Consider the following 225,904-nt stretch of genomic DNA (forward strand, 5'->3'; position numbering starts at 1 on the left):
TACCGTCAGGAATGATCGGCTCTCCAGCCGGATGCGTTACTGCGTCGTATCCCTGGGTAAAACAGTGATTGGAGAAGGTTACATGCACGCGCAAATCACGTTTGGCCAACTGGCTTGAAATCGTGAAGGTGAATGGCTCAAGGTGAGTAAAATCGTACGTCTGACCGCCAATGGCCAGCGCTGGAAAATAGGCGGTCACTTCGGCCTCCATTCCGGTCAAACTGCCAGCTTACCCTGCCACGCTGCCTTTCGACTCCCTGGCAATTGATACCGTTGATGAGAGGGCATCAGGCTGGCTGGGTAGGCTGCTCACGATTTGCAGGCTAAGCTTCGGGTTCTTATTTGCCCGGCGGACTCCAGCATGTCTGAGTTGATTCTTCATCACTACCCGACCTCTCCCTTTGCCGAAAAGGCCCGCTTGCTGCTGGGCTTCAAGGGCCTGTCCTGGCGCTCGGTACATATCTCGCCGGTCATGCCAAAACCCGACCTGACCGCGCTGACCGGTGGCTACCGGAAAACCCCGGTGTTGCAGATCGGTGCCGATATCTACTGTGACACTGCCTTGATCGCTCGCCGCCTGGAGCAGGAAAAGGCCACCCCGCGACTGTTCCCCGAGGGCCGGGAACTGGTCGCGGCGACCTTTGCCGCCTGGGCCGACTCAGTGGTGTTCAGTCATGCGGTCAGTCTGGTATTCCAGCCCGAGTCGGTGGCGGTGCGCTTTGCCCGCTTGTCCCCGGAGCAGATCAAGGGCTTCATGATCGACCGCGCCGGCCTGTTCAGCGGCGGCTCGGCCTCGAAGGTTCCGTTGGAAATCGCCAAGCACCAGTGGCCGGTATTCATGGCGCGGCTGGAGCAGCAACTGCAGCACGAGGAGGGCGACTTCCTGTTCGGTGAGCCATCGATTGCCGATATCGCCATGGCCCATCCGCTGTGGTTCCTCAAGGCGACGCCGGTGACCGCGCCGCTGGTGGATGCCTATCCGGCGGTGGCCGTCTGGTTCGCCCGGGTCATGGCGTTCGGGCATGGTGCTCCGAGTGAGATGACGGCGGAGGAGGCCTTGCAGGTGGCACGCGAGTCGACGCCGGCCGCGCTGCCAGATGAGGCGTTCACTGACCCGAACGGTTTTGTCTCCGGTCAGTCGGTAATCGTCGCGGCGACCGACTATGGCGTTGATCCGGTAGCGGGCGAGTTGGTGTTTGCCGGTCGCGAAGAGTTGATCGTGAGCCGTGAAGATGAGCGCGGTGGGCGGGTGCATGTGCACTTCCCACGGCTCGGCTTCAGGATCGAAGCGCGGCCAGAATAGCCTCTGGCTCATACCCACGGATCAAGGTGCCATTTACGTCCAGCATTGGAATCCCGCCGCCGCCCAGGGCCTGGTAGGCCTTGCGGGCCTCGGCGTTTTTCTCGATATCGAATTCCTGGTAGGGAATGCCTTTCTGGTCGAGGAAACGCCGGGTCTGCTTGCAGTAGCCGCACCAGTCGGTGGCGTAGAGCACCACCCGGGCCTTGGCCCGGGTCTGTTCCGAGACCATCTGCCCCGGGTTGAACACCCGCTCGATCTTGCCCCAGTTCTGATAGACCACCACCACCAGCAGGATCAGCAGGACCTTCTTCAGCATGCCTGTGAGCACGGCTCAGTCCTTGCGTCGCTTGAGCTGGTCGGTCAGTTGAGTCGGCAGCCCCTTGATGATCAGGGTCCCGGCCTCTTCGTCATACTCGATCTTCGAGCCCAGCAAGTGCGCCTCGAAGCTGATGGACAGGCCTTCGGCGCGACCGGTGAAGCGGCGGAACTGGTTCAGGGTGCGTTTGTCGGCCGGGATCTCCGGCGACAGGCCGTAGTCCTTGTTGCGGATATGTTCGTAGAACGCCCGTGGACGGTCCTCGTCAATCAGCCCGGAAAGCTCTTCCAGGCCCATCGGCTCGCCCATTTTGGCCTGGCTGCTGGCGTAATCCACCAGGGTCTTGGTTTTTTCCCGAGCGTCCTCCTCGGGCAGGTCTTCGCTTTCGACGAAGTCGCTGAAGGCCTTGAGCAGGGTGCGGGTCTCGCCCGGGCCGTCGACGCCTTCCTGGCAGCCGATAAAGTCGCGGAAATACTCCGAAACCTTTTTCCCGTTCTTGCCTTTGATAAAGGATATGTACTGTTTGGACTGCTTGTTGTTCTGCCACTCGGAGACGTTGATCCGCGCCGCCAGATGCAACTGGCCCAGGTCCAGGTGGCGCGACGGGGTCACGTCCAGCTCGGCGTTCACCGCCACGCCTTCACTGTGGTGCAGCAGGGCGATCGCCAGGTAGTCGGTCATGCCTTGCTGGTAGTGCGCGAACAGCACATGGCCGCCCACCGAGAGGTTGGACTCCTCCATCAGCTTTTGCAGATGTTCGACGGCAATCCGGCTGAAGGCGGTGAAGTCCTTGCCGCCGTCCAGGTACTCCTTCAGCCAGCCGCTGAACGGATGCGCGCCGGACTCGGCATGGAAAAACCCCCAGGCTTTGCCCTGCTTGGCGTTGTAGCTTTCGTTGAGGTCGGCAAGCATGTGCTCGATGGCCTGGGATTCGGCCAGTTCGGAGTCACGGGCATGCAGGACCGCAGGGCTGCCGTCGGGTTTTTTGTCGATCAGGTGGACGATGCAATGACGGATCGGCATAGGTATCTCGGCTGATTTGTCAGGGGGAAGACGGGTTCCCCGGAAAAGCGCCCAGTGTACCGCACCCACGGGTTGAATCCGCCTTTGCACGGTCGTTCGGGCGGTTTGAGCGGTTTCAGACAGCTTTTTTTTCGAAAACGAGCGCAAAAGCTGACCAAATGGCTAGGTAGAGGCGGATATTTCCCCGTCTCTGTGCTAGTTTTGCCCGGTCTTGCGCTCGGTAACGGCGCAAAGCGTGCATTCAGCAGGTGTCACGTCGAACCAAACCCCAATTCTGCTATCTACATCTGCGATCCGTCGTGGTTACTAGCGGGGGGGCACAAGGCTGGCTCGATGGCTGACACTGCACTCTGCAATCCAAATGAATTTGATAGGGAAGGAACATCTCAATGGCTATTACCAAAGACCAACTGATCGCCGATATCGCCGAAGCTATCGACGCGCCGAAAACCACCGCGCGTGCCGCTCTGGACCAACTGGCCCAGATCGTTGCTGATCAATTGGAAAACGGCGGCGAAATCACTCTGCCAGGCGTTGGCAAACTGAAAGTGACCGAGCGTCCTGCCCGTACCGGCCGTAACCCGTCGACTGGCGCTGCCATCGAAATCCCTGCCAAGAAAGTGATCAAACTGGTTGTGGCCAAGGTTCTGACCGACGCTGTAAACAAGTAAGATGCATTGAAACCGTGCCTCGGAGCGATCCGGGCACGGTTTTTTTTCGCCTGTAGGTTATGCCGCCCGGCTACTCCGGTCCGGGTGTGAGGCCGACCTGGCCGATCAGTGCCACGGGTAATTCGTCCAGTGTGCTGAATGAACGGCCTGTCATCCCTGGGCTATCTGCGCCGCGCTCCAATGCTGTTGCGCCCAGGCCTGTTGCTGGGCCTTGTCGTGGAACGTCCAGGCGACAAAACGACTCTGCTTCTGGCCCTGGGACATCTCCACGACCTTGCTCTCCAGGGCGCCGGCCTTCTTCAGGGCCGCTTCGATGGCCGGCAGGTTCGAGGCTTTCGAGACCAGTGTGCTGAACCACAGCACTTGCTTCGACAACGACGGGCTTTCGCTGATCAGTTGGCTCACGAAGCGTGCTTCGCCCCCTTCACACCACAATTCCGACGCCTGGCCGCCGAAGTTCAGCACGGGCAGTTTGCGCTTGGGATCGGCCTTGCCCAGGGCGCGCCATTTGCGCCGGCTGCCGTTTTGGGCTTCGTCCAGGGAGGCGTGAAACGGCGGGTTGCACATGGTCAGGTCAAAATGTTCGGTGCTTTCCAGCAGACCGCTGAGGATGTGCTTCGGATTGGCTTGCAGGCGCAGGCTGATGGCCTTGTTCAGGCCGTTGGACTGGACGATGGCCTTGGCCGCGGCCAGCGCGGTCTTGTCGATGTCTGAACCGAGAAACCGCCAGCGGTAGTCGCTGTGGCCGATCAGTGGGTAGATGCAGTTGGCGCCGACGCCGATATCCAGCACGCGTATGGCCGCTCCACGAGGGATATTGCCCTCGTTGTTTTCGCCCAACAGGTCGGCGAGGAAGTGCACATAGTCGGCACGACCCGGTACCGGCGGGCAGAGGAAGTCCGCCGGGATGTCCCAGTGGGCGATGCCGTAGAAGGACTTGAGCAGGGCACGGTTGAACACGCGCACGGCGGCAGGGTCGGCGAAGTCGATGCTTTCCTTGCCATAAGGGTTGAGGACCACGAACTGGCCCAGTTCGGGGCTGCTCTTGATCAGCTGCGGGAAGTCGTAGCGGCCCTGATGGCGGTTACGCGGGTGCAGGCTGGCTTTTTCCCGTGGCTCGACGGCCTTGGCCGGGGTGGCGGGCTTGGGCTTCTTGCGTGGGGCTTTGGGTTTGCTCGGGGCGGTCATGGGCTGGGTCGATTCGGGCAGGGCTTGGAATGGCGGACATTGTCCCATATTCATCGGGGCTGACGCGCAGGGCATTGAGGTGAACGCAGTCCTTGTAGGAGCATGGCTTGCCAGCGAAGAGGCCCGTGAGACCGCTAAAAGCTTCGCGGGCAAGCCCTGCTCCTACAGGTTTGTGGTGTTTGGAAGTATGCGGCGGGTATGAAAAAGGGAGGCCCGAGGGCCTCCCTTTTTCAGTCAATCGTCACGCTTACAGGCTGGCGATCCGCGCATGTTGCTCGGCCAGCTTGCCCAGGGCCTGTTCGGCCTCGGCCAGCTTGGCGCGTTCTTTCTCGATGACTTCGGCCGGAGCCTTGTCGACGAACGCGGCATTCGACAGCTTGCCGCCGACCCGCTGCACTTCACCTTGCAGACGCTGGATTTCCTTGTCCAGGCGCGCCAGTTCGGCGCCCTTGTCGATCAGCCCGGCCATCGGCACCAGCACTTCCATCTCGCCCACCAGAGCAGTAGCGGACAGCGGTGCTTCGGCGCCTGCGGCCAATACAGTGATCGACTCCAGCTTCGCCAGCTTCTTGAGCAGTGCGTCGTTCTCGGTGAGGCGACGCTGGTCCTCGCTACTGGCGTTCTTCACGAACACGGCCAGCGGCTTGCCCGGACCGATGTTCATCTCGGCGCGGATGTTGCGCGTGCCGAGCATGAGGGTCTTGAGCCATTCGATATCGCTTTCGGCCGCCTCGTCGATGCGTGCTTCGTTGGCCACCGGCCACGGTTGCAGCATGATGGTCTTGCCTTCAGCCCCGACCAGCGGCGCCAGGCGCTGCCAGATTTCCTCGGTGATGAACGGCATGAACGGATGCGCCAGGCGCAGCGCCACTTCCAGCACGCGCACCAGGGTGCGACGGGTGCCGCGCTGGCGTTCGACCGGCGCGTTCTCGTCCCACAGCACCGGCTTGGACAGTTCCAGGTACCAGTCGCAATACTGGTTCCAGATGAACTCGTACAAGGCCTGGGCGGCCAGGTCGAAACGGAACTGGTCGAGCTGGCGGGTCACTTCGGCTTCGGTGCGCTGCAACTGCGAGATGATCCAGCGATCGGCCAGGGACAGCTCGAAGGCTTCGCCGTTCTGGCCGCAGTCTTCGCCCTTGTCGAGCACGTAGCGCGCGGCGTTCCAGATCTTGTTGCAGAAGTTGCGATAGCCTTCGACGCGGCCCATGTCGAACTTGATGTCACGACCGGTGGAGGCCAGCGAGCAGAAGGTGAAGCGCAGGGCGTCGGTGCCGTAGCTGGCGATGCCTTCGGCGAATTCGGCGCGGGTCTGCTTCTCGATGGCTTTCTGCAGCTTGGGCTGCATCAGGCCGGTGGTGCGTTTCTGCACCAGGTCTTCGAGTTCGATGCCGTCGATGATATCCAGCGGGTCGAGGACGTTGCCCTTGGACTTGGACATCTTCTGGCCCTGGCCATCACGCACCAGGCCATGGACGTAGACGGTCTTGAACGGTACCTGCGGGGTACCGTCCTCGTTCTTCACCAGGTGCATGGTCAGCATGATCATCCGGGCGACCCAGAAGAAAATGATGTCGAAACCGGTCACCAGCACGTCGGTGGGGTGGAAGGTCTTGAGGAAGTCGGTCTGCTCCGGCCAGCCGAGGGTGGAGAAGGTCCACAGGCCCGAACTGAACCAGGTGTCGAGAACGTCGTTGTCCTGTTGCAGCGCAACGTCCGGGCCGAGGTTGTGCTTGGCCCGTACTTCGGCTTCGTCGCGACCGACATAGACCTTGCCCGACTCGTCGTACCAGGCCGGAATCCGGTGGCCCCACCACAGCTGGCGGCTGATGCACCAGTCCTGGATATCGCGCATCCAGGAGAAGTACATGTTTTCGTATTGCTTGGGCACGAAGGCGATGCGGCCGTCTTCCACGGCGGCAATGGCCGGCTCGGCCAGGGGCTTGGTCGACACGTACCACTGGTCGGTCAGCCACGGCTCGATGATGGTCCCGGAGCGGTCGCCCTTCGGCACTTTCAGGCCGTGGTCGTCAACGCTGACCAGCAGGCCGGCGGCGTCGAAGGCGGCAACGATCTGCTTGCGCGCTTCGAAACGGTCGAGGCCGGCGTATTCGGCCGGGATCTTGCCGTCGATGCTGTCGTTCAGCGTGCCGTCGAGGTTGAACACCTGGCAGGCTGGCAGGACGGCGGCGTTCTTGTCGAAGATATTCAGCAGTGGCAGGTTGTGGCGCTTGCCGACTTCATAGTCGTTGAAATCGTGGGCCGGGGTGATTTTCACGCAGCCGGTGCCGAATTCAGGGTCGCAATAATCGTCGGCGATGATCGGGATACGGCGGCCGACCAGGGGCAGCTCGATAAATTTGCCGATCAGGGCCTTGTAGCGCTCGTCTTCCGGGTTGACCGCCACGGCCGAGTCGCCGAGCATGGTTTCCGGGCGGGTGGTGGCGACGATCAGGTAATCCAGGCCGTCGGTAGTCTTGGCGCCGTCAGCCAGTGGATAACGCAGGTTCCAGAGGGAGCCTTTCTCGTCGTGGTTTTCCACTTCGAGGTCGGAGATCGCCGTGTGCAGCTTGGTGTCCCAGTTGACCAGGCGCTTGCCGCGATAGATCAGGCCATCTTCGTGCAGGCGCACAAAAGCTTCCTTCACCGCTTCCGAGAGGCCGTCGTCCATGGTGAAGCGCTCGCGGCTCCAGTCCACGGACGAGCCCAGGCGCCGGATCTGCCGGCTGATATTGCCGCCGGACTGATCCTTCCATTCCCAGACCTTTTCCAGGAATTTCTCGCGGCCCAGGTCGTGACGATTCTGCCCTTGGGCTTCGAGCTGACGCTCCACCAGCATTTGCGTGGCGATCCCGGCGTGGTCGGTGCCCGGCTGCCACAGCGTGTTGCGACCCTGCATGCGACGGAAACGGATCAGGGCGTCCATGATCGCGTTATTGAAACCGTGGCCCATGTGCAGGCTGCCGGTGACGTTCGGCGGCGGGATCATGATGGTGTAGGCGTCGCCGGTGCCTTGCGGGGCGAAGTAATTCTCGGACTCCCAAGTCTGGTACCAGGAAGTTTCAATGGCGTGCGGCTGGTAGGTCTTATCCATGCGCGGCGGGACCCTTAGGCATTAATTCAGGAAAGCCGGCAAGTATAACGGGGATATGGCGCGGGGCGTAGAGCGAGGTGAGCGCTGATGGCACAAAAATGCCCGCTGGCGCCAGCGGGCAGGCCCTGCTTCTACACGGAGTGCGTGCAGGTCAGGAAGGATACTGGCTGAGCAGGCGTTCCATACGGGCGTCCAGGCGGCGCTTGATCTCGGTTTCGATATGTGGGGCGAAGTCGTCGATCACGTCCTGCATGATCAATTGCGCGGCGGCGCGCAGTTCGCTGTCCAGGTGCAGCAAGGCGTCCTGGTTCTTCTGTTTGGCGGGGTCCGCTGCGACGACTACCGGTGCCGGTTTCGGCTCGGCCACAGGCGCGGCGACAACCTCGGGCTGAACCTCGACCTTGGTTTTATTACCCACCATGTCGAACAGCAGGGGGATCTGCCCTTCGCTGGCGACTGTTTCGGTCAGCAGCGGCGGTTGCAGGGTGTCATCGCCCAACAGCTTGCGGATCGATTCAAGCTCGTCCAGCAGGGGCGCGGCTTTTTGCGTTTGTTTTGGAGTGTCCATCGGGGTGCTCAAAGTCGCTGTAGACGGTGATCTTGCAGAGGATAGCCCTGTTCGCGGTAGAAGCGGAAACTCTCCCGCGCCGCTTGACGGATTGCCGGGTCTTCCACCACCACTTCCGCCACGCGGGCAAAGCGCGAAGCAAAGGGCGGCACCTTCATATCAAGGTTCACCAGCAGGTCCTGATGGGGGCCGGGGTCTTCGCCCAGCCCCAGCACCACGGTGCCTTCCGGCTCGCTTTCCGCTGGGCCATGGGGCACGAAACTCTCGCCCTTGAACTGCCACAGGCGGGCATCCAGGTCATCGCGCTGGGCGCTGTCGCTGCAATGCAGGTAGACCTTGTGTCCCAGGCGCCAGGCCTTTTCGGTCAGCTTGCAGGCAAAGTCCAGGCGTGCCGAAGGATCCGCGCTGGGAAGGATATAGAAGTCGACTTGGGTCATAGGGGGTTCCGGATTCCGGGCGACGTCATTGACCGACGCCGCCCGGCAGGCTCAGGTTCAGGCCTTGGCGCGGTCCAGCAGGTACTGGGTCAGCAGGGGCACCGGACGGCCGGTGGCGCCCTTGTCCTTGCCGCCGCTGGTCCAGGCGGTGCCGGCGATGTCCAGGTGGGCCCAGTTGAACTGTTTGGCGAAGCGCGACAGGAAGCACGCCGCGGTGATGGTCCCGGCTTTCGGCCCGCCGATGTTGGCGATGTCGGCGAACGGGCTGTCCAGCTGTTCCTGGTACTCATCGAACAGCGGCAATTGCCAGGCGCGGTCATCGGCTTGACGGCCGGCGCTGAGCAGTTGCTCGATCAGTTCGTCGTTGTTGCCCAGCAGGCCAGAGGTGTGGGCGCCGAGGGCGACCACGCAGGCGCCGGTCAGGGTGGCGATATCGATCACCGCCTGGGGCTTGAAGCGTTCGGCGTAGGTCAGGGCATCGCACAGCACCAGGCGGCCTTCGGCGTCGGTGTTGAGGATTTCCACGGTCTGGCCGCTGAGGGTGGTGACAATGTCGCCCGGACGGGTCGCACCGCCGCTCGGCATGTTCTCGGCACAGGCCAGGATGCACACCAGGTTGATCGGCAGTTGCAGGGCAAGCACGGCGTGCAGGGTGCCGAACACGCTGGCGGCACCGCCCATGTCGTACTTCATTTCATCCATGCCCAGGCCCGGCTTGAGGCTGATGCCGCCGGTGTCGAAGGTGATGCCCTTGCCGACCAGGGCAAATGGCTTCTCGGATTTCTTGCCGCCGTTGTATTGCATGACGATCAGGCGTGGTGGCTGGTCGCTGCCCTGGCCCACGGCGTAGAACGAGCCCATGCCCAGTTCCTTGATCTTTTTCTCGTCAAGGATCTCGACCTTCAGGCCTTTGTTGGCCTTGCCAAGGTTCTTTGCCTGCTCGGCGAGGTAGCTCGGGTGGCAGATGTTCGGTGGCAGGTTGCCCAGGTCGCGGGTGAAGGCCATGCCGCCGGCGATGGCGCGGGCGTGGCTGACGGCACGTTCGACTTCGGCTTGCGCGGCCTTGATGGTCACCAGGGTGATTTTCTTCAGGGCGCGGGGTTCGGCTTTCTGGCTCTTGAACTGGTCGAAGCTGTATTCACCGTCCAGCAGGCTTTCGGCCAGCAGGCGGGTCTTGCCGTAGCTGTCGCGGCCCTTGACCACGACTTCGTCGAGGGCGAGCACGGCGTCGCTGCCGCCCAGGCCCTTGAGGGTGGCGAGGATCGAGGCCACGGCTTTGCGGAACGGACGGTCGCCGAGTTCGGCGTCCTTGCCCACGCCCACCAGCAGCACGCGTTCGGCCTTGAGGTTGGGCAGGCTTTGCAGCAGCAGGGTCTGGCCGACCTTGCCGGCCAGGTCGCCGCGCTTGAGGATGGCGCTGAGGGCGCCGCCGCTGAGTTCATCGACTTTGCTGGCGACCGCGCCGAGTGTGCGGCCTTCGCCGACGGCGAGTACCAGGGTGGCGGTTTTCAACGTTTCTGGGCTGACGCTTTTTACAACCAGTTCCATGTCCGGGTCCCTGAATATTAAGGTCAAAGGGCGCAGAGACAGCTCTGCACCGGGGCGAAGCGACGCAATGGCGTGGCTTTCGGCAAAGGCCGCAGTTTGAACCCCGGCGCTGGCCGGGGGCAAGTCCCAATACCGATCCGTTACGGCTCTGTCGGCACTGCGGACAAGTGCGCAGTGACAGCCGGGAGCAATCACAGGATAATGCGCCTCTTTTTAGGCGGCCCGCCGCGGCGAGCCCTCTGTCGGTGCCTATGTTTGCTTGTTCGGCCACCTTAGCCTGACAACCCTGGAGTGTCTGGTTTGATTGTTTTTCGTTATCTGTCCCGCGAAGTCTTGATCACCTTGAGTGCGGTCAGCGCCGTATTGCTGGTCATCACCATGAGCGGACGCTTCGTCAAGTTCCTCGCCCAGGCCGCCTCGGGTCAACTGGACCCGGGCTCGCTGTTCCTGATCATGGGCTTTCGCCTGCCCGGTTTCCTCCAGCTGATCCTGCCCCTGGGCTTGTTCCTCGGCATTCTGCTGGCCTACGGACGGCTCTATCTCGAAAGCGAAATGACCGTGCTGTCCGCCACCGGCATGAGCCAGCAGCGCCTGCTCGGCATGACCATGGCGCCGGCGTTGCTGGTGGCCCTGCTGGTTGCCTGGATCAGCCTGAGCCTGGCGCCCAAGGGGGCCCTGCAATTTCAGCTGCTGCTCAACCAGCAGGACGCCATGACCGAGTTCGACACCCTGGTGCCCGGCCGTTTCCAGGAGCTCAACGATGGCTCGCGGGTGACCTATACCGAGCAACTCTCCGATGACCGGGCGAACCTGGGCGGTGTGTTCATTTCGGAAAAACGCTTCGGCGTGAACAAGAAGGACCGCGGCATTTCCGTGCTGGTGGCCGAAAAAGGCCGCCAGGAAGTGCGCAAGGACGGCAATCGCTACCTGATCCTGGAAAACGGCTATCGCTATGACGGCAGTCCAGGCATGGCCGATTACCGGGCGATCAAGTACGAGACCTACGGCGTCATGCTGCCCAAACCCGAGATCAGCGAAGAAGTCACCGACCGCGATGCGATGATGACCTCGACCCTGCTCGGCAACCCGGATCTGAAGGCGGTCGCCGAATTGCAATGGCGGCTTTCGCTGCCTCTGCTGGTGTTTATCGTGACGTTGATGGCCGTGCCGCTGTCGCGGGTCAATCCGCGCCAGGGCCGTTTCCTCAAGCTGCTGCCGGCGATCCTCCTTTATATGGCCTACCTGACCATGCTGATTTCCGCCCGTGGCGCGCTGGAGAAAGGCAACTTGTCCCCGCTGCTGGGCATGTGGTGGGTGCATGGCCTGTTCCTGGCCATCGGCCTGGCGCTGCTGTATTGGGAACCCCTGCGTTTGAAACTGGCGAGTCGTCGCACTGTGAAGGAGATGGCTCGTGGTTAAGCTCGATCGCTACATTGGCAGCAGTGTGTTCATGGCGATCCTTGCCGTACTGGGGATCATCCTCGGGCTGGCCTCGCTGTTTGCCTTTATCGACGAGATGGGCAGCATCTCCGATACCTACACCCTGGGCGATGTGCTGAGCTTCGTGGTGCTCACGGCGCCGCGCCGGGTCTATGACATGTTGCCGATGGCCGGCCTGATCGGTTGCCTGATCGGCCTCGGCAGCCTGGCCAGCAACAGCGAATTGACCATCATGCGCGCGGCGGGCGTCTCGGTCGGGCGTATCGTCTGGGCGGTGATGAAGCCGATGCTGTTATTGATGCTGATCGGCGTACTGGTCGGCGAGTATGTCGCCCCGGCCACCGAGAGCAAGGCCCAGGCGGCCAAGGCCCTGGCCCAGGGTTCGGGCGACGCGCAGAGCTCGCGCAACGGCCTCTGGCATCGCCAGGGTGACGAGTTCATCCATATCAACGCCGTGCAGCCCAATGGCCTGCTTTACGGTGTGACCCGCTATCACTTCGACAGTGAGCGCCACATGCTCTCATCGAGTTTTGCCAAGAAGGCTCACTTCGACAAGGACCTCTGGACGCTGACGGACGTGACCACCACCTATTTCCGTGACGGTCGCACCGAAGTGATCAATGTGCCGGAAGAGGGCTGGGACGTGGCCTTGAGCCCGAACCTGCTGAGTACCGTGGTGATGGTGCCCGAGGCCCTGTCGATCAGCGGCCTGTGGAGCTATATCCACTACCTGGCGGACCAGGGCCTGGCGAACGGTCGTTACTGGCTGGCGTTCTGGGTCAAGGTCCTGCAACCGCTGGTGACCGCGGCGCTGGTATTGATGGCGATTTCCTTCATCTTCGGCCCGCTGCGTTCGGTTACCCTGGGGCAACGGGTGTTCACCGGCGTGCTGGTGGGCTTCACCTTCCGCATCGCTCAGGACCTGCTCGGGCCTTCGAGCCTGGTCTTCGGTTTCCCGCCGCTGCTGGCGGTGGTGGTGCCGGCGGCGATCTGCGCGGTGGCCGGTGTCTGGCTGTTGCGTCGGGCCGGATGATGAAGCGATTGAGCGGTAAATGATCCTGGAAAAAGCCCCTGTCCCGTGACCGGGGCTTTTTTGTCCGTGCCGCCCGGCCTGTTCACGTGACGCCTTGGTCGCGCATCAGGTACAATTCCCGGCTATTTTTCGGCGGGCAGTCTGCCTGCAACCTTTTTGAGTGTTGATCCGTGAGTGATTTGAGTCATATCCGCAATTTCTCCATCATCGCCCACATTGACCATGGCAAGTCGACTCTGGCCGATCGCTTCATCCAGATGTGCGGCGGCCTTGCCGAGCGCGAGATGGAAGCGCAGGTGCTGGATTCCATGGACCTCGAGCGCGAGCGCGGGATCACCATCAAGGCCCATAGCGTTACCCTGTACTACAAGGCTCGCGACGGCATCACCTATCAGTTGAACTTCATCGACACCCCCGGCCACGTCGACTTCACCTATGAAGTCAGCCGTTCCCTGGCGGCCTGTGAAGGTGCGTTGCTGGTGGTGGATGCCGGCCAGGGCGTCGAAGCCCAGTCCGTTGCCAACTGCTACACCGCCATCGAGCAGGGCCTGGAAGTCATGCCGGTGCTGAACAAGATCGACCTGCCCCAGGCCGATCCGGACCGGGTGAAGGAAGAAATCGAGAAAATCATCGGTATCGACGCCACCGACGCCGTCACCTGCAGCGCCAAGACCGGCCTGGGTGTCGACGAAGTGCTCGAGCGCCTGGTGACCACCATCCCCGCGCCGACCGGCAATATCGAAGATCCGCTGCAAGCGTTGATCATCGACTCCTGGTTCGACAACTACCTGGGCGTCGTGTCCCTGGTGCGCGTGCGCCACGGCCGTGTGCGCAAGGGCGACAAGATCCTGGTCAAGTCCACCGGCAAGATGCACCTGGTGGACAGCGTCGGTGTGTTCAACCCGAAACACACCGCCACCGTCGACCTGAAGGCCGGTGAAGTGGGCTTTATCATCGCCGGTATCAAGGACATCCACGGTGCGCCGGTGGGTGACACCCTGACCCTGAGCACCACCCCTGACGTCGACGTGCTGCCGGGCTTCAAACGCATCCAGCCGCAGGTCTACGCCGGTCTGTTCCCGGTCAGCTCCGACGATTTCGAAGACTTCCGCGAAGCCCTGCAAAAGCTCACGCTGAACGACTCCTCGCTGCAGTACACCCCGGAAAGCTCCGACGCCCTGGGCTTCGGCTTCCGTTGCGGGTTCCTCGGCATGCTGCACATGGAGATCATCCAGGAGCGCCTTGAGCGCGAGTACGACCTGGACCTGATCACCACCGCGCCGACGGTAATCTTCGAGCTGCTGCTCAAGAACGGCGAAACCATCTACGTCGACAACCCGTCCAAGCTGCCGGACCTGTCGGCCATCGAGGATATGCGCGAACCGATCGTGCGGGCCAATATCCTTGTACCGCAGGAGCACCTGGGCAACGTCATTACCCTGTGTATCGAGAAGCGTGGCATCCAGCACGACATGCTGTTCCTCGGTTCCCAGGTGCAAGTGACCTACGATTTGCCGATGAACGAAGTGGTCCTGGACTTCTTTGACCGTCTCAAATCCACCAGTCGCGGCTATGCTTCGCTGGACTACCATTTTGATCGTTACCAGTCGGCCAACCTGGTCAAGCTGGATGTACTGATCAACGGTGAAAAGGTCGACGCCCTGGCGCTGATCGTGCATCGTGATAACGCGCATTACAAAGGTCGTGCGTTGACCGAGAAGATGAAAGAACTGATTCCTCGTCAGATGTTCGACGTTGCCATCCAGGCCGCCATTGGCGGGCAGATCGTGGCGCGGACAACCGTCAAGGCCCTCAGAAAGAACGTACTGGCCAAGTGCTATGGCGGCGACGTCAGCCGTAAGCGCAAGCTGTTGGAAAAGCAAAAGGCCGGTAAGAAACGCATGAAGCAAGTGGGTAACGTGGAAATTCCACAGGAAGCCTTCCTTGCAGTGCTCAGGTTGGATAGTTAGGTCCTATGTCACTAAATTTCCCGCTGTTGCTGGTCATCGCCGTCGCCGTCTGTGGTGTGTTGGCGTTGTTCGATCTGATCTTTCTGGCGCCTCGTCGGCGTTCCGCCATCGCTGCCTATCAGGGCAGCGTGGCGCAGCCCGATGGCGACGTGGTCGAAAAGCTGAACAAGGAGCCTTTGCTGGTTGAATACGGCAAGTCCTTCTTCCCGGTGTTGTTCATCGTGCTGGTGCTGCGTTCGTTCCTGGTGGAACCGTTCCAGATTCCATCCGGCTCGATGAAGCCGACCCTGGATGTCGGCGACTTCATCCTGGTGAACAAGTTTTCCTACGGGATTCGCTTGCCGGTGATCGACCAGAAGGTCATCCAGGTCGGTGATCCGCAGCGCGGCGATGTGATGGTGTTCCGCTACCCGAGCGACCCCAACGTCAACTACATCAAGCGTGTAGTCGGCCTGCCGGGCGACGTGGTGCGTTACACCAGTGACAAGAAGCTGTTCGTCAACGGCCAGCCGGTGGCTGAACAGCTGGTCGGCGCCGAGCCGGGCATGTTGGGCAGTGCCGAGCTCTACAAGGAGCAACTGGGCGCTGCCGAGCACCTGATCCGCAAGGAGATGGGGCGCTACCGCGCGCCGCCTGATCACGAGTGGACGGTCCCCGCGGGCCACTACTTCATGATGGGCGACAACCGCGACAACTCCAACGACAGCCGCTACTGGGATGATCCGAATATTCCCAAGGAGCTGCTGGGCATGGTTCCCGACGAGAACATCGTCGGCAAGGCCTTCGCGGTCTGGATGAGCTGGCCCGAACCGAAACTCAGCCACTTCCCGAATTTTTCCCGGGTCGGTCTGATCAAGTAACCAAACCCGGCGCTGTGAACACAGCGCCGAGTGCTTTTTCAGGTGCCGCAGTACCATGAAGATGACTTCTGCTCGCTCGCAAAAAGGCCTGTCGTTTTTTGGCTGGTTGCTGACCCTGGCGTTGGTGGCCTTTGCCGCCAGTGTGGCGCTGAAGGTGGTCCCGCATTACCTCGACTATATGTCGATGAAGAGAATCATCATGTCGGTGGAAACCGACAAAGCGGCGGATATCACCACCGTCAACGACTTCTATACCCACGTTACCCGCGGCATGCAGGTCAACAGTATTCAGGATTTGGATTTGAACAAGGTGTTAAGCGTGACGTTGGAGAACAACAAGTTCCTCGCGCACTTGAAATATGAGCAGCGCGATCCGCTGATTCAGAACATCGATCTGGTGGTCAAGTTCGACCACGAATTCAGCGTGGCCAAACCGTGAGCGTGTCTTTAAGTCGTCTCGAGCGCCAGCTCGGCTATACCTTCAAGGATCAGGAGCTGATGCTCCTGGCCCTGACTCACCGCAGTTTTGCCGGGCGCAACAACGAGCGCCTGGAATTCCTCGGTGATGCCATTCTCAATTTCGTGGCCGGCGAGGCGTTGTTCGAGCGTTTCCCCCAGGCTCGCGAAGGCCAGTTGTCGCGTTTGCGCGCGCGCCTGGTGAAAGGTGAAACACTGGCGGTACTGGCTCGTGGTTTCGAGTTGGGCGAGTACCTGCGCCTGGGTTCCGGCGAATTGAAAAGCGGTGGTTTCCGCCGTGAGTCGATTCTCGCCGACGCCCTGGAGGCCCTGATCGGCGCCATTTACCTGGATGCCGGCATGGAAGCGGCACGGGACCGGGTGTTGGCCTGGCTGACCTCGGAGTTCGACAGCCTGACGCTGGTGGACACCAACAAGGACCCCAAGACCCGGCTGCAGGAGTTTCTCCAGTCCCGGGCCTGCGACCTGCCGCGTTACGAAGTGGTGGATATCCAGGGTGAACCGCATTGCCGGACGTTCTTCGTCGAGTGCGAGATCACCCTATTGAATGAAAAAAGCCGAGGACAGGGCGTGAGCCGTCGTATTGCCGAACAGGTAGCGGCGGCATCGGCACTGATTGCCCTGGGCGTGGAGAATGGTAATGACTGATTCAACGGCAACACGCTGCGGCTACGTCGCCATCGTCGGCCGGCCGAACGTGGGCAAGTCCACGCTGCTGAACCATATCCTCGGGCAGAAACTGGCGATCACCTCGCGCAAGCCCCAGACCACTCGTCACAACATGCTCGGGATCAAGACCGAAGGCACCGTGCAGGCGGTCTACGTGGATACCCCCGGTATGCACAAGGGCGGCGAAAAGGCCCTGAACCGCTACATGAACAAGACCGCTTCGGCGGCGTTGAAAGACGTCGACGTGGTGATCTTCGTGGTTGACCGGACCCGCTGGACCGACGAGGACCAGATGGTCCTGGAACGCATCCAGTACGTCGAAGGCCCGGTGATCGTGGCCTTGAACAAGACCGACCGGATCGAAGACAAGGCCGAGCTGATGCCGCACCTGACCTGGTTGCAGGAACAGTTGCCCAAGGCGCAGATCGTGCCGATCTCGGCGCAGCACGGACACAACCTCGAGCACCTGGAAAGCCTGATCGCTACGCACCTGCCGGAAAACGAGCACTTTTTCCCGGAAGACCAGATCACCGACCGCAGCAGCCGATTCCTGGCGGCGGAGCTGGTGCGTGAGAAAATCATGCGGCAGATGGGCGCCGAGCTGCCTTACCAGATCACCGTGGAAATCGAAGAATTCAAGCAGCAGGGCAAGACCCTGCATATCCATGCGCTGATCCTCGTCGAACGTGACGGCCAGAAGAAGATCATCATTGGCGACAAGGGCGAGCGCATCAAGCGCATCGGCACCGAGGCGCGCAAGGATATGGAGCTGCTGTTCGATTCGAAGATCATGCTCAACCTGTGGGTCAAGGTGAAGGGCGGTTGGTCCGATGACGAGCGTGCACTGCGTTCGTTGGGTTACGGCGACCTGTAACCGGGCTGTTCGAGCGCTCCCTGGCGGAACGCGATCCCTGCTCCTACAGGGTTTCGGTAAATTCCTCTTTTGAGTCTCGGCTTCATGTCCGCTAACCCGCCTCCCGGCCAACCGGCCTACGTCCTGCACTCCCGTGCCTATCGCGAAAACAGCGCGTTGGTGGACTTCATCACCCCGCAAGGTCGGCTGCGTGCCGTGCTGCGCAGTGCGCGGGGCAAGGCCGGGACCCTGGCGCGGCCCTTCGTGCCCCTCGAAGTGGAATTTCGCGGTCGCGGCGAACTGAAGAACGTCGGCCGGATGGAAAGCGCCGGTGTCGCCACCTGGCTGGTTGGCGAGGCGCTGTTCAGCGGTCTCTACCTCAACGAGCTGTTGATCCGCCTGCTTCCCGCCGAAGACCCGCACCCCGCGGTCTTCGATCACTACGCCGCGACCTTGCTCGCCCTGGCCGAAGGCCGACCCCTCGAACCGCTGTTGCGCTCCTTTGAATGGCGGCTGCTGGACGACCTCGGCTATGGTTTTTCCCTGGACCAGGATATTCACGGCGAACCGCTGGCCGCGGACGGCTTGTACCGCCTGCAGGTCGATGCCGGCCTGGAGCGGGTCTACCTGTTGCAACCGGGCCTGTTCCAGGGCACCGAATTGCTGGCCATGGCCGAGGCCGATTGGACGGCGGTGGGCGCCTTGTCGGCGGCCAAGCGCCTGATGCGCCAGGCTCTGGCAGTGCACCTGGGCGGCAAGCCGCTGGTCAGTCGCGAGTTGTTTCGCAAGCCCTGAGCGCCTTGGCCATAAACCTGCGGCTGACGTGTATGCTGTGCACCGAATCTTCCACTCTTCAGGAGTCTTTCCGTGAGCACCAGCACTCGTATCCTTCTCGGCGTGAACATCGACCACGTCGCCACCCTGCGCCAGGCCCGGGGCACGCGTTATCCCGATCCGGTCAAGGCTGCGCTGGATGCCGAAGAGGCGGGCGCCGACGGCATCACCGTGCACCTGCGTGAAGACCGCCGGCATATCCAGGAGCGCGATGTGCTGCTGCTCAAGGATGTGTTGCAGACGCGGATGAACTTCGAGATGGGCGTGACCGAAGAGATGATTGCGTTTGCCGAGCGCATTCGGCCGGCACATATTTGCCTCGTGCCGGAAACCCGTCAGGAGCTGACCACCGAAGGTGGCCTGGACGTGGCGGGGCAGGAGGAGCGGATCAGGGCGGCGGTGGAGCGCCTGGGCAAGATCGGCAGCGAAGTATCGCTGTTCATCGATGCCGACGAGCTTCAGATTGCCGCGGCCAAGCGTGTCGGGGCACCGGCCATCGAGTTGCACACAGGACGTTATGCCGATGCCCATACGCCGGCCGAAGTTGCCGAAGAGCTGAAGCGGATTGCCGACGGCGTGGCGTTTGGCGTGGCCCAGGGCCTGATCGTCAATGCCGGGCATGGCCTGCATTACCACAACGTCGAGGCGGTGGCGGCGATTCCGGGGATCAATGAGCTGAACATCGGCCATGCGCTGGTGGCGCACGCGCTGTTCGTCGGATTCAAGGCCGCGGTGGTGGAGATGAAAGAGCTGATTCTGGCGGCTGCGCCCAAGGCTTGAGGGCTGGGCACTTCATATCGCGGCGCAACCTGGAGTTTTGTTGCGCCTGTTCCGGCCTCTTCGCGGGCAAGCTCCGCTCCCACAGGGGGGACGCGGTCAAACTGTGGGAGCGGAGCTTGCCCGCGAAGAGGCCCGTGAGCGCGCTACAAATAGCACAGGCTGGCAGCTGGCTAGAGCTGTGACGGCTGCTCGGTCGGCTTGGTCTTGTCCACGCCCGGCACATGCAGGTTGCTGTCCACCACCTGGCTGCCTTCCAGCTGCGGCTGGGTTACCCAGGTCAGGATGTCGTAGTAACGGCGGATGTTGGCGACGAAATGCACCGGCTCGCCGCCCCGCGCATAACCGTAGCGGGTCTTGCTGTACCACTGCTTCTGCGCCAGGCGCGGCAGCATCTTCTTCACGTCCAGCCACTTGTTCGGGTTCAGGCCTTCCTTCTCGGCGAGCTTGCGCGCATCGTCCAGATGACCGCTGCCGACGTTATACGCCGCCAGGGCAAACCAGGTGCGGTCCGGCTCTTCGATCTGCTCGTCCAACTGATCCTTCATATACACCAGGTACTTGGCCCCGCCGCTGATGCTCTGTCGCGCATCCAGACGATTGGACACGCCCATGGCCTGGGCCGTGCTCTGGGTCAGCATCATCAGGCCGCGCACGCCGGTCTTGGAGGTGACACCCGGCTGCCACAGCGATTCCTGATAACCGATGGCCGCCAACAACCGCCAGTCGACTTTTTCTTCCTTGGCCGACGCGCGGAAATGTTTCTCGTACTTGGGCAGCCGCTGCTGCAGGTGCTGGGCAAAGGTATAGGCGCCGACGTAACCCAGTACATCGACATGCCCGTAATAGCGATCTTTCAGGTGTTGCAGGGTGCCGTTCTGCTGCACTTTGTCGAGGTAGGCGTTGATCTCGTTGAGCAGGCTGTTGTCTTCGCCAGGGGCCACCGCCCAGCGCTGGCTGCGGGCATCGCCGAGGTCAAACGCGACCCGCACGTTGGGGAAGTAAACCTGGTTCATCGCCACTTCGTTGGAATCCACCAGGGTCAGGTCGATCTGACCTTCGTCGACCATGCGCAGCAGGTCGACCACTTCAACCGCGTCGGACTCTTCGTATTCAATCGCAGGATTCTGCTTTTTCAGCTCGGCGAGTTGTTCGGCATGGCTGCTGCCCTTGAGCACCGTGATGCGTTTGCCCACCAGGTCGGCCGGTGTGGTGGGGCGGGACTGGCCATTGCGATAGACGATCTGCGGGGTGACTTCCAGGTACGGGTGGGAAAAGCGCGCCTGCAGCTTGCGCTGGTCGCTGCTCACCAGGCCGGCGGCCGCCAGCACCGGACCGTTGGGTTTGCCCAGCTGATTGAACAGATCGTCGAGGTTGTCCGCGGTTTCGATCTCGAGCTTGACCCCCAGGTCATCGGCAAAGCGCTTGACCAGCTCGTACTCGAAGCCGGTTTCGCCGTTGCGATCCTGGAAATAGGTGGCCGGACTGTTGCGGGTAATCACCCGCAGTACGCCGTCCTCCTTTACGCGCTCGAGTGTGCTGGGTTTATCAACACAGGCGCCGAGCATCAGGAAGAGTCCGGTTGCGATGAGCCACCTGGCACAGCGCGGGCGGAAAGCAGTTGGGGAGAACATCTGCGCAGTATACGCAAAGGACCCCGGCCGCCATATCTCGACAGAATCGCGCCGGTCTGCTAGCGATCCCCGGGAATGGCTGGAGGCTGTAGGAATGGGCTTTTGAGAGCGTATGAACTTTATAAAATAGTGGCGATGAATAATGCTAATGATCTGTAGGAATGGGTTATTAGACCTCGAGGGGCATGTGCTGTGAGGCAAGCGTGCCGTTTCGGGTGCCGTCGCGGGCGGTTTAGGCTAGAATGCACGGCCTCAAAGCACACCCCTTCCCGAGGCTGTCCCGAAGATGTTGATCCTGCGCGGCGCTCCTGCCCTTTCCGCCTTTCGCCACAGCAAACTGCTTGAACAACTGAGCCAAAAAGTTCCAGCTGTCAGTGGTTTGTATGCCGAGTTCGCCCATTTCGCCGAAGTGACTGGCGTGCTGACTGGCGACGAACAGCAAGTGCTGGCCCGCCTGCTGAAATACGGCCCGAGCGTGCCGGTCCAGGAGCCGACCGGTCGTCTGTTTCTGGTGTTGCCGCGTTTCGGCACCATTTCGCCCTGGTCGAGCAAGGCCAGCGACATTGCCCGCAACTGCGGCCTGGGGAACGTCCAGCGCCTGGAGCGCGGTATTGCCTTCTACGTGGCCGGCCAGTTCAGCGAAGCCGAAGCCGAGCTGATCGCCGCGGTCCTGCATGACCGCATGACCCAGATCGTGCTGGGCAAGCTGGAAGAGGCCGCCGGTCTGTTCAGCCATGCCGCGCCCAAGCCGCTGACGGCCATCGATCTGCTGGGCGGCGGTCGCGCCGCGCTGGAAAAAGCCAACGTCGAGCTGGGCCTGGCCCTGGCGGAAGACGAGATCGACTACCTGGTCGATGCGTTCAACGGCCTCAAGCGCAACCCCCACGACATCGAACTGATGATGTTCGCCCAGGCCAACTCCGAGCATTGCCGGCACAAGATCTTCAACGCCAGTTGGGATATCGACGGCCAGAGCCAGGAAAAAAGCCTGTTCGGCATGATCAAGAACACCTACCAGATGCACAGCGAAGGCGTTCTGTCGGCTTACAAGGACAACGCCTCGGTGATCGTCGGTAACGTGGCCGGCCGTTTCTTCCCGGACCCTGAAACCCGCCAGTACGGCGCGGTGCAGGAGCCGGTGCACATCCTGATGAAGGTCGAGACCCACAACCACCCGACCGCGATTGCCCCTTTCCCGGGCGCAGCCACCGGTTCCGGCGGCGAGATCCGCGACGAGGGTGCTACCGGTCGTGGCGCCAAGCCGAAAGCCGGCCTCACCGGTTTCACCGTGTCCAACCTGCAGATCCCGGGCTTCGAACAGCCGTGGGAAGTACCGTACGGCAAGCCTGAGCGCATCGTCACCGCGCTGGACATCATGATCGAAGGTCCACTGGGTGGCGCCGCGTTCAACAACGAATTCGGTCGTCCGGCCCTGACCGGCTACTTCCGTACCTTCGAGCAATCCATCACCACCCCGCGTGGCGACGAAGTGCGCGGTTACCACAAGCCGATCATGCTGGCCGGCGGTATGGGCAACATCCGCGCCGAGCACGTACAGAAAGGCGAAATCGTCGTCGGCTCCAAGCTGATCGTCCTCGGCGGCCCGGCGATGCTGATCGGCCTGGGGGGCGGCGCGGCTTCTTCCATGGCCACCGGCACCAGCTCGGCGGACCTGGATTTCGCTTCGGTACAGCGCGAAAACCCGGAAATGGAGCGCCGTTGCCAGGAGGTCATCGACCGTTGCTGGCAACTGGGCGACAAGAACCCCATCAGCTTTATCCACGACGTGGGTGCCGGCGGTCTGTCCAACGCCTTCCCGGAACTGGTCAACGACGGCGACCGCGGCGGTCGTTTCGAACTGCGCAATATCCCCAATGACGAGCCGGGAATGGCCCCGCACGAAATCTGGTCGAACGAATCCCAGGAACGTTATGTCCTGGCGGTCGGCGCTGCGGATTTCGAACGCTTCAAGGCCATCTGCGAGCGTGAGCGTTGCCCGTTCGCCGTGGTCGGCGAGGCCACTGCCGAGCCGCAACTGACCGTCACCGACAGCCACTTCGGCAACAGCCCGGTGGACATGCCCCTGGAAGTGCTGCTGGGCAAGGCCCCGCGCATGCACCGTTCGGCGGTTCGCGAAACCGAACTGGGCGACGATTTCGATCCGAGCACCCTGGCCCTGGCCGAGTGCGTCGAGCGTGTTATGCATCATCCGGCCGTGGCGAGCAAGAGCTTCCTGATCACCATCGGCGACCGCACCATTACCGGCCTGGTCTCCCGCGACCAGATGGTCGGCCCGTGGCAGGTCCCGGTGGCAGACGTCGCCGTGACCGCCACCAGCTTCGACGTCTACACCGGTGAAGCCATGGCCATGGGCGAGCGTACGCCGCTGGCCCTGCTGAACGCCCCGGCTTCCGGGCGCATGGCGATCGGCGAAACCCTGACCAACATCGCCGCTTCGCGGATCGGCAAGCTGTCCGATATCAAGCTGTCGGCCAACTGGATGTCGGCTGCCGGTCATCCGGGTGAAGACGCCCGTCTGTACGACACCGTCAAGGCGGTCGGCATGGAACTCTGCCCTGAACTGGGCCTGACCATTCCGGTGGGCAAGGACTCCATGTCCATGGCCACCCGCTGGAACGACGAAGGCACCGACAAGAGCGTGACCTCGCCGCTGTCGCTGATCGTGACCGGTTTCGCCCCGGTCACCGATATCCGCCAGACCCTGACCCCGCAACTGCGCATGGACAAGGGCACCACCGACCTGATCCTGGTCGACCTCGGCCGTGGCCAGAACCGCATGGGGGCCTCGATCCTCGCCCAGGTCTACGGCAAGCTCGGCAAGCAGGCTCCAGACGTCGACGACGCCGAAGACCTGAAGGCCTTCTTCGCGGTGATCCAGGGCCTCAACGCCGACGGTCATCTGCTGGCTTACCACGACCGTTCCGACGGCGGCCTGCTGACCTCCGTGCTGGAAATGGCCTTTGCCGGTCACTGCGGCCTGCACCTGAACCTCGACGGCCTGGCGGAAACCTCCGCCGACCTCGCGGCCATCCTGTTCAACGAAGAACTCGGTGCGGTGATCCAGGTTCGCCAGGACTCCACCCCGGACGTGCTGGCGCAGTTCAGCGCCGCCGGCCTGGGCGACTGCGTGTCGGTGATCGGCCAGCCGTTGAACAACGGCGAAGTCAGCATCACCTTCGACGGCGAGACGGTCTTCACCGGCGAGCGTCGCCTGTTGCAGCGCCAGTGGGCGGAAACCAGCTATCGCATCCAGCGCCTGCGGGACAACGCCGAATGCGCCGACCAGGAGTTCGATGTCCTGCTCGACGAGGGCAATCCGGGCCTGAGCTACAAGACCAGCTTCGATGTGAACCAGGACATCGCCGCGCCGTACATCAAGAAGGGCATTCGCCCACAGGTCGCCGTGCTGCGTGAGCAGGGCGTCAACGGCCAGGTGGAAATGGCCGCGGCGTTCGACCGTGCCGGTTTCAACGCCATCGACGTGCACATGAGCGATATCCTCGCCGGCCGCGTTGACCTGAACGAGTTCAAGGGCCTGGTTGCCTGCGGCGGCTTCTCCTACGGTGACGTACTCGGCGCCGGTGAAGGCTGGGCCAAGTCGGCACTGTTCAACGCCCGTGCCCGCGATGCCTTCCAGGGCTTCTTCGAGCGCACCGACAGTTTCACCCTGGGCGTGTGCAACGGTTGCCAGATGATGTCCAACCTGCACGAGCTGATTCCGGGCAGCGAATTCTGGCCGCACTTCGTCCGTAACCGCTCCGAGCAGTTCGAAGCGCGGGTGGCGATGGTCCAGGTCCAGGAGTCGAACTCGATCTTCCTGCAGGGCATGGCCGGTTCGCGTATGCCGATTGCTATCGCCCACGGCGAAGGCCATGCCGAGTTCGAAAGCGAGGAAGCCTTGCTGCAAGCCGACCTGTCGGGTTGCGTGGCTATGCGTTTCGTCGACAACAACGGCAAGGTCACCCAGACCTACCCGGCCAACCCGAACGGCTCGCCGCGCGGGATCACCGGGCTGACCAGCCGCGACGGTCGCGTCACCATCATGATGCCGCACCCTGAGCGGGTATTCCGTGCCGTGCAGAACTCCTGGCGCTCGGAAGACTGGAACGAAGACGCGCCGTGGATGCGTATGTTCCGCAACGCCCGCGTCTGGGTTAACTAAGCCACGATGTACAAGCTCAGCTTTTTCGTGCCGCCGAGCCATGTGGAACAGGTCAAGAGTGCCGTATTCGCCGCCGGAGGCGGGCGGATCGGTGCTTACGACCAGTGTGCATGGCAGGTGCTGGGCCAGGGCCAGTTTCGCCCGTTGGACGGCAGCCAGCCGTTTCTCGGGCAGACTGGTGTGGTCGAGCAGGTGGAGGAGTGGAAGGTTGAGCTGGTGGTGGCGGACGCCCTGATCGAGGCGGTGGTGCTGGCTCTGAAGCAGAGCCATCCCTACGAAACGCCGGCTTATGAAGTCTGGCGATTAGCGGATTTCTGACCGTTTCACCGCTTTCACAAAACCCGCCACCTCGGCGGGTTTTGCTTGTCTGGGCATTGGCCGTTTCCAGCGGATTGCCGCAGCTTCCATGAGTTGGAAAACCCTTCTAGTTTTGCACTGGAGGCATCTTTCTCTCGCCGACGCACTCGGCCGGCAGACTCGCACCTTTCTCGAATCGGCACGCGCCTAGCAGTAACTCACTCTTGATACCGCCGATGAACGCGACGGCGCCTTCACGCCCTCCAGTACTAGGCCCTGAAAGGTCCACCGCCACGCTGTTGGGCTTGACTTCATAGACCCAGCCGCCGTTCTGCGCATCCGCGACCGCCCAGTTCCTGGCCGCGGTATAGTCGCGAAACGCCACAACGATCGAGTTGGTGAAGACCGGCGACTCCGGGTTGCTGCCCAATCGCAAATTCGGTGCCTGCGAGTTCCAGGCCCGCAACCCATGGGCAAGCGCCTCAGCCCCTTGTACGGGGTTGATGACCGAGGAGCCGACCGCCCAGAGGGTTTGATTGCTCGTTACCCAGGCCAGACCTTCTGGAGGTGTCAGCTGGCTCCAGTCGATGGACGTCGCCGCGACCTCCAATCGGCTTTCCTGGCCGGTGGGTTCGCGGTAGGCCTGGTTCGGGACGCAATCAGCCGCGTCGTTCTTCTTGCACGCCTGCTTGATAAAGCGCCCCTTGACCCCGCCCGGGAAGCTGATCTCTTCCTCGCTGACAATAGCTCCCCCGGATTTCTCCTGGTCGATGCCATGGGGGGCCTTGAACTCGAACACCCATTCCTTGGCGAAGCTCTGGGCGATCCGCTGACTGCGTGTGGTACTGCTATAGACCGACTTTCCCGCCCCCGCCCCGTGGCGGAACCAGTCGTACATCCACTCGTTCTCGGGGAAGTTCACGGCTTTGGGCAAGAGCCCGACCTGGAAGGCCTCAAGCCCCTGATCCGTGGTGTCGCCCCGATAGAGCGTGTCCATGTCGGTCCGCCAGTGCAAGGAGGGCAGGGTGTCGCGGATCGGTACGCTGGTATCCGCCGCGACCTGAAGCCAGGCTTGATACCAGGGCTCCTCGTCGCCCTGGGGTGTTCCTGCCGCCCATGCGCCATTGCCCGGCAGCCACGCGCCTGCCAACACTACCGCCGCGACCGCAGTCGTCCGAAGAAAACCGCCATCTTTTTTCATGATTTTGTGCCTCATCCAGAACGGTCAAGCCATGCCGAATCACATACGTCATGACTACACATTCTTCGACGTGACACCTTTCATCACTTTCGCGGGAGAAAGCTGCGCTGAGCGGAGCCTCGATCCGCAGAGTGAATGTTGAGTGTAGATTGTCACGGGTGCGATAGCTGCCTTCGGGCTCCCAGACTTGTAACGCTTCTTGTCCCGGTGCTGGGTAGTCGCTATTCATGGGGAGCCAGGCAGTTTGAGGTAACGCAGCGGTGCCGCTACCTCAAGCGGCGGAGCTAGAGTGGCGCTGCACAGGTTTCCCGGCGGTTCAATAGCGCCCCCAGTGCTTCACTGATTCCGCTGGCCGGATTCCCCACCAGCACATGCCAGGTCCCACCTTCCACCTGACTGACGCCTTGGCAGCCCAGGGTTTTCAGATCCGCCTCCGATAACCGTCGACCATCCTCAAGTTGCACCCGCAGCCGAGTCTGGGCCACGCATTCCAATGCCAGCACATTGTCTTTTCCGCCTAGCGCGTCCAGCCATTGTTGGAGCTGTTCCGTACTGATCGCTGTCGACTCGGCCCGCACCGGCTTACTCACCGCGATATCGATCGAACCGGTTACGGGCAAGGCCAAACGAATCTCATCGGCAATGCTGTCCGCCAACGGCCCGACCACCACTTGCAGGCTGCCGCCATGGCCCGGCCGGACCACCGCCATCGCCCCGAGGCTTTTCAGTTCGGCGTCCAGGGCTTTGTCACGGTCCAGCAACTCCACCCGCAGGCGCGTGGTGCAGGCACCGACCGTCAGCAGGTTGGCCGCCCCGCCCAGGGCCTGGATATAAGCGGCGGCCCGCTGGTTTTCGCTGAGTATCCGGGTGGCGGTCGCAGTGGCGATGTTCTCGCGCCCGGGCGTCTTCAAATCGAAACGACGGATGCAGAAATCGAAGACGAAGTAGTACAGCAGGGCATAGGCCAACCCCACCGGGAACACCAGCCAGCCGTTGGTCGACTTGCCCCAGCCCAGGGCCATGTCGATAGCGCCGCCGGAGAAGGTAAAGCCCAGGTGGATGTTCAGCGCGTTGGTCACCGCCATCGACAGACCCGTCAACAAGGCGTGCAACACATAGAGCATCGGCGCAAGGAACATGAAGGCGAATTCGATCGGCTCGGTCACCCCGGTCAGGAACGAGGTCAGGGCCATCGACAGCAGCAGCCCGCCCATCAGCTTGCGCCGTTCCGGCAGGGCATTGCGGTACATCGCCAGGCAGGCGGCCGGCAGGCCGAAGACCATCACCGGAAACATCCCGGTCATGAACTGTCCGGCCTTCGGGTCGCCGGCGAAGTAACGCGCCAGGTCGCCGGTCACCGCCAGCCCGGTCTCGGGCGAGGTGTAGCTGCCGAACACGAACCACATCATATTGTTGAGGATGTGGTGCAGGCCGGTGACGATCAGCAGCCGGTTGAAGACGCCGAAGACAAAGGCGCCGAGGCTGCCGCTCTCGACCATCAGCAGGCCGAGGCTGTTGATGGCGCTCTGGATCGGCGGCCAGATAAAGCCGAACACCACCCCCAGGCCCACCGCCGAGAACCCGGTGACAATCGGCACGAAGCGTCGCCCGCCGAAGAACGCCAGGTACTCCGGCAGCTTGATGTCCTTGAAGCGGTTGTACAGCGCACCGCCCAGCAGGCCGCTGATGATCCCGGCGAGCATGCCCATGTTGATGCTTGCATCGAGCACCTTGAGGGTGGCGATCAGCACCAGGTAACCGATGGCCCCGGCCAGCCCGGCGGTGCCGTTGTTGTCGCGGGCGAAACCCACGGCGATGCCGATGGCGAAGATCAGCGCCAGGTTGGCGAAGATGGTGTTGCCGGCATCGTGGACGATCGCGATGTTCAGCAGGTCGGTATCACCCAGGCGCAACAGCAGGCCGGCTATCGGCAGGATGGCGATGGGGAGCATCAACGCCCGTCCCAGGCGTTGCAGACCTTCGATGAAGAACTGGTACATGACGTGTCTCCTTCTTGTTGTTGTATGCAGGCGCTGGATCAATCAGCCCAGGGGCCAGTGTTGGCGACAGGCTTCACGGACTTTCGCGGCGCTGCCCAGTTGCAGCAGCGACGGCACGATCCGCCGACATTCGGCGGCATCCAGGTCGCGGACCCGCGCCTTGATTTCGCCAATTTGCGGGGTACTCACGGACAGCTCGGTGACCCCCAGGCCGATCAGCACCGGGGTTGCCAGCGGATCGGAGGCCAGCGCGCCGCAGACCCCGACCCAGCGCTGATGCAGGGCGGCCCCGGCGCAGGTCTGGGCCATCAGCCGCAGCAGGGCCGGGTGCAGGGCATCGACCCGGGCGGCGAGGCCGGCGTGGTCGCGGTCCATGGCCAGGGTGTATTGCGACAGGTCGTTGGTGCCGATGGACAGGAAGTCCGCATGCTCGGCCAGTTGTTCGGCCAGCAGGGCGGCGGAAGGCACTTCGATCATCACCCCCAGTTCCGGGCGCAGGTTGAGTCCCATCTCAGTGGCCAGCTCATCCAGGCGCTGGCGCACCTGCAGCAGTTCGTCGACTTCGCTGATCATCGGCAACAGGATCCGGCAGCGTTGCAGCGGGTTGACCTGCAGCAGGGCGCGCAGTTGCTGGTCGAGCAGTTCCGGCTGGGCCTGGCCCAGCCGGATGCCCCGCAGGCCCAGCACCGGATTGGTTTCCATCGGCAGCGGCAGGTAGTCGAGCTGCTTGTCGCCACCGACATCGATGGTGCGGATGATCACCGGTCGGTAGCCCATGGCATCGAGGACGCCCTGGTAGGCACTGCGTTGTTCCTCCTGATCCGGCGCGCTGCGGCGGTCGACGAAGAGGAACTCGGTGCGCAACAGACCGACGCCATCGGCACCGTGTGAATGGGCCTCGCCGGCTTCGACGGCCGAGGCGACATTGGCCGCGACCTCGATGCGCAGGCCATCGCGGGTGTCGGCCGGTAACTGGGCCTGGGAGTGTTGTTGCTGGCGTCGTAGTTGCTGCTGCCCCTGGGCCAGGGCAACGCCTTCGCGGCGGGCGGCATCGGGGGTCAGTTCGAGGCGGCCGTGATCGGCGTCTAGGACCACCCCCTGGCCGGGCGCGATGTCCAGCAGCCCGCTCCCTAGCGCGACCAGGCAAGGCAGGCCCTTGCTGCGGGCGAGGATCGCCACATGGGAAGTCGCACCGCCGGTAGCCATGCACAGCCCGGCGACCTGTTGCTGGCTGAGCAGCAGCAGGTCCGAGGGGGTCAGTTCCTGCGCGGCGACGATGGCGCCGGGCGGCAGGTCGTAGTGCGCGTCTTCACCCAGCAGGGCCCGCAACACCTGTTGCCGGAGGTCGCGCAGGTCGTTGGTGCGCTCGGCCAGCAGTGGATTGCCGAGATTGAGCAGGACCTGGCATTGCGCTTCGATCGACTGGTCCCAGGCGTGGCTGGCCGCCTGGCCGGCTTCGATGGCATGGCTGGCGGCATCCAGTAGCGCGGGGTCTTCGAGCAGGGCGAGATGGGCGTTGAAGATCGCTTCTTCTTCGACGGCCTTGCGCTGGCGGGCCTGTAACAGCGTGCCGTGGATATCCGAGCGGACCTTTTCCAGGGCGGCGTCCAGCGCTTGCAGTTGTTCATCGGCGTTGTGCTGGCCGGCGTCCGGCGCCAGGCTGATGGCGGCCAGGCGTACCAGCGGACCGCTGACCAGGCCGGGCGAGGCGCACACGCCCTGGAGAACGCCGTCTTCGTTCGGTTGCGGCGCCGCCGTCTGCAGCGGTGGTGGTGCCGAATGGTGTGCATCGTTCAAAGGCGTGCGCAGCACCTTCAGCAGGGCCAGCAGTGCCGCTTCGCGGTCCGGGCCCTGGCAACTGATCTGCACTTCCTGCTGTTCGCCGACGCTGAGGCCCATGATGCCGATCAGGCTGTCGAGGGCGGCGGATTTATCGCCCAGATGCAGGCGCGCGCTGCAATTGAAGCCCTGCGCGGTCTGGCGCAGCAAGGCCGCCGGGCGTGCATGCAGGCCGCCGTGATGGGCGACCCGGGCGCTGCCGCGGACTTCGTCGGTGTCCGTCATCGGGGTAGGGGCCTGCTGTTCGGCGTTCTGGCGCGGGACGATCCGCAGCAGGGGCTCACCGACCTTGACCTGGCCCTGGGCCACGGGCTGCAGGTCGTAATGCTCGGCGTTGGTCAGGACCACCAGGCTCACCAGGCTTTTGCACTGGCGCGCCACCCGATCCAGGTCGATCCGCAGCAAGGCCTGGCCGTCCTGCACCCGGGCGCCGGTCTCGACCAGCAGGGCAAAACCTTCGCCTTGCAGTTCGACCGTGTCCAGGCCCAGGTGCAGCAGCAGTTCGGCGCCGTTGTCGGCGCGCAAGGTCAGGGCGTGCCGCGTTCGGGCGATATGAATGATCTCGCCGGCACAAGGCGCATGCAGGCAATCGTTGAGCGGGTCGATGGCCAGTCCCGGACCCATGGTGCCGCTGGCGAATACCGCATCGTCGACCTCGGCAAGCGGGAACACGGGCCCGCTCAGCGGGGCGCTGAGGGTGATGTTGTTCTTGTTATGCATGGCGCTGTACTCGTCAGTGGGTACGGGTGACTTTGCTCAGGTGGCGCGGTTGGTCGGGGTCCATGCCACGGGCCACGGCCAGGTGGGCGGCCATCACGTAGAAGCTCTGGATCGCGAGGATCGGATCGAGGGCCGGGTGTTCGGCGCAACACAGGTCCAGGTCGCGTTCGGCCACGTCCGGCGGCGCGGCCAGCAGCACCCGGGCCCCGCGCTGGCGCATCTCGGCGGCGAGCTTGAGCAGCCCGGCCTGTTCCGCACCGCGTGGGGCGAAGACCAGCAACGGGTAGCCGGCGTCGATCAGGGCCATGGGGCCGTGGCGGACTTCCGCGCTGCTGAAGGCTTCGGCCTGGATCGCCGAGGTTTCCTTGAATTTCAGCGCCGCTTCCTGGGCGATGGCGAAACCGGCGCCACGGCCGATCACCATCAGCCGTTCGCAATCGCGCAGGGTCTCGATGGCCTTGCTCCAGTCGCGGGTTGCTGCCTGGCGCAGGCCTTCCGGCAGGGCCTCCGTGGCGGCGAGCAATTCCGGGTCCTGGTGCCAATGGCCGAGCAGCCGTGCGCTGGCGCTGAGGGTGGCGATAAAACTCTTGGTCGCGGCCACGCTTTGTTCCGGTCCGGCCAGCAGCGGGATCGTATATTCGCAGGCGGCTTCCAGCGGCGAGTCCGCTGCGTTGACCAGGGCCACCGTCAAGGCACCGCGTTCGCGCAGCAGGCACAGGCTGTCCACCAGATCAGGGCTCTGGCCGGACTGGGAAAAGGCCAGTACCGCCTGGCCGCTGACCTGCAACGGCGAGTGTTGCAGGGTCACCACCGACATTGGCAGGGAGGCCACCGGGACCCCGGTCTGCTGCATGGCGATATAGGCAAAGTAGCTGGCGGCGTGGTCGGAACTGCCACGGGCGACGGTCATCACCACCTGTGGCGGTTGCTCGCGCAGCCGGGTGCCGAGGGCCATCAGCCGGGTATCGAGCTGCTGCAACTGGCGGCTGACCGCCTCGTGGGCCGACAGTGCCTCTTCAAGCATTCTGGAAGTCATGGACTTCTCCTTCGACCATGATCGAGGTCAGTGTCAGTGAACGGTCCAGGCGCACGCAGTCGGCCCAGCTGCCGGTTTGCAGGCGTCCGCGCTCGGGCAGGCCAAGGTAGTCGGCGGGGAATTGCGACAGGCGTTGCGAGGCTTCGGCCAGGGGCAGGCCGATCTTCACCAGGTTGCGCAGGGCCTGGTCCATGGTCAGGGTGCTGCCGGCCAGGGTGCCATCGGCCAGGCGTACGCCGCCCAGGCATTTGGTCACGGTGTGGCTGCCCAGCTTGTACTCGCCGTCCGGCATGCCGGCCGCCGCCGTGGAGTCGGTGACGCAATACAGGCAGGGAATCGAGCGCAGGGCCACGCGCATGGCCCCGGGGTGCACATGCAGCAGGTCCGGGATCAGTTCGGCGTAGCGGGCGTGGGCCAGGGCGGCGCCGACGATGCCGGGCTCGCGGTGATGCAGCGGGCTCATGGCGTTATACAGGTGGGTGAAGCTGGTGGCCCCGGCCTCGAGGGCGGCGACACCTTCTTCGTAGCTGCCCAGGGTATGGCCGATCTGCATGCGGATGCCCCGTGAGCTGAGGTCGCGGATCAACGGTGCGTGGCCGGCGATTTCCGGGGCGATGGTTATCACCCGGATCGGTGCCAGGCGCAGGTAGTCCTCGATTTCGGCGCTGACCGCCGTATGGGCGAAGTTCGGCTGCGCCCCCAGCTTGCCGGGGTTGATGAACGGACCTTCCAGATGCACACCGAGGACCCGGGCGGTACCGGGCTGGCGCTGTTCGCAATAGACCCCGAGTTGGCCGAGGATCGCGCTGATTTCCTCGGGCGGCGCGGTCATGGTGGTGGCCAGCAGCGAGGTGGTGCCGAAGCGCAGGTGGGTGCGGGCGATGGTCTCGAAGGCGTCGCCACCCTGCATGATGTCCTTGCCGCCGCCGCCGTGGACGTGCAGGTCGATAAAACCGGGCAGCAGGTACGGCAGGTCGTTTTCACTCGGATCGCAGGGCGTGCCCTCGATCTGCGTGACCTTGCCGTGCTGGTGCAGCAGGCGGCCGCGAATCCAGCCTTGCGGGGTGAGAATGTTGTCTTCGGACATGGCAGGCTCTCTGAACAGGCTAACGCCGCAGTTCGGCGACGAAGTCGTAGTAATCGTTACGGCAGTAGGTGTCGGTCAGCTCGATGGGGGTGTTGTCCTCGAGGTAGCCGACCCGGGTCATCAGCAGCATCGCGGTACCGGGCTCGATGCCCACCAGCGCGGCGAATTCGGTCGAGGCGTTGATCGCGCGAATATGTTGCAGGGCCCGCACCACCGGACGGCCGATGCTGTCGAGGAAGGCGTAGAGCGAATCGCCGACGGCCTCGGGGTCGGGCAGCAGGGCGGCGGGCAGGGTGCTCATCTCGATGGCCATGACGGTATCGTCGGCGGTGCGCAGGCGCTTGAGCCGGGTGACCTGGTCCCGTGGCGACAGGGCCAGGCGGATCAGTTCCTCATGGCTCGGCAGGGCGATCTCGCGTTCCAGCCAGCGCGAGCCGGGGACAAAACCCTTGGCCCGCAGCCGTTCGCTGAAACTCGACAGGCGGGAAAGGGGTTGTTCCAGGCGTGGTGTGATAAAGGTCCCGGAGCCCTGGCTGCGGCGGATCAGCCCTTGTTCCAGGAGGACCTCCAGGGCCTTGCGCGCGGTGCCCCGGGAAATGCTCAACAGCTCGCTCAGGTTGCGCTCCGAGGGCAATGCCTGTTCGGCTTTCCACTGGCCGGCATGGATCGCCGCTTCCAGGTTGCGCGCCAGTTGCAGGTAAAGCGGTGTCGGCTGGGACTCGTCGGGTCGCAGGGCGAGGATGTCGTTCATGTAAGATTTTTCCTGTGCGTTTGTTGGAAATTTTGCACTCGGACAGTGGTGATGAAAGTAATACCACTTGAATACCATGTCAATGCCAGTGGTTTCGTGCGAGTGCAATAAAAACGCCCATCATGGGAGGCATGACGGGCGTCGGATAAATCAGTGGTATCAGGGTGGTTCGGCTCAGGGACGGATTTCCACCAGGGTGCCGTCCTTGACCAGGTTCCAGACCTCGCGCATGTCGACGTTACGCATGGCTACGCAGCCGTCGGTCCAGTCCAGGGTGTGGAACAGCTGTTCCGGGTAGTCCTCGGAATCCGGGGTGCCGTGGATCATGATCATATCGCCGGGGTCCACGCCTTCGCGGCGGGCGCGGGCCGAGTCGCTGATATTGGGGTAGGACAGGTGCATCGACAGGTTGTATTTGTCGCTGGTCTTGCGCCAGTCCACCCAATAGAAGCCCTCGGGCGTGCGCCGGTCGCCGGCGATGAGTTTCTGGCCCTTGGGATTTCGACCCAGGGAAATACGGTAGGTCTTCAGGGGTTTGCCATCACTGATCAGTTGCAACTGATGGGCGGACTTGAGGATCAGGACTTTCTCGATGATTTTGCCGGCCAGCGGGTCGGCGGCGGAGGCCTGGGACAGAGCGGCGAACGACAGGCAGAAGACTACTAACAACCAGCGCATTAAAACGGTATCCCTGAAGGTGAAGCGTTTCTGATTATCGGGTTATTGGTCGTTGCCGCGTGGCACCATGGGCGGCACGGCTTCGCTGCGAACCGGGTATTGCTGGTTCGGGCGGTCGGCGAAGAAGCATTCCAGGGTCCGTCCGACGGTCCTGAACGCCAGTTCGGACCAGGGGATCTCGTGTTCTTCGAACAGCCGTACTTCCAGGCTTTCTTCGCCGGCGGCAAATTCCAGGTCCACCAGTTCGGCACGGTAGAACACATGTACCTGGTTGATATGCGGCACGTCGATCAACGTATAGATGCTCAGGTTGCGCACCTGCGCGCAAGCCTCTTCCAGGGTTTCCCGGCGAGCGGCCTGTTCCACGGTCTCGCCGTTTTCCATAAAACCGGCGGGCAGGGTCCAGTAACCCCGGCGCGGCTCGATGGCACGGCGGCAGAGCAGGACCTGGGTGCCCCAGACCGGCAGGCAGCCGGCGACGATATTGGGGTTCTGGTAATGAATGGTGTCGCAGTGGTCGCAGACGAAGCGCAGGCGCGTGTCGCCCTCGGGTATGCGTTGACTCACCGGTTTGCCGCACTGGCTACAGAACTTCATGCTGGATTCTCTTGGCAATGCGCCTATCTTCGCGTGGGTGGCGGTCTGTCGGCAAGTTGTGCTTTCGCGACATGGCAACGTCCGGGACTTGGGCCAGTCACTTCTTTTGGTGCATGATGCCGGGTAAGTCGCAAATCGAGATCAGCCATGCTGGATGAGTTACTTCGACGGATAAGCAGCCATACGCCCCGCCCCCTGGAAACGGACCGTCGTTTTCCCGAGGCGGCGGTACTGGTGCCTATTACCCGCAGTGACGAGCCGGAGTTGGTGCTGACCCTGCGCGCCAGCGGTCTGTCGACCCACGGCGGCGAAGTGGCCTTTCCCGGCGGGCGCCGTGATCCGGAGGATCCGGACCTGATTTTCACCGCCCTGCGCGAAGCCGAAGAAGAAATCGGCCTGCCGCCGGGGCTGGTGGAGATCATCGGGCCCCTCAGCCCGTTGATCTCCCTGCACGGGATCAAGGTCACGCCTTACGTCGGGGTGGTGCCGGATTTTGTCGACTATCGGGCCAATGACGCCGAGATCGCCGCGGTGTTCAATGTACCGCTGGAGTTTTTCCGCCAGGACCCGCGTGAGCATACCCATCGTATCGACTACCAGGGCCGCAGCTGGTACGTGCCCAGCTATCGTTTTGGCGAGTACAAGATCTGGGGGCTGACGGCGATCATGATCGTCGAACTGGTCAACCTGTTGTATGACGCCCGGATCAGCCTGCACAATCCCCCGGAACGTTTTATCAACATCTAGAGCCGCCGTTCAGGTGGTCGTGAGCCTTGAGGACAACCCTATGAAATACCGTCTGGGCGATGCCCGGGTCGAGACGCATCCGCAGAGCTGGGTAGCGCCCAATGCGACCCTGGTCGGCAAGGTCCGGCTGGAGGAGGGCGCCAGTGTCTGGTTCAACGCGGTGTTGCGCGGCGACAACGAACTGATCCTGATCGGCCGCAACAGCAATGTCCAGGATGGCACGGTGATGCATACCGACATGGGCTATCCGCTGACCATCGGCACCGGGGTGACCATCGGTCATAACGCCATGCTCCATGGCTGCACGGTGGACGACTACAGCCTGATCGGTATCAACGCGGTGATCCTCAACGGCGCGAAGATCGGCAAGCACTGCATCATCGGCGCCAATGCGTTGATCGGTGAGAACAAGGAAATCCCCGACGGTTCGCTGGTGATGGGCTCGCCGGGCAAGGTGGTCCGCGAGTTGACCGAGGCGCAGAAGAAAATGCTCGAAGCCAGCGCCGCCCACTATGTGCACAACGCCCAGCGTTATGCCCGCGACCTGGCGGTTGACGAAGCATGAGCACGCCGGAACGTCCGGTGGCCTCGCCTTGTGTGAGTGTCTGTGCGCTGGATGAGCAGGACATCTGCATTGGTTGCCAGCGTACGGTCGAGGAGATCACCCGCTGGAGCCGCATGGACAACAACGAGCGCCGCGAGGTGCTGGCGCGTTGTCATGGGCGGGCCAAGGCCAGCGGCTTGCTGTGGATCCCGACAAAGTCTTGAGCTTGGCCCCGTGCGGTGGCTGAAGTACCCTGTAGGGCTCATAGACAAGGTCGTCTGCACTCCATGCTCTTTCTTCTCGCCTACATCGCCAGCGTCGTACTGATCAATTTCGCCTTCTCCGCGGCGCCGCACCTGGACATTATCTGGTCCGCTTGGGGCGGACTGGTATTTATCTTGCGGGACATGGTCCAGACCCGCTTCGGTCACGGCGCGATTGTCGCGATGATCGCGGCGCTGCTGCTGTCCTACTTCACCTCCGAGCCGGCCATCGCCCTGGCGAGCGCCACCGCCTTCGCCATCTCCGAATGCATCGACTGGCTGGTCTTCAGCATCACCAAGCGCCCGCTGCACGATCGCCTGTGGATAAGTTCGGCCCTCAGCATCCCGCTGGACACCTTTATCTTCTTCGGCCTGATCGGCGCGCTGACCCCGGGGGTGATCCTCACCGCCCTGGGCTCGAAATTCGCCGGGGTGACCTGCGTCTGGCTGGCCATGGCCTGGCGGATGCGCAAGGCGGCGCTTTCCAGCTGAAGTCAGGCCCGTTCGGTTCATGTCCCGCTCAGTTCATGTAAAATGCCGGCCTTTCTTCCCGACAGGTGCCTGATTGTCCAGGCGCCGTCGTTGATTCCGCTTCCTTGAGGACCTGAAATGACCCGTATCGGAACTCCACTGTCGTCGACCGCGACCCGCGTATTGCTCTGTGGCTGTGGTGAGCTGGGCAAGGAAGTGGTGATCGAGTTGCAGCGCCTGGGCGTCGAAGTGATCGCCGTTGACCGTTACGCCGATGCGCCGGCCATGCAGGTGGCCCATCGCAGCCACGTGATCAATATGCTCGACGGCGCGGCCCTGCGGGCGGTGATCGAGGCCGAGAAGCCGCATTTCATCGTTCCGGAAATCGAAGCCATCGCCACCGCCACCCTGGTGGAACTGGAAGCCGAAGGCTTCACCGTGGTTCCGACCGCCCGTGCCGCGCAACTGACCATGAACCGTGAAGGCATCCGTCGCCTGGCCGCCGAAGAGTTGCAACTGCCGACCTCGCCGTACCACTTCGCCGACACCTTCGAGGCCTACAGCCAGGCCGTTACGGACCTGGGCTTCCCTTGCGTGGTCAAGCCGGTGATGAGTTCTTCGGGCAAGGGCCAGAGCCTGCTGCGCAGTGTCGACGACGTGCAGAAGGCCTGGGACTACGCCCAGGAAGGCGGGCGTGCCGGTAAAGGCCGGGTGATCGTCGAGGGCTTTATCGACTTCGACTACGAAATCACCCTGCTGACCGTTCGTCATGTGGGTGGCACTACCTTCTGCGCGCCGGTCGGCCACCGTCAGGAGAAGGGTGACTATCAGGAGTCCTGGCAGCCGCAGGTCATGAGCCCGCTGGCCCTGGCCGAGTCGGAGCGGGTCGCCAAGGCGGTGACCGAGGCCCTCGGTGGGCGCGGTATGTTTGGCGTCGAGTTGTTTATCAAGGGCGACCAGGTGTGGTTCAGCGAAGTCTCGCCGCGTCCTCATGACACCGGCATGGTGACCATGATTTCCCAGGACCTGTCGCAGTTTGCGCTGCATGCCCGGGCGATTCTCGGCTTGCCGATTCCGTTGATCCGTCAGTTCGGCCCGTCGGCGTCGGCGGTGATCCTGGTGGAGGGGCAGTCGACCCAGACCGCGTTCGCCAACCTCGGTGTGGCGTTGAGCGAGCCGGATACCGCCTTGCGCCTGTTCGGCAAGCCGGAAGTCAACGGCCAGCGCCGCATGGGCGTGGCGTTGGCGCGGGACGAGTCGATCGAAGCGGCGCGGGCCAAGGCGACCCGTGCTGCTCAGGCGGTTGTGGTAGAGCTGTAAGCACGCTGACGAGCGCGGATTTGTGCCCTGCGCACAATCCGCGTTCACCACTGAACTGTAGGAGCTTGACCGTCCCTTGAAATGATTTTCAAAAAAACGGTCAAGACAGTTGCTCCTACAATAATCGTGCTTGGCGCAGAAGTGGCGCCGATCTTCAGGCCACCTTGTTCAAATCGTTGTAGCGCGTTTCCTTCAAGCAGAAAATCGCAATCAGGCTCAACGCCGCCGCCCCTGATACATACCCGCCGACCCAACTCAAACCGCCCATCGCCACCAGCTTCTGGGCAAAGAACGGTGCGGCCGAGGCCCCGACGATGCCGCCCAGGTTATACGCCGCCGATGCGCCAGTATAACGCACGTGGGTCGGAAACAGCTCCGGCAGCAATGCCCCCATCGGCGCGAAAGTAATCCCCATCAGAAACAGCTCAAGGCACAGGAACAGGGCGACGCCCGCAGTCGAGCCATGGCCCAGCAGCGGCTCCATGGTGAAACCGGACAACAGCGCCAGCACCCCGCCCAGGATCAGCACCGGCTTGCGCCCGAAACGATCGCTGGCCCAGGCCGCCAGTGGCGTGGCCGCGGCCATGAACAGCACGGCAAAACACAGCAGTCCCAGGAAAGTCTCGCGACTGTAGCCAAGGTTGGCCACGCCATAACTCAGGGAAAACACCGCCGAGATATAGAACAGTGCGTAACACACCACCATCGCCAGCGAACCGAGCAGCACCGGCGCCCAATAGCGGCTGAACAGCTCGACCAGGGGCATTTTCACCCGTTCCTGGCGGGCCATGGCATTGGCGAAGATCGGCGTCTCCTCAAGCTTGAGGCGCACATACAGGCCGACCATCACCAGCGCGGCGCTGAGCAGGAACGGAATGCGCCAGCCCCAGGAGCGGAACTGCTCGTCGCTCAAGGTCATGGCCAGGATCAGGAACAAGCCGTTGGCGGCGAGAAAACCGATCGAAGGGCCCAGTTGCGGAAACATGCCGAACCAGGCGCGCTTGCCTGCGGGGGCGTTTTCGGTTGCCAGCAACGCGGCCCCGCCCCATTCGCCGCCAAGCCCCAGGCCCTGGCCGAAGCGCAGCAGGCACAAGAGGATCGGCGCCCAGGCGCCAATGGTCGCATAGCCGGGCAGCACGCCGATCAGCGTGGTGCAGACACCCATCAGCAGCAGCGAAGCGACCAGCGTCGATTTACGCCCGATGCGATCACCGAAGTGGCCGAACAGGATCGAGCCCAGCGGGCGGGCGAGGAAGGCGATGCCGAAGGTCAGGAAGGCCGAGAGCATCTGCGCGGTGCCGTCGGTCTGCGGGAAAAACACCGGCCCGATCACCAGGGCGGCGGCGGTGGCATAGACGTAGAAGTCGTAGAACTCGATGGCCGTGCCAATAAAGCTGGCGGTCGCCACTCTCGAGGTCGAATTCAGCGGTTTGCTCGGCGTGGCAGTGTCAAAGGTGCTGCTGGAGGTCATTGCGGGCGTCCCTGAAAGTCTTGCGCGTGCGAATTATTAGTATTGAACGCCCAGGGATAAGGGCTGGTTCCGGCGCGACAGGCTGTGAGTGTCGGCGGCGGATTCATGACAAGGCATTGCTGGCCGGAGGAGGCCAGGTGCGGGTAAGCGGGCGTTCCGGCGGGGCTGGATAAGCCCGCCCGATTATAGGAATGCGTCTATCGATCAAACAAGGGGGCAGGCTGTATCAAGGCGCAACCGGGACCGAACTGGTGTGCCAGACCAGCACCCGGCTGACCCGATTGTCCTCGGTCTCGAGGATTTCCAGGCGGTAGCGGCCGATCTTCAGGCACACGGCGCTCTCCGGGATGGTTTCCAGGGCTTCGGTCACCAGACCGTTGAGGGTTTTCGGGCCGTCGCTGGGCAGGTGCCAGCCCAGGCTCTTGTTCAGTTCGCGAATCGACGCGGCCCCTTCGATCACCAGCCGGCCATCGGGCTGGGGATGGATGTGCGGGTTGTCGAGGCTGTGCTCGCTTTCGAACTCGCCAACGATTTCTTCCAGGATATCTTCCAGGGTGACGATGCCCAGCACCTCGCCGTATTCGTCCACCACCATGCCCAGGCGCCGTTGCTGCTTGTGAAAATTCAGCAGTTGCAGTTGCAGCGGCGTGCTTTCCGGGACGAAGTACGGTTCGTGGCAGGCGGCGAGCAGGGCGGCTTTGGTGAGGTTGGCATCGAACAGCAGATTGAGGATCTGGCGGGTATTGATCACCGCCTCGACCTGGTTGATATCGTTGTGGAACACCGGCAGGCGGGTACGGCGGTTCTTCAGCAACTGTGCGGTGATTTCCTCGATGGAGTCGTCGAGGTTGATCCCGTCCACTTCGCTGCGCGGTACCAGGATGTCGTTGACCGTGATGTTGTCCAGCGCCTTGATACTCGACAGCGACGGGCTGCGTGGCGGGTGCTCCGGTTCATCTTCCGGATCGAGGGGCGGCTGGTCTTCATCGCTCTGCTTGACCGTGCCGGCCTTGCTGATAAAGGGCCGCAGCAGCAACTGGGCGATGCCGTTGAGCAGCCAGGCCACGGGGTAGAGGATCTTCAGCGGAATGCCCAGCAGGGCATTGCCGGTGGCCAGGATCGGTTCGGGATAACGGACGGCGAGCAGGCGCGGCAGGTAGTCGGCGAAGACCAGCAGCAACACCGTGGCGCCGAGGCAGGCCAGCCAGGGCCCATGCTGGCCCCACTCCAGGATTGACAGCAGGGTGCCGATGATCACGACCACGACCCGGCACAGGGTATTGCACAGGATCAGGCTGTCGCGGGGGAACTTCATCCTGGCGGTGGGTTTTTCACCCGTGCGTGAAGCCGGGCGCAGGGCGGCGATTTGTTGCTGTGCGACTTCGATGGCGGTAAACAGCGCCGACCAGAGAATCAGCAGGGCCAATACGGCGAGCATTGGCCCGGCGGGCAAGTTGTCCATGGTCTTGTGTGCCCGTCAGATATGCAGGATGTATTCGCGGACCAGCTTGCTGCCGAAATAGGCCAGCATCAGCAGGCAGAAACCGGCCAGGGTCCAGCGGATCGCCTTGTGCCCGCGCCAGCCGAGACGATTGCGCCCCCACAGCAGCACGCTGAACACCACCCAGGCCAGACAGGCCAGCAGGGTCTTGTGCACCAGGTGCTGGGCGAACAGGTTCTCGACGAACAGCCAGCCGGAGATCAGCGACAGCGACAACAGGCTCCAGCCGGCCCAGAGGAAACCGAACAGCAGGCTTTCCATGGTTTGCAGCGGCGGGAAGTTGCGGATCAGCCCGGAAGGGTGCTTGTTTTTCAGCTGACGGTCCTGCAGCAGCAGGAGCAGGGCCTGGAACACCGCGATGGTGAACATGCCGTAGGCCAGGATCGACAGCAGGATATGGGCGAGGATCCCCGGTTCCTCGTCGATGATCTGCACCGTGCCCGAGGGCGCGAACTGCGCTAGCAGCACCGTCAGCAGGCCCAGCGGAAACAGCAGGAGCAGCAGGTTTTCCACCGGAATGCGCGAGCAGGCCACCAGGGTCAGGGCGATCACGGCGACGGCGATCAGGCTGGCGGCGTTGAAAAAGTCCAGGCCCAGGCCGATCGGGGTCATCAGGTGGGTGAGCAGGCTCACCGCGTGGGCGATCACGGCGACTACGCCGAGTCCGACCAGCAGGCGTTTGTTCGCCTTGGCGCCCTGGCGCAGGCGGGTGCCCTGATAGAGGGTCGCAGCGGCGTAGACGAAGGCGGCGGCGAGGCTGGTCAGCAAACTGGGTGACAAAGGGAGCATAAGTCCTGTTAGGCAAGCCCGAAAGACGCTGAGTTTGGCATAGAACCCCCGGTCCACGAAAGACCGTGGCGCTAGTGGCGGCATGCAGTCTCCGCTATAATCCGCGACCTGCCCACGCCGCAGGCTCGCCAGGCGCTGTTTTTCCTTGTTCCGGCAGCCATCACTTCGGTCTCCATAAGGGCCTCAAAGGATCGCGCATGTTTGAAAACCTGACCGACCGTCTCTCGCAGACGCTGCGCCATGTCACCGGCAAGGCCAAGCTGACCGAGGACAACATCAAAGACACCCTGCGTGAAGTGCGCATGGCGTTGCTCGAAGCCGACGTCGCCCTGCCGGTGGTGAAGGACTTCGTCAATTCGGTCAAGGACCGCGCGGTCGGCACCGAGGTGTCGCGCAGCCTGACCCCGGGCCAGGCGTTCGTGAAGATCGTCCAGGCCGAACTCGAAAGCCTGATGGGCGCCGCCAACGAAGACCTCAACCTCAGCGCCGTGCCGCCTGCGGTGGTGTTGATGGCCGGTCTGCAGGGCGCGGGTAAAACCACCACCGTCGGCAAGCTGGCGCGCTTCCTTAAAGAGCGCAAGAAAAAAACCGTGATGGTGGTCTCGGCCGACGTTTACCGTCCGGCGGCCATCAAACAGCTGGAAACCCTGGCTGGCGACATCGGGGTGACCTTCTTCCCGTCCGATCTGAGCCAGAAGCCGGTGGACATCGCCGAAGCGGCGATCAAGGAAGCCCGCCTCAAGTTCATCGACGTGGTCATCGTCGACACCGCCGGTCGTCTGCACATCGATGACGAGATGATGGCCGAGATCAAGCAGCTGCACGCGGCGATCAAGCCCGTGGAGACGCTGTTCGTGGTCGACGCCATGACCGGCCAGGACGCCGCCAACACGGCCAAGGCGTTTGGCGATGCGCTGCCGCTGACCGGGGTGATCCTGACCAAGGTCGACGGCGACGCCCGTGGCGGTGCCGCGCTGTCGGTACGGGCCATCACCGGCAAACCGATCAAATTTATCGGTATGGGCGAGAAGAGCGAAGCGCTCGAGCCCTTCCACCCGGAGCGGATTGCCTCGCGCATCCTCGGCATGGGCGACGTGCTCAGCCTGATCGAGAAGGCCGAGCAGACCCTCGACAAGGACAAAGCCGACAAACTGGCTAAAAAGCTGAAGAAAGGCAAAGGCTTCGACCTCGAAGACTTCCGCGACCAGCTGCAACAGATGAAGAACATGGGCGGCCTCGGTGGCCTGATGGACAAGCTGCCGAATATCGGCGGGGTCAATCTGGCGCAGATGGGCAATGCCCAGGGCGCGGCCGAGAAGCAGTTCAAGCAGATGGAAGCCATCATCAACTCCATGACCCCGGCCGAGCGCCGCGACCCTGAGCTGATCAGCGGTTCGCGCAAGCGTCGGATCGCCATGGGCTCCGGCACCCAGGTGCAGGACATCGGACGCTTGATCAAGCAGCACAAGCAGATGCAGAAGATGATGAAGAAATTCTCCGCCAAAGGCGGTATGGCCAAGATGATGCGCGGCATGGGCGGTATGTTGCCCGGCGGCGGCATGCCGAAAATGTAAAAGATTCGCGTCGACCTGACGGTCGGCGCTACCCCCGCAGGGATGCGGGGGATCGCCAGTAAACCCGCGTTCAGCGGGAGCTGACCTGCCGTTTTAACGACGGCTCTATGGCAAATCCAGATTGCACGGCGCCGGGCGCCGGAAAAAGTCATTTGCAAAAGTCCGTATATTCCTTAGAATATGCGGCCTTTCGGGCACCCATGCCCGCTGTGCATTTAGATTTGCAGCACCGACTACAGGAACGATGTTCACATGCTAACAATCCGTCTTGCCCTTGGCGGCTCCAAAAAGCGCCCGTTTTACCACCTGACCGTAACCGACAGCCGCAACGCTCGTGACGGTTCGCACAAAGAACAAGTGGGTTTCTTCAACCCGGTTGCTCGTGGTCAGGAAGTTCGTCTGTCCGTGAACCAAGAGCGCGTAGCCTACTGGCTGAGCGTTGGTGCACAACCTTCTGAGCGTGTTGCTCAGTTGCTGAAGGAAAACGCTAAGGTTGCGGCCTGAGCAATATGAACGCGACGCCGGCCTCTACCGATGATTTGATCGTTATCGGCAAGATCTATTCCGTTCATGGCGTTCGCGGCGAAGTGAAGGTTTATTCCTTTACTGATCCAATTAAAAACCTGTTGGACTACAAAACCTGGACGCTCCGGCGCGAAGGCAGCGTGAAACAGGTGGAGCTGGTCAGCGGACGCGGGAACGACAAGTTCCTGGTCGCAAAGCTCAAGGATCTCGATGATCGTGAAGAAGCGCGTCTTCTGGCCGGTTATGAGATCTGCGTGCCGCGCAACCTGTTCCCAGACCTGACCGACGGCGAGTACTACTGGTACCAGCTGGAAGGTCTCAAGGTCATCGACACCCTCGGACAACTGTTCGGGAAAATCGATCACCTGCTGGAGACTGGCTCGAATGATGTCATGGTGGTCAAGCCTTGCCCGGGCAGCCTGGATGATCGCGAACGCCTGTTGCCCTATACCGAGCAATGCGTGTTGGCTGTCGACCTGGTCGCTGGCGAGATGAAGGTGGATTGGGACGCGGACTTCTAAGCGATGGCTAGCCTACGCGTAGAAGTGATCAGTTTGTTTCCCGAAATGTTTTCCGCCATCAGCGACTACGGCATCACCAGTCGTGCGGTGAAACAGGGGCTCTTGCAGCTGACCTGTTGGAATCCGCGGGACTACACGACGGATCGACATCACACTGTGGATGATCGCCCATTTGGCGGTGGTCCGGGCATGGTGATGAAGATCAAGCCCCTTGAGGACGCCCTGGTTCAGGCCAAGGCAGCGGCAGGGGAGGCGGCGAAGGTGATTTACCTGTCGCCCCAAGGCCGGCAACTGAATCAGTTGGCGGTACGCGACCTGGCGAAAGAGGAAGCCTTGATCCTCATTGCAGGTCGTTATGAAGGCATTGACGAGCGCTTTATAGATGCTCATGTCGATGAAGAGTGGTCGATTGGGGACTATGTTCTTTCCGGTGGCGAGCTGCCGGCGATGGTCCTGATAGATGCGGTTACACGGCTGCTGCCCGGAGCTTTAGGGCATGCGGACTCCGCGGAGGAAGATTCCTTCACGGATGGTTTGCTGGATTGCCCGCACTACACCCGTCCGGAGGTGTATGCGGATCAGCGTGTTCCCGACGTGTTGCTCAGTGGCAACCACGCACATATCCGGCGTTGGCGTCTGAAGCAGTCCCTTGGCAGGACCTCGGAACGACGCGCCGATCTTCTGGAAAGCCGCTCGCTTTCTGGAGAAGAGAAGAAGCTGCTCGAGGAATACATCCGCGAGCGGGACGATAGTTAACAACGTATCGATGGTAGATCGAACGATTTACCTTAGGAGCACAGCATGACTAACAAAATCATTCTGCAACTCGAAGCCGAGCAGATGACCAAAGAGATCCCTACCTTTGCCCCGGGCGACACCATTGTCGTTCAGGTGAAAGTGAAGGAAGGCGACCGTTCGCGTCTGCAAGCGTTCGAAGGCGTGGTAATTGCCAAGCGTAACCGCGGTGTGAACAGCGCGTTCACCGTACGTAAAATCTCCAACGGTGTTGGCGTAGAGCGTACTTTCCAGACCTACAGCCCGCAAATCGACAGCATGGCTGTCAAGCGTCGCGGTGATGTACGTAAGGCCAAGCTGTACTACCTGCGTGACCTGTCGGGTAAAGCAGCTCGCATCAAGGAAAAACTGGCTTAAGTCCAGCTTCCGATGCAGAAAAAAGCAGCCTACGGGCTGCTTTTTTGCATTTCGGGTTTTGAAAAAGCCGTTTGCCGCTGTCACAGTTGGGTTGCAGTGAACACCTTGTAGGAGCTGGCTTGCCGGCGAGAGGCCCTTGAGACGTGCAGCGCCTATCCGGACGCCATCGCCGGCAAGCCAGCTCCCACAATGCTCACCTGCTTATCGCCTTTTGCTTTTCGAGCCCTTATGCCCGCCATCGATCACCCGCTTATCGACCAGTTTCTCGACGCCCTGTGGCTGGAAAAAGGTCTGTCCGACAATACCCGTGACGCTTATCGCAGCGATCTGGCGCTGTTCAACGGCTGGTTGCAGAAAAAAGGCCTGGAGCTGGACAAGGCCGGCCGTGAGCTGATCCTCGATCACCTGGCCTGGCGCCTGGAGCAGGCCTATAAACCGCGCTCCACCGCGCGCTTTCTCTCCGGTGTGCGCGGCTTCTATCGTTACCTGTTACGTGAAAAGCTGATTGCCGTCGACCCGACCTTGCAGGTCGAGATGCCGCAATTGGGGCGGCCATTGCCCAAATCCCTGTCGGAAGCGGATGTGGAGGCGCTGCTGGCCGCCCCGGATCTGGGCGAGGCCATCGGCCAGCGCGACCGGGCCATGCTCGAAGTGCTCTACGCCTGTGGGCTGCGGGTCACCGAACTGATCAGCCTGACCCTGGAACAGGTCAACTTGCGCCAGGGCGTGTTGCGGGTCATGGGCAAGGGCAGCAAGGAGCGGCTGGTACCCATGGGCGAAGAGGCGATTGTCTGGGTTGAACGCTATATGCGCGATGCTCGCATCGAACTGCTCGGTGGACGCCCCAGCGATGTACTGTTCCCCAGCCAGCGCGGCGAGCAGATGACCCGCCAGACCTTCTGGCACCGGATCAAGCACCAGGCCAAGGTCGCCGGGATCGGTAAATCGTTGTCGCCGCACACCTTGCGTCATGCCTTCGCCACGCACCTGCTCAACCACGGCGCCGACCTGCGGGTGGTGCAGATGTTGCTCGGCCACAGCGACCTGTCGACCACGCAGATCTACACCCATGTGGCCCGTGCGCGGTTGCAGGATATGCATGCCAAACATCACCCGCGCGGCTAAGCTACACAGGGGTTCGGCCCCGCCGGGCTTATGTGATAGGCTCTATCGGTTTGCAAAGCGGGCGCTTGAAACCGATCAGTTTCCCCGCGGTCGTATCAGCCTCGGCCCCTTTGCCCGCCTTCAGGAGTTCCCATGCGTTTGACCCAGATTTTCGCCGCTGCTGCCCTCGCCCTGGTCAGCTCCCTGGCCTTGGCCGACGACACCGCCGAGCAGGCGATTCGCAAGAGCCTCGAAAGCCTTCAACTGGAAACCCCGGTGGAGAGCATCAGCGCCAGCCCCCTGGCCGGTCTCTATGAGGTCCGGCTCAAGGGCAGCCGCGTGCTCTACGCCAGCGCCGACGGCCAGTTCGTCATGCAGGGCTACCTGTTCCAGCTCAAGGACGGCAAGCCGGTCAACCTCACCGAGAAAACCGAACGCCTGGGCGTGTCCAAGCTGATCAACGGTATTCCGGTGGCCGAAACCGTGGTCTACCCGGCCATCGGCGAAACCAAGTCGCATATCACCGTGTTCACCGACACCACCTGCCCGTACTGCCACAAGCTGCATGCCGAAGTGCCGGCGCTGAACAAGATGGGCATTGAAGTGCGCTACGTCGCGTTCCCGCGCCAGGGTCTCGGCTCGCCGGGCGACGAGCAGTTGCAGGCGGTCTGGTGCTCGGCCGACAAGAAAGCGGCGATGGACAAGATGGTCGAAGGCGATGACATCAAGGCCGCCAAGTGCGCCAACCCGGTTTCCAAGCAATTCGCCCTCGGTCAATCCATTGGTGTCAATGGCACGCCGGCAATTGTTTTGGCCGATGGTCAGGTAATTCCGGGCTACCAGCCGGCGGCACAAGTTGCCAAACTGGCACTGTCCGCCAAGTAATTCAGCCTCGTCACGTTCAACCTGTGACGAGCATGGCCCGCGGGACAGGGTTCCCGGGTCATCAATAGCGAGCCGCTGGCAGTCCAGCGGCTGTTTTCCACGGCCGACCTCGTGTCGGCCGTTTCATGGGGAGTTCAGAGTGAAACCGGTCAAAGTAGGCATCTGTGGGTTAGGTACCGTCGGTGGCGGCACCTTCAACGTACTTCAGCGTAACGCCGAGGAGATTGCCCGCCGTGCCGGGCGTGGAATCGAAGTGGCTCAGATTGCCATGCGTACGCCAAAGCCTCAGTTCCAGACCACCGGTATTGCGATTACCCACGATGTCTTCGAAGTGGCGAGCAACCCAGAAATCGATATCGTCGTCGAACTGGTGGGCGGCTACACCGTTGCCCGCGAGCTGGTGCTCCGCGCCATCGAGAACGGCAAGCATGTGGTCACCGCGAACAAGGCGCTGATCGCCGTGCACGGCAATGAAATCTTCGCCAAGGCCCGCGAGAAGGGCGTGATCGTTGCGTTCGAAGCTGCCGTGGCCGGTGGTATCCCGGTGATCAAGGCGATTCGCGAAGGCCTCTCGGCCAACCGTATCAACTGGGTCGCCGGTATCATCAACGGCACCGGTAACTTCATCCTCACCGAAATGCGCGAGAAGGGCCGTACCTTTGAAGACGTGCTGGCCGAAGCCCAGGCCCTGGGTTACGCCGAAGCCGATCCGACCTTCGACGTCGAAGGCATCGATGCCGCGCACAAGCTGACGATCCTGGCGTCCATTGCTTTCGGTATCCCGCTGCAATTCGACAAGGCCTACACCGAAGGCATCACCAAGCTCACCACCGCCGACGTCAACTACGCCGAGGCCCTGGGCTACCGCATCAAGCACCTGGGCGTGGCCCGCAGCACCGCCGCCGGTATCGAGCTGCGCGTGCACCCGACGCTGATCCCGGCCGACCGCCTGCTGGCCAACGTCAATGGCGTGATGAACGCGGTGATGGTCAATGGCGACGCTTCCGGTTCGACCCTGTTCTACGGGGCCGGTGCCGGCATGGAACCGACCGCCTCGTCGGTCATCGCCGACCTGGTGGACGTGGTTCGCGCCATGACCAGCGACCCGGAAAACCGTGTACCGCACCTGGCCTTCCAGCCGGACTCGCTGTCGGCCCACCCGATCCTGCCGATCGAAGAGTGCGAAAGCGCCTACTACCTGCGCATCCAGGCCAAGGACCACCCGGGCGTGCTGGCCCAGGTCGCGAGCATCCTGTCGGAGCGCGGCATCAATATCGAATCGATCATGCAGAAGGAAGTCGAAGAACACGACGGCCTGGTGCCGATGATCCTGCTGACCCACCGCGTGCGCGAACAGCATATCAACGACGCCATCGCAGCGCTGGAGGCCCTGCAAGGCGTGGTCGGCCCTGTCGTGCGGATCCGTGTCGAGCACTTGAACTAAGCCGGCGCTGCCGATCAAGAGGAATTTTTCATGCGTTACATCAGTACCCGTGGCCAGGCACCGGCCCTGAACTTCGAAGACGTGCTGCTGGCGGGGCTAGCCAGCGACGGCGGCCTCTATGTGCCGGAAAACCTGCCGCGCTTCACCCAGGAGGAAATCGCTTCCTGGGCCGGCCTGCCGTATCACGAACTGGCGTTCCGTGTCATGCGCCCGTTCGTCACCGGCAGCATTCCGGATGCGGACTTCAAGAAGATCCTTGAGGAAACCTACGGCGCCTTCTCCCATGGCGCCGTGGCACCGCTGCGCCAACTGAACGGCAACGAATGGGTGCTGGAGCTGTTCCACGGCCCGACCCTGGCGTTCAAGGACTTCGCCCTGCAACTGCTCGGTCGCCTGCTCGACTACGTGCTGGCCAAACGCGGCGAGCGCGTGGTGATCGTCGGCGCGACTTCCGGTGATACCGGCTCGGCCGCCATCGAAGGCTGCAAGCACTGCGAGAACGTCGACATCTTCATCCTCCACCCGCACAACCGGGTGTCCGAGGTGCAGCGTCGGCAGATGACCACCCTGTTCGGCGACAACATCCACAACATCGCCATCGAAGGCAACTTCGACGACTGCCAGGAAATGGTCAAGAACAGCTTCGCCGACCAGAGCTTCCTCAAGGGCACACGCCTGGTCGCGGTGAACTCGATCAACTGGGCGCGGATCATGGCCCAGATCGTCTACTACTTCCACGCCGCCCTGCAACTGGGCGGCCCGGCCCGTTCGGTGGCGTTCTCGGTGCCGACCGGCAACTTCGGCGATATCTTCGCCGGCTACCTGGCACGCAACATGGGCCTGCCGATCAGCCAACTGATCGTCGCGACCAACCGCAACGACATCCTGCACCGCTTCATGAGCGGCAACCAGTACGTCAAGGACACCCTGCACGCGACCCTGTCGCCGTCCATGGACATCATGGTCTCGTCGAACTTCGAACGCCTGCTGTTCGATCTGCATGGGCGCAACGGCGCGGCCATCGCCGGGCTGATGGACACCTTCAAGCAGGGTGGCGGTTTCAGTGTCGACCAGGACCGCTGGAGTGAAGCACGCAAGCTGTTCGACTCCCTGGCCGTGGATGATGCCCAGACCTGCGAGACCATCGCCGAGGTTTTCGCCCAGAGCGGTGAGGTCCTCGATCCGCACACCGCCATCGGCGTGCGCGCGGCCCGTGAGTGCCGGCGCAGCCTGGACATCCCGATGGTGATCCTGGGGACCGCGCATCCGGTCAAATTCCCTGAGGCTGTGGAGAAGGCTGGCGTAGGAAAAGCACTCGAACTACCTGCGCACCTTTCCGATTTGTTTGAGCGAGATGAGCGTTGCACCGTCTTGGCCAATGACTTGAAAGTCGTCCAGGCCTTTGTCAGCCAGCATGGTAACCGTGGTAAGCCGCTCTGACAGACTAGAACGGTCACACATTAAAGCCCGCCCCTTGGCGGGCTTTATCGTTTTCGCATGTCAAACTTGCCTTGTTTTTTTGCCATTTCCTGAAATGGACCGAAGGGGGCAGGTAGTTCGTCATGGTGTTTTTGGGTCGATCCATACAATCCGTTCTGGCCAGTCTGTGCGGGTGGCTGTTGCTCTGCGTGCCCGTCAGTGCGATGGCGGCCCAGGGCCTGCCGTTCAGCCTGCCGCCGTCGTTCGTCGAGGTCGACCGGCTGTCCCTGAGCCCGGAGGAGGAGCAATGGCTGGGGCCCGAACGGATCTTGCGGGTGGGGATTTCGGTTGCCGACTATGAACCCGTCGACATCACCAACGATCGCAACCGCTACCAGGGCATCAGTGCCGATTACGTCGGGCTGATCCGCGATCGCCTGGGGGTTGAAGTCCAGGTCCTCGGCTTCGGCGAGCGCGACCAGGCGGTCGAGGCCCTGCGCAGCGGGCAGATCGATATCCTCACCAGTGCCAACGGTTACGAGCGAGGCGTGCCCGGGTTGACGTTCTCCAGCGACTATATGCCGGACCGTTCGGTGATCGTCGGCCGCGTCGGCGGTCATGGCTTTCACGATCTGAACGGCAAGAAGGTGGTGCTGCTCGACGGTTACGCCGACGCCCAGGTGGTACACGCCACCTACCCGCAGAGCGAAATCATCCTCGCCCCGACCCTCTACAGTGCCCTGGAGGCGTTGTCCCAGGGCGAGGTCGAGGCGTTTATCGGTAACGAGGTGATTGTCCGCGCCTACAAGAGCCTGCGGCCCTACATGGGCGTGCACATCAAGGACAAGAGCGACTTGCCGCCGATTGGCTTCGCCTTTGCCACGCGTGAGTCCGATCATGTGCTCAGCGCTCTGGTGGAGCGGGTCCTGGACAATACCGACAACGCCACGCGGCGGGAGATCCTCGCCCGCTGGACCACCGGCTTCGGCTCGGACATCACCCAGCAGCGCATCAGTCTCACCGCCGCGGAGCGGGCCTGGATCGACCGTCACCCCAAGGTCACGGTGGTGGCCCAGCCGTATCCGCCGCATATCTACAAGGATGGTCACAACCGTTGGGTCGGCCTCAATCCGGACCTGTTGTCGCGCATTTCGCGCATGACCGGCCTGCAGTTCGAGTTCCGCGAAACCGGCTCCACGGCTGAAAGCGTCGATCTGCTTCACGATGGCAAGGCGTTGATGAGCACCACGCTGGCCGAAAGTGTCGAGCGCAAGACCTTCCTGAACTTCACCTATGCCTTTGGCGGCAGCGCCTGGGTGTTCGTGGTGCGCGTGCACGACTCGCCCCTCGGCTCGCTCTCGCAGTTGTCCGGGCGGGTGCTGGTGATGCCGGAGAAACATGCGCTGGAGCCGATGATCCGCAAGAACTACCCGGATATCCAACTGATCACGGTGAAGACGCCGGAGGAGGCCAGGGCGATGGTCGAGCGCGGCGAGGCGACCGCGACGATCCAGAGCGATACGCGGGCCTACCTGTATCCACCCGGACGGCTGAAGGTCGGGCGCAGTGTCGAGGGACTCTGGTCGGCGGACAGTTTCTCGGTGGTCAAGACCGAGCCGGAACTGCTCAGTATCCTGAACAAGGCCCTGGAGGCGTTTCCCGTGGCCGAGCTGCGCGCGTTGCGGATCAAATGGCATGGCGCGATCGGCGTGGCGCCGATGCGTCCGGTCTGGGAGCGGGTGCCGCGCTGGGTCTATGGCCTGACGGCGGTGATGATCCTGCTGGGGGGCGTGTCCCTGGCCTGGAACCGCCGACTGAACGTCCAGATTCGCCAGCGCCGCCGGGCCGAACAGGAGCTCAGCGATCAGCTGGCCTTCCAGCGCGCCTTGCTGGACGGTATCCCCAATCCCATCTTCGTGCGCGACCTGGACGGTCGCCTGATAACCTGCAACCGCAGTTACGAGGAACGTTTTGCCACCACCCTGGAGCAGGTACAGGGCCGACGGATCACCGAAGTGGATATTTTGCCCCAGGCCACCGCGGAGCAACTGCATGCCGAGTTTATCCAGTTGTTCGAGACCCAGCAGCCGCTGTTCCAGGACCGCCAGCTCGACTTCGCCAGCGGCCGGATCGATATCTATCAGTGGATGGTGCCGTTCTACTCGGCGGAGGCGCAGTTGCAGGGACTGCTCGGTGGTTGGATCGACATCACCGAACGCAAGCAGCTCGAGGCCCAGCTGATGGAAGCGCGCCAGCAGGCGGAGCAGGCCAACCAGGCCAAGAGCGCGTTCCTGGCCACCATGAGTCATGAGATCCGCACCCCCATGGTGGCCATCATCGGCCTGCTCGAACTCGAGCGCGAGCAGGCTCGGGCCAATGGACAGGAACTCTCCCAGGCGCTGCAGGTGGCGTATCAATCGGCGCAGGAACTGACGGCCTTGATCGGCGACAGCCTCGATCTGGCGAAGATCGAGGCCGGCGGCATGCACCTGGCGTTGCGTGCCGGTTCCCTGGTCGGGTTTCTGGAAAGCGTGCTGCAACTGTTCGAGGCCGCGGCGCGGGGCAAGGGCATTGAGCTGAGCCTGGAGGTAGAGCCAGGGCTGGAGGGGGATTACTGGTTCGATCCGCTGCGTTTGCGCCAGGTGTTGAACAACCTGATCGGCAATGCGCTGAAATTCACCGCCGAGGGCTTCGTGCACATTCACGTGCGCAGTGTGTCGTGCACCGCGGACCTGGAAACCCTGCGCATCAGCATCGAAGACAGCGGCAAGGGGATCGGCCTCGAACAGCAGAAGACGCTCTTCGCGCCCTTTGTCCAGATCCGTGGTCAGGCCGATGAAGAATATGGCGGCACGGGCCTGGGCTTGAGTATCTGCAAGCAACTGGTGGAGTTGATGGGCGGCAGTATCCTCTTGTTGAGCCGGCCGGGAGATGGCACGCGGGTGCGTATCGAGCTGGCGCTCAAGCCCGTGGAGCAGGCCCCGGCCGCGCCTGCCGCAGTGGAGGAGTCCAGGCCTCGGCTGCCGTCGCTCAAGCTGTTGATTGTCGACGACCTGTCCGCCAACTGCCTGGTGCTCAAGCAGCAGTTGAGCTTTCTCGGCCAGCAGGTCGTTGCCTGCCAGAGTGGCGAGGCGGCGTTACAGGCCTTGCAGCAGGAACCGTTCGATCTGGTGATCACCGATTGCAATATGCCGGACATGAGCGGCTATGCGCTGGCCGAGGCGATACGCCGGATCGAGTCCGAGGAGCGGCGTCCGCCGTGCCCGGTGGTCGGTTGCACGGCCAATGCCATGAGCGACGAACGCCAACGCTGCCTGCAGGCGGGCATGACCGAACTGCTGGTCAAGCCGGTTTCCCTGGACGAGCTGGCGCAACTGCTGGCGAGCATCGTGCCCGGGCGTTCCTTTGATATTCAGGCCCTGAGCGCCATGACCTGTGCCAATGCCGAGGTCATGCGCCGCATGTTGCTGGAGCTGCGCAAGAATCTCGAACAGGAGCGCGGGGCCCTGGAGGTCGCGGCCGAGTTGCACAACTGGGAAGGCCTGGCGGTGGCGGTCCATCGGCTCAAGGGCATCGCCTGTCTCATCGATGCCATCGCCCTGGCCCATGCCTGCGCCGACCTCGACAGCTGCGTGCGGCTCAAGTCCAACGAACGGGTGGCGGCGGACTGGCAGGCACTCAAGCAGGCCATCGAACGGGTGCTGGAGGATATCGAGCCGCATCTGCAGGCGGATATCCCGGCATTTTAGGACTTGTCCTATGGGGCGCGGGTGGGCGGTTGATTAAAGTCGAGGGTCATTGCGGACCACGACCGCCTCATTTTGTGGAGACCCTCGATGCGCGCACTCAAAGTCCTGATTCTTGAAGACAACTCTTTTCAACTGATGGCCCTGCACCAGATGCTCAATGCCACCGGCGTATTTGATGTGCTGACGGCGGAAAATGTCGAGAGTGCACGCCAGTCGTTGGCCAATCGCGGCCCTATCGATGTGGCCATCTGCGACCTGCAACTGGAGGCGGGTGACGGCCTGGAGTTGATTCGTTCCCTGGCCGAGGGGCGGGAAGCGCAGGCACTGATCATTCTCAGCAGTGCCGAGCAGGAGGTGCTCGAGGGGGCTGCGCATATGGCACGCCAGCAGGGGCTGCATGTCCTCGGCTGCCTGCGCAAACCGGCGTCGGCCCCGGCCCTGGCGGACTTGCTGGCGAGCTACCAGCAACGTTTCGCCCGGCAGCGCCCTGGCCTGCCGCTGGCCCAGGTCTGCGAGTTGCTGTCGCTGCACGAACTCCAGGCCTGCGCCGGGGCTTCGGCTATCGAAAAATACGCGACCGCGCACTTTCAGCCCAAGCTGACCCATGACGGTCGAGTCGCCGGGGTCGAGGTGTTGCCGCGCTGGCAGCATCCGGAGCAAGGCCTGTTGCTGCCTGGCAGTTTCATGCCGGTACTGGAGTACGCGGGGCTGGCGCAGCCGCTGGTCTGGCAGGTGCTGGAGTTGGCGGTGAGTCTGTCGGCCGAGGTGCGTTTCGCCACGGATGAGGCCTTGCCGGTGGCGGTGAGTATTCCGGGGAGTCTGCTGGAGCAACTGGACTTCGCCGAGCGGCTGAAGGCCTTGCTGGAGCGCTTCGAGTTACCCGCCGAGCGCTTGACCCTTGAGGTCCTGGAAACCACCGAGTCCGGCAGCAGCGTTGCGCTGACTGAAGGCTTGCTGAGGTTGCGCATGCTGGGCTGCCAGCTGTCCGTCGGCGATTTCGGCATGGGCGGCGGCAGCCTGCAGCGCCTGCTCGAACTGCCTTTCACCGAACTGAAGATCACCGCGCCCTTCGTGGTCGGGATGGCCGCGGATTCACGCAAGTCGGCGATTGTCGCCGGAGCCTTGCGCATGGCGCGGGGCATGAACTTGCAGGTGGTGCTCAGCGGGATCGAGAGCGAAAGCGACTACCAGGCCGTCATGGCCCTGGGCGACTCGCTGGTTCAGGGGGACTTCGTCGCCGTGTCCATGAGCCGCGCCGAACTCTTGTCCTGGCTTGAAGTGGCGGGGTTCGGCCCGGTTTACCCCTTGGCCGGGCCTTTGAAACACGCCGCCCTGCACAGCGTCAATCTGTAGCGTCCGACCCACTCAGGCCAGGCCATGTTCCTGCAGGTAGAGAAACAACGCCGCATCGTTGGACAGGCCGAGCTTGCGCATGGCGCTGACCTTCTGCGCACTCACCGTCTGCTTGCTGCGACATAACTGCGTGGCGATTTCACCGACGGTGCGCCCGGCCGCCAGCAGGCGTGTCACCTCCAGCTCCCGGGGTGAAAGTTGCTCCTGGTCGCCCAGGCGGTGTTCGCCGACCTCGCCGGCCAGCGCCAGGGTCTGGCGAATCGAGTTGGCCACATAGGGCCGTCGGCGGTGGACCTGGGCGATGGCCTCCGGCAGCTCGGCGGCCAGGCTGGCCTTGCTCAGCAGTCCCATGACCCCGAGATCGAGAATGGAGCGGAACAGCCCGGCGTTGTTGAGCATGGTCACCACCACGACCGGCAGTTGCGGGTGTTGCCGAGTCACGCTTTCAAGCATGCGCAGGCCGTCGCTCTGCTGTTCGACCGGCATCATGAAGTCGGTGACCAGTACCTCGCAGGTACAACCTTGCAGAAGCTCCAGAAGATCCTCTGGCGAGCTGGCCTCGCCGACCACACTCAGTCCGGGATCGCGTTCGAGGACGGCGCGCAGGCCGATCAGGAAAATCGGATGATCGTCTGCCAGGATGATGCGCAAAGGCGGCGGGGACGCTGAATTTCGTTGTTTTCTCTCTGTCATCTTTCTCGTTCATGCTCGCAATGGAACGGTAGACGCAGCGTCTTGAGGCGCGGCTTCTACCGATATCAGGTTAGCTGGCTTGACGAACTTTCTTCTCTGACTGGCGGTCTTTGACTCCAGCCCCCTTGTTTTTGACCTGTCGGGTTTTGACTATTGAGTGGTGATCGAGATGGAAAGTATCAGTCTGTTGCTGAATGAAGCATTGAGTCCTTATCCCGTCACCCTGACGCCCTCGGGAAGTCACGGTGAGTGTCTGCTGACCGTGAACAGTCGCGCCGGCCTGATCCTGGTGACCCGTGAAATCAGCCAGGCGCAACTCAACGACAAGCGCTTGTTGACCGATGTGGTCGATGGGCTGCATCGCGACCTGCGCATTGCCGAAGGACGCCTGGAACCCTGCGTCATCGCGGCCTTGCGTCATGCGGCTGAGGACAAGATGTTCCGCTCGGCTCGAGTGTAGAATTTTTTGGGGAACCTTTTTTCCGAAAGGGGTGTCAGATTTATAACGGCAGGATCAGGCATTGTGCTCCGGTGCTTGTAGCTTGTCGTACTGGTCTTTGTAGGCCACGTTTAACCCCGAGTCGTTTCCCCACTTCTCGGGGTTTCTTTTGTCTGGCGTTTGTCACTGGTCCTCAGGCGCCAGGAAAAACTGCCTGGCGTCTTCCCGATAGCTGTCCCGTTGTTGCGGGTCGAGCCATTGCACATAGAAATCGAGCAACTGATGCTGGCGCACTTCACGCAGGATCTGGTTGATGTGCGCGACAGCCGTGCGCCCCTGCTCCGTGTCCGAGCAACCGACGCGAATAAACTGGTACTTGGCGGTGCCCTTGAGCCGATAGAACGCCAGGCTCTCGGTGGCGATACCTTGTTGCTGGGCCAGGTAGCGGACTTCCGGCCAGTAGCCGAGTAGCGCGGTCAAGCGTCCGAGACGCTGCATTTGCAACAGGTTGCCGAGGGCATCGTTGCCGAAATGCGGCGTCAGGTGGGTCGCGGCTGTCCGTTGCAACAGATCGTCGATCGACTGGCCGTAGCTGCGTCCAGCGACAATCCCCAGTTTGAGCTGGTCGCTGGCCAGCAGGGCGGCGAGGTCGACCTCACCGTCCTGGACAAACGGCTCGATCAGCCGACGGTCCTCCTGGCGTACCACCAGCCCGTTGCTGGCCAGGCCGAGGCTGGGAATCGAGAAGACAATTTTCTTGGTTCGCTCCGCGGTCCAGAGCAGGACCGGGTCGCAGGTGAACGAAGGCTCGGCGAGCATCTGCATGGCCCGCGCGCGGTTGACCCGGAAGGATGTGTACTCGTACTCGGGCATGGCGGCGGTCAACAGCTGGCGCAGCTGATCGATGGCGCCCAGGCCTTTTTGCGGGCCGTCGAAAATGGTCAGTGGCGGCAGGTCCCGCAGCAGCCAGATCAGCGTGTCCTTGGCCTCGGCAACGCTCGGCAGGGCGCAGGCGAGCGCCGCCAGCAGGGCGAGGGCTGGTCGTCGACAGAGCACGTGTTGCCAGAGAAATCGAGGACTCATGAGGTCCATACCTTCTGCGCAGTCAGGTCAAAGTCTTGCCACCACGGCATCCTAGATAGCGCCGCTATCGCGCAAGCGGGCAATCTGCGCGGCGTCATAACCGAGGCTAGCCAATATCGGGGTGTTGTGCTCGCCCAGTTCCGGTCCTACCCATTCGCTGGAGCCCGGGGTCTCCGACAGTTTCGGCACAATCCCCGGCATCTTGAAAGCCTTGCCGTCGGGCAGCTTGGCCTGGATAAACATTTCCCGGGCGAGAAACTGCGGGTCGCTGAACATGTCTTCGGCGCTGTAGATCCGGCTGGCCGGCACCTCGGCCTGGTTCAAGGTGGTGAGCACCGCGTCCAGCGATTGGCTGTTCACCCAGCGATCGATCACGCCATAGAGTTCGTCACGCCGGCTGTCGCGGCCATCATTGCTGGTCAGTACCGGGTCGTCCGCCAGGTCGTTGCGGTCGATGGCTTGCATGAAGCGCTTGAAGATCGCATCGCCATTGGCGCCGATCTGCACATGCTTGCCATCGGCCGTGGTGTGGATCGAAGAGGGCGTGATCCCCGGCATGATGTTGCCGGTGCGCTCGCGGATAAAGCCGAACACATCGAACTCCGGGACCATGCTTTCCATCATGGCGAAGATCGCTTCGTACAAGGCTACGTCCACCACCTGGCCATTGCCGCCGTTGACTTCGCGATGACGCAGGGCCATGAGCGCGCCGATCACGCCCCAGAGCGCGGCAATCGAGTCACCGATGGAAATCCCGGTGCGCACCGGTGGGCGGTCCTCGAAGCCGGTGATATAGCGCAAGCCGCCCATGGACTCACCGACCGCGCCGAAGCCTGGTTGATCCTTCATCGGTCCGGTCTGGCCGAAGCCCGACAGGCGCACCATCACCAGTTTCGGGTTCAGCGCATGCAAGGTTTCCCAGCCGAGACCGAGCTTTTCCAGCACGCCGGGGCGGAAGTTCTCGATCAGGATGTCCGCGTCGCTCAGCAACTGCTTGAGGATGGCCAGGCCGTCCGGGTGTTTCAGGTTCAGGGTCAGGGATTGTTTGTTGCGCGCCTGGACAAACCACCACAGCGAGGTGCCCTCGTAGAGCTTGCGCCATTTGCGCAGCGGGTCGCCGCCGTCCGGCGATTCGACCTTGATCACCTGGGCGCCGAATTCGGCGCAGATGCGGGAGGCGAAAGGGCCGGCGATCAGGGTACCGAGCTCAATGACCTTCAGGCCGGAAAGGGGTTTGGCGGTGAGCGGCATGGTAGATCCTGTAGGACAACACGGGGCAATAGAGCCTTTTATCATGGCTGGCGCCATCCGCATAACTGCGAGCAGTCGTTGCTTGCCCCGCGTATCGGTTAGACTGGCCGCCTTTCCTCGTCCTTAGAAGCCCTGTTCATGGCCCAGCCGTCCACGACCTACAAATTCAACCTGAACCTCACCGACCTGGATCGCGGGGTCTATGAGAGCGTCAACCAGACCATCGCCCGCCACCCGTCGGAAACCGAGGAACGCATGACCGTGCGTCTGCTGGCCTACGCCTTCTGGTACAACGAGCAGCTGTCCTTTGGTCGGGGTCTGTCGGAAGTGGATGAGCCGGCACTGTGGGAAAAGAGCCTGGATGATCGTGTACTGCATTGGATCGAAGTCGGCCAGCCGGACGCCGATCGCCTGACCTGGTGCTCCCGTCGTACCGAGCGTACCAGCCTGTTGGCCTACGGCAGCCTGCGGGTCTGGCAGACCAAGGTGGTCGACGCGGTGAAGAACCTGAAGAACGTGAATATCGCCGCCGTGCCCCAGGAAATCCTCGAGACCCTGGCCAAGGACATGCCGCGGGTGATCAAGTGGGACGTGATGATCAGCGAAGGCACGATCTTCGTCACCGACGATCGTGGCCAGCATGAAGTCCAGCTGGAATGGCTGATGGGCGAGCGCGGTTAATTATTCCCATGCGTATTGAACCCCGCCCGCTGCCCGCCACACTGCCGTTTCTTGGTGATCTGCCGCCGTTGTTGACCCGCCTGTACGCCGCGCGCGGCGTGGTGTCCGAGGACGAGTTGGACAAGAGCCTGGCGCGGCTGATTCCCTTCCAGCAACTCAAGGGCATCGACGCGGCGGTGGACCTGCTGGTGACTGCACTGGAGCAGCGTCAGCGGATCCTTATCGTCGGCGACTTCGATGCCGACGGCGCCACCGCCAGCACGGTCGGGGTTCTGGGGCTGCGCCTGCTGGGGGCGGCCCATGTCGATTACCTGGTGCCGAACCGCTTTGAATACGGCTATGGCCTGACTCCGGAAATTGTCGCCGTGGCCTTGCAGCGCGAGCCGCAATTGCTGATCACCGTGGACAACGGCATTTCCAGCATCGAGGGCGTACAGGCGGCGAAGGCGGCGGGGCTTCAGGTGCTGGTCACCGACCACCACTTGCCCGGCAGCGAATTGCCGGCGGCCGATGCCATCGTCAACCCCAACCAGCCGGGCTGCGAGTTTCCGAGCAAGGCCCTGGCCGGCGTCGGGGTGATTTTCTACGTGCTGATGGCCTTGCGTGCGCGTTTGCGCAGCCTGGGTTGGTACGCCAGCGCGCCGCAGCCAAATATCGGCGAACTGCTCGACCTGGTGGCGCTGGGCAGCGTCGCCGACGTGGTACCGTTGGATGCCAACAACCGCATCCTGGTGCACCAGGGCCTCGAGCGGATTCGCGCCGGGCGTGCGCGGCCGGGGCTCAAGGCGATCCTGGAGGTGGCCAAGCGCGACCATTCTCGTCTGACCTCCACCGACCTGGGGTTTATCCTCGGCCCGCGTCTGAATGCGGCGGGGCGCCTGGACGACATGAGCCTGGGCATCGAATGCCTGCTCTGCGAGGACCCGGCCCTGGCCCTGGAAATGGCCAGCCAGCTCGATGAGATGAACAAGGACCGCAAGTCCATCGAACAGGGCATGCAGCGCGAAGCGCTGGCCCAGCTCAAGGACCTGCCGCTGGAGTCGATGCCGTTCGGCCTGTGCCTGTTCGAGCCGGACTGGCACCAGGGGGTGATCGGTATCCTCGCCTCGCGAATGAAAGAGCGTTATCACCGTCCGACCATCGCCTTTGCCGATGCGGGCGATGGCATGCTCAAGGGCTCCGGCCGTTCGGTGCCGGGATTCCATATTCGCGATGCCTTGAGCGTGGTGGCGGCGCAATACCCGGAGCTGATGGGCAAGTACGGCGGTCACGCCATGGCGGCGGGTCTGAGCCTGCCCCAGGAAAATTTCCCGTTGTTTGCCGAAGCCTTCGACGCCGAAGTGCGCCGTCAGCTGTCGGAAGACGACCTGACCGGACGCCTGCAGACCGATGGTTCGCTGGCCATCGAGGAGTTCAACCTGGAACTGGCCCGGGCGCTGCGCAATGCCGGTCCCTGGGGCCAGCATTTCCCCGAGCCGCTGTTCCATGGTGTGTTCCAACTGGTGGAAAAACGCATCGTCGGCGAGCGGCATCTGAAGGTGGTGCTGAAAAGCGAATGCGGTTCGCTGAAGCTTGATGGTATTGCCTTCGGTATCGATCCGGAGCTGTGGACCAACGCGCGGGTCGACTGGGTGGAGCTGGCCTACAAGCTCGACCTCAACGAGTTCCGTGGCAAGGAAAGCGTGCAGTTGATGATTGCCCATATCGAGCCGCGCTGAGACCTGTTGAGGGGATGCGGTCCGTCTTCCGTGGGAGCCGGCTTGCCGGCGATGAGGCCTTTGGGTCTTGCATCGCCTGCCCGGACGCCATCGCTGGCAAGCCGGCTCCTGCAGGGACCGTGTTGATTGATGTTATGAGGGCAGGTTACAGGCGATTCAGCCGGTTTAAATCCGCTGAACCCTCCCGCCTGTGCCGTTGTCGACTAGTCTGTAAGCACTGTCTGAATGGTCTTGTGACGTCGTCCTGTTTTTTACCCGCTGGGGGGCGGTTCTCCACCACTCTTGTCACTTGCCGACGTTCTAACAGAACCCTGGAGCCAGCCCACTTGATTTGAGAGGTGCCCCATGAGTCTGCTGCTCGAACCCTATACCCTTCGCCAATTGACCCTGCTCAACCGCATCGCGGTCTCGCCTATGTGCCAGTACTCCAGTGTCGACGGCCTCGCCAACGATTGGCATCTCGTCCACCTGGGCAGTCGGGCGGTGGGCGGGGCCGGGCTGATTTTCACCGAAGCCACCGCGGTCACCGCCGATGGCCGGATCACCGCCCAGGACCTGGGCCTGTGGAACGACGAACAGATCGAACCGCTGCAACGCATCACCCGGTTTATCACCGCCCAGGGCGCGGTGGCGGGCATCCAGCTGGCCCATGCCGGGCGCAAGGCCAGCACCCATCGACCCTGGCTGGGCAAGCATGGCAGCGTCAAGCCCGAGGACGGTGGCTGGACCCCGGTCGGCCCTTCGTCGATTGCCTTCGATCCGCAGCACACATCGCCCACCTCCCTGGACGAGAGCCAGATCGCCGAGGTGATCCAGGCGTTTGTCGCGGCGGCCAAGCGGGCACTGATTGCTGGTTTCAAAGTGGTCGAAGTGCATGCGGCCCATGGTTATCTGCTGCACCAGTTTCTATCACCCTTGAGCAATCAGCGCCGTGACCAATACGGTGGCTCCTTCGAAAACCGGATTCGTCTGGTGTTGCAGGTAACCGAAGCGGTGCGGGCGGTCTGGCCTGACGAGTTGCCGCTGTTTGTGCGGGTGTCGGCGACCGATTGGGTGGAAGACGGCTGGAATCCGGACGAAACGGTGGAGTTGGCGCGGCGTCTGAAAGCCTTGGGTGTCGACCTGATCGACGTGTCTTCGGGCGGCACCGCTGCCAATGCGGAAATCCCCACGGGCCCCGGTTATCAGACCCGTTTTGCCGAGCGCGTACGCAAGGAGTCCGATATCGCCACCGGTACCGTCGGATTGATTACCGAACCGGCCCAGGCCGAGCATATCCTGCGCACCGGCCAGGCGGATATGATCCTGTTGGCCCGTGAGTTGTTGCGCGACCCTTACTGGCCGCTGCATGCCGATGATGACCTGGGAGGGCGCAAGGCGATCTGGCCGGCGCAGTATCAGCGTGCGACCCATCGCGATCAGCCGATTCATGAGTCGGATTTGCGTGATTGAGGGTTGGAAGCTTGCCGTAAGGCGTTTGAGCGAATAAGGTCGGTTTCATGAACTCACATCTGAACATCTCGATTATTCCCACCCTCGATCCGAGGGTGGGCTGACGCGTGTTCTGAAAACACCCGAAACCCGCCCACCGAGGCGGGTTTTTTCTGGCCGCTTCTCTGGGTTACTGGACGTCAAAAGGAGATTGAAATGTCGCAACCTGAAACCCCTGGCCCTGGCGATACTGTTCCGACCCTGCACCTGGTCTGTGGAAAGATCGGTTCAGGCAAATCGACGCTGGCGCAACATCTGGCAGCGGCACCCTCGACGGTGTTGATCAGCGAGGACGTCTGGCTCGCGCGGCTGTATCCGGGAGAAATCAGCGAGATCACCGATTATGTGCGCTGCGCCACCCGCTTGCGCGGGGCCTTGGCCGAGCATCTCGTTGCACTATTGAAAGCGGGGATCTCGGTGGTGCTCGATTTTCCGTCCAATACCGTGGCCAGCCGGCTTTGGGCCCGGTCGGTCTTTGAGCGCGCTGGCGTTGCCCATCGGCTGCATTTTCTCGATGTGGGCGATGACGTGTGCAAGGCGCGCCTGAAGGTCCGCAATGAAACGGGCGATCACCCGTTCAAGACCACCGAGGCCGAGTTCGAGGTGATTTCCCGCTATTTCGAAGCGCCGGCAGTGGAGGAAGCATTTGAGGTGGTGCGGTATGAATGAGCCCGCTCGGAGGATATTCACCTGTCATCATCGGGATACCAGTGGGGCTGCCCTGCACAGTTAAGGAGATTTTCCTTCTGGAAATTTCGAAATGATCTTAGGTGAATTCGGATTGTTCCTACCCTTAGGCTAAGTCTGAGGCGGTTTTTCCAGGCGATTCCGGTCCTGTCACAGAGGGAAGGCGTCCATGTCAAAGCAGCGAAGTATCTTCGGTTTCATGCTGTTTCTCTGGACCTTCAGGGCCGCGCCCAGACCCAGGGTGCGCAAGCTCAGCGATGAGGAACTGCAACTGGTGGCGCGTTATCGCGCGTTGTCGGAAGAGGACCGCAATGCGCTGGGCTGCCTGTTGAATGTGATGGAGGGCGTTTCGCGGTTTTGAGCTGAGCGTGCCGTCATTACTCTGAATCGATTTGTTCTAAGTGCGATTTATTTTTCATAAATGATCTATATAGCGATCATAAAGTGATTTTATGATCGTTATATGGGGCATTTTGGCGAGGTGTTGGATCAGCGCTAGAGCGAGCGGCGAATACGTTCTGCTTGATTGGCCACGCGTTCGGCATTCCCGGACAGCCCTTCAAAAGCATAAGGATTCAGCATCTGTCGGCTTTTCAGGACTTGAAGGTCGATCTCACTGATACCCGATTCGGCGCAGACACTCGACCAATAGATGGCTATCGCCTCCAGCTGCTGTTCGATGATCTCCAGTGCCTGGGCTTCTTCGAGTAGAAACTTTTCCCGTGCGGCAAGGCAAACAGAGAGTCGACTCTGGTTATTGTTGCCCAGTATCAGCATGGCCTGTGTGGCCTCGGTTCCCGAACGCATCTGTGGGCAGATATCGTAGGCCGGCGTCAGTTGATAAGCTTTCCCATCAAAAAATGCAGCATGATTACGCCCATGATCGTCGGTATTGCTGCACAGAATGTTGAAGACCAGTCGTGAGAACAGTTCCTTGAGATCGGCTTTCGGATCGGTAAAGTCGGCACGGATGATGTCTGTTAATTGCTCATAGCTACAGTAGCGTGCCAGCATTTCATCCAGCCCGAACAGCGTCAGTGCCGACGCCATTATTTTTCTCGTCCAGCCTTTTTCCGTAGCCGTTCGGTCAAAGCGCTCGATGAGTAACACATCCTTGCCCAGAGCCCGCTCTATCCGCACGGGTGCGACATTCATACCGGTCAGGGACGCCAACTTCATGGCGATAAATTCTGATTTCACGACGTTGATCTGATCGTTTGACGCTGAGAATTTTGCGACGTACTTGTGCCCGTTGCTCTCGATCAGTGCCTTGGGGCGTGCACCTCCGATGGAGGTCCCGTGGTTGAGCGCCTGGTCGAGATCGATGGGTAAAGGCACTCCCTTGTCCACCAGGTCCGCTGCCTGCATCAGCTCATCCAGGGTCGCCGATCTGGAGTTTCTGGGGACGAATTCGGTGGCGGATGTCTGGAAATCCAGAGCTCCAATACGATCCGAGCCTGACTCCATCAGGTAGGTAAGCTCATCCAGGTCCTGGTTATAAGCGGCTGCGCCTTGCTTGCCGTACAGCCGGTTGATGATGACTCGCCGCCCCCATGCGTCTGGTGAACCATCACGGATGCTACTGGGCATGGTCATGGAGTCGATGGGCTCAATGACCTCGGTGCCCAGCGGCAGTTCGCGCAGGTTCAGCGCGATGGCGTTTTTTCGTGCCAGATAGCTTTTGCCGTACACGAACACGAAACGACTTTTATCACGAACCAGGTTTCCCGCGACCACGGGTTCTGTTTCATCGGGCAGCCACAGCCAGACAAAGCATTGATCGGCGTTAGAAGTCATTGCTTACCTTTTTTGTCGGTGTGCGAATCCTTTTCGGTAGCACGGCGATTTTGGCATCCAGGTAGGTGTTCAGATGGGGCAAGGGGGTCGTATCGGAAAACAGTGTGATGCCCAGGAGGGTCGCCAGCTCGAAGACCACACCGATTTCGCATCGTGGATCACCGTGTTCGATACGCTGAACCGTTCCGCGCGACACGCCTGCCTTGTCTGCGAGCGCCTGCACCGTCAGTCCCCGCTCCTTGCGCTTGAGGCGGATGACGTGGCCCATGACCTGCAGGGCATCAAGGCTGGCGGGGGAGTAACTGCGAACGGTCATCGGGGGTGTAAAGCCTGGAGTGAATGGATAGCGTTAACCCTAGAACATGTACTCGGATTTAACAATAAATGATCTTTATATGGATCTTAAGGTGGCTTTAAGATCTATATAAAGATCATTTATTGATTTTTTCTTTACCGGTCCTGGATGGTCGGAGGACCGATCACCCAAGGGGTTTTTGGCTACTTATCAACGCTTGCCGTTACCGACCGATTTTCCAGGCATCGCCCGCCGGCGCAGTGCCACGGTCATAGGGCTTGCCCAGCCACATGTAGAGCAGGCCGAGACCGATGACGATGGCGGTGCTCAGGACCATGGCGTAGTTGATGTACCACGCCGCATCCGGGGTGCGCGGCCAGGCCATGTTGACGATGGCGCCGACGCCGTAGACCAGCGCACCGATATTCACCGGCAGGCCCCAGGCGCCCAGGGTGAACTTGCCGCTGGGTTTCCAGCCGCGCGCCCGGGCGAACAGGGCGGCCAGCACGATCATCTGGAAGGCCAGGTAGATGCCGATGGCGGCGAAGCTGACGATGGTCGCCACCGCGTCCTGCAGGAAGAAACCGAGAGCGATGATCAGCGCCGGCAGGACGCCGGAGACGAACAGTGCCGCCACCGGCACCTGGGTGGTCGGCGAAAGCCGCTTGAGCAGGCTGCTGCCGATGACCATTTCATCCCGGGCGTAGGAGTACAGCAGACGGCTGGCGGCTGCTTGCAGGCTGATGACGCAGGAGATGAAGGAAATCATCACCACGCCCATCACCACTTTCGAACCGACGCTGCCGAAGGCATTGTTGAGGATGGTGGTCACCGGGTCCTTGTCGGTGCCATTGATCACCGCCTGCATGTCCGGTACGGCGAGGATCAGCGCCAGGCAGGCGAACATCGCCGCGATACCGCCGATATAGATGGTCATGCGCATGGCCACCGGGATCTGCTTGCTCGGATTCGGGGTTTCCTCGGCCACATCGCCGCAGGCTTCGAAACCGTAGTAGAGGAACATGCCCGCCAGGGACGCGGTGAGGAACGCCGGCAGGTAGGAGCCGTCGACACGGATATCGAAGGTGTTGAACAGCACGCTGATCGGCTGGTGACGCTCGAACACCAGCAGGTAGACGCCGACGATCACCGCACCGACGAGCTCGCAGAGAAAGCCGAACATGGCGATGCGCGCCAGGACCTTGGTACCGCTGAGGTTGACCAGGGTGGCGAACAGTGTCAGCACCAGGGCGATGACGATATTGGTATTGTTGCTCGGTTCGAAACCGAGCATCGCCGCCAGGTAAGGGCCGGCACCCACGGCTACGGCGGCAATGGTCACACAGAGGGCGATGGAGTAGATCCAGCCGACCATCCACGCCCAGCGTTTACCCACCAGGCGCCGGGCCCACGGGTAGACGCCACCGGAAATCGGGAATTGCGAGACCACTTCACCGAAGATCAGGCACACCAGCAGTTGTCCACAGCCCACCAGTAGATAGGCCCAGAACATCGGCGGGCCGCCGGCGGCCAGGCACAGGCCGAACAGGGTGTAGACGCCGACCACCGGCGAGAGGTAGGTAAAGCCCAGGGCGAAGTTTTCCCACAGGCTCATGCTGCGATTGAAGTTCGAGGTGTAGCCCAGTTTGCGCAGCTGTTCGGCATCGCTGTCGGCGGCTGCGCCGAGATGGGGTTGTGCAGTCATGACGGTATTGCTCCGGAAAATCGGCAGATTTCAGGTGTCCGAAACCGTGGCCGGGCCATGACGGTCCGTCCCGGTTCGGTATTGTTTTGGTGGGTTGGTACTTAGTGCTTGAACATCACATGGCGCACGGTGGTGTAGTCTTCCAGCCCGTACATGGACATGTCCTTGCCATAACCGGACAGTTTCTGCCCGCCATGGGGCATTTCGCTGACCAGCATGAAGTGGGTATTGACCCAGGTGCAGCCGTACTGCAAACGGGCCGCCAGACGGTGGGCGCGACCGACGTCGGCGGTCCATACCGACGATGCCAGGCCGTAATCCGAATCGTTGGCCCAACCCAGTACCTGGGCTTCATCGGAAAACTTCGTCACCGACACCACCGGCCCGAATACCTCTCGGCGGACGATTTCGTCATCCTGCTGGGCATCGGCCAGGACCGTTGGTTCGAAGAAGAAGCCATTGCCGGGCACCGTCTTGCCACCGGTGACCAAGCGGATATGCGACTGGGCCAGTGCGCGCTCGACGAAACCGGCCACGCGGTCACGGTGCTGCGCGGTGATCAGCGGGCCCAGCTCGGTTTCCGGATCGTCCTGCAAGCCGTACTTGATGGTGCTGACCGCCGCGCCGAGTTTCTCGACAAACTTCTCGTAGATCCCCGCCTGGGCGTAGACCCGGCAGGCGGCGGTGCAGTCCTGGCCGGCATTGTAGAAACCGAAGGTGCGGATGCCCTCCACGGCGGCGTCGATATCGGCGTCGTCGAAGATGATCACCGGGGCCTTGCCACCCAGCTCCATATGCATGCGCTTCACGCTGTCGGCGGTGCTGGAAATGATGTGCGAGCCGGTGGCAATGGAACCGGTCAGCGAGACCATGCGCACCTGCGGGTGGGTCACCAGCGGATTGCCCACGGTCGGGCCACGGCCGAAGACCAGGTTGAGCACGCCGGCGGGGAAGATCTGCGCCGCCAGTTCGGCCAGGCGCAGGGCGGTCAACGGGGTCTGTTCCGAGGGTTTGAGCACCACGGTATTGCCGGCGGCCAGGGCCGGGGCGATTTTCCAGGCGACCATCATCAGCGGGTAGTTCCACGGCGCGATGGAGGCGATCACGCCCACCGGGTCGCGGCGGATCATCGAGGTGTGGCCGGGCAGGTATTCGCCCCCCGCCGAGCCGCTCATGCAGCGGCTGGCGCCGGCGAAGAAACGGAACACGTCGGCGATGGCCGGGATCTCGTCGTTAAGGGCGGCGCTCAAGGGTTTGCCGCAGTTGTCCGATTCCAGTTTCGCCAGCTCCGGACCATGGGCCTCGATGGCGTCGGCCAGTTTCAGCAGCAGCAGGGCGCGGTCTTTCGGCGCGGTCTGCGACCAGCTTTCGAAAGCGTCGGCGGCGGCGCGCACGGCGGCGTCGACCTGGGCTTCGCTGGCTTCGTGGATATCCACCAGCACCCGGCCCAGGGACGGGTTGAATACGGATTGGGCCGGCCCTTCACCGTTGACGAGTTGGCCGTTGATCAGCAGTTTGGTTTGCATATGGGTGTCCTCATGACGCAATCAGATATTTCGATAAACACCGAACCTTTGTAGGAGCAGGGCTTGCCCGCGAAGGGGCCCGTAAGATCGCTAAAAGCTTCGCGGGCAAGCCCTGCTCCTACAAGGTTCGGCGTTCACCTTTGGAACTGGGTTATTTGCCGCCACTGCCCGCCACGCTTTCGCCACCGCGGGTCAGGTAGTAGGCGCCGAGAATCGGCAGCATCGTGACCATCATCACCAGCATGGCGACCACGTTGGTCACGGGCACATCCCGTGGCCGGCTGAGCTGGTTGAGCAGCCAGATCGGCAAGGTGCGTTCATGGCCGGCGGTAAAGGTGGTGACGATGATCTCGTCGAATGACAGGGCAAACGCCAGCATGCCGCCGGCCAGCAACGCCGAGCCGAGGTTCGGCAGGACGATGTAGCGGAAGGTCTGCCAACCGTCGGCGCCCAGGTCCATCGAGGCTTCGATCAGGCTGTGGGAGGTACGCCGCAAGCGGGCGATGACGTTGTTGTAGACGATCACCACGCAGAAGGTCGCGTGGCCGACAATGATGGTGAACATCCCCGGCTCGATCCCCAGGGTCTTGAAGGTTGCCAGCAAGGCGATCCCGGTGATGATCCCCGGCAGGGCGATGGGCAGGATCAGCATCAGCGAGATGCCCTGCTTGCCGAAGAAGTCCCGGCGATACAGGGCGGCCGAGGCCAGGGTGCCGAGCAGCATGGCGATCAGCGTGGCAATCGCGGCGATCTGCAACGACAGCTTGATGGCTTCCAGTACATCGGGCCGGGCGAAGGCCACGCTGAACCACTTCAGGGTGAAGCCCTGGGGCGGGAAGCTGAAGGCCGCGTCCTCGGTGTTGAAGGCGTAGAGGAAGATGATCAGGATCGGGAAGTGCAGGAACACCAGTCCACCCCAGGCGGCCAGGCGCAGACCCAGGGAGGCCTTGTCCCCATGTTGTGAATTAGAGCGCATCGAAGGCCCCCAGGCGTTTGACGATGGACAGGTACACGGCGATCAGCACGATCGGCACCAGGGTGAAGGCCGCGGCCATGGGCATATTGCCGATGGCACCCTGCTGGGCGTAGACCATGCTGCCGACGAAGTAGCCGGGCGGGCCGATAAGCTGCGGCACGATAAAGTCGCCCAGGGTCAGGGAGAAGGTGAAGATCGACCCCGCCGCGATGCCCGGAATCGACAGCGGCAGGACCACCTGCATAAAGGTCTGGCGCGGCTTGGCGCCGAGGTCCGCGGACGCTTGCAACAGCGACGGCGGCAGGCGCTCCAGGGAGGCCTGGATCGGCAGGATCATGAACGGCAGCCAGATATAGACGAACACCAGGCAGCGTCCCAGGTGCGAGGTCGACAAGGTGCTACCGCCAATCCCGGGAATCCCCAGGATGAACTGCAACAGCGGCTCCAGCCCGAGGTGCTGGACGAACCACTGGGCGACGCCGCCCTTGGCCAGCAGCAGGGTCCAGGCGTAGGCCTTGACGATATAGCTGGCCCACATCGGCATCATCACCGCGATGTAGAAGAACGCCTTGGTCTTGCCGGTGGTGTAGCGCGCCATGTAGTAGGCGATGGGGAAAGCGATAAGGCCGGCGACGATGGACACCACCACCGCCATGCCCAGGGTGCGCAGGATGATGTCGAAGTTCGACGGCGCGAACAGCGCGGCGAAGTTGGCCAGGGTCAGGTCCGGGGTGACCGCCATGGTGAAGTCGTCGAAGGTGTAGAACCCCTGCCAGAGCAGGGTCAGCAGCGAGCCGAGGTAGATCGCGCCGAACCAGATCAGTGGCGGCACCAGCAGCAGCGCCAGGTAGACGTTGGGGCGGCGGTACAACAGGTTGGCGAAGCGCCGCATCGGTGAGCCGGCCGCGGTCGCTTGGGGGAGGGCGAGGGTGTTCATCTCAGGCCTCGCTCGCCAGCACGGTCATGGCTTCCCGCGCCCAGCGCGCGGTGATGCGCTGGCCGGCCTGGTGCCCGGTATGGATGGCCTGCCATTGGCTGTTGGGCTGGCTGATGTTCAGGGTCTGGCCGTTGTCCAGTTTCAGTTCGTAGCGGGTGGCGCTGCCCTGGTACTGGATATCGTGGAGCAGGCCGCTGATCTCGACCTCATGACCTTGCACCGGACCGTCGGCGAAGCGCACGTGTTCCGGACGGATCGACAGCGGCAGGTCGCTGCCGCAGAGCTGTTTCGCCAGCTCGCCGCGAATCACGTTGGAAGTGCCGACGAACTCGGCGACAAACACCGTGGCCGGTTTCATATAGAGGTTGCGCGGGCTGTCGACCTGTTCGATGCGGCCCTTGTTGAACACGGCGACACGGTCGGACATGGACAGGGCTTCGGTCTGGTCGTGGGTGACGAAGATGAAGGTGATGCCCAGTTGGCGCTGGAGCTTTTTCAGCTCGCCTTGCATCTGTTCGCGCAGCTTGAGGTCGAGGGCGCCGAGGGGCTCGTCGAGTAGCAGCACGCGGGGGCGATTGACCAGGGCGCGGGCCAGGGCCACCCGCTGGCGCTGGCCGCCGGAGAGCTGCACCGGCTTGCGCTCGCCGTAGCCGGCCAGGGCGACCATGCCCAGGGCTTCTTCGGCACGGTTCAGGCGTTCGGTCTTGCCGACGCCTTTGACTTTCAAACCGTAGGCGACGTTGTCGCGCACGTTCATATGGGGGAACAGCGCGTAATCCTGGAACACCGTGTTCACATCGCGCTGATAGGGCGGCAGGCCGGCGGCTTCTTCGCCATGGATGCGGATCGAACCGGCGCTGGGTTGTTCGAAACCGGCGATCAGGCGCAGGCAGGTGGTCTTGCCCGAGCCGGAAGGGCCGAGCATGGAAAAGAACTCGCCGTCCTTGATATCGATGGAAACCCGGTCAACGGCTTTCACTTCGCCGAACTGACGGGAAACGTGGGTGAACTGGACTGCAAGCGTCATGATGCGGTGCTCCGAGAAGGCGTGGGTCGCCGCAGCGGCCCGGCCTGGACTTCTGAAAAAGCTGAAACGGTGGAGAGCGGTCTGACTCACAGCGCGCCGCCTGTTCGGACGCCATCGCCGGCAAGCCGGCTCCTACAGGATTTGTGTCGTACGCAACCTCGGTGTTCGACACCGATCCCTTGTAGGAGCTGGCTTGCCAGCGATGAGGCCCTTGAGCCTTGCATCGCCTATCTGGACGCCATCGCCGGCAAGCCAGCTCCTACAGGTTCTGCGGGTGCTCAAGATCGCTCGGGGATCAACGGCCACCCATGATCGCGATGTAATCCTGGGTCCAGCGGCTGTACGGCACGAACTTGCCGCCCGCTGCCTGCGGAGTGGTCCAGAAGGCGATCTTGTCGAAGTGGTCGAAGCCGTTGGTCTTGCAACCTTCAGCCCCCAGCAACTCGCTTTCCTTGCACGCCGCCGGGACCGCCGGCAACGAGCCGAACCAGGCCGCGACATCACCCTGGACCTTGGGCTGCAACGACCAGTCCATCCACTTGTAGGCGCAGTTCGGGTGCTTGGCATCGGCGTGCAGCATGGTGGTGTCGGCCCAGCCGGTGACGCCTTCCTTCGGAATGGTCGACGCCACCGGCTGCTTGTCCGCCTGCAAGCCGTTGACCATATAACCCCAGGAACTGGAGGCGGCGACGCCCTCGTTCTTGAAGTCGCTCATCTGCACGGTCGCATCATGCCAGTAGCGATGGATCAACGGCTGTTGCGCGCGCAGCAGGTCGAGCACGGCCTTGTACTGGGTTTCGGTCAGTTCATAGGGGTTCTGGATGCCCAGTTCCGGCTTGGCCGATTTCAGGTACAGCGCCGCGTCGGCGATATAGATCGGGCCGTCATAGGCCTGCACGCGGCCCTTGTTCGGCTTGCCGTCCGGCAGGCTCTGCGGATCGAAGATCACGCCCCAACTGGTCGGTGCCTGCTTGAACACGTTGGTGTTGTACATCAGCACGTTCGGGCCCCACTGATAAGGCGTGCCGTAGGTCTGCTTGTTGACCACATACCACGGCGCATCCTTGAGACGCGGGTCGAGGTTCTTCCAGTTCGGGATCAACGCGGTGTTGATCGGTTGCACACGCTTGCCGACGATCAGCCGCAGGGAGGCGTCTCCGGAGGCGGTGACCAGGTCATAACCGCCCTTGGCCATCAGACTGACCATTTCATCGGAGGTGGCCGCGGTTTTCACGCTGACCTTGCAACCGGTTTCCTTCTCGAAGCCCGTCACCCAGTCGTAGGCCTTGTCGCTTTCGCCGCGCTCGATGTAGCCGGGCCAGGCGACGATATCCAGTTGGCCTTCGCCCGCCCCGACGGCTTTCAGCGGCTCGGCGGCCTGGATCGAGACGCTGGCCAGCAGCGCGGTGGTCATTGCACTGAGCAGTGCGGTCTTGTGCACGAACATGGGGATTCCCTCTTCTTTAATTATGGTCGGGGCAGTTGAACGTGATGCAGCGTGCCGTTTGCGGGCTGGTTATTAGAGTAGAGCGTCTTACAAATGCTGGCCGTGGCGCGCCATGATGTGCCGCACCACGCTGTAGTCCTGAAGCGAATCGCTGGACAGATCCTTGCCGTAACCGGAGCGCTTCAGGCCGCCGTGGGGCATTTCGCTGACCAGCATGAAATGGCTGTTGATCCAGGTGCAGCCGTATTGCAGGCGCGAAGCCACCTGCATTGCCTTGTCCAGGTTCTGGGTCCAGACCGACGACGCCAGGCCGTATTCCGAGTCGTTGGCCCAGTCCACCGCCTGGCTCAGTTCGTCGAAGCGGGTCACGGTGACCACCGGGCCGAACACTTCGCGCTGGACGATCTCGTCGCTCTGCTTGCAACCGGCGAGCAGGGTCGGCTGGTAATAGAAGCCGGCCCCGGAATGCACGGCGGCGCCGGTGACCCGTTCGATATGCGGTTGCCCGAGGGCGCGTTCGACGAAGCTGGCGACGCGGTCGCGCTGGCGGGTGCTGATCAGAGGACCGATTTCGTTGTCGGCGTCGCGCTTGCCGGCAAACCGCAGGCTGCTGACCGCCGCGCCGAGTTCGGCGACCAATTTGTCGTGAATCCCGGCCTGGGCGTAGATCCGGCAGGCGGCGGTGCAATCCTGCCCGGCGTTGTAGTAGCCGTAGCTGCGCACGCCCTCGACCACGGCCTGCAGGTCGGCGTCGTTGCAGACGATCACCGGCGCCTTGCCGCCCAGTTCCAGATGGGTGCGCTTCACGCTTTTGGCGGCGGCCTGGAGGATTTTCTGGCCGGTGACGATATCGCCGGTCAGCGACACCATGCGCACTTTCGGGTGGCTGACCAGATGGCTGCCGACCCCTTCGCCACCGCCGCAAACGATATTGATCACCCCCGGCGGCAGCAGCTCGGCGAGGAACGGCGCCAGGGCCAGGATCGACAGCGGCGTGTGTTCGGACGGCTTGAACACCAGGGTGTTGCCGGCGGCCAGGGCCGGGGCGATTTTCCACGCGGCCATCATGATCGGGTAGTTCCACGGCGCGATGGAGGCCACCACGCCAATCGGGTCGCGGCGGACCATGCTGGTGTAGCCCGGCAGGTATTCGCCGGACAACTGGCCGGTCTGGCAACGCACGGCGCCGGCGAAGAAACGGAATACGTCGACGGTGGCGCTCAGGTCGTCCTGGCGGGCCAGGTGCAGGGGCTTGCCGCAGTTCAGCGATTCCAGGCGGGCGAGCAGGTCGGCGTTTTTTTCCACCGCATCGGCGATGGCCAGGAGGATATTGGCCCGTTGCTGCGGAGTGGTCCGCGACCAGCCGGCAAAGGCCCGGTGGGCGGCGAGGATAGCGCTTTCGACCTGTTCGCTGCTGGCTTCGGCGATATGGGTGAGTACCTCGCCCGTGGCCGGGTTGAGGATCGGCTCGACAAAACCCTGGCCGGCAACGAGTTCACCGTCGATCAGCAAAGCGGTGAACAGTGGGGTCGGGTGTGCGCCAGCCATTTTGCGAGTTCTCTTTTCTTGTGTGGCCATGGAGCTTCCCCTATCGCTGGAGTCCGGCCTTTCTCTAGATGGATGGCAAGAGACTAGTGGGCGGACGGGAGGTCGACAAATACTAAATACTGAATGCGGCGTTCGATTAAATAGATGGCTTGCGGCCGCCGTGGGGTTGTTCGCGGGCCACGGTCAGGAACGGGTCCACCAGCGGCGGTCGGGCGGTGCCCCGGCGCCAGGCCAGGCCGACGTCGAGGGTCTGGCTCAGGTCGGCCAGCGGCCGGGCTTCGATGATGTCGCCTTCCAGCGACCAGGGCCGGTAGGTCATGTCCGGTTGGATCGACACTCCCAGCCCGGCTGCTACCAGGCTCCGCACTGCTTCGGTGGACGCGGTACGCAAGGTGATCCGCGGTTGCAGGCCGGCGCCGCGCCACATGCGCTGGGCATTGCGGTCCATTTCATCGACATTGAGCTGGATCAGTGGCTCGCGGGCGACGTCGGCCAGGTTGATGCTGTCGTGTTCCAGCAGCGGATGCTGGGCCGGCAGCCACAGGCGATGGGGAGAGTGGGTCAGGACCTCGGTCTGCAGGGCGTGGCGGTCTTCGAGGTTGGAGAGGATCAGCACCCCGACATCGATCTCGCCGCTGACCAGCAAGTGCTCGATATAGGGCCGCTCGTCTTCCATCACGCGGATTTCCACATTGGGGTAGGCGCGCTGGAAACGGGTCAGCAGGTCGGCGAGGTAGTAGCCGGCCACCAGGCTGGTCACGCCGATGGTCAGTTGCCCGGCCACCTGGTCGGTGCTCTGTTGCAGGCTGCGCTTGGCGTTGTCGACGGTGGCCAGGATCAGGTGCGCCTGGCGCAGGAACTGGTGGCCCTGGTGGGTCAGGGTCATGCCCTTGGCATGGCGGTTGAACAGGCTGACGCCGATCTCCTGTTCCAGTTGCTGGATCGCCAGGGTCAGGGTCGACTGGGAAATGAACACCGCCTGGGCGGCGGCCGAGATCGAGCCGGTCTCGGCCACGGCGATAAAGTGACGGATCTGACGCAGGGTCATCATGGGGTGCGCACCGATGCCGGTTAGCCGGCGGGTTGTTTTTATGGATGCGACCCAGTGTATATCTTTTTAATCGATGGCCTTGCAGGTGGTGGGCGCCTCAGTGCGACCCGCCAGCCTCTGCTGCTTCATGAAAGTGCGCCTGGCCCTTGCCCGCATGCTTGGCGCGGTACAAGGCCTGGTCCGCCAGGCCGAGCACGTCGCTCAGGTCCGCAGCATCCAGGGGCCACAACGCGCCGCCGATGCTGCAACCGATCCAGGCCGGGACATCGTGCACCCGGAAGGATTGCCCCAGGCTGGCGAGCACGCGTTCGGCAATGCCGCGTGCCTGGTCAATGGCATCGTGGCGGGGCACTTGCAGCACCATCAGGAACTCGTCGCCGCCCAGGCGTGCCACCAGATCGCCTTCGCGCAGGCAGACGCGCAAGCGACTTGCCACTTCCCTGAGCAGCTCATCGCCGCCGGCGTGGCCGAACTGGTCGTTGATCGGCTTGAAACCGTCGAGGTCCAGGTACAGCAACGCCAGGTATTGGTTCTGTGCCTGGCTGCGCTGCTGGGCGCGCGGCAGGTATTTCTCCAGGGCGGCACGGTTCGGCAGGCCGGTCAGGGCGTCATGGTGGGCCAGGCTTTCCATCATCCCCAGGGCGGTCTGCTGGTTGCTCAGGCTGTCCACCAGATGGCGGATCGACTGGCTCAACTGGGCGATTTCCCGGGTGCCCCTGACCTCGGGAATTTCCATGGATTCACCGAGGCTCAAGCGGTCGGCGGCCCGGGCGATAGCGTGCAGCGGTCGGGTAAACCAGGTGGCCAGCAACCAGCCGACAAAGGCGATCACCACCGCCAGGGCAATGCCCCAGGCCAGGATGTCACGCTGCAATTCCTTGGCCGGGGCGTAGGCTTCATCGAGCGTCTGGCGCGTGACCACGGTCCAGCCCAGCCCTGCATAGCTGCCATAACCGTGGCTCATGGCAATCCCCGTGAGATAGTCGTTGCCGTCCGGCCAGCGCTGGACGCCCCAGCGGGTCTGTTGTGGGTCGAGGTTGTCGAACAAGGGCAGGGGCAATGCCTGGCCGATCGACTCACTGGGACCGAGGATGATCTGATGGTTGGCCGCGAGTACGAAAAACTCCACCTTGCGCCGGGCCTGCTGGGGTTCGAACAAGGATTGGCGCAGCTCTTCGGCCCAGCCCCAGGAGAGGTGCGCCGCGAGTACCCCTACTTTATTTTGTGACGATAGGTTGACGGACTTGTCGCTGAACACCGGCAGGCTGATGTCAACGAACTTCATGGCCTCGCCAGTGGGGTTGGGCAACAGTTTGGACAGTAGCTTGGCATCATGCACGTCCCCGACGAACAAGCGTTCCCGGCCCTGTTTGAACACGGGACGTTCGCTGATATCGGACTGTTCGAGAACGCCATGGGTTGCGGCCTTGACCACGCCGTCGGGCGCGACGAAACCCACCCAGGCGAAACTCGGGAATTCTTCCTGCAAATGATCGAGCAGGTGACGGATCTGTGGGGTATCCGAGGCTTGTTGCATCACCTGTAGCCGGCTGATGACGCTCAGCAGGTGAATCCGGCTGGCCATGTCGCGGTCCAGCCGATCCGCCATCTGGTAGGCGTTTTCGCCGAGATCCTGGCCGATTTCGTTGATCATCCGCGAATTGGAATCGTGGCTGATGAACGAACCCAGCAACCAGCTCAGCAGGCTGACCAGCACGGCGATCATCAACGCAAAACGACTGCGTAAGCTGGGCAGGACGGGCATGGCTTGGGTTCCTCGAACGGATTACTCAAGGATGACACACGCTCGGCTATACTGCCCTTCATTTGAATGGTTCCAGAGGACTGCGAGTGAAGAACTGGACGTTGCGCCAACGAATATTGGCAAGCTTTGCCGTCATCATTGCGATCATGCTGCTGATGGTCGTTGCTTCGTACTCCCGGTTGCTGTCGATCGAATCCAGCGAGGAGAGTGTGCGCACCGACGCCATTCCCGGGGTCTACTACAGCACCATGATCCGCAGCGCCTGGGTCGACAGCTATGTGCTGACCCAGCAATTGCTGGGGTTCACCGCCGACGGCGATATCAGTGCCGCTGACCAGGCGCAGTTCAAGGACTTCGAAAACCGTCTGAACGTGCAGATCGAGAACTACCAGAAGACCATTTTCAGCCAGGAAGACCAAGCGGCCTTCGACGTATTCAAGCGTGAGCGGGTGGCTTACGACAAGTTGCTGGCCAGCGTGCTCGATCTCTATCAGCACAAGCAGAACGACCAGGCTATCCGGATGTTCAACGAGCAATTGGCGCCTGCCTGGGCCGAAGGTCGCAAGCAACTCAATGACATCATCAACCAGAACAAGGACGTCGCCGACCAGGACACGGACTCGATTTCCGCCGCCGTGTCAGCGGCGAAACTCAGCATGGGCATTTCCCTGCTGATCGCGGTGATCGCTGCCGGCCTCTGTGGCCTGCTGCTGATGCGAGCGATCATGGCGCCGATGCAGCGGATTGTCGAAATTCTTGAAATCATGCGTACCGGTGACCTGAGCAGCCGCCTGAACCTGGCGCGCAAGGACGAGTTCGGGGCGGTGGAGACCGGCTTCAACGACATGATGACCGAACTCACGGCCCTGGTTTCCCAGGCCCAGCGCTCCTCGGTGCAGGTCACCACCTCGGTCACGGAAATCGCCGCCACCTCCAAACAACAGCAGGCCACGGCCACCGAAACCGCCGCGACCACCACCGAGATCGGCGCGACCTCGCGGGAAATCGCCGCGACTTCCCGCGACCTGGTGCGGACCATGACCGAAGTCTCCACCGCCGCCGACCAGGCCTCTGTGCTGGCAGGTTCCGGCCAGCAAGGGCTGGCGCGCATGGAAGAAACCATGCACTCGGTGATGGGCGCCGCCGACCTGGTGAACGCCAAGCTGGCGATCCTCAACGAGAAGGCCGGCAACATCAATCAGGTGGTGGTGACCATCGTCAAGGTCGCCGACCAGACCAACCTGTTGTCCCTCAACGCCGCCATCGAGGCGGAAAAGGCCGGTGAGTACGGTCGCGGTTTTGCCGTGGTCGCCACCGAAGTGCGGCGCCTGGCGGACCAGACCGCCGTCGCCACCTACGACATCGAACAGATGGTCCGCGAGATCCAGTCGGCAGTGTCCGCCGGGGTCATGGGCATGGACAAGTTCTCCGAGGAAGTGCGCCGCGGCATGTTCGAAGTGCAGCAGGTCGGCGAGCAACTGTCGCAGATCATCCATCAGGTCCAGGCCCTGGCGCCGCGGGTGCTGATGGTCAACGAAGGCATGCAGGCCCAGGCCACCGGTGCCGAACAGATCAACCTCGCCCTGGTACAACTGGGCGATGCCAGCAGCCAGACCGTCGAATCCCTGCGCCAGGCCAGTTTCGCCATCGACGAGCTGAGCCAGGTCGCGGTGGGCCTGCGCAGCGGCGTCTCGCGTTTCAAAGTCTGATGAGCGAGTGGGGGGCGAAACGCGTCGCCAGCGCGCAGCCCAGGAACAGCCTGTTCCTGGTCTTTCGTATCCAGGGCGAACGCTTTGCCCTGGAGGCCGTGGAAGTGGTCGAGGTGCTGCCGCGCCTGCAACTCAAGCCGATTGCCCAGGCCCCGGCCTGGGTCGCGGGAGTGCTGGCCCATCGTGGCGCGATGGTCCCGGTGATCGACGTCAGCGCCATGACCTTCGGCGAACCGGCGGCGGCGCGTACCAGCACACGGTTGGTGCTGGTGCATTACCGTCCCGCCGACGAGGTGCCCGGGCAGTTGCTCGGGCTGATTCTCGAACAGGCCACCGATACCCTGCGTTGCAACCCGGCGGACTTCCAGCCCTATGGCCTGGACAACCGCGCGGCGCCCTACCTGGGGCCGGTGCGCGAAGATGCCCAGGGCCTGCTGCAACGTATTCGGGTCAACGACCTGCTCAATGCCGAGGTGCGCGCGCTGCTGTTTCCAACGGTGGATGAGGCGCGGCCATGAGTGACGACCAGCGCTTTTTCGATTTCCTCAAGCACCGCATCGGCCTCGACGTGGCTTCGGTCGGCCCGGCGATTATCGAGCGTGCCGTGCGCCAGCGTTGTACTCAGTTGCAGATGCCCTCGGCGGACCACTACTGGACCCGCTTGCAGACCAACGGCGAGGAACAGCAAGCGTTGATCGAGGCGGTGATTGTCCCGGAAACCTGGTTCTTCCGTTATCCGGAATCCTTTTCGACCCTGGCGCGCCTGGCCAGCGAGCGGCTGGCACAGATCAAGGGCATGCGTGCCTTGAAGATCCTCAGCCTGCCCTGTTCCACCGGCGAAGAGCCCTATTCGATTGCCATGGCCCTGCTTGATGCAGGCTTGGCGCCGCACCAGTTCAAGGTCGACGGCATCGATGTCAGCCCGTTGTCTGTGGATCGGGCCAAGCGCGCGGTGTACGGCAAGAACTCCTTCCGCGGCCAGGGTCTCGAGTTTCGCGAGCGGCATTTCACTGCCCTGGCGGACGGTTACCGGCTCAGCGAGCGAGTTCGCGAACAGGTGCGTTTGCAGAGCGGCAACCTGCTTGACCCCGAGTTGCGGGTCGGCGAGGTCTATGACTTCGTGTTCTGTCGCAACCTGCTGATCTATTTCGACCTGGCGACGCAACGCCAGGTCTTCGACATTCTCAAGCGCCTTACCCATGTTGATGGTGTGCTGTTTATCGGCCCGGCCGAGGGCAACCTGCTGGGGCGGATGGGCATGCGCTCCATCGGCGCGGCGCAGTCCTTTGCCTTTCGCCGCGCGACGGAAGTCGAGCCCCAACCCCTGCCGGTGATCGTCCCGCCGCCTTTGCCGGTGCGTGTGTCGCAACCCGTCAGCGCGCCGGTGTTGCCTCTGCGCCGACCGTTCGCCCCAAGCGCGGTGTTCACGCCCGCCGCGCCAGTGTCGCTGGTCTCGAACGACGCGGCCGGCCTGCTGGCGCGGATTGCCACCCTGGCCAACGAAGGCAACGGCGCCCAGGCGCGCCAGGCCTGCGAAACCTACCTGCGCCAACACGAGCCGGTGGCCCAGGTCTTCTACTGGCTGGGCCTGCTGAGCGACGTGGCCGGCAGTGCGCTGGAGGCCCAGGGGTTTTATCGCAAGGCTTTATACCTGGAACCGCAACATCCCGAGGCCCTCGTCCACCTGGCGGCCCTGCTGGCTTCCCAGGGGGATGTGGCAGGCGCCCGGCGATTGCAGGAACGCGCCGCCCGTAGCGAGCGCACCGCTGACAGTGAGCGTAAACGATGAGCGGTTTGACAGACCTGAACCTGACCCACCACGACGCCGAGAAAATCGACGATTGCTGGAACCGCATCGGCATCCACGGCGACAAGTCCTGCCCGCTGCTGATCGAACATATCCACTGTCGCAACTGTGCGGTGTATTCCGCCGCGGCCACGCGCCTGCTGGACCGTTACTCGTTGCAACAGGAGCGTCCCGAACAGGGCGCGGTGGTCGAGGCGGCCAGTGATGTGCTCACCCGTTCGCTGCTGATGTTCCGCCTCGGCGAGGAATGGCTGGGCCTGGCCACCCGCTGCCTGGTGGAAGTCGCGCCGCTGCAGACGATTCATTCCCTGCCGCACCAGCGCTCGCGGGCCTTGCTCGGTGTGGCCAATGTGCGCGGTGCCCTGGTGGCCTGTCTGTCACTGGTGGAGTTGCTCGGGCTGGACGCCTCGATCACGGTCACGCCAGGCGGTCGGATCATGCCGCGCATGCTGATTGTCGGCGCCCAGGGCGGTCCGGTGGTGCTGCCGGTGGATGAAGTGGACGGTATCCATGCCATCGACCAGCGCCTGCTCGACAATGCCAGCGCCGCCGGGCCCCAGGCCAGCGCGCGGTTTACCCGTGGTGTACTGCCGTTCAGGGGGCGTAGCCTGCGTTGGCTGGATGAAGAGCAATTGCTGTCGGCCGTGACCCGGAGCTTCACATGACCCCCGATCAAATGCGCGACTCGTCGCTGCTGGAACTGTTCAGTCTGGAGGCCGAGGCCCAGACCCAGGTGCTCAGCGCCGGCCTCCTGGCCCTGGAGCGCAATCCGACCCAGGCCGACCAGCTCGAAGCCTGCATGCGTGCTGCCCATTCCCTCAAGGGCGCGGCGCGGATTGTCGGCGTGGATGCCGGGGTCAGCGTCGCCCATGTGATGGAGGATTGCCTGGTCAGCGCCCAGGAAGGTCGGTTGTATCTGCAAGCGGAGCATATCGACGCCTTGCTGCACGGCACCGACTTGCTGATGCGCATCGCCACGCCCAGCGCCAATGTCGGGCCACTGGAGATCGAAGCCTATGTCCTGCGGTTGCAGGCGTTGCTCGATCCGACGGCGGCCACTGCGCGGGTGGTGCCGGTGGCGCCCGAGCCGGCGCAAGTCGCGTTCGTGCCGTCGTCTGTGGCCGCCGATCTTGAAGCTCTGCCTCTTGATAGCGCGTTGGCGGAACCCCCGTCGCCGGAACTGACGCCCCCGGGCCGTCGGGTCGCCGAAGGTGGTGAACGGGTGTTGCGGGTCACCGCCGAACGTTTGAACAGCCTGCTCGACCTGTCGAGCAAGTCCCTGGTGGAAACCCAGCGCATCAAGCCTTATCTGGCGACGATGCAACGGATGCGGCGCATGCAGGACAAAGGCCTGCGCGCCTTGGACCAGCTCAGCGATCACTTGAAGACCGTCGGCCTGAGCCTGGAAGCCGAGGAGGCCCTGGGCGATGCCCGGCGTTTGCTGGCCGAGTCCCAGCAGATGCTGACGGCGCAAACCCTGGAACTGGACGAATTCGGCTGGCAGTCCAGCCAGCGCGCCCAGGTCCTGTATGACACCGCCCTGGCTTGTCGTATGCGGCCCTTTGCCGATGTGCTGAGCGGTCAGGTGCGGATGGTCCGCGACCTGGGCCGCAGCCTGGGCAAACAGGTGCGTCTGGAAATCGAAGGGGAGAAAACCCAGGTCGACCGCGACGTGCTGGAAAAGCTCGAAGCGCCGCTGACCCATCTGCTGCGCAATGCCGTGGACCATGGCATCGAAAGCCCGGAGTTGCGGGTGCTGGCCGGGAAACCGGCGGAAGGCCTGATTCGCCTGCGGGCCTCGCACCAGGCCGGGTTACTGGTGCTGCAACTGAGCGACGACGGCGCCGGGGTGGACCTGGAGCGGGTTCGTCGCAGCGTTGTCGACCGGCATTTGTCCCCGGTCGAGACCGCCGCGCAACTGAGCGAAGAGGAGTTGCTGAGCTTCCTCTTCCTGCCGGGGTTCAGCCTGCGGGACAAGGTCACCGAAGTCTCCGGGCGCGGGGTCGGCCTCGACGCCGTGCAGCATATGGTTCGCCAGTTGCACGGTGCCGTGGTGCTGGAGCAGGTGGCTGGGAAGGGCAGCCGTTTCCACCTCGAAGTACCGCTGACCTTGTCGGTTGTGCGCAGCCTGCTGGTGGAAGTCGGTGGCGAGGCCTATGCCTTTCCCCTGGCCCATATCGAACGCATGTGCGACCTGGCCCCCGAGGACATTGTGCAACTCGAGGGGCGCCAGCACTTCTGGCATGAAGGCCGGCATGTCGGGCTGGTGGCGGCCAGCCAGCTGTTGCAGCGCCCGGCCAGCGAACACCATGATGGCAACCTCAAGGTCGTGGTGATCCGCGAGCGTGATGCGGTCTATGGGGTCGAGGTGGAGCGCTTTATCGGCGAGCGCACCCTGGTGGTGTTGCCGCTGGACCCGCGCCTGGGCAAGGTCCAGGATATTTCCGCCGGGGCCTTGCTCGACGACGGTTCGGCGGTGCTGATCGTCGACGTCGAGGACATGCTGCGCTCGGTGGACAAGCTGCTCAACACTGGTCGCCTGGAACGTATCGACCGGCGCAATCGCCAGGCCAGCGAGGCCGTGCGCAAGCGCGTGCTGGTGGTCGACGACTCCCTGACCGTGCGCGAACTGCAACGCAAATTGCTGCTCAACCGGGGTTACGAGGTGGCGGTCGCGGTGGATGGCATGGACGGTTGGAACGCCCTGCGCGCCGAAGACTTTGACCTGTTGATCACCGATATCGATATGCCACGAATGGACGGGATTGAATTGGTCACACTCTTGCGTAAAGACACGCGCTTGCAGTCGCTGCCGGTCATGGTGGTGTCCTACAAGGACCGTGAAGAAGACCGTCGACGTGGACTGGACGCCGGAGCCGACTATTATCTGGCCAAGGCCAGTTTTCATGACGACGCCTTGCTGGATGCCGTGGTCGAGCTGATCGGGGGAGCCCAGGGATGAGGATCGCCATCGTCAACGATATGCCCATGGCGGTAGAAGCGTTGCGTCGAGCCCTGGCGTTCGAGCCGGCACACCAAGTGATCTGGGTCGCCGGCAATGGCGCCGAAGCGGTGAAATACTGCGCCGAGGACACCCCGGACCTGATCCTGATGGACCTGATCATGCCGGTGATGGATGGCGTCGAAGCTACCCGGCGGATCATGGCCGAGTCTCCGTGTGCCATTGTCATTGTCACTGTCGACCGGCAACAGAACGTGCACCGGGTGTTCGAGGCCATGGGCCACGGTGCCCTGGATGTGGTCGATACCCCGGCCATTGGTGGTGGCAACCCGAAGGAAGCCGCGGCGCCGCTGTTGCGCAAGATCCTCAATATCGGCTGGCTGATCGGCCAGCGCGGCAGCCAGGTGCGCAGCGTGCCCGGCCCGGCCCGGGACGACAGTCCGCGACAGAAGCTGGTGGCCATCGGCTCTTCGGCCGGGGGGCCGGCGGCCTTGGAAACCTTGCTGAAAGGTTTGCCTGCTAATTTTTCCGCCGCGATCGTTCTGGTCCAGCATGTCGACCAGGTATTTGCCGCCGGCATGGCCGAATGGTTGAGCAGCGCCTGCGGCCTGCCGGTGCGCCTGGCCCGCGACGGCGAGGCGCCGCAACGCGGCACCGTACTGCTGGCTGGGACGAACCACCATATCCGCTTGTTGAAAAACGGCACCCTGGCCTATACCGCCGAGCCCGTGAACGAGATCTACCGGCCTTCCATCGATGTGTTTTTCGAGAGTGTCGCCAGTTACTGGAATGGTGATGCGGTGGGTGTGCTGTTGACGGGCATGGGGCGCGACGGTGCCCAGGGATTGAAGCTGATGCGCGAGCGTGGCTACCTGACCATCGCCCAGGACCAATTGAGCAGTGCGGTGTACGGCATGCCCAAGGCAGCGGCGGCTATCGATGCGGCTGTTGAAATTCGTCCACTGAACAAGATCGCTCCACGTTTGCTGGAGATATTTCCGACATGAGTTCTATAGTCAGCAGTCCTGGCTTGAAAGCAGTACTTCAGGTGACCGCGTATGAATGATTTACAGATGTATGATTTCAAGACCACCGACGAAAACGCCGCGATGGTGTTGCTGGTTGACGACCAGGCCATGATCGGTGAGGCGGTGCGGCGCGGATTGGCCACTGAGAGCAATATCGATTTCCACTTTTGTGCTGATCCGCACCAGGCGATTGCCCAGGCGATCCGCATCAAACCGACGGTGATCCTGCAGGATCTGGTGATGCCCGGCCTCGATGGCCTGAGCCTGGTGCGCGAATACCGCAATCACCCGGCGACCAAGGACATTCCGATCATCGTGCTTTCGACCAAGGAAGACCCGTTGATCAAGAGCGCGGCCTTTGCCGCCGGGGCCAACGATTACCTGGTCAAGTTACCGGACAATATCGAACTGGTGGCGCGCATTCGTTATCACTCGCGCTCCTACATGACCTTGTTGCAGCGTGATGCGGCGTATCGGGCGTTACGGGTCAGCCAGCAGCAATTGCTCGACACCAACCTGGTGCTGCAGCGTTTGATGAACTCTGACGGTTTGACCGGGTTGTCCAACCGTCGGCACTTCGACGAGTACCTGGAGTTGGAGTGGAGAAGGGCGCAGCGCGAGCAGACGCAGATGTCGTTGCTGATGATCGACGTGGACTATTTCAAAGCCTTCAATGACAGCTTTGGCCACCTGGACGGCGATGAAGCCTTGCGCAAGGTGGCGGAGACGATCCGTGAGTCCAGCAGCCGGCCGTCGGACCTGCCGGCGCGTTATGGTGGCGAAGAGTTTGCGCTGGTGCTGCCGAACACCTCCCAAGGCGGAGCGCGACTGGTGGCGGAAAAACTGCGCCAGACCGTGGCGGGGCTGAAGATCCCCCACAATATGCCGGGCGAGGGGGCGGTGCTGACGGTCAGCATTGGGGTGTCCACGGTGATACCGCAGCAGGGCAGCAACTGTCGCGATCTGATTTCGGCGGCGGACAAGGGGCTGTATTCGGCGAAGAACAGTGGGCGTAATCAGGTGGGGGTTGGTTGAGGCGGATAAATCGCCATTACTGGCATCCGCAGTGGCTCGTATTTCAAGGTGTAAAAGCGGCGACTATTGGGTGAGTGGCTGGACTATAGTTCGGTCGTCACCGATGTGTCGGTGATCGATCTTAGCCGGTCGAAAGGCATTTATGGACGCACAAGCGCCCTCGTATCATGATGTCGGCGCTTTTTGCTGCTTGGCATTTTGTGCAATGGCGGCTGTGCGCGGGACATCTTCGGATGTGCCGGGTTTTCCAAGAATGCCCCGGTCGGCTAACCCGCGTACAGCCGCCACCCTAGTGTTTAGCCGCAGTAGTCGGTGGTAGCTCCTTTGCATTCTTGGGAGAAACACCATGAGTAATTTTCGTCCGCTACAAAGCAACCTCACCGAAGTCCCCGTTCTCTACCTCAATCTCGATGCCCCGGTGCGTGACCTGTATGAGTGTGCCATCCAGCGCATCAAGGCCGCCCGCGACCTGAGCCACAGCCTGACTTGCATGAGCATCGGCAACACCTGCGACCGTGATCTTCAGCACTTCGCCAGTGCCTCTTACCTGCTGTTGCAGGATGGCTGCGACGCGCTGGACGCGATGCAGGGCCGCTTCACCGACCGAGCCCGCAGCGCCCCGGTTTCCTGACTAAACATCACTCGTGTGGGAGCCGGCTTGCTGGCGATGACGTCCGCAAGGGCAGTGCAAGGCTCAAGGGCCTTTTCGCGGGCAAGCCCTGCTCCTACAATCTTGCGTCGTACACAAGTTCGGTGAACGACGGCTTACTGTAGGAGCGGGGCTTGCCCGCGAAAACGTCGGCCCTGGCGATGCAAATCTTGAGGTTTTTATCTCTAGGTATCAACTAAGAATGTAGCAGATTTTTCAATGGTGAGTGAGATTTGACTTTGGAAGTTGATCATAGGTTTAACTCGTTGATCGGAGGATCTTGATACGATTCATCAATTTCTATGCCGGCGATTCGGGCTTTACTTTCCAATACGTCCCGTTCTTTTTTATAGAGTGCCAATTCTTCGGGAAGTAAATCTTTCCAGCGAATCTTGTCGTCGCCTTGAAAGGGGGCTCGCCAAAATTCAGCTTCTGTGGAGAAATTTAAGCTTATTAAATAGGTGCCTCTTTCATTTGGGTATTTTTTTGAAAGTTGACGCCATGCTTTAAGGTGTAGGTATGAATTGTTGTTGTAGAAATACCAATTATAAAAAGATCCTATTTTAAGCCAGCGCTTAACGTCAATTTTATAGTTTGGATCTAGCCAAGGATGGCTGGATACCGGTTTTCCTAGTATTTCGCGCGGGGTATTAATTTTATTCATCTCTTTGCCTGAGATCCTCGGGTCACTTCTGTGATAGTAATGCTTCCATCCTGCTCGTTGGAGACCGTCAATGAGTCGATATATGGCGTCTTGATAGTCTGTGTGTAGGCTGTCATCGGGGAGGCCTCTTAGAGTAATGTCGATGCTTTCTATCTGGCTGCCATATTTAGTCCATATATCAGTTGTAATGTTGGTCGCATTTTTTAGTAATAAAGTATGTTCTCCGGTTTTAATTTTAACGATTGGTAGCGTTTTGCTGTTGTGTGAGCTTGATAGGCTGTACCAGCAAACGTCGGAGCTTTTTGAGCAGTCAAGCTTGAACTGTGACGGGCTGCGAGCTATGACTGAATTAATATCTTCTTTAAGTTTTATTTCAATGATCGGATTTTCTTTTTGCATGTCTAGAACCTCTGTTTTGTATGTTTCCTTGCAGGAGGTCAGTAGCAAAATAAATGCTAGTGTTGTCAGGCGTTTCACTCGAGATTTTGCCAGCTTGAGATGGATATTATGGATGACTCCATGTTTTTAATATCCTTTTGCATTTGTTTGTGATATTGAAGTGCGATTGTCCGAATGAACTCCATTCTGTCGGCTTTGTTGTAAAGGTCGCCTTCTGTCATTTGCACGCGAAAATCTTCCTCTTCTACGTCGCATGCCGTGCTGAAGGCTGCGGCTCTCAAGGGGAAGCAAGGAAGCCCTTCTGTCAAAGTTTGAAGATCCAAGACTTTTTGGAACGTGTGATCCTCGTAGATAAGCGGCTGCAGGACTTCTAGTTGTTCATGGTTGGCAATGGCTAAAAGTGATTCAAACTGCAGGTTTGGTTTTTCTCTCATGGTGGCTTGTTCACACTTTTTGATGGTGTTAAAAGCTTCAAGAATGTAAGGGTTTACCCTGAAGTGATTAAGGGTCACCAGCGCCTCCTCCGCCCACGGCAAGCTTTTTAGTCCCGCCAGTGCCAACTCAGGGCAGTTCAGCGCATTACGCTCCAACGCACATTCTTCGAATTGTTCGGGAAATTGGCTGTAAAACCAGTGCCAGACAAAAATGTCTTGGAACAACCAAAAGTTACCCTTACCCAGCCCGTCCTTACCGATAGCCATTGGATTGGGCAGATAATCCCCTACTGAGACAGCCAGAGCGTCCGGTATGAAGTCCAATCCGCACTTGACTTGTTTGCTGGCAAAGGCCGCCAGACCCATCCAGTAGAAACGTCCCTTCAGTTCGGGCTTTCCACCGTCTTCCAACTCCAGATAGAACCGCGCATAGGTTGCCGCGATACGCGCGGCACGGGCACTGAAACTGGCGACCAATTCGCTGCGTACATGTTGCGAATAGGGATCGCGCCTCTCTACTGTCAGCCGACGTATCGCTTCCTGCTGACCCCAGGCCCAGAGTATTGCGCAGTCAAAAGTCTGCTGAGAGACTGAGCCGGGTCGGGTATTGGTGGTGCATGTGAGGATCGGATCTGCGCTCATTGCTTGCGACTCCTTTCGTAACTGTCAGCGCCTTCCGGGACATGGAATTTGTCCCAGCTCAGAAACGCCTTTAGGTCCTGGGCGGTTTGGGTCTTGATGCGAGGGAGAAGCCCGTCGGCATCGCTGGTGACAACCTGAGGGGCGGTTTCTCCAGGCACTGCAACGGTGACCTTGATCCCTTTCAGCGGCGTACCGGAGCGGCTGAGCAGTTGCATCTGCTCGTCGTGGGCTTCTTGGGACGAGCTGCCGGGTATGTGATGTGTAGTTCCGGCCTGTCCCTCGGCTGCGGGTTTGAGGGCTGTCAACACGGCAGCTCTCGCTGCCGTACCAGCGATCCCAGCGGCGTCGGGGCCTACACGACTGATGCCGTTGCCATCGAGTTTGATGAAGTGACCGCCTACCTTGATCGTCAATTCGGCACCGGCCTCGATAATGATTTTTTTGCCTGCATAGAAATGGATCTCCTGACCAGCCTCAACGAGGTAACCCAACCCCGCCTTCACCTGCTGGCTTCGACCCACCGTCAGATGATCATCACCCTTCACCTCGCAACGTCGATCCTGGTGAACCGTATGATGTTCTTCGGCCTTGAACTCGACGTAGCTGTTGGCACCGACGCTTTCATGCCGCTCATGACCGATCTGTACATGCTGGTCATGTTCGATGTGCTGCTCGAAATCCCGTTGGGCATGCACATAGATCTGTTCCTGGCCCTTGAGGTCTTCGATGCGGATCTCATTACTGCCGCCACCCCCGGGGCTGCTCTGGCTTTTGAACACACTGCGGGTCTTGTGCGCAGGCAGAGGGTAGGGCGCTTGCTGCAGCGCGTTGTTCAGGCAACCGACGATCAGTGGCTGATCGGGGTCGCCTTCGAGAAAGGTCACCAGCACCTCCATGCCGACACGGGGCAGGGTGACGGCGCCATGACTCGGCCCGGCCCAGCCGGACGCCACCCGCAACCAGCAACTGCTGTGGGCGCCGGTTTCGTCGGAACGATCCCAGTGAAACTTCACCTTCACCCGGCCATATTCGTCGCAGTGGATTTCTTCGCCGGGCGGGCCGGTGACGATAGCGGTCTGGGCATTCAGGCGACGGGATTCGCGCACCTGTAGCGGCGGCCGAAAGAACACATCCCACGGCGTGGCGAGAAAGCTGTTGCGGTAGCCCTGGCGGAAATCGCTGTCGGCAACGCTCGGGATCGGTGCCGACTCCTCCAGGACCTGCGGCTGTTTGCCTTCATGGGTCAGGTGGGTCAGCAGCCAGAGATCATTCCAGTCCGGCTGTGGATGGTCGCTCAGGGTCAGGAGATGACCGCTGGCCAGTTGTGGCGCATTGCTCTTGCCCGAAGCCTGTCGATAGTCGGCGCGATGGCGCTCCAACTGACGGCGATTGAGTCGTTTACCAGCGTCGTCATGCTTGAAGCGGCCAGGATAGCGATAGTCCTCCAACACGGGTTTCGGTAGTGAATCCGAGCAGTGGGTCGTCCGCTCCAGCAAGGTATGCGGCTTCTCGAAGTCGTAATCACGCAAGGCCGCATGACTGCTGCGGGTCTCCAGGCGCAGGTCAAAGGACTTGATGCTCGCGGTCGTAGCCACGGTGCCGCTGTCCGGCACATAGGGCACGGCATTGGACAGCCGGCGAAAGAAGGTCTGGTCATCGCCGAAGGCCAGGTGATGGTCGGCCGGGCTGTGCTGGAAGTGGTAGTGCAGGCCGTCTTCCTCACACAGCCGCTGGATGAAATCCAGATCGGATTCGTTGTACTGCACGCAGTACTCGCGGGCGGGCAGGGGTGTGGCGAGATTGAAGCTGAAGGCGTTGCCGAGGATGCCGTGGTCCTTGAGCACCCGGGCGATGATCTGCGGTACGGTCTGGTTCTGGAAGATGCGCTGGTTGAAGCGATGACCCAAGTAGGTCAGTTGCGGCACGAGGGTGAGGTGATAGTGGGTCCAGCGCTGACCGGTATCACCCTGGCCGATGCTGTAGACCTGGCCGTGAATACCCGCGCCGCTATCGTTGAAGGCGAGAAAGCCCTGCTGGTGCAACAGCTCGTCGAGGTTCAGGTCCGGGCGGCGGCTGACCAGTTCCAGCTCGAAACGATAGGGCTGGCTGATGGCTTCACTGCCCTTGAAGGCCAGCACCTGGAGTTCAGGGGCAAGGCCCGGGAGGGTCAGGGTAAAGCGGTTTAACGGCGCTGAAATGAACATTCGTAGTCCCTTACTCAAGCGGTAAGGGGGGAGTCTGCTTGTCCTCGGCGGCGCGTTGAATAGGTCTGTGAAAAAACAGAAATGCCTTACATTTCAAGGTTAAAAAGACTGACGCGGTAGCGGAATTTTTTGCCAGAAGAAGTGAAAGTGCTACTGCTGGGGGGCTTAAGCAGGTGGAGGGTTGCTGAAATATCACGATACGGTGTGATGCTGTACAATAATTGCACACCAAAATACTTTTGAGCAGACCGCTCCTTGAACGGGTATTTCAACATGAAGCCTGAATCACCACCCAGCATCCCCACCGCATCGCTGCTATTGGCTGCGCTCGCGTTGATCGGTGGGTATGGTGCTGCGGTATCGGTTCAGGCTGCTGCGGACCACGATAGCGGCTTCAGAAATGAGGCCAGCCAGAAGTCCAGTCAGCTCGCTATCGAGATTCACGGGCTGATAAAAAAGGCGAAGCAGGTAGAAAACGGGTTCGCAAGCATCATCAAAGACATGCTTGCCAGAGATCCGGCCCGTACTCCTGAAGGACTGGATGCTCAAGCAAAACTTGAAGATCTGGGGCGGAATCTGGACAGCTTTCGCGGCATGGAACTGACGCTACGCAGTGCGATTGTCCCGGAGGGGTTGGCCGAGGTCCATATGGATCTTCGTCGGTCCATGGCTCGTGCAAGGGAGAAAATGGCGATTACCCACAGCCTGCTCTCTCAAATGCTGACAGTGCCGGAATCCTTTGAAAGTACTGCTGATGGAGAAGGGCTGCGCGCATTGGCCGAGCATTCCACCCAGAGGCTGATTGAGTTGGCTAACGCCTGATGTCCAGGGCGTCAGCCATCTTTCATCCGGAGTCCTACCGCGAGCTTTTTCTGGATGTTCTAAAGGATTATCCAGGACTGGACACCGCTCTACTGAATGATTTCGTTACCTATAAGCAGACAGGCATTCCTTCAGATCGATTTGGGCGCGACGCTCCCTACGTCTGGCCGGCAGCTGCGTTTAATGCAAACCTCATGCATATCCACTTGAAGCTTCCGCCGGAAAAGTTTCCCAAGAACCTTCCTCAGATCGATCGAGTCTGTCGTAGAGGCGCTCCGGAAAAGGACGCCGCTCTTGTTTATGTGCGCGGAGAGCTGGAAGAACATCGTTACTGTCATCTTGCGGTCCTGTATCCCGATGGGCATGCCAGGGCGCGGGAAGAGAAGCTGATGCGATACCTGGCCAGATTGGCGCAGAAGTTTCGCGGCGAAAACTGAAATCACCCCGCCAAGCGGGCTGCCGGGACGCGTGCAACTCGGTTATACTCGTCGGCTTTCAAAAGTTCACCGACGAGTGCTGCCCGCCATGGAAATCAACCCGATCCTTAACAGTATCAAGGACCTGTCCGAGCGCTCCGAAACCATTCGGGGGTATCTTTGACTACGATCAAAAGCATGAGCGCCTGACCGAGGTCAATCGCGAGCTTGAAGATCCAGCTGTCTGGAACAACCCCGAATACGCCCAGAACCTCGGCCGCGAGCGTTCCGCGCTGGCGCTGATCGTCGAGACCCTGGACGACATGTCCAGCGGCCTGAGCGATGCCCGCGACCTGCTGGAAATGGCCGCCGCCGAAGAAGACCAGGGTGCCGTCGACGACGTCGCCGCTGAAGTCGAACGCCTGCGCGCCGCCCTCGAGAAACTCGAATTCCGCCGGATGTTCAGCGGCGAAATGGACCCGAACAACGCCTACCTGGATATCCAGGCCGGTTCCGGCGGCACCGAAGCCCAGGACTGGGCCAATATCCTGCTGCGCATGTACCTGCGCTGGGCCGACAAACGCGGTTTCGACGCCACCATCATGGAACTGTCCGCCGGCGAAGTCGCCGGGATCAAGGGCGCCACCGTGCATATCAAGGGCGAGTACGCCTTCGGTTGGCTGCGCACCGAGATCGGCGTGCACCGTCTGGTGCGCAAGAGCCCGTTCGACTCCGGCAACCGTCGTCACACCTCGTTCTCGGCGGTGTTCGTCTCCCCGGAAATCGACGACAACATCGAAATTGAAATCAACCCGGCAGACCTGCGGATCGATACCTATCGTTCTTCCGGTGCCGGTGGTCAGCACGTCAACACCACCGACTCGGCCGTACGGATCACTCACGTACCGTCCAACACCGTGGTCAGCTGCCAGAACGAACGTTCCCAGCACGCGAACAAAGACACCGCGATGAAAATGTTGCGGGCGCGCTTGTACGAACAGGAAGTGCAGAAGCGCAATGCCGCTTCCCAGGCCCTGGAAGACACCAAGTCGGATATCGGCTGGGGTCACCAGATCCGCTCCTACGTACTCGACGCCTCGCGGATCAAGGATCTGCGCACCAACATCGAACGCAGCGACTGCGACAAGGTGCTGGACGGCGATATCGACGAATACCTGGAAGCCAGCCTCAAGCAAGGGCTTTAAGGCACTGCGGCGACGGCGCGCACCAAGGCGCGCCGCCTGCCGTGAACCCCTGCCGAAGGCCGGGGGCAACGAACCTGTGATGGAAAATCTAAAGACATGAGCGACCTACAACTCGACCCGCAAGCCCTGCAACAGGAAGAAAACACCCTGATCGCCCTGCGCAAGGAAAAGCTGGCTGCCGAGCGCGCCAAGGGTCAGGCCTTCCCCAACGACTTCCGTCGCGACGCCTACTGCGAAGACTTGCAGAAACAGTACGCCGACAAGACCAAGGAAGAGCTGGCTGAGGCGGCGATCCCGGTCAAGGTTGCCGGTCGCATCATGCTCAACCGTGGCTCGTTCATGGTGATCCAGGACATGTCCGGGCGCATCCAGGTCTACGTCAACCGCAAGACCCTGTCGGAAGAGACCCTGGCCGCGGTGAAAACCTGGGACCTGGGCGACATCATTGCCGCCGTTGGCACCCTGGCCCGCTCCGGCAAGGGCGACCTGTACGTTGAAATGACCGACGTGCGCCTGCTGACCAAGTCGCTGCGCCCGCTGCCGGACAAGCACCACGGCCTGACCGATACCGAAACCCGCTATCGCCAGCGCTACGTCGACCTGATCGTCAACGAAGAAGTGCGCCAGACCTTCCGCGTGCGTTCTCAGGTCATCGCCCATATCCGCAACTTCATGATGCAGCGCGATTTCATGGAAGTGGAAACGCCGATGCTGCAGACCATCCCCGGTGGTGCCGCGGCCAAGCCGTTCGAAACCCACCACAACGCGCTGGACATGGGCATGTACCTGCGCATCGCGCCGGAGCTGTACCTCAAGCGCCTGGTGGTCGGTGGCTTCGAGCGGGTGTTCGAGATCAACCGCAACTTCCGTAACGAAGGCGTGTCGACCCGGCACAACCCCGAGTTCACCATGTTGGAGTTCTACCAGGCGTACGCCGACTACGAAGACAACATGGACCTGACCGAAGAGCTGTTCCGTGAACTGGCCCAGGCCGTTCTGGGCAGCACCGACGTGCCGTACGGCGACAAGGTCTTCCACTTCGGCGAACCGTTCGTGCGCCTGTCGGTGTTCGACTCGATCCTCAAGTACAACCCTGAGCTGACCGCCGCCGACCTGCAGGACGTCGACAAGGCCCGCGCGATCGCCAAGAAGGCCGGTGCCAAGGTGCTCGGCTTTGAAGGCCTGGGCAAGCTGCAGGTGATGATTTTCGAAGAGCTGGTCGAGCACAAGCTGGAACAGCCGCACTTCATTACCGAGTACCCGTTCGAAGTCTCGCCGCTGGCCCGTCGCAATGACGAGAACCCGAACGTCACCGACCGTTTCGAGCTGTTTATCGGCGGTCGTGAAATCGCCAACGCCTATTCCGAGTTGAACGACGCGGAAGACCAGGCCGAGCGCTTCCAGGCCCAGGTGGCCGAGAAGGACGCCGGCGACGACGAAGCCATGCACTACGACGCCGACTTCGTACGGGCGCTGGAGTACGGCATGCCGCCGACGGCGGGCGAGGGCATCGGTATCGACCGCCTGGTGATGTTGCTCACCAACGCACCGTCGATTCGCGATGTGATCCTGTTCCCGCACATGCGGCCGCAAGCATAAAATTGCTGTTGAAAAAGCCGCCCTCACAAGGCGGCTTTTTTATTGTCTATTGGTACTGATGTTTCAGATTATTACAAGAGAGGAAGACCGGTAGTGGAGCGTGCAATGGCGCAAAAGGGAGCAGCTGGCGTCGCTACGGCGGTGGCTGAGAGCGTTCAGTATCAAGGGCGCAAGGCCAGTCGACAGGGAAGCGAGCAACGACGACAGGCGATTCTTGACGCCGCCATGCGCATTGTCGTGCGCGACGGTGTGCGTGGGGTGCGGCACCGCGCGGTGGCCGCCGAGGCCGATGTGCCGCTGTCGGCCACTACCTATTACTTCAAGGATATCGATGACCTGCTCACCGATACCTTCGCCCAGTATGTCGAGCGCAGTGCGGCCTTCATGGCCAAGCTGTGGGGAAACACCGAAGGCATATTGCGGGAAATGGTCGCCTACGGTGACGGCAGTGCGGCCTCGCGGGCGCAAGTGGCCGACGACATCGCCCATATGATTGTCGACTACATCCAGCGGCAACTGCACAACCGTCGCGAGCACCTGATGGCTGAGCAGGCGTTTCGTCAGGAAGCGCTGCTCAATCCACGCCTGGCGGTGTTGGTGCGTTCGCACCAACAGATTCTCCTGCAGGGCGCCTACCAGTTTGTCCAGGTACTGGGTACCAAAGAGCCTCAGCAGGATGCCAAAGTGTTGACGGCGATTATCGGACGGATGGAATATCAGGGCCTGCTCAACGACGCCGAGGTCCAGTCCGAACAGGACATGCTGGGGATCCTCTCGCGCTACATGCACTTGGTGCTGGCCTCGGTCTAGGCTCTGTGCATGGCTATTCACCGGTATCACCTTCAGGAGTCACCCTTGGACGATTACCAGCAGACGATACGCAGCCTCTCTGATCGCATTGTGCTGGCACAGACGCCGATTCGCGTGCTCGACGCGGTGAAGTGGGACGAGAACATCCGCAAGGCGTTTCTCAAGGGCAAGGGCAAGGAAATGCCGGCGGTGGATCGCGACTATTATGCCTCGCGGCCGCTGTCGTTCGATTCCAGCGCGGTGAAACTGGAGTTCCAGAATATCGAGCGCGATATCACCCGGCGGCTCGGCCAGTTCAACCCGGTCGGGCAGATCATGCGCCGCATGTGCCGCGAGTACCGGCAGGTGGTGCGGATGCTCGAAGCCCGTGGCACCGCGGATTTCGGCCTGATCTCCCAGGAGTTGTACGGCGCTGCTTCGGATGCGTTCCACGCCGGTGATCCGACCCTGGCCGACCTCGGCTTGATGCTCTCCGATTACCTGAACAATATCGACGGCCGGGGTGATCTCAAGGACGAGCCCAAGACCCTGACCGCCAAGGAGGCGGTCGATATGCTGCAAAGTCGCCTGAACAAGGTGTTCGGCGAGGCCGAGGAAACCATCCGGGTGTTCGAGTCCGACGGCATTGTCGCCGACGCGGCGGCGGGCGCCGACTACATCAAGATCCGCGCCGATGCGATGTTCAATTCGCGGGATGTGCGGGCGCTGGAGGTGCATGAAGGCCTGGTGCATGTCGGCACCACCCTGAACGGCTTGAACCAGCCGATCTGCACCTTCCTGTCCAAGGGCCCACCGTCGTCGACAGTGACCCAGGAAGGCCTGGCGATTCTGATGGAGGTGATTGCCTTCGCCTCCTATCCGACCCGCCTGCGCAAGCTGACCAACCGTACCCGGGCCATCGACATGGTGGAGCAGGGCGCGGATTTCCTCCAGGTGTTCGAGTTCTTCCGCGAGCAGGGTTTCGAAATGGCGGAAAGCTATGGCAATGCCAGTCGGATCTTCCGTGGCTCGACACCGACGGGGCTGCCATTTACCAAAGACTTGTCCTACCTCAAAGGCTTTATCATGGTTTACAACTATATTCAGTTGGCCGTGCGTAAGGGCAAGCTCGAGCAGGTGCCGCTGCTGTTTTGCGGCAAGACCACGTTGGAGGATATGCGCACGTTGCGCCAACTGGTGGATGAGGGGTTGGTGGTGCCGCCCAAGTACCTGCCGGAACAGTTCCGCGACATGAATGCGCTGTCGGCCTGGATGTGTTTCAGCAACTTCCTGAACCACTTGAGCCTGGATCGGATCGAGGCGGATTACTCTAATATCCTCTGACCGCCGACCCTGTAGGAGCGAGCTTGCTCGCGATGGTCGTCAACGATAACGCGGGGCATCTGGTGCCCCGAGGTGCCTGTGCCTCCATCGCGAGCAAGCTCGCTCCTACAGGTGAGGGTTGGCGACATTTCTCCTTATCTAGCGAGGCTTCAAACGGATGAGAATCCTCGGCATGCTCTGCCTGCTGCTGACCCTGGGCGGTTGTAGCTCCCTGCTGTTCTACCCCGATCGCGGCCTGCCGTTCACTCCCGCTAAAGCGCACCTCGAATACCGCGATGTCACCCTGACCACCGCCGACGGCGTGCGCTTGCGCGCCTGGTGGCTGCCGGTCAAGGCCGGCGTGGCGGTCAAGGGCACGGTGCTGCATTTGCATGGCAACGGCGGCAATCTGTCCGGGCATCTGGGCGGCAGCTGGTGGTTGCCGGAGCAGGGTTACCAGGTATTGATGCTCGATTATCGCGGTTATGGCGTGTCCGAAGGCGAACCGAGCCTGCCGGCGGTCTACCAGGATATCGATGCGGCGTTCGACTGGCTGCAAAAGGCCCCGCAAGTCCAGGGCAAACCCCTGGTGGTCCTGGGGCAGAGCCTGGGCGGGTCGCTGGTGGTGCATTACCTGGTGGAGCGCCATCCCGAATACCAGTCGCGGCTCAAGGCCCTGGTACTTGATGGCGCGCCGGCCAGCTACCGTTCGGTGGGGCGTGATGCCCTTGCGTCGTCCTGGCTGACCTGGCCCCTGCAAATCCCCTTGTCCTGGCTGGTCCCCGATGGCGACAGCGCGATCAAGGCCATGCCGCGCCTGACCGGGGTGCCGAAACTGATTTTCCACAGCCTCGACGACCCGGTCGTGCCGCTGGTCAATGGCATCCAGCTGTATCAGGCGGCGCCACCGCCGCGGGTGCTGCAATTGACCCGTGGCGGCCATGTGCAGACCTTCGGCGACCCGACCTGGCGCCTGGTGATGCTGCGTTACCTCGACGACCCGCAGCACTTCAACGGCCTGCGCCGCCTGGGCGAGATCCCGAATTATCCGCCTGTCCCGAATTCGAATGTTGAACCAGAGAGTCCGCAATGACTGAAGAACGTAACGCCATTCCCCTGATCCTCACCGGTATCTGCAGCATCATCGGTACGGTCGCGTGCCTGTGGTACTACGGTTACCTGCATTTCGCCAAACCGGAGGATGCGCTGCTGCTGAACGAGTTCACCATGCTCAAGACGGTGCCCGGGGAGGATTACAAGATCTCGCTGGAACCGGCGGCGCAAACCGCGCAGTGCATTGACGGGGTGCTGGTGCTGTTCGACACCGAACAGAAGGGCTTGACCGGCGTACTGGTGAACAGCCAGAAGCAGGCGGTGCGCTGCATGGGGCAGGAAACGCCGACGTTGGTGCAGTAGGTTTTTCCAGAGGCCGGACGTGAAAAAACCGCCTGATTGAATCAGGCGGTTTTTTTAACCTGTCAGTTGGCGCTGCTGATGGACGAGCGCGGGGCCACGGGTTGGTTGTCGTTGGAAATGGTCACTTCCACGCGACGGTTCATGGCGCGGCCGGAAACGCTGCCGTTATCCGCTACCGGGTATTCCTGGCCATAACCCTGGGTCACGATACGCGACGGGTCGACGCCCATCTTGATCAGTGCCACTTGCACCGAGGTGGCGCGGCGCTCGGACAGGCTCTGGTTGTAACCCGAACCGCCGGTGCTGTCGGTGTAACCCTCGATGATCACCTTGCGATCAGGGTTTTCCTGGAGGAACTGCGCCAGTTTGTTGATGTTGACCAGGCCGGAGGATTTCAGGTCGGCCTTGTTGGTGGCGAACAGCACGTCACCGAAGGTCACCAGGGTGCCCCGCTCGGTCTGCTTGGCGTTGAGGCTTTCCTGCAGCTGTTTGATCTGCTGGTCACGGGCGTCCAGGCGGGCCTGGGCCCGCTGGGCGGCCGCGTTTTTCAGGTTGGCTTCGGCGGTGCGCAGGGCGATGGTCTGCTTCGCCACTTCAACCCGCTGGTTGGTCAGGTAAGCCAGCTGGTCGACGGTTTCGACCTTTTCATGGTCCTGGTAGGCCTTGTTGGTCTTGTCCAGGTAGTCGCTGGCGTCCTTGGTTTCCAGGGCGGCGACCTTGCTTGCTTGCGGGTTTGCTTGCAGGCCGGAGAAGTTGGTACGGGCCTGCTCCAGGTTGGCATTGGGCTGCGACGAGCAGGCGGCCAGGCCGACACTGAGGGCCAGGAGGGCGGGGATCATCAATTGTTTACGCATAATGGTTCATCCTTTTTAGGGTTCAAGCTTCAGGGAAAGCAGGCGTCAAGCGGGGCCGATGCTTACTGCACCGGTTGCACGGAGCGCTGGCTTTCCTGGCGCAGTTCCTGAACACCTTTCTGTGAGTCCTTCACGGCCAGCTCGGCCTTGGCGGCCTGGGCCTTGCGTTCGGCGACGCGGGCATCCCATTCAGCCTGTTCGGACAGGCGACGGGCTTCGTCATACTTTTTATCGTGCATGGCCATTTCAGCTTGTTTGAGCTTGTCCTGGGCCGACTTCATTTCCACCGCTGCGTATTCGGTGCCGCCGGCACTGACGGCGCTATTGACCGCCGATTGGGTCACGGCGTACTGCTCGGTCGGCGGGTTACCGGCGCAACCGGCCAGAAGCAGGCTGCTGCCGAGTACCAGCGCGGCCAGTTTCAGTCCGCGCAGGGGGGTAAACGACGATTGGACAGTGTGGGTCTTCATGATCTTCAACTCCATTGGATAGCTCCTGAATGACGTCATCGTCCATCACGGTTCCGGGAGCTTGTCGCGCCGTGTCCGGTAGGGGTTCCGGGAGCGTTTTAACTGCAACTGCTCCGGTGATGGCTACTGGGTGTGACCCAAGGCTTTTTTGAATAGTTCAGGAAAAGATGGCCCATTGCTCGAAAAAAATCTGACCGAGTAGTCAGTACGAAAAGTCTGAACTTTCGCGGTGTTTGGGGGTATCGGATGGAGGGAGTGGAGGAGGGAGAACGGTTTTTTGAATACACCGCTGAACCTGTAGGAGCAGGGCTTGCCCGCGAAGCTTTTAGCGGCCTCAAGGGCCTCTTCGCGGGCAAGCCCTGCTCCTACAGGTCCGTGTTGGCCCCTCAAGGAACAGGGTGCTATCCGCAAGGGGAATCGCGTCAGGCTTTAATGTTTCGGTTTGTCCTGGGACGCCAGGTCATGCAGATGTCGTCGCGACAGCGAGAGAAAACGCGGTGTCGGCCCGACGTCCTCATAAAGGGGGTCGCCTTCTTCGTCAGTGGCCACCACCTGTGAGCCCTGGATGTAGGGGAAACTGGCTTCCAGTTCCTCCAGCGCCGCACCGACCAACTCGCCGAGCAGTTCTTCCGGGCGCCGTTTGGGGTACATGTCGATCACCGCCGCCAGTCGCGCCGCAGCTTCCACATCCAGATGAATGACATAGCCGGTGTCGGTCAACCGACCCTTGGCGTTTTCTTCCCAGTGCTGGGCAAGCTCGCGGATTTTCATATCGACCTCAATTCGCACCCGTTGATAGCGGGTATTGATGAGTGACCGGCCTGTACCGGCGATAAAGCCTTCGTGAGGCTTATTATCAGACTAGTTCTATGTGACGAGGTTCAGTGGGGATTTTTGCCAGGCTTGTAAGCGTTCGCCGCGCTGGTGCACTCTTGAGCCTGTGAGCCATCTCAGCGTCCCCCGGAGAGTCTGTCGATGTCCGATATTGATGTACGTTTGCGTGAAGACGTCCACCTGTTAGGTGAACTGCTGGGCAATACCATCCGTGACCAGCACGGTGACGAATTCCTCGACAAGATCGAGCGTATCCGCAAGGGCGCCAAGGCCGACCGCAGCGGTTCGGCGAATGCCGAGCTCAGTGCCAGCCTCGACAGCCTTGGCGACGACGAGCTGCTGCCGGTGGCCCGGGCCTTCAACCAGTTTCTCAACCTGGCCAATATCGCCGAGCAATATCAGCTGATTCACCGCCGCGACGAGTCGCAGCCAGCGCCTTTCGAGTCGCGGGTGCTGCCGGAGTTGCTGGCGCGGCTGCTCGCCGAAGGCCATGGCGCCGAATCCCTGGCACGGCAACTGGGCCGCCTGGAGATCGAACTGGTGCTCACCGCGCACCCCACCGAGGTGGCGCGGCGGACCCTGATCCAGAAATACGATGCGATTGCCGCGCAATTGGCCGAGCAGGACCACCGCGACCTCACCGCTGCCGAACGCGAGCAGATCCGCCAGCGCTTGCAGCGACTGATCGCCGAAGCCTGGCACACCGAGGAAATCCGCCGGACCCGGCCGACCCCGGTGGACGAGGCCAAATGGGGCTTCGCGGTGATCGAGCATTCCCTCTGGCAGGCCATTCCGCACTACCTGCGCAAAGCCGACCGGGCGCTGTTCGCGGCCACCGGCTTGCACCTGCCCCTGGAAGCCGCGCCGATTCGATTTGCTTCCTGGATGGGCGGTGACCGTGACGGTAACCCCAATGTGACGGCCAAGGTCACCCGTGAGGTTCTGCTGCTGGCCCGCTGGATGGCGGCGGACCTCTATCTGCGTGATGTCGACCAGTTGGCCGCCGAGTTGTCGATGCAGCAGGCCAGCGAGGCCCTGCTTGCCCGCGCCGGTGAGAGCGCCGAACCTTACCGCGCCGTGCTCAAACAATTGCGTGAGCGGCTGCGGGCCACCCGCAATTGGGCCCAGGCCTCCCTCGCTACGACGCAACCGGCACCGGACGAAGTCCTGCAGAACAACCGCGAACTGCTCGAACCGTTGCAACTCTGCTACCAGTCCTTGCACGAGTGCGGCATGGGCGTGATTGCCGACGGCCCGTTGCTCGATTGCCTGCGCCGGGCGGTGACCTTCGGCCTGTTCCTGGTGCGCCTGGACGTGCGCCAGGACTCTTCCCGTCACGCCGCCGCCATGACCGAGATCACCGACTATCTAGGGCTGGGCCGTTACGAAGACTGGAATGAAGAAGATCGCCTGACCTTCCTGATGCGCGAGCTGGCCAATCGCCGCCCGCTGTTACCGGCCTATTTCAAACCTTCCGCGGACACCGCCGAAGTGCTGGCGACCTGCCGGGAAGTCGCTGCGGCGCCGGCCGCCTCCCTCGGATCCTACGTCATCTCCATGGCCGGTGCCGCCTCCGATGTGCTGGCGGTGCAGTTGCTCCTCAAGGAGTCCGGCGTGCTGCGGCCGATGCGCGTGGTGCCGTTGTTCGAAACCCTGGCCGACCTGGATAACGCCGGTCCCGTGATGGAGCGGCTGTTGCTGCTGCCGGGCTATCGCGCGCGCCTGCAAGGTCCGCAGGAAGTGATGATCGGCTACTCCGATTCGGCCAAGGACGCTGGCACCACGGCGGCGGCCTGGGCGCAGTATCGGGCCCAGGAACGGCTGGTGGAGATCTGTCGCGAGCAGCAGGTCGAACTGCTGTTGTTCCATGGTCGTGGCGGCACCGTCGGCCGTGGCGGCGGTCCGGCCCACGAGGCCATCCTGTCGCAGCCGCCGGGTTCGGTGGCGGGGCGTTTCCGCACCACCGAGCAGGGCGAAATGATTCGTTTCAAGTTCGGCCTGCCGGACATCGCCGAACAGAATCTCAACCTCTACCTGGCCGCCGTGCTCGAAGCCACCTTGCTGCCGCCGCCGCCGCCGCAACCGGCCTGGCGTAAATTGATGGATGAATTGGCCGCGGACGGTGTCAGTGCCTACCGCGCCGAGGTGCGCGACAATCCGCAGTTCGTCGAGTATTTCCGCCAATCCACCCCGGAACAGGAGCTTGGGCGCCTGCCGTTGGGCAGCCGTCCGGCCAAGCGCCGCGCCGGCGGAATCGAAAGCTTGCGGGCGATTCCGTGGATTTTCGGTTGGACCCAGACGCGCCTGATGTTGCCCGCCTGGCTCGGCTGGGAAGCGGCGCTGCGCAAGGCACTGGCACGGGGTGAAGGCGAGCTGTTGGCGCAGATGCGTGAGCAATGGCCGTTTTTCCGCACCCGTATCGACATGCTGGAAATGGTCCTGGCCAAGGCCGACAGCGATATCGCCCGCTCCTATGACGAACGTCTGGTGGATGCCGAACTACTGCCATTGGGTGTGCACTTACGCGACCTATTGTCGCAGGCGTGCGCGGTGGTACTGGGTTTGACCGGCCAGTCGCAACTGCTGGCCCATAGCCCTGAGACCCTGGAGTTCATTCGTCTGCGCAACACCTACCTGGACCCGCTGCACCGGTTGCAGGCCGAGCTGCTGGCTCGTTCGCGGCGCAAGGAAACGGCCCAGGACAGCCCTCTGGAACAGGCTTTGCTGGTGTCTGTGGCGGGGATTGCCGCCGGGCTGCGCAATACTGGCTAAGGTGTGTGGGAAGAGTTGCCCTATGTAATGGGACAAAAGCGACCGTCCAGTCAGGGGCGGTCGTTTTTGTGTGGCGGCGCTTTATTGGCGGGGGCGACCCGGCATAGCAGGTTTCAGCGCTTGTGCAGGCATGAGTGACTGCGACTTTCGGCGGCTTGTGTGGCTCCGGTCGGCTGTGTATCTTGATCAGCCTTTGGCCGTTTTGCGGCCATGACCCTATTTTTGAGATTGGCCCCACGAGGCGAATCCGAGCGTTTCTAAATAAAAAATTGAGGAGCACATCGATGCGCGTCATTCTGCTGGGAGCTCCCGGGGCCGGTAAAGGTACTCAGGCTAAGTTCATCACCGAGAAATTCGGCATCCCGCAAATCTCCACTGGCGACATGCTGCGCGCCGCGGTCAAGGCCGGCACCGAGCTGGGCCTCAAGGCCAAGGGCATCATGGACGCCGGCGGGCTGGTCTCCGACGACCTGATCATCGCGTTGGTCAAGGACCGTATCGCCCAGGCCGACTGCGCCAAGGGTTTCCTGTTCGACGGTTTCCCGCGCACCATTCCCCAGGCGGAAGCCCTGGTGGATGCCGGTGTCGAGCTGGACTACGTGGTCGAGATCGCCGTCGATGACGAAGAGATCGTCCAGCGCATCGCCGGCCGTCGTGTTCACGAGGCTTCCGGGCGCGTCTACCACACCGTCTACAACCCGCCGAAAGTCGAAGGCAAGGACGACCTGACCGGGGACGACCTGGTCCAGCGCAAGGACGACACCGAAGAAACCGTGCGTCATCGCCTGTCGGTCTACCACTCCCAGACCAAGCCGCTGGTGGATTTCTACCAGAATCTCTCGGCCGCCCAGGGCAAACCGAAGTACAGCCATATCGCCGGTGTCGGCTCCGTGGAATCGATCACCAGCAAGGTGCTTGAAGCCCTGAGCTGATCGCTGTAGCTGCTATGTGTACAACAGCCCGCTTGCGGGCTGTTGTTGTTTATACTGTTGCACTTTTTTCATTTCGACCTGACGGATACATCGATGAGCACCTTGCTGGCCCTGGACACCGCGACTGAAGCCTGCTCCGTCGCCTTGCTGCATGACGGCAAGGTGACGAGCCACTACGAGGTGATTCCGCGCCTGCATGCGCAAAAGCTCCTGCCGATGATCCAGCAGTTGCTGGCCGACGCGGGTATCAGCCTGTCGGCGGTGGATGCGATTGCTTTTGGCCGTGGTCCCGGGGCTTTTACCGGGGTGCGGATTGCCATCGGTGTGGTTCAGGGGCTGGCGTTTGCCCTGGAGCGTCCGGTGTTGCCGGTGTCGAACCTGGCAGTGCTGGCGCAGCGGGCCTTTCGCGAGCGCGGTGTGCGCCAGGTGGCCGCGGCCATCGATGCGCGGATGGACGAGGTGTATTGGGGCTGCTATCGCGAAGAAGCCGGGGAAATGCGTCTGGCCGGGGTCGAGGCGGTGCTGGCTCCGCAACTGGCGGCCTTGCCGGACGATGCCGCTGGCGAGTGGTTCGGCGCGGGCACGGGTTGGGGTTATGGTGAGCGGATCAACGTTGCACTGACAGGCCAGGATGCCAGCCTGCTGCCCCACGCCGAGGATCTGTTGAGCCTGGCGCGTTTTGCCTGGGCGCGCGGCGAAGCCATTCCGGCCGACGAGGCCCAGCCGGTTTACCTGCGCGACAAGGTGGCAACGCCCAAGGCCCGTTGACGCCGGGCGGCAACTGATAAAATTCAGGCTAAACTGAACGTTAAACCGATCACCCGAAAAAACGCCCAGATAGTCAAAAATGTGCCGTTCGTCATGTTTTCCCCACCCAGGCACCAGGGTGTGAAAACCTTTTTCAGGTTCTGTGGTCCAGTTATCACTCGGGCAATAGCTAAGTGCGGTGCGTGCTGCTAAATTGCCATCATCGACACCGAGCATGCCCCAATGCGTATAGACGGCGTTTCCTCACAGTCCTACCCCATCAAGCGCAAACCGCGCAAAGGCAGCGTCGTGGTCGACGACGAGGCCGATGTCTCGGAGGGCGATAGCGAGGATCTCTCCGAGGTGGCCGCCCGCGCCGAAGCGGCCGGTAGCCGCCTGGCCAACCTGCCGGCCCGTCCGCAGGACATGATCTTCCATCGCGCCATGAGCAAAAGCGTCGCCAACGCCCTGGCCAGCTACCTGACCACCGCCGGTTTCGTCGAGTGGGACATGGAAGTGTTGGGGCTCGACCTGCATATCTGATTTAATCGGGTCGATGACTGATCCTGTCCTGCTGCCTTATTTCCTCGGTTGCCCCTCCTGGAGCGAAAACGCCTGGCGCGAGTACCTGTACCCGCCCACCGCGCGCACGAGCGATTTTCTCGACCTGTACGCCCAGGTGTTCAACGCCGTCGAAGGCAACACCACCTTCTACGCACGGCCCGCGTCCGCCACGGTAGAACGCTGGGCGCAGACCATGCCCGCACACTTTCGCTTCACCGCCAAGTTTCCTCGGGATATCAGCCATGGCGGTGATCTGCGTGAGCAGGTCCAGGCGGCTGAAGACTTCCTGCAACTGCTCAAGCCGCTGGGACCGCGGGTGGCGCCGCTGTGGCTGCAATTGCCGGCCAGTTTTGCGCCGCAGCGCCTGGCCGAGCTGGTCGGGTTTATCGACGCGCTGGAGCGCCCGTTGGCGATTGAAGTCCGTCATCGTGATTTCTTCGCCAAGGGCGACGCCGAGCGGATGCTCAACCGCCTGCTGCTGGACCGGGGTGTCGAACGGATCTGCCTCGATCCACGGGCGCTGTTCAGTTGCACTTCCACCGATGCCTCGGTGCTGCACGCCCAGTCGAAAAAGCCCAAGGTGCCACCACGGCCGGCAGCGTTCACGCTGTTTCCGCAGGTGCGTTTTATCGGGCACCCGGAACTGGAGGCCAATGAGCCTTTCCTGACGCCCTGGGTCGAAAAGGTCGCCGGCTGGATCGAGGAGGGGCGCACGCCCTACGTGTTTCTGCATACCTCCGACAACCGCCTCGCACCGGCGCTGGCGCAACGTTTCCATGCTCGGCTGATGGAGCGTCTGCCTGGCTTGCCGGCGCTGCCTGAGCTATACAGAGGGCCCGCCACGGAGCAACTCGGCTTGCTCTGAGGGCATCACACTCTCTTTGCCAGGAGTCGACCCATGGATGCGCAAACCCTTCGAGCCCAAGCCTTCAAGGCCCTGCACGAACGTGACGGAGCCTTTGTGATTCCCAATCCCTGGGATGCCGGTTCGGCAAAAATGCTCGCCGCACTGGGCTTCGAGGCGTTGGCCACCACCAGCGCGGGCCTGGCGTTTTCCCTTGGACGTCCGGATGCGGAAGGGGCCAACTCGCTGAACGATACGCTGGAAAACGCGCGGAGCATTGTCCTGGCCACGACGCTGCCGGTGGCGGCCGATCTGGAAAATGGTTTTGCCCACAGCCCCGCCGGGTGTGCCGAGGCGATTTTGCGGGCGGCCGAAGCCGGCTTGGTGGGGGGCTCGATCGAAGACGCCAGTGGTCATGCCGAGGACCCCATCTATGAATTCAACCACGCGGTAGAACGGGTCGAGGCCGCGGTTGCCGCGGCCCGCAGCCTGTCGTTCCCCTTCATGCTCACGGCGCGGGCGGAGAACCTGCTGCACGGGCGCCAGGATCTGCCGGATACGATTCGCCGTTTGCAGGCGTTCGCCGAGGCCGGTGCCGACGTGCTATATGCGCCAGGCCTGCGCACGCGTGAGGAGATCCAGGCGGTGGTCAAGGCCGTGGCGCCCAAGCCGGTAAATGTATTGATGTCGGGCGGGGTCAACCTGTCGGTGACCGAGTTGGGCGAACTGGGAGTCAAGCGCATCAGTGTCGGTTCGGCGTTGGCCCGGGCGGCGTACGGCGCCTTCTATCGGGCGGCCGAGGAGATGCGTGGGCAGGGGACGTTCAGCGCGCTGGATCAGGCCATGCCCTTTGCGCGGATCAATCAGATGTTCAAGAACTAGGTAAACACTCAGGCCGCGAGGCGCAGGTTCTGTGCCACCAGCGGACGGGCCCAGTTCAGGTCGTAGTCCATGGCTTTCTGCTGCTTGACCAGGGTTTCTTCGTCGAACGGCACATGCGGCTCCAGCAGATCCAGCTCGAACTCGGCAATCGGCAGGTGCAGCGGACGCGCTTGCGGCGCGGGGCCCGGTGCTGGCAGCGGCTGGCCGGCGTTGAGGACGATAGGGCGAACCCAGCCGCTTTCGAAATCCTGCTGTTTCTGTTGCGCGACAACTTCTTCCGGCGGGTAAGGCACGGGCCGCTTCAGCAGGTCCAGATCGAATTCGGCAATCGGCAGGAACAGCGGCTCCGGCGGACGGACCGGGGTGTCCTTTACGTCACACTGGCGCTGGTCAACGATCTGCGCCAGCAGCTCGGCACCGGCGGTGGGCTCCACCGGGCCGTCGACCGGCAGTTGTGCCTGGACATTCTTTGCATCCGCCGCGTCCCCGACCTGTTCGGCCAGCGCCCGGGCAAAGAAATCTTGCCACAGGTGACTGACACCGCTCAGTGCCTGGGAATTGCGCAGGCCATAATTGTCGACGGGCGACAGATAACCTATGGATGTAGTGCGAATGTCTGACATGGCTCTCGAGTGACGCTCAGGTCTGGCAAAATGCTGGATAATGTTTTTATCGGCAGCTTTTGCCGATCATTAAATTTTTGAGCGTGTTTTTCATGAGTGAGCAGCAAGCACCGGTCCGTATCAGAGTCGAGGCCCTGGCCGAAGGGTTGCAATCCCGGGCCGAAGCCTGGGCCGAACGCCTCGGTTTGCCGTTGCAGGAAGCCGAAGCGGAGTTCGCTTTGCAGGTGTCGGAGCAGGGGTTGCAGTTGCAGCAACTGGGACCTGAGGCGCCTGGACCGGTCCGGGTGGACTTTGTCGAAGGCGGCGCGGCGCACCGGCGTCTGTATGGCGGCGGCAGCGGGCAGATGATCGCCAAGGCCGTGGGCATTCAACCGGGCGTACGGCCGCGGGTGCTGGACGCCACTGCTGGCTTGGGCAAGGATGCGTTCGTGCTGGCGAGCCTGGGCTGCGAGATGAGCCTGATCGAGCGCCAGCCGCTGATTGGCGCCTTGCTCGAGGATGGCCTGGCCCGTGGGTTGGAAGATTTCGACGTGGCGCCGATTGTTTCGCGCATGCACTTGCTCAAGGGCAATTCGATCGAGGTGATGCGCAATTGGGAAGGCGAGGCGCCCCAGGTGATCTACCTGGACCCGATGTTTCCTCACCGTGAGAAAACCGCCCTGGTGAAGAAGGAAATGCGCCTGTTCCGCCCGTTGGTGGGCGATGACCCGGATGCGCCGGCATTGCTGGAGGCGGCACTGGCCCTGGCGACCCATCGGGTGGTGGTCAAGCGCCCGCGCAAGGCGCCGTGTATCGACGGGCCGAAACCGAGCCATGGCCTGGACGGCAAGTCGAGTCGCTATGACATCTACCCGAAGAAAGCCCTGAAGCCTTGAAAGCAGGCTTGGCGTGACGGTTTGGGCGATCTTGAGGGCCTCATCGCGAGCAAGCTTGCTCCTACAGGATTTGTGTCGTGAGCACCGTCTATGCAGTACGCAAAACTTGTAGGAGCAAGCTTGCTCGCGATAGCGGTCTGACAGGCGCCCGAGTGCTCAAGGCCGGTAGGCGCGCATGAACAACCCCACCACCTCGCGCACATGGGCTTCGCCCTCGGCCTCGCTCGGCGGCTCGCCGCAGCCGTAGAGCAGGCGGAAGTTCGCCGCGCCCTTGAGCAGGCAGAAGAAGTGCTCGGCGGCGTAGTGCGGCTTGTCGATCACCAGGGCACCGCCCTGGTTGATCCGACTCAGCAGCCGCTCCATCTCCGTGAGCATGCGTTGGGGCCCGGCCTCGAAGAAGATCTGCGAGAGCTTCGGGTCCTGGCTGCCCAGGGCCATGATCAGCCGATGCAGGTTCACCGACTCGTCACTGTTGATCAGGTGATGAAAACCCCGGGCGATGTTCAGCAGAATGCTTTCCACCGGCACGCCTTCGGGCAGGGCGAAAAACAGCTCGGGCAGCTGTTCTGCGCATTTGGCCACCACGGCGGCGGAGAACAGTGTCTCCTTGTCGTTGAAATGGCTGTACACCGTCAGCTTTGAAACACCTGCTGCTGCAGCGACTGCGTCCATGCTGGTGCTGGCGTATCCATTACTCAGGAACAGATCTTTCGCCGCTTGCAGGATGGCCTGGCGTTTTGCCAGGTCCTTGGGGCGGCCGGGGCCGCTGGGCACTGAAAGATTGTCGGACATTTTCTTAGTTAATACTGGACTGGTGAGTTTGGTATTAATACCATACTGGCCAGTATAAATATTCTGAGCACCACTAGCGAAAGGTCCTACACCATGCTCCGCTATGTCATGCCCCTTGCGTTGCCCGTCAGTTTAGCCCTTTTCCTGGCCGGCTGTGGTCATGAAGAGCCGGCCCAGGTCAGCGTTCGTCCCGCGATGGTGGTGCAGCCACAGCCTTCGGCCCAGGCCATGGACAGTTATCCTGGTGAAGTGCGGGCGCGTTTCGAGCCCGACCTGGCCTTTCGTATCGGTGGCAAGGTCAGCCGACGACTGGTGGAGGAGGGCGAGCGGGTCAAGGCCAACCAGCCCCTGGCGGAGCTCGACCCGCAGGACGTGCGCCTGCAACTGGAAGCGACCCGTGCCCAGGTCGCGGCCGCCGAGGCCAACCTGAACCTGGTGCGCTCCGAGCGTGATCGCTACAAGACCCTGCTCGACCGACAGATGGTCAGCCGCTCGCAGTACGACAATGCGGAAAACCTCTACCGCTCCGGTGAAGCCCGCCTCAAGCAGATCAAGGCCGAGTTCGACGTGTCCAGCAACCAGGCCGGTTATGCCGTGTTGCGTGCGCCCCAGGACGGTGTAGTCGCCAAGCGCCTGGTGGAAGTCGGCCAGGTGGTCGCCGCCGGCCAGACGGTCTTTACCCTGGCCGCCGACGGCGAGCGTGAAGTGCTGATCAGCTTCCCGGAGCAGGCTTTCGGACGGTTCAAGATCGGCCAGGATGTGGCCGTGGAACTCTGGTCGCAGCCGGACCAGCGTTTCAACGGGCGGATCCGCGAGTTGTCGCCGGCCGCCGACCCCAAGTCGCGGACCTTCGCCGCCCGTATCGCCTTCAGCGCCGGCAAGGTGCCGGCTGAGTTGGGACAGAGCGCCCGGGTGTTTATCCAGGCCGCCGGTGTGGTGCCGTTGTCGGTGCCGCTGTCGGCGGTGACCGCGGAAAACGGTGCGACCTATGTCTGGCGGGTCCAGGCGGACAACACCCTCAAACGGACCCCGGTGCGGGTCGGTGCCTTTGGCGAAAAGACCGTGCCGGTGTTCGAAGGCCTTTCGGCCAGCGATTGGGTGGTGGCGGCCGGTGTGCATGTGCTCCATGACGGCGACCTGGTTCGCCCGGTGGATCGCTCCAACCGCGTGGTCAATCTGGCGACCAAGGAGTAGTCCCCGATGGGTTTCAATCTTTCCGAATGGGCGTTGCGTAATCGCCAGATCGTACTGTTCCTGATGATTCTGCTCGCGCTGGTCGGAGCCTTGTCCTACACCAAGCTGGGGCAGAGCGAAGACCCGCCGTTCACCTTCAAGGCCATGGTCATCAAGACCAACTGGCCGGGGGCCACGGCCCAGGAAGTCTCGCGGCAAGTCACCGAACGCATTGAAAAGAAGCTGATGGAGACCGGCGAGTACGAGAAAATCATCTCCTTCTCCCGGCCAGGGGAATCCCAGGTGACCTTCATGGCCCGGGACTCGATGCATTCCTCGGAGGTTCCCGACCTCTGGTACCAGGTCCGCAAGAAGATCGGCGATATCCGCCAGACCTTGCCGCCGGATATCCAGGGGCCGTTTTTCAACGATGAGTTCGGCACCACCTTCGGCAATATCTACGCCCTGACCGGCGAGGGTTTCGACTACGCCGTGCTCAAGGACTACGCCGACCGTATCCAGATCCAGTTGCAGCGGGTCAAGGACGTGGGCAAGGTCGATCTGCTCGGTCTGCAGGACGAAAAGGTCTGGATCGAACTCTCCAACGTCAAGCTGGCGACCCTTGGCCTGCCGCTGAGTGCGGTGCAGCAGGCCCTGCAGGAGCAGAATGCGGTGTCCACCGCCGGCTTCTTCGAGACCCCGACCGAGCGTGTGCAACTGCGGGTCAGCGGTAACTTCAAGACCGTCGACGAGATCAAGAACTTCCCGATCCGCGTCGGTGACCGCACCTTCCGTATCAGCGATGTCGCCGAGGTGCACCGTGGCTTCAACGATCCACCGGCACCGCGCATGCGCTTCATGGGCGAAGACGCGATCGGCCTGGCGGTGGCGATGAACGAGGGCGGCGATATCCTGGTGCTGGGCAAGGCACTGGAGATCGAGTTCGCGCGTATCCAGAAAAACCTGCCGGCGGGGATGAAACTGAGCAAGGTCTCCGACCAGCCGGCGGCAGTGAAGACCGGCGTCGGTGAGTTCGTCCAGGTGCTGGTGGAAGCCCTGGTCATTGTGTTGCTGGTGAGTTTCTTCTCCCTGGGTGTGCGCACCGGGATGGTAGTGGCGCTGGCGATTCCGCTGGTGCTGGCGATGACCTTTGCCGCCATGTACTACCTGGGCATCGGCCTGCACAAGATCTCTCTCGGCGCGCTGGTACTGGCCCTCGGCTTGCTGGTGGATGACGCAATCATTGCCGTGGAGATGATGGCGATCAAGATGGAGCAGGGCTTCGACCGCCTCAAGGCGGCGAGTTTTGCCTGGACCAGCACGGCGTTCCCGATGCTCACCGGCACCCTGATCACCGCCGCCGGTTTCCTGCCGATTGCCACCGCGCAGTCGGGCACCGGCGAATACACCCGCTCGATTTTCCAGGTGGTGACCCTGGCCCTGCTGGCGTCGTGGATCGCGGCGGTGGTGTTCGTACCTTACCTGGGGGAAAAGCTGCTGCCGGACCTGGCGAAGATCCACGCCGCCAAGCATGGCAGCGAACAACCGGACCCTTATGGCACACCGTTTTACCAGCGTGTCAGGCGCATGGTGGAGTGGTGCGTACGCCGTCGTAAAACCGTGATCGTGCTGACTGTCGCGCTGTTTATCGGCTCGTTGCTGCTGTTCCGCTTTGTGCCGCAGCAGTTCTTCCCGGCCTCGGGGCGGCTGGAGCTGATGGTCGACCTGAAGTTGGCCGAAGGCGCGTCCCTGAACAACACCACCGAACAGGTTGCGCGTCTGGAAGCCCTGCTCAAGGATCATCCCGGTATCGACAACTATGTCGCCTATATCGGTACCGGTTCGCCGCGTTTCTACCTGCCGCTGGACCAGCAATTGCCGGCCACCAGCTTTGCCCAGTTCGTCGTGCTGGCCAAGAGCATCGAGGATCGGGAAGTGCTGCGCACCTGGCTGATCAAGGTCCTCGACGAGCAGTTCGCCGATGTGCGCGGACGCGTGACACGCCTGGAGAACGGACCGCCCGTGGGTTATCCGGTGCAGTTCCGGGTGACCGGCGAGCATATCGAAGTGGTCCGTGCCCTGGCGCGCAAGGTGGCGGCCAAGGTCCGTGAGAATCCGCACGTGACCAATGTGCACCTGGACTGGGAAGAGCCGAGCAAGGTGGTCTACCTGAACGTCGATCAGGATCGGGCCCGGGCGCTGGGGGTGAGTACTTCGAACCTGTCGCGCTTCCTGCAATTGTCGCTGACCGGTTCGACCGTCAGCCAGTACCGCGAGGACAACGAGTTGATCGAAATCCTCATGCGCGGCACTGTCCAGGAACGCAACCAGTTGTCGGCATTGCCTAGCCTGGCGGTACCGACGGACAACGGCACCAGCGTGGCGCTGTCGCAGATCGCGACCCTGGAGTACGGTTTCGAGGAAGGCATTATCTGGCACCGCAACCGCTTGCCGACCGTGACGATCCGCGCCGACATCTACGGCCAGGAGCAGCCCCTGAGCCTGGTCAAGCAGATCATGCCGACCCTGGATCCGGTTCGCGCCGAGTTGCCGGACGGCTACCTGCTGGAGGTCGGTGGTACCGTGGAGGATTCGGAGCGCGGCCAGGCCTCGGTGAATGCCGGCGTGCCACTGTTCATAGTGGTGGTACTGACCTTGTTGATGCTGCAACTGCGCAGCTTCTCGCGGGTGGCGCTGGTGTTCCTCACCGCGCCGCTGGGGCTGATCGGGGTGACCCTGTTCCTGCTGGTGTTCCGCCAACCGTTCGGTTTTGTCGCGATGCTCGGGACCATTGCCCTGTCGGGGATGATCATGCGCAACTCGGTGATCCTGGTGGACCAGATCGAACAGGATATCCGCGCGGGCATGTCGCAATGGCAGGCAATTATCGAAGCGACGGTGCGGCGTTTCCGCCCCATCGTGCTGACCGCCCTGGCGGCGGTGCTGGCGATGATCCCGCTGTCGCGCAGCGTGTTCTACGGACCGATGGCCGTGGCGATCATGGGCGGTTTGATCGTGGCGACGGCCTTGACCCTGCTGTTCCTGCCGGCACTGTATGCGGGGTGGTTCAGGGTGAAGAAGGTCGAAGCCTAGGTACGTCATCAACCCACTCGTCAGGTGGGTTGATGTCTCATTTTTTCTGCTTATTGAGATAGCAGCGATTTTCTGCTGTACTCCTGTCTCAGAAATGAAAATTTTGAGACAGTGATGATCAAGCCGCCGCCAGAGACTCTGAATGAAGTTTTCAGCTTGATTCAGAGTGAACCCTATAAAAATCATATATCGGACTATATGGGGTTGCATAAGCCACTGGATGACAAAGGACGCTATTTGCCCTTTGAAGAGCTGCGCCATCGTTTTCCGAAACATCTTGATACGATCGTTTGCTGGAGTATTGTGAAGTCGGCGAGGGCGGATCAGTATTCAAAAATCCTGCCTGTTGGAGAGCCTACGACTTGGTGCAATTATATTTTAACGCCCGTCGCCCAAAAAACGATTTCCACCGTGGATATCAATGCAACCACCGCGGCATTGAAATATATGACGGGCGCCATAGGTGAGCAAGCGCACTTTAATTATCTATTGAATGATCTCATTGAAGATGAGGCGATCAGCAGCAGCCAGTTGGAAGGCGCCTCTACCACGACGTTGGTAGCAAAAGATATGCTGAAGCGCAGTCGGAAGCCGCGTACGCCCGACGAAAAAATGATTATTGGCAATTTCAAACTCATGAATTTTGCCTGGGAGATGAAGGCGGAGCCACTGAGCGTCGAGCTGATTTTGGCGATGCATAGAATCGGTGTTGAAGATATCGATGACAGTAAATACTCCCCCGGCAGATTTAGAGAAACCGATGAGGTCGTCGTACAGGACGGGGAGGGTAACGTCGTTCACACGCCCCCCCCGGCTGAGGGCATTGTTCAAAGGCTTGAGACGCTTTCTGAGTGGATTAATATCCGCCATGACGATGGGCCGGGTGGTGGCTATATCCATCCTTTGGTCAAAGCCATTGCTCTTCACTTTGCATTAGGCTATGAACACCCCTTCAGAGACGGTAATGGGCGTGTTGCCAGAGCGCTTTTCTATTGGTTCATGTTTAAAAGTGACTACGGTGCATTTCGCTACGTATCGATCAGTGTCTTGCTGAAAAAAGCGGCGGTTCAATACGGCCATTCGTATCTTTATGCAGAAACGGATGAGTTGGATATTACCTATTTTGTTGATTGCCAATGTTCTATTGTCATGCGTGCGGTCAATGAGCTGAAAACGGCCTATGAGAGGAGTGTTCGGGAGGCTGAGGACTTTAATCGGTGGCTGTGGGATTCCGGGCTGTATAAGCAGTTCAGTGAAAAACAGAAAATCATTTTCCAAGTAGCCAAAAGTGGCAAGGCGAAGCATTTTACTGCCGTCAATGTAAAAGAGAATCTTGACTGTTCTTATAATACTGCCAGCGCGGCCTTGAATGGATTGGTTGATCTGAAGGTGTTCAGCAAAAAGAAGGAGGGGCGCGAGTGGGTCTTTTCGATGGTCGATAAAACTGAAATTCAGAAAGTCTGGCGTGCGGAAACTTGATTTCTTGATGAGCGGAGTAGAGCTTGTCCAAGTCGTCTTGAATCAGACAAGCACCTACCGAAAACGTCAGAGCGCGCCAAACACCTTCTTCGCCAGGCTGGTGGCCGCCGCCGCCGGGTTGGCGCGGATGTCTTCTTCCTTCTGGGCGATCATCTTGAACAGGCCGTCCAGGGCTTTTTCCGTTACGTAGCCTTCAACGTTGGCACTCTTGGCATCGAGTACTCCGAGGGTCGCCGCCTGCCCGGCGAACGAGTTGTATTGCTTGGCCAGGCCCACCTTGTCGGTAGCCTCCTTGACGATCGGCAGGAACTTGGCGCGAATCTGCTCACGGCTGGTCTTGTCCAGGTACTGGGTCGCCGAATCCTTGCCACCGGTGAGGATGCCCTTGGCATCGGTCACGGTCATTTTCTTCACGGCGTCCACCAGCAACGCCTGGGCCTGTGGCATGGCGGCTTCCGCCGCCTTGTTCATGCTGGCTTCCAGTTGATCGACCTGGGCGCCCATGCCGAACTGCTTCATCTTGCTGGCGACCTTGCCGAGGCTGCCCGGCAGTTCGATCTTCACCGCAGGGTTGTTGCTGAAACCACCCGGCTTGCCGAGGTTGGTCACGGCGGCGACGGCACCCTGGGCCAGCGCGTCCTTGAGGCCGCCGGAGGCTTCACCCTGGGAGAGGCTGCCCAGGGACAAGGCCAGGGCGTTGACGGAAATCAGCAGGCCTGCGCAGAGGCCGACCAGACGAAGGGAGGGACGGAGCATGGAAGCTTCCTTGTTGGGATCAGTGGGGAAATCCGTGGCGCCAGGAGAAACCTGGCGCCAGCCAGTAAGAATCTAACGGATTTATCGGCAAACACCAGTTTTCTACAGGTGTTGCCTGCCACTCAGGCGCTGAGGATCAGGCTCTGGGGTTTCTCTTTCAGCAGTACGACGCTGCGCGGAATGGGCTTCATGGTGAATTTACGGCGGCTGCCGAAGGTGCCCTGGGTCTCGTAGATCTGGCCCGGCTTGACCTTTTTCACGTCGTAGCGCAGGTAGCGCGGGATCGAGCCCTTGAAGAAGGTGATTTCCTCGCTGAGGACATGCACCGGAATACCCGGTTCGGTCTGGGCCACCAGCCTCAGGGTAGCCAGGGTGTTGTCCTGCGTGCCGATCATCGGCACCAGCGCCGCGCTGAGGTACAGGTACCCCGGTGGGCTCAGGTGAAAGGTTTCTTCCTGGTTGTCCCGGCGCCAGCGGAAGCTGTATTTGATGTCCGGCAGCAGCGAGGTGCCGGCGACACTCAGGTCGATGTCGATCTCGACCTTGCAGTTACGCTTGAGGTCCGCCGGCAGTTCGAAGGTAAAGCGCCACGGCGACTGGTCGGGTAGTTGCGCACTGGTCCAGGTTCCCAGCAGGGTGTCGCTGCAGCGGTTGCGCAGGGTGATACGGGTTTCGGCCTTGGCCGGGATCCTGTAGTCCGGTGGAAAGTGGAAAACAGCGGTCACGACGTTTTTTGCGGTCATCTCGATGTCCTTATCGAACGCGTCAAAGGCAACGCAAGATTGAGTCTACACGGGCCTTTGCGCTTGAAAACCGGCGGAGAAGCATCCTTGCTGCTTTACCGAATGGTCTGATGTGGGTGGTTCGTCTTATCCTACGTCAGAACCCGACTCGGGGTTCTGTTCGGCGGCATCTTCGCTGCGATGCAGGGCCACCTGGCGAATCGACAGGCGGATTTCCGCTGGCAGTACCCGTTTCGCCGCGCCCTCGGCCAGCTCGCCGAGCAGTTCGTGATAACCCAGTTTGCCGGCCGCGTCGCGGCGCAGTACATCGAGGTCGAGCAGGGTCTGGATAAAGTGGCGGAACAGGCTCTTGTCGAAGAATTCCGGGGCGTTCAGGCCATGGAGAATCGACAGGCGCTGGGCCATGACCGTACAGAGGTCTTCCAGCTCCTCGGCACTGATGCTGTGCTGGCCGCTATTGAGCAGCAGCGAGATGGCCATGTAGAACCGTTGCAGGGTCTGGGCGATGCTCCGCGACAGCAGGGTCAGCAGCACGAAGTGCCGCGAGCTCGGTGCCGGGCGCAGGTAGACGTCGTTCTCCAGGCGCAACAGGCCCTGTTCGACGAACGCCTCCAGCCATTGGTCGATCACCGCGTCCAGCTCGTCCAGTGACCAGCGGATAAACAGTTCCGCCTGCAGGTACGGATAGAGCGCGCGGCTGTAGCGCAGGATCTGTTCGCGGCTCATGCGCGAGGCGCTCTGGAAGAAGCTCGCCAGCAACGACGGCAGGGCGAAGATATGCAGCACGTTGTTGCGGTAATAGGTCATCAGGACGGCGTTCTGCTCGTCCAGATAGAGGATCTTGCCCAAGGCATCGCTTTGCTCGGCCAGCAGGTCCATGTCCTTGACGTGCTGGATCAGCGCGCGACCGTCGCCTTCCGGCAGGGTGGTGTGCGGCGAGTAGGGCACGCGGCGCAACAGCGCCAGGTAGAGGTCGAGGACCCGGGCCATGGCGCGGTCGTCGAGGGCCAGGCGGGTGGTCGAGAGCAGCGCCAGCGCCACCAGGTTCACCGGGTTGATCGCCGCGGCTTCGTTGAGGTGGCGGGCGACGCGCTCTCCCAGGCGGTTGGTGGTTTCATTGAGCCAGGCCGGGCGGAATTGCGGACCCAGTTCCTGGGCGCGCCAGTCCGGCTGTTCCTGATCGAGGAACTCGGCCAGCTTGATCGGCTCGCCGAAGTTGACCGCGACCTGGCCGAAGCGCTGCTTGAGTGCGCCGATGACCTTGAAGATGTCGAAGATCGATTCTTTCTTCTTGCTCGCGCCACGCAGTTCACCCAGGTAGGTGCGACCTTCGAGCACCCGCTCATAGCCGATATACACCGGGATGAAGACGATCGGCATGCGCGAGGAGCGCAGGAAGCTGCGCAGGGTGATGGCCAGCATGCCGGTCTTCGGCCGCAGCATGCGCCCGGTACGCGAGCGACCGCCTTCGACGAAGTACTCTACCGGGAAACCCTTGGTGAACAGGGTGTGCAGGTACTCGTTGAACACCGAGGTGTAGAGCGGGTTGCCCTTGAAGGTACGGCGCATGAAAAACGCCCCGCCGCGGCGCAGCAGGCTGCCGATCACCGGCATGTTGAGGTTGATCCCGGCGGCGATGTGCGGCGGGGTCAGGCCATTGCGAAACAGCAGGTACGACAGCAGCAGATAGTCGATATGGCTGCGATGGCAAGGCACGTAGATGACTTCATGGCCCTGGGCCACGGCCTGCACGCCTTCGATATGGTTGACCTTGATGCCGTCGTAGATCTTGTTCCAGAACCAGCTCAGCACCACTTCGAGGAAGCGGATGGCGGTGTAGGTGTAGTCCGAGGCGATCTCGTTGCCGTAGCGCAGGGCCTGGGCCTGGGCTTTTTCCACGGAGATGTTCTCGCGCTGGGCCTCCTCGAGGATCGCCTGGCGCACCATCGGCTCGTTGACCAGGCCCTTGACCAGGTTGCGCCGGTGCGAGATGTCCGGGCCGATCACCGCGGCCTTGAGGTTGCGCAGGTGTACCCGCAGGATCCGCTGGGCCATGCGCACGGTGCGCTCATGGCCCTTGTTGTGTTCGATCAGGCCGCGCAGGTGGATCGGCGCGGAAAACTGCACGCGGGTCTTGCGCCCGAGAATCAGGATGCTCATCAGGCGGCGCAGGCGACCGGTGACCGCCCAGCTGTCGGCGAACAGCAGTTTCCAGGGGCTCGATTCACTGTCCGGCGACTGGCCCCAGAACACGCTGACCGGGATGATCAGCGCATCTTCGGCGGGGTTCTCGCTCAAGGCGCTGACCAGGCGGGTCAAGGTCGGTGGCGCGCCGCGCTTGTCCTGGCGGCCGAGCCAGTCGGGCTCGGGGGTCAGGTAGAAGAACGCCGCAGGCTCCATGAGCGAACCCACCGACACCGGTAGCACCGGGCGCGGCAGGCCGGCCTTGGTGCATTCGCGGTCGACCACGGCCAGGTCGGTCAGCGAGGGCGATTGCAGGACGTAGAACACCGGCCGACTGCGGTCGAGGTCGAGAGTCAGCGACGATTGGTTGATCGTCTCCGAGCGCACCCACAGGTACAGGAGGCGGCGCAAGGTACCAAACACGAGACGGCGGAACGGGGAACGGGTCATACGGCTTCTGCAGGCAAATGGATTGAACCGAGCGTTTGCTCGGGGCGGCTAGTGTGCCGTATTCGTCAAAAATCGGCAAAAACGCGGCGAACTAATATTGATTGAGAGTTTTTTGACCTGTCTTATACTCGGTCGTTCGCCATGAACGGTAGGATTCATCCGCGCAGCACGATGTTCTGGCGATGCTGCAGGCGGGGCCCGTCGAGCCGGGCCCACCCCAACAATAACAAGACGGAGTACGGATTCATGGCAACTCGCGAGACGGGCAATGTGAAGTGGTTCAACGATGCCAAGGGCTACGGCTTTATTCTGCGCGAAGACGGAGCGGATGTGTTTGTGCACTACCGCGCGATTCGTGGCGAAGGCCACCGCTCCCTGGCCGAAGGGCAGCAGGTGGAGTACGCGGTGGTGGAAGGCCAGAAAGGCCTGCAGGCCGAGGATGTGGTCGGGCTGTGAGTGAGAGGGGCTTGCTGTGGCAAGCCCCCTGCCCGGAGTCAGTGAGCGTCAGGCCGTACGCCAGGTGATCTCTTCTTCGCCATCGGCGCTGATGCGGATCCAGCGATCGGCCGTCTCCTCGCCTTCTTCCTCGACCCAGCTGCCCGGGGCACAACGCACTTCCACGTTCAGCGCGGCAAAGGCCGCGCGGGCGCAGGCGATGTCGTCGTCCCACGGGGTCTGGTCGCTTTCCAGGTACAGGCTGTTCCACTTGCCCACGGCCTTGGGCAACCAGGTCACCGGCACGCTGCCGGCCTGGCACTTCCAGGTCTGGCCTTTCTGGACCCAGTCGCTGCAAGGCCCCAGGGCGGCGCCGAGCCAGGCGGCAACGGCCTTGTGATCGACGTCGTCGTCCTTGAGGTAAATCTCGATATCGGGCTGGCGCATGGAAATCCTCGCTGCGGTTGTTCGAAAAATCCATTCGCGGATTTTGCCGGCCTTGAACCCGTGTCCAAGGCCATGAAGAGTGGGGTTATTGCAAAACGAAGTAATCGTAGCGCATCGACACGCTGACCTCGAACGGCTCCGGCTGTTCGATGACCCGCGCCCGGCGCTCGGCACTGGCTCGCCAGCCGTGGGGCGTCATGGCCAGCAGGTTCGCCCGGTCCTGGGCGCTGGCCAGGCTCAGCTTGAACTCCAGCACTTCGCTGTGTTGCAACGCCATGCCCTCCGGTACCAGGGCCAGGTGCTTGTCGTCAGTGTATTCGCGCACTTCATCGTACAGACGCTCGCGCAGTTCCATCAGGTGGCCGCTGGTCGGTCCGACTTTCATCAGGCCGCCACCGGGGCTCAGCAGGCGTTTGGCCTCCTGCCAGTCCAATGGGCTGAACACGCTGGCGATAAACTGGCAGCAGGCGTCGGCCAATGGCACCCGCGCCATGCTGGCGATCAACCAGGTCAGTTGCGGGTTGCGCCGGCAGGCACGCTTGACCGCCTCGCGGGAAATATCCAGCGCATAGCCGTCAGCCGCGGGCAGGGCCTCGGCCAGTTGCGCGGTGTAGTAGCCCTCGCCGCAGCCGATATCGACCCAGCGTCCCGGCGCCCGTTCGGCCGCCAGCTCCGCCAGGCGGCGGGCCACCGGCGCGTAGTGGCCGGCGTTGAGGAAGTCCCGTCGGGCTTCGACCATGGCCAGGTTGTCGCCCGGATCACGGCTGTTCTTGTGCTGGACCGGCAACAGATTCAGGTAACCCTGGCGTGCCCGGTCGAAACGATGCCCGAGCGGACAGGCCACGCCGTTGTCGACCGCGCTCAGGGGTGCGCTGCAGAGGGGGCAGGTGAGCATCAGGCAAGCAACTTGATCAGGGTCTGGTAGTAGATTTCGGTCAGCACATCGAGGTCGCTGGCCAGGACCCGCTCGTTGACCTGATGAATGGTCGCGTTGACCGGGCCCAACTCGACCACCTGGGTGCCGAGGGTCGCGATAAAGCGCCCGTCGGAGGTGCCGCCGCTGGTGGAAGCCTTGGTGTCACGCCCGGTGATGGTCTTGATGCTCGCCGACACCGCATCGAGCAGCGCGCCCGGCTCGGTGAGGAACGGCAGGCCGGACAGCGCCCATTCCACGTGCCAGTCCAGGCCGTGTTTGTCGAGGATCGCCGCGACCCGCTGTTGCAGGCCTTCAACCGTGGACTCGGTGGAGAAGCGGAAGTTGAACAACGCCACCAGTTCGCCGGCGATCACGTTGGTCGCACCGGTCCCCGAGTTGAGGTTGGAAATCTGGAAACTGGTCGGTGGGAAGAAGGCGTTGCCATTGTCCCAATGCTCGGCGGCCAGTTCGGCCAGGGCCGGAGCGGCCAGGTGGATCGGGTTTTTCGCCAGGTGCGGGTAGGCCACATGGCCCTGTACGCCGCGCACGGTGAGGCGGGCGCCGAGGGAGCCACGGCGGCCGTTCTTCACCACGTCACCGACCAGGGTGGTGCTCGACGGTTCGCCGACGATGCACCAGTCCAGGCGCTCGCTACGGGCGGCCAGGCGCTCGACCACGGCCTTGGTGCCGTGGTGGGCCGGGCCTTCTTCGTCGCTGGTGATCAGGAAGGCGACCGAACCGCGGTGGTCCGGGTAGTCCGCGACAAAACGCTCGGCGGCCACCAGCATCGCGGCCAGGCTGCCTTTCATGTCGGCCGCGCCGCGACCGCAGAGCATGCCGTGCTCGTCGATCAAGGCATCGAACGGATCGTTCTGCCAGGCCTGCAGCGGACCTGTCGGCACCACGTCGGTGTGACCGGCGAAACACAGCACCGGGCCTTCATGCTTGCCGTGGGTGGCCCAGAAGTTGTCGACGTCCTCGATACGCATCGGCTCGAGCTTGAAACCGGCATCGCCCAGGCGCTGCATCATCAGCTTCTGGCAGTCGGCATCGACCGGGGTCACGGAAGGGCGGCGAATCAGGTCGCAAGCGAGTTGCAGGGTCGGCGAAAGGTCGGCGTGGGCCGTCATGGGAAAGCTCCGAAACGGGTATGTAGGAGCGAGCTTGCTCGCGAGGGTGGTTCAGGCTCCGCGGGGTATCAGGTGCCCAGCATTATCGTTGACGACCATCGCGAGCAAGCTCGCTCCTACAGGAAGATAGGGGCGCGCAAAGGGTGGATATCTTAAAGCAAAACGGCGGCCCGCAGGCCGCCGTTTCGTGTCGTGCATCGCGTTTATGCGACGGATGCCGGCTCCGGCGCGCTGACCGGTTTCGGCAGCGAGGAGACGAACGCCATGATCAGTGCCGCCAGGTACGGCAACGACTGCACCAGCAACATCACTACCCAGAAGCGCATATCGTTGCTCGGCAAGCCCTGCACCAGGAAGATCCCCAGCGCCGCGGCCCACAACAGCAGCATGATGAACATCTCTTCGCGGGCCTCCGAAATCGCTACCCAGAAACCGTGGTTGTCGGCGTTTTTCGGCGTGCGGAAGAACGGAATGCTGCTGGTGAAGAAACCGTACAGCACTGCTTTGGCAATGGTGTGGGACAAGGCCAGGCCAGCCAGTGCGGCGGCGAAGGCATCCTTCATGTTGACCCCGACCGCGCGGCGGTAGAGGAACAGGATCTTGCCGACCTTGAACACGAACAGCGCCAGTGGCGGGATCGCGAAGATCAGCAGCGGCGGATCGACCCGTTGCGGCACGATGATCATCGCCGCCGACCAGAGCAGCGCGCCGACGGTGAAGAAGATATTCATGCCGTCGGCCACCCACGGCAACCAGCCCGCGAGGAAGTGGTAGCGCTGGCCACGGGTCAGTTCGGTGTCCTTGCCGCGCAGCAGGCTGGCGGTGTGCCGCTTGATGATCTGAATCGCCCCGTAGGCCCAGCGGAAACGCTGTTTCTTGAAGTCGATAAAGGTATCGGGCATCAGGCCCTTGCCGTAGCTGTCATGGTGATAAGCCGCCGACAGGCCTTTTTCGAAGACCCGCAGGCCCAGCTCGGCGTCTTCGCAGATGCACCAGTCGGCCCAGCCCAGTTCTTCCAGGACCGAGCGGCGGGTCATGGTCATGGTGCCGTGCTGGATGATCGCGTCGCGGTCGTTGCGGGTGACCATGCCGATATGGAAGAAGCCCTTGTATTCCGAGTAGCAGAGCTTCTTGAAGGTGCTTTCGTTCTGGTCGCGGTAGTCCTGGGGCGATTGCACGATGGCGATCTTCGGATCGGCGAAGTGCGGCACCATGTGCTTGAGCCAGTTGCGGTCGACGCAGTAGTCCGAGTCGATCACGGCGATGACTTCGGCGTCCTTGGCGGTGTGCGGGATCAGGTAGTTCAGCGCCCCGCCCTTGAAACCGGCCAGCGGCGCGACGTGGAAGAAACGGAAACGCGGGCCGAGGGTTTCGCAGTAGGCCTGCACCGGTTCCCAGACCGCCGGGTCCTTGGTGTTGTTGTCGATGATCAGGACTTCGTAGTCCGGATAATCGAGGGCCGCGAGGGCGTCGAGGGTCTGTTTGACCATCTCCGGCGGCTCGTTGTAGCACGGCACGTGGATCGAGACTTTCGGCCGGTAGTGCGAGTCGCCTTCAACCGGTAGGAATTCACGCCGGCGCTTGTGGGTCCAGACCGCCTCGGCCAGTTCGTGGGCCTCGGTGAGCAGGACGATAAACACGCCCAGGGCACCGATGGCCAGCAGGAAACCCACCGTCAGGCTGAACCAGGTGCTGTATTGCTGGCTGTAGTCGTAGCCGATCCACACCAGCACCGAACCGCAGAGGAACGCGGTAAAGGTCAGGAAGGTCCGGCCGCGCTGGCGCAGGGCCGAGCCGTCGATCATCAACAGGGTCAGCGAGAGCAGTGCGAGCACCACCGAACCGATGGCCAGTACGCGCCATTGCGGAATCGCCACCACCGGGCCTTCGAAGTTGAACTTCTGCTCGCGCGCGGCGTTGAACACGCCCCAATAGGCGCCCACCGAACCTTCGTCACTGGCCTTCCACGGCTGGTCGAAGGCTTCGATCACGAAGTAGTTGAAGCCCTGGCGGTTAAGCTTGTTGACTAGGGTGCGCAGGTAAATGGCCTGGTCGGCCTGGGTCGCATCGGCACCGCCACGCATGCGGCCGTTGCTCGGCCAGCCCACTTCCGAGAGCAGCAGGGGCTTTTTCGGGAACATGCGCTTGAGTTCGCGGGCGCGGTCCAGTACGTACTGGCCGGCCTTGTCCATGGGGATGAATTCCCAGTAGGGCAGGATGTGCGCGGCGATCAGGTCGACGTGCTTGACCAGTTCCGGGTTGTGTTCCCAGATATGCCACTGTTCCGAGGTGGTCACCGGCACCTTGACGGCCGCCCGTACGCGGTCGATCAGCACGGCCAGGTCTTTGGCGGTGATTTCCTTGCGGAAGATCGCCTCGTTACCGACCACCACCCGCACGACACTGCGGCTGGTGTTGGCCAGTTCGATGGCGCGGGCGATTTCCCGCTCGTTGCGCTCCTGGTCCGGGCTGATCCAGATCCCCAGGGTCACCCGCAGGCCGAACTCTTCGGCGAGCTTGGGAATGTCCTGAAGGGTGCCGTCGACCGAGTAGATACGGATGTTGTCCGTCAGCTTGCTCATGATCTCCAGGTCGCGACGCATTTCATCGTCGGTCGGGTACTGGTCTTTCTGTGGGAATTGTCCCTGCTGGAAAGGCGAGTAGGAGAAGCCGGCGATCTGCTCGGGCCAGTCAGGCGCCGAAACCGGGCGGTTGATCAGCGCCCAGAAACCGGTGAATAGCGCGGCAATTGCCAACACTACGACCAGGTTGAGTCCAAATTTACGCGATGACATAGGTATTTCGGGTTCCGAAAAGGGCTAGAACAGGGAACAGAGCGGCGCGCATCCTACACTTGCTATCCGTCGACCGTACAGTACCGTGGAATATGCGCAGGCATTGGGCAATGAGACAGGGCTTAAGTTCTTTCCTGATTCTTTGTAGCTCTATTCTCGTCAAAGTGTTGTGATTTAACGCTCATGGACAGCCATTCATAGGCTAAAGCTGCCCTCGGCCGGCGCCCGGCCCTATAATGCGCGCCGGTTTTTGGGGTAATGGTCATGAGTGCAGAAGATCCGCGGTTTGCCGGCGTCGCCCGGTTGTATGGCATTGAAGGGCTGGCGCGGCTGAAGGCCGCCCATGTGGCGATCGTCGGCGTCGGCGGTGTCGGCTCCTGGGCGGCGGAAGCCATTGCCCGTTGCGGTGTCGGCGAGATCTCGCTGTTCGACCTGGACGATGTCTGCGTCAGCAACAGCAACCGTCAGTTGCATGCCCTGGACAGCACCGTGGGTCGGGCCAAGGTCGAGGTGATGGGCGAGCGCCTGAAGGGCATCAATCCGGACTGCCAGGTTCACGCGGTGACCGATTTTGTGACCCGGGAAACCATGGCCGAGTACATCACCCCGGACATCGACTGCGTGATCGACTGCATCGACAGCGTCAATGCCAAGGCCGCGCTGATCGCCTGGTGCAAGCGGCGCAAGATCCAGATCATCACCACGGGCGGGGCGGGTGGGCAGATCGATCCGACCTTGATCCAGGTCTGCGACCTGAACCGTACCTTCAACGATCCCCTGGCCTCGAAGGTGCGTTCGACCTTGCGCCGTGACTACGGATTTTCCCGCACGGTGACCCGCCATTACAGCGTGCCCTGTGTGTTTTCCACCGAGCAGCTGCGTTATCCGAAGCCCGATGGCAGCATCTGCCTGCAGAAGAGTTTTGTCGGTGATGGGGTGAAGCTGGACTGTGCCGGTGGTTTTGGCGCGGTGATGATGGTCACGGCGACCTTCGGCATGGTGGCGGCGACCAAGGCGGTGGACAAGATCGTCGCGGGCATGCGCCGGCCGGCGGATCGGATCAAACCGCAGGCCTGAGGCTTATTGGGTCAATTCACGCATCCGCTGCAGCACGGCATTCAGGCCGTTGCTGCGGGACGGCGACAATTGTCGGGACAGGCCCAGTTGGTTGAACCAGTCGGGCAGGTCGACCTGCTGCAATTCGTCGGCGCTCAAGCCATTGACCCGCACCAGCAACAACGCCACCAGCCCACGAATCATTCGTGCATCGCTGCTCGCGGCAAACTGCCACTGACCGTCATGCAGCCGACCGGTCAACCACACCTGGCTTTCGCAGCCATGGACACGGTTGGCCTCGGTCTTGTCGGCGTCGTTCAAGGGCGGCAAGCGCTCTCCCCATTGCATCAGCAGGCGCGCCCGTTGTTCCCAGCCCGCCAGGTGCCGGAAATTTTCCAGAACCAGCAGTGCTTCAGCGGGCAGGCTCATCGCAACAGCTCCAGGGCCTGATCCAGTGCCTCGAAAAACCGTTCGAGGTCTTCGGAGTCGTTGTACACACCCAGCGATACGCGGATCGCGCCGGCCAGCCCGAGCTGTTTCATCAGTGGCATTGCGCAGTGATGCCCGGCGCGTACGGCAATCCCTTGCTCGGTCAGCAGGTGCGCCAGATCGGCGTTGTGCACGCCGTCGACGATAAAGCTGGCCAGTGCCAGTTGCGGTTCGCCCAACAGGCGGATGCCCTTGCGGACTTTCAGGCCTTGCAACAGGTGGGCGTGCAGCGCCGCTTCGTGGGCCGATACGGCGGCCTGGTCGAGGCCGGCCAGGTAGTCGAGGGTCGCGCCGAGGCCGATGACGCTGGCAATCGGTGGTGTTCCGGCTTCGAAGCCCAAGGGGGCCGGGCGGAAGCTGGCCTGCTGATAGTCCGCGTCCAGCACCATCTCGCCGCCGAATTGCCAGTGGCGCAGTTGGCTCAGGGCTTCGTGGCGGCCATAGAGCACGCCGACACCATCGGGGCCGTAGAGCTTGTGGCTGGAAAATACATAGAAATCGCAGCCCAGCGCCTGGACATCGTGGCGACCGTGAACCACGCCCTGGGCGCCGTCGACCACGGTCAGTGCGTTGAACGAGCGGGCCAGGGCCAGCAATTGCGGTAACGGTTGCCAGGCCCCGAGCACGTTGGACAGTTGGCTGACCGCCAGCAGACGGGTCCGTGGGCCGATCAACGGGCGGGCGGCTTCCAGGTCGATCAGGCCACTGTCGGTGATCGGCAGCACCACGAGGCGCAGTCCCCGACGTTGCGCCAGTTGCTGCCAGGGCAGCAGGTTGGCGTGATGCTCCAGGGCGCTGATAACGATCTCGTCGCCGGGCTGGAAAAGCGCTTCCAGGCCATAGGCCAGGAGGTTCAGCGCCGAGGTGGCACCGTGGGTGAAGACGATCTGTCCGCTATTGCCGACGTTGAGCCACTGGCCAGTCTTGCTTCGACTGTCCTCGAAGGCCTGGGTGGCGTGGGCGCCGGGCAGGTGTTGGGCACGGTGCACATTGGCCGCACCGTTGCTGTAATAGTGCGCCAGGGCATCGATCAGCGCCTGGGGCTTCTGGGTGGTGGCGGCGCTGTCCAGGTAGACCTGGTCTTGCCGTTGCAGGGCGGCGATGGCCGGGAAATCGGCGCGCCAGGGAGAAGGTATCAGCATGGTGTTCGGCCCTGGTGAGCGTGGGCGAGGGGGCGCGAAACCTGTAGGCATTGGTCTGGCTCGTGAAGTTTTTGCCGACCTTGAAGGCCTCTTCGCGGGCAAGCCCTGCTCCTACAGTAGGGCGCCGAGCGCAGGTTTTGCGTACGACATAAACCTGTAGGAGCAGGGCTTGCCCGCGAAGGCGGCCTCACAGGCACCCCCGCCAGCAAGCCGGCCCCTACAACAATCCTGCTCAGTTATGCGCGTGCAGGGCTTCGTTCAGCGCAATGGCCGACTTATGGCTCTTGCATTCCACTGCACCGGTTTCCGAGTTGCGACGGAACAGCAGGTCCGGCAGGCCGGCCAGGTCGCGGGCCTTGAGCACCTTGACCAACTGGTTGTTTTCGTCGAGCAGCGCCACTTTTGTCCCGGCGGTCACGTACAGGCCCGATTCCACGGTGTTGCGGTCGCCCAACGGAATGCCGATACCGGCGTTGGCGCCGATCAGGCAGCCTTCGCCGACCTTGATGACGATGTTGCCGCCGCCGGACAGGGTACCCATGGTCGAGCAACCGCCGCCCAGGTCCGACCCCTTGCCGACGAAGACACCCGCCGAAACGCGGCCTTCGATCATGCCCGGGCCTTCGGTGCCGGCGTTGAAGTTGACGAAACCTTCGTGCATCACGGTGGTGCCTTCGCCGATGTAGGCACCCAGGCGAATCCGCGCGCTGTCAGCGATACGCACGCCGCTCGGCACCACGTAGTCGGTCATTTTCGGGAACTTGTCCACCGAGAACACTTCCAGCAGCTCGCCACGCAGGCGCGCTTCCAGTTGATGGGCGGCCAGCTCCGACAGGTCGATGGCGCCCTGGCTGGTCCAGGCCACGTTCGGCAGCAGCGGGAACACGCCCGCCAGGCTCAGGCCATGGGGCTTGACCAGACGGTGGGAGAGCAGGTGCAGCTTGAGGTAAGCCTCGGGGGTAGACGTCAGCTGGACGTCTTCTGCCAATACGGTGGCGACCAACGGCTTGTGGCTTTCGGCCAGGCGGGTCAGCAGGGCGGCCTGGGCGGCGTCGACGGTTTTCAGGGCGTCGGCCAGTTGCGAGGCCTGGGCGGTGCTGAAGGTGATCGCCTGGTTGCCGCCGGTGTAACCGAGGATCGGCGCGATGGCGGCGACCAGCTCGGCCGACGGCTGAATCAGGGGTTGGGCGTAGAAAACTTCCAGCCAGGCACCTTGACGATTCTGGGTGCCAACGCCGAAGCCCAGGCTGAACAGAGTAGTGGACATGCAGTTACCTCTTGCAAAATGAGTGGGGGCCTTGAGCGCTCTGGCTCAGTTGAGGGCCGCCGCATAAATATCTGGCTTGAAGCCAATCAGGGTTCGGTCACCGAGATCAAGCACCGGGCGCTTGATCATCGAGGGTTGTGCCAGCATCAGTTCAATCGCTTTCGCCTGGTCGAGATCGGCTTTACGTTCGTCGTCGAGTTTGCGAAAGGTGGTTCCGGCACGGTTCAGCACCACTTGCCAGCCGTGCTCGTTGCACCACTGGGTCAGGTGTTCGCGGTCGATACCGGCGGTCTTGTAGTCATGGAACGCGTAGGGCACGGCCTGTTCGTCAAGCCAGGTACGGGCCTTTTTCATGGTGTCACACGCCTTGATTCCGAAAAGGTGCAACGTTTTGCTCGAAGCGGTCACAGCAATTGCCTCCCCTTTGGAGATGCGAGGGATGAAAGGTTGAAGATTATGCCATGACCGGGCCGCTTAGGCGCCTTAGTCGTGTGCGGTTACATCTTCCCCTGCCGACTGCGACTTTGGTGCAGCGTCCGGGCGGCAGCATAAGCGGCTAATATGGCACTTCGACGGCAAACCGTTGCCAGAGATATGCTTTAAACGATTGGGAATGCCTTTTATGCAGACGGCCTACACCGTTCTGATTCTGCTGATGCTGGTCGGCGTCTCGCGTTTGCTCTGGCGGGTGATCCCGCTGCCGCTGCCCCTGGTGCAGATTGCGGCGGGGGCGCTGCTGGCCTGGCCGACCCTGGGCCTGCATGTGGCCCTGGACCCGGAATTGTTTCTGTTCCTGTTTCTGCCGCCGTTGCTGTTTTCCGATGGTTGGCGCATGCCCAAGCGCGATCTGTGGCGCCTGCGCGGGCCGATCCTGACCCTGGCCGTGGGGCTGGTGCTGTTCACCGTGGTCGGTGCCGGCTATTTCATTCACTGGCTATTGCCGGCCATTCCCTTGCCGGTGGCCTTCGCCCTGGCCGCCGTGTTGTCACCAACCGACGCCGTGGCGGTTTCCGCTATTGCCCAGAACCGTCTGCCGACGCCGCTGATGCATATGCTCCAGGGCGAGGCGCTGATGAATGATGCGTCGGGCCTGGTGACCTTCAAGTTCGCCCTGGCGGCGGCTGTGACCGGTGCCTTCTCCCTGGCCAATGCGAGCCTGACCTTTGTCCTGGTGGCGGTCGGTGGCCTGGCCGTCGGCGTGGCGCTGAGCTGGCTGGTGGGGCGCTTTCGGGTCTGGATGATCGCCCGTGGCTGGGACGATCCGGCGACCCACGTGGTGTTCATGTTGCTATTGCCGTTCGCCGCCTATGTGCTGGCCGAGCGCCTCGGGGTGTCGGGAATCCTCTCGGCGGTGGCGGCGGGGATGATGCAGAGCTGGCTCGACCTGTTGCCGCGCCAGACCAGCACCCGGCTGCTCAACCGCAGTGTCTGGTCGCTGTTGGAGTTCGCCTTCAACGGGCTGATCTTCCTGCTGCTGGGCTTGCAGTTGCCGGATATTGTCAAGGCGGTTGCCAGCCACGAGACTTCGTTGTGGCCGACCTTGCTCTATCGCTGCCTCGAAGTGCTGGCGATCTTTCTGGCCCTGGTGGTGTTGCGTTTTGTCTGGGTGCACAGCATCTGGCGCTTGTCGGAGCTGCTGCGGCACTGGCGTGGCAAAGATCCGTTGTCAGGGATGGCCAAGGGGCGTTCCTGCTGGTTGCTGACGGTAGGTGGTGTACGTGGGGCGGTGACGTTGGCGGGTGTGATGTCGGTGCCGCTGCTGATCGCACCCGGGGTGGATTTTCCCGAGCGTGACTTGCTGATTTTCATCGCCGCCGGGGTGATCCTGCTGTCGTTGGTGACGGCCAGTGTTGTCCTGCCGCTGCTGTTGCGCGACTTGCCGAAAAGCCAGGATGACAGGCACCGTGGCGAAGTGCGCGAAGCCTGGAAGAAGACCGCCGAAGCGGCGATCCATGTGCTGGAGGGCGAGGAGTTGGGCGTACCGCAGGACGCGGCCCAAGATGCGACCCAGGCCGCGTTGGCCACCGAGTTGAAAGCGCAGTTGATGGCCGAATACCGGCATCAACTGGAGGTGTTCAACGACTCCACCGAAGCCCAGGCGCTGGCGTTCCAGATGGACCAGTTGGACCGCCGCTTGCGCTTGAAGGCACTGCGGGCGCAGCGCCTGGAGTTGTACCGGCTCAGTCGCCAGCACCAGATCGGCGACGATGTGTTGCGCGAGGTGCTGGCGGAGCTGGATCTGAGCGAGGCGAACCTCGGCTCGGTGAAGTAGCCGGGGTTACTGGCGGCGCTGGATGAACGCGCGAATCCGCTCGGCGGCCTCGACACACTCTGCCAACGGCGCAACCAGGGCCATGCGCACGCGCCCGGCCCCGGGATTGACGCCGTCCACTTCGCGGGACAGATAGGAGCCCGGCACCACGGTCACATGTTCCTCGGCAAACAGATCGCGGCAGAACGCCGCATCATCGCCCTGCACATTCGGCCACAGGTAGAAGCTGCCATCCGGGCGTTGCACATCCAGCACCGGCGCCAGAATCTCCAGCACCGCATCGAACTTCTCGCGATACAACGCACGGTTGGCGCGCACATGGATCTCGTCGTTCCAGGCCGCGACGCTGGCCAGCTGGGTTTGCACCGGCATCGCGCAGCCGTGGTAGGTGCGATACAGCAGGAAGGCCTTGAGAATATCCGCGTCACCGGCCACGAAGCCCGAGCGCAGCCCCGGCAGGTTGGAGCGCTTGGACAGGCTATGGAACACCACGCAACGCTTGAAGTCCTTGCGGCCCAGCGCCACACAGGCACTGAGCAGGCCCGGCGGTGGAGTCTGCTCATCGAAGTACAGCTCGCTGTAGCACTCGTCGGCGGCGATCACGAAGTCATGCTCGTCGGCCAGGGCGATCAGCTTTTTCAAGGTCTCCAGCGGGATCAGCGCCCCGGTCGGGTTGCCCGGCGAGCACAGGAACAGGATCTGGCAACGCTGCCAGATCTCCGCCGGCACGGCGTCGAAGTCCGGGTTGAAGCTGTTTTCGTCCAGGCACGGCAGGTAGTGCGGCTTGGCCCCGGCGAGGAAGGCCGCGCCTTCGTAGATCTGATAGAACGGGTTGGGGCTGACCACCAGGGCGTCGTCGCCACGGTTGACCACGGTCTGGGTAAAGGCGAACAGCGCCTCACGGGTGCCATTGACCGGCAGGATATTGCGCGCCGGGTCGATCCAGCCGCTCGGCACGCCGAAACGTCGCTCGCACCAGCCGGCAATGGCTTCACGCAGGGCCGGTACGCCGAGGGTGGTCGGGTACACTGCCATCTGTTCCAGGTTGGCGGTCAGGGCTTCGGCGACAAACGCCGGCGAGCGGTGCTTCGGTTCGCCGATGGACAGGGCGATCGGCCGCTTGTCCGCATTCGGCGTCACGCTGCCGAGCAGGGCGCGGAGTTTCTCGAACGGATAGGGCTGCAACTGGTTCAGGGCGTTGTTCATCGGTAACGGAGCTCGCTTCATTCAGGTGTCGGCGCGTCAGATACTCAGGCGCATCGTTTCAAGGGGCGGTTCGGCGTTGACGCTCAACTGTTCGACGATGGCGTCCTGCAATCGGCTGCACAGCTGCGGGTCGGACAGCGGTTGGTTGTCGGCGTCGGTAATGAAGAACACGTCTTCCACCCGCTCGCCGAGGGTGGCGATCTTGGCGTTCTGCAGCGACAGGTCGAACTCCAGGAAGATCTTTCCAATCCGTGCCAGCAGCCCGGGACGGTCCGGCGCGCTCAGCTCCAGCACCGTCACCGGACGCTGGGCGTCGTTGTGGATGGTGACCTGGGGCGCGAAGGCGAAGTGCTTGAGCTGGCGCGGGACCCGGCGCTGGATGATGGTCGGATAGTCGTCCGGGTTGCGCAGGGCTTCGGTCAGGCCGTCGCGGATCTGCTTGATGCGCTTCGGATTGTCGCCGATGGAGCCGCCGTCGTTGTCCAGCACGATGTAGGTGTCGAGGGTGAACTGGCTGCTGGAGGTGATGACCCGGGCGTCGTGGATGTTCAGGTTGAGCTGGTCCATCGCGGCCACGGTCACGGCGAAGAAGTCGTGCTGGTCCGGGGCGTAGATGAAAATCTGCGTGCCGCCTTCGAATTCGCGCTGGGTGGTTTCCTTGATCAGCACCAGCGGGCCGCCATCGGCCGGCTGCTGGAGGATCGCATCGCTGTGCCAGGCGACGTCGCCGGCGGTGTGGCGCAGGAAGTAGTCATCGCCCAGTTGCGACCAGAGCTGCTCGACATCGTCCGGGTCGGTACCGGCGCGCACCAGGATATCCAGGGCGGCGCTCTGGGTCTGGCGAATCTGCTCCTCGCGGTCCACCGGGTTTTCCAGGCCACGGCGCAGGGCGCGCTTGGTCTCGGTGTAGAGCTGGCGCAACAGGCTGGCGCGCCAGGAGTTCCACAGGCTCGGGTTGGTCGCGTTGATGTCGGCGACGGTCAGCACATAGAGGTAGTCCAGGTGCACCTGGTCGCCGACGGTCTGGGCGAAGTCGTGGATGACCTGCGGGTCGGACAGGTCCTTGCGCTGGGCGGTGGTGGACATCACCAGGTGGTTCTGCACCAGCCAGACGATCAGGCGGCTGTCCCACGGCGGCAACTGGTGACGGGCGCAGAAGGCCTCGGCATCCACTGCGCCGAGTTCCGAATGGTCGCCGTGGCGGCCCTTGCCGATGTCATGGTAAAGCCCGGCCATGTAGATCAGTTCGGGCTTGGGCAGCTTGGCCATCAGCTTGGCGGCCAGCGGGAATTTCTCCGAGACCTGGGTGTACTGCAGTTTGCGCAGGTGCTTGATCAGGTTCAGGGTGTGGGCATCGACCGTATAGATATGGAACAGGTCGTGCTGCATCTGCCCGACGATATCGCCGAATTCCGGCAGGTAGCGCCCGAGGATGCCGTAGCGGTTCATCCGGCGCAGGTTGCGATGGATGCCGATCTTGCACTTGAACAGCTCGATGAACAGGCTGGTGTTGCGGATATCGTTGCGGAAGTCGTCGTCGATCAGATGACGGTGTTCCCGCAGCAGGCGGATGGTGTCGGCGCGCACACCCTTGATTTCCGGCTGCTGGGCCATCAGCACGAAGATTTCCAGCATGGCGAACGGCGTACGCCGGAAGACATTCGGGTTACTCGCCTCGATATAGCCGTCGTGCAACTGGAAACGCGAGTTCAACGGCTGCGGCGGCGCTTCGTCTTCCGGGGCGAGGATGATTTCCTCGAAGTGCTGGATGATCAGGTCGCTGAGCTGGGCAATGCTCATGACCACCCGGTAGTACTGCTGCATGAAATTTTCGATGGCCTGTTTCGCATCGTCGCCCTTGAAACCCAGCAGTCCGGCGATGCTGCGCTGGTGGTCGAATAGCAGGCGGTCTTCGGCGCGGCCGGCGAGCATGTGCAGGGCGTAGCGGACTTTCCAGAGGAACTCCTGGGATGAGGCCAGCAGGGCGTTTTCGCTCTCCACCAGAAAGCCTTCGCCGGCCAGGGCCCGCAGGTTCAGGGTGCCGTACTGGCGGCGGGCGACCCAGAGGATCGTCTGGATATCCCGCAGGCCGCCGGGCGAGCCCTTGACGTTGGGTTCCAGGTTGTATTCGGTGTCGTTGTACTTGTGGTGGCGGGCCTTCTGTTCAGCGCGCTTGGCCAGGAAGAAGTCCTTGCTCGGCCACATGTGCGCCGTGCTGGTGACATCGAGCATGCGCTGGCGCAGGCGCTCGGGACCGGCGACGGTGCGACTTTCCATCAGGTTGGTGATGATCGTCAGGTCGGCCCGGGCTTCCTCGGCGCACTCGTCGACCGAACGCACGCTCTGGCCGACTTCCAGGCCGATGTCCCAGAGCAGGGTGAGGAAACGTTCTATGGAGTCGCGAAAGATCTCGTGGTCGGCGCTGTCGAGCAGGATCAGCAGGTCGATGTCCGAGTAGGGGTGCAATTCGCCGCGACCGTAGCCGCCGACCGCCACCAGGGCGATATCGGCGTCTTCGCTCCAACTGAACTGGTCCCAGGCCTGTTGCAGGATGTTATCGATGAACCAGGCGCGGTCTTCGATCAGCCGGCGGATATCACGCCCGGCGCGAAAGCGCTCGTCGAGCACCTCGCGGGCGTGGCGAATGGCCTTCTTGAAGGCGGCGATGGGGCTGGCCTTCAGTGCCAGTTCCGCCTGGAACTGGCCGCGGTCGAAGAGTTCGGGGTCCACCTGCGGCATCGATTGGCTTTCCTTGGGTTCTGATAGGCGTTCTGTACAGAGCGGCAGGTGCAAGCGATCAGGCCGAGACGCGCGGGATGGTCTCATCGCTGCGCAGGGTGAAGATCTCGTAGCCGGTGTCGGTGACCAGCAGGGTGTGCTCCCACTGGGCCGACAGCTTGCGGTCCTTGGTGATCGCGGTCCAGCCGTCGCCCAGCACCTTGGTGTCGGCCTTGCCCTGGTTGATCATCGGTTCGATGGTGAAGGTCATGCCGGCCTTGAGTTCCATGCCGGTACCGGCGCGGCCGTAGTGCAGGATCTGCGGTTCTTCGTGGAACACCTTGCCGATACCGTGGCCACAGAACTCACGCACCACCGAGAAGCCGTTCTTTTCCGCGTGCTTCTGGATGATTTCACCGATGTCGCCCAGGCGGCAGCCGGGTTTGACGATCTCGATGGCCTTGTACATGCATTCCTGGGTGATCTGCGACAGGCGCTCGGCCCAGACCGGTACGGTGCCGACGTGGAACATCTTGCTGGTGTCGCCGTGGTAGCCATCCTTGATGACGGTGACGTCGATGTTCACCGTGTCACCATCCTTGAGTGGCTTGTCGCCCGGGATGCCGTGGCAGACCACGTGGTTGACCGAGGTGCAGATCGACTTCGGGAAACCCTTGTAGTTGAGCGGGGCGGGGATGGCCTGCTGCACGTTGACGATATAGTCGTGGCAGATACGGTCCAGCTCCTCGGTGGTGACACCGGGCTTGACGTGTTCACCGATCATTTCCAGTACATCGGCAGCCAGGCGGCCAGCGACACGCATTTTTGCGATGTCCTCGGGGGTTTTGAGGGTGACGGTCATACAGGCTCTCTTTTACGCGCCGGGCGCGAATAAACACGGAATGGGGCGAAAACGGCGGGGCCGCGATGGCTGGCCCCGGGGGTTCAGTACCCTTAAAAGCGTGATTCTACCAGACGCAAGGGGTAAACCATGAGCATCCGGCTATCGCTTCTCTCTATAAGCTGGGGCCATTCTGGCCCGAATCCAGGGCGCGCGCAAAAGCCCGGGAGGGGAAATGCGAATGCAGGTTTCGTTTTGGCCGTTCTTGTGGTATAAAATGCGCCGCTTTCCGGGGATAGCCCCGCGGAGCTTAAATCCACACACGTGTCGACACGATGACCTGGGTGCCTTCAGCTGATGCTGCTGGTTGGTCATTGGGATACGTGGAGGCCAAACCCGACTTATCAAGGAACTATCATGTCCCAAGTCAACATGCGCGATATGCTGAAGGCCGGTGTGCACTTCGGTCACCAGACCCGTTACTGGAACCCGAAAATGGGCAAGTACATTTTCGGCGCGCGTAACAAGATCCACATCATCAACCTTGAAAAAACCCTGCCGATGTTCAACGAAGCTCTGACTTTCGTAGAACGCCTGGCCCAGGGCAAAAACAAGATTCTGTTCGTCGGCACCAAGCGTTCCGCCGGCAAGATCGTTGCTGAAGAAGCAGCACGTTGCGGTTCGCCGTACGTCGATCACCGCTGGTTGGGCGGCATGCTGACCAACTTCAAAACCATCCGTGCTTCGATCAAGCGTCTGCGTGACCTGGAAATCCAGGCCGAAGACGGTACTTTCGCCAAGCTGACCAAGAAAGAGGCGCTGATGCGCACTCGCGACCTGGAAAAGCTCGATCGTTCCCTGGGTGGTATCAAGGACATGGGCGGTCTGCCTGACGCACTGTTCGTGATCGACGTTGACCACGAGCGCATCGCGATCACCGAAGCCAACAAGCTGGGCATCCCGGTTATCGGCGTAGTCGATACCAACAGCAGCCCGGAAGGCGTTGACTACATCATCCCAGGCAACGATGACGCCATCCGCGCCATCCAGTTGTACATGGGTTCGATGGCTGACGCTGTGATCCGTGGCCGCAACAACAACGGTGGCGGTACCGTCGAGTTCGCTACTGAAGAAGCTCCGGTCGCCGCAGCTGAGTAATTGACGCCCTGGCGTTGACTCAGTAAGCAAAAAGGGGGCTTGGCCCCCTTTTTGCCACCTCGAAAACCGTTGGTTGCTGGTACCGCTACAGCCTTTGTAATGTGTAGCCGCTACAACGGGATCGGGAAGAATTGAACGCCCGTTCGATCGGGTGGAATGGTTGATAACCTATCCAAGAGGAATTTTGAAATGGCAGAGATTACTGCAGCGTTGGTCAAAGAACTGCGCGAGCGTACCGGCGAAGGCATGATGGACTGCAAGAAAGCCTTGACCAAGGCTGGCGGCGACATCGAAAAAGCCATTGATGACATGCGCGCTTCGGGCGCCATCAAGGCGGCCAAGAAAGCCGGCAACATTGCCGCTGAAGGCGCCATCGCAATCAAGGGCGACGGCAAAGCTGCCGTGATCCTGGAAGTGAACTCGCAGACCGACTTCCTGGCTCTGCAAGACGACTTCAAGGGCTTCGTTGCTGCCAGCGTTGAAAAAGCCTTCGCTGACAAGCTGACCGACGCAGCTCCGCTGATCGCAGCTCAAGAATCGGCACGTGAAGCACTGGTTGCCAAAGTGGGCGAAAACGTCAACATCCGTCGCCTGGCGCGTATCGAAGGTGATGTGGTCGGCGCTTACCTGCACGGCAACAAGATCGGTGTGGTTGTGGCCCTCAAAGGCGGCAACGAAGACCTGGCCAAAGACGTTGCCATGCACGTTGCGGCAACCAACCCTGAGTTCCTGCTGCCATCGCAGGTCTCCGCTGAAGCCATTGAACGCGAAAAAGGCGTTTTCCTGAGCCTCAACGAAGACAAGATCAAAGGCAAGCCAGCTGAAATCGTTGAAAAAATGGTCAGCGGCCGTATCAGCAAGTTCCTGGCCGAAGCCAGCCTGGTTGAGCAAGCTTTCGTCAAGAACCCGGAAGTCACCGTCGGTGCCCTGGTCAAGAAAGCCGGCGCTGAAATCGTTTCCTTCACTTACTTCAAAGTAGGTGATGGCATCGAGAAGCCAGTGGACAACTTCGCTGAAGAAGTTGCTGCTCAGCTGGCTGCCAACAAGTAAAAGACGGTTTTCAACTGTCGACCCAAGAGGCTGCCCGCTCACGCGCGCAGCCTCTTTTCAAATGGGAGGAGAGGTTTCTCTTTTTCCATTCGGAACCGACTTACAAGGTTGTGTTCTGATGGCGCTGTAGCAGCGCCAAGCTAGAGTAAGCGCAGGCTGCAAACAGCTCGCAAGTTTTTTTTAAACGCCGCAGGAGAGATTCGCAATGGCTCAGCAGGGCAGTGGCTATCAAGCTCGCTATAAACGCATTCTACTCAAACTTAGCGGCGAGGCCCTGATGGGCTCGGAAGAGTTCGGGATCGACCCGAAGGTTCTGGATCGCATGGCGCTGGAAGTCGGCCAACTGGTCGGCATCGGTGTCCAGGTCGGTCTGGTGATTGGCGGTGGCAACCTGTTCCGCGGCGCCGCCTTGAGTGCCGCCGGGATGGACCGTGTCACCGGCGACCACATGGGCATGCTGGCCACCGTGATGAATGCACTGGCGATGCGCGACGCGCTGGAACGTGCGAATATCTCGGCCATCGTGATGTCGGCTATTTCCATGGTCGGCGTGACCGATCACTATGATCGCCGCAAGGCCATGCGTCACCTCAACGCCAAGGAAGTGGTGATCTTCGCGGCTGGTACCGGCAATCCGTTTTTCACCACGGATTCGGCAGCCTGCCTGCGTGCGATTGAAATCGACGCCGATGTGGTGCTCAAGGCGACCAAGGTCGATGGCGTTTACACCGCGGACCCATTCAAAGACCCGCATGCCGAGAAGTTCGATCATCTGACCTACGATGAAGTGCTGGATCGCAAGCTGGGTGTCATGGACCTCACCGCTATCTGCCTGTGCCGCGATCACAAGATGCCGCTGCGCGTATTTAACATGAACAAGCCCGGCGCCCTGCTGAACATCGTGCATGGCGGCGCTGAAGGAACCCTGATCGAGGAAGGCCAACAATGATCAACGAAATCAAGAAAGACGCTCAAGAGCGCATGAAGAAGTCCCTGGAATCCCTGGCCCATGCATTTGGCCGGATTCGTACCGGGCAGGCTCACCCAAGCATCCTGGAAGGCGTCATGGTGCCTTATTACGGCACTGACACCCCGATCAAGCAGGTCGCCAACATCACCGTCAAGGACGCGCGCACCCTGCAGGTCGTGGCGTTCGAGCGCAACATGCTCGGTGCCGTGGACAAGGCGATCGGCAGCGCCGGCCTGAACCTCAACCCGACCAACCTGGGCGAGCTGCTGCTGATCTCGATGCCGGCGCTGACCGAAGAAACCCGTCGTGGTTTCACCAAGCAAGCGCGCGAAGAAGCGGAAAACGCTCGCATTGCCGTGCGTAACATTCGTCGCGATGTGCTGGGTGACCTGAAGGATCTGGTCAAGGAAAAAGAGATCAGTGAAGACGAAGAGCGTCGTGCGGCTGACGATATCCAGAAGCTGACCGACAAGTTCGTGGCGGAAATCGAAGTGGCCGTGAAGCAAAAAGAAGCGGACCTGATGGCCGTTTAAGGGTCAGGACGCTTCCATGGAAAAGACCAAGCAGGCTGTGCCGTCCTCGGTGCCGCGCCATGTTGCAATCATCATGGACGGCAATAACCGCTGGGCCAAGAAACGCTTTTTGCCCGGTGTTGCCGGGCACAAGGCTGGCGTCGACGCGGTGCGCGCCGTCATTGAGGTGTGTGCTGAGGCCGGGGTCGAGGTATTGACCCTGTTCGCGTTCTCCAGCGAGAACTGGCAGCGTCCCGCCGACGAAGTCAGCGCCTTGATGGACCTGTTCTTCAAGGCGCTGCGCCGCGAGGCCAAGCGTCTCAACGAGAACAATATAAGCCTGCGGATCATTGGCGACCGCTCGCGCTTTCACCCCGAGCTGCAAGCGGCGATGCGCGAGGCGGAAGCGGCGACGGCCGGCAGCAATCGCTTCATTCTGCAGATTGCCGCCAACTACGGCGGGCAGTGGGATATCGCCCAGGCGGCTCAGCGTCTGGCCCGTGAAGTACAGGCCGGGCATCTGCGTCCGGACGATATTACCCCCGAGCTGCTGCAGACCTGTCTGGCCACCGGCGACCTGCCGTTGCCGGACCTGTGCATCCGTACCGGTGGCGAACATCGCATCAGCAATTTCCTGTTGTGGCAGTTGGCCTATGCCGAGCTGTATTTCTCCGACCTGTTCTGGCCGGACTTCAAACACGAAGCCATGCGCAACGCGCTGGCCGATTTTGCTTCCCGCCAGCGTCGTTTCGGTAAAACGAGCGAACAGGTCGAAGCAGGAGCCCGGGTTTAATGCTCAAGCAACGCATCATCACGGCACTCATTCTCCTGCCCATTGCCTTGTGCGGGTTCTTCCTGCTCGAGGGCGCAGGCTTTGCGCTGTTCATCGGCCTGGTCGTCACCCTCGGCGCCTGGGAATGGGCGCGCCTGGCGGGGTTTGAAGCGCAGCCGGCCCGTGTGGCCTATGCGGCGCTGGTCGCGGTGCTGTTGTTCTTCATGTACATCCTGCCCAACCTCGCACCCTGGGTGCTGGGGGCGGCGGTATTGTGGTGGGGGTTGGCGGCGTTCCTGGTGCTGACCTACCCGCGCACCAGCGCGCACTGGTCGACCACCGCGAGCAAGCTGGTGATCGGTTTCCTGATCCTGCTGCCGGCCTGGCAAGGCCTGATCCTGATCAAGCAGGAGCCGTTGGGCAACTGGTTGATCATGGCGGTGATGGTCCTGGTCTGGGGCGCCGATATCGGTGCCTACTTTTCCGGCAAGGCTTTCGGCAAGCGCAAGCTGGCGCCGTCGGTCAGCCCGGGCAAGAGTTGGGAAGGCGCCTACGGCGGCCTGGCCCTGAGCCTGGTGATCACCGCGGTGGTCGGGGTTGTGCGCGGCTGGGGCGTCGGGCAGATGATTGCCAGTCTGCTTGGGGCGGCGCTGATCGTGGTGATTTCGGTGGTCGGTGACTTGACCGAAAGCATGTTCAAGCGTCAGTCGGGGATCAAGGACAGCAGCAACCTGCTGCCCGGGCATGGCGGCATTCTTGATCGGATCGATAGCCTGACGGCGGCGATTCCGACCTTTGCCGTACTCCTGTGGATCGCTGCATCGTGAGCCGCCCACAGCAAATTACCGTACTCGGTGCCACCGGCTCCATCGGCCTGAGCACCCTGGATGTCATCGCGCGTCACCCGCAGCGTTACCAGGCCTTTGCCTTGAGCGGTTTCAGCCGCCTGGCGGAACTCTTTGCCCTGTGCATGCGGCATCGCCCGCGCTATGCGGTGGTGCCCGAGGCGTCCGCGGCGCGTGGTTTGCAGCAGCAACTGCGTGACGCGGGCCTGGCGACCGAAGTGCTGGTGGGGGAGGCGGGCCTGTGCCAGATTGCCGCCGATCCCGAAGTCGATGCGGTGATGGCGGCGATCGTCGGCGCGGCCGGTTTGCGTCCTACGCTGGCAGCGGTCGAAGCCGGCAAGAAGATCTTGCTGGCCAACAAGGAGGCGCTGGTGATGACTGGCGCGCTCTTTATGCAGGCGGTGCGCAAGAGTGGGTCGGTGTTGCTGCCGATCGACAGTGAACACAATGCGATTTTCCAGTGCCTGCCCCAGGATCACGCCCGTGGCCTGGCGGCGGTCGGCGTGCGGCGAATCCTGCTGACCGCCTCGGGTGGTCCGTTCCGGCAGACGCCGCTGGGTGAGCTGGCCGATGTCACCCCCGAGCAGGCGTGCGCCCATCCCACCTGGTCGATGGGGCGCAAGATCTCGGTCGACTCGGCGAGTATGATGAACAAGGGGCTGGAACTGATCGAGGCGTGCTGGCTGTTCGATGCCAAACCGTCCCAGGTCGAAGTGGTGATCCACCCGCAGAGTGTGATTCACTCCCTGGTCGACTACGTGGATGGTTCGGTTCTGGCCCAATTGGGGAACCCGGACATGCGCACGCCGATCGCCAATGCCCTGGCCTGGCCTGAGCGGATCGACTCCGGCGCGGCGCCGCTGGACCTGTTTGCCGTGGCGCGCCTGGACTTCCAGGCCCCGGATGAGCAGCGTTTCCCTTGTCTGCGCCTGGCCCGTGAATCTGCCGAGGCCGGAGGCAGTGCGCCGGCGATGTTGAATGCGGCGAATGAGGTGGCGGTAGCGGCATTTCTCGAACGGCGCATCCGCTACCTTGAGATCGCGAGTATCATCGAGGACGTTTTAAACCTGGAGCCGGTGGTTGCGGTCAATGAGCTCGACGCGGTATTCGCGGCAGACGCCAAGGCCAGGACTCTGGCCGAGCAATGGCTGAGTCGCCACGGGCGTTGAATCTGGCGTAGCCTTCGGGGCTGTCGGCACCTGGGATTGCGGAGAAAGTAAATGAGCGCGCTCTATATGATAGTCGGCACCCTGGTGGCCCTGGGTGTGCTGGTGACCTTCCACGAATTCGGCCATTTCTGGGTGGCCCGTCGTTGCGGCGTCAAGGTCCTGCGTTTTTCCGTGGGCTTCGGCATGCCGCTGCTGCGTTGGCACGATCGCCAGGGCACCGAGTTCGTGGTCGCCGCGATTCCGTTGGGCGGCTACGTGAAAATGCTCGACGAGCGCGAGGCTGAAGTCCCGCCGGAGCTGCTCGACCAGGCCTTCAATCGCAAGTCGGTGCGCCAGCGTATCGCAATCGTCGCCGCCGGCCCGATTGCCAACTTTCTCCTGGCCATCGTGTTTTTCTGGGGCCTGGCGATGCTGGGCAGCCAGCAGGTGCGTCCGGTCATCGGTACCGTGGAAAGCGGTAGCCTGGCCGAGAAGGCCGGGTTGAGCAGCGGTCAGGAAATCGTCGCCGTCGATGGCGAGCCGACCACCGGTTGGGGCGCGGTCAATCTTCAGTTGGTGCGTCGCCTGGGGGAAAGCGGCACCCTGCAGTTGCGGGTCCGTGAGCCTGGCTCGACGGCCGACTCGCCCCGCGAACTGGCACTGGACCATTGGCTGCAAGGCGCCGACGAGCCCGATCCAATCAAGTCTCTGGGGATTCGCCCATGGCGTCCGGCGCTGGCGCCGGTGCTGGCCGAACTCGATCCGAAGGGCCCGGCCCAGGCCGCCGGCCTCAAGACCGGCGACCGCCTGTTGGCGGTGAATGACCAGCCCCTGAACGATTGGCAGCAGGTGGTGGATTGGGTCCGTGTACGTCCTGATACCAAAATTGTGCTGCACGTCGAGCGTGATGGTGCTCAAATCGACGTCCCGCTGACCTTGGCCAGCCGCGGCGAAGGCAAGGCGGCGAGCGGTTACCTGGGGGCCGGCGTCAAGGCGGTGGACTGGCCGCCGGAGATGGTTCGAGAGGTCAGCTACGGGCCTCTGGCGGCGATTGGCGAAGGTGCTCGACGCACTTGGACCATGAGCGTCCTGACCCTGGACTCGCTGAAGAAAATGTTGTTCGGCGAGCTCTCGGTAAAAAACTTGAGTGGACCGATAACCATTGCTAAAGTGGCGGGCGCTTCGGCCCAGTCGGGCGTCGCTGATTTCCTGAATTTCCTGGCTTATCTGAGTATCAGCCTCGGGGTTCTGAATTTGTTGCCCATCCCGGTACTGGATGGGGGGCATTTGCTGTTTTATCTGATCGAGTGGGCGCGTGGTCGTCCCTTGTCGGATCGGGTGCAAGGTTGGGGGATTCAGATCGGTATCAGTTTGGTGGTTGGGGTGATGTTGCTTGCCCTGGTCAACGATCTGGGTCGACTGTAACGCTTCGCGAAAATTGCGAATCTGCCGCATTGTGCGGCAGTTTGTTTATTGCCAGTTGGAATAAGAAAGGACTTCATGAAACGTCTGCTGCTAACTGCGGTTCTCACCGTATTGATGATCGCCGAAGTTCACGCCGAGTCCTTCACTATCTCCGATATTCGTGTCAATGGCCTCCAGCGGGTATCCGCTGGTAGCGTGTTTGGCGCGTTACCGTTGAATGTCGGGGAGCAAGCGGATGACCGTCGCCTGGTGGAATCCACTCGCGCGCTGTTCAAAACCGGTTTCTTCCAGGATATCCAGCTGGGGCGCGAAGGTAACGTCCTGGTCATCACGGTCGTTGAACGACCTTCGGTGGCCAGCATCGATATCGAAGGCAACAAGGCGATCTCGACTGACGACTTGATGAAGGGGCTGAAACAGTCCGGCCTGGCCGAGGGTGAAATCTTCCAGCGTGCGACCCTTGAAGGTGTGCGTAACGAACTTCAGCGTCAGTATGTGGCCCAAGGCCGCTACTCGGCCGAGGTCGAGACCGAAGTCGTTCCCGAGCCGCGTAACCGCGTGGGCTTGAAGATCAAGATCAACGAAGGCACCGTCGCCGCGATCCAGCACATCAACGTGGTGGGTAACTCGGTATTCAAGGACGAAGACCTGATCGATCTGTTCGAACTCAAGACCACCAACTGGCTGTCGTTCTTCAAGAACGATGACAAGTATGCCCGCGAAAAGCTCTCCGGTGACCTGGAACGCCTGCGCTCCTACTACCTGGACCGCGGCTATATCAACATGGATATCGCCTCGACCCAGGTGTCCATCACCCCGGACAAGAAAAGCGTCTATATCACGGTCAACGTCACCGAAGGCCAGAAGTACAAGGTCCGCGACGTGAAGCTCAGTGGTGACCTGAAGGTGCCGGAAGACCAGGTCAAGTCCCTGCTGCTGGTGGAGAAGGGCCAGGTGTTCTCGCGCAAGCTGATGACCACCACCTCGGAACTGATCACCCGCCGCCTGGGTAACGACGGCTACACTTTCGCCAACGTCAACGGCGTACCGACGCCGCACGATGACGATCACACCGTCGATATCACCTTCGTGGTCGACCCGGGCAAGCGTGCCTACGTCAACCGTATCAACTACCGTGGCAACACCAAGTCCGCGGACGAAGTGCTGCGTCGTGAAATGCGTCAGATGGAAGGCGGTTGGGCTTCCACCTACCTGATCGACCAGTCCAAGACCCGTCTTGAACGCCTGGGCTTCTTCAAGGAAGTCAACGTCGAAACCCCGGCTGTTCCGGGTGTCGATGACCAGGTTGACGTGAACTACACCGTGGAAGAGCAAGCCTCGGGTTCGATTACCGCCAGCGTCGGTTTTGCCCAGAGCGCCGGTCTGATCCTGGGCGGTTCGATCACCCAGAACAACTTCCTCGGTACCGGTAACAAGGTCAGCATCGGCCTGACCCGCAGCCAGTACCAGAGCCGCTATAACTTCGGTTATGTCGACCCCTACTGGACGCCGGACGGTGTCAGCCTGGGCTACAACGTGTTCTACCGCACCACTGACTACAGCGAACTCGATGTCAGCGTTGCCAGCTATGCCGTGGACAGCCTGGGTGCTGGCGTCAGCGTCGGTTACCCGATCAGCGAGACATCGCGCCTGACCTTCGGCCTGACGGCCCAGCAGGACAAGATCCAGACCGGCCAGTACACCGTCGACGAAATCTTCAACTTCGTTAACACCCAGGGCGACGAGTTCCTGAACTACAAGGCCTCCCTCGGCTGGTCGGATTCGACCCTGAACAAAGGCGTCCTGGCGACCCGTGGTCACTCCCAGAGCCTGACCCTGGAAAGCACCATCCCAGGCAGTGACCTGTTGTTCTTCAAACTCGACTACCGCGGTCAGGTATTCCAGCCGTTGAGCGACACCTACACCATGCGTTTCCATACCGAATTGGGTTACGGCGACGGCTATGGTTCGACCAACGGCCTGCCGTTCTATGAGAACTACTACGCCGGTGGTTTCAACTCGGTACGTGGTTTCAAGGACAGCACCCTGGGTCCGCGCGGTACGCCAAGTCGTGGTGCGGATGTGACCGGTAACGCCGGCACGATTGCCGATACCAGCACGAATCCATTGCCGTTCGGTGGTAACGTACTGATTCAAGGTGGTGCGGAGCTGTTGTTCCCGCTGCCATTCGTGAAAGACCAGCGTTCGCTGCGCACCTCGCTGTTCTGGGACGTGGGTAACGTGTTCGACTCCAAGTGCGAACAGGTCCGTAACACCAATGGCACGCTGTCGCAGACGCAGTGCAACGACATCAGTTTCAGCAATATGGCCAGTTCCGTGGGTGTTGGCGTGACCTGGGTAACCGCCCTGGGGCCATTGAGTTTTGCCCTGGCCGTGCCGGTCAAAGAGCCTAGTAACGCTGAAACCCAGGTGTTCCAATTCTCCCTCGGTCAGACCTTCTAACGGCCTGACCCTAGATAACGACAACGGATTTTGTAGGAGTTTATTGTGCGTAAGTTGACTCAACTGGTTCTGCTGGCCACTGTTCTGGTAGCGACCCCGGCCTTTGCCGAAATGAAAATCGCGGTCCTGAACTATCAGATGGCCCTGCTGGAATCCGACGCAGCCAAGAAGTACGCCGTCGATGCCGAGAAGAAGTTCGGTCCGCAACTGACCAAGCTCCAGGCCCTGGAAAGCAGTGCCAAGGGTATCCAGGATCGTCTGGTGGCCGGTGGCGACAAGATGCAGCAGGGCGAACGCGAGCGTCTGGAGCTGGAATTCAAGCAAAAGGCCCGTGACTTCCAGTTCCAGTCCAAGGAACTGAACGAGCAAAAAGCCGTTGCTGACCGCGAGATGCTCAAGCAGCTCAAGCCCAAGCTGGATAGCGCCGTGGAAGAAGTCATCAAGAAAGGTGCCTTTGACCTGGTGTTCGAGCGTGGCGCCGTGATCGATGTCAAACCGCAGTACGACATCACCCGCCAGGTGATCGAGCGCATGAACCAGCTGAAGTAATCCATGACAGCGACCATCAAGCTCGGCCAATTGGCCGAGATCCTCGGTGCCACCCTACGTGGCAACGAGGAGAAACAAATCACTGGGCTAGCCACCTTGCAGGAGGCTGGCCCAGCTCAGTTGAGCTTTCTGGCAAATCCCCAGTACCGCAAATACCTCACTGACAGCCAGGCCGGCGCCGTGTTGCTCAAGGCCGCCGACGCCGAAGGTTATGCCGGCGATGCGCTGGTGGTGGCTGATCCCTACCTGGCCTATGCGCGTATTTCGCACCTGTTCGATCCCAAGCCCAAAGCGCCTGCCGGGATTCACCCGAGCGCGGTGGTGGCTGCCGATGCCCAGGTCGATCCGACCGCCAGTATCGGTGCCTTTGCGGTGATCGAGAGCGCTGCGCGGATTGGTGCTGGCGTGACCATCGGCGCCCAGTGTTTTGTCGGTGCTCGCTGTGAAATCGGCGAAGGCGGCTGGCTGGCGCCACGGGTCACGCTTTACCACGACGTGCGCATCGGCAAGCGGGTGGTGATCCAGTCCGGTGCCGTGCTCGGCGGTGAAGGCTTCGGCTTCGCCAATGAAAAGGGTATCTGGCAGAAAATTGCCCAGATCGGTGGCGTGACCGTCGGTGACGATGTGGAGATCGGCGTCAATACCGCCATCGACCGCGGTGCCCTGGCCGACACGATCATTGGCAACGGGGTCAAGCTCGACAACCAGATTCAGATCGCCCACAACGTTCAGGTCGGCGATCACACGGCCATGGCCGCCTGCTGCGGGATTTCCGGCAGCACCAAGATCGGCAAGCACTGCATGCTCGCCGGTGGCGTCGGCCTGGTGGGGCATATCGAGATTTGCGACAACGTCTTCCTGACCGGGATGACCATGGTCACCCACTCGATTACCGAGCCGGGTGCCTATTCTTCCGGTACGGCGATGCAGCCGGCCGCCGAGTGGCGCAAGAGCGCGGCGCGTATTCGCCAGCTCGACGACATGGCCCGGCGCCTGCGGCAGCTGGAAAAGCGGGTAGGCGACGTGACCCCGGACGGTAATGCTTCATCAGATGGCTGATACCATTTTCCATATCAAGTAGCCGCCTGGGTTTGTACGCAAGCTGCCTTCTTGATTTGCTAGAGGAGCCGCGCGTGGCGCGCTCCCACTCTTTACTACAGGCTTCCCCACGAAATGATGGACATCAAAGAGATTCGCGAATACCTGCCTCACCGTTACCCGTTCCTGCTGGTGGACCGGGTGGTGGAACTGGATGTCGAGGCCCAGCGCATTCGTGCCTACAAGAATGTCAGCATCAACGAGCCTTTCTTCAACGGCCACTTCCCGGCGCATCCGATCATGCCGGGCGTGCTGATTATCGAAGCCATGGCCCAGGCTGCGGGCATCCTCGGTTTCAAGATGCTCGACGTGAAGCCTTCCGACGGCACCCTGTACTACTTCGTCGGCTCCGACAAGCTGCGTTTCCGCCAGCCGGTACTGCCGGGCGACCAGTTGATCCTCGAAGCCAAGTTCATCAGCTGCAAGCGCAAGATCTGGAAGTTCGAGTGCCAGGCTTCGGTTGACGGCAAGCCGGTCTGCTCGGCCGAGATCATCTGTGCGGAACAGAAAGTATGAGTTTGATTGACCCTCGCGCAATCATCGATCCCACGGCCGTACTGGCCGAGGGCGTTGAGGTCGGCCCCTGGTCGATCGTCGGCGCAGGTGTGGAAATCGGCGAGGGGACAGTGATCGGGCCGCATGTGATTCTCAAGGGCCCGACCCGGATCGGCAAACACAACCGCATCTACCAGTTTTCCTCGGTAGGCGAAGACACGCCCGATCTCAAGTACAAAGGCGAAGAGACGCGCCTGGTCATTGGTGACCACAACGTTATCCGCGAAGGTGTGACCATCCACCGGGGCACGGTACAGGATCGCTCGGAAACCACCCTGGGCGACCACAACCTGATCATGGCCTACGCCCATATCGGTCACGACAGCGTGATCGGCAACCACTGCATCCTGGTCAACAACACGGCATTGGCCGGGCATGTGCACATGGGGGATTGGGCGATCCTCTCGGGGTTCACCCTGGTCCATCAGTTCTGCCATATCGGCGCCCACAGCTTTTCCGGCATGGGCACCGCCATCGGCAAGGATGTTCCTGCCTATGTCACGGTCTTCGGCAACCCCGCCGAAGCCCGTAGCATGAACTTCGAAGGCTTGCGTCGGCGTGGTTTCAGCGAGGAAGTGCTCCACGCCCTGCGCCGGGCCTACAAGGTGGTGTACCGCCAGGGGCTGACGGTGGAACAAGCCATCGCCGAGCTGGCCGAACCTGCCGCGCAGTACCCGGAAGTGGCGGTGTTTCTCGATTCGATCCAGTCCTCGACCCGCGGCATCACCCGCTGATCATGGCGACTTTGCGAATTGCGCTGGTCGCCGGGGAAGCCTCCGGCGACATTCTCGGCTCTGGTCTGATGCGGGCGCTCAAGGCCAAGCATCCTGAAGTCGAGTTTATCGGGGTCGGTGGCCCGCTGATGCAGGCCGAAGGCCTGGTTTCCTATTTCCCCATGGAGCGGCTGTCGGTGATGGGCCTGGTGGAAGTGCTCGGCCGTCTGCCTGAGCTGCTCAAGCGCCGCAAATTGCTGATCCAGACGCTGATTGCCGAAAAGCCCGATGTGTTTATTGGCATCGATGCGCCGGATTTCACCCTGAATATCGAACTCAAGCTGCGCCGTGCCGGGATCAAGACCGTGCATTACGTCAGTCCGTCGGTCTGGGCCTGGCGGCAGAAGCGGGTGCTGAAGATCCGCGAAGGCTGTGACCTGATGCTGACGCTGTTCCCTTTCGAAGCGCGCTTCTATGAAGAGAAAGGCGTGCCGGTGCGGTTTGTCGGGCATTCCCTGGCCGACGCCATCCCCTTGCAGGCCGACCGTGGGCAGGCGCGGGCCGAACTCGGCTTGCCGGACGGTCCGTTGGTGGCGCTGATGCCGGGCAGTCGTGGCGGCGAAGTCGGGCGCCTGGGCGGCTTGTTCCTCGATACCGCGCAACGCCTGCGGGAGATGCACCCCGCTATCCGTTTTGTCATGCCCTGCGCCAGCCCGCAACGGCGTACCCAGATCGAGGCCTTGCTGGTGGGGCGCGATCTGCCGCTGACCCTGCTCGACGGCCAGTCCCACAAGGCCCTGGCCGCCTGCGACGCGGTGTTGATCGCCTCGGGTACGGCGACGCTGGAGGCCCTGCTGTACAAGCGTCCGATGGTGGTCGCCTATCGTCTGGCGCCACTGACCTTCTGGATTCTCAAGCGGCTGGTAAAAAGCCCCTACATCTCCTTGCCCAACCTGCTGGCCCAGCGTTTGCTGGTGCCCGAGCTGTTGCAGGATGACGCAACCCCCGAGGCCCTGGCGCAGACCCTGTCGCCGCTGATCGAGGGCGGCGAAGAGCAGACCCGGGGCTTCGACGAAATCCATCGCACCTTGCGCCTGGATGCCTCGAACCAGGCCGCCGACGCAGTGTTGAAGCTGATCGGCAAAACCGTATGAGTAGCGTGAAAATGCAGATGGGATTGGACTTCACCCTGGTGGCCGATGCCGAAGACCTGGTGGCCGGTGTCGACGAAGTCGGTCGTGGCCCGCTTTGCGGCGCGGTTGTGACTGCGGCGGTGATCCTCGATCCCAAGCGCCCGATCCTCGGCCTCAACGACTCGAAGAAACTCACCGAGGCCCGGCGTGAAAAGCTCTACGACGAAATCCGCGAAAAGGCCCTGAGCTGGTGTATCGCCCGCGCCGAAGTCGAGGAAATCGATGAACTGAACATTCTGCATGCCACCATGCTGGCAATGCAGCGGGCGGTCGAAGGCCTGCATATCCAGCCCAAGCTGGCGATGATCGACGGCAACCGTTGCCCGAAGTTGCCGATGCCAGCCGAAGCGGTGGTCAAGGGCGATAGCAAGGTGCCGGCGATCGCGGCGGCGTCAATCCTGGCCAAGGTCAGCCGTGATCGTGAAATGGCAGCTGTCGAATTGATCTACCCGGGTTATGGCATCGGCGGGCATAAGGGCTATCCGACACCGGTGCACCTGGAAGCCTTGCAGCGGCTGGGGCCGACGCCGATTCACCGACGCTCCTTCGCGCCGGTACGGCTGGCCTATGAGCGTCATGGGCGGTCCGGCGAACTTTAACGCTGCTGATGTTTTAGCCAAGGCCCGGTACAATCCGGGCCTTGTTGTTTCTACAGATTAGACAGGATCACTATGCCGGCTTCATTCGTTCATCTACGCCTGCACACTGAGTACTCCCTGGTCGACGGCCTGGTTCGGATCAAGCCGCTGGTCAAGGCCCTGAACGGCCTGAACATGCCCGCCGTGGCGGTGACCGACCAGAACAACATGTGTTCCCTGGTCAAGTTCTACAAGGCCGCCATGGGCGCCGGGATCAAGCCGATCTGCGGCGCCGACCTGTGGCTGTCGAACAAGGATCCCGATGCCCCGCTGAGCCGCATCAGCCTGCTGGCGATGAACGCCGTCGGCTACCGCAACATCACCGAGCTGATTTCCCGTGGCTATATCGATGGCCAGCGCAACGGCATGGTCATCATCGAGCGCGAGTGGGTGGCCGAGGCCAGCGAAGGCGTGATCATGCTTTCGGCGGCCAAGGAGGGCGAGATCGGCATGGCCCTGCTCGGCGACAACGCCGCTGAAGCCGAAGCCCTGGCCCGCGAATGGATGGCGGTGTTCCCGGACCGTTTCTACCTGGAAGTCCAGCGTACCAACCGTCCCAACGACGAAGAGCAGTTGCACGGCGCCGTGGCCCTGGCCGACAAGCTGGGTGCGCCGCTGGTGGCGACCAATGATGTGCGCTTTATCAAGCAGGAAGACTTCGAGGCCCACGAAACCCGCGTCTGCATCGGTGAGGGCCGGGCCCTCGACGATCCGCGTCGTTCGAAGAACTACAGCGACCAGCAATACCTCAAAAGCGCCGAGGAAATGGCCGAGCTGTTCAGCGACCTGCCCGACGCCCTGGAAAACAGCGTCGAGATCGCCAAGCGCTGCAATATCGAAGTGAAGCTGGGCAAGCACTTCCTGCCCAACTTCCCGATCCCCGATGGCATGACCATCGACGAATATTTCCGCAAGGTGTCCTTCGACGGCCTCGAAGAACGCCTGTCGGTCCTGCTGCCCAGGGACACCACCGAAGACTATGAAGCCAAGCGCCAGGTCTATGTCGACCGGCTGAATTTCGAGCTGGATATCATTATCCAGATGGGTTTCCCCGGTTACTTCCTGATCGTGATGGACTTTATCCAGTGGGCCAAGAGCAATGGCGTGCCCGTGGGTCCTGGCCGGGGGTCGGGTGCCGGTTCCCTGGTGGCCTACGTACAGAAGATCACCGACCTCGACCCGCTGGAATATGACCTGCTGTTCGAACGTTTCCTCAACCCGGAGCGGGTTTCCATGCCCGACTTCGACGTCGACTTCTGCATGGATGGTCGCGACCGGGTGATCGACTACGTGGCCGAGAAGTACGGCCGCAACGCCGTGAGCCAGATCATCACCTTCGGTTCCATGGCCGCCAAGGCGGTGGTGCGCGACGTGGCGCGGGTCCAGGGCAAGTCCTACGGCCTGGCGGATCGCCTGTCGAAGATGATCCCCTTCGAAGTCGGCATGACCCTGGAAAAAGCCTACGAGCAGGAAGAGATCCTGCGCGACTTCATCAAGGTCGATGAAGAGGCGGCGGAAATCTGGGAGATGGCGCGCAAGCTCGAAGGCGTGGTGCGTAACGTCGGTAAACACGCCGGTGGCGTGGTGATCGCGCCGACCAAGCTGACCGACTTCTCGCCGATCTACTGCGACGAGGAAGGCGACGGCCTGGTGACCCAGTTCGACAAGGACGACGTGGAGGCGGCCGGCCTGGTGAAGTTCGACTTCCTCGGCCTGCGGACCCTGACGATCATCGACTGGGCGCTGAAGACCATCAACCGTGATCGCGCCAAGGTCAACGAACCGCCGCTGGACATCGCCTTTATCCCGCTGGACGACAAGCCGACCTACAGCCTGTTGCAGAAGGCCGAGACCACGGCGGTGTTCCAGCTGGAATCCCGTGGTATGAAGGAGCTGATCAAGAAGCTCAAGCCCGACTGCCTGGAAGACCTGATCGCACTGGTGGCCCTGTTCCGTCCGGGGCCGCTGCAGTCCGGCATGGTGGACGACTTCATCAACCGCAAGCACGGCCGCGCCGAGTTGGCGTACCCGCACTCCGATTACCAGTACGAAGGCCTCAAGCCGGTGCTTGCGCCGACCTACGGCATCATCCTGTATCAGGAACAGGTGATGCAGATCGCCCAGGTCATGGCCGGCTACACCCTCGGTGGCGCGGACATGTTGCGCCGGGCCATGGGTAAGAAAAAGCCCGAGGAAATGGCCAAGCAGCGTGGCGGTTTCATCGAAGGTTGCGCGAGCAACAATATCGATCCGGACCTGGCGGGTAACATCTTCGACCTGGTGGAGAAATTCGCCGGTTACGGTTTCAACAAATCCCACTCCGCCGCCTACGGCCTGGTTTCCTACCAGACCGCCTGGCTGAAGGCCCACTACCCGGCGCCGTTCATGGCCGCGGTACTGTCCGCGGATATGCACAACACCGACAAGGTCGTGACCTTGATCGAGGAAGTGCGCACCATGAAGCTGCGCCTCGACGCGCCGGACGTGAACGCCTCGGAGTTCAAGTTCACGGTGAACGACGAAGGCCGGATCATCTATGGCCTCGGCGCGATCAAAGGCGTCGGCGAAGGGCCGGTGGAGGCGATCACCGAAGCACGCCAGGAGGGGCCGTTCAAGGACCTGTTCGATTTCTGTGCCCGGGTCGACCTCAAGCGTATCAACAAGCGCACCCTCGACGGCTTGATCCGTAGCGGGGCGCTGGATCGCCTTGGCCCGTATTTCCATGACGAGACCAAGGCCTACCAGGCCAATATCGACCGTAACCGCGCGGTGTTGCTGGCGGCGATGGAAGAGGCGATCAAGGCCGCCGAGCAGACTGCGCGGACCCACGACAGCGGCCATGCCGACCTGTTTGGCGGGCTGTTCGTCGAAGAAGATGCCGATGTCTACGCCAATCACCGCAAGGCCAAGGAACTGACCCTCAAGGAGCGGCTGAAGGGCGAGAAAGATACCCTCGGCCTCTACCTCACCGGTCACCCGATCGACGAGTACGAAGGCGAGATCCGCCGCTTTGCCCGTCAGCGAATCATCGACCTGAAGCCGGCCCGGGATACCCAGACAGTCGCCGGGATGATCATCAACCTGCGGGTGATGAAAAACAAAAAAGGCGACAAGATGGGCTTTATCACCCTCGACGACCGTTCGGCACGGATCGAGGCCTCGTTGTTCGCCGATGCCTTCATGTCGGCCCAGTCGCTGCTGCAGACCGATGCCATGGTGGTGGTCGAAGGCGAGGTCAGCAACGACGACTTCTCCGGCGGCCTGCGCCTGCGGGTCAAGCGGGTGATGAGCATGGAAGATGCGCGCACCAACCTGGCCGAAAGCCTGCGCCTGAAGCTGCAAAGTGCCGCGCTCAAGGGCGATCAACTGCGCTGGCTGGGGGAATTGCTCGGCAAGCACCGGGGGGCCTGCCCGATCACCCTGGAGTACACCGGCAGCGACGCCAAGGCCTTGTTGCAGTTCGGCGAGAGCTGGCGGATCGACCCGGCGGACAGTCTGATTCAGGCATTGCGTGACCAGTTCGGGCGAGACAACGTCTTCCTCCAATACCGTTAGGACGGTGGCGCACTTGGTGCGCGCCGACCTTGACCCTATTTTTAATCTCGACCTGAGCGCGCCATATCCCGTAAGGTAGGGCGCGATACAGATCAATCGGCCGGCCAGGCTGTGTAAAAACTACTGTGCTCGACCCAAGACGGATGCTTATGAACCCGAATTTTCTTGATTTCGAACAGCCGATCGCTGACCTGCAAGCCAAGATCGAAGAGCTGCGCTTGGTCGGTAACGACAATTCGCTGAATATCGGCGATGAGATCTCCCGCCTGCAGGACAAGAGCAACACGCTGACCGAAGATATCTTCGGCAAGCTGACCAGCTGGCAGATCGCGCGTCTGGCGCGTCACCCGCGTCGTCCGTATACCCTGGACTACATCAACCACATCTTCACCGAGTTCGACGAACTGCACGGCGATCGGCATTTCTCCGACGACGCGGCGATTGTCGGCGGTATTGCCCGCCTGGACGACCAGCCGGTGATGATTATCGGCCACCAGAAGGGCCGTGAAGTGCGCGAGAAGGTCCGTCGCAACTTCGGTATGCCGCGTCCGGAAGGCTACCGCAAGGCTTGCCGCCTGATGGAAATGGCCGAGCGCTTCAAGATGCCGATCCTGACCTTTATCGACACCCCGGGTGCCTACCCGGGCATCGACGCCGAAGAGCGCAACCAGAGCGAAGCGATTGCCTGGAACCTGCGGGTGATGGCGCGGCTGAAAACGCCGATCATCGCCACCGTGATCGGTGAGGGTGGTTCCGGCGGTGCCTTGGCCATCGGCGTGTGCGACCAGTTGAACATGCTGCAGTACTCGACTTACGCGGTGATTTCCCCGGAAGGCTGTGCTTCCATTCTGTGGAAAACCGCCGATAAAGCCCCGGACGCCGCCGAAGCCATGGGCATCACGGCCGAGCGCCTCAAGGGCCTGGGGATCGTCGACAAGGTGATTTCCGAGCCCCTGGGCGGCGCCCATCGCGATCCGGCCACGGCGGCGGCCTCGATTCGTGCCGAACTCAGCACGCAGTTGGCTATGCTGAAGAAGTTCGACAACGATGCGCTGCTGGCTCGTCGTTACGAGCGTCTGATGAGCTACGGTCTCTGATAGCGCGCGTTATCGTTCGTGAGCCAGCGCGGGGGGCAACCCATGCGTCAGCCTGATATCGATCTGCCTTCCAGGCTGCTCGAAGCCCTTTCGCCCTGGCGTAATGCCCAGACCTGGCGGATCGGCTTCTCCGGCGGCCTGGACTCCACCGTGCTGCTGCACTTGCTCGCCAGCCTGGCGAAAACCCGGCCCCTGCCCAGGATTGCCGCCTTGCATGTCCATCACGGGCTGCAGGCGGCGGCCGACGGCTGGCCGGCACATTGCCAGGCCGTCTGTGATGAGCTCGGGATACCTTTGCAGGTGATCCGTGTCAGCGTGCAATTGGGCGCCAGTCTTGAGCGCGCCGCCCGCGATGCGCGTTACCTGGCCTTTGCCGGGGTCACCCAGTTGCACGACGTACTGCTCACCGCCCAGCATCGCGAAGACCAGGCCGAAACCCTGCTCTTTCGACTGCTGCGCGGCGCCGGGGTGCGTGGCCTGGCGGCCATGCCGGCACAGCGCGAGGTCGGCGGCGGCTATCTGGTGCGGCCTCTGCTGGACGTTTCCCGGGCCGAGCTCGAGGGTTATGCCCGTCAGTACAAGCTGCGCTGGATCGAAGACCCGTCCAACAGTGACCAGCAGTTCTCGCGCAACTTCCTCCGTCACCGGGTTTTTCCCGGACTGACCGAGCGCTGGCCGCAAGCGGTGAGCAGCATGGTGCGCAGCGCCGCGCACCTGCGCGAGGCCCAGGAACTGCTCGACGAATTGGCTGAAGTCGACCTCGACGATGCCCTGGCGCATTCCCGGCACGTCTGGCTGGGCATACCGTCGCTGGCCCTCGACGCCTTGATCGACCTGTCTCCGGCCCGGCAGCGCAACGCCCTGCGGCATTGGCTGGCACCGCTGACCCGGCTGCCGGACAGCGACCATTGGGCTGGTTGGGACGATCTGCGCGATGCCGCCCATGATGCCCGGCCAAAATGGCGCCTGGCCGAGGGCGAGCTGCACCGTGCCGACGAGCATTTATGGTGGTTGAGCGGGTCCTGGTTGCGCCAGCCGTCGGCGGATATCGCCTGGAACTGCCCGAATCGACCGCTGGAGCTGCCGGACAATGGCGAACTGCTGGTGGTCGGCGAGGCACCGGCCGGTCCCTTGCAGGTTCGCTATCGTCAGGGTGGTGAGGTTTTGCACCTGCCGGACCGCGGACACCGCGATCTGAAGCGCCTGCTTAACGAAAGTGGGGTGCCCTGGTTTGTCCGCGGCCGATTGCCGCTGCTCTATCGAGGCGACGAATTGCTGGCCGTGGCGAACCTGCCGGGCCTGGACGGCGGGGCGTTGGGTGACTGGCATTTGCATTGGCAGCCACCTTCGAGCGATCAAGGTTTGAGCTGAAAGGCGCTTTCCGGTAGACTACGCTCCCTTCTTGATACAACTTCTGTGGATTGCCAGCAATTGCAGGAGTTGCCGATTACCAGGCTGTCTTTGCCGGGCGATTCCAAAAAATGTGTAGCGCGCACCGTACCGCGGGTTCAACCCTGCGGACCGTCTCAACGCAGCAGTTTTTCGAAAGGTGCACTGTGATGATCGCAGGTAATCGGGGGCTTCGGCCTTCCTTCGCTTTCCCCGGCGGCTCGGACCGCTTTAACGCAGACTTCTAGGGTTTTTCATGACGCGCTACATATTCGTCACGGGCGGTGTTGTTTCTTCATTGGGGAAAGGCATTGCCTCGGCTTCATTGGCGGCCATCCTGGAGGCGCGGGGACTGAAAGTCACCATGCTCAAGCTGGATCCGTACATCAACGTCGATCCGGGCACCATGAGCCCGTTCCAGCACGGTGAAGTCTTCGTCACCCACGACGGTGCCGAGACCGACCTGGACCTGGGTCACTACGAGCGGTTCATCCGCACGACCATGACCCAGAACAACAACTTCACCACGGGCCGTGTCTACGAGCACGTGCTGCGCAAGGAGCGTCGTGGTGATTACCTGGGCGCCACCATCCAGGTGATCCCGCACATCACCGACGAGATCAAGCGCCGCATCATCAAGGGCGCCGGCGATGCCGACGTGGCCCTGGTGGAAATCGGCGGCACGGTCGGCGACATCGAGTCGCAACCGTTCCTCGAGGCCATCCGCCAGTTGCGTTTCGAAGTCGGCGCCAAGCGCGCGATGCTGATGCACCTGACCCTGGTGCCGTACATCGCCACCGCCGGCGAAACCAAGACCAAGCCGACCCAGCACTCGGTCAAGGAGCTGCGCTCCATCGGCCTGCAGCCGGACGTGCTGGTCTGCCGTTCCGACCACCCGATCGATATCTCGTCGCGTCGCAAGATCGCCCAGTTCACCAACGTTGAAGAACGTGCGGTGATTGCGCTGGAAGACGCCGATACCATCTACAAGATCCCCGGCATCCTGCACTCCCAGGGCCTGGATGATTTCGTCGTCGAGCGTTTCGGCCTGCAATGTGGCGGTGCCGACCTGTCCGAGTGGGAAGCGGTGGTCGACGCCAAGCTGAACCCGGAACACGAAGTCACCATCGCCATGGTCGGCAAGTACATGGAGCTGCTGGACGCCTACAAGTCGCTGATCGAAGCGATGAGTCACGCCGGCATCACCAACCGTACCAAGGTCAACCTGCGTTATATCGACTCCGAAGACATCGAAAACCAGGGCACCGCACTGCTCGAAGGCGTTGACGCCATCCTGGTTCCTGGTGGTTTCGGCCTGCGTGGCGTGGAAGGCAAGATCACCGCCGTCCAGTACGCTCGCGAGAACAAGGTGCCGTACCTGGGGATCTGCCTGGGCATGCAAGTGGCGGTCATCGAGTTCGCCCGTAACGTGATGGGCTGGAAAGACGCCAACTCCACCGAGTTCGATCGCACCAGCGGTCACCCGGTGGTCGGCCTGATCACCGAGTGGGAAGATGCCACCGGCGTGGTCGAGACCCGTAGCGAAAGCTCCGACCTGGGCGGCACCATGCGCCTCGGTGCCCAGGATTGCCTGCTCGAAGCCGGATCCCTGGTGCACGATTGCTATGCCAAGGACGTGATCGTCGAGCGTCACCGTCACCGTTACGAAGTGAACAACAAGCTGCTGCCGCAGATCATCGAAGCCGGCCTGAAGATTTCCGGTCGCTCCGGTGATGGCTCGTTGGTGGAAGTGGTCGAGGCCCCGGATCATCCATGGTTCGTCGCTTGCCAGTTCCACCCCGAGTTCACCTCGACCCCGCGCGACGGCCATCCGCTGTTCAGCGGTTTCGTCAAGGCGGCCTTGGCTCAACACCAGAAGAACGCGTGATCTCGGAGAGATAAGAGCATGGCCCAAAAGATCATCCGCGTAGGCGACATCGAGATTGCCAACGACAAGCCGATGGTGCTGTTCGGCGGCATGAACGTACTGGAAAGCCGGGACATGGCGATGCAGGTCTGTGAAGAGTACGTGAAAGTGACCGAGAAACTCGGTATTCCTTACGTATTCAAGGCCAGCTTCGACAAGGCCAACCGTTCGTCCGTCACCTCCTACCGTGGCCCCGGCCTGGAAGAAGGGATGCGGATTTTCCAGGACATCAAGCAGGCGTTTGGCGTGCCGATCATTACCGACGTCCACGAGCCGGCCCAGGCCGCCGTGGTCGCCGAGGTCTGCGACATTATCCAGTTGCCGGCCTTCCTGTCGCGCCAGACCGACCTGGTGGTGGCCATGGCCAAGACCGGCGCGGTGATCAACATCAAGAAGGCCCAGTTCCTCGCGCCCCAGGAAATGAAACACATCCTGAGCAAGTGCGTGGAAGCGGGCAACGACCAGTTGATCCTCTGCGAGCGCGGTTCGAGCTTCGGCTACAACAACCTGGTGGTGGACATGCTCGGCTTCGGCATCATGAAGCAGTTCGAATACCCGGTGTTCTTCGACGTGACCCACGCCCTGCAGATGCCGGGCGGTCGCTCGGATTCCGCCGGTGGTCGTCGGGCCCAGGTCACCGACCTGGCCAAGGCCGGCATGAGCCAGGGGCTGGCCGGGCTGTTCCTGGAAGCGCATCCGGACCCGGACAACGCCAAGTGCGACGGGCCTTGTGCCCTGCGCCTGGACAAGCTGGAACCGTTCCTGGCCCAACTCAAGGCTTTGGACACACTGGTGAAGAGTTTTCCGACGGTAGAAACCGCGTAATCCTTAAATCTCCGGTAAAGTACCGCACGATTCAAGGCTCTGGACTCGGGTTCAGAGCCTTTTCGTCTGCAAGGCTGCCCATTTTTCATTCGCTTGCCGACGATCAAAGATTTCCTTCAGCTGCGTCGTTTTCGTCAACTTTGGAGTGTTTACAACAATGGCAAAAATCGTCGACATCAAAGGTCGTGAAGTTCTCGACTCCCGTGGCAACCCCACCGTGGAAGCGGACGTGCTTCTGGACAACGGCATCATCGGCAGCGCTTGCGCGCCGTCCGGTGCTTCCACCGGTTCGCGTGAAGCGCTGGAACTGCGTGATGGCGACAAGAGTCGTTACCTGGGCAAGGGCGTGCTGAAGGCCGTCGGCAACATCAACGGCCCGATCCGTGAGCTGCTGCTGGGCAAGGACCCTTCCGACCAGAAGGCCCTGGATCACGCGATGATCGCCCTGGACGGTACCGAGAACAAGGCGACCCTGGGCGCCAACGCCATCCTTGCCGTGTCCCTGGCCGCCGCCAAGGCTGCTGCCCAGGACCAGGACCTGCCGCTGTACGCACACATCGCCAACCTCAACGGCACGCCGGGTGTCTACTCCATGCCGGTGCCGATGATGAACATCATCAACGGCGGCGAGCATGCCGACAACAACGTCGACATCCAGGAATTCATGGTTCAGCCGGTTGGCGCCAAGACCTTCTCCGAAGGCCTGCGCATGGGCACCGAGATTTTCCATCACCTCAAAGCCGTGCTGAAGGCCCGTGGCCTGAGCACCGCTGTCGGTGACGAAGGTGGTTTCGCGCCGAACCTGGCCTCCAACGAAGACGCTTTGAAAGTGATCTCCGAAGCCGTGGCCAATGCCGGTTACAAGCTGGGCACCGACGTGACCCTGGCCCTGGACTGCGCGGCCAGCGAATTCTACGAAGACGGTAAATACAACCTGTCCGGCGAAGGCCAGGTGTTCACCGCCGAAGGTTTCGCCGACTACCTGAAAGGCCTGACCGAGCGTTACCCGATTATCTCCATCGAAGATGGCCTGGACGAGTCCGATTGGGCTGGTTGGAAGATTCTCACCGACAAGATCGGCGAGAAGACCCAGCTGGTGGGCGACGACCTGTTCGTTACCAACACCAAGATCCTGAAGGAAGGCATCGACAAGAAGATCGCCAACTCCATCCTGATCAAGTTCAACCAGATCGGCACCCTGACCGAAACCCTGGAAGCCATCCAGATGGCCAAGGCCGCCGGCTATACTGCTGTGATCTCGCACCGTTCCGGTGAAACCGAGGATTCGACCATTGCCGACCTGGCCGTGGGTACCGCTGCAGGCCAGATCAAGACCGGTTCGCTGTGCCGCTCCGACCGCGTCTCCAAGTACAACCAACTGCTGCGTATCGAAGAGCAACTGGGCGCCAAGGCCAAGTACAACGGTCGCTCCGAGTTTCGCGGTTAAGCAGTAGATGGTAAAAAGACACCAGATTGTGTCGGAAAAGTCGCTATCGCGAGTTTTTTAGCACTAATCTGATGCTTTGAGAGCACAAGCCTGGTTCTTCCAGGCTTCGTGCTATCAGTCGGTTCGAAATGGTTGGCATGGCTGTCTTTTCCACTGGATAACTGAAATTCGATGCGCAGTCCCAATTGGTTGTTCCTCGTTCTGCTCTTGCTGCTGGCTGGCCTGCAGTACCGCCTTTGGGTGGGCAATGGGAGCCTGGCGCAGGTAGCCGACCTGACACAGCAAATTGCCGAACAGCATGCCGAAAACGAGCGCCTGCTGGAGCGTAATCGCGTGCTTGACGCGGAAGTTCTTGAACTGAAGAAAGGCATGGAGACCGTTGAAGAACGTGCTCGCCATGAACTGGGCATGGTCAAGGACGGTGAAACCCTTTATCAGCTGGCGCAATGACTGAATTCTCTCTACCGGCCTTCTGGGCCGTGATTCCTGCCGCGGGCGTCGGTGCCCGTATGGCCGCGGACCGTCCCAAGCAGTATCTGTCCCTGGGCGGACGCACGATTCTCGAACATAGCCTTGGCTGTTTCCTCGATCATCCGGGCTTGAAGGGCCTGGTGATTGCCCTTGCCGCCCACGATCCCTACTGGCCGGGCCTGGCTTGTGCCACGGATTCGCGTATCCAGCGGGTCGATGGTGGCGGCGAACGGGCCGATTCGGTACTCAATGCCTTGCTGCACCTGCATACCCTGGGGGCGATGGAGGACGATTGGGTGTTGGTCCATGATGCGGCGCGGCCCAATTTGTCCCGTGGCGATCTCGATACCTTGCTCGGTGAGTTGGCCGATGACCCGGTGGGTGGGCTACTGGCCGTGCCGGCGCGGGATACGCTCAAACGCGTCGACAAGCACGGGCGGGTCCTGGAAACCATCGACCGCAGTTTGATCTGGCAGGCCTATACGCCGCAGATGTTCCGCCTGGGTCCCTTGCACCGGGCCCTGGCGGACAGCCTGGTGGCCGATGCAACCATCACCGATGAAGCCTCGGCGATGGAATGGGCGGGCCAGGCGCCGCGCCTGATCGAAGGGCGTTCGGACAATATCAAGGTCACCCGGCCTGAAGACCTGGAGTGGTTGCGTTTGCGCTGGGCTAATCGTCGCTGAGGGCACCGGTCAAACGCTGTACTCGGGCCGTTTGGCCAATCCTTCCTTGAGATGATCCACCAGCTTGCGCACTTTTGGCGACAGGTGCCGCTGTTGCGGATACAGCGCCCATACCGCCGTATTCGGTGGCTGATGGGCTTCGAGCAAGGAGATCAGCGTGCCGTTGTGCAAATGCTCCAGCACGTAATAGTCCGGCAGCTGACACAACCCAACCCCCTGCAGTGCCGCATCCAGCACCGCCTGCCCACTGTTGCAGCGCCAATTACCCTGTACCCGCTGGGAAAACTCCCGCCCGTCCTGCTCCAGTTGCCAGATATCCGAACTGCCGATCAGGCAGTTATGCCGGCTCAATTCCGACAGGCTATGGGGGCGACCATAACGTTCCAGGTAGGACGGTGACGCGCACAGGTACATCCGCCGTGGCGCCAGCCGGGTCGCCACCAGCCGCGAATCCTGCAAACGGCCCAACCGAATCGCCAGGTCCAAGCCCTCATGTACCAGGTCCAGGGTACGGTTGCTCAACTCGATATCCACCCGCAACTGCGGATGCAGCCCCATGAAACTGGTCACCAGCGGCACGATAAAACGTTCGCCATAAGCCACGGCGCAGGTCATGCGCAACATGCCCTTGGGTTCGCTGGTCAGGTCGCCCACCGCGCGCAGGGCTTCCTCGCGGCCGTCCTGCAGACGCTGGCAATGCTGCAGGAACGTCTGCCCGGCTTCGGTCAGGGTCACCCGCCGGGTGCTGCGATAGAGCAGGCGGGTTTGCAGGCGCTCTTCCAACCGGGCGATTTGCCGGCTGATATGGGACGAGGATACCCCGAGGCGCTCCGCCGCCGCCGTGAACTGGCTGCATTCGGCCACCGCGACGAACTCGTCGATGCCTTCCCAGCGGTTGTCATTCATTGGATTGTCCCTGTACAGCAATAATGTTTTGCTTTTGACTGGATTATTAATCAATCAAGGCTGATTTACACTCAGGTTTTCGTTGTTCACTTTTCAGGAGTTGCTGGATGATCAAGTCACGTGCTGCCGTTGCCTTCGAGGCCAAGAAACCCCTCGAGATCGTCGAAGTCGATGTCGCCATGCCCAAGGCCGGCGAAGTGCTGTTGCGTGTCGTGGCCTCCGGCGTTTGCCACACCGACGCCTACACCCTGTCCGGCGCGGACCCGGAAGGTATCTTTCCGTCGATCCTCGGCCACGAAGGCGGCGCGATTGTCGAGGCGATCGGCGAGGGTGTGACCTCGGTGGCGGTGGGCGACCACGTCATCCCGCTCTACACCCCGGAATGCGGCAAGTGCAAATTCTGCCTGTCGGGCAAGACCAATCTCTGCCAGGCCATCCGCGCCACCCAGGGCAAAGGCCTTATGCCGGACGGCACTTCGCGTTTCTCCTACAAGGGCGAGACAATTTTCCACTACATGGGCACCTCGACCTTCTCCGAGTACACCGTGTTGCCGGAAATCTCCGTGGCCAAGATCTCGAAAGACGCACCGCTGGAGAAGGTCTGCCTGCTCGGTTGCGGCGTCACCACCGGGATCGGCGCGGTGCTCAACACCGCCAAGGTCAAGCCGGGTGACACCGTGGCGATCTTCGGCCTCGGCGGTATCGGCCTGTCGGCGGTGATCGGTGCGGTCAAGGCCAAGGCGGCGCGGATCATTGCCATCGACATCAACCCGGCCAAGTTCGAAATCGCCCGGCAACTGGGCGCCACCGATTGCGTCAACCCGAAAGATTTCGATCGTCCGATCCAGGAAGTGATTGTCGATATGACCGATGGCGGCGTGGACTTTTCCTTCGAGTGCATCGGCAATGTGCAATTGATGCGTGCGGCCCTGGAGTGCTGCCACAAGGGCTGGGGTGAGTCGGTGATCATCGGCGTCGCCGGTGCCGGCCAGGAAATTTCCACCCGTCCGTTCCAATTGGTGACCGGTCGCGTCTGGCGTGGTTCGGCCTTTGGTGGCGTGCGCGGGCGCAGCGAGCTGCCGAGCTACGTGGAAATGGCGCAGAAGGGCGAGATCCCGCTGGATACCTTCATCACCCACACCATGGGCCTGGAAGATATCAACAAGGCGTTCGACCTGATGCATGAAGGCAAGAGCATTCGCACCGTCATTCATTTCTGAGGTCGGTCATGAGCCTGGAAAACCTGTCCTGCCAGAAAAGCTTCGGCGGCTGGCACAAACGCTACAAGCACCATTCCGAAGTCCTCGGCTGCGACATGGTGTTCGCTGTCTATCTGCCGCCACAGGCCGAGCAGGGCGGCAAGCTGCCGGTGCTGTACTGGCTGTCCGGCCTGACCTGCACCGACGAGAACTTCATGCACAAGGCCGGTGCCCAGCGCCTGGCTGCCGAGCTGGGGCTGATCATCGTCGCGCCGGACACCAGTCCGCGCGGCGCCGACGTGCCCGGTGACCCCGACAAGGCCTGGGACTTCGGCCTGGGTGCCGGTTTCTATCTCAATGCGACCCAGCAACCCTGGGCCCAGCACTACCGGATGCACGATTACGTGGTGCATGAGCTGCCGGCGCTGGTCGAGGCGCACTTCCCGGCCTCGGACAAGCGCGGTATCAGCGGTCATTCCATGGGAGGGCATGGCGCGCTGGTCTGCGCCCTGCGCAACCCCGGGCGCTATCAGTCGTTGTCGGCCTTCGCGCCGATCAGCAATCCGATGGATTGTCCCTGGGGGCAAAAGGCTTTTTCCCGTTATCTGGGGGAAGAACGCTCGCGCTGGCGTGAGTGGGATGCTTGCGTGCTGATCGCCGAGGCCACTGAGAAGCTGCCGATCCTGGTGGATCAGGGCGATCGCGACGATTTCCTGGCCAACCAGCTCAAGCCCGAGGCGCTGCAACAGGCGGCGAAGCTGGCGCAACATCCGCTGACGTTGCGGCTGCAACCGGGCTACGACCACAGCTATTTTTTCATCGCCAGTTTCATTGATGACCACCTGCGTCACCACCACGCAGCTCTTAGCGGTTAATCTCTCGCAAAATAGGTAGAATCACGCCCTGACTTACATCGGGGCGTTTTTTTATGCGTATTGGCCACGGCTATGATGTGCACCGTTTCGCCGAAGGCGACTTCATCACCCTGGGCGGCGTGCGGATTGCACACCACCACGGGCTGCTCGCCCATTCCGACGGCGACGTGCTGCTGCATGCCTTGAGCGATGCGCTGTTGGGAGCTGCGGCCCTGGGCGATATCGGCAAGCATTTCCCTGACACCGACCCGACCTACAAGGGCGCCGACAGCCGGGTGCTGCTGCGTCATGTGGTGTCGTTGATCAAGGCCCTGGGCTGGAAAGTCGGCAACGTCGATAACACTATCGTTGCCCAGGCGCCGAAAATGGCGCCGCATATCGAATCGATGCGCGCGCTGATTGCCGCGGATCTTGAAGTTGAGTTGGATCAAGTGAACGTCAAAGCCACCACCACTGAAAAGCTCGGTTTCACCGGCCGTGAAGAAGGCATCGCTGTGCACAGCGTCGCCTTGTTGCTACGCGCATGACTGAACTGGAACTGCTGGGCCCGCGTGCCTACGGCGATGTCCTCGGGAGCGCGGTGCTCAAGGCCACGGCCGACGACTTCCAGGTCGATGAAGTCCTCGATATCCCGCTGAGCGGCGAGGGCGAGCACCTGTGGTTGTGGGTGGAGAAGCGCGGCCTGAATACCGAAGAGGCTGCCCGGCGTATCGCCAAGGCCGCCGGCGTGCCGTTGCGTACCGTCAGCTATGCCGGTCTCAAGGACCGCCAGGCCCTGACGCGCCAGTGGTTCAGCGTACAACTGCCGGGCAAGGCCGATCCGGACCTGTCGGCGGCCCAGAACGACAGCCTGCTGATCCTCAAGAGTGCGCGGCACAAGCGCAAGCTGCAACGCGGCGCCCATGCCGCCAACGGCTTCACCCTGCGCCTGACCCAATTGAACGCGGACAAGGACGGCTTGCAGCAACGCCTCGAACAGATCGCCGCGCAAGGTATTCCGAATTATTTCGGCGCCCAGCGTTTCGGTCACCTCGGCGGCAACCTCGGCGAGGCCCGTTCCTATGCGGCGCGCCGGGCCTTGCCCGAGCAGCGCAATGTGCGTTCGCGGTTGCTGTCCACGGCCCGCAGCTACCTGTTCAACCAGGTGCTGGCGGCGCGTGTCGCCGACGGCAGCTGGAACCGGGCCCAGGTCGGCGACCTGCTGGCCTTCACCGACAGCCGCAGTTTCTTCCCGGCCGGTGAGGCCGAATGCAGCGATCCGCGCCTGGCCATTCTCGATCTGCACCCCACCGGTCCGCAGTGGGGCGAAGGCCCGTCACCGGCGGCGGGTGCGACTTTTGCCCTGGAGCAAGCGGTTGCCGAGCGCGAGGCCGAGCTCTGCCAATGGCTGGTCAAGGCGACAATGGAACACGAACGACGCATCCTGCGGCTGCCCATTGGCCGGTTGTCGTGGCATTATCCGGAGTCTGACATTCTGCAACTGGAATTCATCCTGCCGGCCGGATGCTTCGCCACTGCTTTGGTGCGCGAACTCGTCGATCTGGTGCCGGTAGGACAGACGGACAGCTCATGCGTATTCTGATTTCGAACGACGATGGGGTTTTCGCACCCGGTCTCGCCGCGCTTCATGCTGCGCTGGTGGACTATGCCGAGTGCACGGTGATTGCCCCGGACCAGGACAAAAGTGGCGCCAGCAGCTCGCTGACCCTGGATCGCCCGCTACACCCACATACATTGCCCAACGGCTTTATCAGCCTGAACGGCACACCCACCGACTGCGTGCACCTGGGGCTCAATGCCCTGTTGGCGCAGGAGCAGGACATGGTGGTGTCCGGTATCAACCTGGGGGCCAACCTGGGGGATGACGTGCTGTATTCCGGTACGGTGGCGGCCGCCCTGGAGGGGCGCTTCCTCGGGCGTACTTCGTTCGCTTTTTCGCTGGCCTCGCGCCAGGTCGACAACCTGGCCACCGCCGCGCATTTCGCCCGCCTGCTGGTGCAGGCCCATGAAGGCCTGGCGCTGCCCGCGCGCACGGTGCTCAATGTGAATATTCCCAATCTGCCCCTGGAGCGCATTCGCGGTGTCCAGCTCACGCGCCTGGGCCATCGGGCCCGGGCCGCGGCGCCGACACGGGTGGTCGACCCACGGGGCAAGGCCGGTTACTGGATCGCCGCCGCCGGAGACGCCGAAGACGGTGGCCCGGGGACGGACTTCCATGCCGTGATGCAAGGGTTTGTCTCGGTGACGCCGCTGCAACTGGATCGCACCTTCAATGATGCCTTCCAGTCGCTGGGCGGTTGGCTGGAGGGGCTTGCTTGATGACCCGTGAGCAAGACGAACTGATGCGTCGCGGTATCGGCATGACCTCCCAGCGAACCCGCGAACGCTTGATTCAGCGACTCTATGAAGAAGGTGTGACCAACGCCCAGGTGCTGGAAGTGATCCGTCGCACGCCGCGTCATCTGTTTGTCGACGAGGCACTGGCCCATCGTGCCTACGAAGATACGGCGCTGCCGATCGGCCACAACCAGACCATTTCCCAGCCTTATATGGTGGCGCGCATGAGCGAGCTGCTGCTGGAGGCCGGGCCGCTGGACAAGGTGATGGAGATCGGTACCGGCTCCGGTTACCAGACGGCGGTGCTGTCGCAGCTGGTGGAGCGGGTGTTTTCGGTGGAGCGGATCAAGGTCCTGCAGGATCGCGCCAAGGAGCGTCTGGTCGAACTCAACCTGCGCAACGTGGTGTTCCGTTGGGGCGATGGCTGGGAGGGCTGGCCGGCACTGGCGCCGTACAACGGCATTATTGTCACCGCCGTCGCCACGGATGTGCCCCAGGCCTTGCTCGATCAATTGGCCCCGGGCGGTCGCCTGGTGATTCCGGTGGGTGCCGGTGAAGTCCAGCAGTTGATGCTGATCGTGCGCGAAGAGCAGGGTTTTTCCCGTCATGTATTAGGCGCGGTACGTTTCGTTCCGCTGCTTAACGGACCGTTGGCCTGAACATTTGTTGAACGGCAATGAATTCTGTTTAAGGTCGTAGGTCTTAGAGCGGGACTGGTACGGCACCCATGTTTAAAATGTGTCGGGTTTTCGACTTGGCTTTGTTGTCAGTGAAATTCCAACAGCCAGTTATACTTACGTCACATTACCGCCTGTACAGGCACTCTTATTTCAGCCACCACAAAGGGAGCGGCGGGTGAGTCTCACAGTCATTCGGCAGCGTATGGGTAAAGCAAGCGTTCAGCGCCTGATGATCGGCCTTGCCCTCAGTGCTTTACTGGCTGGTTGCTCCAGTGCTCCAAAGAACGGCGTGCGCGTCGTTGATCGTAACGGCAACGCTACAACGACAGCCGCCAGCGCGACGCCACAGAAACCGATGACCACCACCGGCCAGCATGTGGTCACCCGTGGCGATACCCTGTTTTCGATCGCCTTCCGCTACGGTTGGGACTGGAAAGCCCTGGCCGCGCGTAACAATATTCCCGAGCCTTACACCATCCACGTGGGTCAGGCGATTCGCTTCGACAGCCGTTCAAATTCAACGCCGACGGCTGTCGCCTCGACGTCGTCGAGCGCTTCGCCTTCGAGCAAGTTCACCATCACCCGGCGTCCGGCCAACGGCGCGTCTGGCACTGCAACCACCTCGCAACCCGCGGCCCAGGCACCTGCGGCAGCGGCGCCGATGCCGCCGGCCGGTCCCGCGCCGAAGGGTTGGGCGTGGCCTTCAAACGGTATTCTGATTGGAAAATTCTCTTCAAACGGTAGTTTGAATAAAGGTATTGATATCGCCGGAGATTTGGGACAGCCTGTTTTAGCTGCATCTGATGGGTCAGTGGTTTACGCCGGGAGTGGGTTGCGGGGCTACGGCGAGCTGGTCATCATCAAACACAGTGATACCTACGTCAGTGCTTACGGTCACAACCGTAGGCTGTTGGTTCGGGAGGGTCAGCAGGTCAAGGTCGGACAGACAATTGCCGAGATGGGATCAACTGGTACGGACCGGGTGAAACTGCATTTTGAGATTCGCCGCCAGGGGAAACCCGTAGACCCACTGCAATTCCTGCCACGTCGTTGATCCGTTTTCCAGCCTGTTCTCCTGACTGTAGTGGGAACAGGTTCCAGCGTTGCCAAGGATAAAGGCGCCGCTCGAGCTTGAGGTCGAACTCACCAAAGGACTATAACAATGGCTCTCAGTAAAGAAGCGCCGGGGTTTGACATCGATGATGAGGTGCTCCTTATGGACTCCGACATCGTCATGGATATGATGCCGGAGGACGACAGTTCTCCACCCCCAGTTCGTGCCAAGACCAAGAATGCTGCTGCGCTCAAGCAGCACAAGTACATTGACTACACGCGGGCGCTGGATGCGACCCAGTTGTATCTCAATGAAATCGGTTTTTCCCCCTTGTTGTCCCCGGAAGAAGAAGTTCATTTTGCGCGTCTGTCGCAAAGTGGCGATCCCGCGGGCCGCAAGCGCATGATCGAAAGCAACCTGCGTCTGGTGGTGAAAATCGCCCGACGTTATGTCAACCGCGGTCTTTCCCTGCTGGACCTGATCGAAGAGGGCAACCTCGGCTTGATCCGGGCGGTGGAGAAATTCGATCCGGAACGTGGCTTTCGCTTCTCAACCTATGCCACCTGGTGGATCCGCCAGACGATTGAACGGGCGATCATGAATCAGACCCGGACCATTCGCCTGCCTATTCACGTGGTCAAGGAACTGAACGTCTATCTGCGGGCGGCACGGGAGCTGACCCAGAAACTCGATCATGAGCCTTCCCCGGAAGAAATCGCCAACCTGCTGGAAAAACCGGTGGGTGAGGTCAAGCGCATGCTCGGCCTGAATGAGCGGGTGTCTTCGGTGGACGTGTCCCTGGGGCCGGATTCCGACAAGACGTTGCTCGATACCCTCACCGATGATCGACCTACCGATCCCTGCGAGCTGCTTCAGGACGACGACCTGTCCCAGAGTATCGACCAGTGGTTGTCGGAATTGACCGATAAGCAGCGTGAGGTGGTTGTACGGCGCTTTGGCTTGCGCGGGCATGAGAGCAGTACCCTGGAGGATGTCGGTCTGGAGATCGGCCTGACCCGCGAGCGCGTTCGGCAGATCCAGGTCGAGGGACTCAAGCGCCTGCGCGAGATCCTCGAGAAGAATGGCCTGTCCAGCGAGGCGCTGTTCCAGTAGCGCGCTCCTGCACCTGCCCATAAAAAATCCCCGACCTGGTCGGGGATTTTTTTTGCATTGAAATGGGTTCAATGCGTTCCTGCGGGGGCGTTACTGGCGGAAAGCCTCAGGCCCCGTGGCACTTCTTGAATTTCTTGCTGCTGCCGCACGGGCACGGATCGTTGCGACCCACGTCCTTCAGCGCGTTGCGTACCGGCTCCTGGTGAGCGTGACCGCAGTTCGGGCCGTGGACATGGCCATGGTCGTGATCGTGCTGCTCATGCTCGTGATCGTGGTTGCAATCAGGGCCGTGGACATGGGGTTGCTGGGTCATGCTGGTGTCACTCCGGAATAATTTCGGCGGGAATTATCTCGCCTTTACGCTCCAGGTGCACGTCATGGCTGAGGAATAGTCCGGTTTCCAGTTCGCCCTCCAGTCGGTAGGGGATCGGATCATGGGGGTGTTTCAGGCGCTTGGTCAGGTCGCGCAGGTGTTCCCAGAGGTTGGTCCTGACTGGAATGACCAGGGACGCGTGGCTGTTGGCTTCCACGGTGAACCAGCCGCTGTCGGACTCGCCTTCGCTCAGCAGCCAGCCGTCGAGGTAGAGACGATAATGCAGGCTGCGCACGGTCAGGCTGTCGTCGTTGGGGTTGTCGACACGAAAGTGCAGGCGAAATTTCTGTTGAACCAGGCGCGCCTTGATCAGTTCGACCCGCACCAGGCGAACCTCGGGCTCGCGGGTACCGCCATCGAACCAGGACGCACAGCCGGAAAGCGTCAACAGCATAAGCAGGCCGAGCGTGCCAAGTGTCCGTGAGTGCATGGGGTTCCTCCCGCCGAGGCCCCAGCATAGCAAGCCTGTGACAGAAAAAGCTCATGGTTGTGGCGGTAAATCCACTGGGTGATACTGCCGAGCATTCGCGCAACGGATCAGGTCGGCGCACAGGAGTGTGATCATGACGCTTTACGAGATTGTCTTTAGTGGCGAATCGCTACCCGGTGCTGCGCCCGATCAGGTCAAAAGCAACCTGGCCCGGCTGTTCCAGGCCGATGCCCAGCGCATCGAACTGCTGTTCTCCGGACGGCGCCTGGTGCTCAAGAGCAATCTCGATGCCGCGGCGGCGGAAAAGTACAGGGTCACCCTCGAGCGTGCCGGGGCGCTGGTCGCGGTGGTCGAGATGGCCGTCGAAGAGATCGAGATGACGGCCCCGGTCCCAGCGCCGGGCCGTGCCCAGGTGGCGCCGCGGGATGCCTATATGGCCGCGTTCAGCGAGGTCGATGCGCCGGACTTCGGCATCGCCGAGGTCGGCAGCGATATGCAGGATGCCAAGCCCGAGCCCGTCGCGTTGGCCCTGGATCTGTCGGCCTTCAGCGTGGCGCCGGTCGGTGCCGACATGGGCCAACTGTCGGTGGCAACCGTCGTCACGGTGCCGGATATCTCACACCTGCGCCTCAGCTGAGCAGGTAGCCGGAACAGCACTTCTTGTATTTCTGCCCGCTGCCGCAGGGGCAGGCGTCATTGCGCCCGGCCTTGAGGGGCACGGTGGGGTCGATGAAATACCAGCGCCCATCGGTTTGTACGAAGGACGACTTTTCCCGGTGGCTGTGTTCGCCGTTGCTGTCGTGCCAACGCGCGGTAAAGGTCACGAAGGCATGCTCGGGCTGGCCGCCAAAGACTTCCGAGCTTTCCACCTCCAAGCCCAGCCAGGTGCTTTGCGCGCTCCATTCGCCGATGGCCTGGCGGTCCAGCCCCGGTTGTTGAATGGGCAGCGTGGTGTTCACCAGGTAGTCGACCAGCCCCAATACATAGGCGCAGTAGCGCGAGCGCATCAGGGCTTCGGCGCAGGGGGCCGGATGGCCCGCATGATAATGGCCGCAGCAGGCCTCCAGCAGGTTGCCGCTACCACAGGGACAGATGGATGTGCTCACGGGAATCACCACCAGTACTTGCCGAAATTTTCCGGATTGGCCCAGAACTTGGCGTTCAGCCAGTCCGGCACCTGTTTGTATTCCTTCAGATCATAGGTGAACAACGTCAGTACCTGCTCGTCGCGGGCAAAGCGTTCGCTGTTTTGCAGGGCCAGGGCGAAGAAGTCGCTGTCCTGCCAGCCGCTGGCGGCCATGTCCACCAGCACCGCGATGCGGCTGGCGTTGAGGTTGCGAATGCCACCGAGCAGCTGCCGGCCGTCACGCTTGGGCAGGTGCTCCAGACAGTCGACCACCAGCGCCAGGTCGAAACGCCGGGCGGCCAGTGCGGCCGACAGCGGGCCAGGTTCGGCGAAGGCCACCTGGGTTTCGGGATGGGCGGCCTGGAACGCCTCCAGTGCCGGAAAGCTGCCGGCCCCGACGAGCAGCAGGTTTTGCGGGGCGTAACGGTCCAGCAGGGCCGCCAGCGCTTGCTGGGGCGTGCGGGCGGAAAGGCTTTCAGGCATCGGGATTCCTCGGTCGGAGCGGCAAACACGGGCGAATTTTCAACGGCCTCTGGCAAACTGCCCTGACTCGCCTTACTGTGCGCCAAAGAATAACTCATCAGGGGGGCGTATGAAGGTGCTTTGGGGGCTGGGGAAGGTGTTGACGCTGATGTTCTGGCTGGTGGTGCTGGTCAATCTGGCGCATCCGCTGATCAGTCCGTTCCGGGTCCTGGTGGATCTGGCCGGGAGCATGCTGCTGTTGACACATTTGTTGGAGATCATGCTGTTCAATGGCAGCCTGCAGGGCCGCGCCCATCCCTGGCGCGACCGGGCGCAGATCCTGCTGTTCGGCATGTTTCATCTGCAAATCCTGCCTTTGCCCACCCGTGAGGAACACCAGCATGCGTAGCCTGTGTCTGTTGGCTGCCCTGTGCAGCCCCCTGGCGTTTGCCCAGGTCGTGACCGTCGAAACCAATTCCATGCTGCGCCTGCCCGCCAGCACCTCGGTGCTGCAACTGGAACGTCTGGATGTGGCCGACTTTGGTACCTTGCTGGTGCCCGCCAGCGTCACGCAACTGAATATCGGTGAACTGCACCTGGGCAAGTCGGCGCGTATCGCCATTGTACCGAGCGAGCAGGGGTTCGCACTCAAGGCCACGCGTGCCGAGCTGGGTAGCGGTAGCCAGATCAGCGCGGTTGGGGCACCGGGCACCTATCAGCGAGCCCCTTCGCCGGGACGGAACCTGGATCTGCGCATCGACGCGCTCAGCGGTCCATTGCTGTCGATCGATGCCCGGGGTGGCGCGGGTGTGCCGGGGTTTGTCGGGCTCGATGGGGCCAATGGTGATGAGCCGGGTTGTACCTGGGGCGCGGCTGGGCAAGGTTCGGACGGTGACAATGGCGGCGACGGTCATCCGGGCGCGCCGGGGGCACAGGTCCGGTTGCAGTTGCCACGGGATTATCCGGCGGCGCAGATCCAGGTGCTGGTCGATGGCGGTAACGGCGGTATTGCCGGCGCGGCGGGGCGTCCGGGCGCGGGCGGCAAGTCCAAGGGTTGTTTTGTCTACGACACAGACGGTGGCAAGTCCGGTCGTCCGGGTCTGGCGGGCAAGCCGGGGCCGGTTGGTCCTGCGGGCAGCGTGACGGTTCAGCGGCTGTAACAAGATCGTGAAAACGCTACAAACCCTGTAGGAGCTGGCTTGCCGGCGATAGCGACCGATCATGCCAGGCTTGCTGACTTCATCGCCGGCAAGCCGGCTCCTACACAGTCCGTGGCAGGCCGGCCTCCTGCATCCAGCCAGCCTCCGCATTCAAAACATCGGACGTGCCGCCGCAACGGCCACCAGCACCAGTCCGATCAGCAGATTGATCCCCACCAGCCGCCGAATCCGTCCCAGCGTCGCCGCACCCGCAGGCCAGTCCTGGGCCTCTACCGCCTGGCGCAGATCCGGCAATTGCAACGACTGGATACGAATAAAGACTGCAACCATGACGATGTACAGGCCCATCATGACCTGCACATAACGCGGTGCGGTCTCGAATCCGCTGAAGCGCAACTGGATCAGCCCCACGCCGCTGATCGGCAGGAGCACCACCGCGACCCAGACCCAGACGAAGAAGCGCTGGAACACCTGAAGCCACAGCTTCAGCCGGGCCGGGCCTTCCAACGCGGCCATGGCCGCCGGACGGAGGATCATCCAGGCGAAGAACATACCGCCGACCCAGACCAGCGCGGCCAGGACGTGGAGGGTGTAGACAAGGGCAAAAACGGTCATTCGGGTACTCCGTGCGGCGCGCGAGGGTTTAGCGGGGTATGATAGCCGTCCATTCGAACCACTGAAAATTTATCCAGCGTTTCTTGCGCCTGAAGACTCATGATCAGCACCGAACTCAAAACCACGATCCAGGGCGCCTACTCGCGTTTTCTCGAAGCCAAGAGCCTCAAGCCGCGTTACGGCCAGCGCCTGATGATCGCCGAAGTGGCCAAGGTCCTCGGCGATATCGACACCGATGACGAAGGCCGGCGCAGTGGCGATCCGGCCGTGGTCGCCGTGGAGGCGGGTACCGGTACCGGCAAGACCGTGGCCTACAGCCTGGCGGCGATTCCCACCGCCAAGGCCGCCGGCAAGCGTCTGGTGATCGCCACCGCCACCGTCGCGCTGCAGGAGCAGATCGTCTACAAGGACCTGCCCGACCTGATGCGCAACAGCGGTTTGAACTTCAGCTTCGCCCTGGCCAAGGGCCGCGGGCGCTATATGTGCCTGTCCAAGCTCGACATGCTGTTGCAGGAGGGTCATGCGCAGACCGCCACCGCGCAGTTGTTCGAAGAGGAAGGTTTCCGCATCGAGGTCGACGAGGCCAGCCAGAAGCTGTTCACCAGCATGATCGAGAAGCTCGCCGGGAACAAATGGGACGGCGACCGCGACAGCTGGCCCAACGCCCTGGAAGACGCCGATTGGGCGCGCCTGACCACCGATCACAGCCAGTGCACCAACCGCCATTGCCCGAACTTCGGCCAGTGCGCCTTCTACAAGGCTCGCGAGGGCATGGGCAAGGTCGACGTGATCGTCACCAACCATGACATGGTGCTCGCCGACCTGGCCCTGGGTGGTGGCGCGGTGCTCCCCGACCCACGTGACACCCTCTATGTGTTCGACGAAGGCCACCACCTGCCGGACAAGGCCATCGGCCACTTCGCCCACTACACCCGGCTGCGCTCCACCGCCGACTGGCTGGAGCAGACCGCCAAGAACCTGACCAAGCTGCTGGCCCAGCATCCGCTGCCCGGTGACCTGGGCAAGCTGATCGAGCAGGTGCCGGAGCTGGCGCGGGAGATCAAGACCCACCAGCAGTTCATGTTCAGCGCCTGCGAGCAACTGGCCGACTTCAAGACCGGTGAAGACACCGAGGGCCGCGAGCGGCCGCGCCATCGTTTTGTCGGCGGGGTGATCCCGGAGCATATCCGCGAGATGGGCATCGAGCTGAAGAAAGGCTTCGCCCGCCTCAACGACCTCTTCACCCGCCTGACCGAGTTGCTCAAGGAAGGCATGGATGGCGAGGTCAATATCGGCATCGCCAGCCACCAGGCCGAGGAATGGTACCCGCTGTTCGGCAGTTTGCTGTCCCGCGCCCAGGGCAACTGGGAGCTGTGGACCGCCTTTACCGCCGAAGACCCGGAAGACAATCCGCCCATGGCCCGCTGGTTGAGCCTGGCCGAGAGCGGTGTGTTGTTTGACATCGAGGTCAACGCCAGTCCGATCCTCGCCGCTGAAATGCTCCGGCGCAATCTGTGGAACGTGGCCTACGGCGCCCTGGTGACCTCGGCGACCCTGACCGCCCTGGGCACCTTCGACCGTTTCCGCATGCGCGCCGGCCTGCCGAAGAAGGCCGTGACGGCGGTGGTGCCGAGCCCCTTCCATCACGCCGATGCCGGCGTGTTGCGGGTGCCGAATCTCAACGCCGACCCTCGCGATGCAGTGGCGCATACCGCCGCGATCATTCGCGACCTGCCGGAACTGGTGGAAGGCTCAAAGGGCACCCTGGTGCTGTTCTCCTCGCGCAAGCAGATGCAGGACGTGTTCGACGGCCTGGACCGCGACTGGCGCAAGCAGGTATTCATCCAGGGCAACCTGTCGAAGCAGGAGACCCTCAACAAGCACAAGGCCCGGGTCGACGGCGGTGACTCCAGCGTGTTGTTCGGCCTGGCGAGCTTTGCCGAAGGAGTGGACTTGCCCGGCGCCTACTGCGAACACGTGGTGATCGCCAAGATTCCCTTCTCGGTCCCGGATGATCCGGTCGAGGCGGCACTGGCCGAATGGATCGAAGCCCGTGGCGGCAACCCGTTCATGGAGATCTCCGTGCCGGACGCTTCCCTCAAGCTGGTCCAGGCCTGCGGGCGGCTGCTGCGCACCGAGGAAGACCGCGGCATCATCACCTTGCTCGACCGGCGCCTGGTCACCCAGCGCTACGGAAAAGCTATCCTCAATGCCTTGCCGCCGTTCCGGCGGGAAATTTCTTGATGTGATGCAGGTTAAATAACTAACTTCGTTGTCTACGGATGGCGCCGCTTGGCGTCACGCTGGCCTTTGATTGGCCGTAAGGGAGAGTTTGATTCATATGATTGGCCGTACGCTGCCCGCCGTTTTCGCCTTGTTGTTCGCCGCGCCGCTCTGGGCCGCGCCTGCCGGGCAACAGACGCTGTTCAACTTCGTTCGTCCCGCCGATGTGGTGCAGGTGGTCACCGTGGATGCGAGCCTGCCGCAATACAACGCGGAGCAGACGGCCGAAGGCGAAGTGCTGCGGCGGGTCACCTTCAACCCGGCAGCGCAGCCGAGCCTGCGTCTCACGCCGCAGACCGGTGCCTGGGACTGGTCGCAGGCGGGGGCCATGAGCCTGCGGATCCAGAGTGCGATGGATTGGGCGCTGACCCTCAACGTGACGATCCAGAGCAGCGACGGCAAGACCCTCACCAGTCGCGTCGACCTGCCTGCCGGTCCCGCACAGACCTTGCTGGTGCCACTGCAGGCCAGTTCGCCGTTGAGCCAGGGCATGCGTGCCGGTCCGCCGATGCCGACCACGGTGGATGGCCAGCGTGTGTTGCTGGCCAGCAGCCAGGGTGAATTGAATCGCCAGCAGGTGGTGTCGGTGACCCTGTCGATGGACGCACCCAAAGTGCCTCAGAACATCCTTCTGGAACGTTTCGGCGTGCAGGCCGGTGACGATGTGGTCAAGGCCGTCTATAGCTCGCTGGTGGATGGCTACGGCCAGTCGACCCGTGCCAAGTGGCCGGAAAAAATCAGCAGCGACGATCAGCTCAAGGCCGCCGCGAGCAAGGAAAACCAGCAACTGAAGACCTGGCTGACCGAGCGCGAGCGCAGTGCCCGGGACAAGTTCGGCGGTTCGCTCAAGGGCCCGCTCTTCGACGCCACGGGTTTCTTCCGTACCGAAAAGCACGACGGCCGCTGGTACCTGGTGACGCCGGAGGGGCATCCGTTCTACTCCCTGGGTGTGAATACCGTCAGCGCTCACGACCAGCAGACCTATGTCGAAGGTCGTGAAGGCATGTTCAGCGACCTGCCCAAGGATGGTGAGCCCCTGGCTGCCTACTATGGCAAGGCCGACAACAGCATCACCACCGGGGCTTCCCAGGGCCGGGCCTTCAAGTCCGGGCGCTGGTTCGATTTCTATGGCGCCAACCTGGAACGCACCTACGGTTCGCCGTGCGCGACCACCGCGCCGGCTGAACCCAAGGTGCCCTGCGCCCCGGGTCTGGACGAGCAACGCTGGCAGAAGCACACCCTGGACCGCTTGCAGGCCTGGGGCTTCAACACCATCGGTAACTGGAGCGATCCGGCCCTGGGCCTGAACGACCGTGTGCCTTACACCTTGCCACTGTCCATCGTCGGCGATTATGCGAGCATCAGCACTGGCAGCGACTGGTGGGGCGGCATGCCCGATCCGTTCGACCCGCGTTTTGCCATGGCCACCGAGCGCGCGGTGGCGATTGCCACACGTGATCATCGCGACGATCCTTGGCTGGTGGGTTACTTCGCCGACAACGAGCTGGCCTGGGCCGGTCCCGGCGACGATCCGAAATCCCGTTACGCCCTGGCCTACGGCACGTTGCGCATGACCACCGACGTACCGGCCAAGCGCGCCTTCCTCAAGCAGTTGCGCGACAAGTACCGCAACCAGCAGGGCCTGTCCAAGGCCTGGGGCGTGGAGATTCCGACCTGGGAGCAGATGGAAGACCCGGGTTTCGAGGCGCCGCTGCCCAATCCCGCCCACCCGCAGATCGAAGCGGACCTGAAGTATTTCCAGAAGGTGTTTGCCGATACCTACTTCAAGACCATTTCCGACTCGCTGAAATGGCATGCGCCGAATCACCTGCTGCTGGGCGGTCGTTTTGCCGTCAGCACGCCCGAGGCCGTGGCGTCCTGTGCCCAGTACTGCGATGTGTTGAGCTTCAACTTCTACACCCTCAAGCCCCAGGACGGATACGACTTCGATCAACTGGAGGCATTGAACAAACCGGTGCTGATCACCGAGTTCAACTTCGGCTCGAAGGACCGTGGCCCATTCTGGGGCGGCGTGACGGAACTGGCCCGGGAAGAAGATCGGGGCCCGGCCTATGCCGCGTTCCTCAAGCAGGCGGTGGCCCAGCCGTCGATCGTCGGCGTGCACTGGTTCCAGTACCTCGACCAGCCGGTCAGCGGTCGTCTGCTGGACGGTGAAAACGGCCATTTCGGCCTGGTGGGCATTACCGATGTGCCATTCCAGGGCTTTGTCGAGAGCGTGCGCAAGAGCAACCTGCAGGCCCTGGCTTTGCTCAACAAGGAAGCCGAGAAAGCCAAGGTGGAGGCGCAGCAGAAGGCCGCCAAGGGCATCGGCCAGGATGACAATGGTGGCAACGGTCGTTCGGGTAGCGCTGGCGGGGAGGGTGCCGGACATTCCGGCGGTCACTCCGGCAATGGCCACTGATTCCTACAGTGTTTCGCGCAACGTCTGACAATTCTTGCAAGGTGTTACGAATTGTCTGATTCAGGTCTGTTCCCAAACCTGCCAATCGCTGGAACAATGCAGGCCACTTTGGAAGGTGTTGCGGCGGGAGAGTCACGGGTGCAGATTCAGGGTCATTTCGAACTTCAATTCGAGGCGGTGCGCGAAGCCTTCGCGGCCCTTTTCGACGATCCCCAGGAGCGCGGTGCCGCGCTCTGTATCCAGATCGGCGGTGAAACCGTGGTCGATCTCTGGGCCGGCTCCTCCGACAAGGATGGCGCCGAGGCCTGGCACAGCGACACCATCGCCAACCTGTTTTCCTGCACCAAGACCTTTACCGCTGTCACCGCGCTGCAACTGGTGGCCGAGGGTAGGCTGCAACTGGATGTTCCGGTTGCCCAGTATTGGCCCGAGTTCGCCGCCGCCGGCAAGTCCGGTATCACCCTGCGCCAGCTGCTCTGCCATCAGGCCGGCTTGCCGGCCTTGCGCCAGTTGCTGCCTCCCGAGGCGCTCTACAACTGGCAGACCATGGTCGACGCCCTGGCGGCCGAAACCCCCTGGTGGACGCCCGGCGAGGGCCATGGCTACGCCGCGATCACCTATGGCTGGCTGGTCGGCGAGTTGTTGCGACGCGCCGATGGCCGTGGGCCGGGTGAGTCGATCGTGGCGCGGATTGCCCGGCCGTTGGGCCTGGACTTCCATGTTGGCCTGGCGGACGAAGAATTCCATCGCGTCGCCCATATCGCCCGGGGCAAGGGCCATGTCGGCGATGCGGCGGCCCAGCGCCTGCTGCAAGTGACGATGCGCGAACCCGAGGCGATGAGCACCCGGGCGTTCACCAACCCACCGTCGATCATGACCAGCACCAACAAGCCGGAGTGGCGGCGCATGCAGCAACCGGCCGCCAACGGGCATGGCAATGCACGGAGCCTGGCGGGCTTCTATAGCGGCCTGCTCGACGGGCGCCTGCTGGAAGCCGACATGCTCGAGGAACTGACCCGCCAGCACAGCCTGGGCATGGACAAGACCCTGCTGACCCAGACCCGTTTCGGCCTGGGCTGCATGCTCGATCAGCCGGAGGTGCCCAACGCCACGTTCGGCCTCGGGGCCAAGGCTTTCGGCCACCCGGGTGCCGGCGGCTCCGTCGGTTTTGCCGATCCCGAATACGATGTCGCCTTCGGCTTCGTTACCAATACCCTCGGCCCTTATGTATTGATGGACCCGCGGGCACAGAAGCTAGTACGGATTCTTGCCGGCTGTCTGTAGAATGCGCGGATAAAGTCGTAGGCCGGAACCCTGTGGCTTTTTTGCTTTCTAATACACTGTTTCATGGGGCCTGAAGGCCCTCGTTTCTCTATCTCATTTTGTGGATATCCAATGTCATCGAACAAGTCTCTCGCCCTGGCCCTCTGCCTGACCGTGACCGGTTGTGCGCAACTTCCACAAAGTGCGGACAAGGACATTGCTCAAGCCCCGGCGACAGCTAACGCGGGTACACCCGCCGCTCCTGCGGCAGCCGTAGCCACGTCCAAGGATGCTGCCAAGTTCCCGGCCAAACCTGCCGCACCCGCGCCCGCCGCCAAGGCCGGTGCTCCGGTAGCGCCTGTCGTGGCACCCGCAGCTCCAAGCGTTGCAGTCGCGCCGACAGCCAGCGCGGATACCGGCAGCAGCTGGTGGTGGCCGTTCGGTTCGTCCGACAAGGCTGCCGTGAAAGACCCGGCCCAGGCTGCTGCGCCGGCCGCCAAGCCACAGGACAAGCCCGTGCCACTGGCCACGGCGGTTGCCGCCGCAACGACGCCAGCACCGCAGACCGATCCTGCTACCCACTGGTGGTGGCCGTTCGGCAGCTCGGACAAGGCCAAGGAAACCGCCCCGCCGCCGGTCAAGGCCGTGCCGATGCCCGATCCGAAAATCACCCAGGCCTGGCTCGACGACTATGAGCCGCGCCTGCGTGTCGCCATCCAGGACAGCTCCCTGAAGCTGGAGCGGCGTGAAAACGTGCTGGTGGTCATTGCCCCCGTGGACGGTTTCTACAACCCCAAACGCCCGGAAATGTTGCTGCCGGTCACCCTCGGTCCTTTCAGCCGAATCGCCAAGACCGTCGAGGGCGATCCCAAGACCGCCGTGCTGATCCTCGGCCATGGTGACAACAGCACCAGCGCCGAGTCGACCCAGGCCTTGAGCCAGCAACGGGCTCAGTCCGTTGCCGCGATCTTCGGCCTCAGCGGCCTGCATCGTGATCGCCTGATGCTGCGTGGCATGGGCGCGGACATGCCGCGTGCCGCCAACGACAGCAGCGAAGGCCGTGCCCTGAACCGTCGTGTGGAAATCATCCTGACGCCGCAGAACACCATGGTTGCGCTGTTGAGCAAATACAGCATTCCGATGCCGGCTCCGCTTCCGGTCACCCAGGTGGCGGCTGCTGACGTCAAGCCGGCAGTGGCTGCGCCTGTGGCGAAGAAAGCGGCTGCCAAGGGCAAGGCCGTGGCCAAGAAAGCCCCGGTGCACAAGAAGGCCCCGGTCAAGAAAGCGGCGGCCAAGCCCGCGGCGGACAAGGCTGCAGCGCCGGCGAAGAAAGACGCCAGCACCGACAGCTCGACCAAGAACTGACCTGACGATCGAGAGGGAACGCGCCATGACTCAAGCCCTGGCGGATATGCGCCGCGACTACACCCGTGACGGTCTCACCGAGGCCCTGGCCCCGGCCGAGCCGTTTGCGCTGTTCCACCAGTGGTTTGCCGAGGCGGTAAAGACCGAGCAGGCGCCTGTCGAGGCCAATGCCATGACCCTGGCAACGGTGGACGAGGAAGGGCGCCCGCATTGCCGCATCCTGTTGCTCAAGGGCCTGGACGAGGCGGGTTTTACCTTCTTCACCAACTATGAGAGCGACAAGGGCCGGCAACTGGCGGCCCGTCCCTTTGCCGCGATGACCTTCTTCTGGCCGACCCTGGAACGCCAGGTGCGGATCGAGGGGCGGGTGGTCAAGGTCTCGGCGCAGGAGTCGGATGCCTACTTCCAGGTGCGCCCGCTGGGCAGTCGGTTGGGGGCCTGGGCTTCACCGCAAAGCCGAGTGATTGCCGATCGCGGGGAACTCGAGGGCTTGCTCCAGAACACCGAAGCGCGTTTCAGCGATACCCAGCCCGACTGCCCTGAGCATTGGGGCGGTTATCGTTTGCTACCGGAGCGCATCGAATTCTGGCAAGGTCGCGCCAGTCGCCTGCATGACCGGCTCGACTACCGCCTGCTCGGCGCGGACTGGACACGTCGACGCCTGGCACCTTGATCTGACCTGTATTTCCCGGGGCAGTGGTTTCAAACCACTGCCGCCAAGCCAGATGCTTGATAAGCTTCCCCCAGAGTTTGCGCAGAAGTTCAGATATGAACTTCTTGTGTATTGCACTGTCTCCCGGTAGCCGTAGCGCCAGATCACGTTCCATCGAGTGTCTGATGTGCTCCGAATTCCCGGGCGCCGAGGCTGTACTGGCGCTGAATGAAAATCATTTTATCCGTGCGGTGCCGTGACAGGGATCAAGCTGCGGAGTTTAATTAAAGTCATATCTTTTGGAGTTGATCCTATGCGTAAGTCTGTTTTGTTGATTGCTTCCTTCTCCACGATGGCGATGTTGCTGGGTGGTTGCACCAACAGCCTGACCGGCGATTCCTATTCCCGTGACGAAGCGCGTCGCGTGCAGACCATTCGCATGGGCACCATCGAGTCGCTGCGTCCAGTGAAAATCGAAGGCAGCAACTCGCCTATCGGTGCCGGTGCCGGTGCAATTGTAGGTGGCGTCGGCGGCAGTGCCATCGGCGGTGGCCGTGGCAGTATCGTGACGGCGGTGATTGGTGCGGTCGCTGGTGGCGTGCTGGGCAACATGGCTGAAAAAGGCCTGACCAGCGCCCAGGGTGTTGAAATCACCGTACGTGAAGACGACGGCAGCATGCGTGCCTATGTGCAGGAAGTTCAGCCGAACGAAATCTTCCGTGTCGGCGAGCGCGTGCGTATTTCCACCGTGGGTGGCACCAGCCGCGTTTCCCACTGATTTCGCAATCAGCCTTAAAAAGAAACCCCGGCCAGGTAACTGGTCGGGGTTTTCTTTTTCTGGTGTTCGCTGATTAGGCGATCACCACGAACCTGTAGGAGCAGAGCTTGCTCGCGAAGAGGCCCGTGAGACCGCCAAAACTTTTGTCGGAACGCTACACGGACGCCTTGGGCTTGCGACTGGCCCCCGCCATCACGGCATAGCCGATCACCGCCGCCAGGATCGAACCGGTGAGAATCCCCATGCGGTCCATGCCGGCGTAGTCGCTGCTGCCCGGTATAAAGGCCAGGGAGCCGACGAACAGGCTCATGGTGAAACCGATGCCGCAGAGGATCGCCACGCCGAACACCTGCCCCCAGTTGGCGCCGTGGGGCAGTGCCGCGAGGCCGGCGCGGACCGCCAGCCAGGTCAGGCCGAAGACGCCCACCGTCTTGCCGATCAGCAGGCCGGCGGCGATGCCCATCGGCACAGGGTGGGTGAAGCTTTCCAGGTTCACGCCTGCCAGGGACACGCCGGCGTTGGCAAAGGCGAACAGCGGCAGGATGCCGAACGCCACCCAGGGATGCAGCGCATGCTCCAGGCTCAGCAATGGCGAGGCTTCGGCGTTGTGGGTGCGCAGCGGAATGCAGAACGCCAGGGTCACGCCGGCCAGCGTCGCATGCACACCGCTCTTGAGCACGCAGACCCAGAGGATCAGGCCGATCACCATATAGGGCCCGAGCTTGACCACTCCCAGGCGATTCATCGCGATCAGCGCCACCAGGCAGGCCCCGGCCAGCGCCAGCGACAATGTCGACAGTTCATGGGAATAGAAGATTGCAATGACGATGATCGCGCCCAGGTCGTCGATGATCGCCAGGGTCATCAGGAACAGTTTCAGCGACACCGGTACCCGCTTGCCGAGCAAGGCCAGCACCCCGAGGGCGAAGGCGATGTCGGTGGCCATGGGGATCGCCCAGCCGTCGAGCGCCGCCGGATTGTCACGGTTGAGGAACCAGTAGATCAGCGCCGGCACCACCATGCCGCCGATCGCCGCCGCACCGGGCAGCACCACCTGCGACGGCTTGGACAGATGGCCCTCGAGGAGTTCGCGCTTGACCTCCAGGCCGATCAGCAGGAAGAACAATGCCATCAGGCCGTCGTTGATCCACAGCAGCAGGGGTTTGGCGATTTGCAGGGCGCCGACCTGGGCCACCACCGGCACGTCCAGCAGACCGGCGTAGAGGTGCGACAACGGCGAGTTGTTGATGATCAGGGCCAGGGCTGCGGCGGCAATCAATAGCAGGCCGCTGGCAGCTTCCAGCTGAAAGAAACGGGTGAAAGTGCTACGCAGAGGCAAGGTCGCTCTCCATCGATGAATTCAAAAAGGTAGGACACCCTAACCCGTACTGTTAGTTGTTAAAACAAAATTTATATTCTTTTTTGTTATAAGCGGGTGATTGAGGGGCTGACCGCAAAAGCCTAGCAGTTGTGTGTCTAATTGCGTCTTCACTGTATCTGTGCGGTCGGTAGGAAACTTCCTATAGTTAACGGAATATTGCCGTGGAGCCTGTCAGGGCTCCGATCTCTGTTTATCCTTCAGCGGTTTGGCCCTGGGCCAGTGGCGCAGCCAGCCGTCAGTGCTTTCGAGCACCTCCGTTCCAAGACGAGTACCCATCATGAGCGACAACCGACAGTGGGCCCGGGAAGCGATCCGGATCATTGAAGCCGACTTCCAGCGCAGTGCCGACACCCACCTGATCCCTTTGCCGCTGCCGGGCCTGCCGGGCATCGAGCTGTACTTCAAGGACGAGTCCAGCCATCCGACCGGCAGCCTGAAGCATCGCCTGGCGCGTTCGCTGTTCCTCTATGCGCTGTGTAATGGCTGGCTGCGTCCGGGCGCGCCGGTGATCGAGGCGTCCAGCGGTTCGACGGCAATCTCCGAAGCCTATTTCGCGCGCCTGCTGGGCTTGCCGTTTATCGCGGTAATGCCGGCCACCACGTCCCAGGAAAAAATCGCGCAGATCGCCTTCTACGGTGGCAAGAGCCACCTGGTGCAGGACCCGACGCAGATCTATGCCGAGTCCGAGCGCCTGGCCCGGGAGAGCGGCGGTCATTTCATGGATCAGTTCACTTACGCCGAACGGGCCACTGACTGGCGGGCGAACAACAACATCGCCGAGTCGATTTTCCAGCAGCTGCGTTTCGAGCGGCATCCGGAGCCGAGCTGGCTGATTTCCAGCCCAGGTACCGGCGGCACCACGGCGACCCTCGGTCGTTATGTGCGTTATCGCCAGCATGGCACCCGGGTGTTGTGCGCCGATGCCGAGCGTTCGGTGTTCTTTGACTTTTACCTGACGGGTGACGCCGGCCTGCGCCTGGACTGCGGTTCGCGGATCGAGGGGATCGGGCGTCCACGGGTCGAGGCGTCGTTCCTGCCCAAGGTGATCGATGCCATGGTCAAGGTGCCGGATGCCTTGTCCCTGGCGGCCATGCATTACCTGGCGCAGCGTTTGGGGCGGCGGGTCGGCGGTTCCAGCGGCACCAACCTGGTCGGTGCGCTGATGGCGGCACGGCAGATGGTCCAGGCGGGAGAGAGCGGGTCGATCGTGGCGATCCTCTGTGACGGCGGCGAGCGTTATGCCACCACCTATTACGATCCGCAGTGGCTGAAGACCCAGGGGTATGAGCTGGATGGGCTGATCGCGGCCGTGGCAGCCAGTGTCGAGCGCGGCGAGGCGCTGCCCGAAAGCGTGTTGCGGGCCGGGATCTGAACTTGTGGGAGCGGAGCTTGCCGGATCGCCGCACCGCCGCGAAGTTTTTAGCGGCCACAAGGGCCCCTTCGCGAGCAAGCTCTGCTCCCACAGGTATGGGGTTCCACAAGTTAGTCTTCGGTATTTCCTGTGATTACAGGCTGAAGCCGCCATCCAGAGGAATGATATTCCCGGTCATATAAGCCCCGGCCGTGCTCGCCAAACTGATCGCCAGCGCCGCCATCTCTTCCTCGCGCCCCCAGCGCTTCATGGGAATCAACGCCGTGTCCTCGGCCAGCGCCTGCTCGTCGGCGCCGATATGCTGGGTCATCTTGCTCGGAAAGCGTCCCGGCGCGATCACATTGACGTTGATGTGCTGGCTGACCAGCTCCCGCGCCAGAATCCGTGACAGTTGATGCAGTGCTGCCTTGCTCGGGCCATAGGCATAGGCCTGCTCGCCGAAGGAAGAAATCCCCGCCACCGAACCGATATTGATGATTCGCGCCGGGTTCGCCGCCGAACCGGCCTTGCGCAATAACGGCAGGAATTGCTGGATACAGTTGAAGACCGAGGTCACGTTCAGTTGCATGACCTTTTCCCAGCCCTTCACCGGATAGCTTTCCAGCGGCGCACCCCAGGTGGTGCCGGCGTTGTTGACGAGGATATCCAGTCGATCGATCCGCTCACCCAGGCGCGTTGCCAGCGCCAGCACACCCTCTTCGGTCGCCAGGTTGGCGGCCAGGGCCTCACAGTGCCCGAGGGCGCCGAGTTCATCGGCGGTCTGCTGGCAGGCTTCGGCATCCCGGGCACAGACGTAGACGTGGGCACCGGCCTCGACAAAGGCCTTGGCGATCATCTTGCCGATGCCACGGGTACCGCCGGTGACCAGGGCGGTGCGGCCTTGCAGGGAGAAGTAAGGGTGCATGGCGAATCCTGAGTGCGAAAAGGTATCGATACCCTAGCCGTCAGGAGTCAAAAGCGGAGCCACTATTGGGCGGCGCAATGATGCGCCATGCACGTCGAAGCGGATCAGCCGCGAACGCGCAGCGTCAGCCCCTTGAGGAAGTTGCGCAGCAACTGGTCGCCGCAGGGACGGTAGTTGGTGTGGCCGAACTTGCGGAACAGCGCGCTCAGCTCGGGCTTGGACACCGGGAACTCGGCGGCCTTGAGAATGGCGTGCATGTCGTCTTCCTTCAGTTCGAAGGCGACCCGCAGTTTTTTCAGGATGATGTTGTTGGTCACCGGCAGCTCGACCGGCAGCGCCGGACGGCTTTCGTCCTTGCCGCGCTTGAAGATCACGAGGCCATCGAGAAAGTGCGCCATGACCTCGTCCGGGCAATGCACGAAGCCTTCTTCCTCATCCTTTTTCAGGTAGGTGATGACATCGGCCTTGGCCACTTCGAAGCCGGTCAGCTTGATGAGCTCGACGACCTTGTTGTCGCTGATGTCGAGCATGTAGCGCACGCTACGCAGTACGTCGTTGTGAATCATGTGAACCATCCTGAGAGGTAGACGCCGCGCATCTGCGCGACGTTGAAGCGGGGATTAGAATTTTTCCTTGGTCGACAGGTAGCGCCATTGGCCCACGGGCACCTTGCCGATGGAGACGCCGCCGATACGGATCCGACGGATGGACACGACCTTGAGCCCGACCGCCTGGCAAAACAGCGCGATCACCCCGGGTTGCGGGTTTTTCATCGCGAAACGCAGGCGGTTCTCGTTCTGCCAGCTGGCTTTCACCGCGGGCAACTCGCGGCCCTTGTAGGTCAGGCCATGGCTCAGGCGGTTGAGGCCGTGCTCGACGATATCGCCGCTGACTTCCACCACATATTCCTGCTCGATCTTGGCTGTGTCGGCGGTGAGCTTGCGGAGGATTTTCCAGTCCTGGGTGAACACCACCAGGCCGCTGGCGCCGGCTTGCAGGTCGGCACCCGCGGTCAGGCGCAGGAAGTGCCCCTTGAGCGGACGCTTGCCATAACGGTGTTCCTCGGAGAGCGTCTCGGCGTGCAGCAGTTGCATGGCCGCCTCGGGGTCCAGGCCGACCGGTTGGTGCAGCAGCAGGGTCACCGGCTCCGGGGCGGTGGCCTTGGCTTCGGGGTCCAGTTCGACTTTCTGGGCTTGGACCTTGAACTGCGGCTCGTCGATGACTTCGCCATCGACCGTGACCCAGCCGCCTTCGATGAACAGTTCGGCCTCCCGACGGGAGCAGCCGACCAGCTCGATCAGGCGTTTGGAAAGGCGAGTGGGTTCAGACATGACGGCGGCCGTAAAAAAGGGGGGCGGCTATTGTACCTGCCTGGCGCCGGTTAAGCCCGGCAACATTTGTCGCACTCAGCGCTTGAGGCGCAGATGCAGCAAAGGATAGGGCTGGCCCATGCCATCCTTCTCCGAGCGACCGATCACCTCGAAGCCCTGCTTGAAGTAGAAACCGACGGCCTGGGCGTTCTGTTCGTTGACGTCCAGTTCATCGGCATTCAGGTGTTCGATGGCGTAGCGCAGCAACTGCTTGCCCAGGCCCGTGCCGCGTGCCTGCGGGGCGATGAACAGCATTTCGACCTTGCCCGCCGCGACCCCGGCAAAACCGGTGATGCGCTGGCGCGAATCGCGGGTACAGACCAGCATGACCGCATCCAGGTAGTGGGTCAGCAGCATGTTCTTCAGCAGTTCGATGTAGCTGTCCGGCAGGAAGTCATGGGTGGCGCGCACCGAGTCTTCCCAGAGCTGGGCCAGTTCGGGGTAGTCGCCGGGCTTGGGGGTATGGATGACCGGGAGCTGGGGCATGCAGCAGATTCCTTACGTCGCGGTTGTGCATGAGCCAGACTATAGCCGTAAAAAAGCCCCGCATCTCGTTGAAAGAGCGGGGCTTTTCAGATTATTTACAGCTTAGATCGTTTCCGCCCAGAGGTCGTATTCGTCGGCGTCGGTGACACGGCACCAGACCTTGTCGCCGGGCTTGAGATCGCCGGCGCCTTCGATAAACACGTTGCCGTCGATTTCCGGGGCATCGAAGAAGCAACGACCGACCGCACCCTGTTCGTCGACTTCGTCGATCAGCACTTCGATATCGCGGCCGATGCGCAGTTGCAGGCGGGCGGTGCTGATGGCCTGTTGATGGGCCATGAAGCGATCCCAGCGCTCCTGCTTGACGTCATCCGGAACCACGTCCAGGCCGAGGTCGTTGGCTGGTGCGCCTTCTACCGGCGAGTACTGGAAGCAGCCGACGCGGTCGAGCTGGGCTTCGGTCAGCCAGTCGAGCAGGTACTGGAAGTCTTCCTCGGTCTCGCCGGGGAAACCGACGATAAAGGTCGAGCGGATGATCAGGTCCGGGCAGATTTCCCGCCAGTTCTTGATCCGCGCCAGGGTCTTGTCTTCGAACGCCGGGCGTTTCATCGACTTGAGCACTTTCGGGCTGGCATGCTGGAACGGGATGTCCAGGTACGGCAGGATCTTGCCAGCGGCCATCAACGGGATCAGTTCGTCGACATGGGGGTACGGGTAGACGTAGTGCAGGCGTACCCACACGCCCAGGCTGCCGAGGGCTTCGCACAACTCGGTCATGCGGGTTTTCACCGGGGCGCCGTTCCAGAAACCGGTACGGTACTTCACGTCGACGCCGTAGGCGCTGGTGTCCTGGGAGATCACCAGCAGTTCCTTGACCCCGGACTTGACCAGGCGCTGGGCCTCGTCGAGTACGTCACCCACCGGACGGCTGACCAGCTTGCCGCGCATCGACGGGATGATGCAGAAGCTGCAGCTATGGTTGCAGCCTTCGGAAATCTTCAGGTAGGCGTAGTGGCGCGGGGTCAGCTTGATGCCTTGCGGCGGCACCAGGTCGATCAGCGGGTTGTGGTCCTGGCGCGGCGGCACGACTTCGTGCACGGCATTGACTACCTGCTCGTACTGCTGCGGGCCGGTGACGGCCAGCACGCTGGGGTGCACCTTGCGGATATTGCCTTCTTCGACACCCATGCAGCCGGTGACGATCACCTTGCCGTTTTCCTTGATGGCTTCGCCGATCACTTCCAGGGACTCGGCCTTGGCACTGTCGATAAAGCCGCAGGTGTTGACCACCACGACGTCGGCGTCCTGGTAGGTGGACACCACGTCATAGCCTTCCATGCGCAGTTGCGTAAGGATGCGCTCGGAGTCGACCAGTGCTTTCGGGCAACCCAGGGATACGAAGCCGACCTTGGGGTTGGCTGGCGCGGTAGGGGTGGACATGTCTAACCTCGGTATTAGGGTGTCGAGCCACTTGGGACAAGGGCGTCGCGTGGGCGCTGATGCGCCTCTGATCAAAAAGTGCGCAATTCTAGCGATGGCCGAGGCACTTGACCAGCTTTATGCAGGGAAATGCGACGAGTGCTGCGCTATGCTTCGCCCGATGCGAGTTGCTGTCATTTTTTGTTTCAAATATCCGATGACTTATAAATCGTCGGCAACTGTAAGAAAAACAGCGCATGCTGCGTGAAAAAGCAAATAGTGCTTCTTGAAAGAAGCCTTATTCCGGGGTGTAGGAGTAGTTGATGGGTGGTCAGGCAGTGAGTGAGGGGCAGGTCGGGCACTCGACGGCAAAGCCGTTGGGTATGCTGGTAGCGGCGGTAGGGGTGGTGTACGGCGACATCGGCACCAGCCCGTTATATACCCTCAAGGAGGTGTTCACTGGTGGTTACGGGGTGCCGGTCGACCATGACGGTGTCTTCGGGATTCTGGCACTGATCTTCTGGTCGCTGATCTGGGTGGTCTCGATCAAGTATGTGCTGTTTATCCTGCGGGCCGACAACCAGGGCGAGGGCGGGATCATGGCCCTGACCGCGTTGGCGCGGCGAGCATCGGCGTCATACCCGAAATTGCAGTCGACGCTGGTGGTTCTCGGGTTGATCGGCGCGGCACTGTTCTATGGCGACAGCATGATCACGCCGGCGATCTCGGTGCTCTCGGCGGTCGAGGGTCTGGAAATTGCCTTCGACGGGTTGGAGCATTGGGTGGTACCGCTGTCGCTGGTGGTGCTGGTGGCGTTGTTCCTGATCCAGAGGCATGGCACCGCGAGTATCGGCAAGCTGTTCGGGCCGGTGATGGTGGCGTGGTTCGTGGTACTGGGGGTCATGGGCGCCTATGGTATTTCCCTGCACCCTGAAGTACTGAGCGCGTTGAACCCGATGTGGGGCGTGCACTTCTTTGTCATTCACCCGGGCATGGGTGTGACGATTCTGGGGGCGGTGGTGCTGGCGTTGACCGGTGCCGAAGCCTTGTATGCCGATATGGGCCACTTCGGTCGCAAGCCAATCGCTCGCGCCTGGTTCGCCCTGGTGCTGCCGGCGCTGGTCCTGAACTACTTCGGCCAGGGCGCCTTGCTGCTGGGAAGCCCGGACGCGGCGCGCAACCCCTTCTATCTGCTGGCGCCGGCCTGGGCCTTGGTGCCGCTGGTGGTGCTGTCGACCCTGGCGACGGTGATCGCTTCCCAGGCGGTGATCTCCGGGGCGTTCTCCCTGACCCGCCAGGCGATCCAGTTGGGCTACATCCCGCGCATGCATATCCAGCACACTTCGAGTGCCGAGCAGGGGCAGATCTACATCGGTGCGGTGAACTGGACCCTGATGATCGGCGTGATCCTGCTGGTGATCGGGTTTGGCTCCTCCAACGCCCTGGCCTCGGCTTATGGCGTGGCGGTGACCGGGACCATGCTGATCACCAGTATCCTGGTGGCGGCGGTGATGCTGCTGCTGTGGAAATGGTCGCCGATCCTGACCGTGCCGATCCTGGTGGGCTTCCTGCTGGTGGACGGGCTGTTCTTCGCCGCCAACGTGCCCAAGATCGTCCAGGGCGGTGCCTTCCCGGTATTGGCGGGGATCGTGCTGTTTATCCTCATGACCACCTGGAAACGCGGCAAGGAGTTGCTGATGGACCGCCTCGACGAAGGGGGCCTGCCGTTGCCGATCTTTATTGGCAGTATTCGCGTGCAGCCGCCTCATCGGGTGCAGGGTACGGCGGTGTTCCTGACCGCACGGCCGGATGCGGTGCCCCATGCGTTGTTGCACAACTTGCTGCATAACCAGGTGCTGCATGAGCAGGTGGTGTTGCTGACGGTGGTGTACGAGGACATTCCGCGGGTGCCGACGCAGCGACGGTTCGAGGTCGATGCCTATGGCGAGGGGTTCTTCCGGGTCATCCTGCACTTCGGTTTTATCGATGAGCCGGATGTGCCTGAGGCGCTGAAGCTGTGTCATCTGGACGAGCTGGATTTCAGTCCGATGCGCACCACCTACTTCCTCAGCCGTGAGACGGTGATCGCTTCGAAGATCGTCGGGATGGCGCGCTGGAGGGAGAGTCTGTTTGCCTTCATGCTGAAGAATGCCAACGGTAACCTGCGTTTCTTCAAGTTGCCGGTGAACCGGGTGATCGAACTGGGGACCCAGGTCGAGATCTGATTCCACGGGTATGAAAAAGCCCCCGTTGCCTAGTGGCAGCGGGGGCTTTTTCTTTGGTCGCCTACAGGGCTCGCATCATTCGCTTTTGACCTGACGCTTCTGGATAGCATCCACCAACCGCTTGGCCAGCGCCGGGTAGTTCTCGTCGAAGTGATGCCCCCCTGGCAGCTTGACGGCCTCTCCCACCGCGGTGGTGGTGGTGCAGCCACTTTCCTTCACTTCGTCCTGGCCATAGATACACAGCACCTTGGCTGCCGGCAGCTTGGCCATGTCCGGGCCGGTATCGAGTTCCATGCCGGCCTTGCCCAACCAGCCGTCAACGTGGATCTCGAAACTGCCGCTGCGGGCGAACGCCAGCAGGATGATCGCGTCGACCCGTTGCTGCTCGTTTTCCGGCAGGCGGTTATAGATCGCCGGCAGTACGTCGGCACCAAAGGAGTAGCCGGCCAGGACGAAGCGCTTGGCACCCCATTTCTGCCGGTAGTGCTGCATCAGTTCGGTCAGGTCGGCGGCCGTCTGTTCCGGGCTCTTGTGCTGCCAGTAGTAGCGCAGGGTATCGATGCCCACCACCGGGTAGCCCATCTTCGACATATAACCCGCCGCGTCGCGGTCCAGGTCACGCCAGCCGCCGTCGCCGGAGAGGAACAGGGTCACGGTGTCGCTGGTCTTGTCCGCCGGGACTTCCACCACCGGAATGGCCAGGCCGCCGTTGTCCGTGCCCACCAGCATCTTGCGCAGTTCGTTGTTCAACACCTGGGGCAGCTTGATGTCGTAGTCGCTGATGCTGGTTTCGGCATTCGCCTGGTCGCGCACGAACGCCGCGCTCGGATCATCCGGGCCGTCGTTCCAGGCCACCAGCCAGTGGCCGTGGGCCGCGGTCTTCGGTACCGGGGTCGTGCAATCCGGTTGATCGAGGACGAAGCCCACCGAGATCGCCTGGGCCTTGTCGCTGGTCTGGGACGCCAGCCAGTTCCAGGCCAGGGACGCGCCCGGCCCGATACCGCTGACCAGGGTCGCCGGGCCTTTCAGTTGCTGCAAGGCACTGTCCAGGACCTTCTGCTGCAGTGTGCAGTTGTCCTTGGGCAGGATCACCTGGACGATCAGCGCCGCGCCACTGCGACTCAGTGCGGACAACTGTGTGTCGCTCAGGGCGTCTTCGGCGAGGGTCGCCACGACTACCTGGGCCTTGGGCGTGGTGCCAGGGGTCAGGCGGGTCAGGGTCGAACCGTCGGCCTGGCTCAAGTGTTCGAGAGTAGGTTCCGGTGGAGGGCGGTTCCAGAACCAGTAGCCGCCTCCCGCAAGCGCGGCCAGGAGCAGCACGATTACCAGTAACAACCGCCAGGAGCGTTGAATCATCAGCGTTTCACCAATCCAGTCAAGCCGCCTGCAATCAGGGCAGCGGTATCGGCCAATGCGACCAGCGGATCAAGTCCTGCCGGCACGGCCATGTAACGGGGTTCCCAATCAGGCTGGAACTTGTCCTTGAAACGACGCAGGCCCTGGAAGTTGTAGAGCTGCTCGCCGCGTTGGAACACCATCGAGCCCAGGCGCTGGGTCAGTGGTGCGCCACGCCTTGGTTGCAGGCCTGACAGCGGGACCATCCCCAGGCTGAAACGCGCGTATCCGTGAGCCTTATAATGCTGAATCAGGCCAACCATCAAGAACTCCATGGTCAGCTTGGGGGCGTCGGGGTGCGAACGCATCAGGTCGAGACTGGCCAGTTCATGGCTGTGGGTCTCGAGCAGATTGGCGAACGCCACCGGGCGCCCCTCGAAATGAATGATCGCGACGCGGAAGTGGTTGATGTACTCGGGGCTGAAACGGCCCAGGGAGAAACCTTTCTCGCGCACGTTCTTGCCGGTGAGCCAGGCGTCGGAGATGACCTTGAGCTCATCCAGCGGCGCCTGCCCCGGTTCGTAGATCTCCAGCGACAGGCCGTCGCGGCTACCACGGTTCCAGGTGTAGCGCAGGTCCTTCATCTCCTTGCCCTTGGACTCGAGGTCAAAGCGATGCAGGTCGACCCGGGCTTCTTCGCCGAGCTTGATGGCGGTCAGGCCGATGTCCATGTAGTACGGCAGGTTTTCCGCACGCACCTGATAGAACACCGGACGGGCATGATGGGTGTCGCACAGGTCGCGGAATTGCCAGATCAGTTCGGCACGCTGGCGCGCCGGGCCGATCGGGTCATACAGCGCCACCAGGCTGCGGCCACGACGGGCGTACATCAGGAAAGCGGTGTCGGTGGGGTGGAACAGGAACGCCTTGTCGCCGGTCAGGGCCAGGCCGCCATCAGGCTGGTCCGAGGCCATCAGCACCTTGACCGCCCGCTCCATTTCATCGGGCGTGGGCTGGTGGATCACCGGGCGCGCGGTACGCAGCAACCAGGTCAGCGAAACGGCGACCAGGACCACGGCGGCCCCCAGCAGTGAACGCAGGCCACGGGGGGCATCACCATCCAGCGCGAACTGCCACCACAGCTCGTGGCTGTAGGGCACGTCCTGGTAGGCGAACAGCAGCAGCCAGACCGAGGCACCGAGTACGCAGAGACTGGCCACTAAATAGAGTGGCGAGAACGGCAGTTCGGTGAGGCGGCTGGGTCGATAGAAGGAGCGGCGGAAAATCCCCAGCAGGCAGGCGGTGGCCGTCAGCATGCTGGCTTCTTCCCAGTCGAAACCCTTGAGCAGCGAGAGCAGGGCGCCCACCAGCAGCAAGGTCATGGTCAGCATCCAGGCGGCGGACAGGCGTCGACGCAGGCCCTGGGCCAGCAGCAGGCACAACACGCCCACCAGGCTGGCGCCGAAGTGCGAGGCGTCGATCAGGCGGTCCGGTACCAGGAAGTCGATGCCTTCCAGGCGTGTGTCGATTTCCGGGGTCGCGCCGGAGAACAGCAGGACCACACCGGACAGGAACACCAGTACGGCGAGGATCGGTGCCGCGAAACCCGATGCCACCCGCATGCTCTGGCGGGTACTCATCAGCCGCTGGGCTTCGGTACTCAGCAGGGCCAGGCAGGCCAGCAACAAGGGCAACAGCACATAGATCAGGCGATAGAGCAGCAGCGCGGCGGCCAGCGGTGCGGCGCCCAGCTCATTGGCAAAGGCGGCCAGCAGGATGGCTTCGAACACGCCCACGCCGCCGGGCACATGGCTGAGCACACCGGCGGCCAGGGCCAGCAGGTACACCAGCAGGAAGGCGCCGAACGGTGGTGCTACGGGCAACAGCAGATAGAGTACGGTCGCGGCGGCGGCCACGTCCAGGGCGGTAATCACCAGTTGCAGCAGGGTCAGGCGGGCACTCGGCAGGCGCAGGGTGCGACGTCCGACCTTGACCAGCAGGTTGTCCTTGATCGGTTGTTCCGGCAGGCGCCGGCGATAGATGCCGACCGCCAGCAGGGCGGTCAAGGCCAGCACGACCACGGCGATGCCGCCGAGGAGATAGATCGGCAAGTGCAGGGCTTCGGACGCCGCGGGCAGGTTGCTCAGGGTTGCCAGGGCGGCCAGGGGTGGCAGCGCGCAACCCAGCGAGAGACTGGCGAACAGGGTCATCCGCGCGACTTCGGCGGCCCCCAGGCCGAAACGGGCATAGAGTCGATAGCGCACCGAACCGCCGGACAGCAGCGACAAACCAATGGCGTTGCCGATGGCGAAGGCGGTGAAGCCGCCGAGTGCCAGGGTACGTTTCGGCAGCTGTACATCGGCATAACGGCTGGCGGACCACTCATAGCCCAGCAGGATAATGAAGCCGATGGCGGTCGCCGCCAGGGCGCCGGCCAATGCTGGCTTGGGCACGCTGAGAATCGAATCGTGCAGGGCGTCCAGGTCGAGTTCGATCAACAGGTGGCGACAGGCGATCAGGGCGATAGCGAACAGGAACAGAGTGATGGCCAGGCCGACGGACTGCCGGTACTTGCTCAACAGATCCAGCCAACGGAGACGGTTGGCGGAGATCGGGTGTGTTGCTGTAACAGTATCGTGTGGTTCGGACGAGTTGGCGCGCATCAATCACCTCTAGGATTGTGCGCGACAGGATGGGGGTATCCAGCCAAGTTACCAATCCCTATGGACAAAATAATTGCAAATATTAACGTGTCTGGCCGTTGTACGGCGACCCACGCCCCGGGCTGTTGTAGAGGAAGTTTGTTGCGGATTCAGCTTAGCCTGTGCACCCATTGACTGCGTTATCCGCCGAGGGTTCGATCCGTCCTGCCTTGATTGGATGAAAGTTTTTTCGGCGGATACAAAAAAGGCCACTCTTTCGAGCAGCCTTTTCTGATATTTGGTTGCGGGAGCCGGATTTGAACCGACGACCTTCGGGTTATGAGCCCGACGAGCTACCAGACTGCTCCATCCCGCGTCTGTGTGGCGGCATTCTACAGCCGAACGGCGGGGTGTCAACCGTTAATGGTCCGTTTGGTCAAAATAATGTGCAAAACCTCGATTTGACCGGCTGCTTTCGCTAAGTGTCAGACAATCAAGGTTTTTTCAGGCTGCCACGTGAAAACACACACGCACAAAAAAGGCCACTCTTTCGAGTAGCCTTTTTTGATGTTTGGTTGCGGGAGCCGGATTTGAACCGACGACCTTCGGGTTATGAGCCCGACGAGCTACCAGACTGCTCCATCCCGCGTCTGTGTGTCGGCATTCTACAGAGAAACGCTGGGCTGTCAAACCCTAATTGAGGAAAACCCCTTTATTGTTCAACCGCTTAGCGCTTGAGGTGGGCTCTTCATCGGGGCTCGGGGCCATGCTGGGCAAGGCTTCCAGCTCTATCGACGAGTGCTTTTCGATTGAAAAAATAAATTAATAGGGGGTGTTTCCTACGAGTAAAGAGGAAGAATCAAACTACTGGTGCTATATACAGGTGTCGGTGAGATACTGCTGGCCTGTAGTGTTTCCGCTCCCTGAATGAACCTGTGTTTTCATGACGCAACGCAAAATCATCCACGTCGACTGTGATTGCTTCTACGCCGCCATCGAGATGCGTGATAACCCGAGCCTGGCCGGCAAGCCCATGGCGGTGGGCGGTTCAGCGGATCGGCGGGGGGTGATTGCCACCTGCAATTACGAGGCGCGAGCCTTTGGCGTGCGTTCGGCGATGTCGTCGCGGCATGCCTTGAGCCTGTGTCCGGACCTGGTCATCGTCAAGCCGCGCATGGATGCCTATAAGGAAGCGTCGAAGGATATCCAGGCGATCTTTCGCGACTACACCGATCTGATCGAGCCCTTGTCCCTGGATGAAGCCTACCTCGACGTGTCCGACAGCCCGCACTTTGCCGGCAGCGCGACACGCATTGCCCAGGACATCCGGCGCCGGGTCTCCAAGCAATTGCATATCACCGTCTCCGCCGGAGTGGCGCCGAACAAGTTTCTGGCCAAGATCGCCAGCGACTGGAAAAAGCCCAACGGATTGTTTGTGATCACACCGGATCAGGTGGAGGACTTCGTTGCCGGCTTGCCGGTCAACAAGCTGCACGGGGTTGGCAAGGTCACGGCGGACAAGCTCGGGCGGTTGGGAATTACCGATTGCCTGCAATTGCGCGAATGGGGCAAGTTGGCCCTGGTCCGCGAGTTCGGCAGTTTTGGCGAGCGCCTGTGGGGATTGGCCCGGGGCATCGATGAGCGGCTGGTGCACAACGATAGCCGGCGGCAGTCGGTGAGTGTCGAAAACACCTACGATGCCGACTTGCCGGACCTCGCCAGTTGCCTGGAAAAACTCCCCGAACTGATGGAAACCCTCGCCGGGCGCATTGCCCGACTCGACAGCAGCTATCGGCCGGGCAAGCCCTTCGTCAAAGTGAAGTTCCACGACTTTACCCAGACGACCCTGGAGCAGGCCGGGGCAGGGCGGGATCTGGAGGGTTATCGGCAGTTGCTGAGCCAGGCTTTTGCCCGAGGCGACCGGCCGGTGCGGTTGTTGGGGATTGGTGTGCGTTTGCAGGATTTGCGCGGTGGGCATGAACAGCTGGAGTTGTTCAGCGGCTGAAGCGATTAGTCTTCAGCCCGCTCGAACGCTTCAGTTGGCCGCGGGATCCGCCACCAGCCGCCCGGCTTTTTTGGTCAGGGTCTTGAGAAACTCACGCTGCAACTCGGGATCGTTGCGGGTCAGTTCGATCAGGCTCTGCTCCAGTTCGCTGGCTTCGTCCTCCAGCCCCAACTCCGACAGGCGCTTGACCCGATGCACCCATTGGTTGACGTCGTCACCCTCCAGGTCGTTGTAGATCAGGTCGTGGGCCTCCAGCAGCTTGCCGCGCAGCTTGCTGCTGATGGACAGGCTGGAGTCCGAGTGAATTTCACCCTGGGCATCTTCCACGCGGATCTGCAGGTTGCCGATGCGATACAGGTCCTGCTCGGCAAACGGGCTGTCCAGCAGGTTGAGGCGCAGCACGCCATTACGGTCGGTGGTCAGCTCGGCGGTCTGTTTGCCGGCGACTACTTCCACCGGGCGTTCGGACCACGGCAGGCTCGAGTATTCCGTACGCTTGTCGCGCTGGATTTCCTCGACCCCGGCCAGGTTCTGCTGGGCACGGCCGCCAGACTCGACGTTCATGAACGGATTGAGGCCGTCGATGCCGTCCTTGAGCCAGCCATGGGTCATGCTGTCCGGTATATGGCCGAGGGCAAAGATATTGGCCACATTGGCGCCGGCGCCACCGATCAGGGCCAGGACCCCGAGCGGCATTTCATAGACCTTGCGCCAGCCTTGATAAGGCGTGTAGCGATCATAACGACGGGTAACATCGAACTCGGTGACTTCGAAGGTCTTCTGCTCGTGAATCCGCACGCGACGTTGCGGCAGCTCGAGAACCTTGGGGTCACCGACATCGATCTGCAGGCTGTGAGCGAGCAGTTTGCGCTCGACACGCTCTTCATGCTCGCTGCGTTGTGACATCTGGTTGGCGCAGCCGCTGACCAGCAGGGCGCCGCACAAGGCGGCGCCCCCGAGGGCTAAGGTACTTCGATTGAACATGGGCGCTCTATCTGGACTCAGCGACGGATACGGGCCTGAAGGAAGGACAGCACGTCGGCGACCGGCAGCGCGTGCGCCTCGGCCTCGGTGCGGCTCTTGTATTCCAGGTTGCCTTCGGCCAGGCCGCGGTCGCTGACCACGATCCGATGGGGAATGCCGATCAGTTCCATGTCGGCGAACTTGATGCCCGGGCTGGTTTTCTTGTCGCGGTCGTCCAGCAGCACTTCGAAGCCGGCGGCCGTCAATTCGGCGTAGAGCTTGTCGGTGGCTTCGCGAACCTGTTCGGTTTCATAGCGCAGCGGTACCAGGGCGATCTGGAACGGCGCCAGGGAGTCGCTCCAGATGATGCCGTTGGCGTCGTTGTTCTGCTCGATGGCGGCAGCGACCACGCGGGACACGCCAATACCGTAGCAACCCATGGTCAGGGTCACCGGCTTACCGTTTTCGCCCAGGACCTGGCACTTCATCGCTTCGCTGTACTTGGTGCCCAGCTGGAAGATGTGGCCGACTTCGATGCCGCGCTTGATCTCCAGGGTGCCCTTGCCGTCCGGGCTCGGATCGCCGGCCACGACGTTGCGCAGGTCGGCCACGGTCGGTACGGGCAGGTCGCGTTCCCAGTTGACGCCGAAGTAGTGCTTGTCGTCGATGTTGGCGCCGATACCGAAGTCGCTCATCAGCTCGACCGAACGGTCGATGATGATCGGCAGCGGCAGGTTCAACGGGCCGAGGGAGCCGGCACCGGCACCGATGGCGTCACGCAGTTCGGCATCGGAAGCCATGACCAGCGGGCTGGCAACGCCTGGCTGGTTGGCGGCCTTGATTTCGTTCAACTCGTGATCGCCGCGGATGATCAGGGCAATCAGCTTGCCTTCTTCTTCGGCGTGGACGATCAGGGTCTTGACGGTCTTTTCGATCGCCAGGTTGTAGCCTTCGACCAACTGCGCAATGGTTTTTGCATCAGGGGTGTCGACCAGGCGCAGGGCTTCGGTCGGCGCCGCGCGCGAGGTTTCGCGAGGCACGGCTTCGGCCTTCTCGATATTCGCCGCGTACTCGGAGCCGTTGCTGAAGACGATATCGTCTTCGCCGGACTCGGCCAGTACGTGGAACTCATGGGAGCCGGCGCCGCCGATGGAGCCGTTGTCCGCTTCTACCGGGCGGAACTTCAGGCCCAGGCGGGTAAAGACATTGCAGTACGCCTGGTGCATGCGGTCGTAGGTGATCTGCAGCGAGGCCTGGTCGACGTGGAAGGAGTAGGCGTCCTTCATGATGAATTCGCGACCGCGCATCAGGCCGAAGCGTGGGCGGATTTCGTCACGGAATTTGGTCTGGATCTGGTACAGGTTGATCGGCAGTTGCTTGTAGCTGCTCAGCTCGTTGCGGCACAGATCGGTGATCACTTCTTCGTGGGTAGGGCCGGCACAGAAGTCGCGGTCGTGGCGATCTTTCAGGCGCAGCAGCTCAGGGCCATATTGTTCCCAACGACCGGATTCCTGCCACAGTTCAGCCGGCTGGATGCCGGGCATCAGCACTTCCAGGGCGCCGGCCGCGTTCATTTCCTCGCGCACGATGGCTTCGACCTTGCGCATGACACGCAGGCCCATGGGCAGCCAGGTGTACAGGCCGGAAGCGAGTTTGCGGATCATCCCTGCGCGCAGCATCAGCTGATGGCTGATCACGACCGCGTCGGAAGGTGTTTCTTTCTGTGTGGCGAGCAAATATTGACTGGTGCGCATGGTTGGCCGTTGTCGCTTGCTGATGACTGAAAATGACTGAGCATTGTACGGGTGTGATCCGGCGACGTACAGGCGTGTCGCCGCACCGCTCCGGGGGAGAGCGGTGCGGGCCTGTATTTACGGGGTTTCTTCGCCGACGGCGGTGGGTATCGCGCCTTCGCCACGGCTGGACTGATACCAGTGCAGGGCGATCAGGATCAGGGTCGGAATACCCATCACGGCGGTAATGATGAAGAACTTGTGGTAGCCGAACTTTTCCACCATCACCCCGGAATAACCGCCGATCAGGCGCGGCAGCAGGAGCATGATCGAACTGAGCAGGGCGTACTGGGTGGCGGAGAACTTCAGGTTGGTCAGGCTCGACAGATAGGCGACGAAGGCCGAGGTCGCCAGGCCCGAACTGAAGTTGTCCAGGGAGATGGTGACGATCAGCATCTTCAGGTTCGGGCCCATATCGGCCAGCAGCATGAACAGCAGGTTGGTCGCCGCCGAGGCCGCGCCGCCGATGAACAGGATCGGCAGGATGCCGAAGCGCACGATCAGCAGGCCGCCCATGCCGGCCCCGACCAGGGTCATGATCAGGCCGAAGATCTTGCTGACCCCGGCGATCTGGTCCTTGGTAAAGCCCTGGTCGATATAGAACACGTTGGCCATCACGCCCATCACCGTGTCCGACATCCGATAGGTGGCGATCAGCCCCAGCAATAGCAGGGCCTGCCAGCGATAACGGACGATAAAGTCGTTGACCGGCGTCAGCACCGGCGCCAGGCCGCGACGGCCCATGCTCGACAGGCAGAGGGTGGTGAGGATGGTGTAGAGAATGGCGCGCAGGAAGGCACGGTCTTCCAGCAGCAGGTCAAGCATGCTCCGGCCCTGGAACAGCACGCTGGCGAAATCGGTGTTGTAGAGCTGGGTGAACATCGCCGGTACCGAGACCAGCAGGACGATCAGCACGAAGACCGAGGACAGCTGGTGCACGAAGCTGTAGCGCCCGGCGGAGAGCTGGGTCCTTAGCGGCACTGGCGGTTCGCGCATGAAGAAGGTGGTGAGCAGCGCCGGAATCATCAGCAGGCCGAACAGCACGTAGGTGCCGGTCCAGGCCGAATGCTTGTAGCTGAAGCCGGTGGAACCGAAACCTTCGGCGATAAACAGCGCGCCGGCGGTGGCCAGCAGGGCGGCAACCCGATACCCCGACATATAGCTGGCAGCCAGGGCGGCCTGCTGGCTGTCGTTGGCGATTTCCAGGCGATAGGCGTCCACCGCGATGTCCTGGGTCGCGGAGGCGAAGGCCACGACAACAGCAATGGCGATCAGCCAGGACAGGTGTTTCTGCGGATCGCAGAAACCCATGCCGATCAACCCGAGGACGATCAGGATCTGCGCCAGCACCAACCAGGAACGGCGGCGCCCGAGTTTTCCGAGCAACGGCAGGCGCCATTGGTCGAGCAGCGGCGACCACACCCATTTGAAGGCGTAGGCGAGGCCGATCAGGCTGGCATAACCGATGGTTTCACGGGCCACGCCGGCTTCACGCAGCCAGACGGAAAGCGTGGAAAACACCAACATATAAGGCAGACCGGCGGCGAAACCGAGCAGCAGGAGCACGAGTGTCGAGGGGCTGGCATAAGCGGCGAGCGCGGCGCGCCAGGTTTTACGGGGCATGGGCTGGAATCTGCCTCAGGTTAACGGAAACAAAGCGCGCACTCTAACCGCTGTGCTCTATCGGGCGCCAGCCATGGCGCTTGATATCGACACGATTGTTCAGGACCGTCAGGCCTTCAGTCCGCAGCCGGGCGCGTTGTTCGTCGCCGGAGGGGCTGCCGGCGGGCAGGCTGATCCGACCGCCGGCACCCAGCACCCGGTGCCAGGGCAGGCTCGTGTCGGCGGGCAACTGGCTCAAGGTCCGTCCGACAAAACGGGCGGCACGCCCCAGACCCGCCAGCTCGGCCAGTTGGCCATAGGTCACGACCCGGCCTTCGGGCACTTGCGCCAGGGTCAGGTAGAGGGCGGTGCGGCGCATCTGTGCAGGGCTTTCGCCGCCGCTACTGTCGTCGGTCATTGAGGCAGTCCTGTTCGGGGATCTGGCTGCTTGTGTAGGTTATTTCTGTGAGTCATGGGTGATTATTGAACTAGGGTGTCGTTCAGTCGGTCACTCTTTGGTCAAGGTATTGCCCTGCGGGATAATGCCGGTTTTTTTCCGCAAACCCGAGTCCTCTCTCTGCTTATGTTATCCAGAACCCTGCTGTGCCTTGCTGTTCTCAGTGCCTCGACGCCGTTGCTGGCCGATACCGTCTGGTTGAAGAACGGCGATCGCCTGACGGGCAAGATCAGCCTGTTCGACGGCGGCAAGCTGTTGATCCAGACCGATTACGCCGGAGCGATCCCGGTGGACTGGAAGCAGGTCAAGACCCTGGAAAGCGACCAAGAGCTGCTGGTCAAGCAGGATGCCTACACGGGGGAGAAGGCCAAGTCCCTGAAAGCGGCGGCGGACGGCAAGGTGACGCTGGTCAACGGCGAGGCGCCGAAAACCGTCGACCTCGCGAGTATCAAGCAGATCGTCAAACCCAAGCCGGTGATCGAGGACCTGGTGTGGAAGGGCAATGTCGACCTGGCCCTGGACTACAAACGGGCGGATCAGGACACCGACGACTACGACATCGGCTTCAAGACCACTGCCCGCCATGGCGCCTGGCGGCATAATGCCCAGGGTGAGTACAACCGCGAGTTCCAGAGCAATATCGTGACCGCCAACAACTGGAACGTCGAGTATGCCCTGGACCGCTTTATCACCGAAAAGTGGTTCTGGCAGGGGCGCCTGACCTACAAGCGTGACTTCGTGGAAGAACTGTCGCGCCAACGCATCGTCGGTACCGGTCCTGGCTACCAGTTCTGGGACAATGAGCTGGGGGCGTTTTCCCTCGGTTCGCTGCTCAACAATACCGACTACGAGTACAGCAACGGCGACAAGAAGAACTTCTATTCGCTGGGGATGAAATGGGACTACAGCCGTAACCTGGTGGGCAAGACGGTGCAGTTCTTCACCAACGGCGAAGTGGGCAAGCCGTTGAGCGGGCCTTCGGAGTATTCCCTCGACGCCCAGATGGGCTTGCGCTACAAGGTCACCGAGTGGGCCTCATTGAACCTCAAGGCCGAGCGCAACGTGGTCCAGGGCGATGCGGAGAGCAGCCTGAACAAGACCCGCTACACGGCCGGCTTCGGCGTCGTCTGGTAATCGCACCGCTTCCCCGACCCTGGCCTCCGTCACAGATAACGTTTATTTTGTCACTGATTTTCATTCGCAAGTCCAAGGGCTTGCCGACGGTTTCTGACGAGGAGTCATAAAGGTGAGTACTGAAGTTGCCAAGAACGCCCGTGAGCTGCTGCTCAAGGAGTACCGGGGGGTGTTGTCCACGCACTCCAAGGCCATGCCCGGTTTCCCGTTTGGCTCCGTGGTGCCTTACTGCCTTGACGACCAGGGTCGGGCGCTGATCCTGATCAGCCGGATCGCCCAGCATACCCATAACCTGCAGAAGGACCCCAAGTGTTCCCTGCTGGTGGGCGAGCGCGATGCCGAAGACGTGCAGGCGGTCGGTCGCCTGACCTACCTGGCCGAGGCCGAAAAGCTCAGCGATCCCGAGGCGATCGAGGCAGCGGCCGAGCGTTACTATCGCTACTTCCCGGATTCGCGGAACTACCATCAGGCCCACGATTTCGACTTCTGGGTCCTCAACCCGGTGCGGCACCGCTATATCGGTGGTTTCGGCGCGATTCACTGGCTGGATCAGGTCACCTTGGCGAACCCCTTCGCCGGCAAGACCGAGATCAGCATGGTCGAACACATGAACAGCGACCACGCCAAGGCCATCGCCCACTACGTCGCCCTGGCCGGCCTGCCGGATACAGTGCCTGCGCAACTGGCGGGTATCGACACCGAAGGCATGCACCTGCGCATTGGCCAGGCGCTGTACTGGCTGCCCTTCGAAACACCTTGCAACACGCCGACACAAGTTCGCGAAGCCTTGGTTTCCCTGGCTCACGCCGAGCATTGGCCAAAAAAGGAAGCCGCTTCAGCTTGAATTCACAACCTGTCGACGTCATCTCAGGTTGAGTGGAAGGCATTCTTCCGTAGAGGAACCATTTGATGCGCGCTTTTTTATTGCTCTTTCTGCTGTTTCCGGTGCTAGAGCTGTATGTGTTTTTCCAGGTCAGTACCGCGATCGGGTTTTTCCCGGCCCTGGCGCTGATCATTCTCGGCTCGATGCTGGGTGTGCTGGTCCTGCGGGTTGCAGGGATCGCCACGGCGTTGCGGGCGCGGGAAAGTCTCAACCGCGGCGAGTTGCCGGCGCAGACCATGCTCGAGGGCCTGATGCTGGCCCTGGGCGGTGGCCTGCTGCTGCTGCCGGGGTTTATCAGCGATATTATCGGCCTGGTCCTGTTGTTGCCCATGACCCGCCGCCTGTTGGCCGACCGCATGCGTCGGCGCGTCGAAGAGCAGGCATTGCGTCAGCGGGCCTTTGCCGACGATCTGCAGCCCCGTGGTCCGTCGGGATCGGCGCCGGCCGCCAGTCGGCAGCCCCAGGTCATCGAAGGCGAGTTCGAACACCGCGATTCCTGATCGTCAGCACAACGACACGGCACCTTCGGGTGCCGTGTCGGTTTTCGGCACCACAAGGTAAAAAAAACGTCACCTCGCCCTTGAAATTACCTTTGGTGACCTTATGTAACGGTCACCGCAAGGTTTTGGCGAAAATCGCCAGACAGTCTTTCGCGGTTCGCTTGGCGAGCCGCAACCGGCAACGCCGGATTTGCTAAACCGGTCGGTATCGACATCGACCCTTGAAAACCATAATTAGGAGAGATCGACAATGAAGCTTCGTCCTCTGCATGACCGCGTCGTCATCCGTCGCAGCGAAGAAGAGAAAAAAACCGCCGGCGGTATCGTGCTGCCAGGTTCGGCTGCCGAGAAAGCCAACCACGGTATCATTCTCGCTGTAGGTACCGGCCGCGTGCTGGACAACGGTGAAGTCCGTGCGCTGGCCGTGAAAGTGGGTGACAAGGTGGTGTTCGGCCCTTACTCCGGCAGCAACACTGTGAAAGTAGACGGCGAAGATCTGCTGGTAATGGCCGAGAACGAGATTCTCGCTGTTCTCGAAGACTGATTCCCGCTCATTTTTCCCGTTACGACAAAGTATTCAAGGAATTACGATCATGGCTGCTAAAGAAGTTCTGTTTGGCGACTCCGCCCGCAAAAAAATGCTCAAAGGCGTCAACGTCCTGGCTGACGCGGTAAAAGCGACCCTGGGCCCGAAAGGCCGTAACGTGATCATCGAGAAGAGCTTCGGCGCTCCGACCATCACCAAGGACGGCGTTTCCGTTGCCAAGGAAATCGAGCTGGAAGACCGTTTCGAAAACATGGGCGCGCAACTGGTCAAGGACGTTGCCTCCCGTGCCAACGATGACGCTGGCGACGGCACCACCACCGCCACCGTACTGGCTCAGTCGATCGTCAACGAAGGCCTGAAGGCTGTCGCTGCCGGCATGAACCCGATGGACCTCAAGCGCGGTATCGACAAGGCGACCATCGCCATCGTCAAAGAGCTCAAAGCCCTGTCCAAGCCTTGCGCTGACACCAAGGCCATCGCTCAGGTCGGCACCATCTCCGCCAACTCCGACAGCTCCATCGGCGACATCATTGCCGAAGCCATGGAAAAAGTCGGTAAAGAAGGCGTGATCACCGTTGAAGAAGGCTCGGGCCTGGAAAACGAACTGTCGGTTGTAGAAGGCATGCAGTTCGACCGTGGCTACCTGTCCCCGTACTTCGTCAACAAGCCGGAAACCATGGTCGCCGAGCTGGACGGCCCGCTGATCCTGCTGGTCGACAAAAAAATCTCCAACATCCGCGAAATGCTGCCAGTACTGGAAGCCGTTGCCAAAGCCGGCCGTCCACTGCTGATCGTGGCCGAAGACGTTGAAGGCGAAGCCCTGGCGACCCTGGTTGTGAACAACATGCGCGGTATCGTCAAGGTCGCTGCCGTCAAGGCACCGGGCTTCGGTGATCGTCGCAAGGCGATGCTGCAGGATATCGCTGTCCTGACTGGCGGTACCGTGATCTCCGAAGAGATCGGCCTGAGCCTGGAAAGCACCACCCTGGACCACCTGGGCAGCGCCAAGCGCGTGACCCTGTCCAAGGAAAACACCATCATCGTCGACGGTGCTGGCGTTCAAGGCGACATCGAAGCCCGTATCGCTCAGATCCGTGCCCAGGTTGCCGATACTTCCTCCGACTACGACCGTGAAAAACTGCAAGAGCGTCTGGCCAAGCTGTCCGGCGGCGTTGCAGTGATCAAGGTCGGTGCTGGTTCCGAAGTTGAAATGAAAGAGAAGAAAGCCCGCGTTGAAGACGCCCTGCACGCTACCCGTGCAGCCGTTGAAGAAGGCGTGGTCCCTGGCGGTGGCGTGGCCCTGATCCGTGCCCTGCAAGCCATCAGCGAACTGAAAGGCGACAACGCCGATCAGGACGTCGGTATCGCTGTTCTGCGTCGCGCTGTTGAAGCGCCGCTGCGTCAGATCGCCGCCAACAGCGGTGACGAGCCAAGCGTCGTGGTCAACGAAGTCAAGAACGGCCAAGGTAACTTCGGTTACAACGCCGCGACTGGCGAATACGGCGACATGATCGAAATGGGCATCCTGGATCCAACCAAGGTGACTCGTTCGGCGCTGCAGGCAGCTTCCTCGATCGGCGGTCTGATCCTGACCACCGAAGCGGCAGTGGCTGAAGCACCGAAGAAAGACGGCGGTGCTGGCGGCGGTATGCCAGACATGGGCGGCATGGGCGGTATGGGCGGCATGATGTAAGTCGGCCCCACCTGCTACAAAGAAACCCCGCCTTGTGCGGGGTTTCTTTTTTTCGGCGAGTCATGGGCGCAGCGACTGCTTTTATCGCGCGGCTTGTCGCTGCCACAGGCTTGCCCTTAAGCTGCGCGGGCCAAGACATGGCCGTTACCGCGTACGGAGAGAGTACCCATGCGAATTCTACTGGTTGAAGACAACCGCGATATCCTCGCCAACCTGGCTGATTACCTGGGGCTTAAAGGCTATACCGTGGACTGTGCGCAGGACGGCTTGTCGGGCCTGCACCTGGCTGCCACCGAACATTACGACCTGATCGTGCTGGATATCATGTTGCCGGGTATCGATGGTTTCACCCTGTGCAAGCGCCTGCGTGAAGATGCCCGGCGCGATACCCCGGTGATCATGCTCACCGCCCGCGATCAACTGGATGATCGTCTGCAAGGTTTCAAGTCCGGTGCCGACGACTACCTGCTCAAGCCGTTCGCCCTGTCGGAACTGGCGGCGCGGATCGAAGCAGTCCTGCGCCGGGCCCAGGGCGGCGGACGCCGGGCCTTGCAGGTCGGTGAGCTGAGCTACGACCTCGATACCCTGGAAGTGACCCGCGAAGGGCGTCTGCTCAAGCTCAACCCGGTGGGCTTGAAGCTGCTGGCGGTGCTGATGCAGAAAAGCCCCCATGTACTGCGTCGCGAAGTCCTCGAGGAAGCCCTGTGGGGCGACGATTGCCCGGACAGCGACAGCTTGCGCAGTCACGTCCACCAATTGCGCCAGGTGATCGACAAGCCTTTCGAAAAGCCTTTGCTGCATACCGTACATGGCGTCGGCTATCGCCTGGCCGAAGGCCGCGATGGAGTTTAAACAGAGCCTTGCCCAACGCATCATCATCGCCTTTGCGCTGATGAGCGCCCTGGTGGCGGGGACCTTTGCCATAGGCATCGTGGCGACGGTTCACCTGGTTGAGGAAAGGCTGATTTCCGCGAGCCTGGGAGGCGATCTCCAGCGTCTGTTGCTGATGGACAGTGTCAATGACTGGAGCCATCGACCCGAGCCCGATCAACTGTTTTATTTCAGCGGCGGTCCGGGGGATTTCGCCTTGCCCAGGGATCTGCGTCATCTGGACGCCGGGTTCCACGAGGTGTTTCGCGACCCATTGTCCTACCACGCCATGGTCGAGGTGGTCGATGGTCGGCGTTACGTGCTGTTGCAGGACCAGAGTGACTTCGAAGAGCGTGAGCGGGTGTTGTTTGCCGTGGTGCTGGTGGGATTTGTCCTGGCCCTGGCCCTGGCTGTGTTTCTCGGCTGGATTCTCGCCCGGCGGGTGATGGCGCCAGTGGTACGCCTGGCCCGCCAGGTGCGTCATCGTGATCAGTTGCTCGGGCTGGCGCCGTCCCTGGCGCCGGATTACGCCGCTGACGAAGTGGGTGAACTGGCGGTGGCGTTCGACGCCACCCTCGGACGGCTGCGTGACGCCCTGACTCGCGAGCGCCTGTTCACCAGCGATGTCAGTCATGAGCTGCGTACGCCGCTGATGGTATTGGCGACCTCCTGTGAGCTGTTGCTGGAAAACCCGGCCATTGACCAGCGCGGACGCAATCAGGTCGAGCGCATTGCCCGGGCCTGCGAGGAAATGCGCGAGCTGGTGCAGACCTTCCTGATGCTCGCCCGGGCCCAGCGTGAGGACGCCAGCATGTCGCCGCAGGTCTCCCTGAGTCGGGTGGCGGATGACTTGATCGGATTGTGGCGTGCACCGATTGAAGAGAAGGGCCTGAGTCTGATCGTCGATCCCGGCAATCCTCCGGATACCCGCTATAACGCCACCTTCCTCCACGCCGTAATGGGTAACCTGCTGCGCAATGCCTTGCACTACACCGACCAGGGCTTTATCCGCCTGAGCCTGGAGCCGGCCGGGTTCGTGGTGGAAGACAGCGGCGTGGGGATTCCGGAAGAGAAGCGCGAAGCCATGTTCCAGCCCTTCGTACGGGGTAACGAAAAACGCGGTGAAGGCCTTGGGCTGGGCTTGTCTCTGGTCCAGCGGATCTGCGAAAACCAGGGTTGGCATGTCAGCCTGACCACCATGACACCCAATGGCTGCCGCTTTCATGTTGACCTGGGCGGGCCTGATACATGACCGGAAACGAAATGTTCACCTGGGAAAGGCCCGTCTTTGGCGCCCGGAAATACGCCAAGACGCGGCGGATGATCTCAAAAAGCTACGACACCACTCGTCGTTGAGTGCCACGGCACAGGGAAAACTGAGCTATTTTGAGGATAGATGTTCAGCAATACCATCAAAGGCTTATGGTAATGAAGTTAGAAGTCGCTCGAGGTTTGTTTCTGGTCAGTGCGCTGGCCGTGGCCTCCTTGGCCCTGGTGGTCTGGGAGCAGCCCGGTCCTGAGGTCCTGACTACCGCGGCCGGTGCCGGACATTGTCCTATGCCCCGTGTTGCCAAGGCGGCCGATGCCAAACCCGACCACGATCTTCTGTTGTTCATGTTCGGCCTTTCCCAAGGGCTCAAGCCGCAGAGTTGAAGTCGTCCTGTCTGTCTCCCAGGCCTCGCATTGATCGAGGCCTTTTTTATGTGCGCCGTTTGCTTCATTCAGCACCCGCTTTTGGACGCTGCGGGCCAGGATTGGATCCAGAAGTTCTTTTTTACCTGCCTGAGCGTGTAAGCCATTGCTTACATCTTGCGTAAGCGATCGAGGATAATTTACCGTCTCGATTGCTGAGTGTTTATCTTAACTAATTGAAATATATGGTTTTAAGTGTTTTTAATGGATCCAATCCTGAAGAGATGGCACTTTGGATCCTGTTGCAGCGACTCAGAAAGTCTTTAATATCGCCCCTGTGTCGACGGATAGACACGGCGATCAAGGACAGATTGCTGGAAGGAACATCGCGGGATGCGATTCATCAGGACGATGAAAGGGAAAAAAGGGACTAGGGAAAAAATGTGGGCGGGTCACACCGCCCCTTTTTTTTGCCTGTAGAAAAGTGAAGGCACAAAAAAAGGCCCGCAAGGGGCCTTTTTGTCGAGCGCGGTGCAATCAGCGTTCGAGGTGCTTGATCTTGCCTTTTTTGCCATCCCACTCTTCAGCGTCCGGCAGTGATTCTTTCTTCTCAGTGATGTTGGGCCAGATATCGGCCAGATCGAGGTTCAACTGAATGAACTCTTTCATGTCCTCCGGGACTTCATCCTCGGAGAAAATAGCCACAGCAGGGCATTCCGGCTCGCAAAGCGCGCAGTCGATGCACTCATCCGGGTGAATGACCAGGAAGTTCGGGCCTTCGTAAAAGCAGTCCACCGGACAGACTTCTACGCAGTCGGTGTACTTGCACTTGATGCAGTTGTCGGTGACGACGAAGGTCATTTCTAGTTCTCTCCTCAGGCGGCGGCAGCGAAACCCTATCAGAATGGGCTCGCCAGGTCTGGGAGCGATAGTCTGCGAACCAGGCTAATAGTTCGCAGCATCCCAAACCGCGCGAGATTCTAGCAGCTTGTAGTCCGCTGCGTTAGATCCGTGTCTTCATTGTATAGAGCATTTCCAATGCACGCCGTGGCGTCAGGTCGTCGAGGTTGAGCTTGGCCAGTTCATCCAGCACCGGATGGGGCAGGCTGGCGAACATATCGCTTTGCATCGGAGCGGCTGGTTTTCCTGGTTTGGCGACCGGCTGCTCGTGGGGCAGGCTGGTGGTCTCCAGGCGACTCAGGTGCTCGCGGGCACGGGTGATCACATCGCTCGGCACACCGGCCAGCTGTGCCACCGCCAGGCCGTAGCTCTGGCTGGCCGGGCCGGGCAGTACGTGGTGGAGGAAGACGATGCGTTCATTGTGCTCGGTGGCATTGAGATGCACGTTGGTCACCAATGGCTCGTTTTCCGGCAGCACGGTCAGTTCGAAGTAGTGGGTGGCGAACAGGGTGTAGGCCCGCAGTTGCGCGAGGCGTTCCGCCGCTGCCCAGGCCAGGGACAGGCCGTCGAAGGTGCTGGTACCGCGCCCGACTTCGTCCATCAGCACCAGGCTGCGCTCGGTGGCGTTGTGCAGGATGTTGGCGGTTTCGCTCATTTCCACCATGAAGGTCGAGCGTCCTCCGGCCAGGTCGTCACTGGAACCGATCCGGGTGAAGATCCGATCCACCAGGGACAACTCGCAGCTGGCTGCCGGCACGAAGCTGCCGATATGGGCCAGCAGCACGATCAGCGCGGTCTGGCGCATGTAGGTGGATTTACCGCCCATGTTAGGACCGGTGATCACCAGCATGCGGGTATTGTCATCGAGCGCCAGGTCATTGGCTACGAACGGTGTGGTCAGCACCTGCTCGACCACCGGGTGGCGTCCCTGGCTGATGCGCATGCACGGTTCGTCGACAAAGCGCGGGCAATTCAGGTCCAGGTTCAGTGCGCGTTCGGCGAGGTTGCTCAGCACATCCAGCTCGGCCAGGGCCGCGGCGGTGTCCTGCAGCGGCGGCAGTTCGCCGATCAAGGTTTCGAGCAAGGCTTCGTAGAGCATCTTCTCCCGGGCCAGGGCGCGGCTCTTGGCCGACAAGGCCTTGTCCTCGAATTCCTTGAGTTCCGGGGTGATAAAGCGCTCGGCGCCCTTGAGGGTCTGGCGCCGGATGTAGTCTGCCGGTGCCGACTCGGCCTGCTTGCTCGGCAACTCGATGAAATAGCCGTGGACCCGGTTATAGCCGACCTTGAGGTTGGCCAGGCCCGTGCGGGCTTTTTCCCGGGCTTCCAGGTCGATCAGGAACTGCCCGGCGTTTTCGCTCAGCGACAACAGTTCGTCCAGTTCGGTGTCGTAGCCGGTTTTCAGGACGCCGCCGTCGCGGATGATCGCCGGCGGATTATCGATGATGGCGCGTTCCAGCAGGATCGCCAGCTCCGGGTAGGTCTTGGTGGTGACGGCCAGTTGCTTGAGGTGCGGGGCGTCCAGTTCGAGCATCGCATCCTGCAACTGCGGCAGGGCGCCGAGGGCATCGCGCAGGCGCGCCAGGTCGCGAGGCCGGGCGTTGCGCAGGCCGATCCGCGCAAGGATCCGTTCGATGTCACCGATCTCCTTGAGCTGCGGTTGCAGCTTTTCGAAGCGGTAGCTTTCCAGCAGGCAGGTGATGGAGCTCTGGCGTGCCTGCAAGACACGCAGGTCGCGCAGCGGGCGGTTCAACCAACGGGTCAGCAGGCGGCTGCCCATGGCGGTCTGGCAACGGTCGACCACCGATTGCAGGGTGTTTTCGCGGCCACCGGCAAGGTTGGTGTCCAGTTCCAGGTTACGGCGGCTGGCGCCGTCGAGCACCACGGTGTCGTCCAGGCGTTCATGGCGCAGGCTGCGCAAGTGCGGCAGGGCGGTGCGCTGGGTTTCCTTGGCGTAACTGAGCAGGCAGCCGGCGGCGCCGATGGCCAGGGTCAGGGTTTCGCAGCCGAAGCCTTTCAGATCCTGTACGGAAAATTGTTGGCAGAGACTTTTGAGCGCGGAGTCCCGTTCGAAGTCCCACGGCGCACGACGACGTGTCCCACGACGCTTTTCCGCAGGCAGGCCCTGTGGCCAGTCATCCGGGATCATCAGCTCGACCGGGTTGATCCGCTCCAGCTCCGACAGCAGGTTTTCCCAACCCTTGATTTCGAGGACGGTGAAGTTGCCGCTGGTGATATCCAGCACGGCCAGGCCGAACAGACGTTCATCACCCAGTACCGCGGCAATCAGGTTGTCGCGGCGCTCATCGAGCAGGGCTTCGTCACTGACGGTGCCAGGGGTGATGATCCGCACCACCTGCCGTTCGACCGGCCCCTTGCTGGTGGCCGGATCGCCGATCTGTTCGCAGATCACCACTGATTCGCCGAGCTTCACCAGCTTGACGAGATAACCTTCGAGGGAATGGTAAGGAATCCCACACATCGGAATCGCCTGCCCGGCTGATTGCCCACGGGCGGTGAGGGTGATATCGAGCAGCTTGGCGGCCTTCTTCGCGTCTTCATAGAAGATCTCGTAGAAGTCGCCCATGCGGTAGAACATCAGCTGGTCGGGATGCTGGTTCTTCAGGCGCCAGTATTGCTGCATCATCGGGGTGTGGGAGGAAAGATCGGGGCTATTTTTACTCATCGGATACTTAGGCGGATTCGTTTTGAGTGGAGTGCGAAGTCGAGCGCCTGGCGCGGGACTTTTTCGATGGGGGCAAGGTTAACACGGCAGGTTGGATGTCCGCTGGTATGGCCTTTTGCAGCCTATCCGGACAGGGAGGAGTCAGACTTTTTTCCTGTTTCGATGGCGGACCGGCTACGTCGCTGTTATCCGCGCGGCCCGCGGGCTTGTTCAGGTGTCGTCGACATTCAATCGCTGGACTCGATAACCCTCGAGTTCAACGGTTGGACAGGCCGTGCATTCATCCGGTACAGCTTCTGAAAGGCGGCGATCTGTTCATGAGACAGCTCGACCGGTGTCTTCAGGACCAGCCAGGTAACACCTGTGCTGCAAGGCGGTGTGGTCAACGAGCCTTGGTATTTGTAATAGCTGCCTTGAGAGGGGAGGACGCTGGCGGGATTGAAGGCCACAACTTCCGTGATTTTGCCCACATCCGGCAGCGTGTTGAAAACAGCTTCCAGGTTCTGGTTTTTTCTTCCCTCCTTGAACAGGACCGCCACGACAACAATCTGGCCGTCGTCGGAGTTGTGGACAAAATGGGCGTCCATCGGAAAGGACTTGCCGTCTATTTCCTCTTCACTCGGGGTATGGAAGTGAAACTGCCTGAGTTCGAAGTCTTCATTGTCAAAGCGCAGCAGGCTGCCGGGGGCGACATTGATTTGAATCGTATGCCCGTTGTTGGTGATTTCAGCGGCTTGAGGGATGTACTGAAACGACAGGCCGGGGAGTTTCGAACTTTTCGCATGGTGGGTTTCAATGTTGACCGGTGACTGCTCCTTGCTGGTGCTGCAACTGATGTAGTCCGGATCCACCTGACCCCAGTGGGTGGGGCCGACATTCCCCTCGTAACCCCAGGAGGCGGCGTGGCTGTTCAACGACAGGATGGCAAGTATCACGGATACGGCCACTTTGGAGGTGTTCATGATGATGGGTCTCGAGCAATGTCGAGACCCGAGCTTAAGATTCGGAAAAGTAAGTAACTACTGTCAGAAATGACAGTTTTTAATACGGATTTGCGATAGAGCTGATCGCTATTGGGCGGAAATAAGGCTCCCATCGCCCTTGGCCGTGCCTGTGCGACTGTCTATGCATAAAATATGCAAATCAGCATTTGCCATTCCCGAAAAGCGCAAGCAATATGCGCATTATGCAAATACGCAACGTTTCTACCGTCCTACGAGCACTGCTCGACCGACACGGGATCTCCCCCACGGAGCTTCACCGTCGTACCGGCGTGCCCCAATCCACACTGTCGCGCATCCTCAGCGGGAAGATCGTCGATCCTTCGGACAAGCACATCTCGAAGGTCGCCGAGTACTTCGGCATCAGCACCGACCAACTGCGCGGACGCGCACCGGTTGCCGTTGCCCGGGATCAGGAGCAGGGCACGCCGCACTCCGAACTCAAGGATATAAGCCTGTGGGACGACGACACGCCCGTCGATGAAGACGAAGTGTCCGTCCCCTTTCTTCGCGAGGTTGAATTGGCTGCTGGATCAGGAAGATTCGTCATAGAGGAAAGCGAGAAGGCCAGCCTGCGTTTCGGTAAGCGCAGCCTGCGCCACAATGGCGTGCAGTTCGACCAGGCCAAATGCGTGACCGTGCGCGGCAACAGCATGTTGCCGGTGCTGCGCGACGGCGCCACGGTCGGGGTCAACGCCGGCAAGAGCGCCATAGGCGATATCGTCGACGGTGACCTTTACGCCATCAACCACAACGGACAGCTGCGGGTGAAGCAGCTTTATCGCCTGCCGACCGGGATCCGCCTGCGTAGCTTCAACCGCGACGAGCATCCGGATGAGGACTACAGCTTCCAGGAGATCCAGGAAGAGCAGATCACCATCCTTGGTCACGTCTTCTGGTGGGGCATGTACGCCCGCTAAGCACTTCTGATTGAGAAAAAACCCACAGCCATGTGGGTTTTTTTTCGCCCGCCAAAAAGCCCCAGCCCTTGATCTGCATGGCTTCCATGCGTTTACGCAAATGGCATGCATAAATAAATGCATTTGTGCATTGACTGTATATGCATACATGCATATTCTTTGTCTCAAGCCGGCCAGAAAGGTCGGTGACAGGCAGAGATGCCAGGGGCAACCCACCGCTCTTTAGTGACACCGCTTCAAAGAACAGGCAGCGATGAACCGGCCTCAACGGTTCAGAGGGTTGGCAACTGACCCGGGTGTGCAGCGTAAAGCACCGTAAGCAGTTATCCGGCGGACAGGGTCGCGGTCGGAGAAACAATTTGAATCGATCCGTACCGCGCCAGTAGCGCCGAAAGATCAGGTGTTCGGCCAGGAGCCTCCATCGCCGAAAACGCGAGCGGCTCCAGGACCGGGTATCAGGACCGCATTACTGAAAAGCCTGGACGACCGGGCTTTTTGGAATGCCCACCGAACGCGGGCTCTGAAGAGAACCCTTCACCTTGAACGACAAGCCCAAACCATCACCGGCCAATGAATGGCCCTTTTTATTGCAGGAGGCGTGACATGACGAGCGAGCAACAAGCGTTGGTGGACATGCCTATCTGGCTGGTCATCCTGCTGGCCGTGGTCGGCGGGGTTTCCGGCGAAATGTGGCGCGCCGACAAGGACGGTGCCCGCGGCTGGGTGCTGCTGCGGCGCCTGGTATTGCGCTCCGGGGCCTGCATGATCTGTGGCGTGTCGACCATCATGCTGCTGTATGCAGCCGGCGTGTCGATCTGGACCGCCGGTGCCTTTGGCTGCCTGACCGCCATGGCCGGTGCGGACGCCGCCATCGGCATTTATGAACGCTGGGCGGCCAGGCGCTTGGGGATTGACGAAGCACCTCCGCCGGAGACCAAGCCGGAACAATAGCCGGATAGCTATCTGAATAAAGCGCTCATGACTCCCTCTGAATCACCAACGGACTGGAACCATCGGGCCCGAGAGCAGGGCCCAGCCCGCAAGGATGCGGGCTTTCTGGAGGCGAGCGATTGCTTGTCGAACCCGTCAATCGACGGGTTTTTTATTACCCGGTGAACCCCCATGAACATCACCCCGATTCTCACGCAACTGCGTGCTCAATGCCCCAGTCTTGCCAATCACATTTCCACCGGCCTTGATCTCGACCTGTTGCAAAGCAACACCACGCTGCAAACCCCGGCGGCCTTTGTCACGCTGATGACCGACCTGGCGAACAAGGACGCCTCACAAAACGTCGCCCGCCAAACCCTGACCGATCGCCTGGAACTGACCCTGGTGCTCGACGCCAGCAACGGCGCCCAAGCCTTCGACCAACTCCACAGCCTGCGCGCCGAACTTTGGCGGGCCCTGGTCGGCTTCAAACCCGACACCTATTACAACCCCATCGAGTACGACGGCGGCGGGCTGATCTCGATCAACGCCACCCGCCTGCTCTACAGCCTGCATTTCTTCGCCGAGTTCCAACTGGGGCGCAATCGCTCCACGGACCCGGCCGAAACCTGGCACGAGCGTGAACTGGACGGCTTGCCGTCTTTTACCGGGGTCGCGGTGAAGGTCGATGCCATCGATCCCGCCGACCCCAATCTGCACCGCCCAGGCCCCGACGGGCGCCTGGAGCTGACTTTCTCTGGAGACGTAACGCAATGACCCAACGCATCACCGTAGTGCCGGCCCCGGGCCGCGCCGTACCGGATCTGGAAGCCGGCGACCTGCTACCGCTCGAAGGCCGTGAAGTGGCCGACAGCGCCTGGTGGCGCCGTCGTCTGGCTGATGGCGATATCACCCTCAACGCCGTGCAAGCGGCACAACCACAGGATGCCCAATAATGGCTATCGGATTCAGCAACATCCCCGCGGACCTGCGTGTTCCGCTGTTCTACGCCGAAATGGACAACTCGGCGGCCAATAGCGCGTCGTCGACCCTGCGCGGCCTGATCGTCGCCCAGGTCAACGACAACGCCACCAGCACCGAAATCGGCAGCCTGGTGCTGGTTTCCAGCGTCGCCCTGGCGAAAAGCATTGGTGGCCAGGGCTCGATGCTCGCCTCGATGTACGACACCTGGCGCAAGACCGATCCGATCGGCGAGATCTGGTGCCTGCCGCTGCAAAACACGGTGGGCAGCATCGCCAAGGCTGATCTGAAACTGACCGGCGCCGCCACCGAAAGCGGCGTGCTCAACCTGTATGTCGGTGGTGTGCGGGTCCAGGCCGCCGTGGTCAACGGGGCGACCGCCGCCCAGGCGGCCACCACCCTGGCGCTGCAAGTCAACGCCGCGACCGATCTGCCGGTCAGCGCCGTGGCCGTCGACGGCACCGTGACCCTGACCTGCAAATGGACCGGTGACAGCGGCAACGACATCAGCCTGCAGTTCAATCGCCTGGGCAAGAGCAATGGCGAGCAGACCCCAGCCGGCTTGACCATCGTCTCCGCGCCAATGGCCGGTGGCACCGGTGTGCCGGACCAGGTTGCGGCACTCGCGGCTCTCGGTGACGAACCGTTCGAATTCATCTGCCAGCCGTGGTCCGATGTGGCGACCCTGAATGCCTGGCAAGCCGCGATGAACGACAGCGTCGGTCGCTGGTCCTGGTCCAAGCAACTGTTCGGTCATGTCTACACCGCCAAGCGCGGTACTGTCGGCACCCTGGTGGCTGCCGGTCAGACCCGTAACGACCAGCACATGACCATCCTGGCCATGGAGCCGGGTGTGCCACAACCGTTCTGGGGCCAGGCCGCGGCCTTGGCCGCGCGGACTTCGGTGTTCATCTCCGCCGATGCCAGCCGTCCGACCCAGAGCGGCAGCCTGGCGGGTATCGACCCGGCCGCGGCCAGTGAGCGTTTCACCCTGACCGAACGTCAGTCGCTGCTCAGCTACGGTCTGGCCACCGCGTACTACGAAGGCGGTTACGTGCGCGTCCAGCGGGCGATCACCACCTACCAGAAAAATGCTTACGGCCAGGCGGATAACTCCTACCTGGACAGCGAGACCATGCACCAGTCGGCCTTTATCGTGCGCCGCCTGCAAAGCGTGATCACCAGCAAGTACGGTCGCCACAAGCTGGCAGACGATGGCACCCGTTTCGGCGCCGGCCAGCCGATCCTCACCCCGAGCACTATCCGCGGTGAACTGATTGCCCAGTACGCCAAGCTCGAACTGGAAGGTCACGTGGAGAACGCCGAGATGTTTGCCGATCACCTGATCGTCGAGCGCGACAGCCAGGACCCGAGCCGGGTCAACGTGCTGTTCCCGCCGGACTACATCAACGGCTTGCGTGTGTTCGCGCTGCTCAACCAGTTCCGCCTGCAGTACGACGCGGCGGCCTGATCGCCTGCCCACACTGCGTAACCCCAGCCCGCTCGATGCGGGCTTTTTATTGCAAGGAGATACACCATGGGTCAACTGATTGCGGGCACCTGCTACGTCAAAGTGGACGGCGCTCAACTGACTATCAATGGCGGCTGCGAAGCCCCGCTGATGTTCGTCAAACGGGAAACGGTCGTGCCGGGTTTCTACAAGGAAACCGACGTCGCTCCAACTTTCGCGGTAACCGCGCTGTACACGCCGGACTTCCCGCTCAAGCAACTGGTCGCCGGCACCGACATGACCGTCACCTGCGAATTCAGCAATGGCAAGGTCTACGTCCTGGCCGGTGCCTATCTGAGCGACACCCCGTCCGCCAAGGGTGACGACGCAACCATCGCGCTGAAATTCGAAGGCATCAAGGGGACCTGGCAATGACTGATCCGGTGAAGTTGCAGGTGCCCATCGAGGCCCACGGCGAACCCCTGAGTGAACTCACCCTGCGCCGTCCGACGGTGCAGGAAGTGCGGGCGATCAAGGCGCTGCCGTACAAGATCGACAAGGGCGAAAATGTCAGCCTCGACATGGATGTCGCGGCCAAGTACATCGCGGTCTGCACCGGTATCCCGCCGTCGTCGGTCAACCAGCTGGACCTGTCCGACCTCAACACCTTGAGCTGGGCGGTGGCGGGTTTTTTCATGAGTGCGGCATCGCAGCCATCGGCGAGCTGATTGCGGTCGCCTATGACCTGGCCTGGTTCTGGAAGGTTGACCCCGAACAGATGATGGCCAGGCCACTGGATGTGCTCCGGGAATCCCTGGAGCACGCGCAACGGATCAATGCGATGCAGCAGGTGCAGTGATGGCTACGACCAATAACACGCTCACGGCGAATACCCAGACGGTTGTGAACATGGCCCTTGTCGTGAATGGCGTCCAGAAAATGGACGACGACCTGTCAGGGGTCAGCAAGAAAGTCGAAAGTTTCAAAAAGAGCCTGGAGGACAGCGGCCTGGGCGAGCTGGATCTCTCGGAGCTGTTCAAGGGCGAAGGCTTGGCGGCGCCTTTTGTCGAGGGCGTCAAGTCAGCGATCGAGGCGGAAAACAAGCTGGCCGAGGCCCGCAAGGGTGCCGAGGGATCTGATTCAGGGCCCACGGCAAAAAATCTGGCGAGCTTGAGTGAGGCGGTCGACAAGGTTTCCCTGAAGTTTGGCCAGGGCTTGTTGCCTGTGGTGAACTCCGTAGTGACGGCGTTGGTGCCGCTGGTGAGCCGCGTCGCCGAGTTCGTGGCGGCCAATCCGAATCTGGTCCAGGGCCTGGCGGCGGGGGCAGTGGCGTTCACCGTCCTGCAAGGTGCGGTGGCCGGGGTGGCTGCGGTGGTGGGTGTGCTCGCTTCACCGATCGGTTTGGTCGTGGTGGGCTTTGCCCTTGCCGCGGCGCTGATCGTTGCTTACTGGAAACCGATTTCAGGCTTTTTCAGCGAGCTTTGGGGCGATATCAAAGGCATGGCGGCCAGCTTCATGTCGGAGCTGCAGGCGGTGCTCGATTGGTCGCCGATGCCGATGATCAGCGCGGGCTGGGAGACGATCAGCGTATTTTTCGCCGGCCTTTGGCAGTCGATCACGACGGCAGCCGCTTCGGTGTTCGACTTTTTCAAGGCGCTGTTTTCCTGGACGCCGCTGGGCCTGGTCATCGACAACTGGGGACCTGTAACGGGGCTCTTCGATTCGATCTGGCGATTGCTCAAGGCCTTGGCCGTGCCGGTGATTGACTTTCTCAAGGGCGTGTTCGACTGGTCGCCGCTGGGGATGATCATTAATAACTGGGGGGCGATCAGCGCCTTTTTCGGTGAGCTCTGGGACACGATCAAAGTGGCAAGCGCACCGGCGGTGGACTTCCTCAAGATGCTGTTCGATTGGTCGCCGCTGGTGCTGGTCATCAATAACTGGGGCGCTATCAGCGCTTACTTCGACACGGTCTGGGCGGCGCTGCAAGACACGGCGCAGTCGCTCAAGGACTTCTTCCAGACCTTGTTCGACTGGTCCCCTGTCGGACTGATCGTCGCCAACTGGGAGCCCATCAGCAAGGTCTTTTCTGACTTGTGGGATGTACTGCAAAGCCTGGCGACACCCGTCATGGACTTTTTCCAGACGATGTTTGACTGGTCTCCGTTGGGGATGATCATCAAGAACTGGGATCCGATTGTCGCCTGGTTCGCTGGCTGGTGGAGCAAGTTGCAAACCTTCATCACGCCGATCAAGGCGTTGTTCAGTGGTGGTTTCGGTGACTTTGTCGCCAAGGTCACCGGCCAGGTCGATGGTCTGGCGCAGCAACAAGAGGCCGGCAATGCCAAGGCGGCCAATGACAGCGGTTCTTCCTTCTGGAACTGGGGCGATTCGTCGAGCAGTACTGACTCCGGTCTGACGGGCAACGGCAGCGGCCTTGTCCAGCAAACCGCCGCCAACAACCGCACGCAACTCGAAGGCGGCTTGACCGTGAACTTCAAAGACGCGCCAGCGGGCTTGCGCGTCGACCAAGCGCAAACCAATCAACCGGGCCTGGACCTGACGCCTCGCGTCGGCTATCGCTCGCTTTCCTACGGAGGTTCCTATGGCGACTAGCTGGCGTGATCGTTTGTTGCCGGCGTCGTTTCGCGGCGTACCCTTCTGGGTCGATCAGGCGAAAAACCCGGTCGGCCAGAAAGGCCAGTTGCATGAATACCCGCAGCGCGACCGGTCGTTTTTTGAAGGTCTCGGCCAGCAGTCGAAGATCTATGAACTGACCGCCTTTATCGTTGGCGCCGATTGCCTTGAGAAGCGTGACGCGCTGCTCAAGGCACTGGAGGAGGGCAGCGGCGAACTGGTTCACCCGTGGCAGGGACGGATGCAGGTCAAGGTCGGCGAATGTGACATGACCCAGACCCGCAAGGATGGCGGGTTGGTGACCTTCAACCTGAAGTTCTATCCGGATGAACCGCTGCAGTTCCCCAAGGCCGTCGTCAACACCCAGAAGCAATTGCAGGTGGCGTCGGACAAATTGCTCGACGCTTCGGTGGCGCGTTTCGATGGGGCGATGTCGCAGATCAACCAGGCGCGGATCGGCCTGGAAAACCTGCGCAAGGGGATTACTCTGGCGTATCACGTGATCGAGCAGGAGTTGCAACCGCTGATCGAGACGTACGCGAACATCTATGCCCTGGTTCGCACGGTCAAGGAGTTCCCCCAACAAGTGAGTGCCGCGGTTAAAAGCGTGCTGGGGGAATTCAACGGATTGGTGGGCGAAGTCAAAAGCGTTGTGGGCGAAGTTCGGGGCTTGAAAGACTTTGCCGTCCAGGGCTATCACGGAATGCTGGCCGACCTGTCGAAACAGGTCGAGGACGCCAAGTCCCTCGACGCCTCAAAACTGACCATTGGCAAGGACTCCGCCGCGGCCTCACAGGCCACGGTAAACCTGATCCAGGATGCCTTGCTGGTCCAGATCTCCCAGTTTGTCTCAATGATCCCGGTGGCGACGCCGGCGGTGAAACTGACGAGCACACCGTCGCTGGCCCAGCAAGCCCAGCAGCCGGTGCAACGGGCCGATGTGCCGGTGGTCGACGATGTGCTGGCGCTGCGTGACAGCCTCAACGACGTGATCTGGCAGGCGGCGCTCAAGGCCGACGCGGTGCAGTACCAGGCACTCAGTACCGTCCGCCAGGCCCTGACGCAGCATCTCAACGCAGTGGCATCCAACGGGGTGCGGCTGGTTGACCTGACGCCCAAGAGCACCAAGCCGGCCCTGGTCGTGTCTTACCAGAAGCTCGGTGATGCCACGCGGGTGGGGGAGGTGGTGCAGCGCAACCGGATTTCGCACCCCGGTTTCATACCGCCGGTGCCGTTGCAGGTCTCCAAGGAGTAAGCCATGAACGACATCGACAATGCTGTCGTCCTGTTGGTCGACGGCCTGAGTTATGAGGGCTGGAAGACCATCGAGATCACGGCCGATCTCGAGCGTCAGTTCCGCACCTTCAAGCTCGGTATCACCTGGAAATGGCCGGGACAGACCCAGGCCCTGCCGATCAAGGCCGGTGCCCGTTGTTCGGTCATGATCGGCTGCGACCAGGTCCTGACCGGTTACGTGTTCAAGGCGCCCATCAGCTATAACGGCAATCAGATCAGCCTGACCGTCGAGGGCAGTTCGCTGACCCAGGACCTGGTGGATTGCGCGGCCATCAACCAGCCGAGCCAATGGCGTGAACAGAGCGTGCTGAAGATCGTCGAGGCGTTGGCCAAGCCCTACAAGGTCACTGTGCGCAGCGAGATCCCGGAAACCACCAAACTGCAAACCCACAGCATCGTGCCGGGGGAGACGGTGTTCAAGTCCATCGACCGCTTGCTGACTTTGTATCGGGTGTTCTCCACCGATGATGCGGCCGGCAACCTGGTACTCGCCAAGCCCGGCAGTGCAGGGCGGGCGACTGATGTACTGGAGTTGGGCAAGAACATTCTTTCGGCCAATACGGCGAGAGACTACAGCGCGGTGTTTTCCGAGTACCGGGTGATCGGCCAGCACAAGGGCAGCGATCAGAACAGCGGCAGTGCAGTGAGCGAAGTTTCCGGGGTGTCCAGCGAGACCAGTCCGGATCGCCAGCGCGTCACGGTGATCAGCGAAAGCGCGCAGATCAATCCAGTGCTGGCCCAGCAACGGGCTGACTGGGAACGGGCGACACGCCGCGCCAAGGCCCTGACGACCACCTACACCGTGCAAGGCTGGCGACAGTCCAACGGTGATCTGTGGCGACACAACCTGACCGTGCGGGTCAAGGATCCGGTGCTGGACGTGGACCAGGACATGCTTATCTCCAAGGTGACCTGGTCGTTGTCCGCACAGGGCTCGATCACCACCCTGGTGGTGGCGCCGCCGCAGGTCTTCGATGCTACCCCGGCTCCGCCCAAAGCCAGGTAATCGGCCTTCCTGAAGGCAGTGCCGAAGTTCCTGATACGACTGCGGCAGTTGCGACGCCTTCGCGGGCAAGCCCTGCTCCTGCAGGGTTTCGGTTGCGCACAAAACTCAGCTTCAACTCGGACACTGTAGGAGCCGGGCTTGCCCGCGAAGGCGGCCTTCCTGACACTCCGCTTGCCCAAGGACCCCCTATGAGCCTACTGACACGCCTGCTGGCGCGCGGCACTGTCGTGCTCGCCAACTCGGCCAACAAACTGCAATCGCTGCAAATGCGCCTGACCGCCGGTGAAGTGAACGACGACATGGAGCACTTCGAACCCTACGGCTTCACCAGCAATCCGCTGGCCGGCGCCGAAGGCATTGCCACCTTTCTCGGCGGCGACCGTTCCCACGC

General features: G+C 61.9%; 202 protein-coding genes, 2 tRNA genes and 2 pseudogenes (1 of these 206 cut by a window edge). 127 read left to right on the top strand and 79 right to left on the bottom strand.

Annotation, left to right across the window (positions count from 1 at the left end; genetic code table 11):
- Positions 1-211, bottom strand: a pseudogene (locus M5C56_RS23510) (hypothetical protein); the annotation flags it as partial.
- Positions 212-361: 150 nt separating this feature from the next.
- On the opposite strand from M5C56_RS23510, the gene M5C56_RS23515 reads away from it, so the two are divergent.
- Entirely contained in the window at positions 362-1,303 is a 942-nt protein-coding gene (locus M5C56_RS23515; protein WP_103497045.1) for a glutathione S-transferase family protein, read from the top strand.
- On the opposite strand, the gene M5C56_RS23520 is transcribed toward M5C56_RS23515, so the two are convergent.
- A complete protein-coding gene (locus M5C56_RS23520; RefSeq protein ID WP_103497044.1) occupies positions 1,278-1,631 on the bottom strand; it encodes a glutaredoxin family protein in 354 nt (117 codons plus the stop codon). The two genes, M5C56_RS23515 and M5C56_RS23520, sit on opposite strands and share 26 nt — an antisense overlap.
- A gap of 3 nt (positions 1,632-1,634) precedes the next feature.
- Positions 1,635-2,642, bottom strand: coding sequence for a nucleoid-associated protein YejK (gene yejK / locus M5C56_RS23525; protein ID WP_103497043.1), 1,008 nt, complete (start codon positions 2,640-2,642; stop codon positions 1,635-1,637).
- Positions 2,643-3,031: 389 nt separating this feature from the next.
- Here yejK and M5C56_RS23530 point away from each other — a divergent pair, with 389 nt between their 5' ends.
- Positions 3,032-3,313 carry an HU family DNA-binding protein gene (locus tag M5C56_RS23530; protein WP_040064476.1) on the top strand — a complete coding sequence of 94 codons (282 nt, stop codon included), beginning with the start codon at positions 3,032-3,034 and terminating at the stop codon, positions 3,311-3,313.
- Positions 3,314-3,463: 150 nt separating this feature from the next.
- Here the strand turns inward: M5C56_RS23530 and rlmF are convergent, their stop codons facing one another.
- The 5 genes from rlmF to M5C56_RS23555 all read right to left on the bottom strand — a co-directional run bounded on the left by rlmF (position 3,464) and on the right by M5C56_RS23555 (position 10,148).
- Entirely contained in the window at positions 3,464-4,501 is a 1,038-nt protein-coding gene (rlmF, locus tag M5C56_RS23535) for a 23S rRNA (adenine(1618)-N(6))-methyltransferase RlmF (RefSeq protein ID WP_103497042.1), read from the bottom strand.
- Positions 4,502-4,748: 247 nt separating this feature from the next.
- A complete protein-coding gene (locus tag M5C56_RS23540; protein ID WP_103497040.1) occupies positions 4,749-7,595 on the bottom strand; it encodes a valine--tRNA ligase in 2,847 nt (948 codons plus the stop codon).
- A 151-nt stretch (positions 7,596-7,746) separates the two neighbouring features.
- Positions 7,747-8,163, bottom strand: a complete 417-nt coding sequence (locus M5C56_RS23545) for a DNA polymerase III subunit chi (RefSeq protein ID WP_103497039.1) — start codon at positions 8,161-8,163, stop codon at positions 7,747-7,749.
- Positions 8,164-8,171: 8 nt separating this feature from the next.
- Positions 8,172-8,600 (bottom strand): DNA polymerase III subunit chi, encoded by a 429-nt coding sequence (locus M5C56_RS23550; RefSeq protein WP_103497038.1) that lies wholly within the window; start codon positions 8,598-8,600, stop codon positions 8,172-8,174.
- 57 nt (positions 8,601-8,657) lie between these two features.
- The gene (locus M5C56_RS23555) at positions 8,658-10,148 is read right to left on the bottom strand and encodes a leucyl aminopeptidase (RefSeq protein WP_103497037.1); all 1,491 of its coding nucleotides are present in this window, start codon (positions 10,146-10,148) and stop codon (positions 8,658-8,660) included.
- Between the two features lie 300 nt (positions 10,149-10,448).
- Here M5C56_RS23555 and lptF point away from each other — a divergent pair, with 300 nt between their 5' ends.
- The 9 genes from lptF (at position 10,449) to pdxJ (ending at position 19,064) form a co-directional block, all read left to right on the top strand.
- Positions 10,449-11,567: an LPS export ABC transporter permease LptF gene (gene lptF, locus M5C56_RS23560; protein WP_103497036.1), complete on the top strand. Its 1,119-nt coding sequence runs from the start codon at positions 10,449-10,451 to the stop codon at positions 11,565-11,567.
- A complete protein-coding gene (gene lptG / locus M5C56_RS23565) occupies positions 11,560-12,621 on the top strand; it encodes an LPS export ABC transporter permease LptG (protein ID WP_103497035.1) in 1,062 nt (353 codons plus the stop codon). The genes lptF and lptG overlap by 8 nt, the downstream gene beginning before the upstream one ends.
- 170 nt (positions 12,622-12,791) lie before the next feature.
- Complete coding sequence (gene lepA / locus M5C56_RS23570) at positions 12,792-14,591, top strand: translation elongation factor 4 (protein WP_100941839.1); 1,800 nt, start codon at positions 12,792-12,794, stop codon at positions 14,589-14,591.
- A 5-nt stretch (positions 14,592-14,596) separates the two neighbouring features.
- Positions 14,597-15,451 (top strand): signal peptidase I, encoded by an 855-nt coding sequence (gene lepB, locus M5C56_RS23575; protein WP_103497034.1) that lies wholly within the window; start codon positions 14,597-14,599, stop codon positions 15,449-15,451.
- Positions 15,452-15,512: 61 nt separating this feature from the next.
- Complete coding sequence (locus tag M5C56_RS23580) at positions 15,513-15,890, top strand: DUF4845 domain-containing protein (protein WP_103497046.1); 378 nt, start codon at positions 15,513-15,515, stop codon at positions 15,888-15,890.
- The gene (gene rnc / locus M5C56_RS23585) at positions 15,887-16,576 is read left to right on the top strand and encodes a ribonuclease III (RefSeq protein WP_103497033.1); all 690 of its coding nucleotides are present in this window, start codon (positions 15,887-15,889) and stop codon (positions 16,574-16,576) included. Before M5C56_RS23580 ends, rnc begins: the two co-directional genes overlap by 4 nt.
- Positions 16,569-17,471, top strand: a complete 903-nt coding sequence (gene era / locus M5C56_RS23590; RefSeq protein WP_103497032.1) for a GTPase Era — start codon at positions 16,569-16,571, stop codon at positions 17,469-17,471. The genes rnc and era overlap by 8 nt, the downstream gene beginning before the upstream one ends.
- Before the next feature lie 84 nt (positions 17,472-17,555).
- Positions 17,556-18,245: a DNA repair protein RecO gene (gene recO / locus M5C56_RS23595; RefSeq protein WP_103497031.1), complete on the top strand. Its 690-nt coding sequence runs from the start codon at positions 17,556-17,558 to the stop codon at positions 18,243-18,245.
- 72 nt (positions 18,246-18,317) lie between these two features.
- The gene (gene pdxJ / locus M5C56_RS23600) at positions 18,318-19,064 is read left to right on the top strand and encodes a pyridoxine 5'-phosphate synthase (RefSeq protein ID WP_103497030.1); all 747 of its coding nucleotides are present in this window, start codon (positions 18,318-18,320) and stop codon (positions 19,062-19,064) included.
- Positions 19,065-19,234: 170 nt separating this feature from the next.
- On the opposite strand, the gene mltF is transcribed toward pdxJ, so the two are convergent.
- Positions 19,235-20,695, bottom strand: a complete 1,461-nt coding sequence (gene mltF, locus M5C56_RS23605; RefSeq protein WP_103497029.1) for a membrane-bound lytic murein transglycosylase MltF — start codon at positions 20,693-20,695, stop codon at positions 19,235-19,237.
- Between the two features lie 286 nt (positions 20,696-20,981).
- Here mltF and purL point away from each other — a divergent pair, with 286 nt between their 5' ends.
- Both purL and M5C56_RS23615 read left to right on the top strand, forming a co-directional pair.
- Positions 20,982-24,878, top strand: coding sequence for a phosphoribosylformylglycinamidine synthase (purL, locus tag M5C56_RS23610; RefSeq protein ID WP_103497028.1), 3,897 nt, complete (start codon positions 20,982-20,984; stop codon positions 24,876-24,878).
- A 6-nt stretch (positions 24,879-24,884) separates the two neighbouring features.
- Positions 24,885-25,196, top strand: coding sequence for a YqfO family protein (locus M5C56_RS23615; protein WP_100944717.1), 312 nt, complete (start codon positions 24,885-24,887; stop codon positions 25,194-25,196).
- Between the two features lie 106 nt (positions 25,197-25,302).
- Here the strand turns inward: M5C56_RS23615 and M5C56_RS23620 are convergent, their stop codons facing one another.
- The 8 genes from M5C56_RS23620 to M5C56_RS23655 form a co-directional block, all read right to left on the bottom strand.
- A complete protein-coding gene (locus tag M5C56_RS23620) occupies positions 25,303-26,376 on the bottom strand; it encodes a hypothetical protein (RefSeq protein ID WP_247263344.1) in 1,074 nt (357 codons plus the stop codon).
- A 284-nt stretch (positions 26,377-26,660) separates the two neighbouring features.
- Complete coding sequence (gene nagE / locus M5C56_RS23625) at positions 26,661-28,376, bottom strand: N-acetylglucosamine-specific PTS transporter subunit IIBC (RefSeq protein ID WP_103497026.1); 1,716 nt, start codon at positions 28,374-28,376, stop codon at positions 26,661-26,663.
- Between the two features lie 42 nt (positions 28,377-28,418).
- A complete protein-coding gene (ptsP, locus tag M5C56_RS23630; RefSeq protein WP_103497025.1) occupies positions 28,419-30,935 on the bottom strand; it encodes a phosphoenolpyruvate--protein phosphotransferase in 2,517 nt (838 codons plus the stop codon).
- 13 nt (positions 30,936-30,948) lie between these two features.
- On the bottom strand, positions 30,949-31,971 hold the full coding sequence (locus M5C56_RS23635; protein WP_103497024.1) for an SIS domain-containing protein: 1,023 nt from the start codon (positions 31,969-31,971) through the stop codon (positions 30,949-30,951).
- Positions 31,952-33,058 (bottom strand): N-acetylglucosamine-6-phosphate deacetylase, encoded by a 1,107-nt coding sequence (gene nagA / locus M5C56_RS23640; protein ID WP_103497023.1) that lies wholly within the window; start codon positions 33,056-33,058, stop codon positions 31,952-31,954. Before nagA ends, M5C56_RS23635 begins: the two co-directional genes overlap by 20 nt.
- Before the next feature lie 19 nt (positions 33,059-33,077).
- Positions 33,078-33,809, bottom strand: a complete 732-nt coding sequence (locus M5C56_RS23645; RefSeq protein WP_103497022.1) for a GntR family transcriptional regulator — start codon at positions 33,807-33,809, stop codon at positions 33,078-33,080.
- A 174-nt stretch (positions 33,810-33,983) separates the two neighbouring features.
- On the bottom strand, positions 33,984-34,487 hold the full coding sequence (locus M5C56_RS23650; RefSeq protein WP_103497021.1) for a L,D-transpeptidase family protein: 504 nt from the start codon (positions 34,485-34,487) through the stop codon (positions 33,984-33,986).
- A 42-nt stretch (positions 34,488-34,529) separates the two neighbouring features.
- Positions 34,530-35,084, bottom strand: a complete 555-nt coding sequence (locus M5C56_RS23655; RefSeq protein ID WP_103497020.1) for an NUDIX hydrolase — start codon at positions 35,082-35,084, stop codon at positions 34,530-34,532.
- 147 nt (positions 35,085-35,231) lie between these two features.
- Here M5C56_RS23655 and M5C56_RS23660 point away from each other — a divergent pair, with 147 nt between their 5' ends.
- The 5 genes from M5C56_RS23660 (at position 35,232) to purT (ending at position 38,429) form a co-directional block, all read left to right on the top strand.
- On the top strand, positions 35,232-35,831 hold the full coding sequence (locus M5C56_RS23660) for a CoA pyrophosphatase (protein WP_103497019.1): 600 nt from the start codon (positions 35,232-35,234) through the stop codon (positions 35,829-35,831).
- A 40-nt stretch (positions 35,832-35,871) separates the two neighbouring features.
- On the top strand, positions 35,872-36,396 hold the full coding sequence (locus tag M5C56_RS23665) for a gamma carbonic anhydrase family protein (protein WP_100944707.1): 525 nt from the start codon (positions 35,872-35,874) through the stop codon (positions 36,394-36,396).
- Entirely contained in the window at positions 36,393-36,599 is a 207-nt protein-coding gene (locus M5C56_RS23670; protein WP_103497018.1) for a DUF1289 domain-containing protein, read from the top strand. Before M5C56_RS23665 ends, M5C56_RS23670 begins: the two co-directional genes overlap by 4 nt.
- 63 nt (positions 36,600-36,662) lie before the next feature.
- On the top strand, positions 36,663-37,130 hold the full coding sequence (locus tag M5C56_RS23675) for a VUT family protein (protein ID WP_103497017.1): 468 nt from the start codon (positions 36,663-36,665) through the stop codon (positions 37,128-37,130).
- Positions 37,131-37,247: 117 nt separating this feature from the next.
- Positions 37,248-38,429: a formate-dependent phosphoribosylglycinamide formyltransferase gene (gene purT / locus M5C56_RS23680; RefSeq protein ID WP_103497016.1), complete on the top strand. Its 1,182-nt coding sequence runs from the start codon at positions 37,248-37,250 to the stop codon at positions 38,427-38,429.
- 154 nt (positions 38,430-38,583) lie between these two features.
- Here purT and M5C56_RS23685 read toward each other — a convergent pair whose 3' ends face one another.
- From M5C56_RS23685 to ccsA, 3 genes are all read right to left on the bottom strand, one after another.
- Positions 38,584-39,900: an MFS transporter gene (locus M5C56_RS23685; RefSeq protein ID WP_103494905.1), complete on the bottom strand. Its 1,317-nt coding sequence runs from the start codon at positions 39,898-39,900 to the stop codon at positions 38,584-38,586.
- Positions 39,901-40,126: 226 nt separating this feature from the next.
- Positions 40,127-41,362: a transporter associated domain-containing protein gene (locus tag M5C56_RS23690; RefSeq protein ID WP_103494906.1), complete on the bottom strand. Its 1,236-nt coding sequence runs from the start codon at positions 41,360-41,362 to the stop codon at positions 40,127-40,129.
- 15 nt (positions 41,363-41,377) lie between these two features.
- Positions 41,378-42,190 (bottom strand): cytochrome c biogenesis protein CcsA, encoded by an 813-nt coding sequence (gene ccsA / locus M5C56_RS23695; protein WP_103494907.1) that lies wholly within the window; start codon positions 42,188-42,190, stop codon positions 41,378-41,380.
- 197 nt (positions 42,191-42,387) lie between these two features.
- On the opposite strand from ccsA, the gene ffh reads away from it, so the two are divergent.
- The 11 genes from ffh (at position 42,388) to M5C56_RS23750 (ending at position 55,916) form a co-directional block, all read left to right on the top strand.
- Positions 42,388-43,764 carry a signal recognition particle protein gene (gene ffh / locus M5C56_RS23700; protein WP_100944700.1) on the top strand — a complete coding sequence of 459 codons (1,377 nt, stop codon included), beginning with the start codon at positions 42,388-42,390 and terminating at the stop codon, positions 43,762-43,764.
- Positions 43,765-44,016: 252 nt separating this feature from the next.
- Complete coding sequence (gene rpsP, locus M5C56_RS23705) at positions 44,017-44,268, top strand: 30S ribosomal protein S16 (protein ID WP_017124058.1); 252 nt, start codon at positions 44,017-44,019, stop codon at positions 44,266-44,268.
- A 5-nt stretch (positions 44,269-44,273) separates the two neighbouring features.
- The gene (gene rimM / locus M5C56_RS23710; protein ID WP_103494908.1) at positions 44,274-44,810 is read left to right on the top strand and encodes a ribosome maturation factor RimM; all 537 of its coding nucleotides are present in this window, start codon (positions 44,274-44,276) and stop codon (positions 44,808-44,810) included.
- Positions 44,811-44,813: 3 nt separating this feature from the next.
- The gene (gene trmD, locus M5C56_RS23715; protein WP_100944698.1) at positions 44,814-45,566 is read left to right on the top strand and encodes a tRNA (guanosine(37)-N1)-methyltransferase TrmD; all 753 of its coding nucleotides are present in this window, start codon (positions 44,814-44,816) and stop codon (positions 45,564-45,566) included.
- Positions 45,567-45,611: 45 nt separating this feature from the next.
- Positions 45,612-45,962: a 50S ribosomal protein L19 gene (gene rplS, locus M5C56_RS23720; RefSeq protein ID WP_100944697.1), complete on the top strand. Its 351-nt coding sequence runs from the start codon at positions 45,612-45,614 to the stop codon at positions 45,960-45,962.
- A gap of 228 nt (positions 45,963-46,190) precedes the next feature.
- Positions 46,191-47,087, top strand: coding sequence for a site-specific tyrosine recombinase XerD (xerD, locus tag M5C56_RS23725; protein ID WP_103494909.1), 897 nt, complete (start codon positions 46,191-46,193; stop codon positions 47,085-47,087).
- 132 nt (positions 47,088-47,219) lie between these two features.
- Entirely contained in the window at positions 47,220-47,951 is a 732-nt protein-coding gene (locus M5C56_RS23730) for a DsbC family protein (protein ID WP_103494910.1), read from the top strand.
- A gap of 139 nt (positions 47,952-48,090) precedes the next feature.
- Entirely contained in the window at positions 48,091-49,395 is a 1,305-nt protein-coding gene (locus M5C56_RS23735; protein ID WP_103494911.1) for a homoserine dehydrogenase, read from the top strand.
- 30 nt (positions 49,396-49,425) lie between these two features.
- Positions 49,426-50,835 carry a threonine synthase gene (thrC, locus tag M5C56_RS23740; RefSeq protein WP_103494912.1) on the top strand — a complete coding sequence of 470 codons (1,410 nt, stop codon included), beginning with the start codon at positions 49,426-49,428 and terminating at the stop codon, positions 50,833-50,835.
- Between the two features lie 203 nt (positions 50,836-51,038).
- The gene (locus M5C56_RS23745; RefSeq protein ID WP_103494929.1) at positions 51,039-54,563 is read left to right on the top strand and encodes a transporter substrate-binding domain-containing protein; all 3,525 of its coding nucleotides are present in this window, start codon (positions 51,039-51,041) and stop codon (positions 54,561-54,563) included.
- Positions 54,564-54,650: 87 nt separating this feature from the next.
- Complete coding sequence (locus M5C56_RS23750) at positions 54,651-55,916, top strand: EAL domain-containing response regulator (protein ID WP_103494913.1); 1,266 nt, start codon at positions 54,651-54,653, stop codon at positions 55,914-55,916.
- 12 nt (positions 55,917-55,928) lie between these two features.
- Here the strand turns inward: M5C56_RS23750 and M5C56_RS23755 are convergent, their stop codons facing one another.
- On the bottom strand, positions 55,929-56,609 hold the full coding sequence (locus M5C56_RS23755) for a response regulator transcription factor (protein WP_103494914.1): 681 nt from the start codon (positions 56,607-56,609) through the stop codon (positions 55,929-55,931).
- 169 nt (positions 56,610-56,778) lie between these two features.
- On the opposite strand from M5C56_RS23755, the gene M5C56_RS23760 reads away from it, so the two are divergent.
- A complete protein-coding gene (locus tag M5C56_RS23760) occupies positions 56,779-57,069 on the top strand; it encodes a DUF3509 domain-containing protein (RefSeq protein WP_103494915.1) in 291 nt (96 codons plus the stop codon).
- Between the two features lie 162 nt (positions 57,070-57,231).
- Here the strand turns inward: M5C56_RS23760 and M5C56_RS23765 are convergent, their stop codons facing one another.
- Both M5C56_RS23765 and M5C56_RS23770 read right to left on the bottom strand, forming a co-directional pair.
- On the bottom strand, positions 57,232-58,131 hold the full coding sequence (locus M5C56_RS23765) for a TIGR02285 family protein (RefSeq protein WP_103494916.1): 900 nt from the start codon (positions 58,129-58,131) through the stop codon (positions 57,232-57,234).
- A gap of 51 nt (positions 58,132-58,182) precedes the next feature.
- Positions 58,183-59,382, bottom strand: coding sequence for a CaiB/BaiF CoA-transferase family protein (locus tag M5C56_RS23770; RefSeq protein WP_103494917.1), 1,200 nt, complete (start codon positions 59,380-59,382; stop codon positions 58,183-58,185).
- 138 nt (positions 59,383-59,520) lie between these two features.
- Here M5C56_RS23770 and M5C56_RS23775 point away from each other — a divergent pair, with 138 nt between their 5' ends.
- The 5 genes from M5C56_RS23775 to M5C56_RS23795 all read left to right on the top strand — a co-directional run bounded on the left by M5C56_RS23775 (position 59,521) and on the right by M5C56_RS23795 (position 64,320).
- On the top strand, positions 59,521-60,063 hold the full coding sequence (locus tag M5C56_RS23775; RefSeq protein WP_100944687.1) for a YaeQ family protein: 543 nt from the start codon (positions 59,521-59,523) through the stop codon (positions 60,061-60,063).
- An 8-nt stretch (positions 60,064-60,071) separates the two neighbouring features.
- On the top strand, positions 60,072-61,781 hold the full coding sequence (gene recJ, locus M5C56_RS23780) for a single-stranded-DNA-specific exonuclease RecJ (RefSeq protein ID WP_103494918.1): 1,710 nt from the start codon (positions 60,072-60,074) through the stop codon (positions 61,779-61,781).
- Between the two features lie 345 nt (positions 61,782-62,126).
- Complete coding sequence (locus M5C56_RS23785) at positions 62,127-63,233, top strand: NADH:flavin oxidoreductase/NADH oxidase (RefSeq protein ID WP_103494919.1); 1,107 nt, start codon at positions 62,127-62,129, stop codon at positions 63,231-63,233.
- A gap of 195 nt (positions 63,234-63,428) precedes the next feature.
- Positions 63,429-63,941 (top strand): ATP-binding protein, encoded by a 513-nt coding sequence (locus M5C56_RS23790; protein WP_103494920.1) that lies wholly within the window; start codon positions 63,429-63,431, stop codon positions 63,939-63,941.
- Positions 63,942-64,128: 187 nt separating this feature from the next.
- Entirely contained in the window at positions 64,129-64,320 is a 192-nt protein-coding gene (locus tag M5C56_RS23795) for a hypothetical protein (RefSeq protein WP_103494921.1), read from the top strand.
- A gap of 134 nt (positions 64,321-64,454) precedes the next feature.
- On the opposite strand, the gene M5C56_RS23800 is transcribed toward M5C56_RS23795, so the two are convergent.
- The 11 genes from M5C56_RS23800 to M5C56_RS23850 all read right to left on the bottom strand — a co-directional run bounded on the left by M5C56_RS23800 (position 64,455) and on the right by M5C56_RS23850 (position 78,033).
- Positions 64,455-65,756 carry a HipA domain-containing protein gene (locus tag M5C56_RS23800; RefSeq protein ID WP_103494922.1) on the bottom strand — a complete coding sequence of 434 codons (1,302 nt, stop codon included), beginning with the start codon at positions 65,754-65,756 and terminating at the stop codon, positions 64,455-64,457.
- Positions 65,746-66,072, bottom strand: a complete 327-nt coding sequence (locus tag M5C56_RS23805) for a helix-turn-helix transcriptional regulator (protein WP_103494923.1) — start codon at positions 66,070-66,072, stop codon at positions 65,746-65,748. The genes M5C56_RS23800 and M5C56_RS23805 overlap by 11 nt, the downstream gene beginning before the upstream one ends.
- Before the next feature lie 202 nt (positions 66,073-66,274).
- A complete protein-coding gene (locus tag M5C56_RS23810) occupies positions 66,275-67,756 on the bottom strand; it encodes an amino acid permease (protein ID WP_103494924.1) in 1,482 nt (493 codons plus the stop codon).
- 101 nt (positions 67,757-67,857) lie between these two features.
- Positions 67,858-69,282: a gamma-aminobutyraldehyde dehydrogenase gene (locus M5C56_RS23815; protein ID WP_103494925.1), complete on the bottom strand. Its 1,425-nt coding sequence runs from the start codon at positions 69,280-69,282 to the stop codon at positions 67,858-67,860.
- Between the two features lie 151 nt (positions 69,283-69,433).
- Positions 69,434-70,258 carry an ABC transporter permease gene (locus M5C56_RS23820; protein WP_103494926.1) on the bottom strand — a complete coding sequence of 275 codons (825 nt, stop codon included), beginning with the start codon at positions 70,256-70,258 and terminating at the stop codon, positions 69,434-69,436.
- Positions 70,248-71,195 (bottom strand): ABC transporter permease, encoded by a 948-nt coding sequence (locus M5C56_RS23825; protein ID WP_103494927.1) that lies wholly within the window; start codon positions 71,193-71,195, stop codon positions 70,248-70,250. Before M5C56_RS23825 ends, M5C56_RS23820 begins: the two co-directional genes overlap by 11 nt.
- Before the next feature lies 1 nt (position 71,196).
- Positions 71,197-72,222: an ABC transporter ATP-binding protein gene (locus M5C56_RS23830; RefSeq protein WP_103494928.1), complete on the bottom strand. Its 1,026-nt coding sequence runs from the start codon at positions 72,220-72,222 to the stop codon at positions 71,197-71,199.
- Positions 72,223-72,517: 295 nt separating this feature from the next.
- Entirely contained in the window at positions 72,518-73,669 is a 1,152-nt protein-coding gene (ydcS, locus tag M5C56_RS23835; RefSeq protein ID WP_103495179.1) for a putative ABC transporter substrate-binding protein YdcS, read from the bottom strand.
- 87 nt (positions 73,670-73,756) lie between these two features.
- Positions 73,757-75,247, bottom strand: a complete 1,491-nt coding sequence (locus tag M5C56_RS23840; protein ID WP_103495180.1) for a gamma-aminobutyraldehyde dehydrogenase — start codon at positions 75,245-75,247, stop codon at positions 73,757-73,759.
- 106 nt (positions 75,248-75,353) lie between these two features.
- Complete coding sequence (locus tag M5C56_RS23845) at positions 75,354-76,268, bottom strand: LysR family transcriptional regulator (RefSeq protein ID WP_100942371.1); 915 nt, start codon at positions 76,266-76,268, stop codon at positions 75,354-75,356.
- A gap of 97 nt (positions 76,269-76,365) precedes the next feature.
- The gene (locus tag M5C56_RS23850; protein ID WP_103495181.1) at positions 76,366-78,033 is read right to left on the bottom strand and encodes a diguanylate cyclase; all 1,668 of its coding nucleotides are present in this window, start codon (positions 78,031-78,033) and stop codon (positions 76,366-76,368) included.
- A gap of 86 nt (positions 78,034-78,119) precedes the next feature.
- Here M5C56_RS23850 and M5C56_RS23855 point away from each other — a divergent pair, with 86 nt between their 5' ends.
- The 8 genes from M5C56_RS23855 (at position 78,120) to M5C56_RS23890 (ending at position 87,205) form a co-directional block, all read left to right on the top strand.
- Entirely contained in the window at positions 78,120-79,742 is a 1,623-nt protein-coding gene (locus M5C56_RS23855) for a methyl-accepting chemotaxis protein (protein ID WP_103495182.1), read from the top strand.
- The gene (locus M5C56_RS23860; RefSeq protein ID WP_103495183.1) at positions 79,742-80,260 is read left to right on the top strand and encodes a chemotaxis protein CheW; all 519 of its coding nucleotides are present in this window, start codon (positions 79,742-79,744) and stop codon (positions 80,258-80,260) included. Before M5C56_RS23855 ends, M5C56_RS23860 begins: the two co-directional genes overlap by 1 nt.
- Positions 80,257-81,531: a protein-glutamate O-methyltransferase CheR gene (locus M5C56_RS23865; protein ID WP_103495184.1), complete on the top strand. Its 1,275-nt coding sequence runs from the start codon at positions 80,257-80,259 to the stop codon at positions 81,529-81,531. The genes M5C56_RS23860 and M5C56_RS23865 overlap by 4 nt, the downstream gene beginning before the upstream one ends.
- On the top strand, positions 81,528-82,214 hold the full coding sequence (locus M5C56_RS23870; RefSeq protein WP_103495185.1) for a chemotaxis protein CheW: 687 nt from the start codon (positions 81,528-81,530) through the stop codon (positions 82,212-82,214). Before M5C56_RS23865 ends, M5C56_RS23870 begins: the two co-directional genes overlap by 4 nt.
- The gene (locus M5C56_RS23875; protein WP_103495186.1) at positions 82,211-84,511 is read left to right on the top strand and encodes a hybrid sensor histidine kinase/response regulator; all 2,301 of its coding nucleotides are present in this window, start codon (positions 82,211-82,213) and stop codon (positions 84,509-84,511) included. Before M5C56_RS23870 ends, M5C56_RS23875 begins: the two co-directional genes overlap by 4 nt.
- Positions 84,508-85,518 carry a chemotaxis response regulator protein-glutamate methylesterase gene (locus M5C56_RS23880; RefSeq protein ID WP_103495187.1) on the top strand — a complete coding sequence of 337 codons (1,011 nt, stop codon included), beginning with the start codon at positions 84,508-84,510 and terminating at the stop codon, positions 85,516-85,518. The genes M5C56_RS23875 and M5C56_RS23880 overlap by 4 nt, the downstream gene beginning before the upstream one ends.
- 51 nt (positions 85,519-85,569) lie before the next feature.
- Positions 85,570-86,574, top strand: coding sequence for a PleD family two-component system response regulator (locus M5C56_RS23885; RefSeq protein ID WP_103495188.1), 1,005 nt, complete (start codon positions 85,570-85,572; stop codon positions 86,572-86,574).
- Between the two features lie 346 nt (positions 86,575-86,920).
- A complete protein-coding gene (locus M5C56_RS23890) occupies positions 86,921-87,205 on the top strand; it encodes a hypothetical protein (RefSeq protein ID WP_103495189.1) in 285 nt (94 codons plus the stop codon).
- A 268-nt stretch (positions 87,206-87,473) separates the two neighbouring features.
- On the opposite strand, the gene M5C56_RS23895 is transcribed toward M5C56_RS23890, so the two are convergent.
- The 3 genes from M5C56_RS23895 to M5C56_RS23905 form a co-directional block, all read right to left on the bottom strand.
- The gene (locus M5C56_RS23895) at positions 87,474-88,286 is read right to left on the bottom strand and encodes a hypothetical protein (protein WP_248766933.1); all 813 of its coding nucleotides are present in this window, start codon (positions 88,284-88,286) and stop codon (positions 87,474-87,476) included.
- A 74-nt stretch (positions 88,287-88,360) separates the two neighbouring features.
- A complete protein-coding gene (locus tag M5C56_RS23900) occupies positions 88,361-89,362 on the bottom strand; it encodes a hypothetical protein (RefSeq protein ID WP_247263342.1) in 1,002 nt (333 codons plus the stop codon).
- Positions 89,359-91,566 (bottom strand): type VI secretion system tip protein VgrG, encoded by a 2,208-nt coding sequence (locus M5C56_RS23905; RefSeq protein WP_247263341.1) that lies wholly within the window; start codon positions 91,564-91,566, stop codon positions 89,359-89,361. Before M5C56_RS23905 ends, M5C56_RS23900 begins: the two co-directional genes overlap by 4 nt.
- A gap of 273 nt (positions 91,567-91,839) precedes the next feature.
- On the opposite strand from M5C56_RS23905, the gene M5C56_RS23910 reads away from it, so the two are divergent.
- From M5C56_RS23910 to M5C56_RS23945, 9 genes and pseudogenes are all read left to right on the top strand, one after another.
- A complete protein-coding gene (locus M5C56_RS23910; protein ID WP_103498380.1) occupies positions 91,840-92,388 on the top strand; it encodes a hypothetical protein in 549 nt (182 codons plus the stop codon).
- Positions 92,388-92,825 carry a type II toxin-antitoxin system YafO family toxin gene (locus M5C56_RS23915; RefSeq protein ID WP_103498379.1) on the top strand — a complete coding sequence of 146 codons (438 nt, stop codon included), beginning with the start codon at positions 92,388-92,390 and terminating at the stop codon, positions 92,823-92,825. The genes M5C56_RS23910 and M5C56_RS23915 overlap by 1 nt, the downstream gene beginning before the upstream one ends.
- Before the next feature lie 88 nt (positions 92,826-92,913).
- A protein-coding gene (prfB, locus tag M5C56_RS23920; RefSeq protein WP_103498378.1) for a peptide chain release factor 2 occupies positions 92,914-94,009 on the top strand; the annotation gives its coding sequence in 2 pieces (ribosomal slippage) (positions 92,914-92,985 and positions 92,987-94,009; 1,095 coding nt in all).
- Positions 94,010-94,105: 96 nt separating this feature from the next.
- Complete coding sequence (gene lysS / locus M5C56_RS23925; RefSeq protein ID WP_103498377.1) at positions 94,106-95,608, top strand: lysine--tRNA ligase; 1,503 nt, start codon at positions 94,106-94,108, stop codon at positions 95,606-95,608.
- 105 nt (positions 95,609-95,713) lie between these two features.
- Positions 95,714-96,418, top strand: a complete 705-nt coding sequence (locus M5C56_RS23930) for a TetR family transcriptional regulator (RefSeq protein WP_103498376.1) — start codon at positions 95,714-95,716, stop codon at positions 96,416-96,418.
- Positions 96,419-96,427: 9 nt separating this feature from the next.
- Positions 96,428-97,741, top strand: a complete 1,314-nt coding sequence (locus tag M5C56_RS23935; protein WP_247263340.1) for a flavohemoglobin expression-modulating QEGLA motif protein — start codon at positions 96,428-96,430, stop codon at positions 97,739-97,741.
- A 32-nt stretch (positions 97,742-97,773) separates the two neighbouring features.
- Positions 97,774-97,851: pseudogene (locus M5C56_RS32500) on the top strand (outer membrane lipoprotein carrier protein LolA); the annotation flags it as partial.
- A 47-nt stretch (positions 97,852-97,898) separates the two neighbouring features.
- A complete protein-coding gene (locus tag M5C56_RS23940) occupies positions 97,899-98,813 on the top strand; it encodes an alpha/beta hydrolase (RefSeq protein ID WP_103497419.1) in 915 nt (304 codons plus the stop codon).
- A complete protein-coding gene (locus tag M5C56_RS23945; RefSeq protein ID WP_103497418.1) occupies positions 98,810-99,136 on the top strand; it encodes a hypothetical protein in 327 nt (108 codons plus the stop codon). Before M5C56_RS23940 ends, M5C56_RS23945 begins: the two co-directional genes overlap by 4 nt.
- Positions 99,137-99,198: 62 nt before the next feature.
- Here M5C56_RS23945 and M5C56_RS23950 read toward each other — a convergent pair whose 3' ends face one another.
- The 3 genes from M5C56_RS23950 to M5C56_RS23960 form a co-directional block, all read right to left on the bottom strand.
- Positions 99,199-99,990 carry an OmpA family protein gene (locus tag M5C56_RS23950; protein WP_103497417.1) on the bottom strand — a complete coding sequence of 264 codons (792 nt, stop codon included), beginning with the start codon at positions 99,988-99,990 and terminating at the stop codon, positions 99,199-99,201.
- A 62-nt stretch (positions 99,991-100,052) separates the two neighbouring features.
- Positions 100,053-100,475 carry a DUF4398 domain-containing protein gene (locus tag M5C56_RS23955; protein WP_103497416.1) on the bottom strand — a complete coding sequence of 141 codons (423 nt, stop codon included), beginning with the start codon at positions 100,473-100,475 and terminating at the stop codon, positions 100,053-100,055.
- Between the two features lie 414 nt (positions 100,476-100,889).
- Positions 100,890-101,231 carry a pilin assembly protein gene (locus M5C56_RS23960; protein WP_100942392.1) on the bottom strand — a complete coding sequence of 114 codons (342 nt, stop codon included), beginning with the start codon at positions 101,229-101,231 and terminating at the stop codon, positions 100,890-100,892.
- Positions 101,232-101,435: 204 nt separating this feature from the next.
- Between M5C56_RS23960 and ppc the strand changes: the two genes are divergently transcribed.
- The 6 genes from ppc to M5C56_RS23990 all read left to right on the top strand — a co-directional run bounded on the left by ppc (position 101,436) and on the right by M5C56_RS23990 (position 108,035).
- Positions 101,436-104,066, top strand: a complete 2,631-nt coding sequence (gene ppc / locus M5C56_RS23965; protein ID WP_103497415.1) for a phosphoenolpyruvate carboxylase — start codon at positions 101,436-101,438, stop codon at positions 104,064-104,066.
- 284 nt (positions 104,067-104,350) lie between these two features.
- The gene (gene adk, locus M5C56_RS23970; RefSeq protein WP_103497414.1) at positions 104,351-104,998 is read left to right on the top strand and encodes an adenylate kinase; all 648 of its coding nucleotides are present in this window, start codon (positions 104,351-104,353) and stop codon (positions 104,996-104,998) included.
- A gap of 93 nt (positions 104,999-105,091) precedes the next feature.
- Positions 105,092-105,766 carry a tRNA (adenosine(37)-N6)-threonylcarbamoyltransferase complex dimerization subunit type 1 TsaB gene (tsaB, locus tag M5C56_RS23975; RefSeq protein ID WP_103497413.1) on the top strand — a complete coding sequence of 225 codons (675 nt, stop codon included), beginning with the start codon at positions 105,092-105,094 and terminating at the stop codon, positions 105,764-105,766.
- A 222-nt stretch (positions 105,767-105,988) separates the two neighbouring features.
- On the top strand, positions 105,989-106,288 hold the full coding sequence (locus M5C56_RS23980; protein WP_103497412.1) for a hypothetical protein: 300 nt from the start codon (positions 105,989-105,991) through the stop codon (positions 106,286-106,288).
- Positions 106,289-106,301: 13 nt separating this feature from the next.
- Positions 106,302-107,174, top strand: a complete 873-nt coding sequence (locus M5C56_RS23985) for a DUF72 domain-containing protein (protein WP_103497411.1) — start codon at positions 106,302-106,304, stop codon at positions 107,172-107,174.
- Positions 107,175-107,207: 33 nt separating this feature from the next.
- Entirely contained in the window at positions 107,208-108,035 is an 828-nt protein-coding gene (locus tag M5C56_RS23990; protein ID WP_103497410.1) for an isocitrate lyase/phosphoenolpyruvate mutase family protein, read from the top strand.
- A gap of 8 nt (positions 108,036-108,043) precedes the next feature.
- Here the strand turns inward: M5C56_RS23990 and M5C56_RS23995 are convergent, their stop codons facing one another.
- Positions 108,044-108,658 (bottom strand): energy transducer TonB, encoded by a 615-nt coding sequence (locus tag M5C56_RS23995; RefSeq protein ID WP_103497409.1) that lies wholly within the window; start codon positions 108,656-108,658, stop codon positions 108,044-108,046.
- A gap of 92 nt (positions 108,659-108,750) precedes the next feature.
- On the opposite strand from M5C56_RS23995, the gene M5C56_RS24000 reads away from it, so the two are divergent.
- Positions 108,751-109,533, top strand: a complete 783-nt coding sequence (locus tag M5C56_RS24000; protein ID WP_103497420.1) for a class I SAM-dependent methyltransferase — start codon at positions 108,751-108,753, stop codon at positions 109,531-109,533.
- Between the two features lie 156 nt (positions 109,534-109,689).
- Here M5C56_RS24000 and M5C56_RS24005 read toward each other — a convergent pair whose 3' ends face one another.
- On the bottom strand, positions 109,690-110,325 hold the full coding sequence (locus tag M5C56_RS24005) for a TetR/AcrR family transcriptional regulator (RefSeq protein WP_103497408.1): 636 nt from the start codon (positions 110,323-110,325) through the stop codon (positions 109,690-109,692).
- A 93-nt stretch (positions 110,326-110,418) separates the two neighbouring features.
- Between M5C56_RS24005 and M5C56_RS24010 the strand changes: the two genes are divergently transcribed.
- The 3 genes from M5C56_RS24010 (at position 110,419) to M5C56_RS24020 (ending at position 116,070) form a co-directional block, all read left to right on the top strand.
- Complete coding sequence (locus M5C56_RS24010) at positions 110,419-111,519, top strand: efflux RND transporter periplasmic adaptor subunit (RefSeq protein ID WP_103497407.1); 1,101 nt, start codon at positions 110,419-110,421, stop codon at positions 111,517-111,519.
- Positions 111,520-111,525: 6 nt separating this feature from the next.
- Positions 111,526-114,591, top strand: a complete 3,066-nt coding sequence (locus M5C56_RS24015) for an efflux RND transporter permease subunit (protein ID WP_103497406.1) — start codon at positions 111,526-111,528, stop codon at positions 114,589-114,591.
- Positions 114,592-114,705: 114 nt separating this feature from the next.
- Positions 114,706-116,070: a Fic family protein gene (locus M5C56_RS24020; protein WP_103497405.1), complete on the top strand. Its 1,365-nt coding sequence runs from the start codon at positions 114,706-114,708 to the stop codon at positions 116,068-116,070.
- A gap of 66 nt (positions 116,071-116,136) precedes the next feature.
- Here the strand turns inward: M5C56_RS24020 and M5C56_RS24025 are convergent, their stop codons facing one another.
- The 3 genes from M5C56_RS24025 to plsB all read right to left on the bottom strand — a co-directional run bounded on the left by M5C56_RS24025 (position 116,137) and on the right by plsB (position 120,203).
- Positions 116,137-116,826, bottom strand: a complete 690-nt coding sequence (locus tag M5C56_RS24025) for a DUF4197 domain-containing protein (RefSeq protein WP_103497404.1) — start codon at positions 116,824-116,826, stop codon at positions 116,137-116,139.
- A gap of 122 nt (positions 116,827-116,948) precedes the next feature.
- Positions 116,949-117,569 carry a hypothetical protein gene (locus tag M5C56_RS24030; RefSeq protein ID WP_103497403.1) on the bottom strand — a complete coding sequence of 207 codons (621 nt, stop codon included), beginning with the start codon at positions 117,567-117,569 and terminating at the stop codon, positions 116,949-116,951.
- A gap of 126 nt (positions 117,570-117,695) precedes the next feature.
- The gene (gene plsB / locus M5C56_RS24035; protein ID WP_103497402.1) at positions 117,696-120,203 is read right to left on the bottom strand and encodes a glycerol-3-phosphate 1-O-acyltransferase PlsB; all 2,508 of its coding nucleotides are present in this window, start codon (positions 120,201-120,203) and stop codon (positions 117,696-117,698) included.
- Between the two features lie 246 nt (positions 120,204-120,449).
- Between plsB and M5C56_RS24040 the strand changes: the two genes are divergently transcribed.
- The gene (locus M5C56_RS24040) at positions 120,450-120,659 is read left to right on the top strand and encodes a cold-shock protein (RefSeq protein ID WP_100942406.1); all 210 of its coding nucleotides are present in this window, start codon (positions 120,450-120,452) and stop codon (positions 120,657-120,659) included.
- 48 nt (positions 120,660-120,707) lie between these two features.
- On the opposite strand, the gene M5C56_RS24045 is transcribed toward M5C56_RS24040, so the two are convergent.
- The 4 genes from M5C56_RS24045 to M5C56_RS24060 form a co-directional block, all read right to left on the bottom strand.
- Positions 120,708-121,085: a hypothetical protein gene (locus tag M5C56_RS24045; protein WP_100942407.1), complete on the bottom strand. Its 378-nt coding sequence runs from the start codon at positions 121,083-121,085 to the stop codon at positions 120,708-120,710.
- An 85-nt stretch (positions 121,086-121,170) separates the two neighbouring features.
- Entirely contained in the window at positions 121,171-121,980 is an 810-nt protein-coding gene (locus M5C56_RS24050) for a putative RNA methyltransferase (RefSeq protein WP_103497401.1), read from the bottom strand.
- Positions 121,980-123,131, bottom strand: coding sequence for a succinyl-diaminopimelate desuccinylase (gene dapE, locus M5C56_RS24055; protein ID WP_103497400.1), 1,152 nt, complete (start codon positions 123,129-123,131; stop codon positions 121,980-121,982). Before dapE ends, M5C56_RS24050 begins: the two co-directional genes overlap by 1 nt.
- A gap of 203 nt (positions 123,132-123,334) precedes the next feature.
- Positions 123,335-125,926 carry a glycosyltransferase gene (locus M5C56_RS24060; RefSeq protein ID WP_103497399.1) on the bottom strand — a complete coding sequence of 864 codons (2,592 nt, stop codon included), beginning with the start codon at positions 125,924-125,926 and terminating at the stop codon, positions 123,335-123,337.
- 258 nt (positions 125,927-126,184) lie between these two features.
- Between M5C56_RS24060 and tcdA the strand changes: the two genes are divergently transcribed.
- Complete coding sequence (gene tcdA / locus M5C56_RS24065) at positions 126,185-127,003, top strand: tRNA cyclic N6-threonylcarbamoyladenosine(37) synthase TcdA (RefSeq protein ID WP_103497398.1); 819 nt, start codon at positions 126,185-126,187, stop codon at positions 127,001-127,003.
- 3 nt (positions 127,004-127,006) lie between these two features.
- Here tcdA and M5C56_RS24070 read toward each other — a convergent pair whose 3' ends face one another.
- The 4 genes from M5C56_RS24070 to M5C56_RS24085 all read right to left on the bottom strand — a co-directional run bounded on the left by M5C56_RS24070 (position 127,007) and on the right by M5C56_RS24085 (position 130,288).
- Positions 127,007-127,411, bottom strand: a complete 405-nt coding sequence (locus tag M5C56_RS24070) for a SufE family protein (RefSeq protein WP_103497397.1) — start codon at positions 127,409-127,411, stop codon at positions 127,007-127,009.
- Positions 127,408-128,613 (bottom strand): cysteine desulfurase, encoded by a 1,206-nt coding sequence (locus M5C56_RS24075; RefSeq protein WP_103497396.1) that lies wholly within the window; start codon positions 128,611-128,613, stop codon positions 127,408-127,410. Before M5C56_RS24075 ends, M5C56_RS24070 begins: the two co-directional genes overlap by 4 nt.
- 232 nt (positions 128,614-128,845) lie before the next feature.
- Positions 128,846-129,880: a 2,3,4,5-tetrahydropyridine-2,6-dicarboxylate N-succinyltransferase gene (dapD, locus tag M5C56_RS24080; RefSeq protein ID WP_103496372.1), complete on the bottom strand. Its 1,035-nt coding sequence runs from the start codon at positions 129,878-129,880 to the stop codon at positions 128,846-128,848.
- Positions 129,881-129,925: 45 nt separating this feature from the next.
- Positions 129,926-130,288, bottom strand: coding sequence for an ArsC family reductase (locus tag M5C56_RS24085; RefSeq protein ID WP_103496373.1), 363 nt, complete (start codon positions 130,286-130,288; stop codon positions 129,926-129,928).
- 214 nt (positions 130,289-130,502) lie between these two features.
- Here M5C56_RS24085 and M5C56_RS24090 point away from each other — a divergent pair, with 214 nt between their 5' ends.
- Positions 130,503-132,152 (top strand): Na+/H+ antiporter, encoded by a 1,650-nt coding sequence (locus M5C56_RS24090; RefSeq protein WP_103496425.1) that lies wholly within the window; start codon positions 130,503-130,505, stop codon positions 132,150-132,152.
- Between the two features lie 6 nt (positions 132,153-132,158).
- Here M5C56_RS24090 and dapC read toward each other — a convergent pair whose 3' ends face one another.
- The 3 genes from dapC to map are packed head-to-tail and all read right to left on the bottom strand — an operon-like array spanning position 132,159 to position 136,938.
- Positions 132,159-133,358 carry a succinyldiaminopimelate transaminase gene (gene dapC, locus M5C56_RS24095; protein WP_103496374.1) on the bottom strand — a complete coding sequence of 400 codons (1,200 nt, stop codon included), beginning with the start codon at positions 133,356-133,358 and terminating at the stop codon, positions 132,159-132,161.
- A gap of 36 nt (positions 133,359-133,394) precedes the next feature.
- The gene (locus tag M5C56_RS24100; protein WP_103496375.1) at positions 133,395-136,097 is read right to left on the bottom strand and encodes a [protein-PII] uridylyltransferase; all 2,703 of its coding nucleotides are present in this window, start codon (positions 136,095-136,097) and stop codon (positions 133,395-133,397) included.
- A gap of 58 nt (positions 136,098-136,155) precedes the next feature.
- Complete coding sequence (gene map, locus M5C56_RS24105) at positions 136,156-136,938, bottom strand: type I methionyl aminopeptidase (protein WP_103496376.1); 783 nt, start codon at positions 136,936-136,938, stop codon at positions 136,156-136,158.
- 396 nt (positions 136,939-137,334) lie between these two features.
- Between map and rpsB the strand changes: the two genes are divergently transcribed.
- From rpsB to ispD, 23 genes are all read left to right on the top strand, one after another.
- On the top strand, positions 137,335-138,075 hold the full coding sequence (gene rpsB, locus M5C56_RS24110; RefSeq protein ID WP_100938580.1) for a 30S ribosomal protein S2: 741 nt from the start codon (positions 137,335-137,337) through the stop codon (positions 138,073-138,075).
- A 189-nt stretch (positions 138,076-138,264) separates the two neighbouring features.
- Positions 138,265-139,125, top strand: coding sequence for a translation elongation factor Ts (gene tsf / locus M5C56_RS24115; RefSeq protein WP_103496377.1), 861 nt, complete (start codon positions 138,265-138,267; stop codon positions 139,123-139,125).
- Between the two features lie 205 nt (positions 139,126-139,330).
- Entirely contained in the window at positions 139,331-140,074 is a 744-nt protein-coding gene (gene pyrH, locus M5C56_RS24120; RefSeq protein WP_003172271.1) for a UMP kinase, read from the top strand.
- Positions 140,071-140,628: a ribosome recycling factor gene (gene frr / locus M5C56_RS24125; protein ID WP_100938582.1), complete on the top strand. Its 558-nt coding sequence runs from the start codon at positions 140,071-140,073 to the stop codon at positions 140,626-140,628. Before pyrH ends, frr begins: the two co-directional genes overlap by 4 nt.
- A gap of 16 nt (positions 140,629-140,644) precedes the next feature.
- Entirely contained in the window at positions 140,645-141,400 is a 756-nt protein-coding gene (uppS, locus tag M5C56_RS24130; RefSeq protein ID WP_100938583.1) for a polyprenyl diphosphate synthase, read from the top strand.
- Complete coding sequence (locus M5C56_RS24135) at positions 141,400-142,206, top strand: phosphatidate cytidylyltransferase (protein ID WP_103496378.1); 807 nt, start codon at positions 141,400-141,402, stop codon at positions 142,204-142,206. Before uppS ends, M5C56_RS24135 begins: the two co-directional genes overlap by 1 nt.
- Positions 142,203-143,393, top strand: a complete 1,191-nt coding sequence (gene ispC, locus M5C56_RS24140; RefSeq protein ID WP_103496379.1) for a 1-deoxy-D-xylulose-5-phosphate reductoisomerase — start codon at positions 142,203-142,205, stop codon at positions 143,391-143,393. Before M5C56_RS24135 ends, ispC begins: the two co-directional genes overlap by 4 nt.
- Positions 143,394-143,444: 51 nt before the next feature.
- Positions 143,445-144,797 (top strand): sigma E protease regulator RseP, encoded by a 1,353-nt coding sequence (gene rseP, locus M5C56_RS24145; RefSeq protein WP_103496380.1) that lies wholly within the window; start codon positions 143,445-143,447, stop codon positions 144,795-144,797.
- 75 nt (positions 144,798-144,872) lie between these two features.
- Positions 144,873-147,260: an outer membrane protein assembly factor BamA gene (bamA, locus tag M5C56_RS24150; RefSeq protein ID WP_103496381.1), complete on the top strand. Its 2,388-nt coding sequence runs from the start codon at positions 144,873-144,875 to the stop codon at positions 147,258-147,260.
- Positions 147,261-147,305: 45 nt separating this feature from the next.
- Positions 147,306-147,809 carry an OmpH family outer membrane protein gene (locus M5C56_RS24155; protein ID WP_103496382.1) on the top strand — a complete coding sequence of 168 codons (504 nt, stop codon included), beginning with the start codon at positions 147,306-147,308 and terminating at the stop codon, positions 147,807-147,809.
- Between the two features lie 3 nt (positions 147,810-147,812).
- On the top strand, positions 147,813-148,868 hold the full coding sequence (gene lpxD / locus M5C56_RS24160; protein WP_103496383.1) for a UDP-3-O-(3-hydroxymyristoyl)glucosamine N-acyltransferase: 1,056 nt from the start codon (positions 147,813-147,815) through the stop codon (positions 148,866-148,868).
- A 114-nt stretch (positions 148,869-148,982) separates the two neighbouring features.
- Positions 148,983-149,423: a 3-hydroxyacyl-ACP dehydratase FabZ gene (gene fabZ / locus M5C56_RS24165; protein ID WP_040064770.1), complete on the top strand. Its 441-nt coding sequence runs from the start codon at positions 148,983-148,985 to the stop codon at positions 149,421-149,423.
- Positions 149,420-150,196, top strand: a complete 777-nt coding sequence (gene lpxA / locus M5C56_RS24170) for an acyl-ACP--UDP-N-acetylglucosamine O-acyltransferase (protein WP_103496384.1) — start codon at positions 149,420-149,422, stop codon at positions 150,194-150,196. Before fabZ ends, lpxA begins: the two co-directional genes overlap by 4 nt.
- A gap of 2 nt (positions 150,197-150,198) precedes the next feature.
- A complete protein-coding gene (lpxB, locus tag M5C56_RS24175) occupies positions 150,199-151,329 on the top strand; it encodes a lipid-A-disaccharide synthase (protein WP_103496385.1) in 1,131 nt (376 codons plus the stop codon).
- 11 nt (positions 151,330-151,340) lie between these two features.
- The gene (gene rnhB / locus M5C56_RS24180) at positions 151,341-151,967 is read left to right on the top strand and encodes a ribonuclease HII (protein WP_247263345.1); all 627 of its coding nucleotides are present in this window, start codon (positions 151,341-151,343) and stop codon (positions 151,965-151,967) included.
- Between the two features lie 72 nt (positions 151,968-152,039).
- A complete protein-coding gene (gene dnaE / locus M5C56_RS24185; protein WP_103496387.1) occupies positions 152,040-155,561 on the top strand; it encodes a DNA polymerase III subunit alpha in 3,522 nt (1,173 codons plus the stop codon).
- A 149-nt stretch (positions 155,562-155,710) separates the two neighbouring features.
- Entirely contained in the window at positions 155,711-156,658 is a 948-nt protein-coding gene (locus M5C56_RS24190) for an acetyl-CoA carboxylase carboxyltransferase subunit alpha (protein WP_103496388.1), read from the top strand.
- Between the two features lie 42 nt (positions 156,659-156,700).
- Positions 156,701-158,029, top strand: coding sequence for a tRNA lysidine(34) synthetase TilS (gene tilS, locus M5C56_RS24195; protein ID WP_103496389.1), 1,329 nt, complete (start codon positions 156,701-156,703; stop codon positions 158,027-158,029).
- Positions 158,030-158,303: 274 nt separating this feature from the next.
- A complete protein-coding gene (locus M5C56_RS24200) occupies positions 158,304-159,935 on the top strand; it encodes a CTP synthase (protein WP_103496390.1) in 1,632 nt (543 codons plus the stop codon).
- An 18-nt stretch (positions 159,936-159,953) separates the two neighbouring features.
- Positions 159,954-160,799, top strand: coding sequence for a 3-deoxy-8-phosphooctulonate synthase (kdsA, locus tag M5C56_RS24205; protein WP_100938597.1), 846 nt, complete (start codon positions 159,954-159,956; stop codon positions 160,797-160,799).
- Between the two features lie 157 nt (positions 160,800-160,956).
- Positions 160,957-162,246 carry a phosphopyruvate hydratase gene (eno, locus tag M5C56_RS24210; protein WP_103496391.1) on the top strand — a complete coding sequence of 430 codons (1,290 nt, stop codon included), beginning with the start codon at positions 160,957-160,959 and terminating at the stop codon, positions 162,244-162,246.
- 171 nt (positions 162,247-162,417) lie between these two features.
- A complete protein-coding gene (gene ftsB, locus M5C56_RS24215) occupies positions 162,418-162,696 on the top strand; it encodes a cell division protein FtsB (protein ID WP_017906255.1) in 279 nt (92 codons plus the stop codon).
- Positions 162,693-163,403, top strand: a complete 711-nt coding sequence (gene ispD / locus M5C56_RS24220; RefSeq protein WP_103496392.1) for a 2-C-methyl-D-erythritol 4-phosphate cytidylyltransferase — start codon at positions 162,693-162,695, stop codon at positions 163,401-163,403. Before ftsB ends, ispD begins: the two co-directional genes overlap by 4 nt.
- Before the next feature lie 9 nt (positions 163,404-163,412).
- On the opposite strand, the gene M5C56_RS24225 is transcribed toward ispD, so the two are convergent.
- Positions 163,413-164,309: a LysR substrate-binding domain-containing protein gene (locus M5C56_RS24225; RefSeq protein WP_103496393.1), complete on the bottom strand. Its 897-nt coding sequence runs from the start codon at positions 164,307-164,309 to the stop codon at positions 163,413-163,415.
- A gap of 107 nt (positions 164,310-164,416) precedes the next feature.
- Here M5C56_RS24225 and M5C56_RS24230 point away from each other — a divergent pair, with 107 nt between their 5' ends.
- The 8 genes from M5C56_RS24230 (at position 164,417) to rpoS (ending at position 171,567) form a co-directional block, all read left to right on the top strand.
- Positions 164,417-165,529, top strand: a complete 1,113-nt coding sequence (locus tag M5C56_RS24230) for an S-(hydroxymethyl)glutathione dehydrogenase/class III alcohol dehydrogenase (RefSeq protein ID WP_103496394.1) — start codon at positions 164,417-164,419, stop codon at positions 165,527-165,529.
- Between the two features lie 8 nt (positions 165,530-165,537).
- Entirely contained in the window at positions 165,538-166,383 is an 846-nt protein-coding gene (gene fghA / locus M5C56_RS24235) for an S-formylglutathione hydrolase (RefSeq protein ID WP_103496395.1), read from the top strand.
- 53 nt (positions 166,384-166,436) lie between these two features.
- Entirely contained in the window at positions 166,437-166,910 is a 474-nt protein-coding gene (ispF, locus tag M5C56_RS24240; protein ID WP_103496396.1) for a 2-C-methyl-D-erythritol 2,4-cyclodiphosphate synthase, read from the top strand.
- Positions 166,907-167,965, top strand: a complete 1,059-nt coding sequence (gene truD, locus M5C56_RS24245; protein ID WP_103496397.1) for a tRNA pseudouridine(13) synthase TruD — start codon at positions 166,907-166,909, stop codon at positions 167,963-167,965. Before ispF ends, truD begins: the two co-directional genes overlap by 4 nt.
- Positions 167,953-168,702, top strand: a complete 750-nt coding sequence (surE, locus tag M5C56_RS24250; protein ID WP_103496398.1) for a 5'/3'-nucleotidase SurE — start codon at positions 167,953-167,955, stop codon at positions 168,700-168,702. Before truD ends, surE begins: the two co-directional genes overlap by 13 nt.
- Positions 168,703-168,743: 41 nt before the next feature.
- On the top strand, positions 168,744-169,379 hold the full coding sequence (locus M5C56_RS24255) for a protein-L-isoaspartate(D-aspartate) O-methyltransferase (RefSeq protein WP_177100209.1): 636 nt from the start codon (positions 168,744-168,746) through the stop codon (positions 169,377-169,379).
- A gap of 196 nt (positions 169,380-169,575) precedes the next feature.
- The gene (locus M5C56_RS24260) at positions 169,576-170,454 is read left to right on the top strand and encodes a peptidoglycan DD-metalloendopeptidase family protein (RefSeq protein WP_103496400.1); all 879 of its coding nucleotides are present in this window, start codon (positions 169,576-169,578) and stop codon (positions 170,452-170,454) included.
- 108 nt (positions 170,455-170,562) lie between these two features.
- Positions 170,563-171,567, top strand: coding sequence for an RNA polymerase sigma factor RpoS (gene rpoS / locus M5C56_RS24265; protein WP_103496401.1), 1,005 nt, complete (start codon positions 170,563-170,565; stop codon positions 171,565-171,567).
- A 106-nt stretch (positions 171,568-171,673) separates the two neighbouring features.
- Here the strand turns inward: rpoS and M5C56_RS24270 are convergent, their stop codons facing one another.
- Both M5C56_RS24270 and M5C56_RS24275 read right to left on the bottom strand, forming a co-directional pair.
- Positions 171,674-171,880: an SEC-C metal-binding domain-containing protein gene (locus M5C56_RS24270; protein WP_103496402.1), complete on the bottom strand. Its 207-nt coding sequence runs from the start codon at positions 171,878-171,880 to the stop codon at positions 171,674-171,676.
- 7 nt (positions 171,881-171,887) lie between these two features.
- On the bottom strand, positions 171,888-172,370 hold the full coding sequence (locus M5C56_RS24275; protein WP_103496403.1) for an LEA type 2 family protein: 483 nt from the start codon (positions 172,368-172,370) through the stop codon (positions 171,888-171,890).
- Between the two features lie 133 nt (positions 172,371-172,503).
- On the opposite strand from M5C56_RS24275, the gene M5C56_RS24280 reads away from it, so the two are divergent.
- Positions 172,504-173,007 carry a hypothetical protein gene (locus M5C56_RS24280; RefSeq protein WP_103496404.1) on the top strand — a complete coding sequence of 168 codons (504 nt, stop codon included), beginning with the start codon at positions 172,504-172,506 and terminating at the stop codon, positions 173,005-173,007.
- Here M5C56_RS24280 and M5C56_RS24285 read toward each other — a convergent pair.
- Together M5C56_RS24285 and M5C56_RS24290 are read right to left on the bottom strand one after the other, a co-directional pair.
- On the bottom strand, positions 173,000-173,476 hold the full coding sequence (locus tag M5C56_RS24285) for a YchJ family protein (protein ID WP_103496426.1): 477 nt from the start codon (positions 173,474-173,476) through the stop codon (positions 173,000-173,002). The genes M5C56_RS24280 and M5C56_RS24285 overlap by 8 nt on opposite strands.
- 5 nt (positions 173,477-173,481) lie before the next feature.
- Positions 173,482-173,979 carry a DUF6231 family protein gene (locus M5C56_RS24290; protein WP_103496405.1) on the bottom strand — a complete coding sequence of 166 codons (498 nt, stop codon included), beginning with the start codon at positions 173,977-173,979 and terminating at the stop codon, positions 173,482-173,484.
- A gap of 109 nt (positions 173,980-174,088) precedes the next feature.
- On the opposite strand from M5C56_RS24290, the gene M5C56_RS24295 reads away from it, so the two are divergent.
- Positions 174,089-174,367 (top strand): DUF1145 domain-containing protein, encoded by a 279-nt coding sequence (locus M5C56_RS24295; protein ID WP_103496406.1) that lies wholly within the window; start codon positions 174,089-174,091, stop codon positions 174,365-174,367.
- Entirely contained in the window at positions 174,360-175,118 is a 759-nt protein-coding gene (locus M5C56_RS24300) for a hypothetical protein (protein ID WP_103496407.1), read from the top strand. The genes M5C56_RS24295 and M5C56_RS24300 overlap by 8 nt, the downstream gene beginning before the upstream one ends.
- A gap of 150 nt (positions 175,119-175,268) precedes the next feature.
- On the opposite strand, the gene M5C56_RS24305 is transcribed toward M5C56_RS24300, so the two are convergent.
- Positions 175,269-175,733 carry a CopD family protein gene (locus M5C56_RS24305; protein ID WP_103496408.1) on the bottom strand — a complete coding sequence of 155 codons (465 nt, stop codon included), beginning with the start codon at positions 175,731-175,733 and terminating at the stop codon, positions 175,269-175,271.
- A 99-nt stretch (positions 175,734-175,832) separates the two neighbouring features.
- Between M5C56_RS24305 and dinG the strand changes: the two genes are divergently transcribed.
- From dinG to M5C56_RS24335, 6 genes are all read left to right on the top strand, one after another.
- Entirely contained in the window at positions 175,833-177,977 is a 2,145-nt protein-coding gene (gene dinG, locus M5C56_RS24310) for an ATP-dependent DNA helicase DinG (RefSeq protein ID WP_103496409.1), read from the top strand.
- Between the two features lie 97 nt (positions 177,978-178,074).
- The gene (locus tag M5C56_RS24315; RefSeq protein ID WP_103496410.1) at positions 178,075-180,438 is read left to right on the top strand and encodes a beta-galactosidase; all 2,364 of its coding nucleotides are present in this window, start codon (positions 178,075-178,077) and stop codon (positions 180,436-180,438) included.
- A 138-nt stretch (positions 180,439-180,576) separates the two neighbouring features.
- Positions 180,577-181,722, top strand: a complete 1,146-nt coding sequence (locus M5C56_RS24320; protein ID WP_103496427.1) for a serine hydrolase domain-containing protein — start codon at positions 180,577-180,579, stop codon at positions 181,720-181,722.
- A gap of 111 nt (positions 181,723-181,833) precedes the next feature.
- Positions 181,834-183,066, top strand: a complete 1,233-nt coding sequence (locus M5C56_RS24325; RefSeq protein ID WP_103496411.1) for an OmpA family protein — start codon at positions 181,834-181,836, stop codon at positions 183,064-183,066.
- A gap of 25 nt (positions 183,067-183,091) precedes the next feature.
- On the top strand, positions 183,092-183,739 hold the full coding sequence (gene pdxH / locus M5C56_RS24330) for a pyridoxamine 5'-phosphate oxidase (RefSeq protein ID WP_103496412.1): 648 nt from the start codon (positions 183,092-183,094) through the stop codon (positions 183,737-183,739).
- A 292-nt stretch (positions 183,740-184,031) separates the two neighbouring features.
- On the top strand, positions 184,032-184,496 hold the full coding sequence (locus M5C56_RS24335) for a glycine zipper 2TM domain-containing protein (RefSeq protein WP_103496413.1): 465 nt from the start codon (positions 184,032-184,034) through the stop codon (positions 184,494-184,496).
- A gap of 154 nt (positions 184,497-184,650) precedes the next feature.
- Here the strand turns inward: M5C56_RS24335 and nhaA are convergent, their stop codons facing one another.
- On the bottom strand, positions 184,651-185,835 hold the full coding sequence (nhaA, locus tag M5C56_RS24340) for a Na+/H+ antiporter NhaA (protein WP_103496414.1): 1,185 nt from the start codon (positions 185,833-185,835) through the stop codon (positions 184,651-184,653).
- Positions 185,836-186,151: 316 nt separating this feature from the next.
- On the opposite strand from nhaA, the gene M5C56_RS24345 reads away from it, so the two are divergent.
- Positions 186,152-187,249, top strand: coding sequence for a PLP-dependent cysteine synthase family protein (locus M5C56_RS24345; RefSeq protein ID WP_177100213.1), 1,098 nt, complete (start codon positions 186,152-186,154; stop codon positions 187,247-187,249).
- Positions 187,250-187,382: 133 nt separating this feature from the next.
- On the opposite strand, the gene M5C56_RS24350 is transcribed toward M5C56_RS24345, so the two are convergent.
- The 5 genes from M5C56_RS24350 to rimO form a co-directional block, all read right to left on the bottom strand.
- A complete protein-coding gene (locus tag M5C56_RS24350) occupies positions 187,383-188,153 on the bottom strand; it encodes an SDR family oxidoreductase (protein ID WP_103496416.1) in 771 nt (256 codons plus the stop codon).
- Between the two features lie 104 nt (positions 188,154-188,257).
- Positions 188,258-188,719: a DUF1456 family protein gene (locus M5C56_RS24355; protein ID WP_103496417.1), complete on the bottom strand. Its 462-nt coding sequence runs from the start codon at positions 188,717-188,719 to the stop codon at positions 188,258-188,260.
- Between the two features lie 54 nt (positions 188,720-188,773).
- Entirely contained in the window at positions 188,774-189,484 is a 711-nt protein-coding gene (locus M5C56_RS24360; RefSeq protein ID WP_103496418.1) for an rRNA pseudouridine synthase, read from the bottom strand.
- A gap of 75 nt (positions 189,485-189,559) precedes the next feature.
- The gene (locus tag M5C56_RS24365; RefSeq protein ID WP_103496419.1) at positions 189,560-190,009 is read right to left on the bottom strand and encodes a GNAT family N-acetyltransferase; all 450 of its coding nucleotides are present in this window, start codon (positions 190,007-190,009) and stop codon (positions 189,560-189,562) included.
- A 102-nt stretch (positions 190,010-190,111) separates the two neighbouring features.
- The gene (gene rimO / locus M5C56_RS24370) at positions 190,112-191,449 is read right to left on the bottom strand and encodes a 30S ribosomal protein S12 methylthiotransferase RimO (RefSeq protein WP_103496420.1); all 1,338 of its coding nucleotides are present in this window, start codon (positions 191,447-191,449) and stop codon (positions 190,112-190,114) included.
- Positions 191,450-191,751: 302 nt separating this feature from the next.
- On the opposite strand from rimO, the gene M5C56_RS24375 reads away from it, so the two are divergent.
- Complete coding sequence (locus M5C56_RS24375; protein ID WP_103496422.1) at positions 191,752-193,653, top strand: potassium transporter Kup; 1,902 nt, start codon at positions 191,752-191,754, stop codon at positions 193,651-193,653.
- Positions 193,654-193,728: 75 nt separating this feature from the next.
- Here the strand turns inward: M5C56_RS24375 and M5C56_RS24380 are convergent, their stop codons facing one another.
- From M5C56_RS24380 to M5C56_RS24395, 4 genes are all read right to left on the bottom strand, one after another.
- Positions 193,729-195,009: an AcvB/VirJ family lysyl-phosphatidylglycerol hydrolase gene (locus M5C56_RS24380; protein WP_103496423.1), complete on the bottom strand. Its 1,281-nt coding sequence runs from the start codon at positions 195,007-195,009 to the stop codon at positions 193,729-193,731.
- Positions 195,009-197,651: a bifunctional lysylphosphatidylglycerol flippase/synthetase MprF gene (mprF, locus tag M5C56_RS24385; protein ID WP_103496424.1), complete on the bottom strand. Its 2,643-nt coding sequence runs from the start codon at positions 197,649-197,651 to the stop codon at positions 195,009-195,011. Before mprF ends, M5C56_RS24380 begins: the two co-directional genes overlap by 1 nt.
- Before the next feature lie 278 nt (positions 197,652-197,929).
- A tRNA-Met gene (locus M5C56_RS24390) sits at positions 197,930-198,006 on the bottom strand.
- A 196-nt stretch (positions 198,007-198,202) separates the two neighbouring features.
- A tRNA-Met gene (locus M5C56_RS24395) sits at positions 198,203-198,279 on the bottom strand.
- A 294-nt stretch (positions 198,280-198,573) separates the two neighbouring features.
- Between M5C56_RS24395 and dinB the strand changes: the two genes are divergently transcribed.
- Positions 198,574-199,635, top strand: coding sequence for a DNA polymerase IV (dinB, locus tag M5C56_RS24400; RefSeq protein WP_103498959.1), 1,062 nt, complete (start codon positions 198,574-198,576; stop codon positions 199,633-199,635).
- 30 nt (positions 199,636-199,665) lie between these two features.
- Here dinB and M5C56_RS24405 read toward each other — a convergent pair whose 3' ends face one another.
- From M5C56_RS24405 to M5C56_RS24420, 4 genes are all read right to left on the bottom strand, one after another.
- Positions 199,666-200,619: a hypothetical protein gene (locus M5C56_RS24405; protein WP_103498958.1), complete on the bottom strand. Its 954-nt coding sequence runs from the start codon at positions 200,617-200,619 to the stop codon at positions 199,666-199,668.
- Between the two features lie 17 nt (positions 200,620-200,636).
- Positions 200,637-202,352: a proline--tRNA ligase gene (locus M5C56_RS24410; RefSeq protein WP_103498957.1), complete on the bottom strand. Its 1,716-nt coding sequence runs from the start codon at positions 202,350-202,352 to the stop codon at positions 200,637-200,639.
- Positions 202,353-202,469: 117 nt separating this feature from the next.
- A complete protein-coding gene (locus M5C56_RS24415; protein WP_103498956.1) occupies positions 202,470-204,014 on the bottom strand; it encodes an AmpG family muropeptide MFS transporter in 1,545 nt (514 codons plus the stop codon).
- A 43-nt stretch (positions 204,015-204,057) separates the two neighbouring features.
- Entirely contained in the window at positions 204,058-204,411 is a 354-nt protein-coding gene (locus M5C56_RS24420; protein ID WP_100938638.1) for an MGMT family protein, read from the bottom strand.
- 165 nt (positions 204,412-204,576) lie between these two features.
- Between M5C56_RS24420 and M5C56_RS24425 the strand changes: the two genes are divergently transcribed.
- The 8 genes from M5C56_RS24425 (at position 204,577) to M5C56_RS24460 (ending at position 211,730) form a co-directional block, all read left to right on the top strand.
- The gene (locus M5C56_RS24425; RefSeq protein WP_103498955.1) at positions 204,577-205,584 is read left to right on the top strand and encodes a DUF481 domain-containing protein; all 1,008 of its coding nucleotides are present in this window, start codon (positions 204,577-204,579) and stop codon (positions 205,582-205,584) included.
- A gap of 112 nt (positions 205,585-205,696) precedes the next feature.
- The gene (locus tag M5C56_RS24430; RefSeq protein WP_103498954.1) at positions 205,697-206,428 is read left to right on the top strand and encodes a HugZ family protein; all 732 of its coding nucleotides are present in this window, start codon (positions 205,697-205,699) and stop codon (positions 206,426-206,428) included.
- Positions 206,429-206,493: 65 nt separating this feature from the next.
- Positions 206,494-206,967, top strand: coding sequence for an FxsA family protein (locus M5C56_RS24435; RefSeq protein ID WP_103498953.1), 474 nt, complete (start codon positions 206,494-206,496; stop codon positions 206,965-206,967).
- Between the two features lie 250 nt (positions 206,968-207,217).
- Positions 207,218-207,511, top strand: a complete 294-nt coding sequence (locus M5C56_RS24440; RefSeq protein WP_103498952.1) for a co-chaperone GroES — start codon at positions 207,218-207,220, stop codon at positions 207,509-207,511.
- Between the two features lie 49 nt (positions 207,512-207,560).
- Positions 207,561-209,207: a chaperonin GroEL gene (gene groL / locus M5C56_RS24445; RefSeq protein WP_103498951.1), complete on the top strand. Its 1,647-nt coding sequence runs from the start codon at positions 207,561-207,563 to the stop codon at positions 209,205-209,207.
- 168 nt (positions 209,208-209,375) lie between these two features.
- The gene (gene colR / locus M5C56_RS24450; RefSeq protein ID WP_103498950.1) at positions 209,376-210,059 is read left to right on the top strand and encodes a two-component system response regulator ColR; all 684 of its coding nucleotides are present in this window, start codon (positions 209,376-209,378) and stop codon (positions 210,057-210,059) included.
- Positions 210,049-211,329, top strand: a complete 1,281-nt coding sequence (locus M5C56_RS24455; RefSeq protein ID WP_103498960.1) for a HAMP domain-containing sensor histidine kinase — start codon at positions 210,049-210,051, stop codon at positions 211,327-211,329. The genes colR and M5C56_RS24455 overlap by 11 nt, the downstream gene beginning before the upstream one ends.
- 176 nt (positions 211,330-211,505) lie before the next feature.
- Positions 211,506-211,730: a hypothetical protein gene (locus M5C56_RS24460; RefSeq protein WP_103498949.1), complete on the top strand. Its 225-nt coding sequence runs from the start codon at positions 211,506-211,508 to the stop codon at positions 211,728-211,730.
- A gap of 516 nt (positions 211,731-212,246) precedes the next feature.
- On the opposite strand, the gene fdxA is transcribed toward M5C56_RS24460, so the two are convergent.
- The 3 genes from fdxA to M5C56_RS24475 form a co-directional block, all read right to left on the bottom strand.
- Positions 212,247-212,570, bottom strand: a complete 324-nt coding sequence (gene fdxA / locus M5C56_RS24465) for a ferredoxin FdxA (protein WP_103498948.1) — start codon at positions 212,568-212,570, stop codon at positions 212,247-212,249.
- Between the two features lie 142 nt (positions 212,571-212,712).
- Positions 212,713-215,292, bottom strand: a complete 2,580-nt coding sequence (mutS, locus tag M5C56_RS24470; RefSeq protein ID WP_103498947.1) for a DNA mismatch repair protein MutS — start codon at positions 215,290-215,292, stop codon at positions 212,713-212,715.
- Positions 215,293-215,519: 227 nt separating this feature from the next.
- A complete protein-coding gene (locus tag M5C56_RS24475) occupies positions 215,520-216,254 on the bottom strand; it encodes a carbonic anhydrase family protein (RefSeq protein WP_103498946.1) in 735 nt (244 codons plus the stop codon).
- 215 nt (positions 216,255-216,469) lie between these two features.
- Here M5C56_RS24475 and M5C56_RS24480 point away from each other — a divergent pair, with 215 nt between their 5' ends.
- The 11 genes from M5C56_RS24480 to M5C56_RS24530 all read left to right on the top strand — a co-directional run.
- Positions 216,470-217,213, top strand: coding sequence for an XRE family transcriptional regulator (locus M5C56_RS24480; RefSeq protein WP_103498945.1), 744 nt, complete (start codon positions 216,470-216,472; stop codon positions 217,211-217,213).
- A 603-nt stretch (positions 217,214-217,816) separates the two neighbouring features.
- Positions 217,817-218,164, top strand: a complete 348-nt coding sequence (locus M5C56_RS24485) for a phage holin family protein (RefSeq protein ID WP_103498944.1) — start codon at positions 217,817-217,819, stop codon at positions 218,162-218,164.
- Between the two features lie 171 nt (positions 218,165-218,335).
- Positions 218,336-218,920, top strand: a complete 585-nt coding sequence (locus tag M5C56_RS24490; protein WP_103498943.1) for a hypothetical protein — start codon at positions 218,336-218,338, stop codon at positions 218,918-218,920.
- Complete coding sequence (locus M5C56_RS24495) at positions 218,917-219,099, top strand: DUF2635 domain-containing protein (RefSeq protein WP_103498942.1); 183 nt, start codon at positions 218,917-218,919, stop codon at positions 219,097-219,099. Before M5C56_RS24490 ends, M5C56_RS24495 begins: the two co-directional genes overlap by 4 nt.
- Positions 219,099-220,595 carry a phage tail sheath subtilisin-like domain-containing protein gene (locus M5C56_RS24500; RefSeq protein WP_103498941.1) on the top strand — a complete coding sequence of 499 codons (1,497 nt, stop codon included), beginning with the start codon at positions 219,099-219,101 and terminating at the stop codon, positions 220,593-220,595. The genes M5C56_RS24495 and M5C56_RS24500 overlap by 1 nt, the downstream gene beginning before the upstream one ends.
- Positions 220,596-220,661: 66 nt before the next feature.
- Positions 220,662-221,009, top strand: a complete 348-nt coding sequence (locus M5C56_RS24505) for a phage tail tube protein (protein WP_100938665.1) — start codon at positions 220,662-220,664, stop codon at positions 221,007-221,009.
- The gene (locus M5C56_RS24510) at positions 221,006-221,302 is read left to right on the top strand and encodes a phage tail assembly protein (protein ID WP_103498940.1); all 297 of its coding nucleotides are present in this window, start codon (positions 221,006-221,008) and stop codon (positions 221,300-221,302) included. The genes M5C56_RS24505 and M5C56_RS24510 overlap by 4 nt, the downstream gene beginning before the upstream one ends.
- Before the next feature lie 130 nt (positions 221,303-221,432).
- Positions 221,433-223,190: a phage tail protein gene (locus tag M5C56_RS24515; protein WP_103498939.1), complete on the top strand. Its 1,758-nt coding sequence runs from the start codon at positions 221,433-221,435 to the stop codon at positions 223,188-223,190.
- Positions 223,180-224,466: a DNA circularization N-terminal domain-containing protein gene (locus M5C56_RS24520; RefSeq protein ID WP_103498938.1), complete on the top strand. Its 1,287-nt coding sequence runs from the start codon at positions 223,180-223,182 to the stop codon at positions 224,464-224,466. Before M5C56_RS24515 ends, M5C56_RS24520 begins: the two co-directional genes overlap by 11 nt.
- 3 nt (positions 224,467-224,469) lie before the next feature.
- A complete protein-coding gene (locus tag M5C56_RS24525) occupies positions 224,470-225,513 on the top strand; it encodes a phage baseplate assembly protein (protein ID WP_103498937.1) in 1,044 nt (347 codons plus the stop codon).
- Positions 225,514-225,701: 188 nt separating this feature from the next.
- Positions 225,702-225,904: the 5' end (the start) of a phage baseplate assembly protein gene (locus M5C56_RS24530; RefSeq protein WP_100938670.1), read on the top strand. It continues 307 nt past the right edge of the window; only the first 203 of its 510 coding nucleotides appear in the window; the start codon lies at positions 225,702-225,704; its stop codon lies beyond the right edge, outside the window.

Origin of the sequence: Pseudomonas sp. MWU13-2862 (genome assembly GCF_023242495.1) — a bacterium.
GTDB lineage: Bacteria > Pseudomonadota > Gammaproteobacteria > Pseudomonadales > Pseudomonadaceae > Aquipseudomonas > Aquipseudomonas gingeri_D.

What these genes read in the sequence shown, in the direction of transcription:
- M5C56_RS23515 (WP_103497045.1), top strand. Translation starts at nt 362, where the DNA reads ATGTCTGAGTTGATTCTTCATCACTACCCGACCTCTCCCTTTGCCGAA.
- yejK (WP_103497043.1), bottom strand. Translation starts at nt 2,642, where the DNA reads ATGCCGATCCGTCATTGCATCGTCCACCTGATCGACAAAAAACCCGAC.
- M5C56_RS23530 (WP_040064476.1), top strand. Translation starts at nt 3,032, where the DNA reads ATGGCTATTACCAAAGACCAACTGATCGCCGATATCGCCGAAGCTATC.
- rlmF (WP_103497042.1), bottom strand. Translation starts at nt 4,501, where the DNA reads ATGACCGCCCCGAGCAAACCCAAAGCCCCACGCAAGAAGCCCAAGCCC.
- M5C56_RS23540 (WP_103497040.1), bottom strand. Translation starts at nt 7,595, where the DNA reads ATGGATAAGACCTACCAGCCGCACGCCATTGAAACTTCCTGGTACCAG.
- M5C56_RS23545 (WP_103497039.1), bottom strand. Translation starts at nt 8,163, where the DNA reads ATGGACACTCCAAAACAAACGCAAAAAGCCGCGCCCCTGCTGGACGAG.
- M5C56_RS23550 (WP_103497038.1), bottom strand. Translation starts at nt 8,600, where the DNA reads ATGACCCAAGTCGACTTCTATATCCTTCCCAGCGCGGATCCTTCGGCA.
- M5C56_RS23555 (WP_103497037.1), bottom strand. Translation starts at nt 10,148, where the DNA reads ATGGAACTGGTTGTAAAAAGCGTCAGCCCAGAAACGTTGAAAACCGCC.
- lepB (WP_103497034.1), top strand. Translation starts at nt 14,597, where the DNA reads ATGTCACTAAATTTCCCGCTGTTGCTGGTCATCGCCGTCGCCGTCTGT.
- M5C56_RS23580 (WP_103497046.1), top strand. Translation starts at nt 15,513, where the DNA reads ATGACTTCTGCTCGCTCGCAAAAAGGCCTGTCGTTTTTTGGCTGGTTG.
- era (WP_103497032.1), top strand. Translation starts at nt 16,569, where the DNA reads ATGACTGATTCAACGGCAACACGCTGCGGCTACGTCGCCATCGTCGGC.
- recO (WP_103497031.1), top strand. Translation starts at nt 17,556, where the DNA reads ATGTCCGCTAACCCGCCTCCCGGCCAACCGGCCTACGTCCTGCACTCC.
- mltF (WP_103497029.1), bottom strand. Translation starts at nt 20,695, where the DNA reads ATGTTCTCCCCAACTGCTTTCCGCCCGCGCTGTGCCAGGTGGCTCATC.
- purL (WP_103497028.1), top strand. Translation starts at nt 20,982, where the DNA reads ATGTTGATCCTGCGCGGCGCTCCTGCCCTTTCCGCCTTTCGCCACAGC.
- M5C56_RS23615 (WP_100944717.1), top strand. Translation starts at nt 24,885, where the DNA reads ATGTACAAGCTCAGCTTTTTCGTGCCGCCGAGCCATGTGGAACAGGTC.
- M5C56_RS23620 (WP_247263344.1), bottom strand. Translation starts at nt 26,376, where the DNA reads ATGAAAAAAGATGGCGGTTTTCTTCGGACGACTGCGGTCGCGGCGGTA.
- nagE (WP_103497026.1), bottom strand. Translation starts at nt 28,376, where the DNA reads ATGTACCAGTTCTTCATCGAAGGTCTGCAACGCCTGGGACGGGCGTTG.
- ptsP (WP_103497025.1), bottom strand. Translation starts at nt 30,935, where the DNA reads ATGCATAACAAGAACAACATCACCCTCAGCGCCCCGCTGAGCGGGCCC.
- M5C56_RS23635 (WP_103497024.1), bottom strand. Translation starts at nt 31,971, where the DNA reads ATGACTTCCAGAATGCTTGAAGAGGCACTGTCGGCCCACGAGGCGGTC.
- nagA (WP_103497023.1), bottom strand. Translation starts at nt 33,058, where the DNA reads ATGTCCGAAGACAACATTCTCACCCCGCAAGGCTGGATTCGCGGCCGC.
- M5C56_RS23645 (WP_103497022.1), bottom strand. Translation starts at nt 33,809, where the DNA reads ATGAACGACATCCTCGCCCTGCGACCCGACGAGTCCCAGCCGACACCG.
- M5C56_RS23650 (WP_103497021.1), bottom strand. Translation starts at nt 34,487, where the DNA reads ATGCGCTGGTTGTTAGTAGTCTTCTGCCTGTCGTTCGCCGCTCTGTCC.
- M5C56_RS23655 (WP_103497020.1), bottom strand. Translation starts at nt 35,084, where the DNA reads ATGAAGTTCTGTAGCCAGTGCGGCAAACCGGTGAGTCAACGCATACCC.
- M5C56_RS23660 (WP_103497019.1), top strand. Translation starts at nt 35,232, where the DNA reads ATGCTGGATGAGTTACTTCGACGGATAAGCAGCCATACGCCCCGCCCC.
- M5C56_RS23665 (WP_100944707.1), top strand. Translation starts at nt 35,872, where the DNA reads ATGAAATACCGTCTGGGCGATGCCCGGGTCGAGACGCATCCGCAGAGC.
- M5C56_RS23670 (WP_103497018.1), top strand. Translation starts at nt 36,393, where the DNA reads ATGAGCACGCCGGAACGTCCGGTGGCCTCGCCTTGTGTGAGTGTCTGT.
- M5C56_RS23675 (WP_103497017.1), top strand. Translation starts at nt 36,663, where the DNA reads ATGCTCTTTCTTCTCGCCTACATCGCCAGCGTCGTACTGATCAATTTC.
- purT (WP_103497016.1), top strand. Translation starts at nt 37,248, where the DNA reads ATGACCCGTATCGGAACTCCACTGTCGTCGACCGCGACCCGCGTATTG.
- M5C56_RS23685 (WP_103494905.1), bottom strand. Translation starts at nt 39,900, where the DNA reads ATGACCTCCAGCAGCACCTTTGACACTGCCACGCCGAGCAAACCGCTG.
- M5C56_RS23690 (WP_103494906.1), bottom strand. Translation starts at nt 41,362, where the DNA reads ATGGACAACTTGCCCGCCGGGCCAATGCTCGCCGTATTGGCCCTGCTG.
- ccsA (WP_103494907.1), bottom strand. Translation starts at nt 42,190, where the DNA reads ATGCTCCCTTTGTCACCCAGTTTGCTGACCAGCCTCGCCGCCGCCTTC.
- ffh (WP_100944700.1), top strand. Translation starts at nt 42,388, where the DNA reads ATGTTTGAAAACCTGACCGACCGTCTCTCGCAGACGCTGCGCCATGTC.
- rpsP (WP_017124058.1), top strand. Translation starts at nt 44,017, where the DNA reads ATGCTAACAATCCGTCTTGCCCTTGGCGGCTCCAAAAAGCGCCCGTTT.
- rimM (WP_103494908.1), top strand. Translation starts at nt 44,274, where the DNA reads ATGAACGCGACGCCGGCCTCTACCGATGATTTGATCGTTATCGGCAAG.
- trmD (WP_100944698.1), top strand. Translation starts at nt 44,814, where the DNA reads ATGGCTAGCCTACGCGTAGAAGTGATCAGTTTGTTTCCCGAAATGTTT.
- rplS (WP_100944697.1), top strand. Translation starts at nt 45,612, where the DNA reads ATGACTAACAAAATCATTCTGCAACTCGAAGCCGAGCAGATGACCAAA.
- xerD (WP_103494909.1), top strand. Translation starts at nt 46,191, where the DNA reads ATGCCCGCCATCGATCACCCGCTTATCGACCAGTTTCTCGACGCCCTG.
- M5C56_RS23730 (WP_103494910.1), top strand. Translation starts at nt 47,220, where the DNA reads ATGCGTTTGACCCAGATTTTCGCCGCTGCTGCCCTCGCCCTGGTCAGC.
- thrC (WP_103494912.1), top strand. Translation starts at nt 49,426, where the DNA reads ATGCGTTACATCAGTACCCGTGGCCAGGCACCGGCCCTGAACTTCGAA.
- M5C56_RS23745 (WP_103494929.1), top strand. Translation starts at nt 51,039, where the DNA reads ATGGCGGCCCAGGGCCTGCCGTTCAGCCTGCCGCCGTCGTTCGTCGAG.
- M5C56_RS23750 (WP_103494913.1), top strand. Translation starts at nt 54,651, where the DNA reads ATGCGCGCACTCAAAGTCCTGATTCTTGAAGACAACTCTTTTCAACTG.
- M5C56_RS23755 (WP_103494914.1), bottom strand. Translation starts at nt 56,609, where the DNA reads ATGACAGAGAGAAAACAACGAAATTCAGCGTCCCCGCCGCCTTTGCGC.
- M5C56_RS23760 (WP_103494915.1), top strand. Translation starts at nt 56,779, where the DNA reads ATGGAAAGTATCAGTCTGTTGCTGAATGAAGCATTGAGTCCTTATCCC.
- M5C56_RS23765 (WP_103494916.1), bottom strand. Translation starts at nt 58,131, where the DNA reads ATGAGTCCTCGATTTCTCTGGCAACACGTGCTCTGTCGACGACCAGCC.
- M5C56_RS23770 (WP_103494917.1), bottom strand. Translation starts at nt 59,382, where the DNA reads ATGCCGCTCACCGCCAAACCCCTTTCCGGCCTGAAGGTCATTGAGCTC.
- M5C56_RS23775 (WP_100944687.1), top strand. Translation starts at nt 59,521, where the DNA reads ATGGCCCAGCCGTCCACGACCTACAAATTCAACCTGAACCTCACCGAC.
- recJ (WP_103494918.1), top strand. Translation starts at nt 60,072, where the DNA reads ATGCGTATTGAACCCCGCCCGCTGCCCGCCACACTGCCGTTTCTTGGT.
- M5C56_RS23785 (WP_103494919.1), top strand. Translation starts at nt 62,127, where the DNA reads ATGAGTCTGCTGCTCGAACCCTATACCCTTCGCCAATTGACCCTGCTC.
- M5C56_RS23790 (WP_103494920.1), top strand. Translation starts at nt 63,429, where the DNA reads ATGTCGCAACCTGAAACCCCTGGCCCTGGCGATACTGTTCCGACCCTG.
- M5C56_RS23795 (WP_103494921.1), top strand. Translation starts at nt 64,129, where the DNA reads ATGTCAAAGCAGCGAAGTATCTTCGGTTTCATGCTGTTTCTCTGGACC.
- M5C56_RS23800 (WP_103494922.1), bottom strand. Translation starts at nt 65,756, where the DNA reads ATGACTTCTAACGCCGATCAATGCTTTGTCTGGCTGTGGCTGCCCGAT.
- M5C56_RS23805 (WP_103494923.1), bottom strand. Translation starts at nt 66,072, where the DNA reads ATGACCGTTCGCAGTTACTCCCCCGCCAGCCTTGATGCCCTGCAGGTC.
- M5C56_RS23810 (WP_103494924.1), bottom strand. Translation starts at nt 67,756, where the DNA reads ATGACTGCACAACCCCATCTCGGCGCAGCCGCCGACAGCGATGCCGAA.
- M5C56_RS23815 (WP_103494925.1), bottom strand. Translation starts at nt 69,282, where the DNA reads ATGCAAACCAAACTGCTGATCAACGGCCAACTCGTCAACGGTGAAGGG.
- M5C56_RS23820 (WP_103494926.1), bottom strand. Translation starts at nt 70,258, where the DNA reads ATGCGCTCTAATTCACAACATGGGGACAAGGCCTCCCTGGGTCTGCGC.
- M5C56_RS23825 (WP_103494927.1), bottom strand. Translation starts at nt 71,195, where the DNA reads ATGAACACCCTCGCCCTCCCCCAAGCGACCGCGGCCGGCTCACCGATG.
- M5C56_RS23830 (WP_103494928.1), bottom strand. Translation starts at nt 72,222, where the DNA reads ATGACGCTTGCAGTCCAGTTCACCCACGTTTCCCGTCAGTTCGGCGAA.
- ydcS (WP_103495179.1), bottom strand. Translation starts at nt 73,669, where the DNA reads ATGTTCGTGCACAAGACCGCACTGCTCAGTGCAATGACCACCGCGCTG.
- M5C56_RS23840 (WP_103495180.1), bottom strand. Translation starts at nt 75,247, where the DNA reads ATGGCCACACAAGAAAAGAGAACTCGCAAAATGGCTGGCGCACACCCG.
- M5C56_RS23845 (WP_100942371.1), bottom strand. Translation starts at nt 76,268, where the DNA reads ATGATGACCCTGCGTCAGATCCGTCACTTTATCGCCGTGGCCGAGACC.
- M5C56_RS23850 (WP_103495181.1), bottom strand. Translation starts at nt 78,033, where the DNA reads ATGCCCGTCCTGCCCAGCTTACGCAGTCGTTTTGCGTTGATGATCGCC.
- M5C56_RS23860 (WP_103495183.1), top strand. Translation starts at nt 79,742, where the DNA reads ATGAGCGAGTGGGGGGCGAAACGCGTCGCCAGCGCGCAGCCCAGGAAC.
- M5C56_RS23865 (WP_103495184.1), top strand. Translation starts at nt 80,257, where the DNA reads ATGAGTGACGACCAGCGCTTTTTCGATTTCCTCAAGCACCGCATCGGC.
- M5C56_RS23870 (WP_103495185.1), top strand. Translation starts at nt 81,528, where the DNA reads ATGAGCGGTTTGACAGACCTGAACCTGACCCACCACGACGCCGAGAAA.
- M5C56_RS23875 (WP_103495186.1), top strand. Translation starts at nt 82,211, where the DNA reads ATGACCCCCGATCAAATGCGCGACTCGTCGCTGCTGGAACTGTTCAGT.
- M5C56_RS23880 (WP_103495187.1), top strand. Translation starts at nt 84,508, where the DNA reads ATGAGGATCGCCATCGTCAACGATATGCCCATGGCGGTAGAAGCGTTG.
- M5C56_RS23885 (WP_103495188.1), top strand. Translation starts at nt 85,570, where the DNA reads ATGAATGATTTACAGATGTATGATTTCAAGACCACCGACGAAAACGCC.
- M5C56_RS23890 (WP_103495189.1), top strand. Translation starts at nt 86,921, where the DNA reads ATGAGTAATTTTCGTCCGCTACAAAGCAACCTCACCGAAGTCCCCGTT.
- M5C56_RS23895 (WP_248766933.1), bottom strand. Translation starts at nt 88,286, where the DNA reads ATGCAAAAAGAAAATCCGATCATTGAAATAAAACTTAAAGAAGATATT.
- M5C56_RS23900 (WP_247263342.1), bottom strand. Translation starts at nt 89,362, where the DNA reads ATGAGCGCAGATCCGATCCTCACATGCACCACCAATACCCGACCCGGC.
- M5C56_RS23905 (WP_247263341.1), bottom strand. Translation starts at nt 91,566, where the DNA reads ATGTTCATTTCAGCGCCGTTAAACCGCTTTACCCTGACCCTCCCGGGC.
- M5C56_RS23910 (WP_103498380.1), top strand. Translation starts at nt 91,840, where the DNA reads ATGAAGCCTGAATCACCACCCAGCATCCCCACCGCATCGCTGCTATTG.
- M5C56_RS23915 (WP_103498379.1), top strand. Translation starts at nt 92,388, where the DNA reads ATGTCCAGGGCGTCAGCCATCTTTCATCCGGAGTCCTACCGCGAGCTT.
- lysS (WP_103498377.1), top strand. Translation starts at nt 94,106, where the DNA reads ATGAGCGACCTACAACTCGACCCGCAAGCCCTGCAACAGGAAGAAAAC.
- M5C56_RS23930 (WP_103498376.1), top strand. Translation starts at nt 95,714, where the DNA reads ATGGCGCAAAAGGGAGCAGCTGGCGTCGCTACGGCGGTGGCTGAGAGC.
- M5C56_RS23935 (WP_247263340.1), top strand. Translation starts at nt 96,428, where the DNA reads ATGGCTATTCACCGGTATCACCTTCAGGAGTCACCCTTGGACGATTAC.
- M5C56_RS23940 (WP_103497419.1), top strand. Translation starts at nt 97,899, where the DNA reads ATGAGAATCCTCGGCATGCTCTGCCTGCTGCTGACCCTGGGCGGTTGT.
- M5C56_RS23945 (WP_103497418.1), top strand. Translation starts at nt 98,810, where the DNA reads ATGACTGAAGAACGTAACGCCATTCCCCTGATCCTCACCGGTATCTGC.
- M5C56_RS23950 (WP_103497417.1), bottom strand. Translation starts at nt 99,990, where the DNA reads ATGCGTAAACAATTGATGATCCCCGCCCTCCTGGCCCTCAGTGTCGGC.
- M5C56_RS23955 (WP_103497416.1), bottom strand. Translation starts at nt 100,475, where the DNA reads ATGGAGTTGAAGATCATGAAGACCCACACTGTCCAATCGTCGTTTACC.
- M5C56_RS23960 (WP_100942392.1), bottom strand. Translation starts at nt 101,231, where the DNA reads ATGAAAATCCGCGAGCTTGCCCAGCACTGGGAAGAAAACGCCAAGGGT.
- ppc (WP_103497415.1), top strand. Translation starts at nt 101,436, where the DNA reads ATGTCCGATATTGATGTACGTTTGCGTGAAGACGTCCACCTGTTAGGT.
- adk (WP_103497414.1), top strand. Translation starts at nt 104,351, where the DNA reads ATGCGCGTCATTCTGCTGGGAGCTCCCGGGGCCGGTAAAGGTACTCAG.
- tsaB (WP_103497413.1), top strand. Translation starts at nt 105,092, where the DNA reads ATGAGCACCTTGCTGGCCCTGGACACCGCGACTGAAGCCTGCTCCGTC.
- M5C56_RS23980 (WP_103497412.1), top strand. Translation starts at nt 105,989, where the DNA reads ATGCGTATAGACGGCGTTTCCTCACAGTCCTACCCCATCAAGCGCAAA.
- M5C56_RS23985 (WP_103497411.1), top strand. Translation starts at nt 106,302, where the DNA reads ATGACTGATCCTGTCCTGCTGCCTTATTTCCTCGGTTGCCCCTCCTGG.
- M5C56_RS23990 (WP_103497410.1), top strand. Translation starts at nt 107,208, where the DNA reads ATGGATGCGCAAACCCTTCGAGCCCAAGCCTTCAAGGCCCTGCACGAA.
- M5C56_RS23995 (WP_103497409.1), bottom strand. Translation starts at nt 108,658, where the DNA reads ATGTCAGACATTCGCACTACATCCATAGGTTATCTGTCGCCCGTCGAC.
- M5C56_RS24000 (WP_103497420.1), top strand. Translation starts at nt 108,751, where the DNA reads ATGAGTGAGCAGCAAGCACCGGTCCGTATCAGAGTCGAGGCCCTGGCC.
- M5C56_RS24005 (WP_103497408.1), bottom strand. Translation starts at nt 110,325, where the DNA reads ATGTCCGACAATCTTTCAGTGCCCAGCGGCCCCGGCCGCCCCAAGGAC.
- M5C56_RS24010 (WP_103497407.1), top strand. Translation starts at nt 110,419, where the DNA reads ATGCTCCGCTATGTCATGCCCCTTGCGTTGCCCGTCAGTTTAGCCCTT.
- M5C56_RS24015 (WP_103497406.1), top strand. Translation starts at nt 111,526, where the DNA reads ATGGGTTTCAATCTTTCCGAATGGGCGTTGCGTAATCGCCAGATCGTA.
- M5C56_RS24020 (WP_103497405.1), top strand. Translation starts at nt 114,706, where the DNA reads ATGATCAAGCCGCCGCCAGAGACTCTGAATGAAGTTTTCAGCTTGATT.
- M5C56_RS24025 (WP_103497404.1), bottom strand. Translation starts at nt 116,826, where the DNA reads ATGCTCCGTCCCTCCCTTCGTCTGGTCGGCCTCTGCGCAGGCCTGCTG.
- M5C56_RS24030 (WP_103497403.1), bottom strand. Translation starts at nt 117,569, where the DNA reads ATGACCGCAAAAAACGTCGTGACCGCTGTTTTCCACTTTCCACCGGAC.
- plsB (WP_103497402.1), bottom strand. Translation starts at nt 120,203, where the DNA reads ATGACCCGTTCCCCGTTCCGCCGTCTCGTGTTTGGTACCTTGCGCCGC.
- M5C56_RS24040 (WP_100942406.1), top strand. Translation starts at nt 120,450, where the DNA reads ATGGCAACTCGCGAGACGGGCAATGTGAAGTGGTTCAACGATGCCAAG.
- M5C56_RS24045 (WP_100942407.1), bottom strand. Translation starts at nt 121,085, where the DNA reads ATGCGCCAGCCCGATATCGAGATTTACCTCAAGGACGACGACGTCGAT.
- M5C56_RS24050 (WP_103497401.1), bottom strand. Translation starts at nt 121,980, where the DNA reads ATGCTCACCTGCCCCCTCTGCAGCGCACCCCTGAGCGCGGTCGACAAC.
- dapE (WP_103497400.1), bottom strand. Translation starts at nt 123,131, where the DNA reads ATGACGGCCCACGCCGACCTTTCGCCGACCCTGCAACTCGCTTGCGAC.
- M5C56_RS24060 (WP_103497399.1), bottom strand. Translation starts at nt 125,926, where the DNA reads ATGTCATCGCGTAAATTTGGACTCAACCTGGTCGTAGTGTTGGCAATT.
- tcdA (WP_103497398.1), top strand. Translation starts at nt 126,185, where the DNA reads ATGGTCATGAGTGCAGAAGATCCGCGGTTTGCCGGCGTCGCCCGGTTG.
- M5C56_RS24070 (WP_103497397.1), bottom strand. Translation starts at nt 127,411, where the DNA reads ATGAGCCTGCCCGCTGAAGCACTGCTGGTTCTGGAAAATTTCCGGCAC.
- M5C56_RS24075 (WP_103497396.1), bottom strand. Translation starts at nt 128,613, where the DNA reads ATGCTGATACCTTCTCCCTGGCGCGCCGATTTCCCGGCCATCGCCGCC.
- dapD (WP_103496372.1), bottom strand. Translation starts at nt 129,880, where the DNA reads ATGTCCACTACTCTGTTCAGCCTGGGCTTCGGCGTTGGCACCCAGAAT.
- M5C56_RS24090 (WP_103496425.1), top strand. Translation starts at nt 130,503, where the DNA reads ATGCAGACGGCCTACACCGTTCTGATTCTGCTGATGCTGGTCGGCGTC.
- dapC (WP_103496374.1), bottom strand. Translation starts at nt 133,358, where the DNA reads ATGAACAACGCCCTGAACCAGTTGCAGCCCTATCCGTTCGAGAAACTC.
- M5C56_RS24100 (WP_103496375.1), bottom strand. Translation starts at nt 136,097, where the DNA reads ATGCCGCAGGTGGACCCCGAACTCTTCGACCGCGGCCAGTTCCAGGCG.
- map (WP_103496376.1), bottom strand. Translation starts at nt 136,938, where the DNA reads ATGACCGTCACCCTCAAAACCCCCGAGGACATCGCAAAAATGCGTGTC.
- rpsB (WP_100938580.1), top strand. Translation starts at nt 137,335, where the DNA reads ATGTCCCAAGTCAACATGCGCGATATGCTGAAGGCCGGTGTGCACTTC.
- tsf (WP_103496377.1), top strand. Translation starts at nt 138,265, where the DNA reads ATGGCAGAGATTACTGCAGCGTTGGTCAAAGAACTGCGCGAGCGTACC.
- pyrH (WP_003172271.1), top strand. Translation starts at nt 139,331, where the DNA reads ATGGCTCAGCAGGGCAGTGGCTATCAAGCTCGCTATAAACGCATTCTA.
- frr (WP_100938582.1), top strand. Translation starts at nt 140,071, where the DNA reads ATGATCAACGAAATCAAGAAAGACGCTCAAGAGCGCATGAAGAAGTCC.
- uppS (WP_100938583.1), top strand. Translation starts at nt 140,645, where the DNA reads ATGGAAAAGACCAAGCAGGCTGTGCCGTCCTCGGTGCCGCGCCATGTT.
- M5C56_RS24135 (WP_103496378.1), top strand. Translation starts at nt 141,400, where the DNA reads ATGCTCAAGCAACGCATCATCACGGCACTCATTCTCCTGCCCATTGCC.
- rseP (WP_103496380.1), top strand. Translation starts at nt 143,445, where the DNA reads ATGAGCGCGCTCTATATGATAGTCGGCACCCTGGTGGCCCTGGGTGTG.
- bamA (WP_103496381.1), top strand. Translation starts at nt 144,873, where the DNA reads ATGAAACGTCTGCTGCTAACTGCGGTTCTCACCGTATTGATGATCGCC.
- lpxD (WP_103496383.1), top strand. Translation starts at nt 147,813, where the DNA reads ATGACAGCGACCATCAAGCTCGGCCAATTGGCCGAGATCCTCGGTGCC.
- fabZ (WP_040064770.1), top strand. Translation starts at nt 148,983, where the DNA reads ATGATGGACATCAAAGAGATTCGCGAATACCTGCCTCACCGTTACCCG.
- lpxA (WP_103496384.1), top strand. Translation starts at nt 149,420, where the DNA reads ATGAGTTTGATTGACCCTCGCGCAATCATCGATCCCACGGCCGTACTG.
- lpxB (WP_103496385.1), top strand. Translation starts at nt 150,199, where the DNA reads ATGGCGACTTTGCGAATTGCGCTGGTCGCCGGGGAAGCCTCCGGCGAC.
- rnhB (WP_247263345.1), top strand. Translation starts at nt 151,341, where the DNA reads ATGCAGATGGGATTGGACTTCACCCTGGTGGCCGATGCCGAAGACCTG.
- dnaE (WP_103496387.1), top strand. Translation starts at nt 152,040, where the DNA reads ATGCCGGCTTCATTCGTTCATCTACGCCTGCACACTGAGTACTCCCTG.
- M5C56_RS24190 (WP_103496388.1), top strand. Translation starts at nt 155,711, where the DNA reads ATGAACCCGAATTTTCTTGATTTCGAACAGCCGATCGCTGACCTGCAA.
- tilS (WP_103496389.1), top strand. Translation starts at nt 156,701, where the DNA reads ATGCGTCAGCCTGATATCGATCTGCCTTCCAGGCTGCTCGAAGCCCTT.
- M5C56_RS24200 (WP_103496390.1), top strand. Translation starts at nt 158,304, where the DNA reads ATGACGCGCTACATATTCGTCACGGGCGGTGTTGTTTCTTCATTGGGG.
- kdsA (WP_100938597.1), top strand. Translation starts at nt 159,954, where the DNA reads ATGGCCCAAAAGATCATCCGCGTAGGCGACATCGAGATTGCCAACGAC.
- eno (WP_103496391.1), top strand. Translation starts at nt 160,957, where the DNA reads ATGGCAAAAATCGTCGACATCAAAGGTCGTGAAGTTCTCGACTCCCGT.
- ftsB (WP_017906255.1), top strand. Translation starts at nt 162,418, where the DNA reads ATGCGCAGTCCCAATTGGTTGTTCCTCGTTCTGCTCTTGCTGCTGGCT.
- ispD (WP_103496392.1), top strand. Translation starts at nt 162,693, where the DNA reads ATGACTGAATTCTCTCTACCGGCCTTCTGGGCCGTGATTCCTGCCGCG.
- M5C56_RS24225 (WP_103496393.1), bottom strand. Translation starts at nt 164,309, where the DNA reads ATGAATGACAACCGCTGGGAAGGCATCGACGAGTTCGTCGCGGTGGCC.
- M5C56_RS24230 (WP_103496394.1), top strand. Translation starts at nt 164,417, where the DNA reads ATGATCAAGTCACGTGCTGCCGTTGCCTTCGAGGCCAAGAAACCCCTC.
- fghA (WP_103496395.1), top strand. Translation starts at nt 165,538, where the DNA reads ATGAGCCTGGAAAACCTGTCCTGCCAGAAAAGCTTCGGCGGCTGGCAC.
- ispF (WP_103496396.1), top strand. Translation starts at nt 166,437, where the DNA reads ATGCGTATTGGCCACGGCTATGATGTGCACCGTTTCGCCGAAGGCGAC.
- truD (WP_103496397.1), top strand. Translation starts at nt 166,907, where the DNA reads ATGACTGAACTGGAACTGCTGGGCCCGCGTGCCTACGGCGATGTCCTC.
- surE (WP_103496398.1), top strand. Translation starts at nt 167,953, where the DNA reads ATGCGTATTCTGATTTCGAACGACGATGGGGTTTTCGCACCCGGTCTC.
- M5C56_RS24255 (WP_177100209.1), top strand. Translation starts at nt 168,744, where the DNA reads ATGACCTCCCAGCGAACCCGCGAACGCTTGATTCAGCGACTCTATGAA.
- rpoS (WP_103496401.1), top strand. Translation starts at nt 170,563, where the DNA reads ATGGCTCTCAGTAAAGAAGCGCCGGGGTTTGACATCGATGATGAGGTG.
- M5C56_RS24270 (WP_103496402.1), bottom strand. Translation starts at nt 171,880, where the DNA reads ATGACCCAGCAACCCCATGTCCACGGCCCTGATTGCAACCACGATCAC.
- M5C56_RS24275 (WP_103496403.1), bottom strand. Translation starts at nt 172,370, where the DNA reads ATGCACTCACGGACACTTGGCACGCTCGGCCTGCTTATGCTGTTGACG.
- M5C56_RS24280 (WP_103496404.1), top strand. Translation starts at nt 172,504, where the DNA reads ATGACGCTTTACGAGATTGTCTTTAGTGGCGAATCGCTACCCGGTGCT.
- M5C56_RS24290 (WP_103496405.1), bottom strand. Translation starts at nt 173,979, where the DNA reads ATGCCTGAAAGCCTTTCCGCCCGCACGCCCCAGCAAGCGCTGGCGGCC.
- M5C56_RS24295 (WP_103496406.1), top strand. Translation starts at nt 174,089, where the DNA reads ATGAAGGTGCTTTGGGGGCTGGGGAAGGTGTTGACGCTGATGTTCTGG.
- M5C56_RS24300 (WP_103496407.1), top strand. Translation starts at nt 174,360, where the DNA reads ATGCGTAGCCTGTGTCTGTTGGCTGCCCTGTGCAGCCCCCTGGCGTTT.
- M5C56_RS24305 (WP_103496408.1), bottom strand. Translation starts at nt 175,733, where the DNA reads ATGACCGTTTTTGCCCTTGTCTACACCCTCCACGTCCTGGCCGCGCTG.
- dinG (WP_103496409.1), top strand. Translation starts at nt 175,833, where the DNA reads ATGATCAGCACCGAACTCAAAACCACGATCCAGGGCGCCTACTCGCGT.
- M5C56_RS24315 (WP_103496410.1), top strand. Translation starts at nt 178,075, where the DNA reads ATGATTGGCCGTACGCTGCCCGCCGTTTTCGCCTTGTTGTTCGCCGCG.
- M5C56_RS24325 (WP_103496411.1), top strand. Translation starts at nt 181,834, where the DNA reads ATGTCATCGAACAAGTCTCTCGCCCTGGCCCTCTGCCTGACCGTGACC.
- pdxH (WP_103496412.1), top strand. Translation starts at nt 183,092, where the DNA reads ATGACTCAAGCCCTGGCGGATATGCGCCGCGACTACACCCGTGACGGT.
- M5C56_RS24335 (WP_103496413.1), top strand. Translation starts at nt 184,032, where the DNA reads ATGCGTAAGTCTGTTTTGTTGATTGCTTCCTTCTCCACGATGGCGATG.
- M5C56_RS24350 (WP_103496416.1), bottom strand. Translation starts at nt 188,153, where the DNA reads ATGCACCCTTACTTCTCCCTGCAAGGCCGCACCGCCCTGGTCACCGGC.
- M5C56_RS24355 (WP_103496417.1), bottom strand. Translation starts at nt 188,719, where the DNA reads ATGATTCACAACGACGTACTGCGTAGCGTGCGCTACATGCTCGACATC.
- M5C56_RS24360 (WP_103496418.1), bottom strand. Translation starts at nt 189,484, where the DNA reads ATGTCTGAACCCACTCGCCTTTCCAAACGCCTGATCGAGCTGGTCGGC.
- M5C56_RS24365 (WP_103496419.1), bottom strand. Translation starts at nt 190,009, where the DNA reads ATGCCCCAGCTCCCGGTCATCCATACCCCCAAGCCCGGCGACTACCCC.
- rimO (WP_103496420.1), bottom strand. Translation starts at nt 191,449, where the DNA reads ATGTCCACCCCTACCGCGCCAGCCAACCCCAAGGTCGGCTTCGTATCC.
- M5C56_RS24375 (WP_103496422.1), top strand. Translation starts at nt 191,752, where the DNA reads ATGGGTGGTCAGGCAGTGAGTGAGGGGCAGGTCGGGCACTCGACGGCA.
- M5C56_RS24380 (WP_103496423.1), bottom strand. Translation starts at nt 195,009, where the DNA reads ATGATTCAACGCTCCTGGCGGTTGTTACTGGTAATCGTGCTGCTCCTG.
- mprF (WP_103496424.1), bottom strand. Translation starts at nt 197,651, where the DNA reads ATGCGCGCCAACTCGTCCGAACCACACGATACTGTTACAGCAACACAC.
- dinB (WP_103498959.1), top strand. Translation starts at nt 198,574, where the DNA reads ATGACGCAACGCAAAATCATCCACGTCGACTGTGATTGCTTCTACGCC.
- M5C56_RS24405 (WP_103498958.1), bottom strand. Translation starts at nt 200,619, where the DNA reads ATGTTCAATCGAAGTACCTTAGCCCTCGGGGGCGCCGCCTTGTGCGGC.
- M5C56_RS24410 (WP_103498957.1), bottom strand. Translation starts at nt 202,352, where the DNA reads ATGCGCACCAGTCAATATTTGCTCGCCACACAGAAAGAAACACCTTCC.
- M5C56_RS24415 (WP_103498956.1), bottom strand. Translation starts at nt 204,014, where the DNA reads ATGCCCCGTAAAACCTGGCGCGCCGCGCTCGCCGCTTATGCCAGCCCC.
- M5C56_RS24420 (WP_100938638.1), bottom strand. Translation starts at nt 204,411, where the DNA reads ATGACCGACGACAGTAGCGGCGGCGAAAGCCCTGCACAGATGCGCCGC.
- M5C56_RS24425 (WP_103498955.1), top strand. Translation starts at nt 204,577, where the DNA reads ATGTTATCCAGAACCCTGCTGTGCCTTGCTGTTCTCAGTGCCTCGACG.
- M5C56_RS24435 (WP_103498953.1), top strand. Translation starts at nt 206,494, where the DNA reads ATGCGCGCTTTTTTATTGCTCTTTCTGCTGTTTCCGGTGCTAGAGCTG.
- M5C56_RS24440 (WP_103498952.1), top strand. Translation starts at nt 207,218, where the DNA reads ATGAAGCTTCGTCCTCTGCATGACCGCGTCGTCATCCGTCGCAGCGAA.
- groL (WP_103498951.1), top strand. Translation starts at nt 207,561, where the DNA reads ATGGCTGCTAAAGAAGTTCTGTTTGGCGACTCCGCCCGCAAAAAAATG.
- colR (WP_103498950.1), top strand. Translation starts at nt 209,376, where the DNA reads ATGCGAATTCTACTGGTTGAAGACAACCGCGATATCCTCGCCAACCTG.
- M5C56_RS24455 (WP_103498960.1), top strand. Translation starts at nt 210,049, where the DNA reads ATGGAGTTTAAACAGAGCCTTGCCCAACGCATCATCATCGCCTTTGCG.
- M5C56_RS24460 (WP_103498949.1), top strand. Translation starts at nt 211,506, where the DNA reads ATGAAGTTAGAAGTCGCTCGAGGTTTGTTTCTGGTCAGTGCGCTGGCC.
- fdxA (WP_103498948.1), bottom strand. Translation starts at nt 212,570, where the DNA reads ATGACCTTCGTCGTCACCGACAACTGCATCAAGTGCAAGTACACCGAC.
- mutS (WP_103498947.1), bottom strand. Translation starts at nt 215,292, where the DNA reads ATGAGTAAAAATAGCCCCGATCTTTCCTCCCACACCCCGATGATGCAG.
- M5C56_RS24475 (WP_103498946.1), bottom strand. Translation starts at nt 216,254, where the DNA reads ATGAACACCTCCAAAGTGGCCGTATCCGTGATACTTGCCATCCTGTCG.
- M5C56_RS24480 (WP_103498945.1), top strand. Translation starts at nt 216,470, where the DNA reads ATGCGCATTATGCAAATACGCAACGTTTCTACCGTCCTACGAGCACTG.
- M5C56_RS24485 (WP_103498944.1), top strand. Translation starts at nt 217,817, where the DNA reads ATGACGAGCGAGCAACAAGCGTTGGTGGACATGCCTATCTGGCTGGTC.
- M5C56_RS24490 (WP_103498943.1), top strand. Translation starts at nt 218,336, where the DNA reads ATGAACATCACCCCGATTCTCACGCAACTGCGTGCTCAATGCCCCAGT.
- M5C56_RS24495 (WP_103498942.1), top strand. Translation starts at nt 218,917, where the DNA reads ATGACCCAACGCATCACCGTAGTGCCGGCCCCGGGCCGCGCCGTACCG.
- M5C56_RS24500 (WP_103498941.1), top strand. Translation starts at nt 219,099, where the DNA reads ATGGCTATCGGATTCAGCAACATCCCCGCGGACCTGCGTGTTCCGCTG.
- M5C56_RS24505 (WP_100938665.1), top strand. Translation starts at nt 220,662, where the DNA reads ATGGGTCAACTGATTGCGGGCACCTGCTACGTCAAAGTGGACGGCGCT.
- M5C56_RS24510 (WP_103498940.1), top strand. Translation starts at nt 221,006, where the DNA reads ATGACTGATCCGGTGAAGTTGCAGGTGCCCATCGAGGCCCACGGCGAA.
- M5C56_RS24515 (WP_103498939.1), top strand. Translation starts at nt 221,433, where the DNA reads ATGGCTACGACCAATAACACGCTCACGGCGAATACCCAGACGGTTGTG.
- M5C56_RS24520 (WP_103498938.1), top strand. Translation starts at nt 223,180, where the DNA reads ATGGCGACTAGCTGGCGTGATCGTTTGTTGCCGGCGTCGTTTCGCGGC.
- M5C56_RS24525 (WP_103498937.1), top strand. Translation starts at nt 224,470, where the DNA reads ATGAACGACATCGACAATGCTGTCGTCCTGTTGGTCGACGGCCTGAGT.